This is a genomic window from Pseudobutyrivibrio sp. ACV-2, from assembly GCF_900107545.1.
Lineage (GTDB): Bacteria > Bacillota > Clostridia > Lachnospirales > Lachnospiraceae > Pseudobutyrivibrio.
In genome coordinates this window covers 1-161,909 of record NZ_FNQZ01000009.1, presented here as the reverse complement: position 1 = coordinate 161,909, position 161,909 = coordinate 1, and the positions used below count along the sequence as shown (strand labels likewise).

Sequence of the window (161,909 nt, the reverse complement as noted above, 5' to 3'; positions counted from 1 at the left end):
TGGCTCCGTGGTCAAGCGGTTAAGACATCGCCCTTTCACGGCGGTAACACGGGTTCGATTCCCGTCGGAGTCACTTATATGCCGATGTGGCTCAATTGGCAGAGCAGCTGATTTGTAATCAGCAGGTTATCGGTTCGAGTCCGATCATCGGCTTCTTCTATTAAATAGAAAGAGGCCAATTTTTTTGAGGAGGGTCTTTCTTGTCTATACAGTATGGACCTTTAGCTCAGTTGGTTAGAGCAACCGGCTCATAACCGGTCGGTCCAGGGTTCGAGTCCCTGAGGGTCCACTTTCTTAAAGTTGCAATATGGCCTCATGGCTCAGTTGGTTAGAGCGCCGCCCTGTCACGGCGGAGGTCGAGGGTTCAAGTCCCTCTGGGGTCGTTCAAATTCAATAGTTTGTTTTTCTTGGGATCTTAGCTCAGCTGGGAGAGCATCTGCCTTACAAGCAGAGGGTCACAGGTTCGAGCCCTGTAGGTCCCATTAGCCATTCAATTGGCTATGCCGTAGTGGCGGAACTGGCAGACGCGCGGGACTTAAAATCCCGTGGTGGCGACATCGTACCGGTTCGATTCCGGTCTACGGCATTAATTTAATATGTGTGTGTAGCTCAGCTGGATAGAGCACTTGGCTACGGACCAAGGTGTCGGGGGTTCGAATCCTCTCACGCACGCTAAATAATTTTTAAGAAGCGTTGAATCTTCATTGATTCAGCGCTTCTTTTCTATTTACAGAAAATGAGTATTAGTGAGTATCATAAGAAAGGAGGAAGTGTTCTAAATAAAAAAAAGTTTTTTTCAGTGCGATTCTAATTAAAGTTATAAAAGAGTTTGTAATATATACATATATATCGTAATATAACGCTTAGAAATAGTATCTCAACTAATGTATTTTAATAGACCGCTATGGTCTGGAGGAAGTAGGGAATGAGAAAGGTAAAAAGTTTATTTACAGCAGTATTATCATTTTGCTTGATTGTTGGCGTTGTTGCTACAAGCACAATCACATCTGAGGCAAAGGGGAAAAAGTCAGCAAAGGAAGCTAATGTTGTTGCAACGTCTACAGTTAATGACCCAGCATTATTTGCTTTGATGGTTAAGGGTGACACGTTCACTTATAACGGTAAAGAGTATAGCTCATCTCAGATTGGTCGTATGAATCTTGAACAGGCAGCTGGTTTGTTAGGTCTCACAGTTTCAAAATCAAAGAACGACGGAAGTATTGAAGACCCTCACGGCGCTTGGGCTGAAGAAAATAGAGCGCAGTTTGATTTAACATTTGCAGATAGTGCGGATGGACGCATTCACATACAGCGATTTATTGATTTAAGAGGCAGTCAACCAACTAGAACATTATTTTCTTATGATGGCAGCGGTTTCGAGATGGACATACCTAATTTGTGTTCAGGTTTTAACTATGACTCAGCATCAACATAGAGTTGGTATGCTGAATATGGTGATTCTTGGAACTGTAAAGCGTTAGAGTCATACCTACGTGCTGGTGGTTATGTTAATATGAGCGATGTACTTAGCAGAAACGGTCTCATCGTTCGTACATATAATGACGAGGCATCTTGGAGCACATACATCGCAGCCGATGGATGGGGTTTCAAGGATACAATGACTATTAATGGTGTAAAGTATCCTTACCACGCATCTGTACGACCACACGATTTTGCTAACCCGTATGGCGAAATGGATACAACTTTGATGATTTTAAAGCCAGACGGTTCAATCGTTGGTTATATCACAAGCACAAATTACCCAACACAGATTACTTATGTTAACGTATTTTAATTAACCTTTAAGGCGGAATGAAATGTTCCGCCTTATTTTTTTCGTTTTATACATCATTCAAAAAGAGGAAAGAGATAATGGAGAATACTACATATGTAAACTACAACGGCTTATTCAAGTCCTCATCCAGTGTTCGTTGTGCATCTTGTAAACACGAGTTCAATTTTCAGAGCTATGTTTCAGGTTTTTGTCCAGCATGCTATGGATAACATGAGAAAAGAAAAAATGAAATATATTGACACTGTGTCAACTGGACGGTAAAATGTAGGCAGACTGATACAAAGTTTTAAGAGATATATCTATGTATGGCATTTATCCTTACGCATATCCTACAGATAAGCAGATATCAGCAATGGATGAAGTTAAGCTTTCACATATGGATGTGACGATTTATGAAATGACATATCAGTTTTTAAAGCTGATTATATGATTGGAGGCTATGATGAGTATTACAATTAATTTACGGTATAAAGGTACAGCCGGTGCTGCGAAAAGATTTGCTGAGGAGATGATTAGTAGTGGAACAGTTGATAAGATTCGTAGTGAAGCAGGAAATCTCAGATATGAATATTTTCAGTCTCTGGAAGATCCGGAAACAATTCTTTTGATAGACAGTTGGGAAAATCAGGAATCCATCGATATTCACCATGCTTCACCTATGATGAATACAATTATGGAACTTCGAGAAAAGTATGACCTTCACATGACTGTAGAAAGGTATAGCTCTGATGACAGCATGCCTGAGCGGGATGCAGATTTTATAAGGAAATAAAAATTTAATTGCATGAGTAAAATATGAGTTGTATTTTTAAATGCAGGTGGAAACAGGATAGATGGAATTGGATTAGGAAGGAGAGATAAAGATGAGCGAGAAAATAGTACAGACAGCAGGAAGAAATCAGCTTGGAGAATTTGCACCGGAATTTGCGCATTTTAATGATGATATTCTTTTTGGTGAAAACTGGACTAATCAGGATATAGATGTAAAGACAAGATGTATAATCACCGTTGTGGCTCTTATGTCTCAGGGGATTACTGATAGCAGTCTTAAGTATCATATTGAAAATGCCAAAAATAATGGTGTATCACAAAAAGAAATGGCAGCAATCATTACACATGTAGCGTTTTATGCTGGATGGCCTAAAGCGTGGGCGGTGTTTAATCTAGCAAAAGAAGTTTATGGTGAATAAGCAATAAGTACAAATATATAAGAAATGTAGGAGACGTGTAGACCTGATGGCCTATGCGTCTTTTTTGTTATAATGCCTTGCTGTGCGAACTAAAAATACTGCGCAATATAGATAGACAGAGTGTCAGTTATGTTGCATAATTATATTTGTATAACATAATTAAAGCATTATAGTAAAGCTAATCAAAGACGAAAATCAGGGGAGATTTGTTATGTTAGTAAAAGGTAAATCATTAGCAGCAATTACATTATGTGCAGCACTACTTGTGGGGTGCGGGAAAACAGCGGAAGTTCAGTCAACGTCTTCTAATGAGTTTGAAGGTACATCGGATAAGAAAGAAGAAATAGTCATACCGGCAATAAATTGTTATTGGGCAAAAGAGGATACTTCAGGAGTATATTATTTTTCGGATAAGAAATTGTATAAATATGATGATGCTGAAAGTACCATAGTGACTGAGAATTTAATAGCTCCATATGATTTCGCAGTATATGATGGTACGATTTATACATTGGAAAATTCAGGCGATGAAAAAAATCCATTAAGATTATTCATATACGATAAGTATGCTGACAATTTTGATGAATTGATGAGTTTTGAAAATCAGGTGCATGCAATTAACACCAGTGGGCATTATATAATTGCCACAACAGATACTTCAGATAAGTATGAAATATATGATATTAGCTCGCCTGATTCTCCACAGAAAGTAGATGTAAATGAGGTGGAATTAGTTAGTGAGCCTGTTGATGATACTAGCCAGGTCGATGATATCCATAGGATAGCTATTTTTGATGATTTGATGTTGATAAGAAATGATGAAGGTAGTGTACAAGTGACCAGCAATAAGTAAAATGATGTTGGTGTGGATGATTAAATCAGAAATAGGGAGACATATATTTTGAGAAAAAATAAACTGAATAAAACAATAATTAAGCAGATAATATTTAAATCCGCAATTATTTCAGTGGGAGCTAATGCTTTTTGTGCTTTGTTGGATTTTATTTTAAAGCATGAATTTTCACTATATGATACAGTTATCACTTGTGCGCAGTTTTTTGTAATACTTTGCCTGATGTTTATTATTGCTCCATGGATGAGGAAAACAGCTAACATTGATGATGAAAAAGATTCTTAAAATTATTTTATTAATACTTCTGACTATTGCAGGGGCTTCAATTATTAAGGCACACAGATTTCTGTTTTCTGGTAATTATCAGGCAGATGGATTGAGATTGCGCGCATTTTGGGAAACTGCGCTATTTTACTATATTTATGTAGTGTGGGCAGTAATAGTTATAGTAATTGCAAGAATGTTGTATAAGTGGGTTTCTGAGTCGGTCCGGAAGGGAATTATAGCTCTTTCTATAGTTGCGCTTCTTGTAATAGGTGCATCTTGGTTTATGCATGGATTTGGGTTAGAAATATCTCAGGGTAAGGAAATTAATGTTTACGGCGATGGGATTGTACTTGTCAAAAAAGAAGATTGGCTGGGTTCTGCATATGGATACTCCTATATGAAAATTGAAAATAAGATTTTTATTCGAGATATGACACCTGCTGAAGCACATGAGGCTATTAAACTCCATGGAGAGCTACCTCCTGATTCTTCCCAATATAGCTATTTCTCTGATCTATTTGCTGATACGCCTTCAAAAATCATTGTTCATGGATTTGATGAAACTGACTATATAATCGAGGATGTAGTTCAGCTTGGAACTATTACTAATACTTTGAGCCATTGTTCCTATTGGGTGGTTCCAGAAGATGACCACATCGAAGGCTTTTATATGCTTGATATTTTATATGATGATAAAACAATTTCGATAGGAGTTGATAACAAACATCTTGCATATAATGGTGAGCAATACATGGTGACAGAAGGTTCACTCAGTAAAGTGGTATCTATTATAGAATCTGTCATAGGAGATTAAAAAGGAAGCCACTGGAATATATGGTCAGGTAGTCCTAGACGCCTCTTTAAGGAATGTAATGTACTTTTGAGTTAATGGTGATTGAGGGATGCCTGAAGGCAGAATGTACCCAATCTCCATGTAGTCATCAATGGCTAGAGGCTTTGCGATTATGTGGGGGCCGTTTAGTTCTTCGCTGATAATACCGCTACAGATGGTGTAGCCATTAAGGCCAACAAGTAGGTTGAAAAGGGTGGCACGGTCTCTAACAATTATTTCCTTGTCACAATCCATGGTGCTCAAGATTTCCTCGGCAAAATAGAATGAATTATGTGTTCCCTGCTCGTAGGATAGACGAGGAAAAGGCGCTAAGTCTGCTAAGGTGATTTTATTTTTCTTAGCCAATGGGCTGTTTTTTCCGATGAAAACATGAGGCTTGGCAATAAACAGGGTGGTGAAATTAAGCCCATTATCCCTAAGGGTTTTTCTGATGATAGTTTCATTAAATTTGTTTAGGTACAGAACTCCTATTTCACTTCTTCGGTGTGCCACATCATCAATAATGTCGTAGGTCTGGGTTTCTCTCATGTGAAATTCGTATTTAACTCCACCTGCTTCTCTTAACAATTCAACAAAGGCTTCAACCGCAAAGGAATAGTGTTGGGCAGAAACACAAAAACGCTGTTTGCCATGGTCTTTGCCTGTGTATCTTTCCTCAATGAGGTTGGCCTGCTCTAAAAGCTGTCTGGCGTATCCTAGAAATTCATCGCCGGCAGTGGTTATTTCAATTCCCTTATTTGATCTATTAAATATCGTAATTCCGTATTCATTTTCTAATTCCTTGATAGCTGAAGTCAGGCTGGGCTGTGAAATAAAAAGCTGTTTGGCAGCTTCTGTAATATTGCCGATTTCTGCTACGGTAATTATATATTTCAATTGTTTTAAGGTCATGAAATTATCCCTCTTACTATAAATAATAACTATATAATAAGTAATACCATAAATAAAATCTATGGCAAAACTAAAGATTTATATATTTTACCTATAAAGTTAGTAGGCATATAATTCTCTCATATTAAAACGAAGCGAGGAGCGAAGATATGAGTGAATTGAGAATACCAGGAAGATATGATTTTGTAGGAAGCTTTTTGAGACCAGAGGCTTTGAAAAAAGCAAAGGCACTTTTTACAGAGGGAGAAATAACAGAGACCCAGTATAACCAGGTTGTAGAGGATGAAATAAAAAAGATTGTGGCAAAGCAGAAGGAGCTTGGTTTTCATATTATTACAGACGGGGAGTTTAGACGTAGCTTTTGGCATTTAGATTTTATGTGGGGGCTTGATGGAGTTGCTCACGAGAACAACGGAAGGGGAGTGAAATTTGATGCAGAGCTGGCTCTTTTGGATGACACCTATCTCGTAGGAAAAATAAAGGCGAAGCCTCATCCATTTGTAGAGTACTTCAAGTTTTTAAAGCAGTTTGAGGATGAGGATACTATTGCAAAATATACAATCCCAGCACCTGCCCAGACATTTCAGCAGATGATTGTACCGGACAATTATGAAACCACTAGAAAGTTCTATCCAACAAATGAAGAACTTATTCAGGATATTGGGCTTGCTTATCAGGATATCATAAAACAGTTTTATGAAGCAGGATGTCGTAATTTACAGCTAGATGATTGTACATGGGGCGCTATTGTAGGGGATGCAGCGAAACTTAGATATAAATCCCTTGGAATCGATTTAGAGGATATAAAGCAACAGCTACTTAATGTAAACAATCTGGCATTACAAAATAAGCCAGAGGATATGGTAATCACATCCCACATTTGTAGGGGCAATTATCACTCGACATTTTTTAACAGCGGTGCATATGATTCTGTAGCAGATTATGTTTTTGCAAAAGAAAACGTAAATGCGTTATTTTTAGAATATGATGACGATAGATCAGGTGGATTTAAGCCTCTTGAAAAAATATCCTCAGATAAAACTGTAGTGCTTGGACTTATAACCACAAAATCACCAAAGCTTGAAGATAAAGAAACGATAAAAAAACGTATATACGAAGCAGCAAAATATGTTCCTCTTGAAAGACTGTGCCTCAGTCCACAATGTGGATTTGCATCCTGCGAAATTGGTAACAAGCTAACTGAAGAAGAACAATGGGCAAAGCTTGCGCTTGTGAAAGAAATAGCTGACGAGGTTTGGAAATAAATAAAAAAAGCTGTAAGCTCTAAATAGAGGGCTTGCAGCTTTTTAACGTTCGTTGTTAGCTTTTAGTCATAGCTCATAATCTGTGACATTTCATATGCGTCCATATACTGGCAGGTAAACATATCCGCAGTATCTGTGATGATATAAGGAACCTTGTTTATTACACAATATCTGTAAATTGGAGCATCATTGACATAGATATCCTGATAATTACCAACATCCGCAGAGTAACCGCTTTGGGTAGTATAGCTGGTGTAGGCATGATTTTTACCATCGTTGATGTAAAGGATTTTGTCGCCTTTCTTGTTGCTATACATACCGATGATGACTTCTGCACCGGCATCATTTGTGCCATCGAGACCAATTTCGAGTTTAGCTCCTTTTAGATATTTTGCAGATTCGTCTGCCGCATATGCTTTATTAGGAGCGAGTGCTCCCGTGAACAGAACCATAAGTGTAAGAGCCATACCAGTTATTTTTACTATTCTTTTTTTCATGATTAATCGCCTTCCTTTTTGTTATTTTGTATCACCTTATGGAACAATAATAATACTGTGAGTGTCACAAAACAGTCACAGTGGGGTGAAGAAGTATAAGAAATAATAAATTTTCCACATTTTAGTAATAAGCATCAGAAAACACAATTTGTTGACATTTATTAGATACAATATCCTCCACGAGGAGGAATTGATATGAACAATTTGAAAATGGTTAACAGAAAAGAGTTAAGAAAATTGAAAGGTGTTTTGGTGGCGTTCCTGTGCGTGATGGTGTTATCAGGAGTGACGGGTGATGCCATAGTAGCAAACGCTAAAGGCAGTGATCCATTATCCTACTGGACCCAAGAGGCGCCTGCAAAGGTGGAGCTTACAAGCTATATGAAGGATATCACCAGTAAGAAAAGTGCAAATTATATCCCAGTGGAGGATAGAATTGCAGTATTCGATTTGGATGGAACTCTTTGCTGCGAGACAGACCCTGTATATTTTGATCATGAGCTTTTAGTGTATAGAGTTTTTGGTGATCCTACATACAAGGACAAGGCAACAGATTTTGAAAAGGCAGTTGCAGCAAAAGTATTACAGTTTGCAGAGACAGGCACCTATCCAGAGGAGCTTAGCAATGAGCATGGCCAGGCAATAGCATCATCATTTTCAGGAATGACCGTCGATGAATTTACACAGTATGTCAAGAATTTTAAGAATACCCCAATGAATGGCTACAACGGCATGACAAAGGGGGAGGCTTTCTATCAGCCTATGATTCAGATTATTAACTATCTGCAGAAAAATGATTTCACAGTGTATGTGGTTTCAGGAACAGACAGACTTATATTAAGAGGCCTAGTAGATGGCGCACTTCCTGTACCGGCTCGCCAGATTATAGGTTCAGATGAGACGATAGTTGCAAGTAGTCAAAATGGTGAAGATGGACTTGTATATCAGATGAAGGCAGACGATTCACTTGTTTTAGGTGGAGACTTTATCATTAAGAATCTAAAAATGAATAAGGTATCTGTTATAGCACAGGAAATCGGACAGCAGCCCGTTCTTTCATTTGGAAACAGCTCAGGCGATTACAGCATGGCTGAATATGTGGTAAGCCATAACAAGTATAAGAGCATGGCATTTATGCTCTGCTGTGACGATACAGTTAGAGAAAATGGAAAGCTTACAGCAGCTGAGAAGATGTATAAAAAATGTGATGAAAATGGATGGGTTCCAATTTCAATGAAGAATGACTGGACTACAATCTATGGTGCTGGTGTAACCAGAAAATAAAAGCTAAAGGAGCATTGCCTCATGTGAGGTGATGCTCCTTTTAAAGTGTCGCGTAGGTTATTTGATTTTTGATAGAGGGATGAAATTTAGCTTTTCATATTGTTCTGGAGCATAGTCTCGTTTGTTGTAATCCTCTTTTGAAATGTTTTCCCAACCTTCATCCTCATCATAGGATATGAACCAAGGATTCGCACTGTTCTCATAGCCGTCATGTTTTAGGGCATACTGCATAGTTAAGTCAGGTGTTGTATCATTGATGATGTAGATGTACTTTCCGTATTCATCTTCACCTGATGAATATTCATTTATTAATAGAGCACTCCAAGCGTAAAAACTGTCATCAGGACCACCTGATACAATAAGTGTTGGTGTACCATCAACTATTTTGTATATATCGTAAGCTGCACCATTTGAACTACTATTCATAGGACCCACAAAACATTCATCAACTCCATTTTTTGTAATGTCATAGTATGCAATTCCTATGCCATCAATCCCATCCGTATTTACGATATTGGCAAATTCCGGACTCATATTGTTTTCTTCATATTTGGCGGTGCTCCAGCCTTCTTTTGCAGCAGTCTTATATTTTTCTATAATTTCACCATATAAGTCATCACCCTTTGTACCAGCTTGGTATGTATAGGTGGCACCATTTATCCCTTCAAGAGTTTCAACGCATTTTTCGCCTAGATTAGTCAGTGTCTTATAGTTGGCAGGAACGTCTTCGTCTGGGTTACATTGAATCTCTGTAGGGTAGCCAAGGGTGATTGTGTATAGATTTCCCTCTGCATCTGTGAGCTCGCCCACCTTCTCATAGCCATTCCCTTCAAATGATGAAGGGGGATTAAATGCGGATATTGTGAATGCCATTCCACCATAGCCATCGTATTTTGACTGCTTGTGGTAAATTGTAATTGAATTGGCATCTACAGATGCGGCGTAGCTATCCCGACACTCTTCAGGCAATGTGATTTTAAATAGTCCACTTGCAACTTCAATGCCGTTAACTGCACTGGTTTCATGAGTGGTATTTTCTTCAATATCAAATTCAGCCTGAGAAGCAACAGGATTTGCTCCACAGGCTGAAATGAATGACATAGTAAGAATTAAAACAAATAATACCTTCCTTTTCATAATTGGCCTCCTATCTCCGCCTGTTTATGAGAAGATATTATCAGAGGACTTATCACATAAATATCACAGGGATGGAGTTGGTTTGGCAGGAAAAATTAATTCAACTGTAAATGTGTCATCTGTGATGTAGGTTTTGCTTGAACCACCTTGTCGTTTCATGAGACTTGATATGCTTATAAGGCCAATTTTAGCACTCTCATTTTTTCGTGGGGTAGTACGGATTTTATTCGTAAATGAGACAAGGGCATAATCATCATTAGCATCAAAACCGATTTCGACAGGATAGGTTTCATCAGCGTACTTATCAATATTCGTAAATACGTTATTGAAAATCCTTAAGATGTCATCCACGTTTACATTTATCAGGAAGTCGGAAGATGGCATATTATAATCGAATTTGAAGCCCTGGTCGGTAAGTGGAGGAGTGAATTCGGAAATGATCTGCATGAAAAAGTCCATACCTCCAAGTTCCTCCAAAGCATCTTCAGACCTCTTTGGATTTGGATCAAAGGCCAGAAAATATTCAAATAGCCTATCAGACATTTCCTTAATCTGATGGCAGGTATCAAGGGCAGTATTCAAATATTTATCCATTTCCTCTGATGACTTGTATCTGTGTTCCTTTAGGATTTCAAGGTATCCCATTTGTGTGGTCAGTGGTGTGCGTAAATCGTGGGATAGTGCGGTGACCAGACTATTGTTGGCCTGAAGAGCCTTCTTTTCATTTTCCATCTGCTGTGATAAAGCAATGCGCATAGAATTTAAGCTTTCTGCCACGTGGGTAATCTCATCATTCCCTTTTACAGGAATGTTGTAATTCAGGTCACCGGCTTCCAATATATTTATGCCGGAAGTGACATCATTGATATAATGAATTTTCTTGCGAACACGAATGGTGATTATAAAGATTACCAGGGCGGCACAAAGGAAAAAGCTGGTGTTTTGAAGGATGTTATACAGTTCATACTGAAAATCCTCAAAGCCTCTAAGGGTGCATTCTCCATCTGCAAGAGATATGGTATAGGTAAATGTATAGAGGTAGTCCAGATAGGAATTTTCTTCTAATTCTTTGTCGTATTCTTTTATTGTGGCAGCGTCATCAGCGGTGTAATCCGCATAGTAGTTGTAGATGATTTTGCCGTCTTTTTCTATGTAAAAGTAAAATAGTGGGTGTCTTTTATACCAATAAAATATCTCAAGCTGGTCAGAGGATGAGAGATTATTTTCATTTATATAGGCTTGCAATTCGTTAATATATTGCTCTGTCCGGGTGGGTACATAGTTGGACTTTACCCAGGTGGAATCCACCACCCTGGAATTTAGTTTATCCGCTAAGGTATATAAAAGAACACCTAGAACGAGGGCTTCTATAATACAAAGCCAAAGCTCCAGGTATAAGGATTTGGAAAAGAATGCTTTGATTTTTTTCATTGTAATTTATATCCCTTTCCCCATACGGTAAGCAGGTGGGTTGGCTTTGAAGGATCGTCCTCGATTTTTGTTCTAAGATTTCTGATATGAACCATGATTGTGGCGTTTGAGCTGTAAAAATATGGCTCGTTCCAAATGGATTCGTAAATGAGCTGAGCAGGAAAAACTCGTCCCGGGCTTTCGATTAAAAGCTTTAAAATCTGATATTCTAGTTCTGATAGATCTATAGGTGTATCCTCGCCGGTGGAAGATGTCATAAAGACTTCATTTCTGTCTTTTGCTACTTTAAACACATCATGGATGAAATAGCTATCATTTGTAGCGGTGTCTTTTCCTTTATATACGTAGTAGCGGCGAAGCATTGATTTAACTCTGGCTGTAAGCTCGCTATGTGAAAAAGGTTTTGTAAGATAATCATCTGCACCTATAAGAAGTCCAAATGATTTGTCGGAATCGGTGCCCTTTGCGGTAAGAAAAAGGATAGGCATTTGGTAGTTTTCTCTTATTTTTTTACACACATCAAGACCGGAGATGCCTGGCATCATAATATCAAGAATGATTAAATCTATGCTGTCATCAACAAGTGTCAGGGCAGTATCCCCGTCGGGAGCTTCTATAATGGAGTAGCCCTCGCTTTCAAGAAGGATATGCAAAATATTTCTAATTTCTTCATTGTCGTCTACGACAAGTATCTTTTGATTTCCCATAAATGTCCTCTTTATTATTTGAAAGGCAATCTGGCCATTATCAGTTCATTATTATGACTGTATAGTAACACAAATATTTTCACAAAATATGAAAATAAAGTTTCTTAAGGTTTCTTTAGATTTACTTTAGGAGTTTCTTAAGAGTTGGTTGGCATAATAGGTATCGTGGCAGGGGAAATTCACGGAGGAAATAATAATGAAATTAAAAGAAGTACTTGAAAAGATAAATATTTTTGGAAAAGAAGAAGAGTATTTTGATGATGAAATAGATGAAAAATTGGCCAATGAAGAAGCTGAGTCAAACGAAAGATTTTTAAAGAAATTTAATAAGAGAGTTATTGCAGCTATGATTGCAGCAGCACTTTTGATAAGTGCAATTGCTGGAGTGTCTGGGGTGCGTTATATGATGGCTCAGGCCAAGGAAACTGAGGAAGAAGTGGCGACAGTATCTGTAGTAAAGCAGGATGTTCAAAAAACTTTATCTGCCACAGGAACAATCATTTCTGCAGAGGAGAGTGGCCAGTTTGCTACAGTTGCGGGCAGCTATCCTATTGAGGAAGTGTATGTAAAGGTAGGAGATGTTGTTAAAAAAGGTGATCCACTTTACAAGCTTGACATGAAAACAATGCAGGAGACTCTCTCATATCAGCAGCAGGCACTTGATTTACAAAATCAGCAAAATGCAATTGCTAAGCAGAATGCAGATAAGGCTTTAGAGGATGCAAAGCAAAGTGGCGCCGTTCAGGTAAATGATGCAAACAGATCAATAGATCAGGCAGTGCAGGATAAAGCAGCTGCAGATAGAAATCAGTCTAGTGCCAACACACAGCTTGAAAATAGCAGACGTGCAGAAAGTGAAGCAAAATCAGCTTATGATAATGCTGGTTCAGAAGTTTCATCCCTACAGTCAAAAGTAGATAGCTTGCAGAAGGAAGTAGATGCAGCAGCTGGCGCACAGGTTCAGGACTCAGAGTCGGAAGAAGCCAAGGCAGTGGTACAAAACCTAAATAACAAAAAGGCGGAGCTTGAAAAAGCCAAGTCTGATTTGTCTAATGCTATTGCAAATAGAGAAAGCAAGAAAACAGCCTACGAAAGTGCAGTAAGCTCACGACAGTCTGCAGAGCAAAGTTTACAGACTGCCAAGGATGGAGCAGCTACAGCGGCAAGAGCAGTGGACTCTGCAACAGCATCAGCAAACAATACTCAAAACACTGCCAACAATAACATTATCAACCAATATCAATCTGCAAAGACAAGCGAGCTTTCAGCAAAGTCAAGCACACTATCTGCAAAGCAGGAGATTTCAAAGTCAAAAGAGGAATTGTCTAAAGCAGTAGTTTACGCAAGCCAGGATGGAACTGTCACTAATGTAAACATCGTAAAGGGGCAGACATATTCTGGAACAGATGCAGTGGTTATTGATAATGTTACAAGTTTAAAAGCTACAGCAGATATTGATGAAGCACAGATTCCACAGGTATCAGTAGGCCAGAAGGTGCAGATAAAGACAGATGCCACAGGGGATGAGATACTAGAAGGCACTGTTTCATTTGTATCACCTACCGCCACAAAAAACAGCTCAAAGACTACAGATGGCGCATCCACAACTGCATCAGTTTCTAAAAGCCGTGCTACCTACAGAGTGGATGTAACATTAGATAACACCAATGAAAATCTTAGACTTGGAATGACAGCCAAAATGACATTTATCACTGCAGAGGCAAAGAATGCAACTGTTGTACCATCATCTGACATTCAGACAGACTTTGATGGAAACAAATATGTAGTAGTTCAAAATGCAGATGGTACTACAGAAAATGTAAATGTTACTACAGGAATTTCAGACGAATTCTATACAGAAATAAAGGACGATTCTCTTAAAGAAGGGGACGTGATTGTGGAAGCAGGATTAGATGGCAGCGCCGATGCAGTTTTAGACGACATGGGCTCTGATGGAGGTATCTATTTTGAGTAATGACATTTTGTTACAGGCTAGAGGCATAAAGAAAAGCTATTATGTGGGAACACCAAATGAATTGGAAATACTGCATGGAATAGATTTAGATATTAGAAAAGGTGAGTTTGTTTCTATAGTGGGACAGTCAGGTTCCGGTAAAAGTACTCTCATGAACATACTGGGAATTTTGGACAGACAGACCGCTGGTCAGTATATTTTGGATGGTGTAGATATTTCAAAGGCACCTAATAAATCATTATCGTATTTACGTAATAAGCATATAGGGTTTGTATTTCAGACCTACAATCTAATAGCCAGAACTGATGCTATTGCAAATGTGGAAATGCCTATGCTTTATGCAGGGGTGCCTGAGAAAAAAAGAAGACAGCGTGCTATAGAGCTTCTTGAAATGGTGGGAATGGGTGAGCGAATGCATCACACACCTGATGAGCTTTCCGGAGGACAAAAGCAGCGTGTGGCCATAGCAAGAGCCATGGCAAATAATCCAGATATTATTTTGGCAGATGAGCCAACAGGAGCCCTTGATTCTAAAACGGGACGTTTGGTGATGGATATATTTCATGAGCTTCACGAAAAGCAGGGAAAGACAATAGTGCTAATCACCCACTCTAATGAGCTTGCAGCAGAGACTCCACGCATCATAACTATCAGTGACGGAAACATTGTTTCTGAAAAAACGAATGGTGGAAAGGGCGTGGCATGATGATAAAGGAAAATTGTAAGCTTGCTATCATAAGTATCAAAGCAAATAAGATGCGTGCCTTTCTAACGATGCTTGGAATCATCATTGGTGTATGTGCGGTAATTGCTATCATGACTGTGGGTAACTCCATGACCGCAGATGTGCAAAAACAGTTAGAAGGCTTTGGCGTTCAAAATATATCTATCTACGTCAACCCTATCGACTGGAATGCAGAGCTATCTGATGCAGATATGCAAAACATGCAGTTGAAGCCAGAGGTGCTCCATAGACTTTCTCAGAAATTTGAAAAGAAAATAAGTGGAATATCTGTGGAAGCAAATGTAGATGGTGGCAAGGTGATAAGAGATGGTAAAACTGCAAATGTAAATGTTCTTGGCACAAGTGCAGGATATTATAAAGCAAATAAGGTAAAGCTGATAAATGGAAACAGCTTTAACAGTTACGATTACCAGCAGGGAAATAATGTGGCAATTATTTCTGATAAATTTGTGGAGCAGCTATATGGAAAAGAATTTGCGCCAGAAAATCTTTTAGGCAAAGAAATAGAAATCAATGTCTGGGAGCAATACTTAAATGTAACAGTAGTGGGAATATACCATTATGAAGAAAGTGGTAGCGGAAGAGGTGGAAATAAAAACATTACCACAAATGTTTATCTGCCGCTAAAGGCAGCCTGGAATTTCACTCACAACGAAGAAATATATGAATGCACAGTAGTTGCAGCAGAAGGTGAAAATGCAACTGAGCTTTCGGAGGAAATCAAAAATTATCTTACAGATGCCATGGCAAATAGCCTTGGAGATAAGTTTGTAGTGGGTGCTTATAGTAACCAGTCAATGATAGAAGAAAATACAAAGACCATGAATCAGATGACAATGGCAATTTCCATGATTGCAGCCATTGCACTTATTGTAGGCGGAATCGGAGTAATGAATATTATGACGGTTTCCATAACAGAACGTACCAGAGAAATAGGCACAAGAAAAGCTCTTGGCGCACCTGACAGTATGATTATGCTTCAATTCATCAGTGAGGCTATTATCATCTGTCTGATAGGAGGAATCATCGGTATCGTTTTGGGACTGATCCTTGGAAATGTAGCAGTACATTTTATGGGATACAATCCACATGTTTCTATTGCAAGTATCTATATGTCTGTAGGGTTCTCAATGGCAATTGGCGTGTTCTTCGGCTACTCCCCAGCCAAGCACGCTGCCAAAATGAACCCGATTGATGCATTACGTTATGAATAAATAATATTTCTTCACATTTTGCACACATTTGAGTATGATGTGGTATTATAAAAAAGTGGTGAGATAAGACTTTCCGCAATATATGAAAGAAGGTCAATAATGAATAATGAGTGGAGAATATGATAGCCTGAACCATAATTATGTGAGTCATTCAGGTAGAAAAAGAAGAAATCGAAGAAACAGACGTAAAAAGCAAATTATTATTGCAGCGGCATCTATTGCCGCTGTTGTTGTGCTTGTAGGAACAGTGGTTTTTGTGGTGAAGCATAACGCTGGTAACGATGAGACCCAAATAGCCGCAGAAGAGCTTGAAGCCAAAAATCAGATTGCTGAGGAATCTAAGGATACTGAAGCTGAAGATGATGTGGTGATTGAGGTGGTTGAAGACACTGAGGAAGCTGAGGCCGAGGAGACAGATGACACGTCAGATGATGTCGCTTCTGCAGATCCAGGTGCTGCAACTGGCGCTGAAAAGGGAGCTACAGTGGATGTGGCCCAAGTAGTTAGTGCCAGCAGTGTAGGTGAGAATGCTTCTATCACCTATGGAATAGATGTTTCCAAATTTCAGGGCACTATAGATTGGGCTCAGGCAGCAAGCAGTGGCATCAATTTTGCCATGGTGCGAGTGGGCTATAGAGATAAAGGTACTGGCGAAATCAAGGCTGATTCTAATGCAAAATACAATATGCAGGAGGCTGAGAAAAACGGTATTAAAATCGGTGCCTATTTCTTTTCAACTGCGGTGACAAAAGAGGAGGCCATTGAAGAGGCTGACTGGGTAGCAAACTATATCGCTAAATACCCTATTACATATCCTGTTGGATACAACTGTGAGGGCTTTGAGAACAACTCAAGCCGCCAGTTTGGATTGACTAAAGATGAAAGAAGCAGTATTGCTATTGCATTTTTAAATGAAGTATATAAGAAAGGCTACACACCTATTTTCTATGCTTCAAGAAATGAGCTTAATGGAGATACAAAGTGGAATACTTCTGAAATTCAGAAGAATTATAAAATCTGGATGGCATGGTATAACCAGGACACTTCAAATCTGGCTACAGGCCCAGCCACATCCTTTAAGTATGCTATGTGGCAGTACACTAATCAGGGAACAGTGGCAGGAATCCCTAAGAAGGTGGATGTAGATGTAGCGTATTTTGGCTATAACGGAACAGAGGCTGCCAAGGATACCTCTGAGCGAGAAACAGCCCAAGCAGATGTGGAGGCTTTGATGAAGTTTACTGATGCAAACGAGACTGTCACAGCTAAAAGTAAAACAAATCTCAGGGACAAGCCAAGCCAGGGGAGCGACAGTACAGTTAAGGTGACATTGACAAATGGTCAGACAGCTACACGTACTGGTATCAGTAATAGCGGATGGTCGAGAGTAGTGTATGATGGTGCCACATATTATGCTGTTTCAAGTTATCTAACAACTGATTTATCTGCCAAGGCGCCAGAGACAGCACCTCAGCCTGCAAGTCCTGAACCAGCGCCAGCTCCTGCGACCGATACGCAGGAAGCGGCAGAGGCAACTCCTCAGGCAGCACCAGGCTTTAAGACCAAATTTACAGATTGTAATGAGGTAATTACTGCCAAGGAAAGGGTGAATCTTCGTTCAAAGCCAAGTGTTACAGATGCGGATTCTACAGTTGTTGCAACCTTATATGCAGGAACAAGTGCAGTTCGCACCGGTTACAACTCAGAATATGGTTGGTCGCGAATAGAATATAATGGACAGGTATTGTACTGCGTTAGTAGTTATATAAAAGTGGTTGAATAATTGCGCAGCTGCCCATTTTAAAGAGTATAATAACTCGATAATTATAATCGCGTCGTATATTCATCAAAATGCATATACGATATCAACAAAATATAGTTTATATTTTTAGTGTTATTTTGTATAACAATTTCATTGTAAATCAAGATTTGTCTCGTTATAATGAATAACGAATTGGCAATATCTATGATTCACTTTGGAAGTAATACTAGTTTTAAATAGCAATTGATTAATAAAGCCATTGGTCCAGGATATTTGTGGGATTAATGGCTTTTTTTGACTTCTTGTGGTGTGCTCATGGAAATGCTCCAGAATTTTAAGTTATACGAGGAGAATAATCATGAAAAAGAAACAGATTATGGCATTGGCACTAGCAGTCGCAGTTGTTACAGGAGCAGCAGGCTCTGTATCTATGAAGGCATTGGCTGCAGCAGATTTCACACAGGCAAAGACACCTTCACAGGTTAGTTATGGTCGTCTTACAGATAGCCAGCTTGCTATCGTAAAGGCTCACTTTGATCCAAAGTTCTACGCTGAAAAGTATGATGATGTGGTAGCGGCTCTTGGAACAGACGAAGAGCTTCTTTACACTCATTTCATTATGTGCGGTATTTTTGAGGGAAGAAAGGGTTGGAATGATTTTGATCCATCAGCATATGCAAGCGCATATTCAGATGTAAAGGATAAGTATGGTAAGGATATTCCTATGTACTATTCACATTACTACAACAAGGGAATGTCAGAGGGACGCGACCTTACCACTATTGATAAATGCGAGGAAGCTGGAATTACAGTTGTATCATTCTTTGATGAGAATCAGCTTCTTTCAGTGGACATTTTTGCAGCTTCAAATCTTATGGGTACAGCAGATTTTGCAACAGTTTCAAATGCATTTGATGCAGTAACAAATGAGGGTGCAGCTACAGTAAACTCTGGTGACGAGACATATGTTATTGTTCCTACAGATGTAGCTGAAAACACAGTAGAAAATACAACAGAAAACACACCAGTTTCAGAAGAAGTTACAGAAGTTGTATTTGACAAGGAAGAGACAGTAGTAATCAAGGATACAGCTACACCAAAGTCAGGAAAGAAAATCTCATCAGAAAAGGTAGCTGAGGAAGAGGCAACATCAGAGGAAGAGACATCATCAGAGACAGAGAATCCTTCAGAGGAGAAGAAAGAGGAAGCAGTTGTAGAGGAACCACACTTTGAGGAACTTGGCAGAGTATACGTATCAAATGGCCAGGGCGGCGTTAAGGAGTGCGCCATCCTTGTATTAAGAAATGGTGAAGGCTATGAGCCAAAGTTTGTTCGTAACCTTACAAGTGATGTTGAAGGTATCCAGTACACTGATATCGTAGCAGTTGTTCCTGTTGTAATCTTTACTGTAGAAGAAGCTAACAGTATCATTGAGCGCGAGCAGTATGCTGACATCCCAGTATTCGAAGCAGAAAGTGGAAATGTAATAGGTTCTGAGGGTGTTACATTTGACTATGAGAAACCAGAAATGGTTTACCATCACCCAATTGATAGTGAAAGCTCATATGACAAGATGATGACAAACTATGTTGACGGTCATTATGAGGATAATGCACCAGTGTCAGTAGACGAGTATGGTACAGAAGAGACAGATTACCAGATTAGTGCTGATGTTAGAGCTGACGAGAACGGTGATGCAAAGGTTACAACTGTTGTAAAATCTGGAGATGAAATTAAATATAAGGCAACTTATGTTTTCGAAGGAACTGCTTTAAAGACAGAGACAGAGTCAGAAGAGGCTACAGAAGCTGTTGAGGAGACAGAACAGGTAGAATCTGAGATCGAAGAGACGGTAGAAGCAGAGTAAAAGTTTGTAAGGATTTTTACTAAGTTACTTACAATAAGTTATCGATATTTAAATTTAGAAGGCTAGTCATGAAAATGGCTAGCTTTTTTTGCTAATAATAATTCACAATTATGTATTATAATCAAATGGACAGTGAAATCTGATTGTGAGGAAAAGACATGATTAATTTCAGGCTAATTAAAATGGCACAAGACAGTCTAAGATATGTCTTGTTTGCAGTGCTTTGGCAATGGTTGGGACTACTGGCTCAGATAGGGTTTGCAGTGTATGTGTCTACAATAATAGCTGGGGTATATCAGCATGATATAACAAACAAAGGTCTAATACTCTCTCTATTTATAGCAGTAGTCTGCATAATTCTCAGGCTCGTTTTTGACAGACTCTATGTGATGGCATCCTTTAAAGCCAGCGTAGATATAAAACGTATCATGAGGAATAAAATCTATAACAAGCTGTTGGCTCTGGGAAGCTCATATCGTAGTTATACATCATCTGCTTCTATTACACAGATGATGGGAGAGGGTGTAGAGCAGCTTGAAGTCTATTTTGGAAAATATCTCAGTCAATTCGCATATGCGATAATAGCACCAATCACATTATTCATTTTTTTAAGTGGAAAAAATCACAAAGTAGCAATGGGACTGTTGATAACTGTTCCATTAATTCCTGTTGTAATCATGATTGTAATGGTAGTTGCAAAGCGGGTTTTAGATAAGTATTTTAAAATTTATTATAAGCTTGGTGATACATTCCTAGAAAAGCTATCAGGAATGACAACACTAAAGATATATCAGGCAGATGGCTTTGCAGCAAAGGAAATGGAAAATGAGTCAGAGCAGTTTAGGAATGTTACTATGAAGGTTCTTTCTATGCAGCTCAATAGTACTTTAGTCATGGATATAATAGCCTACGGAGGAACTGCCATAGGATTTATTTTGACTATATCACAAATGACAGCAGGTCGTATGACACTTGTTGATGCAATTATGTTTTTAATTTTGTCGGCAGAATTTTTCCTTCCAATGAGGTTGCTTGGCTCTTATTTTCACATAGGAATGAATGGCATGAAGGCTGCGGATAAAATGTTTGATTTTTTGGATTTAGGTGAGCCAAGGCAAGGTGTAACTGTATTACAAAAGGGACCTATGTCTATTAATTTTACAAATGTAAGCTATAGTTATGATCATAATAATCCTACAGTAAGTGAACTGTATTTTAACGTCCCTGCAGGAAAAATACTGGCAATCGTGGGAATGTCAGGTTCTGGTAAGAGTACCATTGCAAAGCTGATTGGAATGCAGGTGAAAGGCTACAATGGCTCAATAAAGATAAATGGAACTGAGCTAAGTCTTATTTCTGAAGAGTCTTTATTAGAAATGGTTACAACAGTTTCTCTCGATAGTTACATTTTCCCTGGAACAGTCAGAGACAATCTGTTACTTGCGGGTGACAAGCTTGAGGATAAAAAACTGATTTCCGCTCTGACTATTGTAAATCTTTGGGAGGAATTTAAAGATATAGGGGGCCTGGATTTAGTAATAAATGAAGGTGGAAGTAATCTCTCAGGTGGACAAAGGCAACGTCTTGCTTTTGCAAGAGCTCTCCTAAAGAATAGTCCTATCTATATTTTTGATGAGGCTACTAGCAATATTGATATGGAGTCGGAAGCAATTATGATGGCAGTAATAAAAAAGCTGTCAAAGGATAAAGGAAAGACTATTATATTGATTTCCCATAGACTGGCAAATGTTGTCGATTGCAACGATATTATTCTTCTAGCAGATGGAAAAATAATAGAGCATGGTACACATCGGGAATTGTTACCACGCAATCACGGATATGCAAAACTGTTTAAGGCTCAGAGGGCGCTCGAAGAATACAAGGGGGTGAGTAGATAATGGAGGAAGAAAAAAGTTATTCATCTTTTAATGTAATGATGCGCCTTTTAGAGCTTGTAAGACCTTTGCTAAGGATTATGATTTTTGGAATCATACTTGGAACACTTGGCAATTTGTGTGCCATATTTGTACCAATCCTTGGTGTAAAGGGCGTTATACAGGCGTTGGCTACAAATCAAAACCCGTTTTTGGGCAATACTGGTTTGCCTATAAAATTATTGATTGCTGTAGCCATACTAAGAGGTATCTTTCATTATGCAGAGCAATACTGCAATCATTACATAGCATTTAGACTTCTTGCTTTAATTAGAAACAAGGTATTTGGAAAATTAAGAGAGCTTTGTCCTGCAAAACTGGAAGGAAGAGAGAAGGGCAATCTTATTTCAATGATTACCACTGACATCGAATTACTGGAGGTGTTCTTTGCCCACACGGTATCCCCTGTTGTTATTGCTGTTGTCGTGTCTGTAGTAATGACAGTGTATATAGGTGTTCAATCCTGGCTGGCTGGAATTATAGTTCTTGGAGGATATATTTTAGTGGGGGCTGTTATTCCTGTTTCAAATGAGAAGAACAGTTTTGATTCAGGTCAGGATTACAGGAATGATTTTGGAGAGCTAAATAGCTTTTTATTGAGTTCTATCTACGGCTTACTTGATACACTTCAATATCATAATAGTAAAGCGGTTGCAAAAGAGTTGGACGAATGGGCGGAGTCATTGGAGGTATCGGGAGAGGAGCTTAAGACTTACGAGAAAAATCAGCGTACTTTGACGCAGCTTGTGGTTCAGGGCTGTTCCATTTTAGTTTTGATTGTAATGGTTTTTGATTTAAAAGGTGGTGGGGCGGATTTAGAACAGTTAGAACAGGCATTGACTGCTGTAATAGCAACAATGAGTTCTTTTGGTCCTGTGATTGCACTGTCATCATTGTCAAATAATCTTAATCAGACATTGGCATGTGGAAAGCGTGTGCTTAGTCTTTTGGATGAGGAACCTAGAGTGCCTGAAAAAACAGATGGTGTTGATTATGTTATCAGTGATACAAGTACTACTTTGATACAAGCCAGCAAAATATCCTTTGGGTATGATGACAAGAAGGTTTTAACAAACATGGACGTGTCCATTCCAAGGGGAAAAGTGATAGGAATTCATGGGCCTAGTGGCTGTGGTAAGTCTACATTTATTCGTCTTTTAATGAGATTTTGGGATGTTGACCAGGGCAAAATAGTTTTAGCCGATAAAAATGTAAAGGGAGTGGATATTAAATCAGTTAATACAAGTTCACTTCGAGCTAATCAGTCTTATGTCACACAGGAAACCTGGATTTGCCATGATACAATAGCTAAAAATATAGCCTATGGAAGGCCAGATGCCTCATTGGATGAAATTCAGGAGGCTGCCAAAAAGGCAAATATACATAATTTTATTATGAGCCTGCCAAAAGGATATGACACCATGGTAGGTGAGATGGGAAGCACATTATCAGGTGGTGAAAAGCAAAGGATTGGAATAGCAAGAGCTTTTTTGCATGATGCTCCAATTATGTTTTTAGATGAACCTACCAGCTCATTAGATGCGCTAAATGAGGCTATGATATTAAAGGCGCTTAAGGAGGAAGGGGCTTCTAAGACCCTTTTAATTGTATCCCACAGAAATTCTACAATGAGAATCGCAAATAAAATAATAGATTTCTAAAATTAGGGCATGTATTCCAAAATGGAATACATGCTTTTACTTTTTGAATAAACAAAATATAATACATGCGAAACTCATATGGTATAATATGGTTTCCTGAAATGTTAAAATAAGAGGACAATATAGATTGAAATTTGTAATTAAGAGGCTTCTGCAATTAATACCAATATTGTTTGCCATAACATTTTTAAGTTTTGCAATGATGAGAATTGCTGGCTCCGACGTGGTAGAACAAAAGATGCTGAATACGGGTCAGGTAGTATCTGAAGCACAGCTGAATGCAGCAAAAGCGCAGTTGGGTCTTGATAAGCCATTTTTAGTACAATATGGCATCTGGCTGACAAAGCTTTTACATGGAGATATGGGTGAGAGTTATGTGTCAGGTAAAAATGTATTTGACACTTTCATCGAAAAACTCCCAGCTACACTATTTCTTACTGTGGTTTCAATATTTCTGACGGTAATTATATCTATTCCATTGGGAGTAGTGGCAGCTATAAATCAGAATAAGTTTTTAGATTATTTTATTCGTTTTTTTAGTTTTTTAGGAAACAGCATGCCAAACTTTTTTGTTTCACTGTTGCTGATGTATGTCCTTGGAATAAAGCTGAAGCTATTTCCAATCATATCAAAGGACGCAAGTCTTTCTACTGTAGCAATGCCTGCTATCACGCTGGCCATCGCTATGAGCGCCAAATATTTAAGGCAGGTGAGAGCAACAGTTTTGGATGAGCTATCCAAAGATTACATAATAGGGGCAAAGGCCAGGGGAGTAAGATTTTCAGCCACGCTGTGGTTTAGTGTAATGAGAGCGTCACTTGTGACCATTATTACTTTACTTGCTCTTTCTATAGGAAGCCTGCTTGGAGGAACTGCCATTGTAGAATCCATATTTATGTGGGATGGCGTAGGCAAGCTTGCGGTGGATGCTATAAATATGCGTGATTACCCTATCATCCAAGCTTACGTTATGTGGATGGCGATCATTTACATCTCTGTAAATTTAGTTACAGATTTATCCTACAGATTGCTTGATCCAAGAATCAGATTGGAGGAGCGATAGATGGGTAGAAATGTAAATAGAAATATTAAAATCAGAATTATCGTATTTACGATATTAGCTTTGATGCTGGTGCTAAGTGCTATTTTTGCTGATAAGCTTTGTCCATTTGATCCTTATCAGCAGGATCTGAATTTGGCTTACAGTGCTCCTGGTTTATCCCACATTATGGGAACAGATGCATATGGAAGAGATATGTTTTCCAGAGTGATAATGGGCTCCAGAGCAAGTATCCTATCGACACTGGCCCTGGTAGGAATCATTGCCGGAATCGGCACACTTATAGGAACAATATGCGGCTATTTTGGAGGGCTTATTGATTCTATAATGATGAGAATTTCCGATTTATGCCTGGCATTTCCAGGTTTGGTATTTGCCCTGGCAGTTGCGGCAATACTTGGTGGTGGAATTTTAAATGCAGTGCTGGCACTGGCTGTTATTAGCTGGCCAAAGTACTCAAGAGTGGCCAGAAGTAGCACCCTATCTATCAAGGGCACGGATTTTGTACAGGCTGCACAGGTGACTGGTGGAAGTTCTGTGTATATCATTTTTAAACACATCATTCCGAACATCGCAGGACCAATCCTTGTAACGGCTATGCTTGATATAGGAACTATGATGATGGAGCTTGCAGGACTTTCATTTTTAGGACTTGGAGCACAGCCTCCAATAGCAGAGTGGGGCAGCATGATGAGCAATGGTCGAAGCATGCTGCAAACTTATCCATGGGTAGTACTCTCACCTGGAATTGCTATTTTCATTTCAGTGGTAGTTTTTAACCTTTTAGGGGATACAATCAGAGATTATATCGACCCTAAAATGGTTGATTAATTAATAGATTAGAGGAGACTATATATGAATATTACAAAGAAAATGACGGCCCTGGTTCTTGCCACATTGATGGGCATGTCAGTGATGACTGGATGCGGCGTAGCAAATGAAGAATCTAAAAAAGATGAAAATGCTGACACAGGCAAAAAGGTCCTTATATTTGGCGACACTACATTTAATGCTGAGAATGAAGAGGCCAACATCAATCCACATGATACATACTGTGGATGGCCATGCGTCCGCTATGGTGTAGGCGAGACTCTGTTTAAATTTTCCGAAAACATGGAGCTTGAACCATGGGTAGCAGAAAGCTATGAAAACATAGACGATAACACCTGGAAAATCACAATCAAGGATGGTGTTACATTTTCAAACGGAAAGACTTGTGATGCGCAGGCTGTAAAGGATTGCTTCGAGCATCTGGTAGAGGTTCATGAAAGGGCTGCAGGAGACCTTGATATCGCTTCAATGGAGGCGGACGGCAATGTGCTTACCATCACAACAAATTCAACAAAGCCTACTTTAATCAACTATCTCTGTGATCCATATGGATGTATTATCGACGAGGAATCTTCAGAGGAAAACGGCGTAGTAGTTGGAACAGGTCCGTTTGTCGCTACTGAGGTTGTGACTGATGACCATGTAAATCTTGTGAAAAATGAGAATTATTGGAATGGTGATGTAAAGCTTGATGAGGTAAAGGTTATCACTATTAGCGATGGCGACACACTGGCGCTTGCCCTTCAAAATGGTGATATTGATGCAGCCTACGGTATGGCATATGCCAGCTATCCACTTTTTGAAAACGATGATTTCGTGTTTACATCAACAGCTACCAGCCGTGCCTTCTATTGTCAGATGAACTATAACTCACCTGTAATCAAGGATGACGCAGTTCGTAAGGCCATTGCGATGGGAATTGACAAAGAGGGATTCGTAAATACGTTATTAAATGGATATGGTTATGTAGGAAAGGGTGCATTCCCAGAGACATTTAGTTTTGGTGGTCAGAATGTAAAATCTGAAAGCTATGATCCTGAAGGTGCAAAAAAAGTCCTTGAGGATGCAGGATGGGTTGATAGTGATGGGGATGGCATTCGTGAAAAGGATGGACAGACACTTACCATCAGATGGATAAGCTATCCTAGCCGACAGGAGCTACCACTTCTTGCAGAGAGTGCTCAGGCAACACTTAAGGATATTGGTATTGATGTTCAGTTGAATGTCACAGCTGACCACGGAACAATCGTAGCTGAAAAGGATGGCTGGGATGTATATGCAGCAGCATTTGTAACCTGCGGAATTGGCGACCCAATGTACTTCTTTACAACACATTGCCTGGATACTTCGTCAAAGAACCGCGGTGGATATCATAGTGATAATATTCAGACTCTTGCAGATGAAATGAATGCTACCTATGATGTAAAAAAACGCGGCGATATTGCAGTTGAGATGCAGCAGGAAATTCTTGATGATAATGCATTTATATTCTGTTCATTCCTTAGAATGAGCATGATTAGCAAATCAAACTTAACCGGTCTTAAGGCATGGCCTTGTGACTATTATGAGATTACAGCGGATTTAGATATAGAATAATTTTTTATGACTCCTATTCTTTCATTTAAAGATGTAGAAATTACATATGGCTCCAAACCAGTTGCCAGGGATATCACTTTTGATTTACACGAAGGTGAAATCCTTGGACTGGTAGGGGAATCCGGTAGCGGGAAAAGCACAATAATAAAATCTGCCATGGGACTTTTAAATTCTTCAGGATATGTCTCAAAAGGTGAAATCTGCTATAGAGATACAAATCTTTTGGCTCTTAAGGAATCTAAAATGAGAGCTATCCGAGGCAGCAAAATCGGAATGATTTTTCAGGACCCTGGCGCAGCTCTTTGTCCCATCCGCACAATAGGGGATCAAATGCTAGAGAGTCTGAAGGCCCATAGCAAGATTAACAAATCAGAAGCAAAAGAAAAGGCTTTAGAGCTTTTTGACAATCTGAACTTCAGAGATCCTGAAAAGGTGTGGAAGAGCTATCCATTTGAACTGTCAGGTGGAATGAATCAAAGAGTTTCGGTGGCTCTGACAATGATTATGAAACCGGAAATACTATTATCAGATGAGGCAACAAGTGCTCTTGATAATATATCTAGAAATCAGGTTATTATGGAGCTGATAAAGCTATATGATATGGGAACCTCTGTGATATTTGTAACACATGATATCGATATAGTGGAGTCCATATGTGACAATGTGCTGGTGCTGAAGGATGGTATAATCAGGGAGTATGGAAATGCGAAAGAGGTAATTAATAATCCACAAAATGATTACACCAAACATTTAATCCATTGTACAAGGAGCCTTCGAGGAAAGCAGCTGTGGCACATGGCAGCTAAATAAAGTATTATTACAAACATGAATGAAAATTTAGAACAGAAAAATAAAGAATACTGGCGCGGCAGAGCTGAAGGGTATTCAGAAGTAAATAAAGAAGAGTTGGCGGGCGTCCAAAGAAATAATTGGACGTCCTTTTTATCGGCACAGATAATGAACCATTTCACCGGCAGGGATAGAGCATCTATCAAGGTTCTTGATGTTGGCGCTGGACCAGGTTTTATTTCTATCATTTTAGCAGAGCAAGGCTTTTCAGTGACAGCAATAGATTTTGCAGAAACTATGTTAGCTGAGGCTAAAGAAAATGCAGGAGCACTTGCTGATAAAATAAAGTTCATCCAGGGCAATGCCATGAAGCTTCCATTTGACGATGAGTCATTTGATGTAGTATTCTCTAGAAACTTGATGTGGAATTTGCCATCTCCGGAAGATGCATATAAGGAATGGATTCGAGTGCTGAAAAAGGATGGAGAGCTCTTAACTTTTGACGCCAACTGGTACGCATATCTTGTGGACGAAAAAAAGCAGGCTGAATATGAACAGGATAGATTGAATGTTGCAGCAGCAGATGTGGGTGACTATAACATAGGCGAGAATTTCGACCAGATGGAGACCATAGCCTATGAGATGCCATCAACAAAAAGATTTCGTCCTAAGTGGGATGAGGATTATTTAATCAGCTTAAATGCAGGGCGAGTAGAGACTATGACAGATGTAGGCGCAGTCCTTTATTCTGACAAGGAAAAGATTAACTATAAATCCACACCAATGTTTATGGTTAAATTTATAAAAGATACAAATTAATTGCCCCTCTTGTAAGAGGTAGATAAGGATATTTATGGGTGAGTTACACTATATTGCTTTTGAGGATGAAGCAGCAGACATTAAAGACAGGGTGGAAAGCTACTGGACCAAAAGAGCAGAAGGATTTTTTGAACTAAGACATGATGAGATAGAAAGCGTTAAGGCAAGTAGATGGCTTGAAGAAATAAAGCAGATGCTTCCTGAGGGAAAGTCTCTTAATATATTAGATGTTGGTTGTGGAACAGGATTTTTTGAAGTAGTACTTGGTAAAGAAGGACATAGGATTACAGGTATTGATCTTACACCTGAAATGATTGTCAAAGCAGGTGAGATGATCAGTCTATATGGTCTGGATAGTAACAAAGTAAAGGTGGAGCAGGGGGATGCTGAGAACCTACATTTCCCAGATGGATTTTTTGATGTGGTAATCAGCAGAAATCTCACCTGGACCCTTCCGCATCCGATAGAGGCCTACGGTGAGTGGCGAAGAGTTCTAAAGCAGGGCGGGGTACTTATTAATTTTGATGCGGAATATGCTAAGGGTGCTCACAATCTAAAAAGTCCGGAAAATCTTGCTCACAGTAAAATTGATGATGCCCTAAAGGATGAGTGTCATAATATTTATCATATGCTTACAATAAGTACTCTTAACAGACCGGAATGGGATAAGGAAATCTTAGAGCAAATCGGATTTGAAAATGTAAGTACAGATTCAGAATTTGGAAGTAGAATTTTTATAGAGCATGATGAGTTTTACATTCCGGATAAAATGTTTTGTGTGTTTGCACAAAAATCTGAGTTATAAAAAAGATTATGGACGGTTAGACCTCAGGTGTGGCGGTACTTTGACACAAAAATTAAAAATTGATTAAAAAAATAAAAAATGTGAAAAAAATGTGAAAAAGTTCTTGCGGAAACGTTTTCGACGTGATATATTTACAATCGTACTAGCGAAAAGCTAATACCAAATTTTTCATAACTCAGCGACCAAGGGCAACTTTGGTCGCACTCCCCGATCATAACGCCGACGCATTTACGCGTCGGCTTTTTTTATTTATAATGTAGCAAAAGGAGTATAGATAAATATGAGTGAAGTAAAAGTAATTGAGATAGGCGAAAGCGTATTTGCTGAAAATGATGCAGCAGCCGAAGCCATTCGTAAGCAGATGAAGAAGCAGGGGACATTCTTTTTGAATGTAATGTCAGGCCCTGGTTCAGGTAAGACCACCACACTTTCTGCAATCATCAACAGGATGAAGGACAGATATAAAATTGGTGAAATGGATGTGGATATTGAAACCAGCATCGATGCCCAAAGGGTAGCAGACGCAACTGGAGTGAAGTCAATTCAGATTCATAATATGGGGCTGTGTCATATTGATGCTGATATGACAAGCCGTGCTCTTATGGAATACGATACCAAGGATTTTGATTTGCTGATTTTAGAGAACATCGGCAATCTTGTGTGCCCTGCAGAATTCGACGTGGGAGCCAATAAAAACCTGATGCTATTATCAGTTCCAGAAGGGGATGACAAACCTCTTAAATATCCTCTTATGTTTGAAATAAGTGATGTGGTATTAATTAACAAAATAGATACACTAGACTATTTTGATTTCAGTAAAGAAAAAGTAACAGAACGTATATTAAAGCTCAATCCAAATGCTAAAATATTTTTCATCAGCGCCAAAACAGGCGAGGGCCTTGATGAAGTAGTTCAGTGGATTGAGGCAGAAATTAAGGCGGCTAAATAGCCGCCTTTTATTATAATTATTATCTAGGTGTAATTAATGATGTTAAATCAATGCCTGCAATGGCGCTGGCTTGTGCAATGACATTTGGATCAGCTGCGTTTTTGTAGAATTCGTAACCCATCTTTGGTGAGGAATCCACATTTGTAAGTCCTGACATCATACCTTGAGCAATGTCTCCTACGTGGTCCATTTCTCTTGAAATAACAACACCATCAATGAAACTGTTGTTTTCTGCAACAAGATAAGCATAAACAAGGGATGCTGCCTGTAAAGCTTCTCCGTCATGGCTTGTGTAGCCTACCTCAGAGCATTTAACTGTACGAACAGCGCCTGTAGGTGAAAGCATATCAGGTGTACACATGAAATCTGTAAGCACATCTATATTTGCCATTGTGACATAAGGTGTGTTCTGGCTGTGAGAAACATTCTTTCCTGTCTCCCATGCGATAGGAGCATAAAGTGGTGCATTGTATGGGTGCACTGCAAGTCTCCAGTCAATGTTACCCTGGCTCTTAACAATGCTGTTGAATTTTGTCACAAATTCTTTTCCAGAGATATAGTAAGAAGCTTCTGAACGAGCCCACTGGTGGTCGATGCAGCAGTATACATTTGCGTTTGCATTTTCAGATTTGATTCCGTTATAGAAAAGTCTGAAAGCATTGGTGTATTCCTGCATGAATACATCATTTGATGGGCAGTGCATATAATTCCAAAGCCACCAAGCGTTTACTTCGTTTCCAATAATAAAGTTGTCAACCTGTCCGTATGCACCACCTGCGTAGTGGCTACCTAAAAATGAAGCGGCAGATGCAAGGGCATTTACACCCTCAGTTGTAGAAGCGTTTAATCCATAGTAATTGTGAGCACCCAAGCCATCATATGAATATGGGCTGATGTACTGTTGTGGTCCCTGAGCGTCAACAAGGATAATAACATTAACCTGTATACCAAGGTTGTTATATTTCTGAACTGAGTAATCATATCCTGCAAGTCTACCAGGATCTCCGATAACAGATAAAGGAATGTTAAGGTTAACCTGTTTTGCACCTAAATCTGCAGGACGATTCATGTCTGCAATTTGTTTTTCAAGGGCTGGTAGGATACCTTTTTTTCCAAAATCCATTCTGGCAGGTCTAAAGGTTGCACTTGCTTCAGGATTGGTAATGAACATACTGTTTGAAACTGGTTTTAATGTACCACCTGACATAACGCAGACAGTGAATTTTTTGAAAAGCATAGATCTATCTGTTCCTTTACCAAGTGGAACTGTGAATGTGGCTCCTGCAGAAACAGGCTGCTGAGAAACATCTATTCCAGCTGGTGCTACCTGATTTACGTCTGAAGCTATAAGGTGATATACGCCATCATCAGAAACTACATTGCCAGCAGTTGCGACGACTACATCTGTACCCTGGATGACTGCGCTGCCTATTGCAACACCGCTGTCAGCCTTTGCTGATATAGAAGGGCTAAAGGTAAATGCAGTAACAATGAGTGTTAGGGCAAGCAAAAAGCTTGTTACTTTTTTGGACAATTTCATAAATACAAACTCCTTTCAAATAACCACCTTGCGATGGACTAGTATGTAATATAACATAAAATTATAAAAAAAGTGTGTATTACAATAATAATTCTGAAAATAACTCGAATTCTTCATGGATTAAATATGGATATAATTAGATAACAAAAGAATATTTTGTTAACTTAGAGAAAAAACTGTGAATTAACCGATTAATGTCTGATAATGGTGTAAAATACAGTATGACTATATGTCTGTTTTTTTATCCTGTGTGTTAACCTGGAGGGTTTTTCATGGCTAAAGAGGAATATATTTCAACTTCAGTAGGTAAGGTTCCAACCGGACTGCCAGGAGGTTTCTTCATATATGAAGCAGAAGGAGAAGAGCAGCTTCTGTTTGCGGATTATAATGTCATCGCATTATTTGAATGTGAGACCTTTGAGGAATTCAACGAGTTTGTAGGTGGGACCTTTAAAGGCATGGTACACCCTGACGATTTATACAAAATCGAAAATCAGATTCAGGCTCAGACCATACTGGGAGAGAAACGGCATGATTATGTACGCTACAGAATCATCACCAAAAACGGGGTAGTTAGATATATAGAAGACTTTGGACATTTGCTCCATTGGGTCGATGGAAAAAGCTTTTTCTATGTATTTATTGTGGATGTAAATAAAAATGAGTATTTGAATACATCAAGGAATTCCTATGCAGAGGCAGAGGTATTGGCTTCTGATCATGATGTAGACAAGTTGACAGGTCTCATTAACATGGCTTTTTTCTATCACAAGGTTCAGAACCTTTTATCACTTCCGGACACCACAAGAGAAAACAGCGCATTCATACATTTTGATATACCAAATTTTAAATTATATAATGAGCGTCATGGTTTTAGATTGGGAGACGAATTGCTCTGTGAATTGGCAAGGAATATTCAAGAGGTTTTCCAAAATGGAACGGTATCAAGATTTTCTGACGACCATTTCGTGGTACACATTATATCAAGCAAGGAAGAAGTAATCGAAGGTGTAGAAGAAGTTTACAGGAGAATGGTCCTTGCTGACGATGTAAACAAGAAAGTAAGAATAAAAGCCGGTATATATTTCATGGATGGTCAGAGCGCAGAGGTGGGCTTGGCATGTGACCACGCGAGATTGGCATGCAATAATATTAAGAATCGCTATGATTTGAATTATTGTATATATGATGACTTGCTGCGAGATAAGCTCAGAAGGCAACAATATGTAGTAGATCATATTGATGAAGCTATTGCCTGCGATTATATAAAGGTCTATTATCAGCCGATTATCCGCGTGAGAACCGGTGAAGTTTGCGGCATGGAGGCCCTTGTAAGATGGGTGGATCCTACAGTTGGAATGTTGTCGCCTTTAGATTTCATTGAGACTCTTGAGCATTTCCATCTGATTCATTTAGTCGATGAATTCATGGTAAAAAAGGTGTGCCAGGACTATAGAATGCTGGTAGATTCAGGTGCTCCTGTTGTACCAGTATCGGTAAATATTTCGCGACTGGACTTTGATGTTTGTAGTGTGTTGAAGCTATTGTCAGATTTCTGCGAAATATATGATGTACCTATTCATATGATTGAAGTGGAGATTACAGAGAGTGCTTTCAATGACAACACCGGTTTAATTAAAGAAGAGGTGTCAAAAATCCGAAATGCAGGCTACGAGATTTGGGTAGATGATTTTGGAAGTGGCTATTCTTCTCTTAATACAATTGCGGAATATGAATTTGATGTTTTAAAGCTTGACCTTATCTTCCTTAAGAGCTATGAAAATGTTAAAACAAGGACCCTGATGAACTATATCATAAGAGGTGCAAAAGACTTAGGTGTTCATCCACTTTGCGAAGGTGTAGAAAGTAAAGAACACTATGATTTCTTGCAATGGATTGAATGCGAAAAGGCTCAGGGGTATTATTTTGGAAAACCGCTGCCATTGGATTTGGCTCTCGAAAATATCGAGGAAAAAGGATATACCTTTGAAAAATATGATTATTAAAAAATAAACCTTCCCGGAATGATTCGGGAAGGTTATTTTTATATGAGCTTGGCATCTTCATCTAATTGTTTTTGAATTAAGCTTTGGATATAGGCTCCAACTTTCTTTTTGTTTTCACCTTCAAGCTGGTCTGGATAAACAGGTGGCATGTAGGTGACGATTACTTTTGTCTTCTTCATTCTAGGAAGATGTGTTTCAAATATCTCTCTGGTGTTGGTGAAGGCAACTGGGATGATAGGGGCTCCTGTTTTAGTTGCAATCTTCATTGATGCCTCGTGGAATGGAGCCATTTCCCCGGTTTTAGAACGTGTGCCTTCAGGGAATACAAACATTGATATGCCGCTTTTGATGTAATCCTGAGCTTTGAGGATTAGCTTTAAATCCTGTCTAGGGTCTGTTCGTGTAAGGAAAATACAGTAATTGAGCTTCATCCAAACGTTAAGAAGTGGCACCTTTTCGAAGGTCTTCTTTGAAAGGAAACCAGTAACAGGTGGGCAAAGATGGTAGCCAAGAATTACATCGAAAAAGCTCTGGTGGTTACCAATGTATAACACTGCCTGATCCTTTGGAATGTTTTCAAGACCCTTCACCTCGTATTTAGCGCCACCAAGGAAAGCTACGACACCAAATGCCCAAGCTACACATTTATAGCCTATGACATCCTTTGCCTTTTTGTTGAATAGGCCTAAAATTGAAAGAAATCCCCAAATTGGAATACTGAGAATTAAAAATATAGTTACAAATATAAGTGCAAGTAAAGATCTGAGCATATATACCTCCGATAGTTTAGATACATTTTATTATAAATAACCTTAGATAATTATTCAAACCATAAAAAGGTGTTATAATTTGTAACATTTATTTTAAATTTAATTAAGGAAAAATTAGTTATAAACAGTAATGTTTTAGAGGATTGACAAAAATAATTTTGGGATAAATATTCAAAAAATTCCGGCTGATTTTTGACAAATTTAACAAAAAATGCTATAATCTTTAAAGCAAGAATAAGATGCATTTATTGTAATCGTTTATTGCTAGAAAAGGGGGAGACATCATGGAACGCGAGGACTTTGACAAGGTGCGCGAATCGGTTAGATCGCAGTGCGGCAGTAGAGTTGTGATTCAGTTAGACAAAGGACGTAACAAGGTAGACATTCAGCAAGGTGTCATTCAAGAAGCTTACCCGAGTGTTTTTACTATATTAGTTGATGATACCGAGACATGTCCATCTCAGTTATTATCTTTTAGCTATACAGACATAATTACTAAGGAAATTCGCATGAAACTTTGCTAGTTAAAATTTCATAATGGCTTCAAAAAGACCCCAGCATTTTGCTGGGGTCTCACTCATTCTGGGATAAAGATAATAGTTAATGCTATGTCGTTATTTAAGCATTATTCGGGAGAAAGTATCTTTTAAACTCTTCGCCCATAACATCTATTGGCTGAATTGAAGTCTGTGTAGAGCCTGCTTTATCTGTGACTGTTGTAGTGAAAGTACCTGATATAGCATATATATTGTCCAGATATTCTTCCAGTTCTTCTGCTAATGCAAGTTTTTCCAAATTGCCCTTTATTTTACCTACAAAATGTACAACGATTTTTGTTGCGCCCTCAACCATCCATTCTGGATATTCAGCTTCATTGTCAATTTCTACAACATCCTCATTGTATGCAGTATAGATGCCACTTATAGCATTAAATGAATTAGCAACTTTATTTAAATCATTATCTGAATTAGTAACTATATTATTCACATAATTAACCATTTCATTTAGCAAAATGCTTTCATCTTCATCGATTGTACCATTATTGTTAAGGTCGATGATTGGATCAGCGTCTTGCACTATTTCATCAACTTTCTTTAGCAGCTGATTATAATTATTGTGAACATCCTGATTCTGCTTTTTTGCTTCAGTGTAAACTGAATCAGATACCATATCTATCTCATCAGCCTTGAAAGGAGTAAGAATGTTCTGTTGGATAGACTCTCTTATCTGAGTTTCATATGTTCCTTCATTTTGTGCTGCTTTTTCCAGTTCACTTGAAGCATCATTAAGATTTTTGAATATTTCTTCAAGTTCACTTTTATTTTGTGTTGATTTGTAGTCCCTGACGATGCCTTTTAATTCCTGGTAATCAGCACTTGTCTTAGCGAAACTCTCGTCAGCACGGGCCTTTAAAGAATTAGCTAGAATATTATCATTAAGAGCTTCAATGTATCTGGTGATAGCATCGCGAATGGCTGCGTAATTATCAGCTTCTTTGCTAATATTTGCATCAAATCCGTTTTTTATATTTTCAAGATATGTCAGGTAATTCTTTTTAAATGTAAGGCTACGCTCCTTATTATCCTTATTTGTGGTTGCATCAGTTATTAGTTCACCTGTTTTATCATATTCAGATTTCTTTTCTTCATATGGATTTTCTTCACGCCATTTGTTGTACTGCTCCTGTAACTTGGTAAGCTGCTGTTTCTTTTCTGCTATGGTCTGATTTTGTGTTGTAAACTGATCCTTTAATACTTGATACTGCTCATTAGATTTTTTTAATTCCTCACTACGCTGGTTAACAAGCTCAGTTACTTTATTATAATTATCTAATTGAGTTTCGTAAAAACTGATATCTGTACCGTAGTTGTACTCATCTTTGTCTTGCGTAAGATTTGTGAGTGCTGCTGCGGCATCTTCTAAAGCGGCTTCTGCCTTATGTAAATCAGTCATTACATCATTTAATGAAGCGATAGCTTTAACATAATCCTCGCCCTGGCCTGTTATTTTGCTGGAAAGTTCATTTAATACCAGATTTATAGAGTTGATTTCTGCTTCCAATTCAGCTATGTCAGAGTTATATTTTGAAGACTCTATGTCGTAGTTTTCCAGGTATGCTGCCAACTCTTCATATTTTGAATTAAGCTCCTGATAATCCTTAAGAGCGCTATCGTACTCTGCCTGGAACTGAGCTACAGTTTCGCTCCACTCAGTTATTTCAGCACAAACATCATTGTAGTCCTTAGAATCCTTACCATATGAAGCATTAAATTCTTCATGCTTTGAATCGGCGTCTTTAGCAGTTTCATCAAGTTTGTCTATTTTTTCCTCATCAGTTTCAGCTGCTTCGACTGCCTGAGCATCTTCTTTTAAATCATAATTTTCAGCTGCTTCGTTAAAATCTTTTTTTGCTTCCTCAGTTTCAGATATGACAGTTTCGTAATTTTCATCAACCTTTTCTTTTAGTTCCTGAGATTGATCCATTATTTCAGTACCATCATTTAGTATTTCCGTTGCGGTTTCTTTGGTGATGGTATCATTTTCTAATTTTTCCTTTGCCTCATCGAGACATTTTTCCTCGGCATCAGCATTTTGTTCAATAGTCTCCACATCATCTTCCAGCGATTGAAGTGTGCTTTCCGTTTGAGGCGTATTTTCTGCCAAAACAGTGTTTTGGGTATCAATATCATCCAGTTCAGCAGCGAATGCACTGGTTGAGTTTATGACAAGTCCAGTGGCAATTGCTCCACCAATAAATAGTGCCCCAATAAAATTCCGTGTGATTTTTTTCATTATTTTTCCTCCTTCTACGAAAATTAGACAACCAGTGTAAAAATCCTTTGAATTGCATGTTTGTCAGTGCAGGTTACTGAATATAATTTTGTCAGACCACAACGAACTTTATGTGTCTTAATGGGGAAATAATTGTGATAAATTAATGTCTTTGAATTAAATCTTAAAGAGCGGTGAAGGTATGGATTAATATATAAGGTTGGCTTGGCAAAAAGGTTGAAACTCCTCAAAAAAATAAGTATCATATTGTAGAGAGATTATGAAAATTTTTGCGTGATAACGTTTACTATAGGCTATTCGGAGATAGTGTTTATGAAATATTCTAAAATAATAAAGCCACTACTATGCATTTCACTTGTGGCATGTCTTGTGGCATCTGATTCCACAGTTTCTAATGCTGTGCGTTCCATTTCAGAGATTGAGGCTGAACAGGATTCACTCCAGGAAGAGATTGATGCTTTGGATGCGGATTTATACAGTCTTGTAAGCCAAATTACAGAGATAAACAATGCCATCAAGGATACAGAGGCTGAAATCGCAGATACAGAGGCGTCACTTAAGGAGGCCATAGCAGCCAAGGATGCGCAGTATGCTGCTATGAAGCTTCGCATTAAGTATATGTATGAGACTCCTCAATCCACAGTGTTTGAGATGTTACTTGAGTCTAAATCGATCACACAGTTCCTTAACAAAATGGAATATGCCAAGGAAGTGTATGCCTATGACAAGGCAAAGCTTGAGCAGTTTATAGCTACTCAGGCAGAAATCGAGGAATTAAAGTCGGCACTTGAAGAAGAAAAGGTTGAGCTTGAATCTTCAAAGAAAGAGTTGAAGAATCAGGAAGCAGCTTTGGAGACAATGGTTTCTCAAAAGCGTGGCGAGATGGATGATTTGGATGCAGAGCTGAAAGAGGCAAAGGAGATTGCAGCCAGAGAAGCAGCTTTACGTGCGGCCAGAGAGGCGGCAGCCCGTGCAGCAGCGGCAGCTGCAGGTAATACCAGTGGAGAGGTTAAGACTACTGGTGGGTATAATGTTAATGGAGACCTCAACCCGGGTTATAGAACAGGCGTGAGCGGCTCTAGTGTAGTTTCCTATGCAAATCAGTTTGTAGGAAACAGATATGTCTGGGGCGGAACATCCCTTACTGATGGATGCGACTGCTCAGGATTTGTGCAGGGCGTTCTTGCAAAATATGGTATTACCTATGGCTCTCGAATGACATCAGGTTCGTTTAGAGGTGTGGGCCAGGAGGTTAGTTACAATCATATGCAGCCAGGCGATATTGTTTGCTACCCAGGTCACGTAGCGATTTATGCAGGCGGTGGCACTATCGTTGAGGCTCAAAGTACAGCTACAGGTATTACAAATTATCGTCCGGTTACCTGCCATTCAATTATCACAATTCGAAGGGTACTATGATTATCAAAAAGCTGATAAAACCGATAGTTTTGCTGTTGTGCGCAGGAGTTATAATCTACGCACTTCTTACTATGAGCGATGGTAGAAATCCTATCGTCTATCAGGAGCATTTGTCAGATGTTGCGGTAACTATAGATGGCGAGCCTGTTACATTTGAGGATTTGGCTTTTTATATCCTTTTTGAAGAACGCAAAGTAGAGGAGCAGGCCAGAATCTACAATTCCGACTACACAAAGGACTATTGGAATCTCCACACCAACGACACCTTCATTCAGGAGGAGGCCAAGGATGTGGTAATGGGCATGGCGATTCATGATCATCTTTTATATCAGCTGGCAGTGGCAGAGGGGCTTGATACTCTGAGTGAGAGCGAGGAGGATGAGCTTGAGTTTGCTATGAATGATTTTTGGGAGGATACCTTGGATGTGCAGTACGAGCATCTTCCTTGTGATACAAAAATTATCAATAAGCAAATAAAACTTGCAGCCATTGCTGAAAAGTATCAAAATAAATTGGCTCAGGAGAGTGGCCCAAGTCAGGCAGCTTACAAATACGACGGATATTATTACAGCCTGATTAAAGATGAGCATGATGTTAAGATAAATAAAAAGCTCTGGGATAGATTTGTCCTGGGTGACGTTACATTAGTACATTCAAAAATTAACTATATTAATGGATTAACCGATGCGGACAAGGAAAAGAGCAAAGAACAGAAAGGCAATAGAAATGATAAAGTTAAATAGAAACGACCCATGCTGGTGTGGCAGTGGTCGTAAGTATAAGCAGTGCCATGAGGCATTTGACAGAAAAATCCAAAGCTATGCAAGCAAGGGACACAAGGTTCCAAGCCACAAGCTTTTAAAGACACCAGAACAGATAGAAAAAATCAAGCAATCTGCAGTGATTAATATGGCATGTCTTGATGCGGTAGCTGAGGCCATTCACGAAGGTATGAATACAGCTGAAATCGACAAGATTGTTTATGATACCACAACTAAAATGGGTGGTATTCCAGCACCACTTAATTACGATGGATTCCCTTACAGCGTATGTACATCCGTAAATGATCAGGTATGTCACGGTTATCCATCAAAGGATGTTATCCTTAAAAGTGGTGACATTGTAAATGTAGATTGTTCTACAATTCTTGATGGTTATTTTTCAGATTCATCAAGAATGTTCATGATAGGAGATGTAGATCCTGAGACAAGAAAGCTGGTTGAGGTTACAAAGGAATGCTGTGACCTTGGACTTGAGCAGGTTAAGCCTTGGGGATTCCTAGGTGATGTTGGAGCTGCTATCTGCAAGCATGCTCATGCTAATGGTTACCAGGTAGTACGTGAAATCGGTGGTCACGGCGTTGGACTTGAGTTTCACGAGGAGCCATGGGTTGGCTACAACACACTTCCTGGTACAGAGATGCTTTTAGTGCCAGGATTTATGTTTACAATCGAGCCTATGATTAACATGGGCACACAGAAAATCAAGACAGACCCTAGCAACGGTTGGGAGGTTTCTACATTAGATGGCAAGCCTTCCGCTCAGTGGGAGTATCAGGTACTGGTTACCGAGACAGGCTATGAAGTAATTTCATATTAAGGTGAATTGAATAATGATGCGATTAGACAAGCTTTTGGTAGAATTAAATATCGGAACAAGGTCTGAAGTTAAGGCTCTTCTTAAGAAGGGCCTTATTTTTGTTGATGGACAAAAGGCTTCAAAACCTGAGGAAAAGGTGGATGAGAATGCAGTGGTCATCTCTTATCAGGGCAAGGAATACACATATAAGAGATTTTCTTACTATGTTATCAACAAACCGAAAGGAGTTATCACCGCCACAGAGGATGCCCATGAACAGACAATAATGGATGTGTTTTATGGATTGTGTCCAGATGCCCCAAAGGGGCTTTCACCTGTTGGCAGGCTGGATAAGGACACAACAGGGCTTTTGCTGATTACCAACGATGGGCAGTTGGCCCATGATTTATTATCCCCAAAGAAGCATGTGGATAAAACCTATTTCGTAACTCTTGATGGTGGATTATCTAATGAAGATATCAAAGCACTAGAGGCTGGAGTGCATATCGGCGAAGGGGAGCCTACTGCACCTGCTACTGTTAAATACGACGGTGGGAATACCTGCTATATCACCATACATGAAGGAAAATTCCATCAGGTGAAAAGAATGTTTTTCGCTGTAGGGCGACAGGTGCTTGAATTAAAGCGTACGGCCTTTGGTCCACTCACATTAGATGAGGGTAAATTACCAGAGGGGCACTTTAGCGAAATAAATTGTGAAAGTTTTTATTGACGATTTAACAAACAAGATTTATCATATCCTAAAAGATAGTTTTAGAATTTAAAGCGCTAAAGCGCGAAAGACAAAACAGGAGGTATTGGATATGAAAAAGAAGGCTTTAAGTTTAGCACTTTGTACTGCTATGACAGCATCTTTATTTGTAGGCTGTGGCAACAGCTCATCGTCTACAGGCTCATCAGAGTCAGTTGATACATCAGGGGAAGCTACTTGGAGAATCGGTGGTATCGGACCTATCACAGGTGGTGCTGCTCAGTACGGACAGGGCGTTATGAATGCTATTCAGCTTGCAGTTGACGAGGTAAATGAGGCAGGCGGAATTAACGGATATCAGATTTCATTTAATTTCCAGGATGACGAGGCAGACCAGCAGAAGTCAGTAAATGCTTACAACACACTTAAAGACTGGGGAATGCAGATTCTTGAAGGTACTGTTACATCAGGCGCATGCCAGGCTGTTGCAGCAGAGACTTATGCAGACAGAATTTTCACACTTACACCTTCAGCTTCATCAACAGATGTTACAAACGGACATGACAATGTATATCAGGTTTGTTTCTCTGATCCAAACCAGGGTGGTGTTTCAGCAGACTACATCGCTGATAACGGACTTGCTACAAAGGTAGGTATTATCTACGATAGCTCAGATCCATATTCAACAGGCGTTTATCAGAACTTTGCTACAGAGGCACAGACTAAGGGCCTTGAGATAGTAGCTACAGAAGCATTCACAGCAGATTCAAAGACTGATTTCACAACACAGCTTCAGAAATGTAAGGATGCAGGTGCAGAGCTTTTATTCCTTCCATTCTACTATACAGAAGGTTCTATCGTTCTTACACAGGCTAACAAGATGGGATATGCACCTACAATGTTTGGTGTAGATGGTTTCGACGGACTTCTTGGTGTTGAGAACTTCGATGTAAAGCTTGCAGAAAATGTATATCTTCTTACTCCATTCGCAGCAGATGCAGATGATGAGGCTACACAGAAATTCGTAGCAGCGTATGAGGAGAAGTTCGGTGGCACACCAAACCAGTTCGCAGCAGATGCTTATGATGGAATCTACATCTTGAAGGCAGCACTTGAGGATGCAAATCTTACACCAGATGCTTCTAACGAAGAGATTTGTGATGCGCTCATCGCTTCTATCCAGAAGATTTCTTACGATGGACTTACAGGTGAGGATATGACTTGGAACGATAAAGGAGAGGTATCAAAGGCACCTAAGGCTGTAATTATTAAAGATGGTGCTTACGTATCAGCTGATTAATATTTTCAGATTTATAATCCGGTGTTTACGTTAACAAGCAACAATATCTCTGCGGTCGGCTAGGAATGCCTTCCTTAAGAGATATTATTGCTTGATAACTACCACCTCATATAAGGATTCAGGTACATCAATGGCGATGTAACTTTGCTCATGATATGGGTGATGTTGCATCGCGATTTATATTTATTCGAAAGAGAGTTTACAGATATGGGATTTTTAACCTATTTAATCAATGGCTTAAGCTTAGGAAGTGTATATGCTTTGATAGCGCTGGGTTATACCATGGTATACGGTATTGCCAAAATGCTAAATTTCGCCCATGGTGATGTCATCATGATTGGTGCATACATGTGCTTTATGTGTATGTCTAATTCAGGCATGCCTGCTATAGTTTCTATTGTTATTGCCATAGTCTGCTGTACAGCATTGGGAATGGTTATAGAAAAAATAGCATACAAACCACTTAGAAAGGCCACAAATCTGGCAGTTCTTATTACAGCCATAGGCGTCAGCTATTTTCTACAGAATATGGCTCTTATGATTTTTGGTTCAAATCCTGTTAGCTTTACATCTGTAATTAGCTGGGAGGGTATATCCCTTGCCGGTGGAAATCTTAAGATTGCTGGGAACACAATCGTTACTATCATCACATGTATTTTGATTATGATAGCGCTGGTGTGGTTCGTTAAAAACACAAAGCCAGGTCAGGCAATGCGCGCTGTTTCAGAGGATAGAGATGCTGCTACTCTTATGGGTATCAATGTTAATGCAACTATTTCCCTTACCTTTGCAATCGGTTCTGGACTTGCAGCCATTGCAGGTGCACTCCTTTGCTCATCATATCCATCACTTACTCCATACACAGGTTCAATGCCAGGTATCAAGGCCTTTACAGCCGCTGTATTTGGTGGAATCGGTTCAATCCCAGGAGCACTTATCGGTGGATTGTTGCTTGGTGTTATCGAAATTCTAGCAAGGGCTTATATTTCAAGTCAGCTTGCGGATGCTATCGTATTTGCGGTACTTATCATAGTTCTTTTAGTAAAGCCTACCGGTATTCTTGGTAAGCAAATCAAAGAGAAAGTGTAGGTGGAAGAGATGAACAAATATAAGAAACTAAATAAATCTACACAGAAATTAATTAGAACTATTTGTGTGATAGCTGTTTTATATGTAGTAATGACAATCATGGATGGAACTGGTAACCTAAGCTCTCTCATGAAGGGACTATTGGTACCGGTATGTGCTTATTCTCTTGTAGCAGTAGGACTTAATCTTTGCGTTGGATATTTAGGTGAGTTGTCACTTGGCCATGCAGGTTTCATGTGTGTAGGAGCTTTTTCATCAGCATTTTTCTCAAGAGCTTTTCAGGATGTGATTCCTGATGTGCCAAGATTTATTCTTGCACTTTTGATTGGTACAGTAGTGGCAGCACTTTTTGGTTTTTTGATTGCAATCCCGGTACTTCGTTTATCTGGTGATTATCTTGCAATTGTAACCCTAGCCTTTGGTGAGATTATTAAAAATGTAATCAACGTTATGTACGTTGGAATGGATTCAAAGGGAATTCATTTTTCAATCAAGGATCAGCTTTCGCTTGGCATGGAGCCAGATGGCAAAATGCTTATAAACGGTCCACAGGGTATCACAGGAACACCTAGACAGTCTACATTTTTCATTGCAGTGTTACTCCTTATATTGGCCCTTGTTGTAGTTCATAACTTTGTCAGATCTAGAACAGGACGTGCGGTAATGGCTATCCGTGACAATCAGATTGCAGCGGAGACAGTTGGACTTCCAGTTACAAAATACAAGCTGGTAGCATTTACACTTTCAGCTGCTATAGCAGGTGTTGGCGGTGTGCTTTATGCTCACAACATCAATTCCCTGACAGCTACAACAAACAACTTTGGTTACAATATGTCCATCATGATTCTTGTATATGTAGTACTTGGTGGAATTGGAAATTTCTCTGGCTCTGTTATTGCAGCAGTTGTGCTTACAATGCTTCCAGAGCTCCTCAGAGGACTTTCAACATACAGAATGCTTATTTACTCAATCGTGCTTATTGTACTTATGCTCTTCAACTGGGCGCCAGGTATCCTTAAGTGGAGAGATGAGCATGGTCTTACAACAGCAGCAATCGTAGGCAGATTCAAAAAGAAGAAGGAGGTGCGCTAATGGCTTTACTTGAAGTGACTAATCTCGGCATTTCCTTCGGCGGTCTTAGGGCGGTTGATGAATTTAATCTTTCAATTGAAAAGGGTGAGCTATATGGTTTGATTGGACCTAACGGTGCAGGAAAGACTACCGTGTTTAACATGCTCACCGGTATTTACAAACCTACTGATGGAACAATTTTTTTAGATAAAGATGATATTACAGGAAAGAAGACAGCAGATATCAACAAGGCTGGCGTAGCCAGAACCTTTCAGAATATCAGACTTTTTGGTGACCAGTCTGTACTTGATAACGTTAAAATTGGTCTCCACAATTCATACGATTATGGCACAGCCACAGGTATATTTAGATTACCTAAGTATTTTGCCACAGAAAAGCAGATGGATAAAAAGGCACTTGAGTTGCTTTCAGTATTTGGCTTAGATTCCATGGCAGATGTGTTGGCATCTAATCTTCCATACGGAAAGCAGCGCGAGCTTGAAATAGCGAGAGCCCTTGCCACAAATCCAAAGCTTCTTCTTTTGGATGAGCCAGCTGCTGGAATGAATCCAAATGAGACTCGCGATTTGATGAACACTATCGCACTTATCCGTAAGGAATTTGGCGTGACAATCCTTTTGATCGAACACGATATGAAGCTTGTATCAGGAATTTGCGAGAAACTTACTGTACTTAACTTTGGACGTGTGCTCGCGCAAGGCGAAACCTCAGCTGTACTCAATGATCCAGAGGTTATAAAGGCGTACTTAGGCGAATAACAATAATTAGCAGACTCAGCATAATCTAGGCCTGCGGGAGCATTAAAGAGTTGGAGGAGTCTGCGGAGTAGAGGGACTATGTTAGAAGTAAAAGATTTAATTGTAAATTATGGAGTTATTCAAGCCTTAAAGGGCATAAGCTTTGAGGTAAATGAGGGTGAAGTCATCGCCTTAATCGGTGCCAATGGTGCCGGCAAGACCACCACACTTCAGACAATCTCTGGAATGCTTCAGCCAACAAGCGGAAGTGTACTGTTGGAAGGCACTGATATTACCAAGGTTCCAGGGCATAAAATCGTATCAATGGGGCTTGCTCATGTTCCAGAGGGACGTCGAGTTTTTGCCGGATTAACAGTGCTTGAAAACTTGAAAATGGGAGCATATACTAGAAGTAACAAAAAGGAAATTGAGGATGCTTTTGAAAGAGTATATGAAAGCTTTCCACGTTTGAAGGAGCGCCAGAATCAGCTGGCAGGTACATTGTCAGGTGGTGAGCAGCAGATGCTTGCTATGGGTCGAGCTCTGATGAGCCAGCCACGCATCATCCTTATGGACGAGCCTTCAATGGGACTTTCTCCTATCTACGTAGAGGAGATTTTCAATATCATCCAGTCAATTTCAAAAGCAGGTACGACTGTACTTTTGGTAGAGCAGAACGCAAAAAAGGCACTTGCCATTGCGGACAGAGCATATGTATTGGAGACGGGGAATATAGTGCTTTCTGGTAATGCTAATGAGCTGATGAACGATGACTCTATCAAAAAAGCGTACTTAGGAGAGTAAAACGCGGGGAGGTTTTTACATCATGGCAGATGAAAAAAAACTGGTCATTAGTATTGCACGTAGTTATGGTTCAGGTGGTCTTACACTAGCTAAAAAGCTCGGTAAAGAGCTTAGTCTTCCAGTGTATGACAGGGAAATCCTTAGGATGGCTTCAGACCAAAGTGGTATAAATGAAGAGCTGTTTGGTCAGGTAGATGAGCATGTCAGAAAGATTTTCCTTTCTGCAAAGGGCAAATATAAAGGAATGCCTTTGACTCCTGAATATGCAGCCTTTACTTCAGATGACAACTTATTTGAGCTTCAGGCAGATGTTATCAAACGCATTGCTAATACTCAAAGCTGTATCATAGTAGGTCGTTGTGCTGACTACATCTTAAAAGACAGAGCCTATGTGCTATCTCTTTTCTTTTATGCATCAGAGGAGGATTGTTTGAAGCGACTTCGCCGCCAGGTAAGCGGCACAGATGAGGAGCTTATAAAGCGCATGCATGACATCGATAAACATCGTGCTGATTATTACAAGTATTACACTGGTAGGGATTGGAATGATGCCAGAAATTATGATTTCTGCTTAGATACAGGTGTCATGGACTACGACAGACTTATCGAAGTAGTTAAGTCCTACATTGAAATTAAAAATAGAGAAATCTAAACAAATATGATACACATTGGGCATCCTTGATTGTAAGGATGCCTTTTATTTGCTCAGCTTTTTTTATATAATAGTCCGTGAAATTATTGTAGATTACATATTTGTGTATATGAGAGGATTTTTAGTTTAAATGAACCTTAAAGTATTAAAGACACTAGAATACGACAAAATTATAAATAGATTAGCGGAACTGGCAACCTGTGAGTCAGGAAAGCTCAGATGTCAGGAGCTTCTTCCTATAAACGATATAGAGGAAATAAAGGTGATGCAGCAGGAGACTGCCTGCGCTTTTAATCGTCTGGTGAAGTTTTCAGATGTAAGTGCAAGCGGCACTACAGATCTTCGACCATCACTGGCAAGGCTTGACCTGGGATCTACTCTTGGAATTGATGAAATACTTGCAGTAGCATCCGTACTTGAGGTCACAAAGCGTGTGGCAAAATACGGCAGTCAGATGGAAGAGGAGGATGCCCTCAGCTTTTATTTTAATGGGCTTTCTCCAGAGGTAGCACTGTTGAATGAGATTCGCCGTTGTATCATCGATGAAGAGACTATTGCAGATGATGCCAGCACAGCTCTTTTTGAAATCAGAAGGGGAATGCAGCGCACCAACGAAAAGATTAAAAGTGTTATGAATTCTCTTTTGAACAATAGCACTACAAGAGGATACCTACAGGAGCCTGTAGTTACCATGCGTCAGGGCAGATACTGTCTACCAGTTCGCTCAGATTACAAATCAAGAGTGCCTGGTATGGTTCACGACCAGTCATCAACAGGTAGCACATTCTTTATCGAGCCTATGCAGGCTGTAGATTTAAACAATGAGATGCGTGAGCTGCAGGTGAGAGAGCAGGATGAAATTGAGCGTATCCTTGCCACTCTTTCAAATAGAATTGCAGAAGTCTCAGAAGGGATAATCCGTAATTACGAATTACTTACAGAAATAGATTTTATTCTTGCAAAGGGACGTTATGCAATCGAGCTTAACGCAAGCAGTCCCGAGTTTAACGAGGATGGTATCATAAATCTTCGTGGAGCACGACATCCACTTTTGGACCCTAAAAAGGTAGTTGCTACAGATATAAAGCTTGGAGAGGACTACAATCTACTTCTTGTAACAGGTCCTAATACTGGTGGTAAGACAGTTTCGCTTAAGACCTGCGGCCTACTTACACTTATGGCCCAGGCAGGACTTCACATTCCTGCAAAGGATAGAAGCCAGATTGCTGTATTTGATGATGTTTATGCAGATATAGGTGACGAGCAGTCAATCGAGCAGTCGTTGTCCACATTCTCATCTCATATGGTAAACATTGTCCACATTTTAGAAGCTATCAATGGTGGAAGTTATTCACATGAGACGGAGGAAAAGCTTAAAAAAACCAGGAAGGACTTCATTCATTCCAAGGTGATACATGGCACACAGACACCAGATAAGGTGCCACAGTTCCTCATCCTTATCGATGAGCTTTGCGCCGGTACTGATCCAAAGGAAGGTGCCGCTTTGGCCCAGTCTATTTTGGATAGACTTCACACCCTAGACGTGCGTACAATGGCTACAACTCACTATAGCGAGCTTAAGGTGTACGCCCTTTCAACAGAAGGGGTAGAAAATGCATCCTGTGAGTTCTCGCTTGAGACACTTAGCCCTACTTATCATTTGATTATCGGTGTACCTGGAAAGTCAAACGCTTTTGCTATATCTAGCAAGCTTGGAATTCCTCAGGATTTGATTGATGATGCACAGGGACGATTATCAGAGGACGACAAATCCTTTGAGGATTTGATGGTTGATTTGGAACAGAAGCGCCATCAGGTTGAGGAAGATGCAGCTCAGGCTGCTGCTGCCCTTAAGGAAGCTGAGGCAAAGCTTTCTAGTGCCACAGCCAAAGAAGAAAAGATAAAGACTCAGCGCGATGAACTTATTAGACAGGCTCATGAGGATGCAGCAGCTATCCTTCAAGAGGCAAAAGACATTGCAGACCAGACTATCCGCGACTTCAACAAATTTGGCAAGGGCAATGGAAATATATCTGCCATGGAAGCAAAGCGTCAGGCTCTCGGTAAGAACCTGAACAAGTCAAAGAGCAAGGCGAAGGAAAAGCAGGAGGTTGTGGAAAATCACAATGTTCCTAAGAACCTTCATGTTGGAGACAAGGTAAAGGTACTCTCAATGAACCTCATTGGAAATGTATGCTCACTTCCTAATGGCAAGGGTGATTTGCAGGTTCAGATGGGTATCATGAAATCTACTGTAAATATCAAGGATTTGGTTCTTATAGAGGAAGAGGATAAATTTGTTCCAAAGAAGGGAACCCGTGTCAAGAATATGACATATGGTGGCTTCAATAAGGCTGCATCTATCTCACCAGAGATTAATCTTTTAGGCTGCACAGTAGATGAAGGTATAGCAAAGCTTGAAAAATATCTTGATGATGCTTATATCAGTCATCTTACATCTGTACGCGTGGTGCACGGTAAGGGAACTGGCGCTCTGAGAAAGGGTGTGCAGCAATACCTGCGCAAATGCAAAAATGTAGCTGAATTCCATCTGGGAGAGTTTGGCGAAGGTGACGCTGGTGTTACTATCGTAACCTTTAAATAAAAATACATTAAAATATTATTACTAAGACACTTGCAATATATCTTGGTTTTTCAATGATTATAGGGCTTTTCCTACATTGAAATGACTGTAGATATATGCAGGTGTTTTTTAATTTTCAGAAAAATTTTCCAAAATAGTGTTGACATACTTTATCTGTCGTAGTATATTTACTTCAATAGATGAAGTACTTCATCAGACGTAGTAAATCTGTCGTAGTACATCTCTCGTAGTATGTTAGACGTAGTAAAGGAGGAATCATATGGGCGAAATCAGTAGTGACGTTATCCGTGGCTACAACGATACCATGATTCTTAGCATCCTTATTAAAGAGCCATCCTATGGTTATGAAATATCAAAACAGATAAAGCAAATCACCGAAGAAAAATACATAATCAAGGAGACGACACTCTATTCGGCGTTCACCAGAATGGAGAAGAACGGATACATCGAATCATTCGTTGCTGACCCGGACCCAGAGGGGAATGGAAAGAAAAGAACTTATTACAGAGTCACAGAAGCGGGAAAAGAATTTTACCGCGAGAAATGTGAAGAGTGGGAACTCACCAAAGAAGTAGTTGAAAGATTTATTAATCAGGAACAGTAAACAGGGTTTTAATTAGGAGAAAAATATGGAAACAATAAAGAGTTATCTTGAAGCAATGTTCGCTAGCATGCCAAACACTCCAGAGGTTAAAAAGGCGAAGGCTGAACTGTTGCAGATGATGGAAGATAAATACAATGAACTGATAGCTGATGGGGTTAGCGAGAACACAGCTGTTGGTACAGTTATTTCAGAGTTTGGAAATCTTGACGAGTTGGCTGAGGATCTTGGACTTGTTAAGGAATTACAGGAAACTCATGAGCGCGAAGAGTCAATGCCACGTCACTTCCTTAGAATGGAAGAGGTAGAGGATTATTTAAACCTCAAGAAGGGCAACGGCCTTTTAGTTGGTCTTGGTGTTTTCCTTTGCATCACATCTGTTACCTGGCCAATCATTTTTGAATTCCTTATGAGAGGTCGTATGGCAGATGGATTTGGCATTTGCGGCATGTTCATAAGCATCGCTGTAGCAGTGGCATTATTCGTATTCGCAGGCATCAGAGGAAGAGATTGGGATTTCTTGGATAAGGAGCTTTGCCAGATTGATATGTCTACAGCAGATATGGTAAAGGACAAGAGAAGAGCTTTTAAAATGCCTCACGCTATTATGATTGCTGGAGCAATCATGTTATTCATTCTTTGGATTCCTATAGCAGCAATCGATGTTGATATTATTTCCAGCTGCCTCTTCTACTTTGTAGGTGCTGGTGTATGCATGATTATTTATGCAAGTACAGTAATGGGAAGTTACGAAAAGATTTTAAAGCTTAATGATTCAAAGACTATCAGCGGCAACTATGGAAAGGATAAAGGTGATATCGTGTATATCAATAAGTTCGCAGAAGGAATTATGGACGTTTACTGGCCAACAGTTACCTGTTTATATCTTATCATCAGTTTCGTTACTATGGATTGGCACATTACATGGATTATTTGGGTAATTGGAGCCATCGCTCGCAGACTGTTGGAAGTTGTTTTAGAAGCAGAGGAGGACTAAAAATGGATAATAAGAAATGGACTAAGAAATACTTGGTTATAATCTGGTTAGTAACATTAATTGTGGTTATCGCAGCAGTTTGGGGACATATTGTAAATTTCGGTGGTTTCCACTGGTTTAGCGATGGCTGGCGCAGTGGAAATGTTGAGACTCAGAATTACGATTTCACAAATGAAAAGGTGACAGATATCACCATCGATATGAGTGAGACAGATGTAAATATCAAGTATGGCAGCAAGTTTACAGTGGATGCAAAGTATCCTGAGAAATATGCACCTACAGTAGAACTTAAGAATGGCAAACTTACAATTGTCCAGAAGGATAGTGTTAAGACTGCAGCCAGCGTTGATGGATTCAAGCTTGATATTGAAATTCCTGAGAACACAAACTTAGATTCACTGAAGATTGAGGTTTCAGCTGGCGATATCGATATCAAGGATGTGCAGGTGAAGGAGTTTACAATTGAAGCCAATGCAGGTGATATTGATATTAAGGATGTTGCTGCTGATAAGGTTGAGTTAGAAGCCAATGCAGGCGATATTGATATCAATAATATTAAGGCAGATAAGGTTACAATTTCTGCCAATGCAGGTGATATCAATCTTATGGAATCTACAGTAAAGACAGCAGATGTAAGTGTTAATGCAGGTGACATCGACATCACAGGAGACTATGATAAGATTGACTGTGAATGTGATTTCGGTGATGTGGACATTATCGCACCTAACACAGAAAGAAGTAATATTGATGCAGATTGTTCATTTGGTAGTGTTAATGTAAAGGGCAGAAATTAAGAAAAAGAGCTCGGCAAAATTTTGCCGAGCTCTAGTTATTTCTAAAATATTTAGTGTTTTATAATAGTAACCTGATATTTTTTTAGTTCTAGTGTGCCATCTATATCTTCACCAGTTAGAAGGTCTCTACCATGAATGCCGGTAAGGAAAGTAGTGTCGGTATTGGTATTTAGGTAGAAATCATACTGCGCATCGTCAGCGTAGCGAATATGTTTTTCTATTCCAATTGGCAACTTCGTATATACGATACCTGCTTTATCAAGCATTTCTCTATAGAGATACTCTATGTCAGGCTGGGCAGTCCTGCAAGCTACGTAATAGGCATGGCCTTCACCGTATGCGTTTGCAGTAATAGCAGGCTTGCCTGCCAGATAATCATTTTCATATCTGGCGATAATATCTGCAGTAACATCTCGAAGCATTTCCTGATAGTCATGAACTGGAACAGAGTGGTAGGTACCTTTTACTTTGTCGTAAATATTGATGGTGACTCTGTCATCAGGGTATAGTGTGTCAATCTCCTCAGACTTAAGTCCAAATACTTTATCTAGTCCTTGTCCAGGAAAACCACCCAAATTTGCAAGCAAATCTTTATTAACATATCCTGTGAAGTAGGTGCTGGCAAACTGACCACCAGCCTCCACATAATCAGAAATCTTTTCACCAATGCCATCGTGAAGCACATAGAGCATTGGAGCGCAGATGATTTTGTAGTTGCTCCAATCACTGTCTGATGAAATGATATCAGGTTCTATTCCAAAGCGCATGAATTCGTTGTAGATTTCAATGCAGGTCTTGTCGAAGTTTTTAGTTTCATTTGAAAGTGCCCAGGCATCATCGATGGCCCAGCGATTGTCCCAATCGAAAAGAATGGCTACCTGATTTTTAGAGATTGAGCCTGCTACTTCGCCAATATTTTTTAAATCGGCTCCAAGTGAAGCAACCTCTTTGAAAATGCGGGTGTCATTTGTGCCGATATGGTCAATGACCGCACCATGCCACTGCTCTGAGGAGCCGCGACTCTTTCTGATTTGGAAATACTGTACGGTGTCGGAGCCTGCAGCCACAGCCTGCATTGAAATGAGCTTGTGCATGCCAGGACGACGATATTTATTGTATGGACGCCAGTTTACAACACCAGGGGCTGACTCCATCATCATAAATGGCTGATCTGGCTTTAAGCTGCGAAACAGGGCGTGGTTAAAGCTTCTCTCCAAAAGATGTTCAGCATCTGACTGCCAGCTGTTGTGCATTTCAGGGTAGTTATCCCAGCTGATGACATCAATGAACTGGCTCATGTAGTGGTAGTCATAGTCGTAAAACATCTCCATGTAGTTGGTAGTGGTTGGTTCGGTGGCACCAGCCTTTCTTAAGGTATCGATTTCAAATCTCATGAAATCGGTAGCTGACCAGGTGGAAAATCTCTTCCAATCCAGATTCAGGCCAAGGACGCAATTTTCACCGTTGGCGTAAGGTGGATCAATCTGGTCAAAGCTATTGAAGGTATGGGACCAAAATGTAGTCCACCAAGCCTTGTTTAGCTTATTGATGTCATGGTCGTAGCGGTTAGCAAGCCATTCCTGGAATTTCTTTCTGCAGGTATCGCAGTAGCAGTATCCACCGAATTCATTTGAGATATGCCACATCAAAAGCCCTGGATGATTTGCAAATTTCTTAGCCAAGGCTGTATCCATGATACGTACCTTTTCGCGATATTCAGGTGACTGCATACAGTGATTGTGTCGGACACCGTGGTGATTGCGAACACCTCTTTCGTCGCAGCGCATAGCAGATGGATATTTTTCATCGAGCCATGCAGGGCGTGCACCTGTAGGTGTAGCTAAAATGGTATATATGCCATTATCATAGAGTTTATCCATGATAGGTGAAAGCCAGTCAAAGCTGATATTTCCTTCGGTAGGCTCGTGTGTAGCCCAGGAAAATACTCCCATAGTGACTGTATTTATTCCAGCTTCCTTCATTAATTTTATGTCTTTTTCTAATATCTCAGGCATATCAAGCCACTGCTCTGGATTGTAGTCTCCTCCGTGCAGCAGGCCATCGATTTGTGGAAATAATTTTTTGCTCATTGTTGTCTCCTTTTGTAGCATCCCTACAGGGTTTATTTTATTTTGATGCTATCACAAAAAAATTGCGAAAACGACTAAAAATTAAAGAAAAAATTTAAATTTTCGCTCATTCACTTCACATTGATTATCTCCCGTCCATCCCTTATAATGAAGTAAGATTTTTGCAGTTATGCTGCACCGCTCCCGAAGGAGCTTAGAATGGAGAGTACATGAAGTATATTAACACCCTCAAAGAGGGAGACAGAGGGACAGAGACATACCTCTGCAAGAAAAAGACACAGGGCATTTCAAAGACAGGAAAGGCCTTTGAATCTCTGACATTATGCGACAAAAGTGGCACCATTGACGCCAAAATCTGGGACGTTGATTCAGAGGGAATCAGTGATTATGATGAGCTTGATTTCATCACAGTCACAGGTGATATCACCAGCTGGAATGGTGCTTTACAGTTTAATATCAAACGCCTGCGCAAGGCTAATCCAGGAGAATTCGAAATTACGGATTACATCCCATCCAGCAAAAAAGATATAGGAGTTATGTGGTCTGATTTGATGAAGCTCATCAACTCTGTTAAGACTCCATATTTCAAAGCATTATTAAATAAATATTTTGTTGAGGACAAGGATTTCATCGAGCAGTTCAAGTCACACTCAGCAGCCAAATCTGTTCATCATGGATTCACAGGTGGTCTCTTGGAACACACACTTTCAGTAGCTACCAACTGTGATTACTTCAGTGGACAGTATCCATTTTTAGATAGAGATTTGCTCATCACAGCAGCTATTTTCCACGACATCGGAAAGGTTCGTGAGCTTTCAGAGTTTCCACGTAACGATTACACCGATGAAGGACAGTTGCTTGGTCACATCTATGTGGGGGCAAATATGCTTGACAGAGCAATCGACGATATCGCAGGCTTCCCAGAGGTAAAGCGTAAGGAGCTCATTCACTGTATCCTTTCACATCACGGCGAGCTTGAATATGGTTCACCAAAGAAGCCAGCCATCGCAGAGGCTATTGCACTTTCCTTTGCTGACAATCTGGATGCAAAGCTTGAGACTATCTACGAAGCACTTGAAAATGTTGAAGATAACAATTTAACCTGGCAGGGATTCAACCGTCTGCTTGATTCAAATATCCGTAGAACAGGAAGAAATTAATGAATAAAAATGATATTGTAAGACTTACAATTGAAGATATGTCCCTTGAGGGCGCAGGAATTGGTCACACTGATGGTGTGACCATTTTTGTCAAGGATGCAGTGGTGGGAGATGTATGTGATGTCATCATCACAAAGGTCAAAAAGACCTATTGTTTTGCCGCATTAAAAGAAGTAGTTGTGCCGAGCCAGTTTCGCGTACAGCCTGCCTGCCCTAATGCAAAACAGTGTGGTGGTTGCCAGATTATGCAGGTTTCCTATGAGAAACAGCTTGAGATTAAGGACAACATCGTAGCCAACAATCTGGTTAAAATCGGCGGCTATGACAGAGCTTTTGTAGAGTCTATAAGAGAGCCGATTCTTGGTATGGCAGAGCCACTTCGCTACCGCAACAAGGCACAGGTGCCTATCGGTGTGGATAAGGATGGAAATATAATTGCCGGATTTTATGGTGCCAGAAGCCATAGAATAGTTCCAACAGATGATTGCAAAATCTGCTCTAAAAAGAGCATGGATATCGTATATACGGTAATAGATTACATGAATGAATGTGGTGTAGCTGCATATGAAGAGGCTACAGGAAAAGGTCTGATTCGTCATGTGCTGGTGCGCGAAGGCAAGGCCACAGGTGAGACAATGGTTTGTGTAGTGGTAAATGGCGACAGGCTACCACAGGTGGATTCTCTTATATCGCATATACGAAGTGTAGAGCCAGAGGTTGCCTCTATAGTTTTAAATATTAACACTCGCCGTGATAATGTAATCATGGGATACGAGACAAAGGTGCTCTATGGTAAGGAAGCTATCCGAGACACTATCACTCTTACTAATGGCGATACTATTGCCTTTGATATCAGTGCTAATTCTTTCTATCAGGTCAACCACGACCAGATGGAGAGATTATATAGTCGAGCATTGGAATACGCAGGTTTGACTGGTAAGGAAGAAGTGTGGGATCTTTATTGCGGCATCGGCACAATCTCCCTTTCCATGGCAAAGCACGCAGGTCGGGTAATCGGTATTGAGGTGGTGCCTCAGGCCATTGAAAACGCCAAGGCCAATGCAAAGCTTAATGGCCTGACCAACGCAGAATTTTACTGCGGTGAGGCGGAAGTTGTGCTTCCAGAAATCTACGAAAAAATGTCCCATCCAAACGTTATCATGGTAGACCCACCTCGCAAAGGCTGCGATACTGTTGCCCTCGACACCATGGTTAAAATGCAACCGGACCGCATAGTATATGTCAGCTGCGATAGCGCTACATTAGCACGAGACCTCAAGTATTTAGAGGAGCGAGGCTATCATTTGCAGAAGTATACGGTCTGCGATCAATTTGGTCATACGATGCATACGGAAACAGTGGCAATTTTGGCCAAGAAATTATATAGTATTATATAGATTATATTAAATTATATAGTATTATATAGATTTAAAGAATTATATAATTAGTTCGAAGGTGGTAGTATGGCAGAGAAAAATCCTTATGTAATAAATTTTGGCCGTGTTCCAAATCAATACATTAGTAGAGACTATCTTATAGATAGTATAGTGGAGTCCTTAGAAAGTGAAATAGTTGAGGAACAGGCATTTAAGCTTACTGGAATTAGAGGAACAGGCAAGACAGTTACATTAACCTCTATTGAAAGAAAAATTAGAGAAAACAATGACTGGATTGTAATAGGTCTAAAATCAAATTCGAATATTATTAAGGATTTAGTCGCGGAATTATATAGTCAGGTTCCTTTTATATCGAGTTTCGTGGATGCTAATTTAAATTTATCTGCTTTTGGAATTGGATTAAATATAGAAAAAAAGAGTCCAGTTGCGAGTATTGATTATGCCCTTAAGACTATGCTTAAGGAAGTAAAAAAGCAGAAAAAGCGTGTTTTAGTCACTATTGACGAAGCTAGAAAAACAGAGGAGCTAATTGATTTTATTCAGGAGTTTCAGATTCTGATTAGAGAAGATTTACCGTTATATGTTGTTGTGGCTGGATTATATGAAGATATAGAAGCTCTTGAAAATACAGATGGCCTCACATTTTTCTTGCGTGCAACAAAGTATGAAATGCAGCCATTAAATTTGACAATTATTCGTTCCGATTATATAAAGACCATTGGTGTTACAGAGGAAGTAGCTACTGAAATGGCAGTGCTGACAAAGGGATATGCTTTTGCCTACCAGGCCTTAGGAAAATATATGTGGGACAATGAAAGCAAGGAATTAACAGAGGAAGTCCTAGCAAAGTTTGATGATGCTTTATCAGATAAAGTTTACAAAAAGATTTGGAGCGAGTTGGCACCAAAGGATAAATGGTTTCTACAGTTTATAGTACAAAAAGATAAAATGTCTGCCTCAGAGCTGTTAGAGATTACTAAGGCCAAGCATAATGAGTGGTCACTCCCAAGAGTTCGTCTAAGCGAAAAAGGAATTATCAATACACAAAATAGAGGAGAAATAAGGGTAAATCTCCCTAGATTTAAAGAGTTTGTAGATAACCAAATATTATTGGGAATGATATAAGGACAGCTCAGATGATATTGCCAATACAGTGGCAATTTTGTCCAAGAAGCAGTTCTGTTTTAAGGTAAAATTAAAGCGTAAGAGATTGTTAAATGGAATCTCTTACGCTTATTTTAGTTTGCGCGCCATGGGCGCGCTCTAACGGGTTCAAGTCCCGAACACGCCCAGATAGTGGGAAGCGTAAGAGCCATACACCATCCGCTGATAAAATTATGGATATATGTAGAGTATTGGATGTATCACCTGAACAGCTTCTTACTGGAAAGGATATTGATGAAGATTTTGTGGATTCACCAATCGATTATGTAGCAAAACAGAAGGATGAGGAGTTGTTATTAGAGATTCATAGCCTTAAGAAAGAACAAGCAAAAAGGCTAATGGCTTATCTGAAGACTCTAAAGCAATTAGAGGATATTTAGAAATGAAAGGAACTTGAGGTAGAAATTTTCGACCTCAAATGTTGGAAAGAAATATGGCAAAAACTAAAAAGAATGAAGTGGATACAGTTGAAGAAATCGATAAGGATATCCTTGTTATTTCTGAAGAAGTAATCAGGGAGAGAACCTATATTATAAGAAATCAAAAAGTAATGCTTGATTTTGATTTGGCTTAAATATATGGCTATGAAACAAAAAAACTCAATAGACAAGTGAAGAACAATATTAAAAAATTTTTGGGCGAAGATTTTATGTTTGAACTTACTGATGAGGAAGTGGAAGAACTTTCAAGGTGCAAAAATTTCACCTTGAACGATGATGAAAAAGGAAGAGGAAAAAGCTTGATAGCGCAGTATTAGAGGTTATTTCAAGCCTTGTAAGTAGACCGGAATATGCGGCACAAATGAGGGGATTGATTAAATCTAAAGTAGATGTTTCAGCTATTGATGAAGAGATTACAGCACTTGAGGGTAGGCAACAGCATTTCGATAATATCAAAAGTGATATATTGTCGGATATGAATTCATTAGATGTATCAGATAAGCATTATTCTCGTAAAAAAGAGGATTTGCAAAAACGTTTATACGATATTTATGATTCTCTTGATGAGTTAGAAGCTGCACTGAATGAAGCTAGAAAGAAGCGCCATTCAATTGCAGAGAGAAAAACATCTGCGGATAATGTATACAAATCACTTATCTATTTTGATAAACTTATAGATAAGCTGAATGAAGAAGAACGCAGGACAATCATCGAGCAACTTGTTTCGAAAGTAGAAATCTATCCTGAAAAGCAGCTTAATGGACAATGGCTAAAGTCGATAGAATTCAAGCTTCTTATCATCAAAAAAGAGATGAAGATTTTCTTGGACAATGGAAGTCAAGCTGAAACTGTGGTTCTCATGGGTAAAACAGTTACAAGGTCGAAATCTCATGTGGATCTTGGCTTGGATGTAGAGGATTACTACAAGATTAAGGATGCGGAGAAGGGGCAGGAATAAGAGATTCCGAGTTAGTTATAAAGTTAAACACATAAATAAGGCGTAAAGGATATTAAGAGGCTTCTACGGGCATATTTTACACGCCGGTGGAGGCCTTTTGGTATGTTGGGGTATAATCCCATTAAGGGGCAAAGGAAATATAATTGAAGATACACAGGGAGGAGAACTATCATGGCTTATGAAAAGAAAAGTATCAGAGATGTAATAGAGGATATCAACTCAAGAAAAATATATCTACCTGCGATACAGAGAAAATATGTCTGGGGAGATGATCAGATTGTCCGACTTATGGACTCTATTATGCTTGGGTATCCTATAGGGACTTTTCTGTTTTGGAAGGTTAAGAAGACGGTAATCAATCAAAAAGAATACTCTATGTATGAGTTCATAAAAGATTATCATGACCGGGATATGTACAAGAATCCTTCAGCCCCTCAACCATTTCCAATAGGAAGTCCAGATGAAACGATATGGGCCGTCCTGGATGGGCAACAGCGTTTGACGTCCTTGTATATCGCTTTACAGGGAAGTATGAGCAGAAAGCTCCCTAACAAGAGATGGAAGAATGACGATGCTTTTCCTAAAAAGGAATTATATTTTGATTTGCATAGCGAAAGAACTGATGACGACGATATTTCATATGAGTTTAAGTTTTTGACCAAAGAGGATGCTGAAAATCATAAAGATGGGAAACTTTGGTTCTTAGTTAAGGATATTTTGAAGTATTCAGCGGAGGATTTGGTTACGGAGATAATTCTTCCTAATGGGTGGGCGACAGATAAAATTGCTAGTAAGAATATCTCATTGCTCCATACAAGGCTGGTGGGTGACCAGATAATCAATTATTTTGAAGTGGAAAAAGATTCTATCGACAGCGTCCTGGACATATTTGTAAGAGTTAACTCTGGCGGAACTGTTTTATCTAAGAGTGATCTTTTGTTTTCAACGATTGTATCTCACTGGGATAAAGCGAGGGACGAGATAGATAAGTTACTTGCTGAAATAAATAAGACGGGTGAGGGCTATAAGTTTACAAATGATTTCATTATGAGAACTTGTCTTTATTTACTTGATATGTCAGTTACATTAAAGGTGGAGACATTTAAGAAAGAAAGCGTACTACAAATTAGAGATAACTGGGATAGTATAAAAAAGGCTATAAAGGATACTGTTAACCTTTTGAATGAATTTGGATTCAATTCTGAGAATATCATTTCATATGTTGCGGTTTCACCTATGGTTTACTATCGCTATAAGGGTGGCAACTATGATGCCGAAAGCAAAGCAGAATTAAGGAAATACATTGTTATTGCTCAGGTTAAGCAGATATTTGGTACGGCATCTAATTCTGCGCTTACAGGCATAAGAGAGGCATTAAAGAAAGCTCCGGCAGATACGTTCTCTATGAACAATCTTAAGGGTGTGAGATTTACTGGAGATAGAACATTGAAGTACACGCCGGAGGAAGTGGATGCAATGTTTGATAGCTACGAAATAGGTGCTTATACATTCATGCTTCTGTCCCTTCTGTATCCGAATCTTAAGTATAGTCAGAAGGGCTTCCATCAAGATCATATGCATCCGTATACAGGATTTGAAGAGGAAAAGATTAAAAATCTAGTTCTTCCAAATGGAAGTGTGATAGATGATGATACAAAGGAAGATTGGAGAAGGCGGAGGAATACACTTGCTAATCTTCAGTTGCTTGAAGGAAGGGAAAATGAGTCAAAGAATGCTACGCCACTGGTGGAATGGCTTAAAGAACCAGAAAACAAGGATAATGTGAAATATCTGCCTGATGGAATATCGTATGATCTGTTCAACTTTGAAGAGTTTATGCAGAAGAGACAGGAATTGATGAGTATGCAGCTAAAAACCATTTTGGTTTGACATAAACATCAGGATAATCAAACTTTTTGAGGGTTTGCCAAGCATTTTGAGGGTCTGACTTGAGGGTCAGGCCCTTTGCACTGCTTGCAATTTGTGAAAGACCTAAAATGTCATTTAAGGAAGGGGATAGCTGTGAAGAATAAAGTGATAGTAAAAGACAAAGATGAAAGGAGTTCTCATGCAAACTTTATCGAAAATATAATAGCAAAATACGCTTATGAAATTGATTTTGATTTATTACCGGATCCTGATGTCTATCTTCAAAGAAGATATATATATGAATCTTATAAGGCGTATATGAAGTTCCGTAATAGGGAAACGAAGTAGAACATTGATGGATAGCATGAGGTGTGATAAAATGAATTCATCTATATGAATGTTATATAAGTGAACAGCAAGCGAGGTATCACTCATGATTATCAGTGAAAGAATTATAAAGGTTTTGAAAGAACGCAATATGACTCAGGCGGAGTTTGCAAAGCAGGTAGGTATTTCAACCAGTACCATAAGCGAATGGAAAAAGAGAAAGACTAATCCTACTGTAGAAAAGATAATGGACATCTGTAATGTTTTGCAAATTACTCCTGAGCAACTTCTTACTGGTAAAGGAATTGAGGATGAAGAGGAAATTGCTGTAGCAAGTCCTGAAAACAAATTTACTCCCGGGGATGTTCATATGATTGAAGATTATCATAATCTCAAGGAAGAACAGCAGAAGCGTCTTATGGCTTATATGGAAGCACTGAAGAAGATAGAAAGTCTTGAAGATATGTAGTCTCAAAGGGCCAATATATTTAGACTTAAAAATTGTAAAAAACGGAGGAATAGTTTTATGGATAGTTTTGATAAACAGATGGAAATGGTTCTTTATCATTCTGCTGAAGGGGATGTTTCTGTAGATGCTTATATTGTAGATGAGAGCCTTTGGATTACACAAAAATCCATGGCAAAACTTTTTGGGATTGATAAATCAGGTATAAGCAGACATTTAAATAAAATATTTAAGAGTGGTGAATTGAAAAAGGAAGTGGTTGTTGCAAAATTTGCAACAACCAATCCTCATGGTGCTATAGAAGGTAAAACTCAAGAAAATGATAGCATGTATTATAATTTGGACGCTATTATCTCCGTTGGATACAGAGTGAATTCAATTAAAGCAACCCATTTTCGTATCTGGGCTACAAAAGTCTTAAAGGAATATATGACCAAAGGATTTGTTCTTGATGATGATAGATTGAAACAAGGAAAAACTGCTTTTGGAAAAGATTATTTTCACGAATTGTTGGAACGAGTTCGTTCTATCCGTGCTAGCGAAAGGCGTATATGGCAACAGATTACTGACATCTTTGCGGAATGCAGCATTGACTATACTAAAGATTCAGAAGTGGCATATCATTTCTATGCCACTATACAAAACAAGTTTCATTACGCAATTACTAATAATACAGCGGCTGAGATTGTGTACAAATCAGCAGACCATAATAAAGAACATATGGGACTCACTACATGGAAAAATGCACCGGATGGACGAATTTTAAAATCTGATGTATCTGTCGCAAAAAACTATTTGGAAGAGAAACAGATTCGACAATTAGAGCGTGCAGTTACAGGTTACTTTGATTATATTGAGGATCTTATTGAACGAGAGAATGTATTTACCATGGAAGAATTTGAAAAAAGCGTTAATGCGTTTCTTGAGTTTAGACAGTACAAAATATTGAAGGACAATGGAAGAATAACCCACAAGCAGGCGATAGATAAAGCTTATAAAGAATATGATACGTTTAATAAGACCCAACCTATTGAGTCAGATTTTGACAAAGCAGTTAAAAAAATGATAGGTGAATCAAATGGAAAAGAATAAAAAGATTAAGGTCTATTTATATACCCGTGTTTCCACATCTATGCAGATAGATGACTATTCTTTGGATGCACAGAAATCAAGAATGAAAGCTTTCTGCGAATTTAATGATTATGAAATCGCCCGAGAATATGAAGATGCCGGCAAGTCCGGTAAATCAATAGAAGGGCGTGTAGCTTTCAACAATATGAAGATATGACTCAAGATTCGCACTTCCGGTTTATGGTGATAAAGGAAAAATGTCAATCCGATATTTGAAAATAACGCGTGACTTGTCTTATGTTTTCTTATTCGCGTGCGATTCGAGAAGGTTAATAAATGAGCGAGATTATATAGAGGTGTATTTCGTTGAATAAAGTTGATAGAAACAGATACAAAGAATATATTAAATGTGCTAACGAATGCCCGGCTAACCGGGTTTATCCTTTATCAATTGCGACCGGGACTCAGGATGGAGATATTTATGTTGATGGCAAAGGCTGTGTATTGTTTTGGCATTATTGCGGCTTTGCGTATATCTCCGGGGATGTGAGCACAGATGTTCTTGAAGAAGTATATCGAAGTTTTTTGGTGTCTGATACGGAGCGAAGATTTTTACTCATTACAGATTTGAAGTCTGTTTCGGACTATTATTCAGGCAGAGACTTGCTCCGAGTTGATAAAAGGATTGAATACACGCATGGCGGAATCATTGAAAAACAACCGGAACTTGATGCCGGCTTTGTTATTGAACGCATAACTGCAGTCAATATAGGTGTCATTCAGGGAAGGATTACGCCATCTTTTTCATGGAAAGATAGAGATGTATTTTTGCGGAACGGATTTGGATTTATGGCCAGAAGTAAGGAAGATGGCAGTTTTGCAGCCGTGGCGTTTTCAAGTGCGGTCGGTCCGGAGGAAGTGGATATTGGTGTTGAGACAGCTGAAACGCACAGACACCATGGTCTGGCATCCTATCTGGCATACAAGATGTGTGAGGAAATCATGCGGCAGGGCAGAAGACCTGTATGGGCTCATGCTGAAACGAATACAGGTTCACAGAAAACGGCTCTCAGCGTCGGATTTAAGCCAATCGGTATAAATACGGTAATCCAAAAGAAGTAATATATTTAAGTCTCGCATATAGCGGTAGATATTATGAAACTCGGTTGCTCAAGTAAACAACAGTCGAGACGGTTGTACTTCTTTCCCAACTTCGCCAGAAGCCGGATGATTATATTCATGTAGATGTGGATGTAGCTGAACTGGAAGGGGCTTCTGCTGAGACAAAGGCAACCTACGAAAAGATAAAGAAGTATGTTGCAGAGCATAATGATGGGATGAAGGTTTCGAGTCTTTATATAGCTCAGGTTAAGAGAAAATGCGGATTGAAATTGGCAGAAAATTTTAATCTGCCTAAGTCTGAGGATGCTAGACAGCCACAGTGTCCGAAGGAAAAGGAAGATGCTATTGTGGAAGCACTGAAAGCGTTTAAGATGATATAAGAAATTGGAGACTGACAAATATGCACGATATTACAGAGTTTCCTGCATGGGAGAGATTGTTAAAAAATAGTATGGAAACAGCTGGGTAACATAGAAGGAAAAAAGATTCTTGATTTTGGTAGTGGCGAAGGAATTACTTCAAATCACTTTGCTGAGAAAAATGATGTCACTGCCATAGAACCATCTGAGAAAATGCTTTCTAATGCTTGGAAAGATAATGAATACAATCAGATTGTCGGAGATGTTAATGCTTTGTCTATGTTTGAGGACGAGACTTTTGATATTATTATATGTCACAATGTGTTGGAATACATTGATGATAAAGAAACTGCGGTAAAGGCTTTGACGAGAGTTCTAAAGAAGAAGGGTGTTTTGTCCATTGCAAAGCACAACAGAGTCGGCCGCGTAATTGTGAGTACTTTGAAATTCCATATATGACAGTAAGTGACTGGGAGCATGGCAAAAAGCGTGTTACTAAATACTTGCTGCGGCTGCTGGTATATTATGTGCGGATGGAGCAGATGAGACAAGAGAAGAAAGAAGATTAAAGTGGTCGAATTCGACTACTTTAAGGGCGCTAATTTTGTGATTTTGAAAAGGGGTGTATAAACAATGGATAAAAAAACTATTATGACTATGAAAAAGACCTTTGATGATATTATGCATATAACAGAAGACGGAAGCGTTGAATTTTGGTATGCAAGGGAATTGATGGAGTGTTTGGGGTATGCAACATGGAGACGTTTTAAGGAAGCTATTGAAAGAGCGAAGGAATCTTGTGAAAGTGCAGAAATAGAGGTGTCTGACCATTTTGCCGGCGCCGGCAAAATGGTTGAGATAGGTAGTGGAGCCATGAGAGAAAAAGAAGATATGATGCTTACCAGATATGCATGTTATCTTATTGCTCAGAATGGCGATCCGAGAAAAGAGGAGATTGCCTTTGCACAAAGTTATTTTGCGGTTCAGACAAGAAAACAGGAACTGCTTGAAGAAAGAATTGCGTATATTGAAAGGACTGAGGCAAGAGGAAAACTTCGTGAATCGGAGAAAAGATTATCACAAAATATCTATGAGCGCGGTGTAGATGATGCTGGTTTTGGTCGCATTAGATCAAGAGGCGACCAGGCTTTATTTGGTGGAAAATCGACACAGGATATGAAGAAAAAATTAGGAGTTAGTGATAAAAGGCCTTTAGCTGATTTTTTACCAACGCTGACAATTGCGGCTAAGAATCTTGCAACTGAAATGACAAATTACAATGTTGAAGAAAAAGATTTACAGGGGGAAGGTGCAATTACGACTGAGCATGTACAGAATAATTTATCTGTACGTGAAATGCTTGGCACAAGAGGAATTAAACCGGAAGAACTGCCGCCTTCGGAAGATATTAAAAAGTTGGAAAGAAGGGTTAAGTCCGAGGAAAAGAAATTGGCAAAGGAATCTGGAAAATTACCACAGGACGGGGAGTGAAGCGCGTTAAGACGCATAGCCTTGAACGTGAACATATTTTGACAGGTATCTTAAAGTGCCCAGGATGTGGTGCCAATATGTACGGCAATGTAAATCGTAAGAGACATCCAAAAGGTGGTACTTATAGAGATTATTTTTATTATGCCTGCGAGCATCCCACCGGTACCACAGGTCATAAGTGCGATTACCATAAGCAGTGGGGACAGGATATTGTAAATGATGCAGTAGCTGAGCTGATGGAGAAAGATATGTCTACCAAAGAGAAGATACTGGATGCGGCATTAACGTTATTTGACAGAGAATATCCTGATGAAGCAAACGGGATAACACATGTATCGGTAATATACCAATTGTTATGAATAAATTTTTCGGCACATCTATTTCAGGTGTCTTATGTGGGTGTGCGATATTATTATTCTTGGTGTTCAGGCTATTTTTACTGATCACAGATTAGTGCTTTATGGCATTATTTTAGTTGTCATTTACACCATGACACTGGATAAGACTTCTTCAGGATGTGGACCGCGGAGTTACAGTTATGTATGGTCGCACAGGATATCTTGGTAAAGATACAGAGATTTGCCTTTCAATCGTTTCTACACGTGAGCTTGCAAAGGCAGAACGACTTGTCCACCAAATAGATCCGGAGGCATTTATTATTGTCAGTCGTGTATCTGAGGTAAAGGGACGAGGATTTACAGAGCAGAAAAAGTATTTATAAATATTGTTGCATAATACTCAAAGAGGAAGAATGCCGGTAGATTTATTACCGTATTCTCCCTCTTTTTTTTGTTTCATCTGCTGAAAATGTGAACATTCTGTGAATTTTCGTTGATTTTGATTTTGGGAGGATGATAGAATTTCTAATGTTTTCGCGTTTTTTTCTGGTTTTAGCATAAGAAAAAATTTTTTTAAAATTTTTTTTATTTTTTTAAAACCTAATCACTTTTTGAATTGTCTTATTAGTATGAGGGCAAGAAAAGAGGTGATTTTGAATGAATAAAAATGGACCCTAATCCAATGAATTTCTTTTATTCGTTGGTTAAAAGTGAAATGAATACTCAGTTTTTATCAAAGTATCAAGCGGAGAAAATATTGAAAAAGATTTTAGAAGTAGTAGGAGGATAGTATGGATATACTACGTGCGGTAGCACTAGCCAAGGAAGGCAATAATGAAGGAATTACATATTTGTATGAGAATACCTATCAGAAGAGTTATTACATAGCTCTTAAATATCTTAAGAATGAGGATCTTGCACAGGATGTTTTACAGGATTCATATATAAAAGCATTTCAAAATTTAGAACAGTTAGAGGAAGTATCAAAGTTTGAAGCATGGTTTGGCAGAATTGTTACCACACGTTCTTTAAATGAATTAAAGAAAAAGAATCCAGTGTTATTCTCTGAAACAGGGAACGAAGACGAGGGTGATATTAGTGATACTTTTGAGGATGACAGGGTTGATACATGTCCCGAATTGGCAATTGACCAGCAGGAGACTTCAAGATTAATCAGAGAGATGATGGCTGAACTTTCTGATGAGCAGAGAATGTGTATCACAATGTTTTATATGGAAGAAATGTCTGTTAAGGAGATTGCTGAGACATTAGGTGTTTCAGAGAATACAGTTAAGAGCCGTCTTAACTATGGACGTAACAAGATTAAGGATAAGGTTCTTGAACTTGAAAAGAAGGGAACTAAGCTCTATGGTCTTCTTCCAATGGTATTCTTCTTTGCACTTTTCAAGAAGGATGCACTTGCATGCGAAGTTGCTGTACCAGCAGCAAGTTCTGTGCTTAGTGGTGTTGGAGCCGCAAAAGGAACTGCAACATTAACAACAGCTGCAGGTGCTACAAAGGCTGGTTTGGCTATTGGTGGGACAACTATCTCTACAAAGGGTGTTATTGCTGGAGTGACTGCGGCAGTAGTTTTAGCAGGAGGAGTTGGTACTGGTGTTTATCTGAATAATAAAGATTCTGAAACTGAGTTGAATCATGTTTTTATAGATTTTTATAATCAAGGTTCATATGTTGCAATTAATTGGGGAGAAGCTATTGTTACTTATGAGGATACACAGGAACAGGAAACTAAATTTTATATTACTACTTCATCAGAGCCGTTTGTGGATATGAGTGATTATTTTTCAGGCGGATTAAGCAATCTATATGAGGATGGAAAAACACCGCATCTGTATGCAAAATCATTTGATGGAATTACATATTTAACATTTGATAAGACATTTTTAGGAATGACAGATACTGAAGGTAATTTTCATGGCAGATATACCATAGGTTGGGTTGAAGAAGATAATACTGTAAATAGTATGGATTTTATGGATTATAGTGTATTTGTAAATGACGAGGAATGCCCTATCAGTGAATATATTGATGAACCTGTTACAAAGGTATACTTGGAATTAAAAGATAGTGATTTTGAATGTTCTGATTGGGTTGATATCACGACATTAATTTCAAAACATCGTGGAATAAAGGAGGATTTTGAGTACTCAAAGAAACACAGCAAAGAGTGGGTTGCACTAATCAATGGAACAAATGAAGTCTTGCCTGAAATTCCACAGGATTTGGAATTGGCAGTAATGGAATCTGGAAATCAGTCAGATATTGACGAATATAATGTTTCAGAAAATGAAGCAGAATTAAATGCTGAAATGCCGGAAGATAATGTAGATTCTGGAGTGATCGATGAAGGCTTTGTAGCTGATTCTAATTATGTTGATATTTCCGGTAAATACACATCAGATAAAGGGAATATGATAAGTATCAGTTTATCTACTGATTATGATGGCGTATATCCAGATGGTGTAATCGAAGGTGCCGCTGAAGATATTAACTTTGGTTATATGCATTTGGAACCCACAAGTATCAATGTATATGAGGTTTGGAAAAGTTGGCAGCAGCCAGGGGGAATTGGCTATGTACTAACTGGATGTGATGGCGGTGATACTGTACGACTTTATAAGGATGGAAAATTGATTGAGACATTTAAATTGGTTCAACATTATGAATCATAAATTAGGATGTTTTTAATAGTAGATAGGAAAGATATATATGAAAAATATAGTTTTGTTTAGTTCATCAGTTCTTGCGTGTCTGTTTGGAACTATGGCATTTATAGTAAATTTGGTTCATGCTTTGATTTGTGGCCTTGGAAAGGCTTTATTGAAATTGGTTAAAGTGTACATGGTTGTTCTTTTGCCTGTATCAATGATTATGTTGGCTGTTTTGCAATTCGAAGACATGTTTTATGAAAAAGGAGCTCTTATTACATTTGGAACACTTATTGGAGGAGGAATACTTGCTGTCTTTGTTTTTCTCTTTTTCATGTCTATTCTTATTAGTTTGTTTGGATTTATTCCTGTGATGCTTGCTACGCCATTGGTATTTTTAGTGGGAATTATTGAGAGTATTGCAGATCATTTTGAAGATAAAGCTCTTGGGTATATGGATAAAGCTTTAGGAAAAATGGGAATAGAGAGAGGAAATTAGAATGGAACCTATTGTAATTAGAGAGGTAGGGACACTTGATAAGACTCAAGTTCCTGTTGAGAAGATAATAAAGAATGCGGGCATCTTATGGCCTTGGTATATTTTTATTGGGTTATATAAGATATGCAAGACTGTGGTTAAGAACTTAAAGTGGTTGGCGATTCCAAGCGCATTGCTGACAGTTGTAATTATTAACATTGTTGTTCCACAACGTTGGAGCGTCATACCAACGCTGCTTGATTTGTTAAATATCTTTAATAAGTATAAGTGGATTGAGTTGCTTGAAACTTTGGGAAATATGAAAATAGATGGCATGTCTCAATATGAGCTTGTAGCAACTTCTATTGGATTAGTGCTTCTTACTTTAATTATAAATATTACACCTGCATACTTTGTTGCTGAGTGGATTTATCATTTCGGTAGGCTTTTAAGTGAAAATATTGGATGGGAGTATTTTGATACAAAGATTTGCTTGATAAAGGTTTCAATGCTTAACAAAAGAGAAACGACTTCCACTGAATTGATAAAAGATATTGTTTTGAGTTTGATTTGTATAGCTATTTTAGTTTTGGCTATGGTTTTTATTCCGGCAGGAATAAAGTATTTATTGCATATGCTGAGCGTGATTACAGGGTATGGATTATAAATATGTCTATTGAATTAATAATTTGAAAGGAAAATAATATGACAAAGTTTAATGGAGTAGTAATTGAAAATGCTGAGATGGCACAGGAGTTTATTGATAAATTTGAGATGAGAAAGAAAAGATGGATGATTGCATTTGCTGCATCTATTGTTTCACTTATCTTTTCTTTAAAGTTTTCCCGTATTACTCCGGGTGTATATGCTAATTTACCTATTATATTTGGTATAACCAGTACTATTATTATTTTAATTATGGGACTTGATAAAATGATATACTTTTTATCTTTGATTAAGAACGCTTGGATTAGAGGATGGGAACAAGGCGGTGATGGATTTGTTTTTTCATTCCTGAGTGCTTATTTGTATGCTGGTTTTGTAGTAAGTTTTTTATGTGCATTTTACTATGTTTTTCCCTTTTCTGGAATATTAATTAGTGGAGTATTTTTATTAAGAGCGTATCGTGGATGTCAGGAGATAATTCAAATGGAAGGGTAGATTTATATATACTGAGGAGAGAATAAACATGATAAAGAAAATTATAACTATTTTTTGTGTGTTACTATGTGTATTAAGCTTTACAGGGTGTAAAGATTCGAACAATGCAGAGTTGGCTTCCGAGAATGAGGAATCTGTAACAGGTACACCAGGAGAATATAAGCACTATGCTGCTTCTGCAGAATGGTCAAATTATAGTGTTTCGGATAGAGCAGTTCAAGTTGATGATGTTCTCTATGTACCAGGAATGACACTAGAGGAAGCTCTTAAAAAGGTTGAAGAATCAGAAGTAGATTATACCTATGACTTTATGGATGATAAGGAACCATATGATCCAAACAGACTTGTGGATTATAAGGATAGAGTGATGATCTATAGAGATGGAAACGAGTGGATAGAGTTAGATGTATATAATTGCTATGATGAGGAGACACCGATTTCGCAGTTACCAATAGTTAATGTATGTACTTTTTCAGCAGCTACTTATAGCCACTATCTAAACGGAATGAGTTATCAAGAGATACTAGAAATGAGTAAGGATGATGTGATTGCATTAGCTGAAGAAAACTTTGAAAGTGTTGATTTTGAAGAAACAGAGGACTCAATTACAGATGAAAATCATGAATTGATACATTGCACATTGCTGAAGTACACATATTATCCTAGGACATTTAAGAATGCAGAATGGACTGGTTATTATATAAGCACTGGTACAACTTATTTGTTTTATATTGACCCTGATACTTCAAAAGTTATATCGTTTTGGCAGAACCAGGTTCCATACTGTAGCAGTAGTAAGCTGAATTAAAGCAATCAAAAGGAAAGATACCCAATTAAGGTTTGAGTTCTTTCGTAAACGTTCAAGCAAAGACACATATAAGTACAATAAAAAAATCCAGCGACAGGCTATTTTAAGCCTTTGCTGGATTTTTTAGATTCTCTGGTAAACTTGGTGACCATGGCAAAAATTTTTTTGCATCTTTTTTACTGAGAGATTTTTTACCACGACAGTTTTCCAGGATGTATTTAAAATACTCTTCTACATTGAGATTATTCATTCTTGCCGTTTGAACCATGCTGTAAATGATACAGCTTGCCTTGGCTCCATTTACAGTGTCATGGAACATCCAATTTTACGGCAATAACAAATGGATTTACTAAGAAAACAAATAAGACTCCTAAATCGGAGATAGAGTTGGCAAAGTTTAGACGAGCGGACTACTATGGGAGGTATGGTAATGGAGAAAAAAGTGATTTTCAAAGAAGACTGGCAAAAGATTTGAAGAATCCTGATTAAAAAAAGAATGGGAATCTTTAGAACTAGAATATCAGATTCAGGCAGCTCTCTTGCAAGCGAGGATTGATGCAGATATGACACAAGCTGAATTACCGAGATAATGAATTCCACAGGAATGAGTAGGCGTACCTATTATCGATACAAAGCTTATTATGATGGACTCCATAACATTAAAGGGAATAGATAAAATGCAGGCCTAAGGATCACTTCATTATTCCATTTTCAAAGTACCTAGACAAAATTATACTTGTATATTTTACAAATGAAAGAATTCCTGCTGAATTGGTAAACGCGGCTGGTGCCTGCTTGGAAACGGATTTTGTTGATTCTCCATAACTTCCGCTTAAAATATTGGTGCGATAATGATTATATAGTAGTATATAGATTATATAGAGTTATACCATCAGGAGGGGGAAGTACCATGCACTTCGTAGATGCAAAAGGAATACTGGCAACCAGCGGTGGTCATTGCGGAATGAACATATATCGAGGATGCACACATGGCTGTATATATTGTGACAGCCGAAGCAAGTGCTATCAGTTCACTCATCCATTTGAGGATATTGAGGTAAAGCAAAATGCACCTGAGCTGTTAGAGCGGGCACTTAAATCAAAAAAGCACCGATGCATGATTGGAACAGGTGCCATGTCGGACCCATATATGCACTGCGAAGAGGAACTAGGTCTGACAAAAAGGTGTCTTGAAATCATAAAGCAATACGGCTTTGGGCTGGCTATACAGACCAAGTCGGATAAGATTATGAGGGATCTAGACCTTTTGGATGAAATAAATCAGACTGCAAAATGTGTGGTCCAGATGACACTGACCACCTACGATGATGATTTGTGCAAAATATTAGAACCCAATGTCTGTAATACAAAGCGACGCATTGAGGTGTTAGAAGAAATGCAAAAGAGGGGCATACCCACTGTTGTCTGGATAACTCCCATACTTCCATTCATAAATGATACTGAAGAAAACATCACAGCCATTTTAAATGAATGCATTCGCATTGGTGTAAAGGGGATTATTGATTTTGGAATGGGACTGACCCTTCGTGAGGGAGATAGAGAGTATTATTATGCAGCACTAGATAAATATTTTCCTGGGATGAAGGAAAGATATATTAAGCAGTACGGAAATGCGTACGAGCTGCCAAGCCCTAACGCCAAAGAATTAAGAATGCTATTTCAAAAAATCTGTAAAGCAAATGGCATTTTGTCAAACCCGGAGGACTGCTTTAGATATATGAATGAACTGCCAGAGAAGTATTCTCAGATGAGCATATTTGACCTGTAAAAAGGGGAATAATAAAGGCTGCTATGAAACGTAAATTTTCATAGCAGCCTTTAAAAATGAAGGAGTTGTTATTTATAAGTATATGTACCTACACTATACTTATCACTTGAATTGCCGGAAATATAGTAGCCAAGTCCGTCAGTGAAGCCGTCCTTTAAATCTATAGTCTGATTTCCGTTTCCATCACTAAAAATTAAACCAGTGATGTCGGTTGGAACTGTAATCGAATAAATTGATTCGTTGTAGTTGTTCTTTGTCACATATGTCATTGCCTGTCCTGGCCAATTCATATCTGCAGAACCACCCCATGCATATGCATACACATTGTTCCAATTATAGTTGTTTGAAAAATAAAGTGTCATATCCTTAATCACAGGATTAGGATTAGAGTCTTTAAGTAAAACAGCAATACCTGTTGAACCAATATGTCCTTTAATCTGTGAGTCTGTAACTGTAAATGTGCCGCCACTTACCTGATCCTTATAAGTGCCTGGCTGAAGAGTGCTGCCTGGATTTTGAACTGTAATATCCTGATTGCTTCCAGAACCTAGTGCGATTGAAGCGCCAGTTTCTCTAGAGAGGATAGCAGTATTTCCAGAGGTGCTATAATATTCCTTTTGACCTACACATTCATTGTGAAGCTTGTTTACAGCAGCTACTTCCTTGCTCTTAAAGTGAGTGCTGCCCTTTGCACCAATTTTGATTGAGTGCTTGTTTGTCGCAGAAGGTCTTGAGAAATAAAGTGCTGATGAATTTGACTTAGCTCCAAGGATGGCATAAGCTCTATCAACCTTGTTCTGGTCAATATATTTTGTCCAACCTTCTTCAGTTTCATCATTTGAGAATGTATCGTGACTTTCTGCAAAATAAACCAGTTCGTTGTCATCGATGCCGCTGACATTTACCCAGCTACCATAAGAGGTAGGAACAGTGCCGTTCTTGAAAGCACCCATAACAGTTGAACTGTAAACTGAGTCTAAAACAGACATATAGTCGGTGTATTCGCTCATGAGACTATTTGCTAATGATGTGTTTCCTCCTACAGGAGTATCTAAGATTTCGCCGTAATTGAAAAGAGAACTATCGATTACACTACTCCAAAAGCCGCATGATTCTGATGGAAGTGAAATGTGTTTTGCTGCATCCCATCTGATTCCGTCAACGCCATCTGATTTAAGCTGAGAAATATAGTTTCTCACTTTTTCCTGTACATAAGGGTGTTCAGAATTCAAATCTGCCATACCGATGTCTTTATGAGTGATTTCGTAACGATTGTTGTAGTCAATTCCTGATGATAAGTTGTGCCAATATTGAGAATCTCTAAGGCTGTTATCGATGTTTGTGTGGTCCCCTGCTAAATGGTTTGCCACAACATCCACAATTACTTTAATGCCATAGTTGTCAGCTGCGCTACATAGTCTCTTAAGGTCGGCTTCAGAGCCAAGGCCTGCGTTTGCCACATAAAATCCGTTTGGCTGATAGAGATAATACCAAGCTGATCCGCTGGATGAATTGGCTGGCTGTGCTGGAGAAGTTTGGATAGATGTGAAACCGGCAGCAGCGATATTTGGAAGTTCATCAATTATCTGCTGATAGGTCCAGTCAAAGCAGTGCAAAATGTTGCCATCTTTGATATTGGTAGCCAGTCCATAACTATTTGTTGCAGCTTCTACTTCTGTAGCATTTAATCCAAATCCGCCGAAAACGATTCCAGAAGCTAAAGCAAATGATAATAGTTTCTTAAAAACACTCTTGTTATGCATTTTATAACCCTCCCAATTTTTTCCCAACAATATTTATTCTCCCAGATAAAATATTATCTGGCGTTACATTTCTTCTGCGAGCCCCAAATGGCTACTCGTAGAAATTTTATATGGGCCCCATAGCGGTGCGCAAACGGTTTCGCAGCCCCTCAATCATGGAAACGTTTCCAGCCACCATCTGATATTCAAAATAAATGATAATGCGCATGTGTGTCAATATGGGTGGATGTTTTTCGGAAATAACTACAAATACGTTTTGTTATATTTGGCTATAATTACACTAATTAGCGCAACGGTTGCGCAGAATAGAAGCGTGATTCGTTCTGACCAAAATATTGAAATTATTGGCATAAAATCATAGAAAACCTCCTCAATAAATAAAACTTACACGCAATTATTTAGCACAAAACCGTATTTTATTCAATATCAAATATTGTATAATAGAAGTCAGGTAAAAGGAGAGCGAGCAAATGTTATACAGAAAAGACAGATATGGAAATGATATTTCACAGCTTGGTTACGGCTGCATGCGTTTTACAAAAAAGGGCACCGCTGTTGACTATGAAAAGACAAAATCTGAGATTATTCATGCCATAGAGGCAGGCGTTAATTATTTCGATACCGCCTATATTTATCCGGGAAGCGAGGAAGCTCTGGGAAGGATTCTAGAGGAAAGTGGTCAGCGCAAAAATGTTAATATCGCCACAAAGCTGCCACAGTATTTGATGCGCTCAAAGGAGCAGATAGAAAAAACCTTCAAAGAGGAATTATCTAGGCTCAGGACTGATTATATAGATTATTATTTGATGCACATGTTTACTGACTATAGTGAGTGGGAGCATCTGAACACATTAGAAATCAAACAGTGGATTGAGGATAAAAAGGCTAGTGGAGCTATTAGAAATATAGGCTTTTCATATCATGGGGACACAGAAATGTTCCTCAAAATCTTAAACTCCTATGATTGGGATTTTTGTCAGATTCAGTACAATTATCTGGATGAAAATTCCCAGGCTGGCCGCAAAGGTTTGATGGCTGCCGCTGAAAAGGGGATTCCTGTGGTAATTATGGAACCACTTAGAGGTGGAAAGCTTGTAAATCTTCCTGATAAAGCAAAACAGCTTTTGGCTGCCTCCGACAAGGGCTACACTCCTGCAGAATTGGGCCTGAAATGGCTATGGAATCAGCCTCAGGTTACCTGTGTGTTATCAGGAATGAATTCCATGGAGATGCTTGATGAAAACGTAAGGATTGCATCAAATACCAATGCAGGGGACTTTAATGAAGATGATTTCACCCTGGTTGAACAGATAAAGACCATTATTAAAGAGCGTGAAAAGGTAGGCTGCACAGGCTGTAGATACTGTATGCCATGCCCTAAGGGAGTGGATATTCCAGGCAATTTCCATTACTACAACCTGATGTATATGGAGAAAAAATCGGCTGCCAGATTTGAGTTTGCACAAAACATGGGGCTTAGAAAAGAGCCAGGCTTTGCATCCCAGTGCATTGGTTGCGGAAAATGTGAGCAACACTGTCCACAGCATATAAGTATCAGGGAAAAATTAAAGGAGGCAGACCGAGATTTGAGGCCACTTCCATACAAAATAGGTATTGATATTTCAAGAAAAGTATTGATTAAATAATGGATAAATATACAGGCTGTGAGGTAAATTATGCCCCACAGCATTTTTTGTATCAAATTTCACATTATATTCACATAATACACAACAATGAGAGGAAAAATTTTGATAGATTAAAGGTGTATGGTGCACTATTGTTAGTTTTCTGTAAAGGTATAATTATTTTGCGTCTCAAGGAAACGATTAGTAAACAGTTAAAATATTATAAAGATGACAATTATGTTATTGGCAAGTATTTTAGAGAATGCATGGATACTATAGACGATAATAATTTATACATGCTTAGAAAAAGCTGCATGTATATATCTATAGTTTATATTTTTATGCTTACTATTTCTGGTTTTCTATTGGATAATTTCCACGTTTCTTTAATTCATCTTTCCCCTGTTCCGTTGCTTGTGATATATCTGTTTATCAATATTTACACTTTAAAAAACAAGGGGCAGATTAGCACTGCCAAAACTGCGGCTATTTGTTGTACTTTTTATTTTTTCCTTGGTGTGATTCTTGCTGCAATAGACATATTTGAAGCACCTGCCGGACAGGCGATTTGGCTTCCAATTGCCGTAATCGCACTGCCTATGCTTTTCATCGACAGAACCTACAAATACTGTTTTGAGGAAGCGGTAGTTCTATCAATTCTTCTGATTTTCTCATATATTGCCAAACCAATAGACGGCTTTATCCGTGATTTATATATTTCAATTTGTGCCTATGTGATTTCATTTATCTCTGCAAGAATCATTTTGGAGATGAGAGCAAGAGAAACTTTGTCAATGAAGGAAGTCACAAGACTTAGTGCGCTGGACAAATTGACCCATGTGCTAAATAAAAATGCATTAATTGAACACATGGATTGCTATTTTGAGAAGAAAAAGCCAGAGGAATCCTGCGCTATGTGCGTCATCGACCTGGATGATTTTAAATATGTAAATGACAATTTAGGTCACAGTACAGGCGATATGCTTCTGGAAAGAGTGGGGCAGCTTTTGATTGAAAACTTCCGTGCTTACGATATTGTGGGACGTTACGGAGGCGATGAATTTGTAGTTGTGATGCCTAGAATGTCAGATGAAAACATTTTGCATTCCAGATGCACAGCCCTTCAGATGTTTATAGGTGACATAAATCTAGGCGGAGAGCATAGAGTTACTGCAAGTATTGGAGCAGTAATCGGTTCAGGTGATTTGAAACGAGAGACCATTTTTTCATTGGCGGATGATGCCTTGTATAAATCAAAAATAATAGGGAAAAATTGTTGCACAACCTGGGTAATTGAGGATGACATAGTAGATAGAGACTCACTGCTGATTATGAGCAAAGAAAAGCATGAAGCAGTGGCTAGATTATTTGAAGAAGAGGGCAAACGATTCCACGTAATACATGCGGCAAACGATGATGAGGCTTTACGTGTGGTTAGCAGGTATCATGACCAGATAAAAATCATTATGATCGAACTGGATATCGATGAGGGCTTAGGAGTATTCGCAATCAAATATCTTAAGCAGCGAGAGTCCTTTGCCAAAATTCCAGTTATTGCAGTTGTAAATACCAAAAAGGCAGAAGCCTATGCAAAGGAACTAAAAGCAGATGACATTCTGGCAATGGATTTGCCTGATGAGGAATTTCATAATGCTGTGACCAGATTATCTGGCCGCTAAAGTGGAGACAGGTAAGTATCTGCCGCAAGAATAACAGTATCCCCAGGCTTAAGTGATAAATCTGAAGTAGGAACAAGGGCTTCGCCATCGCGCATAATCACACATGGATTGAAGTGGTCTGGTGTGCCAATTTCTGATACTTTAAGTCCGTTCCAGCAGTGAGCATCGTTGACTTTGACAGTGAGCATATCGATGTGCTCATCGTTTGCAAATTTGGCCTGAAGCTTTGCCTTGGAATAGTGCTCAACAAAACCAGCACTGATAATACCTGTTGGAACAGCCACAACACCCACACCTAAAAAAGCGGTGCAGATAGCCATAATCCTACCCATGGTAGTGACTGGATAAAGATCACCGTATCCAACGGTCAGAACAGTAGACACAGACCACCACATTCCTGAGAATGCATTTTTGAAGGCATAAGGCTGGGCCTCGTGCTCGGCATAATAAATGCCTATAGAGCTTGCCAGCATCAGAATCATGATGATGACAAGTGAAGACCAAATCTGGTTTTTCTTTTCCTTCATGACAGCAAATATAATGGCGAATGAATCGTATTGACCATTAATTCGAAAAAGATGAAAGATTCTTATAACTCGAAGAATTCTAAATGCCACAAATCCTGAAAGAAAGAAAAATGGAAGAATAGTGAGTAAATCTACAACGCCATCGTAAGATAATAGGAATTTTATGATGGCGTTTTTGTGTGGAACTTCAGGAAAAAGATAATCGGCAGTCCAAATCCTAAGAGCGTATTCCACGCAGAATATGAGAATAGTGATGAATGAAATGACATCAAAGACAGGATAAAATGGAGCCAGCTGATCGTAAGTTTGTAGCACCATCACTAATATATTTAGACAAATTGTAATGGTGATAAAAATGTCAAAGGCCTGACTTAAAATATCCCCCTTATTTCCAATTTGAATAATATGATAAATTCTTTCTTTGCTTAGTTTTTTCAACTTCACTTCTCCCGTAGAAATCGATTATTTTAATTTTAATCCATAGTAGTTTGCGATGCCCGTTGCGTCAGCTATACCAAGCTCCTGGTATTGCTCAGGCGTGCTCAAATGATTTGTCAAATCGGACTCGTTGGTGCAGAATCCATGCTCAACAATTACGCAGGTAAAGCCTGCGGTTTTAGATTTGTTGATAAGGGCATAGTAGTCCTTGGCTGAGCCATCAGGATAGGTACTTGACGACGAATCTCTGGTAACAATGCCGGTTCCGTTAGGGCAGAGTTTCCAATCGTTGATATTCAGGCCTGTAGTCGTAAGCTGGGTAAGAATAGACTGACCAAGGGCGATTCCTTTGTTAGAAATATCAGGTTTATAGTTTTGATTTGGAACGATTATTTTAGAACCGTTTTGTGTGACATCCAAATCAGGATCATAGTCGTTGTGAAGTGAAACCAGCACATCAGCCTTAACAGATTTTGCAAAGTCCACCCTATTAGAAAGGCAGTCGGCCTTGTTATTTTCCTCAAGACCATAAGGGCACTCAAAGCCGTAGCGTGTCATATACACGGTGACATCATTGTATTTTTCCAGCTCCTGCTTGCAGTAGTAAGCGATATATAGATTCGCAGTTTCCTCAATAAATCTGTCAGTATGGCACCCAAAATGCGCTGAGTCGTGGCCAGCATCCAACACAACAACTATGTTGTTTGATTTAGTAGATTTGGCAGATTTTTTCTTGGCATCGGCGGTGGTAGAAGAACCGACCACACCTGTCACAATGATTGAGGCGCTAAGTAAAACTGCCAATAGTTTTTTGTTTAAATTTTTCATACAACTCATCCTCGTTAGAATTCAAATCTAAAAATATTTTAACATTCACATCTTTCTTTATCAATTTTATGTTGACATGCACCACGCATAGGTTTAGTATAAACACAACTTAATAAAAGATAGAGGTTGCGAGAAACATTAGTAATCTCATTGATGGGACAGGCCCAAGTGATATGAGATAAAAGGGAATTTCGCCGAAAGAGTGCGTCGTCTGTAGACGTAAGTCTTGGGCATACGGATAACATCCGTATGACTGTCATTTAGAAATAAATGGGGAGCTATCATGATAAATCGTAGAACGTAAACGCAAAAAGCTGTCCATTTAACGTGGGCAGCTTTTATTTTGTTGTTTGTCTAAAATTTAAATGAGCCGGCCGTATCGCTATATGCCATTTTTAATGAGTATAGCGCAAGCGATATTAAAAATGGTATATAGCGATATGGACGGCGGACTAAATTATTTGTCAAGTAAGCAGGAGGATATGAGATGAGCATTTTTACTGGCGCAGCTGTTGCTATCGCAACACCATTCAATAACGACGGTTCCGTAAACTACGAAAACCTGGACAACCTTATTGAATTCCAAATCAAAAACAACACCGATGCAATCGTTATCTGTGGAACTACAGGCGAGGCATCAACCCTTTCCCACGAGGAGCATATAGATGTTATCAAGCATTGTGTACAGACTGTAAATCATAGAGTCCCTGTCATCGCAGGTACAGGTTCAAATTCAACTGAGACAGCTATCTATCTTTCACAGGAGGCTGAAAAGGCAGGCGCTGATGCAGTGCTTTTGGTTACACCATACTATAACAAAGCTACTCAAAAAGGACTTTACGTTCATTTTAAGGATACAGCAGATGCAATCTCGCTTCCTTGCATTTTATATAATGTTCCATCAAGAACAGGCTGCAACATTTTACCTGAAACAGCGGTAAAACTTGCAAAAGATGTGGATAACATCGTTGCAATTAAAGAAGCCAGTGGAAATCTTTCTCAGATTGCAAAACTCCTTCAGCTTGCAGATGGTTGCATCGATGTTTACTCAGGAAATGATGACCAGATTGTGCCAATCATGTCACTTGGTGGTCTTGGAGTTATCTCGGTTCTTTCAAATGTTGCTCCACAGCAGACGCATGATTTGTGCCAGGCATGCCTCGATAACGATTTCAAGAAGGCAGCCAAAATGCAGCTTGAGGCATTGCCACTTATTGATGCATTATTCTCAGAGGTTAATCCAATCCCAGTTAAGAAGGCTCTTAACATTATGGGATTTGAGGCAGGTCCACTCAGAAAGCCTTTGACTGAAATGGAAGATGCCCACGCAAAAACTTTAGAGGAGGCTATGAAGTCTTATGGAATTTACTAATACAATTTGGTCCCTGTTACCACCACTTATTGCTATCGTGTTAGCGCTTATCACTAAAGAGGTTTACTCCTCTTTGTTCATCGGTATTTTTACAGGTGGACTTTTATACGCAGGATTTAATCTTACAGCTGCCATGGAGCATATATTTGTAGATGGTATGATTGGTCAGCTTGCAGATAGCTGGAACGTAGGTATTCTTATTTTCCTTGTTGTACTTGGAAGTATGGTCATGCTTATGAACAGAGCCGGTGGTTCTTCTGCATTTGGTAAATGGGCAGTAACCCATGTTAAAACAAAAGCTGGAGCTCAGGTTGCTACAATCATCCTTGGTATGCTTATTTTCATCGACGATTATTTCAACTGCCTTACAGTAGGTTCGGTTATGCGACCTGTTACTGACAAGCATGGCATTTCCCGTGAAAAGCTTGCTTATCTTATCGATGCTACTGCAGCTCCTGTTTGTATCATCGCTCCTATTTCTTCGTGGGCAGCAGCTGTTACAGGCTTCGTCGATGGGGCAAATGGATTGACACTTTTCATCAGAGCCATTCCTTACAACTTCTATGCATTGCTTACACTTGTAATGATGTTTACCATCACTTATATGAAGTTTGATTACGGCGCAATGAATTTAGCAGAGCTTAATCACAGAGCGGCTATTAAGGAGAAAAAGAAACACGGTGCATCCCTTACAGGTGCTGAGGACCAGCCTCATCCACCAGTTTCAGAGAGAGGCTCAGTAATTCATCTTGTACTTCCAATCGCTGCACTTATCATCTGCAACGTAATCGGTATGATTTACACAGGCGGATTTTTCTCAGGTGAGTCATTTGTAGATGCATTCTCAAATTCGGATGCATCAGTAGGACTTGTTTATGGTTCAGTAGTTGCACTTGTAATCACAATTGCTTTCTACCTTATTACAAGAGTTCTTAGCTTCAACGAATGTATGAATGCTATTCCAGAAGGCTTCAAGTCTATGGTACCTGCTATTTTAGTTCTTACATTTGCATGGACCTTAAAGTCTATGACAGACTCTCTTGGAGCAAAGGAATATGTTGCAGGAATCGTAGCTAATGTTGCTGATAATCACGCCCTTATGAGTCTGCTTCCAGCACTTGTATTCCTTGTAGGTATTTTCCTTGCATTTGCCACAGGAACATCTTGGGGAACCTTTGGTATCCTTATTCCTATCGTTGTAAATGTATTCGGTGGCGATGTAAACAACGAGCTTATGATTATTGCAATTTCAGCTTGTATGGCAGGCGCTGTTTGTGGCGATCACTGCTCACCAATTTCAGATACAACTATCATGGCGTCAGCTGGTGCAGATTGTAACCATATTGCCCATGTAAGTACTCAGCTTCCATACGCATTTACTGTAGCTGGTGTGTCGCTTGTATCCTATATTATTTCAGGATTTATCAGAAATTGGTTTGTATGCCTGGTTATCGGTATCATTCTTATGATAGGAACACTGTTTGCTCTAAAGACAGTTTCTCAAAGACAGAAAGCTCAATAATGTAGTATAATCTCCTTAGTATTTCGCTAAGGAGATTTTTTTATGAAGAATGTAAGCTTTTTAGTATTGGATGTTGATGGAACACTGACTGATGGTTGTGTGTACATGGGGGAAAATGGGGAGTTGTGTAAAGCCTTTAACATCAAGGATGGATACGGCATAGCAAATCAGCTTATCCCAGCAGGGGTTAAGCCTGTTATTATCACAGGAAGAACCAGCAAAATCGTAGAAAACCGAGCAAAGGAACTTGGAATTACCCAGGTATATCAGGGGGTATCTGATAAGCTATCAAAGCTTAAAGGAATACTGTCTGCCTATGGAAAGACATTAAAGGACTGTGCCTACATGGGCGATGATTTAAACGATTTAACAGCTATGAAGGCTATTCAGGCAGAAGGTGGTCTTGTAGGATGTCCTGCTGATTCAGCAAAGGAAGTTATTGAAATGGCTGATTTTGTAGCCACAAAGGATGGTGGCAGAGGCTGCGTTAGAGAATTCATTGAATGGTTGGTACTTTAAAATGGTGCAAAATGCAGTCAAAAGATTTGAAATAACAGGAACTGGCCTGAAGACTATAGCAGTAGTTACCATGCTTATTGACCATATTGCAGCAGGTTTTCTGTTGTACTGGCTCAATCAGCAGACGGATGTGGATGTTTTCAATCATTACAGGACTGTTTACATGGTCATGAGGCGTATTGGTCGCATGGCATTCCCTATTTATTGCTACATGCTTGTAGAGGGCTTTTTACATACCTCCAATCTTACGAAATATGTCCAAAGAATTCTTACAATGGCTGTAGTTTCCGAGCTTCCATTTGATTTGGCATTAAGATGGAAGCTTATAGATTGGACTCATAATAATGTTATGTGGGAGTTGGCCCTCGGGCTGTTGGTGCTACTTGCTATACATTCTGTTCTCTACAAAACCGAGGATGCCATAAAAGATGAGCGATTGAGACGTGTCCTTGCAGCAGCCATAATGCTTGCAGGAATGGGAATAGGACACCTGTTACAGCTTGATTATTCAGAAGGCGGCATTGCATGTATCAGTGTCATGTATTTTTTATATGGTGTCACAAAGGAGCAGCGCCTAACATCCTTTGGTATGGGCGTACTGATGCTGGCTCTTATGTCTGGAAATATTGAAGTGTTTGCTTTTATTATGTTAATTCCATTTTTCTTTTATAATGGGAAGCGTGGACGTGATTCAAAGTTTTTACGTGTTTTTTTCTATACTTTTTATCCTTTACATTTAATCATAATTTATATTGCTAGATTAATATTATTGTGATAGAATATCGAAAGTTTGAGCAATTTTAAATGAACCGTGGTTTATTTAATGCAAATTATATTTTACAAAGGGAGGAAATGTATGAATTCACATGCACCAATCAAAGATGCCTCGGCGCTAGGCTTACCGAAAATGCTAATTTTAGGACTTCAACATTTATTTGCAATGTTTGGAGCCACTATTTTAGTTCCAATTCTCGTCAACAATTATTTCAATGGCGAAGGCCTTTCAATTCAGGTTACTCTATTTTTCGCAGGTGTCGGCACCTTATTTTTTCATCTTTGTTCTAAGTTAAAAGTTCCAGCTTTCCTTGGTTCTTCATTTGCTTTTCTTGGCGGATTTCACACAGTTGCTAATTTAAATACCGGTATTTTCAAAAACATGACAATGGGCGAGAAGCTTCCATATGCATGCGGTGGTATTGTTGTAGCAGGCGCCCTTTATCTGGTTCTTGCATTAATCATAAAGCTTGTTGGTATCAACAAGGTTATGAAATATCTTCCACCTGTTGTTACAGGTCCAATCATCATTTGTATCGGCCTTTCTCTGGCTCCATCAGCTATCACAAATGCATCATCTAACTGGCTTCTTGCGATTATCGCACTTTCAGTTGTAATCATCTTTAACATCTGGGGCAAGGGCATGTTTAAAATCCTTCCTATCCTTATGGGTGTCCTTATTTCATACGGTTGTGCCCTTATTTTCAATGCTCTTGGAATGACAAACGCTGACGGCAGCGCAATCCTTAATTTTACAGAAATAAATAATGCAGCATGGATTGGTCTTCCAGATTTCTTCGTTGCCAAATTCAACATTTCAGCAATCCTTGTTATGGCACCAATCGCCATCGCTACCATGATGGAACACATTGGTGATATGTCAGCTATTTCTGCCACAGTAGGAGAGGACCTTGTAGCCGATCCTGGTCTTCATCGCACACTTGCAGGTGATGGTATTGCCACAGCACTTTCAGCATTATTCGGAGGTCCAGCAAATACTACTTACGGCGAAAATACCGGTGTTCTTGAGCTTTCAAGAGTTCATGACCCAAAGGTTATCAGAATAGCAGCAATTTACGCTATTGCCCTTTCATTTATCCCTAAGATGGCAGGCATCATCGGAACTATGCCAAGTGCAATCGTAGGTGGCATAAGCTTTATGCTTTATGGTATGATAAGTGCAATAGGAGTTAGAAACGTGGTTGAGAATCATGTAGATTTCACAAAGTCTAGAAACCTTATTATTGCAGCAGTTATTCTTGTATGTGGCCTTGGTTTCTCAGATGGTCTTACATTTACAATAGGTTCTACAGATATTACTCTTACAAGTCTTGCCATTGCAGCACTTGCTGGCGTTGGACTTAATGCAATCATTCCTGGTAAGGATTACGATTACGGCAATCCAGAGCCATATCACATGGAAAAAATCGTCAGCGAACACACTGATGCAGCAGACCGTAAGTCAGGACAGACTGTAAGCTAACTCTTTAAATCTCAGAGTTTTAGTTTTATTAGATATATTTTTGGAGGTTATTAAAATGGAAAAATTAGAAAATGTAGTTGAGTTAACACATCCATTACTTCAGCACAAAATCACAATGCTTAGAGACAAGAATACAGGTACAGCTGAGTTTAGAGCCCTTGTAGAGGAAATCGCAATGCTTGAAGCATTCGAGGCTCTTAACGATTTACAGACAGTTGAAATCGAGTGTGAGACACCAATCGAGAAGTGCATGGCACCAGTTATTGCTGGTCGTAAGATGGCTATCGTACCTATCCTTCGTGCAGGCCTTGGTATGGTAAATGGTATCCAGCGCCTTGTTCCTACAGCAAAGATTGGTCACATCGGTATGTATCGTGACGAGGAGACACATATCCCTCATGAATATTACTGCAAGCTTCCTAGCCCAATCGAAGAACGTCTTATCGTTGTAACAGACCCTATGCTTGCAACAGGTGGTTCAGCAATCGACGCAATCGGCCTTATCAAGCAGCACGGTGGAAAGCGTATCAAATTCATGGCTATCATCGCTGCACCAGAAGGAGTAAGAGCTCTCCACGAAGCACATCCAGATGTACAGATTTACGTAGGCCACATCGATCGCGAGCTTAACTCAGACGCATACATATGCCCAGGCCTAGGCGACGCCGGCGACCGTATTTTTGGTACTAAATAATTCGTTGCGTACGCGTTCACGTCTAATGCAAATTCTCGTATAATATTACGTCGATATCAAGGCTCGTAGCTGGCAAAGCAGGCCGACCATTTTTGAGGAGTATAGCGAAAGCGATCTCAAAAATGGTTGGATTGATTTGCCAGCTACGGGCCCCCTTTTTATTGTATTTTTTGTGAAATAATAGTAACGAGATTGCATTAGTATTCAGACAATTTTATAATTAACGTATGGTGTAAAGGTGGGGCATTTTACATAAAGAGGTACGAATTTGGAACCTATTAATATCCAAAAAGGAAAAAGAATAATTAGCGAAGGCAACCCTGTAGACTGCATGTACGTAGTAGTTACAGGTTCTATAACGCAAACCTGGAAGGGCCAGCACATTACACTTGGCCCTGGTACTATTGCGGGTCTTTCAGATGCCTTAAATCATGAGTACGACTCTGACTACGTAGTCAGTGAAGACTCAATGGTTATAAAATGTCCTTACAAAACAATGTCTGACTTTAATTCTATTTTTGAGGCACAGCCAGTATATATCTTTGGCTTTTCCAAAGGTGCTTTCAGACAGTGTCGCGATGTTTTCAAAATCTATGATTCATATAAAAAGAAAGTATCAGATTTCTTGTATTATTCCCGAGGTATTGATACAGAGTATAAGAAGCTTTGCAGGTCTGTAGGGATGGAAATTAAAGAAATCCCAATGCTTGAAGAATTAGAACCACTGGTTATTGAGGGTGAAATCCAGACTTGGGAGCATGAATATATAGATAGCCTGAATGCTGTTGATAATAGACAGATTGAAAACATATATGGCTCCCGCACAGAAATCGCAAATGGCGTAATCGGAATCAGCTGCGGCTATATGAAGCGCGCTATAGATGCTATCGAATCCATGGAGTCTTATTTAGAGGAGTTTTCTCCACTCATACTCTCCCAGGAGAAAGGGGACTTGTTTGAGCTTGTGTATAATCTGAGAATATACGCCGCCCAACGCGGAGCAGAGCAGGCCGGAATTATAAAGCTAATGAAGATGCTCTATAAATATATTTCTCAATCTGGGTTATATGACAAGGCTCTTGTAAAGGAGCGATGGACAGAGTACGAGACCCACGATTTTGCAGCTACAGCAGCATCATTTGACGAAGCTAAGATGATGAAGCAGGCTGAGTTTAATCAGGCCTTTGAGCATATTTGCGAATTCGCTGAAATCGACGATGAGAAAACAGCAGAATATAGAAAACAGCTGGATGATTATCTTGCTCTTTCAGATAGAGAGGGTAAGGAGGATAATGAGCGTAAAGTGCGCAAAAAGGCTGTTGATTTGTTCTATGATTTGTATAATAAAACCTTCTTCAGAGCGCTGGTGCTTGAGGCATATGGTGGTGAATTAGATACAATCATCAAGATGTTTTTGAACCTGGGCTATATAGATTATGGTGCCCTGGGGGATGATTTAACAAATGAGCTTGCAGATATAATGGAGCGCATAGATGCACTGTGTTTGGACGAGCATATTTTCACTATCTATACCTGGCTTCGTGCCGTGTACGCAGGGGACAGGGAGCCTAGTAGAAATGAACTGGATCTTGATTACAGAGGTTTTATCTTAGAGGAACGAAAAGCTGGCAACATAGCAGAATCTGACATGGCCGAGTGGATGAATAATCAGGAGGAAAAAGTAAAGTTTGAGATAAACAACTTTTTTGTTTCTGCCAACCGTACAACTTCAGGAAAAATGTCATCCTTCTGTCCTGTACCCACCAAAGAAGATTTTGGTGGCGAAGCCATGCGTATGCTTCTGACAAAAACAAAACTTAGAGAGTCGCTATCCAAAATAGAGGAAGTGGATTACGGTATATTCCTTCGCGAAGGCTTTTACACCGATATGGAGGCAAACGTTAAAAGTGAGCCTTATCTAAAGCGTGTTGAACCTGATATAATTCTGCTTCCAAACTGCGGCATGCGTGCCATGATGTGGCAGGAATGTGGTGGTATAAAAGTGGACACACCAGGCCGATTCGTATTTCCGATGTTCACATTTGATGATTTGGATAAATTTATGATTTACTGCTGTGGTGCCTTCCGTTGGGAAATTTGTAGAAAAGAGCAGGGCTCTAGATGGAACGACATCGGCTCAGATTGCTTAACCTCAGATTTTTACGATTACTTTACTTTCTATCGAAAGAACAAAGATTTATCAGCGGAAAATAAAGAGAAGGTTAAAACCCTTCTTAAATCTTCAAGAAATAATATGCGAGAGGCCTTCACCAAGCAGTATACAATCTGGGTGAATTTCGAGGCTCAGGGAAGTATTCGTTTGAACAAATCTGAGAGAAATATTTTAAATAAGCATTGCACCTTCTCTAAGGCATACAGGAGCAAGGTGAGCTCACATCCTATGTTCGAGCAGGGTATTTCCCGCCATGAGATAAAGTGCAGCCAGGAACTAAATCATCTTAAGACGATCATAGATAAAGTGGAGAAGAACGGAGGTACAGTTCCTGATGAAGTGAAAATGGGCATGGATTATCTTAGGATGTAAAATAGAGGCCAGGTAGCTTGTGTTATCTGGTCTTTTTCTGTGCAAATCCTTCATTAATGTGCTAGAATGATTAAATCATATTAACAAATTAGGAGAACCTATTATAATGGATGGCAAAAAAATAGAGCAGGAAATCCTAGAGATTACCGAAGAACTCATCAAAGATTACAAGTCAGACAGAGCCATTGATAAAATGGACACTTTCCATCAGCCTAACAAGGACAGCATCATTGATATCACAATGAAGCTCCTTAGGATTGTATATCCTGGCTATTATCGAGACCATGTTTACAAGGTTTACAACGTGGAGACAAATCTTAACACCCTGATGGAGGATGTTGTTTATAATCTAAACAAGCAGATAGCATTGATTCTTTGCTACAGTGCAGACTTCTGTGGTTGCTGTGATGAGGAATGCAGTTCAAAGGCTGAGGAGCTTTCTCTTGCATTTCTTAAGAGAATACCTCATGTAAGAGCTCTTTTAGATACAGATTTATCTGCAGCTTTTGATGGGGACCCTGCTGCTACCAGCATAGACGAAATTATTTTTGCTTATCCTGGCATACATGCAATTACCATTTATCGTTTGGCCCATGAGCTTTATCTGCTGGGAGTGCCTATCATTCCTCGTATCATGACAGAATACGCTCACTCAAATACTGGTATCGATATTCACCCAGGAGCTACTATTGGGGAATACTTCTTCATCGATCACGGTACAGGTATCGTAGTTGGTGAGACTACAGTTATCGGTAAAAATGTAAAGGTTTATCAGGGTGTTACCCTAGGAGCTCTTTCTACCAGAGGCGGTCAGACACTTAGAGGTGTGCGCCGTCACCCAACCATCGAGGATAACGTTACCATTTATTCAAATGCTTCTATTCTTGGTGGAGATACAGTTATTGGACATGATTCTATCATCGGAGGTTCTACCTTCATCACTGAGTCTGTTCCACCTGAATCTAGAATATATTACGATGTTAAATAAAAAGGAGTCCATCTCTCGCGTGAGGTGGACTCTTTTTCTATAGTCTTTATCTTACATAATTGATAAGTAGCTTGAAGGTGTTTTCTACGCCTTTTTTGTGGGAGCGCTCATAGCCGTGGCTGGCATATACGCCGGCACCGATAAGACCATGCTTAACATCATAGCCAGCGCCTAAGGCAGCGTCTGCATCAGAACCGTAGTGAGGATAAACGTCTACTGCAAAATCAATATCGTTTTCTTTTGCGGCATTGATTAGATTTGAAACTACCTCGTAATTGTATGGGCCACCAGAATCCTTGGCACAAATGCTTACCTGAGTCTCCTTGCAATCAAGCCCATCACCAATACAGCCCATATCCACTGAAAGGATTTCGGTTACTCCTTCAGGAACAGTTCCGCAGGCACCATGGCCGACCTCTTCATACACTGTGATGTGGTGGTAAACCTTGCGCTCAGGAGTGATATTATTATCTGCTAGATATTTTGCTTGACCTAAAAGTATGCCCACCGAAAGCTTGTCATCAAGGAAACGGCTCTTTATGTAGCCTGAATCAGTTACTCGTGTTCTAGGCTCGAAAGCAACAATGTCACCAATCATTATGCCAAGTGCTTTTGTGTCGTCAGCACTTGAAACCTCTTCATCGATGACAACTTCCATGCCTTTAAATTCACGGGTCTTTGTGGAATATTCACCGTTTACATGAACTGAAGCATCATTTAGCTGGAAAGTACCTTCATAGATTTTGCCATCTCTTGTGTAAATGCGACAGTTCTCAGCTTCACCGTTGTTTGGGGAAAATCCGCCAAGTGGGGTCAGCTCCAGATTTCCATTATCTTTTATCTTGCAAACCATTCCGCCTAAGGTGTCCATGTGGGCTTCGATTAGGATAGCATCATCCTCATTCTTTCCGCCAAGATCCACAAGGATACCACCTTTTGTGGTCATAACAGGCTTATAGCCAAGCTTTTCGTATTCACCCATAAGGTGCTTTGCAGCATTTGCTGTGAAGCCTGTAGGACTGTCAATTCCTAGAATATCCACAGTTTGCTGTACCATATAATCTACATATGCTTTTGTTTCCATATTGTTCCTCCAAAATTATTCTATACCAACTTCAGCTTTTGCCATTCTATCGGCGGCTTCATTTCCAGGAATGCCTGTGTGGGCTTTCACGTGAACGAAGTTTACTTTTAATTTATCCTTGAGTTGATTATATTCTGCTACATAAAATTTAGATATTTTTTTATTTGCTTTCCAAAGCCCTGTGGGCCATTTTTCCACTCCCTCATAATCATAAAAGAGTGTCATTTCTGTAAGTCCAAGCTCCACAGCTTTTTTCATTGCGGCAACAGCACCGTGAACTTCACCAGAGACATTTCTTGATTCTGCTTCTTCAGGATCGTTGCCATTTCCACGGATTTCGATGTCATCTTCAGTTTCACTATAGTGCAAAAAACCGCCATAGCCGTATACTTTTGTGGCTATATTGTAAGAGCCATCTGTAAATGCATAAACATCTGGCAGTTTGTCAGGGGAGTAGGTGGCTGACTCGCAGGTTTGAGCTTTAGACGAATCATTATTCTTTTGAGGCTGCCCCAAATTCATAAAGGCCTGAGCTTCTTCGAGAGTCTCAAATCCCTTAAAAACAGCACCAGGGAAACCTGATGTATTAGCCTGACATTCTGGCCAAGTCTTGTAAATACCAGGAACCTTACCAACACGTACAGCGTAGAAATTCTTTTTTGCCATAAAAATCTCCTAAATGAAATATTACTTAATTATAGTAATAATAATACCTGGGATTTTCAAATGAATTTATGAAAAAACTCTGAAACATGTGTAGGGAAAATTGAACTGGGAAATGATATTAGCTAACATGAAACTATAGGGGTTTACATCACCACTTTAATATGGTAAAGTGTAGAGCAAATAAAAAAAGCCCAAACAAATTGGGCGAAATTAAAAAGGTGTTTTTAGGCACTAAAAAAGCTGGTGACGGGAATTAAGCGAAGCGCTGATTCTTGAGCTTGCTCAAGAATAGATTCAATTCCCTACCAAGTGTTTTTGGACACAAAAAAAGCTGGTGACGGGAATTAAGCGAAGCGCTGATTCTTGAGCTTGCTCAAGAATAGATTCAATTCCCTACTAAGTGTTTTTGGACACAAAAAAAAGCTGGTGACGGGAATTGAACCCGTGACCCCTTCCTTACCAAGGAAGTGCTCTACCTCTGAGCCACACCAGCTTGCTTTTCAGCAAGAAAAAGGATATCAAAGATAGGTGATGAAGTCAATACGTTACCGCAAATTAATTGATATTTCAGAGGTTATTGAGGGAAAGAGTATGAAAATATCAGTAGTGTCTCCCGGAGCAAGTGTTATTTATGAGGATGTAATGCAGGCTCTGTCAAAAAAGGAATCCACTGCAAAAGCTGGGAGCTCTTCAGCCAGCAAGGCTTTTCAAAAGGCCCTAAATACTAAAACTGTTTCAGAAAAGATACCTTCAGCAACATCCTACAAGGATATCTTTATTGAAGCCAGCAAAAAATACGGTGTCAGCTATGATTTGCTTACCGCCATGGCCCAACAGGAATCTGGGTTTAATCCGGATGCAGTCAGCCGAAGTGGTGCTATGGGAATCATGCAGATTATGCCGGAAACTGCTAAAGGGCTAGGGCTTGAGCATCCGTTTGATGCCTACGAAAACATAATGGCAGGAGCAAATTACATTTCTCAGAAGCTCAAAGAGTTTGGTGGAAATGTGGATAATGCACTCGCAGCCTACAATGCTGGAAGCAGTGCGGTAAAGGAATATGGTGGTGTTCCACCCTATGGAGAGACACAAAGCTACGTGAAGAATATTAAAGCTATTATGAAGCGAGGGGCAGATGTGCCTTACACAAACTATATCTCACGTACAGCCTCAAAGGAACAGCTTGAAGCGGACTTAAAGACTCTTCTTCGAGAAATACCTGAGGGGGAAGAATACACGTTACTTAAACAAACACTAGCGGAGATGAATTATTTATGAAAACCCCATTTGTAACAAAAGAAAAAATTAACGAGATTACCAAGCAGATTCCAACTCCTTTTAACATATATGATGAGAAGGGAATTAGAGAAAATGCCAGAGCAGTAAACAAGGCATTCAGCTGGAATAAAGGCTTTAAGGAATATTTTGCAGTAAAGGCAAATCCAAATCCATTCATATTAAAAATCCTTCAGGAGGAAGGCTGCGGTGTGGACTGTGCGTCCTATGTGGAGCTTGCTCTTTCAGATGAGCTTGGCTTTAAAAAGGATGACATTATGTTTTCGTCAAATGATACACCAGCAGAAGAATTCAAGTATGCAGACGATTTGGGAGTTATTGTAAACCTTGACGATTTTACACACATTGATTTCTTTGAAAATGTAGTTGGTCATTTTCCTAAGAAAATGTGCTGCCGCTTTAATCCAGGTGGAGTATACGAGCTTGCAAATGGCATAATGGACAACCCTGGCGACAGCAAGTATGGTATGACTAAAGACCAGATTATTGAGGCATACAAAATCCTTAAGGAAAAGGGCGTAGAGGAATTTGGTATCCATGCATTCCTTGTTTCTAATACAGTAACAAATGACTATTATCCTACACTTGCAAGAACACTTTTTGAGCTTGTTGTGGAAATCAAGGAGCAGACAGGCATCTCTCTTTCGTTTGTAAATCTTTCAGGTGGAGTGGGTATTGCCTACAGACCAGATCAGAAGCCAAATGATATTGCAGTGATTGGAGAGGGCGTTCACAAAGCATTTGATGAAATCCTTGTTCCAGCAGGTCTTGGAAATATTGCTATCTTCACTGAAATGGGCCGCTTTATGATGGGACCTTACGGTGGACTTGTTACTACAGCAATCCATGAGAAGCACATCTATAAGGAATACATCGGAGTGGATGCTTGCGCAGTAGATTTGATGCGCCCAGCAGTTTATGGTTCTTATCATCACGTGACAGTTCTTGGCAAAGAAGATGCTCCAGAGGATCATGTATATGATGTGACAGGATCACTTTGTGAAAACTGTGATAAGTTTGCAGTGGACAGACAGCTTCCAAAGATTGATATGGGAGATGTGCTCTTCATCCACGATACAGGTGCACATGGCTACTCAATGGGCTACAACTACAACGGCAAGCTTAAAAGTGCAGAAGTTCTTCTTAAAGAGGATGGCAGCTTCAAGCTTATCCGCCGTCCAGAAACCATCAAGGATTACCTTGCTACATTCGACAATCTTGGTGTTGTAGATGGAATTTTAAAATAATACAAAATAAGGGGTTATCTTTTTTAATTTTTTGTTGAAAAACATAGCCCCTTTTAGTATACTAATCTTCGGACGCCGGCATGTCGGAATTGGCAGACGAGGCAGACTCAAAATCTGTTGATGGCAACATCGTGTGGGTTCAAGTCCCACTGCCGGCATAAATATTAGTGGTCTAGCTTTGCTAGGCCACTTTTTTCGTATGAAGAGATAGCTATATTCTTGAAGAAATAAAGAGTATGGAGTAACAATAATAAAAAGGGGATGCCTATTTCAAGGCATCCCTGATTTTTCCCACAAGTTCCTTATACATTTTAATTACTTCGTCATGATGTTCATCAATATATTCAAGTCTGTCTTCTTTAACAGCAAATTCCAAACCTTTAGCAGCTTCTGATACAACAGGAGCACCAATAGTCAGGGAGGTTCCTTTTATGGAGTGAGCCACAATCTGGTAGTTTGGCCAATCCTTCGCCTGATAGAAATTTTCCAGTGAAGCAGCTTTATCTTCTGAGATATAAGTCTCAAGTATCTGTCGGTAAAAGCTTTCATCCCCTATTGCAAAATTCAGGCCTGCAGCTGTATCCAGAAATGATAGCTGGGCAATAAAAGGAGAGGACTCATTTTGAGGCACATTCGAATCGTCAGAAGTTACAGTATCCTTTGGTTCATCCTGTTCTGTAAGTGTGACAAGTTCTGGCGGAAGATGCTTAATAACCATATTTTCTAAGGCAGTAGGCTGTATTGGTTTTGAAAGGTAATCATTGAAGCCGCTATCTAAATAATTCCTATCGGCGCCCATAACTACATTAGCTGTAAGCATGATGATAGGTGTATTGTGATTTTTACTTTCGCTGTCATTACGCATATACGTTAACACATCTATACCGTCCATTTCTGGCATCATATGATCGAGAAAAACAATATCGTATTTACGAATTCGCATCATTTCTAAAGCATCCTGACCACTCAATGCGCAGTCAATTTTAATGCCAGTATGTTTTAGCAGACCTGTGAAAACATCCAGATTCATCTGTACATCATCTACTGCAAGAACATGTGCGTTCTCAGCAGTGAAGCTACAGGTGTATCTTTCGCCGGTAATTGAATTATGTCTCTCATTGATGTCACCGACAGGAGAATAATCCGCTACATCGAAAGGAATCCTGACCATGAATTCAGAGCCTTCCCCATATTTACTGGTTACAGAAATTGTACCATTCATAAGGGCTACAAGATTTTTTGTGATAGATAGTCCCAGGCCAGTACCCTGAATTGTTCTGTTTTTATTGAGCTCAAGTCTCTGGAAATTGTCAAAAAGCTTTGATATATCCTTTTCCTGGATACCGATTCCAGTGTCAGTAACGGAAACGTTAAGGATGATTTTATTTCTTCCAACAGGCCGATAATCAGCTTTGATACTGATTGAGCCATACTCGTGAGTATATTTAACTGCATTTGAAATCAGATTTGAAAGAATCTGCTTCAAACGTACATCATCACCAATTAAAGTACATGGAATCTCGCTGTTACATTCAAGCGAAAAATGTTGATTTTTGCTGTGGGTAAGACTCAAAAACAGACTGTAACAATCGTTTAGAGCGCTACCGATATTGAATTCACCCGGGATGATTTCCAGCTTTCCAGATTCAATTTTTGAAAAGTCCAAAACATCATTTATCAATGCCATCAGATTTCTGGAAGCAACGTTAATGTTCTCAGAATATTTTAAAATATTATCATCTTTGCATTCTCTGAGAATCAATTCATTCATGCCGGTGATGACATTGATAGGTGTACGGATTTCATGTGAAATATTGCTGAGGAAGGTTGATTTTGCCGCATTTGCAGCCTGAGCATCTTTTAATAATCTGTTTTCCTCAGTCAAATCTGTGGTAGTAAGGATGTAGCAAAGAGGTTCCTTGTTTTTATCCATTTTGCAACTGAAATTAACAAGTGTGGCTTTGCCTGTTACGTTGGCAGTGAGTCTGTAATCTACAATATTGCCACCTTGCGCAATGCTGAACATTCTGAGGGGTTCGCCACTTTCCAAATCAAATATTTCCTTCAAGCGGATACGATAAGGTTCCACATCCAGACCTAAAATTTTTTTTGCATAGTCATTAGAAAGGGTCAGGTGGTAGTTAGTATCAAAAACCAGAAGTCCAGTTCCAAGTGTGGAGAAAATATCCTTGCTTATGCTGTTGATGGTAATGTAAAAAACCGTGTAGTCGTTTGATGATATATAAAATACAAAAAATGCAAAAGATATTCCAAAACAATAAAAAGCATGTAAAAAAGGGACCTCTTTCATTGAAAAAAACATATCAGGAAGAGATGAGCATGCAAAAATAAAGTTAGACAGGAATATGAAAAATACGAATCTTTTATCTCTCTTATATTTTGTGTGATAAGCCCATAACAATCCTAATATGAAGAAGCAAATTACAACGAGAAGCTGATAAGAATAGTGAAAAAGCTGCCTGTAAGGATCTTTTGCAATGTAAATACAATAGTTGTTGATTCTATAATAATCGTTGCTTTCCGGACTACCATAAATGATTAAATCAAGTAGTGATGCGATGGAGGTTACAACTATCAAAAAAATCTCTGCCAAACGGCTGATTTTGAGACAACTGGAGATAAGAATGAGCTCAGCTACGATATAGATGTCTATGCCTAACAGGCCAATGCTTCTAAACACAAAGGCAGAGCCAATGTTTGGGCTCATGGACATAGTAGAATAGCCGATGGAGCATAAGCCATTACCGATAGCTAAAAGAAATACAGAATATTTAAAAAAGCCTTTTGTATGACGTTCTCTTCTTAAAAAACTAAAACCCAAATGGACGGAGGTAATTCCCACCATCAAGATAATAAGATTTAGAAAAATCATGTTGTTCTGTATGAAATCCATATGTAAATCCCCTTATGAATTAAAAGTAAAAATGCTAATGGTGGAATAAAAAGATTATTCACGCTAATTATAGATAATTTTTGAACAATTTTCATTATCATTCCAAAAGAATTATGATATTATAATAGAAGATTATACTGCGTTATGGGGAGGCAACATGAGAGTAGCAGTTATTGATGACGAAAGTTTGTTTAGAGTACAGCTAAAGATGATGATAGATAAAATTTCTTCATCACGAGATTTGCACCTGGAGGTTGAGGAGTTTGAGTCAGGCCCTCAGTTTGTTGAAGCATTAGGAGAGCGTCGATTTGATGTTGTATTTATGGACATATTCATGCCGGGGATGAATGGCATAGACGCAGCCAGAAAGATGAGGGAATTATCGGATAGGACATTCCTTATTTTTATGACAGCGTCAGATGATCATTATCCCGATGCGTTTTCGCTACATGCTTTCGATTATGTGACGAAACCTTTCACATATGAGCGAATAGATTACCTTGTCACAGAAATTGTGGCCCATACTCCGATAGATGCTTTCTTCATAAAAATCACAGTTGGAAACGTAGACGAGAAAATCTATTTAAAAAATATTATCTCTGTAACTACAGACGGACACTATCTTGAAATTCACAAGGATGATGCAAGCACTTCAAGGGTTCGCATGACTTCAGGCGAATTTTTAGAGGTTGTTGGTACTGACAGGCGATTCATTATAGTTAACCGCGGAATCATAATTAACATTGATTACATTGGTAAACTCGAAGGGAATGAAGTACATATGCAGGATAGGACCATTTTCCCTATCTCGGCAAAAAGGGTTTCAGAGGTAAAACAAAAAATCAACGATTATAAATTTAATAATAATTAGTTATCGGATATTAATTAAAATGGAACGAGTGTTGATATTGCCAAAATAAATCATATTTTGCCAATTCGCATACGTTCCATTATTATTTTGTTAAATTATTATGGAGAGACTGATGTAATTAATGATTAGAACAATTAAGGGTAGTTGTTTATGAATAACCGGACGGTACAAATGATGTCCATCGGTTTGTCTGTTGCAGCATTGATGGGACAGGTTAGTTTAACCGCCTACGCAGAAGAAATCGATACTGAGGAGAATGCACCAGAGCATCTGGAGCAGGTATCAGTAACAAACGATGAGACAGTGGCTGACGCCGAGACAATTGCAGATGAGGCCTGTGAAGCCATGGATGAAGCTCAAGAAGCTACCCAGGCTGCAGTTAGTGAAACAGAAACTGCGGTTGGTACTCTTGAAAGTCAGGAGATATCAGCTGAAGATGCACAGACCGTTGTAGAAAACGCATCCAATGCCGTAGATTCAGCAGAACAGGAATTGGAAAATGCAGAAAATAAATATAATCAGCTTGTATCCGAGTATGATAAAGCAAAAGCTGAGTACGAAAATGCAGCATTAGCTTATGCTGTAGAATTACAAGCTACACAAAGCTCTCTTGAGGACGCTGAGGGGGGCTTGGCTGAAGCAGAGGCGAGACTTCACCAGCTTGAGCAGGAAATCGCCGCAGCCAGAGAGAGCATATATGAATATACTGACGCTGATGGCCAGGTGCTTCAGCTTACAGCGGAAGAAGCTGAAGCATTAAATGGACAAATAGCAATCGATAATTATTGGACAATAGACGGAACTTATGTGCCTAGATACATAGAGTACATGAGATACACCGGTGTCCGTGATGCCAGAGTATATAATCCCATATCTGCCGTTGAAGATGGGAAGCAATATGTTGAAGATGAATTTAAATACAATCGAGAGTACTATAAGACTTCTATAGAATTCAATGACGATTGGGAGACTGAAAAAAATCCCCATAAAAGGACATATGAAACTACTGGTACTTTTAAAGCATCTTACAATAAGACGATAGAGAAAAACGGCTATGAAGTAAGCGATACCATCAAGGAGAGTCATTATTCATCTGAGAATGAGGCTGTTGATGCAGTAATAGACGAAGCTAAAAAGCTTCACGGTGCTGCAACAATTGATATGGAAGACAGCAGACTCAATCCTGCTAATGTCACTCTTTATTCAGAAATTGTTGAAAAATATAAATATCTTGTGGGCGATGAAGCTGACTATAACAAACTTATAGCCGATGCAGAGCTGGCTAAAACACAGATGAAGGCTGCCAGAGAAAAGGTTAGAGATATTCAAAATAAGCTGGATAATCTTAAAGATGATGACAGCGTTCTGGCACTGGTTCAGGTGACGTATCTGGAGAGCAGACTTGAAGCAGCCACAGCCTCATACAACCAGGCCAAAGAAAATCTTATCGTAGCAAATAAAAATCTACAGGATGCCAAAGACATCTATGCAAATAAATATCAGCAAGCTCCAGAGGAAAAGCAACCAGAAGCATCACCTTCAGAATCTACTGACGCAGAAATCGTACCATCTGAAGAGGATATTCCAGAGGAGATTTTGCCTGAAACAGAGATTGATGATAAAGAAAAAAGGGATGTTATCGAAAAAGTGCCACAAAAGATATCTTCTAGTGGTGGAAATTCTGATGAATCCTGGTATGAAGCAGCCCCTGTGATATCTCTCCCAAAACAGGTTGAGGTAGAGGAAACTGTAGAAGAGCCACAGGAAGAGATTATTGATCTTTTGCCATTCCTAAATAGTGATGACACTGTATCGCAGGATGGAGGAAGACATCAGGATACAGTTTACCAGGATAGTGAAAGTCTGGAACTGCAGGATGACACTGCTATTGAAGAACCCGTTTTATCATCAGATGAAACCATTACCATACCTGATGGAGCCACACCAAAGGATATAACCCTGTCAGGTTTAAAACAGCATCGTAAGTGGTTTGTTGGTTTGGCAGGTATAGCAGGTACAGGAGGCATTGGAATAGGTATATTCGAAGCCAGACGCCGTGCAATTGCGAAAATACTGGATAAATTGAATCAATAATAGAGTATTTCACACATTTGCCAAACAGAAGAAGATTGTGCCAAATTATTGTTTAGGCTATTCAACAGTGGTAAAGTACCTATGTAAGGTGTTGTTCACAAAATGTTCACATTTTTGAGAGGGAGTAGTGTGACATTACGTGGGTGAGAAGAATGAGGTAGAATGTTATGAAAGTGTTGATCTTGAAGATGAAAATGCTAAAAACTATGATGGAAAATTGTAGAGCAAGACGGCGCCTCAAGAAGTTCGAAAACATGAGGGACCGTTAATTCATCCACATCGACATTAAAGCAAAATTAGACTTACATAGTTTTGCTTTAACACTGATACCAGCTGATTTTTCAGCTGGTATTTTTGTATTCAAAAATAAACTTTTTAAATCGCGATTTTATGATATAGTTAGATTGTGAAAAAATAAACGAAGTGGATTTGGTTACATAAAAAATACATAAGTTTAGGCTATAATATTTCACAAACTGGCAAACTGGTTACCTAGGTGTAACTTGTAAATAAACTGGCAAAAGTATTGTAAAAGGAGAAAAATATGGTTACTTCAGATCAAAGCATAGTTAGATTGAAGCACAACATTATGGAAGAAGTTTGTAAGCTCGCATGGGCTGGCGAGCTTGACGCAGAGCACAAAGAGGCTGTTTGCTACGAAATCATTCCTGGACCTAGACCAACATATCGTTGTTGCGTTTACAAGGAAAGAGAAATCGTTAGACAGAGAGTTATCCTTTCTTGTGCAGAGAATCTTCCAACAAATCCAGATTCAAAGAACGTAGTTCAGGTTATCCAGCCTGCATGTGATGACTGTTCAATCGCATCTTATTCAGTTACAGACAACTGCCGTTTCTGTCTCGGCAAGGCTTGTCTCAATTCTTGTAAGTTCGGTGCTATTTCTCCAGGTGAGAGAAGAATGCACATCGATCCTACAAAATGTAAGGAATGTGGTATGTGTGCTAAGGAATGCCCTTATCAGGCAATCGTTCATCTTGAGAGACCATGTAAGAAGGCTTGCCCTGTTGGCGCTATCTCTTACGATGAGTACGGTCACTGCGTAATCGACGATGAGAAGTGTATCTCATGTGGTCACTGTATCCACAGCTGTCCATTCGGTGCTATTGGTTCTAAGACATACCTTGTACACATCATCAAGGCTATTCTTGAAGGCAAGAAGGTATATGCTATGTGCGCACCTGCTACAGAGGGACAGTTCGGCGAGGACATCTCAATGGCAGCAGTTAAGGAAGCTTGCAAGAAGATTGGCTTCACAGATATGGTAGAAGTTGGTCTCGGTGGAGATATGACAGCAGCTTACGAGTCTGCTGAGTGGTACGAGGCCAAGGAAGAAGGACGTAAGATGACTACATCTTGCTGCCCAGCTTTCATCAACATGCTTAGAAAGCACTTCCCAGAGCAGTTCGAGAACAACATGTCTTCAACAATCTCACCTATGTGTGCTATCTCACGTCTTCTTAAGGCTACACAGGGCGACGATGTAGTTACAGTATTCGTTGGACCATGTATCGCAAAGAAATCTGAAGCTGCAGATGAGACAGTTCCAGGAAATGCAGATTACGTAATTACATTTGGTGAGCTTCGTGCATTAATGCGTTCTAAGGGCGTTGAGTTCGAGCCAGTAGATGAGAACTACCAGGAGTCATCTACATTTGGTAAGCACTTCGCTTCTTCAGGCGGTGTTGCAAAGGCTGTTATCGAGTGCATGCAGGAGCGTGGACAGAACACAGACGATATCAAGCTTATGCAGTGCGCAGGTGGAGCTGAGTGTAAGAAGGCACTTATGCTTCTCAAGAGCGGCAAGCTCGATGTAGACTTCATCGAAGGTATGATTTGTGAAGGTGGTTGCGTTGGTGGTCCTTCAAAGCATAAGGCAGAGAGAGAAATCATCAAGGCTAGAACAGGTCTTATCAATAAGGCTGATGGACGTAAGATCCTTGAAAACCTTGAAAATTACCCAATGGATAAATTCTCTATGTATAGAGATGGACATATGGAATAAAAGTCTGATTTATGGCTCCCAGAAATGGGAGCCATTTTTATTTAGTAAAGGAAATAACAGCTTATGTTTAATTTTGCTAATTCTATATGATAATAATTGTTTAAATATACAAAAAGAAGCTTCTATATTGACGCAGGAGCAGACCTGCGTTATTATTTAACCATGAACTGGAAACGTTACCAGTAACGTTTCCAAATAATTCTCAGAAGTGGATTAGGCCCCACAGAGTTTTAGTTCAATAAATAATTGATTTGGGAAAGTAAGGAAGGAAAACCATATGACAATCAAAGATATCGCACGACTGGCAGGGGTGAGTGTGAGCACGGTGTCACGTGTATTAAATGATCATCCAGATGTCAGCGATACTGCTAAGGAAAAAGTACGTGCAATTGTAAAAGAATACAATTACATACCAAATACCAGTGCCAGGGAGTTGGGAAAAAGTACTTCAGAAAATATAGGTGTAGTAGTGCGAGGAATGTCAAATCCTTTCTACACAAAGATTATTACAGAAATAGGGGATAAAATCGAAAGAGCTGGCTATACCATGGTGATGCAGCAAATAGGAGCAAACGATGATGAAATCTTTGCAGCTGCAAAAATGGAGCGAGACAAAAAACTTCTAGGAATTATCTTTCTTGGTGGTCGTTTGAATTATTCTAAAAAGCAGCTTTCCAGTATTAATGTACCATTTGTATGCTGTACATTTAATAATCAGTACGGAGATGTTGACAAATCAGATTATTCCAGCGTTTGTATTGATGATAATCAGGCTGCCCATGATGCAGTTGAATATCTTTATAAAGAAGGCCATAGAAAAATAGCAGTTCTTCTGGCAGGACCTGAAGATGGTTCTGTTAGTCAGGTCAGATTTGAAGGCTACATAAGAGCCTTAAAAGATTTTGAAATTGAATTAGATGAAAATCTAATTATATCCATAAATAGTTTTAACATTGCAGATGCCTATGAAGGCATGAAAACATGGCTAGCTGAAAAGCATGAGTTTACAGCATTGTTTGCAATTTCAGATAACATGGCTATGGGTGCCATGAAAGCAATTAGGGAAGCGGGAATGAATGTTCCAAATGACGTGGCAGTTATTGCCATAGATGGAATTGAAGCTTCCGAATACATGAACCCAGTGCTTACAACACTTTGCCAGCCGATGGAAAAAATGGGTGCTGAGGCTGTGAGATTGATGGTAGATATCATCAAAGGTGAGAAAACCCATAAACACATTTTACTGCCAACCATTTTACGACAGGGTGAATCTCTGAAGATGGTACAGTAAATTTATTAAAATCGATGTTTATTGCTAAATGCAATTTACATATATAGAAGAGTTTTTCTTCCCAAAACATTAATGATTCCTTGAATTAAAGGAATCAACGGATTGGAGGGTGAGGCCTAACACCCTCCATTTTTCGAGAAAATACTATGGAATATAACTATTAATCCATTTGCATTAAATAATAAAAGGAGAACACACATGAAAAGAAGTAGCGGTATTTTGATGCCTGTATCTTCATTGCCATCACCTTATGGTATTGGTACTTTTGGTAAAGCAGCTTATGATTTCGCTGATTTTTTAAAGGAGGCAGGGCAGAAGTATTGGCAGGTGCTTCCACTTGGTCCTACCAGCTATGGAGATAGCCCTTACCAGAGCTTTTCTACATTTGCTGGAAATCCATACTTTATCGATTTAGACATGTTAATTGAAGACGGTTTGCTCACTCAGGAGGAAGTAGATGCTGAGAACTGGGGCACAAATCCTAGATATGTTGATTATGGCCAGATTTATGAGAGCCGTTTTAAGGTATTAGAGAAGGCAAAAGAAAGAGGCTACAAGGATTCTCTTGATGCAATTGCAGCTTTTAAAGAGAAAAATCCATGGGTTGAAAATTATGCCTTGTTTATGTCTATCAAGAAGCATTTTGGCCAGAAGAGCTGGCAGGAATGGCCTGAGGAAGATATCCGTTTACACGAGGCAGCTGCAGTTGAAAAATACCAAAAGCTTCTAAGTGATGATATAGAATTCTTTATTTACATTCAGTATCTGTTCTTTGAACAGTGGGATAAGCTTAAAAAATATATCAATGGTCTTGGCATCGATGTAATCGGTGATTTACCAATTTATGTTGCACTGGATTCATGTGATGTGTGGTCAGAGCCTGAATTCTTCAGTTTGGACGAGGAGAACTATCCGGTTGAAGTAGCAGGTGTACCACCAGATTATTTCAGCGAGGATGGTCAGCTTTGGGGTAATCCATGCTACAACTGGAAGGCTCTTAAAGCAGATAAATATCGTTGGTGGATTCGTCGTATCGAGGGAGCAGGCAAGCTTTATGATGTGCTTCGTATAGATCATTTCAGAGGCTTCGATGAATATTGGGCTATTCCTGCAAAGGATGATACTGCTAAAAATGGTAAGTGGAAAAAGGGTCCTGGTATGGATTTAGTTGGTCTTCTTTCAAAGAAGTTCCCTAACATTGAATTCATCGCAGAGGATTTAGGAGAGCCATCACCTACAGTTGTACAGCTTCTTGAGGATAGCGGATGGCCAGGTATGAAGGTATTAGAGTTCGCCTTTGATTCAGGTGAGGCTAATAACTATCAGCCACATACTTATGATAAGAATTGCATTTGTTATACAGGAACTCACGATAATGCCACAGTTATGGAGTGGTACGAGGAAGCCAAGAGAAAGGATAGAAATTACGCAAAGAAGTATCTTGGAATTTCTAGATCCGAAGGTTTTAATTGGGGCCTAATCCGTGGAGGAATGAGCTCTGTTGCTAATCTTTTTGTAGCTCAGATTCAGGACTACTTAGGACTTGGCAAATATAATCGTATTAACGTTCCAGGAACCAAGAGCGGTAACTGGCAGTGGAGATTATTATCTGATGAGTTAGATGATAAATTGGCGGAAAAGATTTATGGAATTTCCGTAATGTATGACCGCGCTGTAAAGCCTAAAAAGGAAGAGACAGCACAGGCAGCAGAAAAGGTCGAAAAGGCTGAACAGGCTGAAAAGTCAGAAGCTTCAGCAAAAAAAGCTAATTAATCTTCTTTTTCATATACTTTCTTCTTCGAAGATGCTTCCCCAGTGTTTTGGGGGAGCATTTTTTGCCTTAAAAATAATAATATGGTAAACTAATGCAGACTTTTAGGAGGACACGAAATGAAAAATAGATTATTAGCATTTTTCCTTGTGACTGTAATGGCCGTATCTATGGTAGCCTGCGGCAAGGAATCTGCAGAAAAAGCTGAGACTAAAACAGAAAAGACTAAGACTGATGCTAAGCCAGTTGAATATGATGTAGATGAGTATGTAACTCTTGGAGATTACAAGGGCGTTGAAGTCACACTGACTGGCACATACGATTTTACTGAAGAGGGCCTTGATGAATACGTATCAAAGACTATTGCAGATGCAAGCGTTTACGTTGAGGACACATCAAAAACAGAAGTAGAGGAAGATTCTATCATCAATGTTGATTACGTAGGTTCCCAGGATGGTGTAGCATTTGATGGCGGTTCAGCAGAAAATCAGATGATTGATGTTGCTGGCAACTGCGCAGCAGGTGGAACTGGTGGCTATATCGATGGCTTCACATCAGGATTGGCAGGACATTCAGTAGGAGAGGAAGTAGCTTATGAGGTTACATTCCCAGAGCAGTACGGTAATGCTGATTTAGCTGGTCAGACAGTTATCTTCACCTTCCAGATTAACTATGTGGCTAAGGCTATCGAAAGCAAGGCTGACTTAACAGATGATATTGTTAAAGAAAACTTTGGTTCAGATACAGTTGATGAGTACATTGATTCATTAACAGAACAGTACAAAAGCAAGCTTGAGTCTGATTATGAAAATGATGTTCAGACATCTGTGCTAAATACAATTATCAACAACAGCAAGGTTTCAAAGGTTCCAGAAGAACTGGTACAGGCCAGAGTTGATATGTACCTTAATTTGCTTGAAATGCAGTGTAAGCAGTACAACACCACAACAAAGGATTACCTGGATTCCATGGGCCAGGATTATGATGAATATGTAGAGAATGTAAAGAGCAACCTCAATGACTCCCTTACAGAAGAATTAATTCTTGAAGCTATTGCAAAAAAAGAAGGTATGGAAGTTGATGCAGAAGGCTATGAGAAATTCATCGCAAACCTTGTAGCATCAACAGGCAGCAAGGATGAGGATGCTTTCTATGAGGTGTACACAGTGGACAACTACGATGGGAAACGTTATTTCCGTCAGCAGTACCTTATCCAGAAGGCAGTACAGTTCTGCGTGGATAATGCAGTAGTTACAAAGGGCGAAGCAGAGGAGAACTAGGAAAAGACTTTATATTTTAGGCAATTTGTAGTATAATTTACTAACCTGAGGGTTACTAAGCGTAGTAATCACAATATGAAAGGAGTTTTCATTATGGAACACATCAAAACACTTAATACTGCTAGATTACAGAACACTGTAAAGGAAGGCGGATGCGGCGAGTGCCAGACATCATGCCAGTCAGCTTGCAAGACATCTTGCACAGTTGGTAACCAGAGCTGTGAGCATTCAAAGTAATAGCTTACAAACAATAAAGTAATAACAACGCAGACCGGACCTTGTCTTTTAGACAGGGACGGTCTATTGTGCGTTTATGAAAGGACATTTTTTAGTGATACATCAGTTCAAAAACAATGGATATAACATTGTTATAGATATTAATAGCGGCGCCATTCATGTTGTAGACGAAATCACTTACGATTTCCTTGCTCTCTGGCAGGAGAAGGGACGTGACGAGGCACTTTCACAGATGAAAACAGACCATCCTGAGGTGGCTGAATCAGAACTTTTAGAGATTCAGTCAGAAATCGATAGTCTCATTGAGGATGGCTCATTATTTACCACAGACAATTACGAGCCAAGGATTGCAGATTTCACAGCACGTCCTACAGTTGTAAAGGCTCTTTGCTTACATATAACCCACGATTGTAACCTTGCCTGCAAGTACTGCTTTGCAGAAGAAGGCGAGTACCACACAGGAAAGCGTGAGCTTATGACCTACGAGGTCGGCAAGCAGGCTCTTGATTTCCTTGTTGCCAATTCGGGCACACGTCGCAATCTTGAGGTTGACTTCTTTGGTGGAGAGCCTCTCATGAACTGGCAGGTGGTTAAGGATTTAGTTGCCTATGGCCGCTCCATCGAAAAAGAAAAAAATAAAAACTTCAGATTTACACTCACCACAAATGGTGTGCTTTTAAATGATGAGATTCAGGAATTCGCTAATAAAGAGATGGCAAACGTGGTTCTCAGCTGCGATGGTCGTCCAGAAATCCACAATCTCATGCGCCCATTCAAAAAGGGTGCACCAAGCTACGAGCTTGTTATGCCAAAGTTCAAAAAGCTTGCTGAGTCAAGAAATCAAGATAAATACTACATCCGTGGTACATTCACCAGAAATAACCTTGATTTCTCGAAGGATGTTATTCATCTTGCAGATGAAGGCTTCAAGCAGATTTCTGTAGAGCCTGTAGTTGCTCAGGAGACAGACGATTACGCTATCCGCGAGGAGGATTTACCAAAGCTCTTTAAGGAGTACGATGATCTTGCCGCAGAGATGATGCGTCGTCAGGGCACAGATGAGGACTTCAACTTCTTCCACTTTATGATTGATTTGGAAGGTGGCCCATGTGTTTACAAGCGTCTTTCTGGCTGTGGTTCAGGAACAGAATACATGGCAGTCACTCCTACTGGTGAGCTTTATCCTTGCCATCAGTTCGTTGGTAACACAGATTTCTGTCTTGGCGATGTATTTACAGGAGTTAAAAAGAAGGAAGTCGTTAATGAATTCAAGCACTGCAACGTATACGCGAAGGAAGAGTGCAAGAATTGTTTCGCACGTTTCTATTGCAGCGGAGGCTGTGCAGCAAATGCATTTAATTTCACAGGAAGTATCCTTGGAAACTATCATGTGGGCTGCGAGCTTCAAAAGAAACGTATCGAATGTGCAATCGCTCTCAAGGTACACAAGAGCGAGCTGGACGAAAAATCAAAAGAGGCCTAACCTCTTTTAACTGCGAAAGCAGTCATAAATAAACGATAGGAGAATAAATAATGAAACGTTTGAAAAAAGGACAGGGGATTGCCTGGCTTGTTGCGTTTGTAGCTCTCTTGGGTGTACTTGGCTACTGCGCAGCTGCCGTACTTACAGGCACAATTAAGGAAAATGAGGACAGCCTCAAGCTTGGTCTTGACCTTGATGGTGGTGTCAGCATTACATACGAGGCAGTTGGAGATAAGCCTACTGATGAGCAGATGGCAGATACAATCCTCAAGCTTCAGCAGCGTATTGAAAATGATCTTGGTGAGGAAAGCTCAACAACAGAAGCAAATGTTTACCGCGTAGGTGACAGACGAATCACAGTTGAGATTCCAGGCGTTTCAGATGCTAATGCATTATTGGAGGAGTTGGGAACTCCTGGTACACTTTACTTCATCGCTCAGAAAGACAACGATGGTAATGAAAACTACAGCTATGGTGCTGAAGGATATGCACTTAACTACGATATCCAGACACTTATTGACAATGGTTCAGTTATAGCTACTGGTACTAATGTAAAGAGTTCTCAGGCAGGTAGCCAGTCAAACAAAACTACCAATGCCACAGAATACGTAGTACAGCTTACATTTGATGATGAAGGCACAAAGGCATTCGCAACTGCTACTCAGGCAGCTGTTCTTACAGGCGAGACAATCGGTATCTACTATGATGGACAGTTTGTCTCAGTTCCAAGAGTTAACTCAGCTATCACAAATGGTAACTGCGTAATCGAAGGAATGGAAAGCTTCGAAGCAGCAGAAAAGCTTGCTTCATATATCCGTATCGGTGGCCTTGACATCGAACTTCAGGAATTAGAGTCACAGGTTGTTGGTGCGCAGCTTGGTTCTGATGCACTTCGTACATCACTTATTGCTGCTGGTGTAGGTCTTGCACTTGTTATGGTATTCCTTATGGTTATGTACCTTGTTCCTGGTGTGGTTGCATCACTTGCACTTGCACTTTACACAGCAATGCTTATCGGAATCCTCAAGGCTTTCGATATCACACTTACACTTCCTGGTATTGCAGGTATGATTCTTTCAATCGGTATGGCGGTTGATGCAAATGTTATCGTATTCGCTCGTATCCGTGAGGAAATCAAAGCTGGTCGTCCAGTTATTTCATCTATAGAGACAGGTTTCTCAAAGGCTCTTTCAGCCATCCTTGATGGAAACATCACAACACTTATTGCAGCAGCAGTTCTTGGATTACTTGGCTCAGGTTCTGTAAAGGGATTTGCAATCACTCTTGCACTCGGTGTTGTTTTATCAATGTTTACAGCACTTGTAATTACACGTATCCTTATGAATTCCTTCTATGCACTTGGTGTTCGTTCTCCAAAGGCGTATGGTAAGGCAAAGGAACCTACAAAGTTCGACTTCGTAGGAAAGAAGGCAGTGTTCCTTACAATCTCAGTTGCAATCATTGCTGCTGGATTTATTACAATGGGTGTATTCAAGGCTACAAGCGGTACAGGACTCAATTTCTCACTTGAGTTTCTTGGTGGTACATCTACAACAGTTGATTTCAATGAGACATATTCACTTGCAGACTTAGATGCAAAGGTTGTTCCAGAAATCGCAAAGGCAATAGATGTCAGCGAAGGAAGTATCCAGACTACTACAGTAGACGGAAGCAATCAGGCAATCTTCAAGACACGTACACTTACACTTGATGAGAGAACAAAGCTCAACGAGATGTTTGAGGAGAGCTTCAGCGTTGCAGAGGAGTCAATCACATCGCAGAGTATCGGTTCTACAATCTCAGGCGAGATGCGTAGCCAGTCTACTATCGCTGTTTTAGTTGCAGTACTTTGCATGCTTGTGTATATTTGGTTCAGATTCAAGGACATTAGATTTGCTTCATCAGCAATCATCGCCCTTGTACATGATGTACTTGTTGTTCTTGCACTTTATGCATTTGCCAGAATCTCAGTTGGTTCTGCATTTATTGCATGTATGCTTACTGTTATTGGTTACTCTGTCAACGATACAATCGTTGTATTTGACCGTATCAGAGAAAACCACAAGTCAATCCGTACAGAAAATACAGATACACTTAAAGAGCTTTGTAACGAGTCATTATCACAGACTCTTTCACGTAGTATTTCAACATCAATCACTACAGCAATCATGGTACTTATGCTTCTCATCCTTGGTGTTTCATCAATCAGAGAATTCGCATTACCACTTCTTGCTGGTGTAGTTGCAGGTACATATTCATCAATCTTTATCGCAACACAGCTTTGGTACATATTAAAGGTTAAGTTTGCAAACAAATAAGATGTAATTATAGATTAGGAGATTTAAAATGATCGACATTAAGTTTTTACGTGAGAACCCAGACGCAGTAAAAGAAAACATTAAGAAAAAATTCCAGGAGCACAAGCTTGGTCTTGTAGATGAAGTTATCGAGCTTGACGACAAGCGTCGTGCTGCTCAGCAGGAAGCTGATGACATGAGAGCAAAGATGAACCAGGCTGCAAAGCAGATTGGCGCTCTTATGGGACAGGGCAAAAAGGATGAGGCTGAGGCTGTAAAGGCTGAGGTCGCTGAGCTCAAGCAGAAAATCAAGGATTTAGAGCCAGTTGAAAAGGAACTTGCTGATAAGGTTGAGGAAATCATGATGAAGATTCCTAACATTATCGATCCTAGCGTTCCAATCGGTCCAGACGATTCTTGCAATGTTGAAATCGAAAAGTTCGGTGAGCCAGTAGTTCCTGATTTTGAGATTCCATATCACACAGATATCATGGAGCGTTTCAATGGTATCGATATGGATGCCGCTGGCAAGGTCGCAGGTAACGGTTTCTATTACTTAATGGGTGATATTGCGCGTCTTCACTCAGCAGTTATTTCTTATGCTCGTGATTTCATGATTGATAGAGGATTCACATATTGCATCCCACCTTTCATGATTCGTTCAAACGTAGTTACTGGTGTTATGTCATTTGAAGAAATGGATGCCATGATGTACAAAATCGAAGGTGAGGATCTTTACCTTATCGGTACATCAGAGCATTCTATGATTGGTAAGTTTATCGACACGCTTAATGATGAAGCAAATCTTCCTTACACTCTTACAAGCTATAGCCCATGCTTCCGTAAGGAAAAGGGTGCTCATGGTATCGAAGAGCGTGGTGTTTACCGTATTCACCAGTTCGAAAAGCAGGAGATGATTGTAGTCTGCAAGCCAGAAGAATCAAAGATGTACTATGACAAGCTTTGGCAGAACACAGTTGATTTATTCCGTAGCCTTGATATTCCTGTACGTACTCTTGAGTGCTGCTCAGGAGACCTTGCAGATCTTAAGGTTAAGTCATGCGACGTAGAGGCATGGTCACCACGTCAGAAGAAATACTTTGAGGTTGGTTCATGCTCTAATCTTGGCGATGCTCAGGCTCGTCGTCTTAAGATTCGTGTTAAGGGTGCTGACGGAAGTAAGTACTTCGCACACACACTTAACAACACAGTAGTTGCTCCACCACGTATGCTTATCGCATTCTTAGAGAATAACCTCCGCGCAGACGGAAGTGTAGCTATCCCTAAGGCACTTCAGCCTTATATGGGTGGCAAGGAAGTATTAGTACCCGTAAAATAAGCTTCGGGTTCGTTAATATCATAAAAAGTACTTAAGTGAGCAATAAAACAAGCTACGCATAGGCTAGGTTTTGAGATGAGCTAGTAGTTAACAAGACTCTATATCTGTTTTTTGAGGAGTATAGCGAAAGCAATCTCAAAAACAGATATAGAGGCTTGTTGACGTAACTAGCGGATTATATTACTCAATAGTACTTGGATTAGCTTGTTTTATTGCAGACTAGATTCAGGGGTTTTTACAAGGTAGTTTATAGTAGTAATTTTAGAAAGAGAAATTTATGGGAATTCAAAGTAGAGAAGATATTAGAAACATTGCCATCATCGCCCACGTCGATCATGGTAAAACTACACTTGTAGATGAGCTTTTAAAGCAGTCAGGTGTATTCCGTGAAAATCAGGAAGTAGCAGAGCGTGTCATGGACTCGAATGATATCGAGCGTGAGCGTGGTATCACAATCCTTTCAAAGAATACAGCTGTATACTACAAGGGCACAAAGATTAACATCATCGATACTCCAGGCCATGCCGATTTCGGTGGCGAGGTAGAGCGAGTACTTAAGATGGTTAACGGTGTAGTTCTTGTTGTAGATGCTTTCGAAGGCGCTATGCCACAGACCAAGTTCGTTCTTATGAAGGCACTTGATTTGGATTTACCTGTTATCGTATGTATCAACAAAATCGATAGACCAGAAGCAAGACCAGATGAGGTTATCGATGAAGTATTAGAGCTTTTCATGGATCTTGATGCTTCAGATGAGCAGCTTGACTGCCCATTCATCTATGCTTCTGCAAAGGAAGGTTTTGCAATCAGGGACCTTAGCGAAGAGCACAAGGATATGACAGCTCTCTTTGAGACAATCGTAGATTATATCCCAGCTCCAACAGGAGACCCAGAGGCTCCTACACAGGTGCTTATTTCTACAATCGACTACAATGAATACGTTGGTCGTATCGGTATCGGTAAGGTTGAAAATGGTTCTATCAAGATTAACCAGGATGCTGTCGTAGTTAATGCTCATGATCCTGAAAAGAAAAATAAAGTACGAATCTCTAAGTTGTTTGAGTATGATGGACTTAACAAAGTAGATGTTAACGAAGCAAATATCGGTTCTATCGTAGCTATTTCAGGTATTGCAGATATTCATATCGGAGATACAATTTGTGCAGTTGATGCTCCAAACCCTATTCCATTCCAGAAGATTTCTGAGCCTACCATTTCAATGAACTTCATTGTAAATGATAGCCCACTTGCTGGTCAGGAAGGTAAGTATGTTACATCACGACACATCCGTGAGCGTCTTATGAAGGAACTTAACACTGATGTTTCACTTCGTGTAGAAGACACAGATTCACCAGATTCACTTAAGGTTTCAGGACGTGGTGAGCTTCACCTTTCAGTTCTTATTGAAAACATGCGTCGAGAAGGCTTCGAGTTTGCCGTATCAAAGGCAGAGGTTCTTTACCACACAGACGAAAAGGGACGTAAGCTTGAGCCAATGGAACGTGCTTATGTAGATGTACCAGATGAATTCACAGGAGCTGTTATCGAAAAGCTTTCTCAGCGTAAGGGTGAGCTTCAGAATATGACACCTATCGCAGGTGGATATACACGTATCGAATTTAAGATTCCTTCACGTGGTCTTATCGGATATCGTGGAGAATTCATGACAGATACAAAGGGAAATGGTATAATCAATACAATTTTCGATGGCTATGAACTTTACAAGGGGGATATCGCTTATCGTAAGCTTGGAAGTCTTATAGCATTTGAAACAGGAGAGTCAGTTACATACGGACTTTTCTCAGCACAGGATAGAGGAACACTTTTCATCGGACCAGGCGAAAAGGTTTACTCAGGAATGGTTATCGGACAATGCTCACGTGCAGAGGATGTAGAGCTTAACGTATGTAAGAAAAAGCATCTTACAAATACTCGTTCATCTTCAGCTGATGAAGCACTTACACTTGTGCCACCTAGAGTTCTCAGCCTAGAGCAGGCTTTGGACTTCATTGATGTAGACGAGCTCTTAGAGGTTACTCCAGAATCTCTTCGAATCAGAAAGAGAATTCTCGATCCTACACTCAGAAAGAGAGCAAGTTTCAGAAAGTAGGAGACTCATGGAAAAAGGAAATATTGTAGTATATTATGGAAATGGTCAGGGCAAATCGGCAGCCGCACTTGGCAATGCGATTCGCTATGCATCTCAGGGAAAGACCACTACAATTATTCAGTTTTTAAAATCAGAAACTAACGCAGATTATCTAAGCAAGCTTGAACCAGAAATCAAGCTGTTTAGATTTGAGCGCTCAAAAGAAGATTTTATGCATCTTTCTGATGAGCAAAAACAAGAAGAAATTATAAATATCCAAAACGGTCTCAACTATGCCAAGAAAGTTCTTGGCACAGGGGAGAGCGATTTGGTTATTCTTGATGAAATCCTTGGCGTACTAGATGAAGGAATTGTCTCGGAGCAGGATATATTGTCTGCTCTTGAGGGGCGTTCCATTTCAACAAATGTCATAATGACTGGTTTAACTATTACGCAAGGAATAATAGAAATTGCAGATAGTGTACTAAACGTAAAACCAGAGAAATAAATCTCTGGTTCTTTGTTTATTTAGAGGGTTTTGTTATGATGGGGTTATCATATTTTTGGATTGACGGTGGTACATACTTAGGATTTATAGTCTGCATCACATTGTTGATGTTTATCCTTATAATGCGCTCATTTGATTTAAAGCTCAGGCGCAAATTTACAAGAGTAGCTATGGCTATGATTATTGCTCTTGCAGCGGGGGCGCTTGAGCTGGGACTGTTAGCCAAAGGGGATACATCTACATTGATATATGCAGCGCTTCTTCTAAAATATATTTTAGAAGGTTACATGGAAATAGCAGTAATTAGAATAGTAGGTCGTGATTACAAAAAGATTCAATCAAAGTTGCTTTGGATACCATTTATTGTTATTTCCATATTGATTTGTACTGCGCCTGTTAATCCATCAGTATTTTATTTTGATAGCACACTTGGATTATTTGTACGTGGTTCACTTGGTTATTCTATTTTTATAGAAGCAGGTTTTTATCTGCTGGTAGGTTTGTGTATCTGTGTGAAAAAATGGTTTACCGGTTACCAGAGAGATGCATTGATTATTCTATTTATGCTTGCGGTTGTTAGTACAGGTGTACTCCTAGAGGAAGCATACATATTCGATAATTGTACTCTGACTTCCAGCAGTATTGGTGTATTGTTCGTGTATGTATATATGTATGCCGAACGCTACAATGTCGATTCTGTGTCGATGTGTTACAAGCGCAGATGCTTTTACTCGGATGCTGCCAAATATGCCAAGCAGGAAATGGCCATTATATCTATGGATTTGAATGACCTGAAATACATCAATGACAATTATGGGCACCAGGCTGGAGATGTTGCTTTATTAACATTCGCAGAAGTATGCAGAAGTGTTAAAACCAATAAATTCATTCTCTATCGAACCGGTGGCGATGAATTTATGATACTAGGAATAAAGTCATCTCAAAAGGAAGCGGAAAACCTGATTAGCATCATAAAGGAAAAACTCAAGGAGACACCTTACACCTGTTCCTTTGGATTACATATGTATAAACCAGGTGAAGATTTTGAGGAAGCAGTTGTAAAGGCTGACAAAGCCATGTATGATGATAAACACATATATAAATCAAACAAGAATAAACAAGCAAATAAAAGAGATGACCGATTTGATGAAAAGGTTCAATCTTTTAGTAATGATATAGATTTTTTTGATGAAGGAGAATAGCTATGACAAAAGTTGTAATGCACGGATGTAATGGACACATGGGAAGAGTTATCACAGATTTATGCAAGGCAGACAGCGATATTGAAATCGTTGCTGGCGTAGACAAGTATAAGGATGTGGATAACGATTATCCAGTGTTTGATTCTATCGCAGAAGTAAATGTTGATTATGATGCAGTTATTGATTTTTCTAATGCTGCAGCTGTTGATGGATTACTTGATTGCTGTGAGAAAAATGGTAAGCCTGTAGTTCTTTGTACCACGGGTCTTAGCGAAGAAATGCTTGCTCATGTGGACAAAGCGTGTGAAAGCATTGCTGTCCTTCGTTCTGCAAATATGTCACTTGGCATTAATACTCTTTTCGATTTATGCCAGAAGGCAACAAAAGTTTTTGCAGATGCAGGATTTGATATTGAAATAATAGAAAAACATCATAATCAAAAGCTTGATGCACCAAGTGGTACAGCTCTTGCTCTTGCAGATGCATGTAATGATGCTTTGGACGAAAAATATGAGTATTGCTACGGAAGAGCTGATAGAAGAGAAAAGCGTCCTAAGAATGAAATAGGTATTTCAGCCGTAAGAGGTGGAAATATCGTTGGCGAGCACGAGGTTATTTTTGCAGGCTTAGATGAAGTAATCACAATCAAGCATACTGCATACTCAAAGAGTGTTTTTGCAAAAGGTGCTATTGAAGCAGCAAAATTCATTGCTGGAAAACCAGCAGGTCATTACGATATGAAGGAAGTAATATCTGCAAAATAAAAATTCCCTGCCAGCAGGGCTACGGATGAGGTGACTTATGTACATACAACTCAACTCACAAATTATTTGCTATGAAAAGACCGGCGAGGGCTCGCCGGTTATTCTTATACACGGAAATAGTGAGGATCATCATATTTTTGATCAACTTGTTGAAGCAATGCAGGCAGATCATACAATATACGCCATGGATTCCCGTGGACATGGAGAAAGTGCTACGCCAAAGGAATATCATTATGATGATATGGCATCAGATGTCATTAATCTGATAAAAGCATTAGATATAGAAAAGCCATATATTATTGGGTATTCGGATGGCGGTATTGTAGCTTTACTTGTGGCTATGAGAGCTTCAAAACGCATAGGGGGCATTGTATGTTGTGGGGCAAATCTTACACCTGCAGGTTTACATCATAAGGCCATTCGTGAAATAAAAAGACAGTATAAGGAAACCAAGGATCCAAGAACACTTTTGATGTTAGAAGAGCCCAATATTCCAGTGGCATCCTTAAAATCCATTACAGTTCCCGCTATGATTATCGCTGGTGAACATGACCTGGTTAAGGAAAGGGAAACTGTGAAAATTGCACAAAATATACCCGATTCCGAGCTTTTGGTTATCAAAGGCGAAAATCATTCTAGTTATGTTGTGCAAAATGACAAGTTATATTCATATATAAAAACATTTATAGGCTGATATTTATAACACCACAGACTTGTCTACATAATTCATTTAGTGTATAATTGTTACAGTTTTGTGAACAAATAAAAACGAGGAAAGAAATATAACGTTAACGGATTAATATCAAATGTTAAACGTTGAGAATGAATTATGTTTAAGTTGTCAAACCTGAAGGGGGTTAAAAGAAGGGTAAATATTGTTATTTTAATAATATGCGCATTGCTTTTGGGAGCATGTTATTTTTTAACACCTAATGAGACCTGTAATAATTCCCATACAAAAGTTATAAAACCATATACCGTAGCAAATCTTCCAGATGGCAGTAAAGAATATTATTTTGATTTGGTGGATTATGATTATAAATATTCTGGAATAATGTTTTACACTTCACATCAGTTTGTGCAAGTTCATAATGCCGGCAAGCTTATATATTCCTTTGATACACCAGGAGGTTTTTGGGGCTCTACACCAGGAGCAAATTATAATTTTGTTGAAGTAAACGAAAAGATGCTACATGTAGCTGTCAGTATCACACCAGCTTATCCGCAAGTGGCAGATCAGGATATTGTATTTTATATCGGATCATCATATCAGATGTATAAAGATATTTTGGTACGGTCTATGCCTAGATTCATTGCCAGCATGTTAATAATTTTGTTTAGCATAATCTTGTTTGTATATTACATTGCTATGCGTAAAAAACAGAATTTAGGACGTGAAATAGTGCATCTTGCATTCTTTTCATTTTTCCTGGGGTCCTGGACCTTAAATGAGTCAGCCGTGGAAGTGTTGATAAATAAAAGCGTTATTTTTGATTCATTGGTACCATATTTTTGTTTGATGCTCGTTATTCCACCTTTTGTTTTATTTGTGGATGAATATTTAGAGCTTAAGAGCAATGCTATTAGAACGATAATATTAAGTCTGTCTATAATCCAAAGTTCTGTTCTTACTGTACTGCATTTCACAAAAATATTAGAATTTAGACAATCGCTTGTCTTTATACATGTAATGCTAGTTATAGCGGCGGTTTATGCATTATCAGGTGTACTGATTCAAGTATCCAGACAGAATATGACCCATCATGTGATTGTGATGTCAATTGGTCTTAGCTTAATGCTTCTTGCATTGCTTGTGGACATTGTGAAATACTATACACACATTGGAGACTCAGATTACCTTGGAAGATATTTATTCCTCGTATTAGTAGTACTGTTAGCATGGGACCTTATCCGAGATACATATGAAATTATTGAGAAGGGACGTCGTGCGAAGGAGCTTGAAGTTTTTGCATTAACTGATTCAATGACTGGTCTATTCAATAGAAATGCATTTGAGACTCACGTAAGAATGCAGAATTCAATAGATGGAGTTACTGTTGTTGTGGCCGATGCTAATGGATTAAAGAAATGCAATGATACCTATGGACACGATGTAGGAGATGTGTACATAACCACCGTTGCAAATCTATTTAATAAAGTATATGGCAAATACGGAAGCTGCTATCGTACCGGTGGTGATGAATTCTGCTGTATTATTCCATCAAACAAGTCAGTAGATGTTGATAGATTAAAATCTATATTTGCAGCAAAGATTTACAATACAAATCTTGAGGGTGAATACGATTTCAACATAGGAGTAGCAGTTGGGCATGCAAAATATAATTCAGCTGTTGATTCTGATTTCAAATCTCTAATTAAGCGTGCAGATACTCATATGTATGAAAATAAAAAGGAAAGTAAAAGAATAAGCTAAAATATAAGGGCCGCCTTGTCATGAGGTGGCCCTTTTCAATATTAAGATTAAATGTCAAGAGAGTTCATCCAATCAACAAGCTCCATAAGACCCTCTTCAGTGAATTCTGCTAATTTTGACTGTTTTTGCTCTTCTGGCGTGTTTTCTGAGCTATATGGACCAGGCCAGATAGTAGCCTTGAACTGATCTACATCAGAATCCTCTTCGCGAAATCGTTCAATCTTATAGCATTTATTTTTATCACTGCCTGTAAAAGAGGCAGCTTTTTTATAGTAACCGAGAGATAATAATCTGCTTCTATCTATCATAATTTAATCCTCCGTTTTAATTTCACGTCAGTGCTGTATTTTTACTCTCTAAGTTTAATGATTTAGAAAGACTTTGTCATCAAAGAATGATAAAATAATTATATAAAAGATTACTTCAAATTAGTCTAAGGGGGATGCTAGATGGACAAAGGACGACTGTTTAGAGTAATATGCGGGGTAATGATTGCCATAATAGTGGGTATTTTGATTGCGCTATTTGTCAGCGATGATGACAATACCATCCCAGAAGGCAGCATAGACATGACAGCGGAATATGCTACAGCCTCTGACTGGATGAGTTATCTGCCAGACGATAAATACATTTCTGAAATTACTATTCCAGGCACCCATAATAGCTGTGCGAGAAATGTTGTCTTTGGGTATGCTATGAGATGCCAAAATACAGATGTTTCAGAGCAGCTTGTAAATGGATATAGATATTTAGATTTTAGGATAGCTTTAGAGGAGACAGATGAAGACAGCGATATAGTGATGGTGAATAAGTTGGCAAAGTGCCATGTAGCTGGAAGCTTTTTCTCAGACTATCTCTATTTCGATGATGCGATGGAAGATGTATACGCCTTCCTTGAGGAACATCCAAGTGAGTCAGTTGTTATTAATATAAAAATGGAGGATGATGCGCATTCAGTAGCAGAAATCCAAAGCTTACTATTAGACAAAATCAAGCAAAACAAGGGTTACTGGTATACAGACAGTAGCATACCTACCCTGGGGGAGGTCCGCGGCAAGGTTGTTTTGGGCACACGTTTTGAGGATGCAAATGGTACAGGTACCACAGGTCTTAATTTGATTTGGACCGAGCAGGACAACTCTACACCTGCTGATTTGCCATATGACTTGTATGTCATTGATGACTACAGACTCTGGGTTCAGGACAGATATAAGTATTCTGTAGAGGACAAATATGAGGCAGTTGTGGATGGTTTTGAAAACTGTGAAGCCGATGAAAATACAGTATTCTTGAATTTTGTCAGCACAAGTGGTGATGGACCTATTGGACATCCATACGGATATGCTAAAACCTTGAATGGATTGATAATGGAATATCCGTTAAAATCTAACACGGGCTACGGCACAGTTATAGTTGACTTTGGTGATGCCAATTTAGCTAGACATATTTACTACTCAAATTTTTAACGGAGGAATTGTTTATGGGTAATGTTTATGAAGACGGAGAAATCAATCCAATTCTTTTGGAATTCTTAGATGCCGATTGTTTTGAGGACAAGTACAAGATACTTGTAGCCACACCAATTATGGATTTTGACAATTTATTAATTGACAACATGGCTTCATCAATCGACGTGGTGATAGAGGATGGAGAAATTGAAGACAGAGTTCAAGACCTGAAAAACTGCGTAAGAACCAGATCCAGATATGAGACGATGAGATTACGAAGATAGTGTGAATTATCTTCGAACAATTGGTAAAATGCCACACAGACTACTTTTTTGGTAATACAATACCATTAAAGTAGTCTGTTTTGTTATAAGGAGAAGGGATATGGCAAAAGACAAAGCAAAAAAAAATGCTAAAATCAAAAATAAGCTGATTCTTCTTATTGTCCCTGTTGTTATTGTAACTATGCTGGTATTGGTATTCATTGCAGGATGGGTATCGAGAAATAGTATGAAGAAAATGGCTATGGCTCAGTTGGATTCGTCTATTTCAAATCAGGGGGATAATATTGAAGCCTGGTTACAAGAGAATCTGGAGAATTTCTCATCTATTAAACATGTGATTGAGAAAACACATCCCGATGCAGACGGTATTCAAGGGATACTAGACGGTTTTTACGGCTATAATAAAAATTGTCCAAATGGATTATATATCGCATTTGATGATGGACGAACTTTTAAAGCGAAAGCCAGCGACAAAACCATCACAAATTTTAAGGAAGAACCATGGTATAAGCAGGGTATCACCAGAATTAATATGAACTATGGTGCTGCATATACGGATGCAAATGGAAATTCGGTTATATCAGCATCAGGTATATTGTGCGATGGTGAACCTGGAATCAAGATTATTGCAGCGGATCTTCCACTAGATCAGATAACTATCATTGTAAATTCTGGCGTAAAAATGGACCAGGCTGCTTCTTTCCTTATAGATAGTTTTAACGGCACAATCTTGGCACATCGCGACAGTAGTAGATTAAACACTACATTAACAGACCAGGATCCTGATAAGCTAATGGCTGGGATAGCAAAAAAGCTCAATGCCAAGGATTATAGTACTTCAGAAATCAATGGCTATCAGGTTGCTTTTAGAAACATTTCAGGGACAGAATGGTATCTGGTATCTTATATTGATAACGATATTATCCTGGCTGATGTGATGAGATTGATTAATCTTCTCGTTATGATAGGCATTGCAGCAATAGTTCTTATCGCAGTACTTATCAATGTACTGGTAGCCAGAGTAGTTGCACCACTTGGAAGCATTACTAAAAATATTACAGATATGTCTGAAGGTGATTTTACTATCAAGGTTAAGCAGGAAAGCAATGACGAAATCGGACTTATGGGAAGTAAGGTTTCCGAATTCGTATCTTCCATGAGAAAGATGCTTTCATCTATCAATGAAGAGTCAGAGCGTCTGAAAGAGGAATCGGATAATTCTGACAGAGTATCTAAGGATATGTTTGAGGCATCCCGCTCCCAGGCTGAGGCTATGCAGAATTTGAACAATACGGTAGACCAGTTGGCCATTGCTGTAAATGAGATAGCAGAAAATGCTACCACTCTTGCAATGGTAGTTGCAGATACTAGAGATAATTCTAATCAGGCCAACGACAGCATGAAGGAGACTGTTCATATCAGTAAGAAGGGTCGTGAGGATATGGAACAGCTTTCACATGCAATGGAAGGAATTAAGAAGAGTAATGACGAACTTGTTGAGTCAATCAATGACGTTGGTAGAGCATCTGAAGAAATCACAAAGATTGTAGGGCTTATCGCAGAAATTGCTGATGAGACAAATCTTTTATCACTGAATGCTTCAATTGAGGCCGCCAGAGCAGGTGAGGCAGGAAAGGGATTTGCAGTAGTTGCAAGCGAGATCGGAAAGCTTGCACAAAATTCGGCTAAGAGTGCTGAAAATATCTCTAAGCTTATTGATGATGTAAGCAGGGCAATAGAAGGCGTAGTTGGCCAGGCACAGTCAAGTGCTAAAGAGATAGAAGCAAACGGTGAATTAATACGTGCAGCAGTTGGAACCTTTGACCAGATATATGAAAACATTCAGCGTTCTAATGAACTATTAGATTTGATGATAGATGATGTGCAGAAGGTTGATGATGTTGCAAGCAACGTAGCTGCCATATCTGAAGAGCAGGCTGCCAGCGCAGATGAAATTCTTGAAACCAGTAGAAATATGGTTGAACAGGCAAATAGTATTACACAAAGCAGCCAGGATGTTGCAGATAATTCTCATGAGTTGGCAAATACATCCCAAAAACTGACGGACTATGTTCAGCAGTTTAAAATTGGAAATGAGGAGGTAGATGGCTATGAGGATTAATATACGTCTGAAGAAACTAGTCGGGTTTATGCTTGTAGTCGTAATGACATCAGCCATGATGCTTGCAGGTTGTGGAAGTTCAAACTCAGGGGCATCAACGGGCAACGCAGGTGGAATAAAGATATTATATTCTGGACCTCCTTCAGATACATTTAAGCAACTGTTGATGGATGGTTTACAGGAAGCTGCAGCAGAGGAAGGCTTGACACTTGACATCGGCGCTCCATGTGAAAGTGTAAATGATCAGGTAGAGCAGATAAGAGATGCTGTTTCGTCTGGATATAACGCAATAGTGTGCTTGCCGGTAGATAGAGCAACAGCCTTACAGCTTGAGGTGGTGGCTGGCGATTTACCTATCATTTATGTAAATGGTGTGCCAGATGAGCAGTTTCTTAAGGCAAATAAATACATGGCAGTCAGCAGCTACGAATACACCGCAGGAGAATATCAAGCTGAGTATGTATGGAATAAGTTAGGTAAGCCAAGCAGTATAAATGCTGTTATATTACGAGGCGAGCTTACACATAACGCTGCAATACAGCGTTCCCTTTCAGTTAAAAACTGGCTGAGAGAAAACGGTGTAGATGTAAACATAGTATTCGATGACACAGCAAATTGGAGCGTTGAGGAAGCTGAATACGTATTTAATGTATTCCTTCAGACAGGCCAGAGCTTTGATGCTGTATTCTGTAACAACGATGACATGGCTCTGGGAGTGGTGGAAGCCATGAAGGCCGCAGGCTATGATTTAAATAAAATCCCTGTAGTAGGTGTTGACGCAACAACCGCAGGCTGTGAATCAATCGCCAAAGGCGAGATGCAATTCACCGTTTATCAATCTGCAGTAGGCCAGGCTCAAATGGCAGCGCAGGTAGTTAAACAAGTTGTAAAGAACGGAAAAGTTGAAGGCCTAGACGGTCTCAGCGAAGATGGCCTCTACGTCTGGGTCCCATTCGAACCCGTCGATGCTTCTAACGTAAAGGACTATATGTGATTTTCCATTGTAAACTAAAGAACATCTTGTAGCTAACAAACTTAGGGTCTCTTAAGGGAGGCGTTCCCAGCCGACCGTAGAGATCCTAAATTTGTTAGCGTAACAAGATGCACACAGCCTAAATCATTCAATATTACAAGATGCACACAGCCTAAATCATTCAAGATTACAACATGTCCATTCTCTTGGTTATTATCACGACTTTTTTAGTTAAAATATAGAAAACAGATAAAAGGAGTTTCCCACTCCTTTTTTTTTGTGTATACTGTTTGACGTGTTGTTTATATCAAATGTTTTAATAGGAGGATTTTGATTATTATGGCTATTGATCTTAAACAATACGAGAATATACCACATGGCGATATGCCAGGTGACAAGGTAGAAATTGGCGAGGAGCACGTTAAAAAGGCACAGCTCATCATGGAGACTCTTAAGGGTCAGCTTGATGAAGTTCTCGCAAAGGATGGAAAGGCAGTTATCACAGTTTGTGGTGGCTCAGGAGTAGGTAAATCAGAGACCGCATCTCTTATCAGCTACTTCCTTAACGAGCAGGGCATCGGAGCTTACACCATGTCAGGCGACAACTATCCAAGACGTATTCCTATGTACAATGACGCAGAGCGTCTTCGCATCTTCCGCACCGCAGGCGTTAGAGGCTTAGTTAAAGCTGGCGAAGGCACAATGGAACACTTCGACACAATTCGTAAGTGGCAGCAGGAGGAAACTGATGCATCCGCAGATCACGTATCAGAATGTCCTTGGGCAGCAGCTTATCTTGAAGCAGGTCGTAAGGGTCTTGAAGGATATCTTGGCACCAGCAATGAAATCGATTTCGATGAGGTATCTGGTATTGTAAAAGCATTCAAGTCTGGTCAGGATAAAATCTACCTTAAGAGAATGGGCAGAACAGACTCTGAACTTTGGTATGAAGAAGTTGATTTTTCAACAATTAAGGTTCTAGTAATTGAATGGACACATGGTAACAGTGATCACTATGAAGGTGTAGATATTCCTATCCTTCTCAACAGTACACCAGAGGAAACACTTGCTCACCGCAGAGCTCGTAACCGCGATGGCAAAACTGATAGTGCATTCACAATGTTAGTTCTTGAACTCGAGCAGAATCTTCTTGCGTCACAGGCACACAAGGCAAAGATTATACTTTCAAAAGCAGGAGAGCTCCTTTCGTTCGACGAATATAAAGCTCTAATGAACAAATAATTAATACGTATGGTAATAATTCACGCTGGTCCACAGTAAAGAGGAGCCAGTAGGAGACAAGCATTAATATCTCTTAAAGGAGGCATTCCTAGCCGACTGTAGAGATATTAAGGCTTGTATCCGTAACTGGCGAGCCAAAGACTACGGCACCAGCACACTATTTGGAGGTATAAAATGAGTAACGGCCCTATGCTGAATGCCTACCCAGATTCTATGGGTGGCACACTTGACGACATTGTAAAGGTTTTGAAGAAGGATGAATTAAAGGACACATTTGAGTCTTTCTACATCCTTCCAAGTATTTTTAATACAGATTTGGACAGAGGCTTCTCTGTAATTGATTACGGAATTAATGAAGAGCTTGGCAGCCGTCAGGCTATCGAGGACATTAAGGGAATGGATATTGACCTTAAGCTCGACTTCATCTTAAATCACGCTTCTGTTCTTTCAAAAGAGTTTCAGGATATCATCAAAAATGGTGAAAAGTCCAAATATAAAGATTTCTTTATTGACTGGAACAAGTTTTGGGAAGGCTGCGGAGAGATGACTGAAGCTGGCTACATTCAGCCAGACGAAAAGTACATCAAGGATATGTTCTTCCGCAAGCCAGGTTTACCAATCCTTATGGTTAGATTCCCTGATGGACGTAACGTTCCTTATTGGAACACATTCTACCAGGAGGTTCGCTACAAGTCTTTAGAGGCTGAGGACCTTATGGAAGTAATGGATATTCAGTACGTTGCAGCAGGACGTTTAGCTGAATGTGTAAACTCTCAGATTTCTGAGGGCTGCGCAGTAGCTGATTTACAGCTTGGTAAATACGAGCAGTATCGCGCGCAGGTAGTAGAGCTCTTAGAGAGCAGCCGTAGATACTTAGGACAGATGGACTTAAACATTAAGTCTCCACTTGTTTGGGAATTCTACGAAAACACTCTTAAGACTTTATCATCATATGGTGCTAAAATCGTTCGTCTCGATGCATTTGCCTACGCTCCAAAGGAGCCAGGTCTTAAGAACTTCCTTAATGACCCAGGTACATGGGATTTATTACAGAAGGTTAAGGAGCTTGCAGACAAGAATCAGGTAACACTTCTTCCTGAAATTCATGCAAGCTACGGAGAGAAGATTTACGATCTTGTAGCAAAGAAGGGCTACATGACATACGACTTCTTCCTTCCAGGACTTCTTATCTACGCTATCGAGAAAAAGAACCCTGAAAAGCTTATCGAGTGGGCAAAGGAACTTGTAGACAACGATATCCGCGTTGTAAACATGCTTGGTTGCCACGATGGTATTCCTCTTCTTGATCTTAAGGGACTTCTCCCAGAGGAAGAGATTCAGGAATTAATCGATACTATTGTTGCAAGAGGCGGCTTTGTAAAGGATCTTCACGGCGCAAAGAACATGTACTATCAGGTAAACGCTACATACTATAGCGCACTTGGTGAGGACGACAAGAAGATGCTCTTCGCTAGAGCAATTCAGATGTTCATGCCAGGTAAACCACAGGTATGGTACCTTGATTTGTTCGCAGGAAAGAATGACCACGAAGCAGTAGCTCGCGCTGGTGCAGGCGGTCACAAAGAAATCAACAGAACAAACCTTTCTATGGAGCAGATTGAATCACAGCTTCAGAAGGAAGTAGTTAAGAATCAGATTGAATTGTTACAGCTTAGAAAGTCTCATCCAGCATTTGGATTTGACAGCAAGCTTAACATTGAAACAGAAGGATCAGTTGTTTCCTTTACATGGACTAAGGGAGATGACACCATCACTCTTAAGGCAGATTTTGCTACTTATGAGTATCAGATAATTAAATAATAGTTATCAAAAATCCCCCTTGCCGCTATGGTAAGGGGGATTTTATTATGCAAATATTTATTGGGGCAAAAGGCAAAACTAAAATGAATTAGTTACCTATAGCCATATTTTTAAGCTTGCTCATAAGTGCGCGTACAGGTGGAAGACAAAGAACTACGATAGTTACTCCAGCTTCGGCAAAAATATAGATTGCATTGTAAGCTAAAGAATATGCCAGAGGATTCCAACCTTCCCAAGCCCATTCGCCAAAGAAAATCCATCCGGAAATTACTGCAAATACATAACGTCCAAGAACACCAGCAATGTAGCCCTTAATGAGACCATACTTTGAATTTGAAAAAATGCCTGATAAGCCTAGCGCGCCAAAAGCAAGTATGTAATCTACAATAACCTGAGCAGGAAATAGGATATATGGATCCACAATAAGATTTAACAGTCCGTAGGCAACGCCGGTTACGATGCCTACGAGAGGACCGAAGAAGAATCCAGGGAGGCAAGCTACAAGCATAGAAAATGCTGTGATAGAGCCACCAGTAGGAAACTTGAAAATTTTAATGTTGGAAAGCACGAAAGCCAGTGCCATAGAAACGGCACAAAAGGCAAGTTGTTTCGCAGTAAAAGTAACCTTTACTTTTTCATCTGATGAAACGTGGTTAATCATAAAAAAAATCTCCCTTCATACACATGCTAGGAGATCGTAAAAAGCTTCCTTACGCTGGTATTATCCAGTTCAAGTATTAAGGGTCGGTGAATCACCTCTCAGCAAAAATGCGCCCCTAGCAAAATTATTTAATTAATTCAAATAGAAAATACATCATAAATATTGAACTGTCAATATATTTACACAATTTTTACCGTTATTTGTAATAGTATTCCTACGCATATGTATGATACAATCGAATTGAATTAATATAGAAGGAATACATATGGTAAGTACAGATAAAATAATAGAAAAAGTAATACTTGTAGCAGTCAACGAGGGAGAGGAAGCTGAGGCGAAGGATTCCCTTGAGGAGCTCAAGGACTTGTGTAAAACTGCAGGAGCTGAAGTAGTAGGTCAGGTGATTCAAAATCTTGAACGTCGCAATCCGGGCACCTACGTAGGCTCAGGCAAGGTACAGGAAATTGCAGATTTAATATGGGAAACAGAAGCCACAGGCATAGTTTGCGATGATGAGCTTACTCCTGCTCAAATGAGAAATCTTGCAGATGCATTAGACACAAAGGTTATGGATAGAACCCTTGTGATTTTGGATATTTTTGCAGCCAGAGCAGGCACTGCCGAGGGTAAGATTCAGGTAGAGTTGGCTCAGCTTAGATATGAGATGACTCGTTTGACAGGCTTTGGAAAAAATATGTCCAGAGTGGGTGGTACTGCTGCCGGAGGTGGCGGTGCAATCGGTACCCGTGGTCCTGGTGAGAAAAAGCTTGAAATGGACAAACGTCTTATCGCTGGACGTATCACACAGCTGAAAAAAGAGCTTGCTGATGTGGTATCCCACCGTGAAATCACTAGGGCGAAACGTCAGCGAAACGGAGTTCCTGTAGCTGCTATCGTAGGATATACAAACGCAGGCAAATCATCATTTTTGAACAAGATGACAGATGCCAACATTTTGGAGTGGGATGCTCTTTTTGCTACACTCGACCCTACTACTAGAGAGCTTTTATTGGACAATGATCAAAAGCTCCTTCTTACAGATACAGTAGGCTTTATTCGAAAATTGCCACATCACCTGGTGGATGCCTTCAAAAGTACCTTGGAGGAAGCAAAATACGCAGATTATATCATCCATGTTGTGGATGTGAGCAATCCTCAGATGGATAGACAGATGGAAATTGTCTACGAGACTTTAGATAAGCTTGGAGTGTGCAACAAGCCTGTTGTAACTATCTTTAATAAGGTAGACAAAGTTGATGATGAACACGATTATCATGATTTGCGAGCTGATTATACCGTACATACATCGATTAAAACCGGAAAAGGTTTGGATAGAGTAAAAGAGATTTTGGCGGAGCTTCTTAGAGATGGCAAGCAGTATGTTGAAAAGCTGGTGCCATACACTGAGGCTGGCTCAATTGCTAAAATCCGTGAAAATGGCGAACTAATATCAGAAGAATATCGCGAAGACGGAATATTCATTAAGGCCTATATTTAATAGTTATTTTTAATAACAATAATTGATAAATCTTTAGACTTTTCTATTCGTTTTTGATAATATTATCTACGGACGCAAGAGAGGAAAAGAGTATTTACTTTTCGTGAAGGAAAAGTACGGTAGGTAAAAGGAGAAAATAAATGACAATTGCACAATTATTATCACTGTTAGGTGGAGTGGGCTTATTTTTATATGGAATGTCCATTATGTCCACTGGCCTCAAAAATAGCTGCGGTGATAATCTTCAAGTTATCTTGGAAAAAGCTACTACTAACAGAGCAGTAGCTGTCTTGGTAGGACTTCTTATGACAGTCCTTGTTCAGAGCTCTTCAGCCACTGATGTCATGGTTATCGGCTTCGTAAACTCGGGCATGATGACGCTGGCACAGGCTATTGGAGTTATTCTTGGCGCCAACATCGGTACCACAATCACAGCACAGATTACAGCCTTTAATATTGCTACATTCACACCATTTTTACTTTTTTCTGGTGCAGTAATGTATCTATTTATGAAAAAGGATCTGGTAAAGCATATAGGTACAGTTATCATGGGCTTTGGTATGCTCTTTCAGGGTATAACTATTATGAAGGCAGCCATTGCACCACTTAAGGAATTACCTGCGTTCAAAGAATTCTTAAGTGGCATGAACAATCCATTTATTTTATTGATATTTGGTATTTTGTTCACTGCTTTATTGCAGAGTTCATCATCATCAACAGTTATCTTCCAGGCTTTTGTTGTTCAGGGAATATTGAATTATAATCAGGCTGTATATCTTGTAATTGGTGCTGCTATCGGTTCTGTTACACCAAACCTTTTAGCATCACTTACAGCCAATAGAAACGGTAAGCGTTCTGCCATCCTGAATTTATTATTCAACCTTATCAGAGCTACCATAATAGTAGTCATTATTAACGTAACACCACTGCTCAGCTGGATTAGATCCACATCGGCAGATCCGGCTCGTCAGATAGCCAACACACATACGATTTTTGCTATCCTTGCGGTATTGATTATATTCCCATTCACTGACTACATCATCAAGCTTACATACATGTTTATCCCAGAGCTTCCTGAGGAAACCAGAGCAGCAGAGGATCGCAAGCTTGTATTTATGACTCAGATGGGCAATGTACCACCAAACATGGCTATTCATCAGGCACAGCTTGAGGCAGCCAGAATGGGCGCTATCGCAGCAGAAAATTTTGAAAAGGCAATCGATTGCTTCTTCGATTATTCTCCTGAAAAAGTAGAAGATGTAGAGGAGCGTGAGGAGACAGTAAATATCCTCAATCATGCAATTCAGGATGCCATGGTCAAGCTTCAAACTCTTAACCTTACACCTGCAATGCTTCGTCGTATTTCAGCTATCACTATTGCGGTTACAGATATAGAACGTATTTCTGACCATGCGGAAAACATCATCGAATATGCAACCCGCATGAAAAACAAAAAGACCAAGCTTTCCAAAAAGGCTGCCAAAGAGCTTAAGGAAATGGCAGATAATTCAATGGAAGAGGTTGAACTTGCAATCGATATTTTCACTTCAGAAAATTACGAGAATCTTCCAAAAATCGAAAAGCTTGAGGCCAAGGTTGATAAACAGGAAAAGCAGCTCATCAATCATCATGTTGAGCGTTTGATGGAAAACAAATGTGAGCCTATGGCTGGTGTTGTTTTCTCAGATATGGTTACCGACCTCGAACGATGCGCTGACCACGCTATCAACATCGCTTACGCACTTAAAGACACAAATAAATAGGAATCCCTAATGAGAGGGTTCGGACTTCGTAGATTTTACGAAGTCCTTTTTTTATTTCTGGCATAATATCTCCATCAACAAAAAAAGGAAGGGGATATTCATGAATAGAAAAGAAAGATACAGCTACAGATACTTAGGTGACGGTTTTAAGGTGAGTAACGACACTAGAGAAACCCATCTGAATAACAATGATTTAATTGTTGGAAGTTCCGGCTCATCAAAGACTGGTTCTATTGTGTATGCGCAGCTTAAGTCATTGAAGGATTCAAGCCTTATTGTAGCAGACACTAAAGGGCGTCTGGCAAAGATGTTCAGCGAGGAACTGAACTGCAAAGGCTACAACATAAAAACACTTGATTTTGTAAATCCTGAAAATAGTGATGTTACCTATAATCCTCTTGATTACATTCGTCGGGATGAGCGGGGAAATTATAGAGAGCAGGATATAGCAAAACTCGCTGCTTGTCTCGTTCCTTTAGGATACCACCATGAAGCCTTTTGGCCAATGAGCGCCAGAACAGTACTGGAATTTGCTGTGGCTTTTACCCTGATGGCTTTGCCTGAAGAGAACCATAATATGAATATAGTTGAAAGCATCATAGGAAAGTTAATGGTAAATGACAGAAAATATTTTGAGCCATGGATTTCAGAACATTATAACACGTTAGCTGCCAGCCGTTATATACAGATCCAGGGGATGCGCACGGCAGATAAAACCATAGCCAGCATTTTTGCAATTGTGAATAATGCGATAAAATCTTTTGCTTATAAGGAATATAGAGTCATTTTCGAACCTTACTATAATTCCCTCAGAACTAAGGAAGAGTGGGAGGAAAATCCATTTGCGATGGATGATTTTGATGTTGACGAAAGAAGACTGGACTTTTCATCCTTAGGAAAAGAAAAAACAGTTTTATTCTTAAATATCTCAGATAGTGATCACAGCCTGGATGACGTTGTGAATTTATTTTATGCTCAGGCGCTGCAAGGTCTTATGGCTGAGGCTGATGCTCAGGATGATGGGCAGCTTAATGTGCCAGTCAGAATTATTATGGATGACTTTGCATCATCAGCAATTATTCCGGATTTTGACAAGCTGATTTCTGTTGTAAGAAGCCGCGATATCTGGCTTACGCTTTGTATCCAGTCGTTTACTCAGTTGGAAACACTGTATTCGCACTCTCAGGCAATGACAGTTATCAATAATTGTGACCATATAGTATACCTGGGCAGCAATGATATGCAGTCAGCTCAGTTTATTGGGACCAGAGCCTTAAAGACTCCTGAGGCAGTCCTGTGTACTGACAGACAAAAGGAATTCATCCTCGAAGCAGGAAAACCAGTGTCACTAGTAAACAAAATTCCTTCTTACAGCTTTGAGCTGGAGGAGGAAAATGATGATCAGTTAAGCGCATAGAAGGTGGTAATGATGATGAATGCAAATTATTTATACAACACAATTAAAAACTACTATGATAATGAGCCTTTGATGGAGCGGATAAAATCTCTGCGTAATCAGGCTATATCTACCACAATAAAAAAGGGAGGTGGTTGCGGATTTACAAAAATATACGTTGACTTTGAAGATGCATATAAGGCAGGACAAATTGACGACGAGACCTTCGAGATTCTATATTATTTCCTTCGAGAATTATCAGGAAAGTTTCTTATACCTGTGAGACCCCATGAAAATTTTCAATACGTATTTACGGTTTCACTTTGTTGGAAAGTAAATCCTGAGGAGCTGAATAAAGCAGCTGAGTCGTTGAAGGAAGTCTTGAATATGTTATGGCCTGAGTATAGTGACTTGATTCATGTGGATACAGTGCTGGACAATCCAACAAACCACACCTTGAGAACCATGAATTTGGTGGTGAAAACAATAAACCGTCGATTGACTGATAAGGAAGAAGTCTATGTAATCAACAGAGTCAAGGAGGACTTTGGGTTTGATCAGGATGCTTTGGATAAATTAGATATTTGGTTCTACAACATGATGGCGGTTATTTATGAGGCTATGGGTGATATGAATAGTAGTGAAGTAGTAAACAATAATGATTATTTTGAGGAGGTATGCGAGATGCCAGAGGAATTATTTAGCCATAAGTTCACACAAGAGGAAATTGAAATATTGCAATCAGGTGGAAAGGTTACTTGCAGTGATTTCGTAAGCAAGACAGGGATTGTGTACGAAGCATCTGTCACATATAACAGTGAGGTAGGCAAATTCGATGTGTATTTTGGATAAGAGGGGTGACTGCTATGAGCCCTTTATGGTCAGGTGCTCATAGTTGTTTGTTCACAACTTTTACAATGCATTTTCACACCTTGGATATAGAATGTACTCAGTCGTAGTGTGGCTATTTATTGGTGTTTTTTGAATGATGGAGGGATACACCTATGGAAAATATAGAACGTAATGGGATGTACTGGGGATTTTCACCGGATTTTGATATTGATTAAAGGCGAGTAAATAAAAGGGGAAACAATTATGTATGGATATTTTGAAAGAATAGATGCGATAAATTATAGAAAGAAAAAGTATGAAGAAAAGTGTCGGAAACTGATAGAACTGGTGAGTGGTGTGGAATGGGACTATGTCTCCCATAAACTTAACCAAGGCAAGTTGATGTTTAAGAAAGGGGGATATGGTCAATTTGAAAATGAGTTCCCGAAGGAAATAATTGAATGTATTGAAAAATATATTCAGTATGATGCCTACATAAAATTTGATGCTGAATCCCTATATTTTTCCATTGAGGCTGATGAGTGGTTAGAAAAAATGTCTGGTGTCCTAGCACTGGATAATGAAGAAAAAGAATTCTATGAAGCATTTATTTATATAGTAATGGGGCTAGCAATTGAAGATGGAACCTGGAAAGGGGTTTTAAAAAAAATCTCTACTCCATTTGGATACAGTGAAGAGGAAAAATTTTTTAAAAGTTTGATTTTTCCTGATGTTACTGCTGAAGTGAATTGTTTACTAGATCCCTCATTTGATCCTTCTTCTTGTGGGTGTGAGGATACTCCATTTTTAGATAAGGTTATGTGGCCTTTAAAAAGAGTTTATAGACTTGTTACTGGAGAAGATCTTTCAAGCCTGCTTATGGAAGATGAAGAATGCCGTCGTTATGCAGAAGAGATTCGGAAGAGATTAACTGAGGGTTCTATACCAAATATAAAAATTGCTGATTTGCCTGAACCTCCTGAATGGGATGAAGATGATAATTTGTATGAAGAAAATATGTATCAGGCTTATCAGGAGATGTATGATCCATGGCCAAAGTTTGATGAGGAATCAGCAAATGAGTCTATTGAAAATCTTGACGAAATTTATCGACAATATTTTTCAGATATAGAATACTTCAAACAGTGCTGCAAAACCCTTTTGACAAAATCAGCAGCAATGTTTAACAGCCGAAACGTTAAAGAAGAAATTGAAAATGGAATTAATCTTTATCTTGATAAACTTAAAGCGTCAAGCTGGTTAAAGGATGATAAGTTCTTTGATAGTTATATTTATCTAGATAAGGTATATGCTTTGATTGAAAGGGTGATTTGTGATGCCGATTTACCAGAATAAGAAGATGAGTGATGTAGCAATAGATGACATGATGCAGGAATATGCTTTAAAGGAAAACGATTCGTACATATATAAGTATTTCCTTGAATTTGATTCCAATATACAAAAAAGGAAGTTGGAAAATATAACCAGTGAAGAATTAAAAAAGGCTATAGATAAGCGTATTAAGACATTCAAATATGATTTGCAAACAAGATCTAATAATACAGCAATTAATCTTATTAACGGTTGGTACCAAATGCATGATAGAAAAATACAGGAGACAGGTGTTAATGAGATTTCTACAGAAAAATATCAAACATTATATGACAAGCTTTATAAATCTCCTGCAAGTGATAAGGTGCTTATTCCAATCAAGGTAGATGCAAAAAGCGGCATTGGTCTTTTTATAATCGGGCGAGACAATTATTTAAAAAATGAATTCTTATATCCAGCTACATACCATTGTGGTATAGATATTATTTCAAATTGGGAAAATACCGATGACTACGGTGTTTGCTTACATAGAATAGGCAATGACAATTATCTATCTGATATCAAAAATGTTAGAGAGGCGGCCTTGTGGTTTGATAAATGGCTTGTGATAAATGAGGATGATGTTCTATCTGAAATTAGAAACCTAAATGGTAATATGCCGGAAGGATGTCCAGAGGAATTGATGAAATATTTTGCCGATTACTTTCCTGATGAAGATGACTATTGGAGTATTTCGGATGATGATAGAGACAGGATTATGTCCGAGTTTTAAAAGTAGGAGTTTCGGAAGAATTTTAGTTATTAGTTTCTGATGATTAAGAGAGATTAAAAAAGCAGACACAAATGAATCAGTAAGCCATTCCTTTTCATAATTGAACTTGAAATAGGAAGAAGTATTGTATATTGAATCCTTTAAATCTCCAAAATAAATGCTAAGCATAATATAATCTCCATAATTTTACTATCGGAATAATTATATCGTATTTTGTGGGAGATTAATATTGTTTTGGAGGTCTATGCAAATAATATCGAGGCTTCGTAAATTCTACGAGGCCCTTTTTGTGCCCTGATATAATGTACACATGCTTAAGAAACAACTTCATATTTGCTCCCCGGTCGGTGGGTGGGGGATAGTTCACCGACAGTGACTGTGACGCTGGTAGTATTTCGGCTAGAGTTAATATCATTTCAGTACCTTATAATCTAGAACAAAGTAAGGTGTTAAATGGTCTTGGCTATAAAGATGATGAAATAAAGTATGTTGAGAAGCTCATAGTCAAACATTTATATGAGAAAAATGGAAAGCAGCAGATATATAGAAGTATAGTTTCCAAGTATAGGCAGGAGCTGGGGCTTAAGCTGTATAGAGATGTTAAGAAGATTTTTTGTTAGATTAAGGTATGACGGATTATGAAAGCAATTGAAAAGATTTTTAAATTATATGATTTGGAACCATTGGATAATCAGTATTTGAATAAAGTGTTTGAGAATAATGACACTGTTCTAGCTGGTTGGGTGAAGTTGGAGGATAATTGTGGATATCGTAAAGAAAAAGAAGAATTATTAAATGCTATTAGAGAAGAAAAGATAGATGTATATTATGATTTTCAAACGTTATACTTCGGCGGGGAATTATTCATTGTCTTAAATGATAAATTAAGGGAATATGAATTTAATAAAAATTACCCACGGACTATCATACTTTCTCTTCTGTCGCGCACTGGTACTTCTGCTGGGGATAATCATACAATTACAACTATCAGAGTTGGTGACACAGATGAGTATGTACTTTCAATTCGAGATTTTATTAATCTTCTTAATCAGCCTGAGCGAGTAAAGGAATACAAGGATAACCTTACTTTGATTTCTCGTGATATATATGGGGTGGCTGACCCTGATGAGGAATGGGATGAGGAGTCTGATTCTGAAGAGCATGCATAAAACCATGGTTGTTTGTTCACAACGTATACAATAGTTTTTCACAGATTGAAGGTAGAATGTATTCAGTTACTGTGTGAGAGATTATTTGAAAAACACCACGGAGGTATAATTTTGTACAAACAGATAGACATGGCTATTCTAAATGCTTTATCTATGAATTCCAGAACACCCTAAGAGGCGGATTATGTTTCTTTGGGTGTTTTTGTATTTTATGAATTGGGAGGTAGCTTTATATGTTGATACCAAGAACAAGTAAGAATTTTCTCAAAAGAGCAAGAAAATATGCATACTATCAGTATGTGTTAGCGACGAGAATTGAATTTGAAATTCCTACTGAAGCAGAAGGAAAAACTATCTGGTTGTAAGATTAGTCTTGATGGTTTAAGCAAAGAGGATATAGCTTCTCTTGCAGAGAGAATGTTTGGTACCAGTCTGGCTGAAATAGACAATCTTATTAATAAAGCTGGCACTAAGGCATTGATGAATGAAACTAATATTTCTAGGGATATGCTTGTGGAAACCGATGAAGAGATGAACTATGGCAAAAAGCTCCCTGTTAAGGAAGAGGACATGCTACTTACAGCCCGTCATGAAGCCGGCCATGCTGTGGTGGGTTATGTTGAAGGCGGATGGTGTAGTCCGGAATTTGCCACAGTACAGGCCAGGGCAAGCTTCTTGGGATATGTTCAACATGAGGTGGATGAGTCGTCAACAGATTACTCTAAGAATGATTTGCTAGGTAAGATTAGAACGAGCTTGGCTGGACGCGCAACGGAATTGGTATTTTATGGCCCTGAGGACGGATTGAATGCGGGCATTTCAAACGATTTGGAAAATGCATCAAGATTAGCATATTTGATGGTTACCAGGTTTGGAATGAGTGAGAATCATTTATTCTACTATCCTAATAATTCAGGAGCTCTGACAGTTAAATACTGTGAAGAGGCCGATGCTATCTTGCAGCGAGAGCTTGAAAATACCATAAAAATCGTTAAAGATAATAAAGAGACAGTCGATAAATTTGCCCATGAACTTTTAGAGAAGGGTCACTTGGGTAAAGAGGATATTAATAAAATTTGTGGGGAAATTAAAAAATAATTAAAAGCCCCAACATAGAGTAAGGGGGAAAAAATGATATTAAGTGCCAGTAGAAGAACAGATATTCCAACCTTTTATTCAGAATGGTTTTATAACCGAATAAAAGAAAAAAGTGTGTGTGTTAGAAACCCGATGAATAAATATCAGGTGAGTCGTATAGATATTTCACCTGAGGTGGTGGATTGTATAGTTTTTTGGACAAAGGATCCAGCTCCAATGCTCAGTCGCCTGGATGAGTTGAGGGACTATAAGTATTATTTTCAATTTACCCTCAATGGCTATGACAGAGACTTGGAGCCGAATCTGGCACCTGTGGAGAATCGCATTTCCACCTTTAAAAGTCTTTCTGAAAGGCTTGGAAGTAAGTGTGTAATCTGGAGATACGACCCGATTATAATCACGGACAAATACACTACTGAATATCATTTGAGATGCTTTGAGAAGATTGCAACAAGTCTTAAAGGATATACCAAAAAGGTAGTTATCAGTTTTGTGGATGTGTATGCCACAAAAAATAAGGGCAACCTTACAGAAGCAGGCAATAAGTTTTTAACTCCAAATCGTTTGAACGATTTTGCTAAACAGCTTGCAGATATAGCAAGGGCGAATGATATGGAGATTGCCACCTGCGCCGAGGCGGTGGATTTAGAGTTCTGTGGGATAAAACACAACAGTTGTATAGATAAAGAATTGATAGAGAGCATCATTGGATACTCGCTGAAGGTTAAGGCTGATGGCCAAAGAGAAGGCTGCGGCTGTGTGAAGTGTGAGGACATTGGTTCCTATAATACATGTATACATGGCTGCCGCTATTGTTATGCCAACTATCAGGATGATGTTGTAAAGGAAATGTATTCAAGGTACGATGTCGACTCACCAATATTGTGCGATGAGATTACGGCCGATGATAAGGTGACTGACAGGCCTGTAAAATCTCTTAGAGATGGCAGCAAGATGGCTGGGCAGATGTCGTTGTTTGATTTGTAAATGGAGTTTGTGCATCAAGAGGTGCTAAGGTTGTTATGAATGAGAGAATCTGGCAATACTACAAGGATTTAGCAGAAAAAATAGGTATTGGTGAGGATGGTATACCATACGGATATTCTGTCTCATGGTTCTATGAGGAGAAAGCTCTAGGTGTTTTAGCAGATAATTTGAATACTCTTACCAAGGCATTTCTGCAGGATGATGAGGCTAAAGCTGCCATTAAGCGTGCTTCTAAGAGTGAGCTTGAAGCTATGAATGCTAAAGTTATGGCACTGTGTGATGGCATGCCTATTCCTCCGTACCCTGCGCAAGTTGATGCTATTTCAAATGCCCTCCTTAATGATATTACAATTATTCAGGGGCCTCCAGGCACCGGTAAGACGGAGACCATCAAGAACATTTTGCTTTGCATTAGAGATTTTTATCCCGATGCAAAAATAGCAGTCATTTCAGCAAATAGTGAGGCTATTGAAAATGCAAAGGATGCTGTCAGCACAGAAGCCAGTCTTGCAAAATGCTATGCAAGGTTGGGACCTCAGGATAAAAGAAAAGAATTTAAGAAAAGTCTCAAGGAGGTAAATCCAGATTTACATAAGAAGCTTCGCAGCTGTAAGGCTGACAATAAATATATATTTCCCAAACTTTTGCTTGATAGCTATCCTATTATATTCAGTACGATTCATTCACTGCGCAAATGTGTAGCTGATATGGATGAATATGATTATGTCATTGTAGATGAGTGCTCACAGGTGCCATGCTATATTGGATTGATAGCCATGTCCTCTGCTAAGCACCTTATTCTTTTGGGAGATAATGAGCAATTGCCTCCTATTCACAAAAAAATTGAAGGTGGCATAGATAGTGAAAAGCAGTTGAAGGGAAGCTATGAGTTTTTTATTGATAAAGAGGACAATAGCTTCATGAAGGCCTGTGGTCAGAGTTTTGGTGATAGGTGCAGCGCTATTCTTTTAAATGAGCATTTCAGGTGTCATCCTGCTATTATTGGATTTTGCAATGAAAAAGTGTATAAGAATCAGCTTATAGTTAAAACAAGCGATGCAGGAAAAAAACTCCCTATAAGAATCCGCTGGTATGAAGGGGATTATTGGGAATGTATAGATGCTCCAGCTAAGGATGAAGAGGATAAGCCTAAAAACAACAATTATAACAAAAGACAGATTGAAATCTTTGTCAGAGAAGAACTTCCAGATATTTACAATAAATTAATAGACGAGCCTGACTATAGTATTTGTGTGCTTTCACCTTTTAAGTATCATTTGGAGCTTCTTCAGGAAAGGATTCAAGAAGTGGTTGCTGCTGGAGAACTTGAAGGTGTAATCATAGATAATGATATTGAATATGACAGCCAGGGGAAAAACCCAGAGGATGAAGAGGCTGGTTTTATAAATAAGATTCCTCAGTTAACTATTCACAAGGCCCAGGGAAGAGGCTATGACAGAGTGTACATAATGCCTGTACAGGATGCTGGAAATAAGCCATGGTCTCAAAAGAAAACATTGATTAATGTGGCTATATCCAGGGCAAAGAAAGAAATATGCGTTATAACCTCTGCAGTATGGCTCCCAGAAGAAATGCAGGAAAAAGAGCTTGGATACCTTGTGAAAAATAAATGGAAACAGGAATGCTATCTCAGAGATTTTCTGGGGTATGTTTATGCCCAGGAAAAGCTCCGTGATACAGGCGCAGATTATGGATTCATACGCACATCTATTTCTTCAGTTTTTGATAAGATACCTTATTATCGCCAGAAATTTAGAGCTGGTGAGGATGAAAAAAGACATTCAGGTAAAAGGGACTTCGCTCCTGAAGAATGCCTTTATGAGGAATTGAAAAAATGTGATGGCTTATTAGCTGACTTTGAGATACATAGAGAGGTGGAACTTAGAAAATTCAAAAATATTCCATTAGACGATGAAGAGATTAAGGAATATGTGGAAAATGGAGCCCGCTTTGATTTTGTCATTGCAAAAGCTGGATACGTATATGCGATAATTGAAGTGGATGGAGCATATCATCGTTCGGATGAAGAGCAAGCGAAAAAGGACGAATTAAAAGACCGAATAGTTTCATTAATGAACAAGAAATTTGCCGAAAGAAGGTATTTAAGACTTTCGACTGATGGTACATCTTCGGATGAATTGGATCAAATTATTGAAGCTGTTTTTGATGAGAAGGCACCAGTATTGGGGGTTAATGAAATTATGAATATGGAATATCTCGACAATAAATTACTTGAAGCTAAAGATTTCTTAGAAGAACACCTTACCCGCGAAGCCTTTGAAAATAGGATACAGCGCGTTAATTTTGGAGAAGGTATACCAGATTACAGTGATGAATTCCAGGTTGCTTTTTACATGATGAAATATGCCAAATATTATGCTCTGGAATATTACTGGATATATGATCTGGTTTTGCGATTGCTGTCTAAGGAATTAAAGGATGCTAAAGATGATGCAGCAGTTGTTTATACCTTTGGTTGTGGGTCTATGGTGGATGCACTGTCGCTACTATATGCACATCGTCAATTATTAGATACAGAGGATTACAGTTTAGAAAAGAAACTATACTACAGGGGAATAGACATTGTTAAGTGGGCAGATGTCGGTATGCTATTTCCAGAAGAAGTAGCCGAGCACAACGAATACCTGAAAACCACAGGTCATCTTGATTCAGGAATGGTGGATTTTTGGAATGAAATGCAAACTTTTTTAGCAAATGTAATTATGTTTCCCAAAATGCTTAGCGAAGGATTGGATGATGATTCGACTGGTACCTCAATTATTGATCAGTTCTGCGAGAGAGTATCAGAAGCAACACTAGTGAGGGACTATATCATTATTTGCGTTTCCTACAGAGGAAGTAAAACCTTTGATGAAGATAATGCCTTGGTAGAAAAGATAATTGCTACCATGAGAGAGAAGGGGTATGCCCCTGAAGCTTTTGGTCAGGATGTGATAGACGGTTGGGTCTGCAATGAATACTTTGATTTGATTGACGATGATAAAATGGTATTTCAATCAAAGGATGACTGCATAGTGGATTATGAAAATAAATATGCCGATTTTAACCTACCCGTAGAGGTACAGAATTATATGTCCAAGGGCGGTATTTTGGTTAATAATTGTGACGGCAATATCACAGATGACCAGCTTCTTGAGGGCAAATCGATTACCACGATTTGTGAAAAATGTGTCCAGAAAAAGTGTCGGAAAATAAGATCAATCCCTAGAAAGAACCTCAACATGGCGACTGGAGAGGATGTAGATCATACAGTCTTCCAGATCTTACCTTTTAGGAGAGAATAGCCACAGATTGCTGATATTTTATGGATTGGCGGTAAAGAGATGGAGGTAAAAGCCATGAAGATTTTATATATTGAGGATACACCAGAGAAATTTGATGCTGTTAAACGAGCGCTTGCTAGCGTTGGCTTCAGAGATATTAAGCAAGAGAAGAATCTTGAAGATGGCCTTTATGCTATTGAGCAAAGCGTGCTGTCTCAGGATGAGTTTGGTGTTATAATTACAGATATGTGGTATCCTCGCGAGTCAAGAGGTGCTGAGGACCAATGTGGATTGGAACTAGCTGCCACTGTAAAAGAAAAGGAATATGGTATACCAGTAATTATTTTCTCCAATCAGCAGTATCGAAGCGAGGATGCAATCGGCGAGGTTCTTTACGGCAAGGAGAGAAACTGGGAGCCGGAATTGATTGCGCTTGTGAAGCAGGCTGCGGAGAGTGAGGTAGAATAGTGCAGTTATATACAGTAGGTCATTCGACTTATCCAGTGGAACATTTTTTAGAATTGTTAAGAAAGTTCAATGTGCAGTATATCATTGATGTAAGGAGTACTCCTTATTCCAGATTTGCATCTCAGTATAATTCGGATGCCTTAAGTGCAGTGTTAAAGAAAAATGGAATTGAGTATTTCCATATGGGCAAGTTTTTTGGCGCCAGGCAGGAGGATAAGCAGTATTATCCCAATAATTATTTGGATTTTGAAATGTTCCGGCAATCGGATTTATTTAAAAAAGGCATGCTGAACATTGAGCACGGCTTGGAAAAATACAATATAGCTCTTATGTGTACAGAGAAGAATCCTATAGATTGCCATAGAGCGATAATGGTCGGCAGAGGATTTGAGCTTGATGGTATAGATGTGAAGCACATCCTGCATGATGGAAGTGCTATTTCTCAATACCAGCTTAATCAACAGCTTTTGGATATGTTTTTTCCTGATAGGAATCAATTGTCGTTATTTGATATAGGCCATGAGAAGACCGAGGAGGAATATCTGGTTGAGGCCTACAGAATTAGAAATAAGGACATAGGATATAGGCTAGGTTCTGATAAGGAAGGAGGCGAGGAATAGATGACATTATATACGATTGGATTCACCCAAAAGACCGCCAGAGAATTTTTTGAGAAGCTTAAGTCTAATAATGTAGAGCTGTTAATAGATGTAAGATTAAACAATCAATCCCAGCTGGCAGGATTTACTAAGGGAAAAGATTTAGAGTATTTCCTAAAAGAGATAGTTGGCTGCAAATACGAACATCAGCTGGTGTATGCACCGACAAAAGAACTGCTCAGCGATTATAAGAGTAAAAAGATAGATTGGGATGCCTATACAGAAATTTTTAATTCTCTGATAGTAAAAAGAGATATGGTAGGTCATTTTGCAAAGCATTATTTAGATAAAGAGAATGCAGTTCTTTTGTGCTCGGAGGCACTTCCTGATATGTGCCACCGAAGACTTGTGGCAGAAGCAATGGAAAGGGAACTTGGAGTTGAAGTAAAGCATCTATAGAAAGGATACAATTGTGGAAGTTTTAATTCTTACAAGATCAGATAAACACAAAGCAGACGATGGAGGATATTGTGTAGCAGGCATTAACTTGCAAAATAATCAGTGGATTAGACTTGTGGGGCCACATTATCATTTTAAAATTGCTGATGCTGAGGCAATTTATGAGGATGGTACACTTTGTGAGCCTTTTGATGTGGTGGAAGTGGATGCAGAAAAGATAGATTCTCAAAAGAGGATAGAGTGTAATGCCCATGGATGGGGGAATGGATTCACAGAACAGTATCCAGAGAATTTATTAAGCATACAACCTGAAAATTATATTGTACGTGATAAGTTCAAATTAGTACGAAAAGCTTCCATTGATGAAGTTATGCATTTGGGAATTGTAAGTGACGATGAGTATATATACAAAGACGACACTACTAGTCTAAGTATCGAAGATGCAATCGAGTGCAACAAATCCCTAGTTATGGTTAAGGTGGAGGATTTAGAACTGTATCCTAAGGAAAAGTACGATGAAGACGGGTATCAGGCTCATTATAGAGCACGATTTAAATATAAGGGACATCAATACGATGGATTGTCTGTCACAGATCCAGATTATGATGCTGCTAAAACGGATTTCCAGGGGCTGAAATTTGGTGAGACATATCTGATTATGAGTGTCGGTGAAGAATATCGAGAAAGGCATTATAAGATAATTGCAAAGATATTTGAAACCGTATATACGATTGAAAATAATACCTATGGTTTCTTCCACGCATTCAGTGATTGTAAGTATCTTGAAAAATATAAGGACTCAGTTATCTATGCATTATGGGATGATATGGTAGCTGACGGCATGGGACAATGTAAGGAATGCGAGAAAAATTATCTGAGTTAAATGATAAAATTTCTATTTACAAGTTTGAAAGGAAATCTTCGTGTGGACAAAGTTGCCGAAAGAATGGTTAATTCATAATATGGATATTGACCTGATTAGGGGGCTTCGTAAATTCTACGAGGTACCTTTTTATACCCCTGTATAATGTGCTCATAATTCAGTTGTAGCTTTATTTTGAAAGGAAACATTGACAATGGAAGAAAGGAAAATGTTAATCGAAGAAAGAACTGGCAAAACAGCTCGAGAGCTTGTTGAACAGGACGAAAGACCAGACTATTTCGACATCACTAAGTTTGACGAGATTAAGAATCTCAAGCTTGGCCCTTGTAAAGTATCTGATATTCCTGAAGACATTCGTAAAGATGTAGTACACAGCAGAGGTTTCGGTGGAAACCTTGGTAGTGCATTGAACTACTTATACGAATACCTTGAGTATTTATCAGAAAAGGGTATTGAAATACCAGTGAATCTCAAAGACTTCGCTAGTTTGAGAGACGCTAGAACTGATGAACTTTATCCACTCAGTTTAGAAAGCGTAAAAGCAATCGGATATGCTTGTAAGTACGGCACAGAAGGTTATAACGACGAATTATTTAGCTGTTTAACAGAGTTCGCCCGCTTAGAAGAAATTCGATTCCAAGTCAGAGAAATGCCATGTGATATTGATGATTGGTTTGATTAGTATAGAAAATAAACAAGCACGAAGAACCTCACTCAGATTCTTCATGCTCGTATAGAAACTTAAATTAGGTCTAATAATAATTTAGGTAACTTTTGAGAAATTGCATTTAAACTTTTCTCATGTAAGTAAGCTGGATTCAACTTAGCTTTAGTATATTTCAGATAAGAATCCTCGGTCTTTTCTATAAGTAAATGAGTAAAGTACCGTTCCCAACTAAAATAGTTTTCAGAATCTATATGATCTTCTGGTGCAGAAAGGATTTTTCTGACATCGGAATTATCTAGTAAGACGGAATCTAGTATTAGCCATTCAAAAGACTCTGGTAAATACAAGCTAATATTATCTTTGTTTTCAACGAAGCTGTGAATGTTGGACATTGGTGCACCAAATGCTGCCCCATCAGCAATGACTAAAATATTACCAGTTATGTTGCCATCAGTTAGTAGTGAAAAAATATTGTCACGTCCTTTTGCTGATATGCATTTTGTATTTTTGAATAGAGTATCAAAGAACTCATAACCGGAATTACTATCTTCAACAATTACTGTGTCAGGCTTGGATGAAGTGGCTTTCTCACTGCTATATATCTTATAAAGTTCATGGTAAACTGGCTCAAGCGAGTTATATTTTCCAGATGAATGAATTCCATAGATTTCTGTGACACTATAAGGTAGAGAATGCAGACTCTCTCGAGTGATGATTACATAATAATTGCTAGAGCCTTTTATGGCAGAAGCAAATTCATTTGAAGAAACAAAGCTGTTCCCTTCATCTATGAAAACAATACTGTCATTGATAAGTGACAGTTGCTCAGCCCAAGTGTTGCCCTCTAACAACCTGCAAGGTACATCGCAGCTGATTGTGATACCAGTGTCAGTGCCATTTAAAGTGTATTCTCGAATAAGCTCGGCAAGGGTTGTTTTACCAGTGGCGCTATCGCCTTTTATTATAGTTATATTGCGGATGATATCAAATTCATACTTTAGGTGTGAACTTTGAACGATGATGTGATATCTGCCTTTCATTATACGTACCTCCCAGCAATAGGGATGAGTTCATCCATGGACGATACGATGACATCATCATTAAGGATCTTTGCAGAAAATGTTTCTTTTCCAAAATTCATAATGTGCCTAAGGTTGATAGTGATATCCTTTTTTTCGGCAATTTTCAAAATCCATTTTGCACAGTTATCTCCGCAGTTAGATGCATTAAACACTTTATCTGTCACTTTATCAATAAGTATTAATGTCTTTACACCGCCGGAAAGGCTCACGGGGGCGATCACTCCCATGACAGGGCTATCAATGGCGCCCGTTCCTAAAACGACTGAGTCATCAACATCTTTTATCATTTCAGACACAAATGGATCAGTAAGCCATTCCTTTTCATAATTGAATTTGAAATAGGAAGAAGTATTGTATATTGAATCCTTTAAATCTCCAAAATAAATGCTAAGCATAATATAATCTCCATAATTTTACTATCGGAATAATTATATCGTATTTTATGTGAGATTAGTATTGTTTTGGTGGGATATGCAAATAACATCGCCACTTCGTAAATTTTACGAGGTCCTTTTTTGTATCCTGATATAATGTGCACATGCTTGAGTTACAACTTCATAACATGCTCCCCGGTCGGTGGGTGGGGGATAGTTCACCGACAGTGACTGTAAGCGGCTTCAGCTTATAAGGTTTCTTGATTTTCTTAGGAAAATCAAAACCTTGAAATACTTACAGGGATATTCCAGCCTAAAGGAAATTGGTAATTGATATTAATACGTACTTATTTGAAAGCGAGGTATCTGCAATGGAAAATATAACACCTAGAGAAATGGCAATCAGACAGACAGGAATGAGAACTTACCAGGTTGAAGTAAAACTTCTTGAAGAAGAGGTTGTAGACCAGGAAACAATTGATAAAACACTTCAAGGTTTAGTTGATTTCACAATGAATGAATTGAAGGAACAGAAATATATTCCAGCTGATTCGGAAGCATCAATCACAAACACAACCCAGTCGCCTGATAATAACGTGGTAATCTCCGTAAAGTGGCGCACAGCATCGAACGATATCTATATTGTTTGTGATACACTTGATGCTGTGATAACTACTGCAAAGCAAATGAAGCCAGTTTCACACATCTTGGATGAACAAGATCTTGCGGTGTATAAGGATCCAGCCCATAAAAAATATGCAATACGTTTCGAACTTCCTTCTGATACCGTAGCTTATAGACCGTTGGAAGCCTCATTAGTTCACATCTGTGATTACAATGACATTCATTTGCGCGACGCACTTAACTTCCCTGTGGAGTATTGGGCAGAGCATGGGGAAATGATTTGCAAGGATTTGTTTATGCTGGCTGCGATGTAGAAAGGATATGTGAGAATTAATGGAATCATACTATCTGATTGATTTTGAAAATGTTAATAGTGCTGGACTAGAAAGCAAGAAGCTTTTGACAGACCAGGACACTGTGATTATCTTTTTTACAAAAAATGCAAGTAAGATAGACATGTCTGTCCTTTCAAAAGTTGATAGGGCAAAACTCCAATTTATTGAAGTGCCATCAGGAAAGCAGTCACTTGACATGCACTTAAGCTCATTTGTTGGAAATCTACTATCAGAGGCAGAAAGAAGGATAGTTGTGGTAAGCAAGGATCATGATTATGATTCAATCATTAAATTTTGGAAAACCAGACTGGGCGCAGATATAGAGCGGATTGACAGTATGAGCGACTGCAACTCTGGAAGTATTTCAACTAGGGTCAGTATTATTTCATCTCCTTATAAGCTAGAACAAAGCAAGGTGTTAAATGAGATAGGCTATACAGATGTAGAAATAAAGTATGTTGAAAAGCTGATAGGCAAACATTTAAATGAGAAAAATGGTAAGCAGCAGATATATCGAAGCATAGTTTCCAAGTATGGTCAGGAGCAGGGGCTTAAGTTATATAGAGATGTTAAGAAGATTTTTTGTTAGGTTTAGGGGTACAGGATGGAAGATTTTTTATGCTGGCTGATATGTAGAAAAGAATTCTATTGTTTATGAAGTATTATGCGATTAGTGATATCCATGGAAATGTTAAAGCCCTTGATGAGGCTTTAACATTAATTGATTTAAACAATCCAGACAACAAGCTGATTCTGTTAGGTGACTATGTTCATGGCAGGGATAGTGTCGCTGTGATTGATAAGGTTATGGCTCTTGAAGAAAAATATGGTAAGGATAGAGTCGTGGTGCTAAGAGGTAATCATGAAGAACTGGTACTAGAAGGTGAATCATTATTTTTGCATGATACTGTAGTGAGAAAAATTCCCAATGCAGATTTGAGAAAGTATAAGAAATGGATGAAGCAACTGCGACTTTTTTACAGAACAAAAGATCAGATATTTGTTCATGCCGGATTAAATGAGGGAGATGGCGAAGAAATGATAGATGAGGGGCGAACAGTTGATGATTATTTACTAGGGACTCCCGATGATTGGTTCACAAATATGTATCCGCCAAACACAGGTAAATTTGTGACAGATGTTATTGCAGGTCATACGGGTACACATAAAATTTCAGGTAATCCGGATTTTCACGATATCTATTATGATGGCGAGTCACATTTTTATATTGACGGATCAGTGCAGTATAGCGGTGTGATACCTGTGCTTATGTTTGATACAGACACAAAGGAATATTATAGTTTGTCGCGAGATGGTCGAAGATTGCTGATTAAAAGATGAATGAGAAAATGGTTTGGACTTCGTAAATTTTACGAGGTCCTTTTTTGTACCCTGATATAATGTGAACATGCTTGAGTTACAACTTCATATTTGCTCCCCGGTCGGTGGGTGGGGGATAGTTCACCGACAGTGACTGTAAGCGGCTTCAACTTATAAGGTTTCCTGATTTACATGGAAAATCAAGGTCCTTGAAATACTTACAGGGATGTTCCAGCCTAAAGGAAATTGGTAATTGATGTTAATACATGGTTTAATGATGAAAGGAAGACTGTTTATGAATATTTTAGTTAACAATGGTGTAAAAAAGAACGATAAAACTTTAGAAGATAAAATTGCAATTCTAAAGGAAATACTTGCCGAGACTGGTGGTTGGGGAATCAATGAATTACTAATGGGAATATGTGACTACTATAATTCATGGCATATGAATCATATGGATGAAACATATGCAAAGCTTGCTAGGGCATATGATTATGATTACTTAGTTGAAAGCCTAAAGCAATGGACTGAAGAAGAAAATCACGATTAGAAACGGAGGTGAAAGAATGAGTGACTGGGGAACAGTAGTTTTTTTATATGATTATGAGTGGGACTTCAAATGGGAATTTTGGAAGGAAGACGGTGAAACTGTACGAGAAACAACAAGAGGAATAATAGTTAAGCATTATAAATATTCTGGAATAAGTGGAATAGTACAACATGCTTATTATGGCATGAGATACTTTATGGAAAGATTTGATCATTCAGGCTTGGATTTATCAGACTATAGAAGAGGAAGGTCTTCGAGTCTGCCAGAGATTAAAACAGCATTTGATGTTTTTATGGACCAGGGAATCATTGAATTGGGGTATGATTCAGTAGAATATGTTATCAAAAATTGGGGAAGAAATAAAAAGAGATATGAAGAAAAACCTAGCGAATTGAAATATGATCTATTTGCCGGAGATGGAACCGATGGCTATTTCTATATTTATTTTAGCGGCAAGCCGGAAACTGGATACTCACTGAAATACACCTACGTACTAGGAAACGACCTTCATGATATTCAACATGCCTTTAAAAATGCTTGTGGTGGTGAGTATAATTATAAGAATAATAAAGATGAAATTGATAAGGCAATTAAGTTCTTTGAGGAAAAAGGAATCTTAATCACATCAGAGAAAGATGTAAAATTCATTGAAAACAGGGGTGCGACTATAGTGCAGCAAGCAATGGAAAGGAATTAGTTACTTGGGACTTCGTAAATATTACGAAGTCCATTTTTATGCCCTGATACAATGAATACATCAAAACAAAGTAAGGAAAGGGGATACAAAATGCCAAATATTATTTTAGATTCAGTTAGAGGTCCACAGCCAGTACCAATTGATGATATGTTCTTAAAGAACAGGAAAATCTTTCTTGTGGGGGAAGTGAATGATGCCTCTTGCAATAATTTGATCAAGCAGCTCCTTTATTTGGAAGCAGAGGACAACACACAGCCAATTACATTGTTCATCAATTCTCCAGGTGGGGATGTTGGCTCAGGACTTGCTGTTTACGACACAATTAGATTAATGAAAAGCCCAGTCACTGCAGTGGTGACAGGGATAGCTGCAAGTATGGGAAGTATTATTCTCCTGGCTTGCGATAAGGATAAGCGTCTAATGCTTCCTAGCAGTAAGGTAATGATTCATGACTGTAGCTGGGGGCATCGCGAGATGGGCGGAATGAAGCCTTTTGAAATTGAGCAGGAATTGAGACAGCTTGAACAGGTTAATGAAAGGCTGGTATCTATCATCGCAGAACGAACTGGTAAGACTGTGAAGCAGGTCTCAAAGGTGACCATGTCCGATAGTTACTTTAATGCTGAGGAAGCCATTGAATTTGGACTTGCTTCAAAGGTGATAGATTCAGATTGCCTCAGGGATTTGATGAAAAGAACTATGGTGTAATAAGAAAAACGAACCTGAACTTCATGGCTCAGGTTCGTAATCATCATTAGTATAATCAAGTTTGATTAGCTCGTCGGCTCTGCGGAACAAATCATTTTTGCCGTATTCGTTCAAACTTCTGTATTTATTTATTATATCTAGTTCATCCTGGCTGAGGCTTGGGGTGGTGGTTGGAGGAGCGATTAAAACAGAAGCGTCGATTTTGAATAACTCACACATCTTGTTAATCATATCCATGCTTGGTTCTGTGCGATCTATTTCCCACGAAGAAATAGTCTTGTCACTGATACCAAGAATTGCAGCCAAATCCTTTTGCTTCAAGCCTTTGAGTTTGCGATGGTATTTTATTTTTTGCCCAATGCTCACGAGAGTCCTCCTTGCTTTTAGCTAGTTTGATTATACTATAGGAGTTTTAAATTATGAAGATATTTGAAAAAAGAGTTGAACCTGAAAAAGGCTCAGTTAGACTGATTTTGATTACATATTTACTCTGCATAGCAATGCCTTTATCAGTTAAGTTTTGTGTAAAACAGATTGATGAATATAACGTACAGTATGATTCTCAACTACTTTTAGATGAGCTAGATAAGAAGCGCTATGTCCAAAGAATGGAGGAGCGGGAAGAACAGCGTATTGCGCGAGAAAAAGAGCAGCAGGAAATGGATGAATTCGTAAAGAAAGTGTTGGAGATGGTTGATGGAGAGAACGACAAAGATACTGAAAGTAATTGATAGTGTTTTTATATGGATAATTATATTGTCACTTGTAACTGGACTATGTTTTTTGCATGAAGCTAATGTGGCAAAAGAACGGCATCAGCTTATAGAAGAGACATTGATGGGAATTTCCTTCGACAGTTCAGAATCATACGCCGGTTTACGAGAGGAATACTTGCCACAGTTTGCTGATGAAAAAGTTTGGGGAGAATTGTTTCCACCAGAACCGACTACTACTTTTGACGGAAATACTATAGGTCACATAGATGCTCAGCATATGGAGTTAGATGTTGAAGAGATATATATCAATCTGAGTAGCGAAGGAAACTTCGTAGCAAACCTCCGAGTAGTCAGCAATTGGGGAGTGCATTTTAGTATCTTTTTTGTGGGAACTGTTGATGGTGATGGGGTTAGGTTTACGAAGATGTATTAGAGGATACTATTCACAGTAACATTGAGTTTGACAAAGTTATTAAAAGTTATTAAACTTATTATAAGTTATTAAGACTTATTAAACTTTTTAAAAGTTATTAAAACTTATTAAACTTTGTAAGAGGAAACATTATGTCAAATCCATTTAATATCAGTTTTGGTAAAGAACCAGCCAGATTAATTGCTAGAACATCTCAAGTCAAAAAGGTAATAGATACCTTTAACAGTGAGCATCCATCTACACAAGCCTATATGATTACAGGAGTCAGGGGATATGGTAAAACAGTAACCATGACTTATATTGAGCATAAACTTGCAAAGGATGATACTTGGATTACAGTGCCACTAAATCCCAATATGGATTTGCTAGAGGCGCTGGCTGCACACTTATGTGAAAACAAGATATTGTCGGCTGCCTTTATGAAGGCGGATATAAATGTTTCTGCCTTCGGGATCAGTGCTAGTATTGGTTCAGATAGACCAACTGCTACAGTAGAGGTTCAGCTTATAAAGATGCTTAAGGTTGTTAAAAAGCTTGGAAAAAAAGTTCTGATAACCATAGACGAGGTTGTAAAAAATTATAATATAATAGCTTTCGCATCATCTTTTCAGACTTTCATAAGAGAAGATTATCCAGTATTTTTGCTTATGGCTGGGCTTTTTGAGAATATTAGAAATCTGCAAAATGAGAATACATTAACATTTTTATATAGAACGCCAAGAATCGATCTTAAGCCGCTTGGAATAGTGGGAATGGCTAACAATTATAAAGAGGTTTTTGATATTACTTCCGATGAGGCAGAAGAGATGGCTCGATTTACAAAAGGGTATCCATATGCTTTTCAAACTCTAGGATATTTAAAATGGGAGAACAACCAACCATTGGAAAGTCTTATTCCTGAGTTTGATAGCATGATGGAAGATTTTGCTTATGAAAAAATATGGTCCGAATTATCTGAAGGAGACAAGAAGGTTATCCAAGCTATATCAAAAAACGGCGGTGTTATGAAAACAAAGGATATCCAGGCAGCAACAGGTAATACATCTAGCAGCTTTTCCACATATCGTAAGCGTCTTAAAGAAAAAGGACTGATTGATGTATCAGATTATGGTCAGGCAAAACTGACTCTCCCTAGATTTGGAGAAATCGTTAATGCTTGGGGAGAAATATAAGTCCTGAATGAAAATAGAATTATAAACTAAATCTGGTCGGCTGGAATCTCCAGTCGGCTTTTTGCTTCAGGAAAAGATGTGCGGAGAGTAGCGGGGCGTAGAATTGTGTAGATTACTAGTGGAACCTACGAAAATCTATTGAATGCGTGGCGAGTAGAGCGTATAATACAGTTAATCTACAATAATCTACATGGAGCGCGATGGTAAAGGGAAAGTATGAAAGTTAGAGAAGTAAAATGCCCCAAATGTGGGCACGAGTTTATGTGGATGGAAACAGTAGCTTCGTTAGAAACAATAGATAGAATTAGATTCATACGAGATATTTGTGATGAAGAAGATGTGGAAACCCTGATTGCAGGGGCATTCGGTTGTGGTGTGTTTGCTCAAAAGCCTGAAATGGTAGCGCATTATTTCAGAGAATACTTTTCTGATACAAAAGTTAAGGCTGTTATATTTGCAGTTCCACCAGATCGAAACTATGTAGCATTTGAAAGAGAGTTTAAATAAGAGGAATAACTATGACGCTAGATGAAATAAAAATAAAGACTCAGTCTGATGAATATGATTTTTTAATAACGAATGAACATCTTGGAAGCAACATTATTTATATGTTTCGCCTATCGGGCAGGAACTTTTGAATAATAGAAAAATGTTCCTATCGAAGAAAGCTGTGCATTCGTTTGGCGGTTATGCTAATCAGCAATTGTATCGCCTGCAACAGAAGTCAGCTAGTAAGTTAAAACAGTCAGATTTAGAAGAGCATATTTTAAAAACTCTAGAGCATATGAGGACAGATTTTTCTTCTAGGTATTCGAATGTGCAGGACGATGGAATTAATCTGTATATAGATCGGGCCATTCAAGAAGGCTTTGATACAGAAATCTTTATGGACGTTAAGCTTTCACACTATCCGCTTAGAGATTATTGTGGGCTGTGGGCAGAACTCCAGAATACAGTTAAGGCTTATGGAAAAGTTGGCCGACGTAATGAAAAAGCCATTGCCCATAATAAAATAGGAAAACACAGTATGCACCTCATTAGGCTTTATATGATGTGCTTGGATCTTCTAGAAAAAGAGGAGATTGTAACATATCGTGAGAAAGAACATGATTTGCTGATGGATATTAGAGATGGGAAATATCTTGATTCTAATGATAAGCCTACACCAGAATTTTTTGAAATGGTAAATGAATATGAAAAGAGATTAGATTACGCCAAGGCTAACACATCTTTGCCAGATGAACCTAACTATGAGGCGATTAATGAGTTCGTGATGAGTGTTAATGAAAGGGTTGTAACATGCAGTTTTTAGGATGAATTATGAAACTATATATCAGCGATACCCATTTTGGGCATAAAAATGTAATACTTAATTCACCTGAGGCTATGAAGTACTTTGACTCAATAGAAAAACTTGATTATGTTTCAGATGGAGATAAGCAAATAGTACTCTGCCATTATCCACTTGCTGAGTGGTACAAGTCCAGACACGGATCATGGCATATTTACGGTCACATCCATGGCAACAAGAATGAGACCTATGAGTTTATGAAAGCTAGGGAACATGCTGTCAATGCAGCAGCTTGTATCAATAATTATATGCCTGCCTCTATGGACGAACTAATAAGGAATAATGAGATTTTTAAAAGCAGGGGGAACTAATGATTTACATTACAGGTGATACTCACCGTGATTTTGTTCGGTTTGAAAAATGCAATTTTCCAGAACAAAAAGAAATGACCAAGGATGACTATGTGATTATTCTTGGGGATTTTGGTGGTGTCTGGGATTCAAATTACCATAAGAAGAATTATAAAGAAATATTGGATAAAGATTTTGATTGGTCCAAAGAACCAATCAGTGAAAAGATGCTTCTTGATGAATTGGAGAAGAAGAATTTCACAACTCTTTTCATTACAGGTAATCATGAGAATTATGACCGACTTCGCACATATCCTGATAAGGAGTGGCATGGTGGAGTAGTAAAAGTAATCAGGCCATCGGTTTTACTTCTAAAGAGAGGCTATGTATTTGATATAGGTGGTTTCAAATGTTTATCTATGGGTGGAGCTAGAAGTCATGATATTTGGGGAGGAGTATTTGATTTGGACGATCCAGATTTTCAGAAGAAAGTAGCTAGAGCACGAAGGGCTTATGAGCCATTCAGGATTAATCATCTCTCTTGGTGGAAAGAGGAAATTCCATCTGAAGAAGAACAACAAAGAGCTATGGACATCCTAGAGGTTAACAACTGGAAGGTGGATTATGTATTTACCCATGAGGCCCCTGCTTCAGATTTAGCTTTAATAAGTAGGATGTATAAGCCCGATGAGTTTAGCAAATTCTTGGAGGGAATAAAACAGTCATTAGATTATAAGCACTGGTTCTTTGGACACTATCATGAAAATAGAAATATTACAGATAAAGACCATGTCTTATATGAACAGATAACACGAATAGATTACCACCCATCGGCAGAAGATAGTGCTTTCAATTCATAGAATGAAGGGTAGGCGAAAAATGGGAAGAGATTGCTTTTAACAATCTACTAATTTACAATTATGTATCATAGCTATTTAGGTATAGAGCAATTGCTTCGAGGTGAAAGATGCTTAAGGTATATTACGGAACTTTAGATGAAGCCTTATATGGCCCGGCATGGTTTTTGAACAACTATGAGCAGTCATGGTTTGAGGATCCATTTGTTCAGGCTATGGTCGTGGATGTAGATAAAACTGAATATAAAGAAGGAGAAGTTTTTGAAAGTAGTGTCCTTGGCGCGATTCCTCCAGAGAGGTTATCTGGTGGTGTAAAGACTTTGATTTCAATTTATAAAAATCCTGACCTTATTTTTGATGCTACCAGCTGTGGGGATAATTGTGCAAAGTGGCTTTTGGAAATAGGAAAAGTGGCTGATATTAAAGTAACTTTGCGTTACGCAATGAGATTTCCAGAAAATGATGCATTTGAGATCTCACTGGAGAATAATAAAACGATATATACAAATAGGCGAGAGTATACATTAGCTGCACTTAGTGTTATAGACGAGGAACTGTAATGAAGGGGAAGCATCATATTATTGTTGAGACTAAAAAAATTAAATACGAGTTTGATGTTAAGCGAAATATTACTGTGATTCGTGGTGATAGTGCTACTGGTAAAACTACACTGATTGAACTTCTAAGTCAGTATGCTAGGTTTTCAGAGCGAACCGGTATTAGAGTTGACTCGGATGTACCGTGTCTAGTATATGCAGATGGTTTGGTATCCTGGCAGGAATCACTGTCAGCTACAAAGGATTCTATTGTTTTTATCGATGAAGATTTTGATTTTATAAAGACAAAAGAATTTGCATCTGTAATCAAAGGCAGTTCAAATTATTATGTTTTAATTACTCGTGATTATCTTAAGAATCTGCCATATAGCATTAATGAGGTATATGGGATTAGAAATTCTGGCAGATTTAATTATCCTCAGCAAATCTATAATGAATTTTATCCATTGTATGCCAAAAGATATTATTGAGTAAAATGCTGTATTAGAGTTTAATATGTATAGTTCATAGGACTTCGTAAATTTTACGAGGTCCTTTTTTGTACCCTGATATAATGTGCACATAGTTGATGACCAACTTTTATTAAAGAAAGGAAGACTATATATGAGTAATTTAGTTAATAATGGTAACGTAGAAAAGAACGGAAAAACTTTAGGGTGAGCTTGCGGCTGCTAGGAAATACCAATTCGAATGCTAAAGAAAAGTGGCCAACAGAGTGGAAATCATTGGGCTTGTAGCCGTAACAGATTGGCTTTTTTATATGTGTGATACTTCTGTGATACTTGATTTTATATACTGTGTTCATCAAATAGAACAACAGACAAAACAAAAAATAAAACAACAGATAAAAATCTTGGATACAGGAGGACATGATTATGATTTTAGTATTTGGTTATTTATTATTCTTAATTCTTGGCGTAGCAGTATTTATTTACACAAAGGATACAGACGATGACTTTTTCGATTACAGTCCAGAGGAAAGTGTCATTGGTGATGCCTACACTTACAATTTTATAGAGTCCGACTACGAGCGTGTAGAGAAAGCTTTGGTAGATTTCGCAGATGAGCTTGCTTTTGCTTAATCAAAAAATGTAATTAGTGGAAAGTAATTTTGTCTACGTAATCATACATACTGTACAAGAAAATAATAGAAAATATGTTTGCTTTTTCAAGTCTATCCCTAAACAATAGTGATAGACTTTTTTCTTGTATGAAATAGATTTGAAAGAGAGCAGGTAAAGGGTGAGGACAGATATAGATACCGACTTCGACCCAGATGGGCGCAGCTGAGGTTATCAATTTCGATACCGTAGCTGAATAAAATAAAGAGTATAAAACAAAGGGGCTGTGAAGTATATAAAAACTGTACAGTGAGGGATTATGATGATTGCCTGTGGGCATTTATAGCGATCATTATCAGGCAAATGATTGCAGAAGAGTTTTGCAAGGACATCGAAGGACTTAGTAAAATTTACGAAAAAAACACAGCTTGCTGATAGAATTGGTTTTGGAGGTCGAAAATTATGGATAAAAAGAAAATATATGCACCAATGGTTGTAGAACACATTGCACGTAGTTCAATGACGCGTGATGAAATAGAACAGCGCCCTTTGGCGCACTTATATAGAATCAAGGGTAAGGCAAAGGGCTATGAGACTTTACCTGAAGAATGTGTGATTTTTTCAAATCTGGAAAACAACGAAAACCTTGTGGCAGATATGGACCAGTTTTCGAAGGAATTTGAGGTATATCAGGAACCAGAGTATGAAATAGAGTTTATCAATAGCTTTATTGAAAGAAAGCTAGATGAAGTTGGTGGGCCTATATATTCAAGAAAGCTTCAATTATATTTTGAAAAATACAATGATGAGTACAGATGTATGGCTATATATCATATGGATGTATTTAATCTATCAAGCTACTTAGCTATGTACCCAGATTTTGCTACATCTTGTAATGAGTCACTCATTGATGCTGTCAATAAGTTACGTAAAACAGGTGAGTTTCATTGGTATTTAGGCGAACCACCTATCGACAAATGTTATGCTAAAGGTAAAACGCCATATGACGCTTTACAGAGACTTCGTAGAAATTACGAGTATCTGTCTTGTCATATTCTCCGCAGACCGGAAGGACAGTGGGACAAGGTTAAATGGTTTGATGCACTTAATTGTTATACCGATACAAGCCTTATAGGAATATATGATATTTGATTATTCTGTGGCTACTTTATGAGGGAAAATGTAGATGTTAACGTATTCCGATATTGAAGAATTTGATATTCGCAAGAAAAAACTTGAGTACCGTTATATTGGATTACTTGATTTGGTAAGTGGTGCAGATGAAGTATATTGGGATGCATCTTGTGATACATCCTTAAAGAATCATGTCTCAGAGGAGTTCCTTACGGCGATGGAGTTGTATCACGGTTACCGCTTTCAGTTGGAGAGTACAAAAAGCCTGTTGGATGAACTGGAGCCAGTTCAGTTGTCTGATGAGGATAAAGAATTGTACGGCACTTTTTTCGATACAGTAACAAGTCTTGCAGTTTACAACGAACCAGGTGAGATTAGCTGGTTTGGAACGCCTGGCACATGGCGAGCAGTTATTGAAAGGATTAAATATCCATTAAGCTATAAGACATCTGCTGAACTTCACAAGGATTTGATTATTTGGAATGAAATTATTGAGGAAGGCAAAATGTTTCTTGGTGGGGAAAGTGTTCCTGAAGGAATATTTTATAGTTTGTCCTGTGCATATACAGAGGTTACTGGTGAAAAGCTGTCATCTTTATTGACCAAACCTCAGCGAAAAGCCGCAATGGCGCTGATGACGGAGAAGGAACTAAAATATCTTGAGGTTGCTCAAAAACATGATGAAAAATTAAGCTCGAAAATTAGGCAGGAGCAAGATAGGGAGGATGAACTTTTTTATCAACAAATTACTGATGACGAAATAGAGAAAAAATTTGCTGGTCACGAGGACGTAATTAAATCAATTAAAGATCTTAGGAATCAGCTCAAGAGACTGGGAAATCCAACATCAGAGCAAATGCACCTCGTGCAGCGAGTAATGAAGAAATCAACTCATAAAATGTTTGATTCCATAGGAAAACATAGAGGCGACGCAAGTGATTGGAGGGTTTGTTTTGATTCTGAAGGGATAAAAACTGCATCCAAACTTCTTCTGAAAAAAGGTGTAGAAATGTATAACAGAAGACATTTTCAGGAAGACTGTGTGAATGCATTGTATTTGGCTTTGTCTAGTAATGGTATTGGATCATGGCTGGATAAAGAAAGATTTTATGCTGTATATGATAATATGCAGGAGGCTATATCAAACTCCAACAAAACGATAGAGGAGATCAAGTATGGGAATAAAAGATGAAGTTTTGTCCCAGATACGAGACGACTATCACCGACATAAAGAAAAATCTTTTTTGTATAAGTACATCCTGGAACATAATGAAAAATTAGAAAAGAAGCTACGGGATACCCCTGCTAATAAGCGAGAAGCGACTATTCTTAAATCTATTCAGGATACGATGATTAACTACGGATACCCGCTATCCTACAAGGAATCAACTAAAGAAAAAACTAGTAATCCGCCATTGGAAATGGTGGATGCATGGTATGAGTACGAAGGAACAACGACAGGCTCAATAGAAGAATTTGATAGATTATATAAAAGCATATGTAAGTCTGAATCCAGTGATTCAATACTAATTCCAGTTAGGGTTGATTCTGTAACGGGGGTAGGTCTTTATATCATTGGAAAAGATTATTATCAAAGAGGCTATTTCACGTATCCGCAATCTATTCATTGTGGAATTGATTTTATTTCCAATTGGGAGGAAATAGATAGTAAAGGAATTTTTTTATCTATAGCATATGCTTATGCTCATATTGCATGTACCAGCGTAAAAGAAGCATATGAGGATTTTAATAATGAGAAGCTAGATTGTCTGGAGGAGTTCGGTGAAATGAATGGTCATATACCGGCTGACTGCCCAGAGGGAATTAAGAAGTATTTTAAGGAATAAGAGCTAGTTGTTCCAGAACTGATTGCTCAAAGGAGGAAGGTATGGGACAAAAAATATACGTAGTTGATGGTGATTTGTACAATCCTGATGAAAAAGATGATAAGCTGGCTGAAGAGTATAGGGATTTATTTGGGATGAGCCAAGAGAAAAGAAAAGATTTCATGGGGCGTGAAATGTTGAAAAAAATTGAGCATTATGGACAGTACGTTATAATTCGTTGGCAAAAGTAATCAGTAAATATGGAGGCTTATTTTCGTGGAAGAAAATATTAATTTTGAAATGACAGATGAAGAGCGTGAAGAGTATGGTGATTTTATTTTCATGTGCCCTAATTGTGGTGAAAAATTTCCTATGCATTATGACTTGTGCCCTAAGTGCGAGATAACTGAGACTGAGTTTTATAAAGGCGATTTAGAATTATGGAAGTCTTTACGTGAACAAATACGTGGAGTAGAGGAATTAAGAGTGCAGGAAGCAATCGAAGACTATGAAAAAGATAAACGGCACCGTGAATTTGAAAGTGATTGGGATGATGACGATTTGTTTTTTGACGAAAATTATTTCGATTTGACTTAGGAAGTCGAAGTTTCTGTAAAAGGATTTATTACTTAGAGGAGTGTTATGGCAATTTGGATTTATAGAGCAGGAAGAAAAGGTGAGCATGAGAAGAAGTTTTTAGATGATGGCAGGATATATTTGACCTGGAGTAATCTGGACAAGAGCTTTGCTGGAGAGTCTGAAGCTAATATAAAGAAAATTATCAGGCAGGCCTTTCCATGGTTATCAAAGGAAAAGCTGGAGGATTATTATTTTCTGATTTGTCCAATCGTAAATGCGATAAAAAAAGATGACTTGATTATTCTTCCAAGCAAGTTTTCAAATACATTTCATTTTGGAAGAGTGGAAGGAGACTATGAGTTTGATGAAGTAGCTCCAGAATATTATAAGCATTCAAGGGTGGTAGATTGGTTCGCAACAGATATTTCAAAGGATTTATTTGATAATCAAATTATCTATGATACCAATATTAGAAATTCTGTTGGTATGATAAAGAATAAAGATATCACTGAGTGCATCGAATATATGGTAGAGCACGACTGGAATCGACCTCCTATGAAGCCATTTGATGAAGACTATGAAATGGATTGGGAAGCTGCAGCTAAATCAACCATATCAAAATATATATACAAGAATTTCAAAGGTTATGATATGGAAGATTTAATCTGTGAAATCCTTAAGACCAAAGGCTTTACAGTTTACAATGGACCTAAGGGACCGGATGGAGGTCAGGACTTGCTTGCAGCAGCTGGTGATATGGGATTTGAATCTCCTAAAATATGTGTACAGGTTAAAACCCAAAATTCTCATGTAAAAAAAGAAGTAGTGGATAAACTGTCACAGACTATAGAAAAGTTTCATGCGGAATATGGATTATTTGTAGCCTGGAATGGATTTGATAAAGCAGTGAAGCCGGCAGATTATTTTTATAGTATTCGCCTATGGACCAGCAAAGAGGTGGTTGATGAGGTGCTAAAATACTACGACAAGTTAAGTCCTGAAATGCAGCAGCGTATACCGCTTAAGCATATTTGGATTTTGAATGATGTAAGGTAAAAAGTTAATTGTTGAGCAGGAGGTAAAGAGATGGAAAATTTTGCATTTGTAGACGGTTCTTTTAACAAAGATACGAAAGTATATGGCTACGGTGGATTCTTAAATGTGGCTGGTGAAAAAATAGTTCTGCAAGGACATGGGGACGTAAAAGAATTTGCAGAAAGTAGAAATGTGGCTGGAGAGGTCTTTGGAAGCATGGCTGCAATCCAAAAGGCAATTGAGCTTGGCGTAGAAGAATTGAAAATCTACTATGATTATGAAGGTATTGAAAAATGGGCCAGTGGAGAATGGAAAGCAAATAAGGCTCTTACAAAGTTTTATAGTGGATATATTGCAGCTGCTAAAAATGTAATTAAAATCGAGTTTGAACATGTTAAAGCTCATACCGGAATAGATGGAAATGAGGAAGCTGATCGTTTGGCGAAAGAAGCGGTGGGCTTATAGTTAAAACAGAATAAGTTATTCAGAGAATTGAGGCTTCGTAGATTTTACGAAGCCTATTTTGTTCCACTGTACAATGTGTACATGCTTTGAGTTACAGAAATTTGTTTTTACAGAAAGGAACAATTATATGAATAAAAATTTAAATGAAAAGTAAGCGGCAAATATAAAGCTCTCGAATACGCCCTTTCAAATTAGTAGTATTAAAGAAAAACTACTGATTTGGAGGGCGTTTTGTTATGGATAAAAAAGTCATGGATGTTAGATTGAAGTCCTGGATACCAGTTTTTGAAGAACAAGCCAGAAGTGGATTAACTAAGCAAGCTTTTTGCGAGAAAAATAACATTAAGCGTGGCGATTTCTTTTACTGGCAGCGCCAAGCCAGGGAATATTTTCTTGATCAACAAGAGGAAACAAAATCATCAAGTAAAACTACAGAAAAAGAAGAAACAGCTCTAGGCTTTTATGAAATTTCAGCACCTAAAGCTGTATCCAAGC

Annotated in this window: 153 protein-coding genes, 9 tRNA genes, 5 pseudogenes and 2 riboswitches; of the genes and pseudogenes, 146 read left to right on the top strand and 21 right to left on the bottom strand. The window is 38.9% G+C overall.

Annotated features, from left to right (window positions below):
* Nucleotide 1: 1 nt before the first annotated feature.
* The 15 genes and pseudogenes from BLV53_RS11200 (at nucleotide 2) to BLV53_RS11135 (ending at nucleotide 4,919) form a co-directional block, all read left to right on the top strand.
* Nucleotides 2–73 (top strand) — tRNA-Glu (locus BLV53_RS11200).
* Between the two features lie 7 nt (nucleotides 74–80).
* A tRNA-Thr gene (locus BLV53_RS11195) sits at nucleotides 81–153 on the top strand.
* Between the two features lie 62 nt (nucleotides 154–215).
* A tRNA-Ile gene (locus BLV53_RS11190) sits at nucleotides 216–289 on the top strand.
* 20 nt (nucleotides 290–309) lie between these two features.
* Nucleotides 310–383 (top strand) — tRNA-Asp (locus BLV53_RS11185).
* Nucleotides 384–409: 26 nt separating this feature from the next.
* Nucleotides 410–482, top strand: a tRNA-Val gene (locus BLV53_RS11180).
* A gap of 20 nt (nucleotides 483–502) precedes the next feature.
* Nucleotides 503–586 (top strand) — tRNA-Leu (locus tag BLV53_RS11175).
* 12 nt (nucleotides 587–598) lie between these two features.
* Nucleotides 599–672 (top strand) — tRNA-Arg (locus tag BLV53_RS11170).
* A gap of 253 nt (nucleotides 673–925) precedes the next feature.
* Complete coding sequence (locus BLV53_RS11165; protein ID WP_090300857.1) at nucleotides 926–1,435, top strand: hypothetical protein; 510 nt, start codon at nucleotides 926–928, stop codon at nucleotides 1,433–1,435.
* Nucleotides 1,436–1,513: 78 nt separating this feature from the next.
* The gene (locus tag BLV53_RS11160; protein ID WP_090300855.1) at nucleotides 1,514–1,795 is read left to right on the top strand and encodes a hypothetical protein; all 282 of its coding nucleotides are present in this window, start codon (nucleotides 1,514–1,516) and stop codon (nucleotides 1,793–1,795) included.
* A 301-nt stretch (nucleotides 1,796–2,096) separates the two neighbouring features.
* Nucleotides 2,097–2,225, top strand: coding sequence for a hypothetical protein (locus tag BLV53_RS17580; RefSeq protein ID WP_278335393.1), 129 nt, complete (start codon nucleotides 2,097–2,099; stop codon nucleotides 2,223–2,225).
* A 12-nt stretch (nucleotides 2,226–2,237) separates the two neighbouring features.
* Nucleotides 2,238–2,567: a putative quinol monooxygenase gene (locus BLV53_RS11155; RefSeq protein WP_090300853.1), complete on the top strand. Its 330-nt coding sequence runs from the start codon at nucleotides 2,238–2,240 to the stop codon at nucleotides 2,565–2,567.
* A 91-nt stretch (nucleotides 2,568–2,658) separates the two neighbouring features.
* A pseudogene (locus BLV53_RS11150) lies at nucleotides 2,659–2,976 on the top strand (carboxymuconolactone decarboxylase family protein); the annotation flags it as partial.
* Between the two features lie 220 nt (nucleotides 2,977–3,196).
* Nucleotides 3,197–3,838: a hypothetical protein gene (locus tag BLV53_RS11145; RefSeq protein ID WP_090300851.1), complete on the top strand. Its 642-nt coding sequence runs from the start codon at nucleotides 3,197–3,199 to the stop codon at nucleotides 3,836–3,838.
* A gap of 48 nt (nucleotides 3,839–3,886) precedes the next feature.
* Nucleotides 3,887–4,123, top strand: a complete 237-nt coding sequence (locus BLV53_RS11140; protein WP_090300849.1) for a hypothetical protein — start codon at nucleotides 3,887–3,889, stop codon at nucleotides 4,121–4,123.
* A complete protein-coding gene (locus BLV53_RS11135) occupies nucleotides 4,104–4,919 on the top strand; it encodes a hypothetical protein (protein ID WP_139298958.1) in 816 nt (271 codons plus the stop codon). The genes BLV53_RS11140 and BLV53_RS11135 overlap by 20 nt, the downstream gene beginning before the upstream one ends.
* Nucleotides 4,920–4,943: 24 nt before the next feature.
* Here BLV53_RS11135 and BLV53_RS11130 read toward each other — a convergent pair whose 3' ends face one another.
* Nucleotides 4,944–5,849, bottom strand: a complete 906-nt coding sequence (locus BLV53_RS11130; protein ID WP_090300845.1) for a LysR family transcriptional regulator — start codon at nucleotides 5,847–5,849, stop codon at nucleotides 4,944–4,946.
* Between the two features lie 149 nt (nucleotides 5,850–5,998).
* Between BLV53_RS11130 and BLV53_RS11125 the strand changes: the two genes are divergently transcribed.
* Nucleotides 5,999–7,114 carry a 5-methyltetrahydropteroyltriglutamate--homocysteine S-methyltransferase gene (locus BLV53_RS11125; protein ID WP_090300843.1) on the top strand — a complete coding sequence of 372 codons (1,116 nt, stop codon included), beginning with the start codon at nucleotides 5,999–6,001 and terminating at the stop codon, nucleotides 7,112–7,114.
* Nucleotides 7,115–7,176: 62 nt separating this feature from the next.
* On the opposite strand, the gene BLV53_RS11120 is transcribed toward BLV53_RS11125, so the two are convergent.
* Complete coding sequence (locus BLV53_RS11120; protein ID WP_090300841.1) at nucleotides 7,177–7,611, bottom strand: hypothetical protein; 435 nt, start codon at nucleotides 7,609–7,611, stop codon at nucleotides 7,177–7,179.
* Between the two features lie 195 nt (nucleotides 7,612–7,806).
* Between BLV53_RS11120 and BLV53_RS11115 the strand changes: the two genes are divergently transcribed.
* Nucleotides 7,807–8,895 (top strand): haloacid dehalogenase-like hydrolase, encoded by a 1,089-nt coding sequence (locus BLV53_RS11115; protein ID WP_090300839.1) that lies wholly within the window; start codon nucleotides 7,807–7,809, stop codon nucleotides 8,893–8,895.
* A gap of 57 nt (nucleotides 8,896–8,952) precedes the next feature.
* On the opposite strand, the gene BLV53_RS11110 is transcribed toward BLV53_RS11115, so the two are convergent.
* The 3 genes from BLV53_RS11110 to BLV53_RS11100 form a co-directional block, all read right to left on the bottom strand.
* Complete coding sequence (locus BLV53_RS11110) at nucleotides 8,953–10,032, bottom strand: hypothetical protein (RefSeq protein ID WP_090300837.1); 1,080 nt, start codon at nucleotides 10,030–10,032, stop codon at nucleotides 8,953–8,955.
* Between the two features lie 63 nt (nucleotides 10,033–10,095).
* Nucleotides 10,096–11,463, bottom strand: coding sequence for a sensor histidine kinase (locus BLV53_RS11105; RefSeq protein WP_090300835.1), 1,368 nt, complete (start codon nucleotides 11,461–11,463; stop codon nucleotides 10,096–10,098).
* Nucleotides 11,460–12,170, bottom strand: a complete 711-nt coding sequence (locus tag BLV53_RS11100) for a response regulator transcription factor (RefSeq protein ID WP_090300833.1) — start codon at nucleotides 12,168–12,170, stop codon at nucleotides 11,460–11,462. The genes BLV53_RS11105 and BLV53_RS11100 overlap by 4 nt, the downstream gene beginning before the upstream one ends.
* Nucleotides 12,171–12,366: 196 nt before the next feature.
* Here BLV53_RS11100 and BLV53_RS11095 point away from each other — a divergent pair, with 196 nt between their 5' ends.
* The 14 genes from BLV53_RS11095 (at nucleotide 12,367) to hypB (ending at nucleotide 30,177) form a co-directional block, all read left to right on the top strand.
* Complete coding sequence (locus BLV53_RS11095) at nucleotides 12,367–14,145, top strand: permuted SH3 domain-containing protein (RefSeq protein ID WP_090300831.1); 1,779 nt, start codon at nucleotides 12,367–12,369, stop codon at nucleotides 14,143–14,145.
* Nucleotides 14,123–14,851 carry an ABC transporter ATP-binding protein gene (locus BLV53_RS11090; protein WP_334292410.1) on the top strand — a complete coding sequence of 243 codons (729 nt, stop codon included), beginning with the start codon at nucleotides 14,123–14,125 and terminating at the stop codon, nucleotides 14,849–14,851. The genes BLV53_RS11095 and BLV53_RS11090 overlap by 23 nt, the downstream gene beginning before the upstream one ends.
* The gene (locus BLV53_RS11085; RefSeq protein ID WP_090300827.1) at nucleotides 14,848–16,104 is read left to right on the top strand and encodes an ABC transporter permease; all 1,257 of its coding nucleotides are present in this window, start codon (nucleotides 14,848–14,850) and stop codon (nucleotides 16,102–16,104) included. The genes BLV53_RS11090 and BLV53_RS11085 overlap by 4 nt, the downstream gene beginning before the upstream one ends.
* A gap of 106 nt (nucleotides 16,105–16,210) precedes the next feature.
* Nucleotides 16,211–17,887 carry a glycoside hydrolase family 25 protein gene (locus tag BLV53_RS11080; protein ID WP_090300825.1) on the top strand — a complete coding sequence of 559 codons (1,677 nt, stop codon included), beginning with the start codon at nucleotides 16,211–16,213 and terminating at the stop codon, nucleotides 17,885–17,887.
* Between the two features lie 337 nt (nucleotides 17,888–18,224).
* Entirely contained in the window at nucleotides 18,225–19,733 is a 1,509-nt protein-coding gene (locus BLV53_RS11075; RefSeq protein ID WP_090300823.1) for a hypothetical protein, read from the top strand.
* Nucleotides 19,734–19,891: 158 nt separating this feature from the next.
* On the top strand, nucleotides 19,892–21,631 hold the full coding sequence (locus BLV53_RS11070; RefSeq protein WP_090300821.1) for an ABC transporter ATP-binding protein/permease: 1,740 nt from the start codon (nucleotides 19,892–19,894) through the stop codon (nucleotides 21,629–21,631).
* Nucleotides 21,631–23,328: an ABC transporter ATP-binding protein gene (locus tag BLV53_RS11065; protein ID WP_090300819.1), complete on the top strand. Its 1,698-nt coding sequence runs from the start codon at nucleotides 21,631–21,633 to the stop codon at nucleotides 23,326–23,328. The genes BLV53_RS11070 and BLV53_RS11065 overlap by 1 nt, the downstream gene beginning before the upstream one ends.
* A 127-nt stretch (nucleotides 23,329–23,455) precedes the next feature.
* On the top strand, nucleotides 23,456–24,391 hold the full coding sequence (nikB, locus tag BLV53_RS11060; RefSeq protein WP_242879088.1) for a nickel ABC transporter permease: 936 nt from the start codon (nucleotides 23,456–23,458) through the stop codon (nucleotides 24,389–24,391).
* On the top strand, nucleotides 24,392–25,219 hold the full coding sequence (nikC, locus tag BLV53_RS11055; RefSeq protein ID WP_090300816.1) for a nickel transporter permease: 828 nt from the start codon (nucleotides 24,392–24,394) through the stop codon (nucleotides 25,217–25,219).
* A 24-nt stretch (nucleotides 25,220–25,243) separates the two neighbouring features.
* Complete coding sequence (locus BLV53_RS11050) at nucleotides 25,244–26,815, top strand: ABC transporter substrate-binding protein (RefSeq protein WP_090300814.1); 1,572 nt, start codon at nucleotides 25,244–25,246, stop codon at nucleotides 26,813–26,815.
* A 6-nt stretch (nucleotides 26,816–26,821) separates the two neighbouring features.
* Nucleotides 26,822–27,625 carry an ABC transporter ATP-binding protein gene (locus BLV53_RS11045; RefSeq protein WP_090300811.1) on the top strand — a complete coding sequence of 268 codons (804 nt, stop codon included), beginning with the start codon at nucleotides 26,822–26,824 and terminating at the stop codon, nucleotides 27,623–27,625.
* A gap of 15 nt (nucleotides 27,626–27,640) precedes the next feature.
* The gene (locus BLV53_RS11040; protein WP_090300807.1) at nucleotides 27,641–28,423 is read left to right on the top strand and encodes a class I SAM-dependent methyltransferase; all 783 of its coding nucleotides are present in this window, start codon (nucleotides 27,641–27,643) and stop codon (nucleotides 28,421–28,423) included.
* A gap of 34 nt (nucleotides 28,424–28,457) precedes the next feature.
* Complete coding sequence (locus tag BLV53_RS11035) at nucleotides 28,458–29,228, top strand: class I SAM-dependent methyltransferase (protein ID WP_090300804.1); 771 nt, start codon at nucleotides 28,458–28,460, stop codon at nucleotides 29,226–29,228.
* Nucleotides 29,229–29,508: 280 nt separating this feature from the next.
* On the top strand, nucleotides 29,509–30,177 hold the full coding sequence (gene hypB, locus BLV53_RS11030; RefSeq protein WP_090300800.1) for a hydrogenase nickel incorporation protein HypB: 669 nt from the start codon (nucleotides 29,509–29,511) through the stop codon (nucleotides 30,175–30,177).
* Between the two features lie 19 nt (nucleotides 30,178–30,196).
* Here hypB and BLV53_RS11025 read toward each other — a convergent pair whose 3' ends face one another.
* The gene (locus tag BLV53_RS11025) at nucleotides 30,197–31,717 is read right to left on the bottom strand and encodes a DUF5722 domain-containing protein (RefSeq protein WP_090300798.1); all 1,521 of its coding nucleotides are present in this window, start codon (nucleotides 31,715–31,717) and stop codon (nucleotides 30,197–30,199) included.
* A gap of 272 nt (nucleotides 31,718–31,989) precedes the next feature.
* On the opposite strand from BLV53_RS11025, the gene BLV53_RS11020 reads away from it, so the two are divergent.
* A complete protein-coding gene (locus tag BLV53_RS11020) occupies nucleotides 31,990–33,723 on the top strand; it encodes an EAL domain-containing protein (RefSeq protein ID WP_090300796.1) in 1,734 nt (577 codons plus the stop codon).
* Nucleotides 33,724–33,761: 38 nt separating this feature from the next.
* Here the strand turns inward: BLV53_RS11020 and BLV53_RS11015 are convergent, their stop codons facing one another.
* A complete protein-coding gene (locus BLV53_RS11015; protein WP_090300794.1) occupies nucleotides 33,762–34,493 on the bottom strand; it encodes a lysophospholipid acyltransferase family protein in 732 nt (243 codons plus the stop codon).
* A 284-nt stretch (nucleotides 34,494–34,777) separates the two neighbouring features.
* Between BLV53_RS11015 and BLV53_RS11010 the strand changes: the two genes are divergently transcribed.
* Nucleotides 34,778–35,017 carry a Veg family protein gene (locus BLV53_RS11010; protein WP_015548439.1) on the top strand — a complete coding sequence of 80 codons (240 nt, stop codon included), beginning with the start codon at nucleotides 34,778–34,780 and terminating at the stop codon, nucleotides 35,015–35,017.
* 94 nt (nucleotides 35,018–35,111) lie between these two features.
* On the opposite strand, the gene BLV53_RS11005 is transcribed toward BLV53_RS11010, so the two are convergent.
* Entirely contained in the window at nucleotides 35,112–37,286 is a 2,175-nt protein-coding gene (locus tag BLV53_RS11005; protein ID WP_090300792.1) for a coiled-coil domain-containing protein, read from the bottom strand.
* A 312-nt stretch (nucleotides 37,287–37,598) separates the two neighbouring features.
* Here BLV53_RS11005 and BLV53_RS11000 point away from each other — a divergent pair, with 312 nt between their 5' ends.
* The 14 genes from BLV53_RS11000 to BLV53_RS10935 all read left to right on the top strand — a co-directional run bounded on the left by BLV53_RS11000 (nucleotide 37,599) and on the right by BLV53_RS10935 (nucleotide 51,666).
* Entirely contained in the window at nucleotides 37,599–38,705 is a 1,107-nt protein-coding gene (locus BLV53_RS11000; protein WP_090300790.1) for a coiled-coil domain-containing protein, read from the top strand.
* Nucleotides 38,702–39,448, top strand: a complete 747-nt coding sequence (locus BLV53_RS10995; protein WP_090300787.1) for a hypothetical protein — start codon at nucleotides 38,702–38,704, stop codon at nucleotides 39,446–39,448. Before BLV53_RS11000 ends, BLV53_RS10995 begins: the two co-directional genes overlap by 4 nt.
* On the top strand, nucleotides 39,432–40,304 hold the full coding sequence (locus BLV53_RS10990; protein WP_090300785.1) for a methionyl aminopeptidase: 873 nt from the start codon (nucleotides 39,432–39,434) through the stop codon (nucleotides 40,302–40,304). Before BLV53_RS10995 ends, BLV53_RS10990 begins: the two co-directional genes overlap by 17 nt.
* 13 nt (nucleotides 40,305–40,317) lie before the next feature.
* Complete coding sequence (locus BLV53_RS10985) at nucleotides 40,318–41,016, top strand: pseudouridine synthase (RefSeq protein ID WP_090300783.1); 699 nt, start codon at nucleotides 40,318–40,320, stop codon at nucleotides 41,014–41,016.
* A 91-nt stretch (nucleotides 41,017–41,107) separates the two neighbouring features.
* Entirely contained in the window at nucleotides 41,108–42,295 is a 1,188-nt protein-coding gene (locus BLV53_RS10980) for an ABC transporter substrate-binding protein (protein ID WP_090300781.1), read from the top strand.
* Between the two features lie 207 nt (nucleotides 42,296–42,502).
* Nucleotides 42,503–43,384 carry a branched-chain amino acid ABC transporter permease gene (locus BLV53_RS10975; protein ID WP_090300779.1) on the top strand — a complete coding sequence of 294 codons (882 nt, stop codon included), beginning with the start codon at nucleotides 42,503–42,505 and terminating at the stop codon, nucleotides 43,382–43,384.
* Nucleotides 43,385–43,393: 9 nt separating this feature from the next.
* Nucleotides 43,394–44,476, top strand: a complete 1,083-nt coding sequence (locus tag BLV53_RS10970; protein ID WP_090300867.1) for a branched-chain amino acid ABC transporter permease — start codon at nucleotides 43,394–43,396, stop codon at nucleotides 44,474–44,476.
* Entirely contained in the window at nucleotides 44,476–45,234 is a 759-nt protein-coding gene (locus BLV53_RS10965; protein WP_090300777.1) for an ABC transporter ATP-binding protein, read from the top strand. Before BLV53_RS10970 ends, BLV53_RS10965 begins: the two co-directional genes overlap by 1 nt.
* 78 nt (nucleotides 45,235–45,312) lie before the next feature.
* Entirely contained in the window at nucleotides 45,313–46,017 is a 705-nt protein-coding gene (locus tag BLV53_RS10960; RefSeq protein ID WP_090300775.1) for an ABC transporter ATP-binding protein, read from the top strand.
* A 22-nt stretch (nucleotides 46,018–46,039) separates the two neighbouring features.
* Nucleotides 46,040–46,669, top strand: a complete 630-nt coding sequence (locus BLV53_RS10955) for a cytidylate kinase-like family protein (RefSeq protein ID WP_090300773.1) — start codon at nucleotides 46,040–46,042, stop codon at nucleotides 46,667–46,669.
* Between the two features lie 130 nt (nucleotides 46,670–46,799).
* The gene (locus BLV53_RS10950) at nucleotides 46,800–49,274 is read left to right on the top strand and encodes an endonuclease MutS2 (RefSeq protein WP_090300771.1); all 2,475 of its coding nucleotides are present in this window, start codon (nucleotides 46,800–46,802) and stop codon (nucleotides 49,272–49,274) included.
* 259 nt (nucleotides 49,275–49,533) lie between these two features.
* Complete coding sequence (locus BLV53_RS10945) at nucleotides 49,534–49,878, top strand: PadR family transcriptional regulator (RefSeq protein ID WP_090300769.1); 345 nt, start codon at nucleotides 49,534–49,536, stop codon at nucleotides 49,876–49,878.
* A 25-nt stretch (nucleotides 49,879–49,903) separates the two neighbouring features.
* Entirely contained in the window at nucleotides 49,904–50,872 is a 969-nt protein-coding gene (locus BLV53_RS10940) for a permease prefix domain 1-containing protein (protein WP_090300767.1), read from the top strand.
* A gap of 2 nt (nucleotides 50,873–50,874) precedes the next feature.
* Nucleotides 50,875–51,666, top strand: coding sequence for a DUF4097 family beta strand repeat-containing protein (locus BLV53_RS10935; RefSeq protein ID WP_170830832.1), 792 nt, complete (start codon nucleotides 50,875–50,877; stop codon nucleotides 51,664–51,666).
* A 50-nt stretch (nucleotides 51,667–51,716) separates the two neighbouring features.
* Here the strand turns inward: BLV53_RS10935 and BLV53_RS10930 are convergent, their stop codons facing one another.
* Entirely contained in the window at nucleotides 51,717–53,756 is a 2,040-nt protein-coding gene (locus tag BLV53_RS10930) for a beta-galactosidase (protein WP_090300763.1), read from the bottom strand.
* A gap of 209 nt (nucleotides 53,757–53,965) precedes the next feature.
* On the opposite strand from BLV53_RS10930, the gene BLV53_RS10925 reads away from it, so the two are divergent.
* The 24 genes and pseudogenes from BLV53_RS10925 (at nucleotide 53,966) to BLV53_RS10810 (ending at nucleotide 72,823) form a co-directional block, all read left to right on the top strand.
* On the top strand, nucleotides 53,966–54,916 hold the full coding sequence (locus BLV53_RS10925) for a 3'-5' exoribonuclease YhaM family protein (RefSeq protein ID WP_090300761.1): 951 nt from the start codon (nucleotides 53,966–53,968) through the stop codon (nucleotides 54,914–54,916).
* Nucleotides 54,916–56,313: a 23S rRNA (uracil(1939)-C(5))-methyltransferase RlmD gene (gene rlmD, locus BLV53_RS10920; RefSeq protein ID WP_090300760.1), complete on the top strand. Its 1,398-nt coding sequence runs from the start codon at nucleotides 54,916–54,918 to the stop codon at nucleotides 56,311–56,313. Before BLV53_RS10925 ends, rlmD begins: the two co-directional genes overlap by 1 nt.
* A gap of 66 nt (nucleotides 56,314–56,379) precedes the next feature.
* Complete coding sequence (locus BLV53_RS10915; protein ID WP_090300758.1) at nucleotides 56,380–57,438, top strand: ATP-binding protein; 1,059 nt, start codon at nucleotides 56,380–56,382, stop codon at nucleotides 57,436–57,438.
* 92 nt (nucleotides 57,439–57,530) lie between these two features.
* On the top strand, nucleotides 57,531–57,857 hold the full coding sequence (locus tag BLV53_RS17055; RefSeq protein WP_090300756.1) for a hypothetical protein: 327 nt from the start codon (nucleotides 57,531–57,533) through the stop codon (nucleotides 57,855–57,857).
* 170 nt (nucleotides 57,858–58,027) lie between these two features.
* Nucleotides 58,028–58,219: pseudogene (locus tag BLV53_RS17850) on the top strand (ORF6N domain-containing protein); the annotation flags it as partial.
* Between the two features lie 68 nt (nucleotides 58,220–58,287).
* On the top strand, nucleotides 58,288–58,875 hold the full coding sequence (locus BLV53_RS10900) for a hypothetical protein (protein ID WP_090300754.1): 588 nt from the start codon (nucleotides 58,288–58,290) through the stop codon (nucleotides 58,873–58,875).
* 171 nt (nucleotides 58,876–59,046) lie between these two features.
* Nucleotides 59,047–60,765, top strand: coding sequence for a DUF262 domain-containing protein (locus BLV53_RS10895; protein WP_090300752.1), 1,719 nt, complete (start codon nucleotides 59,047–59,049; stop codon nucleotides 60,763–60,765).
* 132 nt (nucleotides 60,766–60,897) lie between these two features.
* A complete protein-coding gene (locus tag BLV53_RS10890) occupies nucleotides 60,898–61,092 on the top strand; it encodes a hypothetical protein (RefSeq protein ID WP_090300750.1) in 195 nt (64 codons plus the stop codon).
* Between the two features lie 85 nt (nucleotides 61,093–61,177).
* Nucleotides 61,178–61,540 (top strand): helix-turn-helix domain-containing protein, encoded by a 363-nt coding sequence (locus tag BLV53_RS10885; RefSeq protein ID WP_090300748.1) that lies wholly within the window; start codon nucleotides 61,178–61,180, stop codon nucleotides 61,538–61,540.
* Nucleotides 61,541–61,597: 57 nt separating this feature from the next.
* Entirely contained in the window at nucleotides 61,598–62,629 is a 1,032-nt protein-coding gene (locus BLV53_RS10880; RefSeq protein WP_207646235.1) for a virulence RhuM family protein, read from the top strand.
* A pseudogene (locus tag BLV53_RS10875) lies at nucleotides 62,616–62,816 on the top strand (recombinase family protein); the annotation flags it as partial. The gene BLV53_RS10880 and the pseudogene BLV53_RS10875, both read left to right, overlap by 14 nt.
* 158 nt (nucleotides 62,817–62,974) lie before the next feature.
* On the top strand, nucleotides 62,975–63,730 hold the full coding sequence (locus tag BLV53_RS10870) for a GNAT family N-acetyltransferase (protein ID WP_170830831.1): 756 nt from the start codon (nucleotides 62,975–62,977) through the stop codon (nucleotides 63,728–63,730).
* Between the two features lie 59 nt (nucleotides 63,731–63,789).
* Nucleotides 63,790–64,110: pseudogene (locus BLV53_RS10865) on the top strand (hypothetical protein); the annotation flags it as partial.
* Between the two features lie 66 nt (nucleotides 64,111–64,176).
* A complete protein-coding gene (locus tag BLV53_RS10860; RefSeq protein WP_330388359.1) occupies nucleotides 64,177–64,548 on the top strand; it encodes a class I SAM-dependent methyltransferase in 372 nt (123 codons plus the stop codon).
* 174 nt (nucleotides 64,549–64,722) lie between these two features.
* Nucleotides 64,723–65,580 (top strand): DNA damage-inducible protein D, encoded by an 858-nt coding sequence (gene dinD / locus BLV53_RS10855; RefSeq protein WP_090300744.1) that lies wholly within the window; start codon nucleotides 64,723–64,725, stop codon nucleotides 65,578–65,580.
* On the top strand, nucleotides 65,577–65,939 hold the full coding sequence (locus tag BLV53_RS10850; protein WP_242879087.1) for a recombinase zinc ribbon domain-containing protein: 363 nt from the start codon (nucleotides 65,577–65,579) through the stop codon (nucleotides 65,937–65,939). Before dinD ends, BLV53_RS10850 begins: the two co-directional genes overlap by 4 nt.
* 158 nt (nucleotides 65,940–66,097) lie before the next feature.
* A complete protein-coding gene (locus tag BLV53_RS10845; protein WP_278335392.1) occupies nucleotides 66,098–66,301 on the top strand; it encodes a YitT family protein in 204 nt (67 codons plus the stop codon).
* A 408-nt stretch (nucleotides 66,302–66,709) separates the two neighbouring features.
* A complete protein-coding gene (locus BLV53_RS10840; RefSeq protein ID WP_090300740.1) occupies nucleotides 66,710–68,611 on the top strand; it encodes an RNA polymerase sigma factor in 1,902 nt (633 codons plus the stop codon).
* 37 nt (nucleotides 68,612–68,648) lie between these two features.
* Nucleotides 68,649–69,086 (top strand): hypothetical protein, encoded by a 438-nt coding sequence (locus BLV53_RS10835; protein WP_090300738.1) that lies wholly within the window; start codon nucleotides 68,649–68,651, stop codon nucleotides 69,084–69,086.
* A 1-nt stretch (nucleotide 69,087) separates the two neighbouring features.
* A complete protein-coding gene (locus tag BLV53_RS10830; protein WP_090300735.1) occupies nucleotides 69,088–69,732 on the top strand; it encodes a hypothetical protein in 645 nt (214 codons plus the stop codon).
* Between the two features lie 38 nt (nucleotides 69,733–69,770).
* Nucleotides 69,771–70,226 (top strand): hypothetical protein, encoded by a 456-nt coding sequence (locus BLV53_RS10825; protein WP_090300733.1) that lies wholly within the window; start codon nucleotides 69,771–69,773, stop codon nucleotides 70,224–70,226.
* 28 nt (nucleotides 70,227–70,254) lie between these two features.
* Entirely contained in the window at nucleotides 70,255–71,034 is a 780-nt protein-coding gene (locus BLV53_RS10820) for a hypothetical protein (RefSeq protein ID WP_090300731.1), read from the top strand.
* Nucleotides 71,035–71,319: 285 nt separating this feature from the next.
* Nucleotides 71,320–71,523 carry a type II toxin-antitoxin system RelE/ParE family toxin gene (locus BLV53_RS17845; RefSeq protein WP_442960181.1) on the top strand — a complete coding sequence of 68 codons (204 nt, stop codon included), beginning with the start codon at nucleotides 71,320–71,322 and terminating at the stop codon, nucleotides 71,521–71,523.
* Nucleotides 71,524–71,944: 421 nt separating this feature from the next.
* Nucleotides 71,945–72,823: an SPL family radical SAM protein gene (locus BLV53_RS10810; RefSeq protein ID WP_090300726.1), complete on the top strand. Its 879-nt coding sequence runs from the start codon at nucleotides 71,945–71,947 to the stop codon at nucleotides 72,821–72,823.
* A 68-nt stretch (nucleotides 72,824–72,891) separates the two neighbouring features.
* Here BLV53_RS10810 and BLV53_RS10805 read toward each other — a convergent pair whose 3' ends face one another.
* Nucleotides 72,892–74,586, bottom strand: coding sequence for an alpha-amylase family glycosyl hydrolase (locus BLV53_RS10805; RefSeq protein WP_090300724.1), 1,695 nt, complete (start codon nucleotides 74,584–74,586; stop codon nucleotides 72,892–72,894).
* Between the two features lie 470 nt (nucleotides 74,587–75,056).
* On the opposite strand from BLV53_RS10805, the gene BLV53_RS10800 reads away from it, so the two are divergent.
* Together BLV53_RS10800 and BLV53_RS10795 are read left to right on the top strand one after the other, a co-directional pair.
* The gene (locus tag BLV53_RS10800) at nucleotides 75,057–76,232 is read left to right on the top strand and encodes an aldo/keto reductase (protein WP_090300722.1); all 1,176 of its coding nucleotides are present in this window, start codon (nucleotides 75,057–75,059) and stop codon (nucleotides 76,230–76,232) included.
* Nucleotides 76,233–76,477: 245 nt separating this feature from the next.
* Nucleotides 76,478–77,890, top strand: a complete 1,413-nt coding sequence (locus BLV53_RS10795; RefSeq protein ID WP_170830829.1) for a GGDEF domain-containing protein — start codon at nucleotides 76,478–76,480, stop codon at nucleotides 77,888–77,890.
* On the opposite strand, the gene BLV53_RS10790 is transcribed toward BLV53_RS10795, so the two are convergent.
* On the bottom strand, nucleotides 77,887–78,861 hold the full coding sequence (locus tag BLV53_RS10790; protein WP_334292409.1) for an ion transporter: 975 nt from the start codon (nucleotides 78,859–78,861) through the stop codon (nucleotides 77,887–77,889). The genes BLV53_RS10795 and BLV53_RS10790 overlap by 4 nt on opposite strands.
* 18 nt (nucleotides 78,862–78,879) lie before the next feature.
* Nucleotides 78,880–79,683, bottom strand: coding sequence for an N-acetylmuramoyl-L-alanine amidase (locus BLV53_RS10785; protein ID WP_170830827.1), 804 nt, complete (start codon nucleotides 79,681–79,683; stop codon nucleotides 78,880–78,882).
* A gap of 112 nt (nucleotides 79,684–79,795) precedes the next feature.
* A riboswitch (Lysine riboswitch) is annotated at nucleotides 79,796–79,972 on the top strand.
* Between the two features lie 198 nt (nucleotides 79,973–80,170).
* On the opposite strand from BLV53_RS10785, the gene dapA reads away from it, so the two are divergent.
* The 8 genes from dapA to BLV53_RS10745 all read left to right on the top strand — a co-directional run bounded on the left by dapA (nucleotide 80,171) and on the right by BLV53_RS10745 (nucleotide 89,580).
* Nucleotides 80,171–81,055: a 4-hydroxy-tetrahydrodipicolinate synthase gene (dapA, locus tag BLV53_RS10780; protein ID WP_090300715.1), complete on the top strand. Its 885-nt coding sequence runs from the start codon at nucleotides 80,171–80,173 to the stop codon at nucleotides 81,053–81,055.
* Entirely contained in the window at nucleotides 81,042–82,577 is a 1,536-nt protein-coding gene (locus tag BLV53_RS10775) for a Na+/H+ antiporter NhaC family protein (protein WP_090300713.1), read from the top strand. The genes dapA and BLV53_RS10775 overlap by 14 nt, the downstream gene beginning before the upstream one ends.
* 42 nt (nucleotides 82,578–82,619) lie before the next feature.
* Nucleotides 82,620–83,096: a KdsC family phosphatase gene (locus tag BLV53_RS10770; protein ID WP_090300711.1), complete on the top strand. Its 477-nt coding sequence runs from the start codon at nucleotides 82,620–82,622 to the stop codon at nucleotides 83,094–83,096.
* Entirely contained in the window at nucleotides 83,077–83,871 is a 795-nt protein-coding gene (locus BLV53_RS10765; protein WP_170830826.1) for a TraX family protein, read from the top strand. Before BLV53_RS10770 ends, BLV53_RS10765 begins: the two co-directional genes overlap by 20 nt.
* A gap of 81 nt (nucleotides 83,872–83,952) precedes the next feature.
* A complete protein-coding gene (locus BLV53_RS10760; protein WP_242879086.1) occupies nucleotides 83,953–85,353 on the top strand; it encodes a uracil-xanthine permease family protein in 1,401 nt (466 codons plus the stop codon).
* 55 nt (nucleotides 85,354–85,408) lie between these two features.
* Nucleotides 85,409–86,047 (top strand): uracil phosphoribosyltransferase, encoded by a 639-nt coding sequence (upp, locus tag BLV53_RS10755; protein WP_090300707.1) that lies wholly within the window; start codon nucleotides 85,409–85,411, stop codon nucleotides 86,045–86,047.
* Between the two features lie 268 nt (nucleotides 86,048–86,315).
* On the top strand, nucleotides 86,316–88,592 hold the full coding sequence (locus BLV53_RS10750; protein ID WP_090300705.1) for a cyclic nucleotide-binding domain-containing protein: 2,277 nt from the start codon (nucleotides 86,316–86,318) through the stop codon (nucleotides 88,590–88,592).
* A 106-nt stretch (nucleotides 88,593–88,698) separates the two neighbouring features.
* Nucleotides 88,699–89,580: a serine O-acetyltransferase gene (locus BLV53_RS10745; protein ID WP_090300703.1), complete on the top strand. Its 882-nt coding sequence runs from the start codon at nucleotides 88,699–88,701 to the stop codon at nucleotides 89,578–89,580.
* Between the two features lie 46 nt (nucleotides 89,581–89,626).
* On the opposite strand, the gene BLV53_RS10740 is transcribed toward BLV53_RS10745, so the two are convergent.
* From BLV53_RS10740 to BLV53_RS10730, 3 genes are all read right to left on the bottom strand, one after another.
* A complete protein-coding gene (locus tag BLV53_RS10740) occupies nucleotides 89,627–90,664 on the bottom strand; it encodes a M42 family metallopeptidase (protein WP_090300702.1) in 1,038 nt (345 codons plus the stop codon).
* 15 nt (nucleotides 90,665–90,679) lie between these two features.
* Nucleotides 90,680–91,330, bottom strand: a complete 651-nt coding sequence (locus BLV53_RS10735; protein ID WP_090300700.1) for a ribonuclease H1 domain-containing protein — start codon at nucleotides 91,328–91,330, stop codon at nucleotides 90,680–90,682.
* Nucleotides 91,331–91,751: 421 nt separating this feature from the next.
* Nucleotides 91,752–91,823, bottom strand: a tRNA-Thr gene (locus BLV53_RS10730).
* Nucleotides 91,824–91,861: 38 nt separating this feature from the next.
* Between BLV53_RS10730 and BLV53_RS10725 the strand changes: the two genes are divergently transcribed.
* From BLV53_RS10725 to BLV53_RS10715, 3 genes are all read left to right on the top strand, one after another.
* Complete coding sequence (locus BLV53_RS10725) at nucleotides 91,862–92,608, top strand: lytic transglycosylase domain-containing protein (protein WP_242879089.1); 747 nt, start codon at nucleotides 91,862–91,864, stop codon at nucleotides 92,606–92,608.
* Nucleotides 92,605–93,873 carry a diaminopimelate decarboxylase gene (locus BLV53_RS10720; RefSeq protein WP_090300696.1) on the top strand — a complete coding sequence of 423 codons (1,269 nt, stop codon included), beginning with the start codon at nucleotides 92,605–92,607 and terminating at the stop codon, nucleotides 93,871–93,873. The genes BLV53_RS10725 and BLV53_RS10720 overlap by 4 nt, the downstream gene beginning before the upstream one ends.
* Before the next feature lie 74 nt (nucleotides 93,874–93,947).
* Nucleotides 93,948–94,031, top strand: a tRNA-Leu gene (locus BLV53_RS10715).
* A 107-nt stretch (nucleotides 94,032–94,138) separates the two neighbouring features.
* Here the strand turns inward: BLV53_RS10715 and BLV53_RS10710 are convergent.
* Entirely contained in the window at nucleotides 94,139–96,787 is a 2,649-nt protein-coding gene (locus BLV53_RS10710) for an ATP-binding protein (protein WP_090300694.1), read from the bottom strand.
* 157 nt (nucleotides 96,788–96,944) lie between these two features.
* On the opposite strand from BLV53_RS10710, the gene BLV53_RS10705 reads away from it, so the two are divergent.
* From BLV53_RS10705 to BLV53_RS10630, 17 genes and pseudogenes are all read left to right on the top strand, one after another.
* Entirely contained in the window at nucleotides 96,945–97,658 is a 714-nt protein-coding gene (locus BLV53_RS10705) for a LytR/AlgR family response regulator transcription factor (RefSeq protein WP_090300692.1), read from the top strand.
* A 150-nt stretch (nucleotides 97,659–97,808) separates the two neighbouring features.
* Nucleotides 97,809–99,752 (top strand): hypothetical protein, encoded by a 1,944-nt coding sequence (locus tag BLV53_RS10700; RefSeq protein ID WP_139298953.1) that lies wholly within the window; start codon nucleotides 97,809–97,811, stop codon nucleotides 99,750–99,752.
* Nucleotides 99,753–100,296: 544 nt separating this feature from the next.
* Entirely contained in the window at nucleotides 100,297–101,775 is a 1,479-nt protein-coding gene (locus BLV53_RS10695; RefSeq protein WP_090300688.1) for a 4Fe-4S dicluster domain-containing protein, read from the top strand.
* Between the two features lie 268 nt (nucleotides 101,776–102,043).
* A pseudogene (locus tag BLV53_RS17575) lies at nucleotides 102,044–102,181 on the top strand (LacI family DNA-binding transcriptional regulator); the annotation flags it as partial.
* A gap of 27 nt (nucleotides 102,182–102,208) precedes the next feature.
* The gene (locus BLV53_RS10690; RefSeq protein ID WP_278335394.1) at nucleotides 102,209–103,066 is read left to right on the top strand and encodes a substrate-binding domain-containing protein; all 858 of its coding nucleotides are present in this window, start codon (nucleotides 102,209–102,211) and stop codon (nucleotides 103,064–103,066) included.
* 198 nt (nucleotides 103,067–103,264) lie between these two features.
* Nucleotides 103,265–104,839 (top strand): 4-alpha-glucanotransferase, encoded by a 1,575-nt coding sequence (gene malQ, locus BLV53_RS10685; protein ID WP_090300686.1) that lies wholly within the window; start codon nucleotides 103,265–103,267, stop codon nucleotides 104,837–104,839.
* A gap of 117 nt (nucleotides 104,840–104,956) precedes the next feature.
* Entirely contained in the window at nucleotides 104,957–106,117 is a 1,161-nt protein-coding gene (locus tag BLV53_RS10680) for an FKBP-type peptidyl-prolyl cis-trans isomerase (RefSeq protein WP_090300685.1), read from the top strand.
* 93 nt (nucleotides 106,118–106,210) lie between these two features.
* Entirely contained in the window at nucleotides 106,211–106,354 is a 144-nt protein-coding gene (gene scfA / locus BLV53_RS10675; RefSeq protein WP_015548727.1) for a six-cysteine ranthipeptide SCIFF, read from the top strand.
* A 94-nt stretch (nucleotides 106,355–106,448) separates the two neighbouring features.
* A complete protein-coding gene (scfB, locus tag BLV53_RS10670) occupies nucleotides 106,449–107,837 on the top strand; it encodes a thioether cross-link-forming SCIFF peptide maturase (protein WP_090300683.1) in 1,389 nt (462 codons plus the stop codon).
* Nucleotides 107,838–107,887: 50 nt separating this feature from the next.
* Complete coding sequence (gene secD / locus BLV53_RS10665) at nucleotides 107,888–110,155, top strand: protein translocase subunit SecD (RefSeq protein ID WP_242879085.1); 2,268 nt, start codon at nucleotides 107,888–107,890, stop codon at nucleotides 110,153–110,155.
* Between the two features lie 28 nt (nucleotides 110,156–110,183).
* Nucleotides 110,184–111,473 (top strand): serine--tRNA ligase, encoded by a 1,290-nt coding sequence (gene serS / locus BLV53_RS10660; protein WP_090300681.1) that lies wholly within the window; start codon nucleotides 110,184–110,186, stop codon nucleotides 111,471–111,473.
* Nucleotides 111,474–111,750: 277 nt separating this feature from the next.
* A complete protein-coding gene (gene typA / locus BLV53_RS10655; protein ID WP_090300679.1) occupies nucleotides 111,751–113,583 on the top strand; it encodes a translational GTPase TypA in 1,833 nt (610 codons plus the stop codon).
* Nucleotides 113,584–113,590: 7 nt separating this feature from the next.
* Nucleotides 113,591–114,070 carry a cob(I)yrinic acid a,c-diamide adenosyltransferase gene (locus BLV53_RS10650; protein ID WP_090300677.1) on the top strand — a complete coding sequence of 160 codons (480 nt, stop codon included), beginning with the start codon at nucleotides 113,591–113,593 and terminating at the stop codon, nucleotides 114,068–114,070.
* 35 nt (nucleotides 114,071–114,105) lie between these two features.
* Complete coding sequence (locus BLV53_RS10645; RefSeq protein ID WP_090300675.1) at nucleotides 114,106–115,272, top strand: GGDEF domain-containing protein; 1,167 nt, start codon at nucleotides 114,106–114,108, stop codon at nucleotides 115,270–115,272.
* Nucleotides 115,273–115,274: 2 nt separating this feature from the next.
* Nucleotides 115,275–116,036, top strand: coding sequence for a 4-hydroxy-tetrahydrodipicolinate reductase (dapB, locus tag BLV53_RS10640; protein WP_090300673.1), 762 nt, complete (start codon nucleotides 115,275–115,277; stop codon nucleotides 116,034–116,036).
* Between the two features lie 37 nt (nucleotides 116,037–116,073).
* Nucleotides 116,074–116,730, top strand: a complete 657-nt coding sequence (locus tag BLV53_RS10635; RefSeq protein WP_090300672.1) for an alpha/beta fold hydrolase — start codon at nucleotides 116,074–116,076, stop codon at nucleotides 116,728–116,730.
* A 135-nt stretch (nucleotides 116,731–116,865) separates the two neighbouring features.
* Complete coding sequence (locus BLV53_RS10630; protein WP_090300670.1) at nucleotides 116,866–118,470, top strand: GGDEF domain-containing protein; 1,605 nt, start codon at nucleotides 116,866–116,868, stop codon at nucleotides 118,468–118,470.
* Between the two features lie 47 nt (nucleotides 118,471–118,517).
* On the opposite strand, the gene BLV53_RS10625 is transcribed toward BLV53_RS10630, so the two are convergent.
* The gene (locus BLV53_RS10625) at nucleotides 118,518–118,778 is read right to left on the bottom strand and encodes a hypothetical protein (RefSeq protein ID WP_090300669.1); all 261 of its coding nucleotides are present in this window, start codon (nucleotides 118,776–118,778) and stop codon (nucleotides 118,518–118,520) included.
* A gap of 141 nt (nucleotides 118,779–118,919) precedes the next feature.
* Between BLV53_RS10625 and BLV53_RS10620 the strand changes: the two genes are divergently transcribed.
* The 6 genes from BLV53_RS10620 (at nucleotide 118,920) to BLV53_RS10595 (ending at nucleotide 126,360) form a co-directional block, all read left to right on the top strand.
* On the top strand, nucleotides 118,920–119,936 hold the full coding sequence (locus tag BLV53_RS10620) for a phosphatidylinositol-specific phospholipase C domain-containing protein (RefSeq protein WP_090300668.1): 1,017 nt from the start codon (nucleotides 118,920–118,922) through the stop codon (nucleotides 119,934–119,936).
* Between the two features lie 14 nt (nucleotides 119,937–119,950).
* Nucleotides 119,951–120,202 carry a hypothetical protein gene (locus tag BLV53_RS10615; RefSeq protein ID WP_090300665.1) on the top strand — a complete coding sequence of 84 codons (252 nt, stop codon included), beginning with the start codon at nucleotides 119,951–119,953 and terminating at the stop codon, nucleotides 120,200–120,202.
* A gap of 100 nt (nucleotides 120,203–120,302) precedes the next feature.
* Nucleotides 120,303–122,324, top strand: coding sequence for a methyl-accepting chemotaxis protein (locus tag BLV53_RS10610; RefSeq protein ID WP_090300663.1), 2,022 nt, complete (start codon nucleotides 120,303–120,305; stop codon nucleotides 122,322–122,324).
* On the top strand, nucleotides 122,314–123,318 hold the full coding sequence (locus BLV53_RS10605; protein ID WP_170830825.1) for a sugar ABC transporter substrate-binding protein: 1,005 nt from the start codon (nucleotides 122,314–122,316) through the stop codon (nucleotides 123,316–123,318). The genes BLV53_RS10610 and BLV53_RS10605 overlap by 11 nt, the downstream gene beginning before the upstream one ends.
* Nucleotides 123,319–123,636: 318 nt before the next feature.
* Nucleotides 123,637–124,539, top strand: coding sequence for an ATP-binding protein (locus BLV53_RS10600; RefSeq protein ID WP_090300659.1), 903 nt, complete (start codon nucleotides 123,637–123,639; stop codon nucleotides 124,537–124,539).
* 174 nt (nucleotides 124,540–124,713) lie between these two features.
* Nucleotides 124,714–126,360 (top strand): alpha-amylase family protein, encoded by a 1,647-nt coding sequence (locus BLV53_RS10595; protein WP_090300657.1) that lies wholly within the window; start codon nucleotides 124,714–124,716, stop codon nucleotides 126,358–126,360.
* Between the two features lie 88 nt (nucleotides 126,361–126,448).
* Here BLV53_RS10595 and thiT read toward each other — a convergent pair whose 3' ends face one another.
* Nucleotides 126,449–127,021, bottom strand: a complete 573-nt coding sequence (thiT, locus tag BLV53_RS10590) for an energy-coupled thiamine transporter ThiT (RefSeq protein ID WP_090300654.1) — start codon at nucleotides 127,019–127,021, stop codon at nucleotides 126,449–126,451.
* A 29-nt stretch (nucleotides 127,022–127,050) separates the two neighbouring features.
* Nucleotides 127,051–127,148, bottom strand: a riboswitch (TPP riboswitch).
* Between the two features lie 138 nt (nucleotides 127,149–127,286).
* Here thiT and hflX point away from each other — a divergent pair.
* The 15 genes from hflX to BLV53_RS10515 all read left to right on the top strand — a co-directional run bounded on the left by hflX (nucleotide 127,287) and on the right by BLV53_RS10515 (nucleotide 144,263).
* Nucleotides 127,287–128,519 (top strand): GTPase HflX, encoded by a 1,233-nt coding sequence (gene hflX, locus BLV53_RS10585; protein ID WP_090300653.1) that lies wholly within the window; start codon nucleotides 127,287–127,289, stop codon nucleotides 128,517–128,519.
* A 140-nt stretch (nucleotides 128,520–128,659) separates the two neighbouring features.
* Complete coding sequence (locus BLV53_RS10580; protein WP_090300651.1) at nucleotides 128,660–130,282, top strand: Na/Pi cotransporter family protein; 1,623 nt, start codon at nucleotides 128,660–128,662, stop codon at nucleotides 130,280–130,282.
* A gap of 100 nt (nucleotides 130,283–130,382) precedes the next feature.
* Nucleotides 130,383–131,699: a type IV secretory system conjugative DNA transfer family protein gene (locus tag BLV53_RS10575; protein WP_090300649.1), complete on the top strand. Its 1,317-nt coding sequence runs from the start codon at nucleotides 130,383–130,385 to the stop codon at nucleotides 131,697–131,699.
* 9 nt (nucleotides 131,700–131,708) lie between these two features.
* Nucleotides 131,709–132,530 carry a hypothetical protein gene (locus BLV53_RS10570; RefSeq protein WP_090300647.1) on the top strand — a complete coding sequence of 274 codons (822 nt, stop codon included), beginning with the start codon at nucleotides 131,709–131,711 and terminating at the stop codon, nucleotides 132,528–132,530.
* 243 nt (nucleotides 132,531–132,773) lie between these two features.
* Nucleotides 132,774–133,865, top strand: coding sequence for a hypothetical protein (locus BLV53_RS10565; RefSeq protein WP_090300645.1), 1,092 nt, complete (start codon nucleotides 132,774–132,776; stop codon nucleotides 133,863–133,865).
* Nucleotides 133,846–134,613, top strand: coding sequence for a hypothetical protein (locus BLV53_RS10560; RefSeq protein ID WP_090300643.1), 768 nt, complete (start codon nucleotides 133,846–133,848; stop codon nucleotides 134,611–134,613). Before BLV53_RS10565 ends, BLV53_RS10560 begins: the two co-directional genes overlap by 20 nt.
* A 638-nt stretch (nucleotides 134,614–135,251) precedes the next feature.
* Nucleotides 135,252–135,782: a hypothetical protein gene (locus BLV53_RS10555; protein WP_090300641.1), complete on the top strand. Its 531-nt coding sequence runs from the start codon at nucleotides 135,252–135,254 to the stop codon at nucleotides 135,780–135,782.
* Between the two features lie 321 nt (nucleotides 135,783–136,103).
* The gene (locus BLV53_RS10550; protein WP_090300639.1) at nucleotides 136,104–136,880 is read left to right on the top strand and encodes an FtsH/Yme1/Tma family ATP-dependent metallopeptidase; all 777 of its coding nucleotides are present in this window, start codon (nucleotides 136,104–136,106) and stop codon (nucleotides 136,878–136,880) included.
* 33 nt (nucleotides 136,881–136,913) lie between these two features.
* A complete protein-coding gene (locus BLV53_RS10545; protein ID WP_090300636.1) occupies nucleotides 136,914–137,867 on the top strand; it encodes a DUF1848 domain-containing protein in 954 nt (317 codons plus the stop codon).
* Between the two features lie 35 nt (nucleotides 137,868–137,902).
* Entirely contained in the window at nucleotides 137,903–141,193 is a 3,291-nt protein-coding gene (locus BLV53_RS10540) for an AAA domain-containing protein (protein ID WP_090300634.1), read from the top strand.
* 54 nt (nucleotides 141,194–141,247) lie between these two features.
* Entirely contained in the window at nucleotides 141,248–141,640 is a 393-nt protein-coding gene (locus tag BLV53_RS10535; RefSeq protein ID WP_170830824.1) for a response regulator, read from the top strand.
* Nucleotides 141,640–142,260 carry a DUF488 domain-containing protein gene (locus BLV53_RS10530; protein WP_242879084.1) on the top strand — a complete coding sequence of 207 codons (621 nt, stop codon included), beginning with the start codon at nucleotides 141,640–141,642 and terminating at the stop codon, nucleotides 142,258–142,260. The genes BLV53_RS10535 and BLV53_RS10530 overlap by 1 nt, the downstream gene beginning before the upstream one ends.
* Nucleotides 142,261–142,698 (top strand): DUF488 domain-containing protein, encoded by a 438-nt coding sequence (locus tag BLV53_RS10525; protein WP_090300629.1) that lies wholly within the window; start codon nucleotides 142,261–142,263, stop codon nucleotides 142,696–142,698.
* Between the two features lie 13 nt (nucleotides 142,699–142,711).
* Nucleotides 142,712–143,581, top strand: coding sequence for a dual OB domain-containing protein (locus tag BLV53_RS10520; protein ID WP_090300628.1), 870 nt, complete (start codon nucleotides 142,712–142,714; stop codon nucleotides 143,579–143,581).
* Nucleotides 143,582–143,774: 193 nt separating this feature from the next.
* Nucleotides 143,775–144,263: a hypothetical protein gene (locus tag BLV53_RS10515; protein ID WP_090300626.1), complete on the top strand. Its 489-nt coding sequence runs from the start codon at nucleotides 143,775–143,777 to the stop codon at nucleotides 144,261–144,263.
* 59 nt (nucleotides 144,264–144,322) lie between these two features.
* Here the strand turns inward: BLV53_RS10515 and BLV53_RS10510 are convergent, their stop codons facing one another.
* Entirely contained in the window at nucleotides 144,323–145,288 is a 966-nt protein-coding gene (locus tag BLV53_RS10510) for a translation initiation factor 2 (protein WP_090300624.1), read from the bottom strand.
* Entirely contained in the window at nucleotides 145,288–145,725 is a 438-nt protein-coding gene (locus tag BLV53_RS10505; protein ID WP_090300622.1) for a DUF4869 domain-containing protein, read from the bottom strand. The genes BLV53_RS10510 and BLV53_RS10505 overlap by 1 nt, the downstream gene beginning before the upstream one ends.
* A 350-nt stretch (nucleotides 145,726–146,075) precedes the next feature.
* Here BLV53_RS10505 and BLV53_RS10500 point away from each other — a divergent pair, with 350 nt between their 5' ends.
* From BLV53_RS10500 to BLV53_RS10475, 6 genes are all read left to right on the top strand, one after another.
* The gene (locus tag BLV53_RS10500; RefSeq protein ID WP_090300619.1) at nucleotides 146,076–146,642 is read left to right on the top strand and encodes a hypothetical protein; all 567 of its coding nucleotides are present in this window, start codon (nucleotides 146,076–146,078) and stop codon (nucleotides 146,640–146,642) included.
* A gap of 19 nt (nucleotides 146,643–146,661) precedes the next feature.
* A complete protein-coding gene (locus tag BLV53_RS10495) occupies nucleotides 146,662–147,252 on the top strand; it encodes a PIN domain-containing protein (RefSeq protein WP_090300618.1) in 591 nt (196 codons plus the stop codon).
* 65 nt (nucleotides 147,253–147,317) lie between these two features.
* Nucleotides 147,318–148,004, top strand: coding sequence for a metallophosphoesterase (locus tag BLV53_RS10490; RefSeq protein WP_242879083.1), 687 nt, complete (start codon nucleotides 147,318–147,320; stop codon nucleotides 148,002–148,004).
* 274 nt (nucleotides 148,005–148,278) lie between these two features.
* Nucleotides 148,279–148,533, top strand: a complete 255-nt coding sequence (locus tag BLV53_RS10485; RefSeq protein ID WP_090300617.1) for a hypothetical protein — start codon at nucleotides 148,279–148,281, stop codon at nucleotides 148,531–148,533.
* Nucleotides 148,534–148,549: 16 nt separating this feature from the next.
* On the top strand, nucleotides 148,550–149,230 hold the full coding sequence (locus BLV53_RS10480; protein WP_090300615.1) for a hypothetical protein: 681 nt from the start codon (nucleotides 148,550–148,552) through the stop codon (nucleotides 149,228–149,230).
* Between the two features lie 90 nt (nucleotides 149,231–149,320).
* Nucleotides 149,321–149,938: a ClpP family protease gene (locus BLV53_RS10475; protein ID WP_170830823.1), complete on the top strand. Its 618-nt coding sequence runs from the start codon at nucleotides 149,321–149,323 to the stop codon at nucleotides 149,936–149,938.
* Nucleotides 149,939–149,959: 21 nt separating this feature from the next.
* On the opposite strand, the gene BLV53_RS10470 is transcribed toward BLV53_RS10475, so the two are convergent.
* On the bottom strand, nucleotides 149,960–150,304 hold the full coding sequence (locus tag BLV53_RS10470; protein ID WP_090300610.1) for a helix-turn-helix domain-containing protein: 345 nt from the start codon (nucleotides 150,302–150,304) through the stop codon (nucleotides 149,960–149,962).
* A 53-nt stretch (nucleotides 150,305–150,357) separates the two neighbouring features.
* On the opposite strand from BLV53_RS10470, the gene BLV53_RS10465 reads away from it, so the two are divergent.
* The 18 genes from BLV53_RS10465 to tnpA form a co-directional block, all read left to right on the top strand.
* A complete protein-coding gene (locus tag BLV53_RS10465) occupies nucleotides 150,358–150,669 on the top strand; it encodes a hypothetical protein (RefSeq protein ID WP_090300608.1) in 312 nt (103 codons plus the stop codon).
* The gene (locus BLV53_RS10460; protein WP_090300606.1) at nucleotides 150,635–151,087 is read left to right on the top strand and encodes a hypothetical protein; all 453 of its coding nucleotides are present in this window, start codon (nucleotides 150,635–150,637) and stop codon (nucleotides 151,085–151,087) included. Before BLV53_RS10465 ends, BLV53_RS10460 begins: the two co-directional genes overlap by 35 nt.
* Before the next feature lie 131 nt (nucleotides 151,088–151,218).
* Nucleotides 151,219–152,259, top strand: coding sequence for a helix-turn-helix transcriptional regulator (locus BLV53_RS10455; protein WP_207646233.1), 1,041 nt, complete (start codon nucleotides 151,219–151,221; stop codon nucleotides 152,257–152,259).
* Between the two features lie 216 nt (nucleotides 152,260–152,475).
* Nucleotides 152,476–152,766, top strand: coding sequence for a poly(ADP-ribose) glycohydrolase catalytic domain-containing protein (locus BLV53_RS10450; RefSeq protein ID WP_139298949.1), 291 nt, complete (start codon nucleotides 152,476–152,478; stop codon nucleotides 152,764–152,766).
* Nucleotides 152,767–152,893: 127 nt separating this feature from the next.
* On the top strand, nucleotides 152,894–153,571 hold the full coding sequence (locus BLV53_RS10445; protein ID WP_242879082.1) for a hypothetical protein: 678 nt from the start codon (nucleotides 152,894–152,896) through the stop codon (nucleotides 153,569–153,571).
* A gap of 8 nt (nucleotides 153,572–153,579) precedes the next feature.
* Nucleotides 153,580–153,921: a metallophosphoesterase family protein gene (locus BLV53_RS10440; RefSeq protein WP_090300600.1), complete on the top strand. Its 342-nt coding sequence runs from the start codon at nucleotides 153,580–153,582 to the stop codon at nucleotides 153,919–153,921.
* Nucleotides 153,921–154,760 carry a metallophosphoesterase family protein gene (locus tag BLV53_RS10435; protein WP_090300598.1) on the top strand — a complete coding sequence of 280 codons (840 nt, stop codon included), beginning with the start codon at nucleotides 153,921–153,923 and terminating at the stop codon, nucleotides 154,758–154,760. Before BLV53_RS10440 ends, BLV53_RS10435 begins: the two co-directional genes overlap by 1 nt.
* 107 nt (nucleotides 154,761–154,867) lie before the next feature.
* Nucleotides 154,868–155,317: a DUF4869 domain-containing protein gene (locus tag BLV53_RS10430; RefSeq protein WP_090300596.1), complete on the top strand. Its 450-nt coding sequence runs from the start codon at nucleotides 154,868–154,870 to the stop codon at nucleotides 155,315–155,317.
* On the top strand, nucleotides 155,317–155,784 hold the full coding sequence (locus BLV53_RS10425; protein WP_090300594.1) for a Fis family transcriptional regulator: 468 nt from the start codon (nucleotides 155,317–155,319) through the stop codon (nucleotides 155,782–155,784). The genes BLV53_RS10430 and BLV53_RS10425 overlap by 1 nt, the downstream gene beginning before the upstream one ends.
* Before the next feature lie 405 nt (nucleotides 155,785–156,189).
* A complete protein-coding gene (locus tag BLV53_RS10420) occupies nucleotides 156,190–156,396 on the top strand; it encodes a hypothetical protein (RefSeq protein ID WP_090300591.1) in 207 nt (68 codons plus the stop codon).
* Between the two features lie 441 nt (nucleotides 156,397–156,837).
* Nucleotides 156,838–157,527, top strand: coding sequence for a hypothetical protein (locus BLV53_RS10415; RefSeq protein WP_090300590.1), 690 nt, complete (start codon nucleotides 156,838–156,840; stop codon nucleotides 157,525–157,527).
* Between the two features lie 34 nt (nucleotides 157,528–157,561).
* A complete protein-coding gene (locus tag BLV53_RS10410; protein ID WP_090300588.1) occupies nucleotides 157,562–158,701 on the top strand; it encodes a hypothetical protein in 1,140 nt (379 codons plus the stop codon).
* The gene (locus BLV53_RS10405; RefSeq protein WP_090300586.1) at nucleotides 158,685–159,356 is read left to right on the top strand and encodes a hypothetical protein; all 672 of its coding nucleotides are present in this window, start codon (nucleotides 158,685–158,687) and stop codon (nucleotides 159,354–159,356) included. Before BLV53_RS10410 ends, BLV53_RS10405 begins: the two co-directional genes overlap by 17 nt.
* A gap of 41 nt (nucleotides 159,357–159,397) precedes the next feature.
* Nucleotides 159,398–159,586 carry a hypothetical protein gene (locus BLV53_RS10400; RefSeq protein ID WP_090300584.1) on the top strand — a complete coding sequence of 63 codons (189 nt, stop codon included), beginning with the start codon at nucleotides 159,398–159,400 and terminating at the stop codon, nucleotides 159,584–159,586.
* A 25-nt stretch (nucleotides 159,587–159,611) separates the two neighbouring features.
* On the top strand, nucleotides 159,612–159,932 hold the full coding sequence (locus BLV53_RS10395; RefSeq protein WP_090300582.1) for a hypothetical protein: 321 nt from the start codon (nucleotides 159,612–159,614) through the stop codon (nucleotides 159,930–159,932).
* A gap of 45 nt (nucleotides 159,933–159,977) precedes the next feature.
* Complete coding sequence (locus BLV53_RS10390) at nucleotides 159,978–160,970, top strand: restriction endonuclease (RefSeq protein ID WP_090300580.1); 993 nt, start codon at nucleotides 159,978–159,980, stop codon at nucleotides 160,968–160,970.
* Nucleotides 160,971–161,000: 30 nt separating this feature from the next.
* On the top strand, nucleotides 161,001–161,414 hold the full coding sequence (locus BLV53_RS10385) for an RNase H family protein (RefSeq protein WP_090300578.1): 414 nt from the start codon (nucleotides 161,001–161,003) through the stop codon (nucleotides 161,412–161,414).
* Nucleotides 161,415–161,650: 236 nt separating this feature from the next.
* Nucleotides 161,651–161,909, top strand: a 259-nt coding sequence (gene tnpA / locus BLV53_RS10380) for an IS66 family insertion sequence element accessory protein TnpA (protein ID WP_330388355.1), incomplete at its 3' end; no start/stop codon positions are given.

Coding starts and splice junctions, on each gene's coding strand:
- BLV53_RS11165 (WP_090300857.1), top strand. CDS start 926: ATGAGAAAGGTAAAAAGTTTATTTACAGCAGTATTATCATTTTGCTTG.
- BLV53_RS11160 (WP_090300855.1), top strand. CDS start 1,514: ATGAGCGATGTACTTAGCAGAAACGGTCTCATCGTTCGTACATATAAT.
- BLV53_RS17580 (WP_278335393.1), top strand. CDS start 2,097: ATGTATGGCATTTATCCTTACGCATATCCTACAGATAAGCAGATATCA.
- BLV53_RS11155 (WP_090300853.1), top strand. CDS start 2,238: ATGAGTATTACAATTAATTTACGGTATAAAGGTACAGCCGGTGCTGCG.
- BLV53_RS11145 (WP_090300851.1), top strand. CDS start 3,197: ATGTTAGTAAAAGGTAAATCATTAGCAGCAATTACATTATGTGCAGCA.
- BLV53_RS11135 (WP_139298958.1), top strand. CDS start 4,104: ATGATGAAAAAGATTCTTAAAATTATTTTATTAATACTTCTGACTATT.
- BLV53_RS11130 (WP_090300845.1), bottom strand. CDS start 5,849: ATGACCTTAAAACAATTGAAATATATAATTACCGTAGCAGAAATCGGC.
- BLV53_RS11125 (WP_090300843.1), top strand. CDS start 5,999: ATGAGTGAATTGAGAATACCAGGAAGATATGATTTTGTAGGAAGCTTT.
- BLV53_RS11120 (WP_090300841.1), bottom strand. CDS start 7,611: ATGAAAAAAAGAATAGTAAAAATAACTGGTATGGCTCTTACACTTATG.
- BLV53_RS11115 (WP_090300839.1), top strand. CDS start 7,807: ATGAACAATTTGAAAATGGTTAACAGAAAAGAGTTAAGAAAATTGAAA.
- BLV53_RS11110 (WP_090300837.1), bottom strand. CDS start 10,032: ATGAAAAGGAAGGTATTATTTGTTTTAATTCTTACTATGTCATTCATT.
- BLV53_RS11105 (WP_090300835.1), bottom strand. CDS start 11,463: ATGAAAAAAATCAAAGCATTCTTTTCCAAATCCTTATACCTGGAGCTT.
- BLV53_RS11100 (WP_090300833.1), bottom strand. CDS start 12,170: ATGGGAAATCAAAAGATACTTGTCGTAGACGACAATGAAGAAATTAGA.
- BLV53_RS11095 (WP_090300831.1), top strand. CDS start 12,367: ATGAAATTAAAAGAAGTACTTGAAAAGATAAATATTTTTGGAAAAGAA.
- BLV53_RS11090 (WP_334292410.1), top strand. CDS start 14,123: ATGGAGGTATCTATTTTGAGTAATGACATTTTGTTACAGGCTAGAGGC.
- BLV53_RS11085 (WP_090300827.1), top strand. CDS start 14,848: ATGATGATAAAGGAAAATTGTAAGCTTGCTATCATAAGTATCAAAGCA.
- BLV53_RS11080 (WP_090300825.1), top strand. CDS start 16,211: ATGAGTGGAGAATATGATAGCCTGAACCATAATTATGTGAGTCATTCA.
- BLV53_RS11075 (WP_090300823.1), top strand. CDS start 18,225: ATGAAAAAGAAACAGATTATGGCATTGGCACTAGCAGTCGCAGTTGTT.
- BLV53_RS11070 (WP_090300821.1), top strand. CDS start 19,892: ATGATTAATTTCAGGCTAATTAAAATGGCACAAGACAGTCTAAGATAT.
- BLV53_RS11065 (WP_090300819.1), top strand. CDS start 21,631: ATGGAGGAAGAAAAAAGTTATTCATCTTTTAATGTAATGATGCGCCTT.
- nikC (WP_090300816.1), top strand. CDS start 24,392: ATGGGTAGAAATGTAAATAGAAATATTAAAATCAGAATTATCGTATTT.
- BLV53_RS11050 (WP_090300814.1), top strand. CDS start 25,244: ATGAATATTACAAAGAAAATGACGGCCCTGGTTCTTGCCACATTGATG.
- BLV53_RS11045 (WP_090300811.1), top strand. CDS start 26,822: ATGACTCCTATTCTTTCATTTAAAGATGTAGAAATTACATATGGCTCC.
- BLV53_RS11040 (WP_090300807.1), top strand. CDS start 27,641: ATGAATGAAAATTTAGAACAGAAAAATAAAGAATACTGGCGCGGCAGA.
- BLV53_RS11035 (WP_090300804.1), top strand. CDS start 28,458: ATGGGTGAGTTACACTATATTGCTTTTGAGGATGAAGCAGCAGACATT.
- hypB (WP_090300800.1), top strand. CDS start 29,509: ATGAGTGAAGTAAAAGTAATTGAGATAGGCGAAAGCGTATTTGCTGAA.
- BLV53_RS11025 (WP_090300798.1), bottom strand. CDS start 31,717: ATGAAATTGTCCAAAAAAGTAACAAGCTTTTTGCTTGCCCTAACACTC.
- BLV53_RS11020 (WP_090300796.1), top strand. CDS start 31,990: ATGGCTAAAGAGGAATATATTTCAACTTCAGTAGGTAAGGTTCCAACC.
- BLV53_RS11015 (WP_090300794.1), bottom strand. CDS start 34,493: ATGCTCAGATCTTTACTTGCACTTATATTTGTAACTATATTTTTAATT.
- BLV53_RS11010 (WP_015548439.1), top strand. CDS start 34,778: ATGGAACGCGAGGACTTTGACAAGGTGCGCGAATCGGTTAGATCGCAG.
- BLV53_RS11005 (WP_090300792.1), bottom strand. CDS start 37,286: ATGAAAAAAATCACACGGAATTTTATTGGGGCACTATTTATTGGTGGA.
- BLV53_RS11000 (WP_090300790.1), top strand. CDS start 37,599: ATGAAATATTCTAAAATAATAAAGCCACTACTATGCATTTCACTTGTG.
- BLV53_RS10995 (WP_090300787.1), top strand. CDS start 38,702: ATGATTATCAAAAAGCTGATAAAACCGATAGTTTTGCTGTTGTGCGCA.
- BLV53_RS10990 (WP_090300785.1), top strand. CDS start 39,432: ATGATAAAGTTAAATAGAAACGACCCATGCTGGTGTGGCAGTGGTCGT.
- BLV53_RS10985 (WP_090300783.1), top strand. CDS start 40,318: ATGATGCGATTAGACAAGCTTTTGGTAGAATTAAATATCGGAACAAGG.
- BLV53_RS10980 (WP_090300781.1), top strand. CDS start 41,108: ATGAAAAAGAAGGCTTTAAGTTTAGCACTTTGTACTGCTATGACAGCA.
- BLV53_RS10975 (WP_090300779.1), top strand. CDS start 42,503: ATGGGATTTTTAACCTATTTAATCAATGGCTTAAGCTTAGGAAGTGTA.
- BLV53_RS10970 (WP_090300867.1), top strand. CDS start 43,394: ATGAACAAATATAAGAAACTAAATAAATCTACACAGAAATTAATTAGA.
- BLV53_RS10965 (WP_090300777.1), top strand. CDS start 44,476: ATGGCTTTACTTGAAGTGACTAATCTCGGCATTTCCTTCGGCGGTCTT.
- BLV53_RS10960 (WP_090300775.1), top strand. CDS start 45,313: ATGTTAGAAGTAAAAGATTTAATTGTAAATTATGGAGTTATTCAAGCC.
- BLV53_RS10955 (WP_090300773.1), top strand. CDS start 46,040: ATGGCAGATGAAAAAAAACTGGTCATTAGTATTGCACGTAGTTATGGT.
- BLV53_RS10950 (WP_090300771.1), top strand. CDS start 46,800: ATGAACCTTAAAGTATTAAAGACACTAGAATACGACAAAATTATAAAT.
- BLV53_RS10945 (WP_090300769.1), top strand. CDS start 49,534: ATGGGCGAAATCAGTAGTGACGTTATCCGTGGCTACAACGATACCATG.
- BLV53_RS10940 (WP_090300767.1), top strand. CDS start 49,904: ATGGAAACAATAAAGAGTTATCTTGAAGCAATGTTCGCTAGCATGCCA.
- BLV53_RS10935 (WP_170830832.1), top strand. CDS start 50,875: ATGGATAATAAGAAATGGACTAAGAAATACTTGGTTATAATCTGGTTA.
- BLV53_RS10930 (WP_090300763.1), bottom strand. CDS start 53,756: ATGAGCAAAAAATTATTTCCACAAATCGATGGCCTGCTGCACGGAGGA.
- BLV53_RS10925 (WP_090300761.1), top strand. CDS start 53,966: ATGAAGTATATTAACACCCTCAAAGAGGGAGACAGAGGGACAGAGACA.
- rlmD (WP_090300760.1), top strand. CDS start 54,916: ATGAATAAAAATGATATTGTAAGACTTACAATTGAAGATATGTCCCTT.
- BLV53_RS10915 (WP_090300758.1), top strand. CDS start 56,380: ATGGCAGAGAAAAATCCTTATGTAATAAATTTTGGCCGTGTTCCAAAT.
- BLV53_RS17055 (WP_090300756.1), top strand. CDS start 57,531: ATGGAATCTCTTACGCTTATTTTAGTTTGCGCGCCATGGGCGCGCTCT.
- BLV53_RS10895 (WP_090300752.1), top strand. CDS start 59,047: ATGGCTTATGAAAAGAAAAGTATCAGAGATGTAATAGAGGATATCAAC.
- BLV53_RS10885 (WP_090300748.1), top strand. CDS start 61,178: ATGATTATCAGTGAAAGAATTATAAAGGTTTTGAAAGAACGCAATATG.
- BLV53_RS10880 (WP_207646235.1), top strand. CDS start 61,598: ATGGATAGTTTTGATAAACAGATGGAAATGGTTCTTTATCATTCTGCT.
- dinD (WP_090300744.1), top strand. CDS start 64,723: ATGGATAAAAAAACTATTATGACTATGAAAAAGACCTTTGATGATATT.
- BLV53_RS10840 (WP_090300740.1), top strand. CDS start 66,710: ATGGATATACTACGTGCGGTAGCACTAGCCAAGGAAGGCAATAATGAA.
- BLV53_RS10835 (WP_090300738.1), top strand. CDS start 68,649: ATGAAAAATATAGTTTTGTTTAGTTCATCAGTTCTTGCGTGTCTGTTT.
- BLV53_RS10830 (WP_090300735.1), top strand. CDS start 69,088: ATGGAACCTATTGTAATTAGAGAGGTAGGGACACTTGATAAGACTCAA.
- BLV53_RS10825 (WP_090300733.1), top strand. CDS start 69,771: ATGACAAAGTTTAATGGAGTAGTAATTGAAAATGCTGAGATGGCACAG.
- BLV53_RS10820 (WP_090300731.1), top strand. CDS start 70,255: ATGATAAAGAAAATTATAACTATTTTTTGTGTGTTACTATGTGTATTA.
- BLV53_RS10810 (WP_090300726.1), top strand. CDS start 71,945: ATGCACTTCGTAGATGCAAAAGGAATACTGGCAACCAGCGGTGGTCAT.
- BLV53_RS10805 (WP_090300724.1), bottom strand. CDS start 74,586: ATGCATAACAAGAGTGTTTTTAAGAAACTATTATCATTTGCTTTAGCT.
- BLV53_RS10800 (WP_090300722.1), top strand. CDS start 75,057: ATGTTATACAGAAAAGACAGATATGGAAATGATATTTCACAGCTTGGT.
- BLV53_RS10795 (WP_170830829.1), top strand. CDS start 76,478: ATGGATACTATAGACGATAATAATTTATACATGCTTAGAAAAAGCTGC.
- BLV53_RS10785 (WP_170830827.1), bottom strand. CDS start 79,683: ATGAAAAATTTAAACAAAAAACTATTGGCAGTTTTACTTAGCGCCTCA.
- dapA (WP_090300715.1), top strand. CDS start 80,171: ATGAGCATTTTTACTGGCGCAGCTGTTGCTATCGCAACACCATTCAAT.
- BLV53_RS10775 (WP_090300713.1), top strand. CDS start 81,042: ATGGAATTTACTAATACAATTTGGTCCCTGTTACCACCACTTATTGCT.
- BLV53_RS10770 (WP_090300711.1), top strand. CDS start 82,620: ATGAAGAATGTAAGCTTTTTAGTATTGGATGTTGATGGAACACTGACT.
- BLV53_RS10760 (WP_242879086.1), top strand. CDS start 83,953: ATGAATTCACATGCACCAATCAAAGATGCCTCGGCGCTAGGCTTACCG.
- upp (WP_090300707.1), top strand. CDS start 85,409: ATGGAAAAATTAGAAAATGTAGTTGAGTTAACACATCCATTACTTCAG.
- BLV53_RS10745 (WP_090300703.1), top strand. CDS start 88,699: ATGGATGGCAAAAAAATAGAGCAGGAAATCCTAGAGATTACCGAAGAA.
- BLV53_RS10740 (WP_090300702.1), bottom strand. CDS start 90,664: ATGGAAACAAAAGCATATGTAGATTATATGGTACAGCAAACTGTGGAT.
- BLV53_RS10735 (WP_090300700.1), bottom strand. CDS start 91,330: ATGGCAAAAAAGAATTTCTACGCTGTACGTGTTGGTAAGGTTCCTGGT.
- BLV53_RS10725 (WP_242879089.1), top strand. CDS start 91,862: ATGAAGTCAATACGTTACCGCAAATTAATTGATATTTCAGAGGTTATT.
- BLV53_RS10720 (WP_090300696.1), top strand. CDS start 92,605: ATGAAAACCCCATTTGTAACAAAAGAAAAAATTAACGAGATTACCAAG.
- BLV53_RS10710 (WP_090300694.1), bottom strand. CDS start 96,787: ATGGATTTCATACAGAACAACATGATTTTTCTAAATCTTATTATCTTG.
- BLV53_RS10705 (WP_090300692.1), top strand. CDS start 96,945: ATGAGAGTAGCAGTTATTGATGACGAAAGTTTGTTTAGAGTACAGCTA.
- BLV53_RS10700 (WP_139298953.1), top strand. CDS start 97,809: ATGAATAACCGGACGGTACAAATGATGTCCATCGGTTTGTCTGTTGCA.
- BLV53_RS10695 (WP_090300688.1), top strand. CDS start 100,297: ATGGTTACTTCAGATCAAAGCATAGTTAGATTGAAGCACAACATTATG.
- malQ (WP_090300686.1), top strand. CDS start 103,265: ATGAAAAGAAGTAGCGGTATTTTGATGCCTGTATCTTCATTGCCATCA.
- BLV53_RS10680 (WP_090300685.1), top strand. CDS start 104,957: ATGAAAAATAGATTATTAGCATTTTTCCTTGTGACTGTAATGGCCGTA.
- scfA (WP_015548727.1), top strand. CDS start 106,211: ATGGAACACATCAAAACACTTAATACTGCTAGATTACAGAACACTGTA.
- secD (WP_242879085.1), top strand. CDS start 107,888: ATGAAACGTTTGAAAAAAGGACAGGGGATTGCCTGGCTTGTTGCGTTT.
- serS (WP_090300681.1), top strand. CDS start 110,184: ATGATCGACATTAAGTTTTTACGTGAGAACCCAGACGCAGTAAAAGAA.
- typA (WP_090300679.1), top strand. CDS start 111,751: ATGGGAATTCAAAGTAGAGAAGATATTAGAAACATTGCCATCATCGCC.
- BLV53_RS10650 (WP_090300677.1), top strand. CDS start 113,591: ATGGAAAAAGGAAATATTGTAGTATATTATGGAAATGGTCAGGGCAAA.
- BLV53_RS10645 (WP_090300675.1), top strand. CDS start 114,106: ATGATGGGGTTATCATATTTTTGGATTGACGGTGGTACATACTTAGGA.
- dapB (WP_090300673.1), top strand. CDS start 115,275: ATGACAAAAGTTGTAATGCACGGATGTAATGGACACATGGGAAGAGTT.
- BLV53_RS10635 (WP_090300672.1), top strand. CDS start 116,074: ATGTACATACAACTCAACTCACAAATTATTTGCTATGAAAAGACCGGC.
- BLV53_RS10630 (WP_090300670.1), top strand. CDS start 116,866: ATGTTTAAGTTGTCAAACCTGAAGGGGGTTAAAAGAAGGGTAAATATT.
- BLV53_RS10625 (WP_090300669.1), bottom strand. CDS start 118,778: ATGATAGATAGAAGCAGATTATTATCTCTCGGTTACTATAAAAAAGCT.
- BLV53_RS10620 (WP_090300668.1), top strand. CDS start 118,920: ATGGACAAAGGACGACTGTTTAGAGTAATATGCGGGGTAATGATTGCC.
- BLV53_RS10615 (WP_090300665.1), top strand. CDS start 119,951: ATGGGTAATGTTTATGAAGACGGAGAAATCAATCCAATTCTTTTGGAA.
- BLV53_RS10610 (WP_090300663.1), top strand. CDS start 120,303: ATGGCAAAAGACAAAGCAAAAAAAAATGCTAAAATCAAAAATAAGCTG.
- BLV53_RS10605 (WP_170830825.1), top strand. CDS start 122,314: ATGAGGATTAATATACGTCTGAAGAAACTAGTCGGGTTTATGCTTGTA.
- BLV53_RS10600 (WP_090300659.1), top strand. CDS start 123,637: ATGGCTATTGATCTTAAACAATACGAGAATATACCACATGGCGATATG.
- BLV53_RS10595 (WP_090300657.1), top strand. CDS start 124,714: ATGAGTAACGGCCCTATGCTGAATGCCTACCCAGATTCTATGGGTGGC.
- thiT (WP_090300654.1), bottom strand. CDS start 127,021: ATGATTAACCACGTTTCATCAGATGAAAAAGTAAAGGTTACTTTTACT.
- hflX (WP_090300653.1), top strand. CDS start 127,287: ATGGTAAGTACAGATAAAATAATAGAAAAAGTAATACTTGTAGCAGTC.
- BLV53_RS10580 (WP_090300651.1), top strand. CDS start 128,660: ATGACAATTGCACAATTATTATCACTGTTAGGTGGAGTGGGCTTATTT.
- BLV53_RS10575 (WP_090300649.1), top strand. CDS start 130,383: ATGAATAGAAAAGAAAGATACAGCTACAGATACTTAGGTGACGGTTTT.
- BLV53_RS10570 (WP_090300647.1), top strand. CDS start 131,709: ATGATGATGAATGCAAATTATTTATACAACACAATTAAAAACTACTAT.
- BLV53_RS10565 (WP_090300645.1), top strand. CDS start 132,774: ATGTATGGATATTTTGAAAGAATAGATGCGATAAATTATAGAAAGAAA.
- BLV53_RS10560 (WP_090300643.1), top strand. CDS start 133,846: ATGCCGATTTACCAGAATAAGAAGATGAGTGATGTAGCAATAGATGAC.
- BLV53_RS10555 (WP_090300641.1), top strand. CDS start 135,252: ATGAAAGCAATTGAAAAGATTTTTAAATTATATGATTTGGAACCATTG.
- BLV53_RS10545 (WP_090300636.1), top strand. CDS start 136,914: ATGATATTAAGTGCCAGTAGAAGAACAGATATTCCAACCTTTTATTCA.
- BLV53_RS10540 (WP_090300634.1), top strand. CDS start 137,903: ATGAATGAGAGAATCTGGCAATACTACAAGGATTTAGCAGAAAAAATA.
- BLV53_RS10535 (WP_170830824.1), top strand. CDS start 141,248: ATGAAGATTTTATATATTGAGGATACACCAGAGAAATTTGATGCTGTT.
- BLV53_RS10525 (WP_090300629.1), top strand. CDS start 142,261: ATGACATTATATACGATTGGATTCACCCAAAAGACCGCCAGAGAATTT.
- BLV53_RS10515 (WP_090300626.1), top strand. CDS start 143,775: ATGGAAGAAAGGAAAATGTTAATCGAAGAAAGAACTGGCAAAACAGCT.
- BLV53_RS10510 (WP_090300624.1), bottom strand. CDS start 145,288: ATGAAAGGCAGATATCACATCATCGTTCAAAGTTCACACCTAAAGTAT.
- BLV53_RS10505 (WP_090300622.1), bottom strand. CDS start 145,725: ATGCTTAGCATTTATTTTGGAGATTTAAAGGATTCAATATACAATACT.
- BLV53_RS10500 (WP_090300619.1), top strand. CDS start 146,076: ATGGAAAATATAACACCTAGAGAAATGGCAATCAGACAGACAGGAATG.
- BLV53_RS10495 (WP_090300618.1), top strand. CDS start 146,662: ATGGAATCATACTATCTGATTGATTTTGAAAATGTTAATAGTGCTGGA.
- BLV53_RS10490 (WP_242879083.1), top strand. CDS start 147,318: ATGAAGTATTATGCGATTAGTGATATCCATGGAAATGTTAAAGCCCTT.
- BLV53_RS10485 (WP_090300617.1), top strand. CDS start 148,279: ATGAATATTTTAGTTAACAATGGTGTAAAAAAGAACGATAAAACTTTA.
- BLV53_RS10480 (WP_090300615.1), top strand. CDS start 148,550: ATGAGTGACTGGGGAACAGTAGTTTTTTTATATGATTATGAGTGGGAC.
- BLV53_RS10475 (WP_170830823.1), top strand. CDS start 149,321: ATGCCAAATATTATTTTAGATTCAGTTAGAGGTCCACAGCCAGTACCA.
- BLV53_RS10465 (WP_090300608.1), top strand. CDS start 150,358: ATGAAGATATTTGAAAAAAGAGTTGAACCTGAAAAAGGCTCAGTTAGA.
- BLV53_RS10460 (WP_090300606.1), top strand. CDS start 150,635: ATGGAGAGAACGACAAAGATACTGAAAGTAATTGATAGTGTTTTTATA.
- BLV53_RS10455 (WP_207646233.1), top strand. CDS start 151,219: ATGTCAAATCCATTTAATATCAGTTTTGGTAAAGAACCAGCCAGATTA.
- BLV53_RS10450 (WP_139298949.1), top strand. CDS start 152,476: ATGAAAGTTAGAGAAGTAAAATGCCCCAAATGTGGGCACGAGTTTATG.
- BLV53_RS10440 (WP_090300600.1), top strand. CDS start 153,580: ATGAAACTATATATCAGCGATACCCATTTTGGGCATAAAAATGTAATA.
- BLV53_RS10435 (WP_090300598.1), top strand. CDS start 153,921: ATGATTTACATTACAGGTGATACTCACCGTGATTTTGTTCGGTTTGAA.
- BLV53_RS10430 (WP_090300596.1), top strand. CDS start 154,868: ATGCTTAAGGTATATTACGGAACTTTAGATGAAGCCTTATATGGCCCG.
- BLV53_RS10425 (WP_090300594.1), top strand. CDS start 155,317: ATGAAGGGGAAGCATCATATTATTGTTGAGACTAAAAAAATTAAATAC.
- BLV53_RS10420 (WP_090300591.1), top strand. CDS start 156,190: ATGATTTTAGTATTTGGTTATTTATTATTCTTAATTCTTGGCGTAGCA.
- BLV53_RS10415 (WP_090300590.1), top strand. CDS start 156,838: ATGGATAAAAAGAAAATATATGCACCAATGGTTGTAGAACACATTGCA.
- BLV53_RS10410 (WP_090300588.1), top strand. CDS start 157,562: ATGTTAACGTATTCCGATATTGAAGAATTTGATATTCGCAAGAAAAAA.
- BLV53_RS10405 (WP_090300586.1), top strand. CDS start 158,685: ATGGGAATAAAAGATGAAGTTTTGTCCCAGATACGAGACGACTATCAC.
- BLV53_RS10400 (WP_090300584.1), top strand. CDS start 159,398: ATGGGACAAAAAATATACGTAGTTGATGGTGATTTGTACAATCCTGAT.
- BLV53_RS10390 (WP_090300580.1), top strand. CDS start 159,978: ATGGCAATTTGGATTTATAGAGCAGGAAGAAAAGGTGAGCATGAGAAG.
- BLV53_RS10385 (WP_090300578.1), top strand. CDS start 161,001: ATGGAAAATTTTGCATTTGTAGACGGTTCTTTTAACAAAGATACGAAA.